The following is a 228,292-nucleotide window of genomic DNA, read 5'->3' as shown; positions in this document are numbered from 1 at the left end:
CTCGGCCAGGCCGCAGGCCACGCGCAGCAGGAAGTGCTGCGGGGTCTCGATGACCTGGCGGGTGAGCGGGTGCCGCAGGAGGTAGCGGGAGTAGACCGTACGCAGGCCGAAGTAGCCGAAGCGGTCGTCGGCGCCGTCCGCGAGGGCCTGCTCGACCAGGGAGTCCAGCCGGGCGGCGTGGGTACGGACGAACTCCGCGGTGCCGTCGGCGATCAGGCCCTCGCGGTGACCGGTGGCGACCGACGCGGCGAAGCCCGTCGCGCCCTGGCCCGCGGCCTCCTCGGCGATCGCGGCGGTCAGCAGGCGGGCGGCCAGCTTGGAGTACTGCGGCTCGTCGCCGATCAGCCCGGCCGCGGCCTCCATCGCCAGCTCGCGCAGCTCCGCCTCGTCCGAGCCGGCGTGCCGGCCGCGCAGCGCGGCCGCGGCGATCTTGCCGGGATCGGTGGCCGGCAGGTCGGCGGTGAGGTCGGTCAGGGTGCGCAGCAGGGCCGTACCGGGGCCGTCCTGGGTGCTGTCGCCGGGCCGCGCGGTCGTCGCCCGCGCCTCCTGTGCCGCCTGTACCGTCTGCGCCTCTTGTGCTGACTCCGCTGGCGCGATGGTCACCTTGTGCTCTCCTCACTCGGCTGGGGCCGGGGAGGGGTGACGGAGGCATACGGGCAGCCGCGCCGGAGCCCTGCCGGGCACGCGGGCACACCACGCAGCGTCCACCGGCCCATCCCACGGAGCCCGGACGTCTCGACGCCCGTACCGGAACGGAAACGGGCGTACCGTCGGCAGGTCCTCGGACTCGGCGAGCGCGCAAATGCCCACTCAGCACACCGTTGCGGGACAGTTCCGGATTCGCACCGGATTCCCCTGCGGCGACAGCGAGGACGAGCATACATCTTGTGTCGCCTCGCGCGAGCGTCCCCATATCTTGTGTCGCGACGTGACTGTCAGTGCTGTGGTCGGTGCCGTCCGTCCGAGCCCCGCGAGGGCGGGGGAGTTGGGCCGGAACCGACTGAGCCGAGCCGGACACGGCAACGGGCCGCCGGATTTCCCGGCGGCCCGTTGCCCGTTGTCGTGCGGAGGGAGTGGCGTCAGTGCGCCGCGCCCGCGGTGGCCGGCGGCAGCTCGGCCTGCACGCCCTTGTCGCCGATGTCCGCCGTGTAGTCCTCGGGCGAGGTCTCGTCGATGCCGGCGGGGGCCTTCACGGCCCGCAGGACGACCGTCAGGACCACCGTCACCAGGACGTTCAGTACGAACGCGGTCAGGCCGATGTAGCCGATCTCGCCGATGCCGGGGATCACCGCGTTCGAGCCGCCGAAGTGCTTCTGGGTGGGGCTGGCCACGCCGTACGCCGCGAGCGTGCCGTACACCATGCCGACCGCCCAGCCCGCGAGCAGCGCCCAGCGGTGGAACCAGCGGGTGAACAGGCCGCCCACCAGCGCGGGCATGGTCTGCAGGATCCAGATGCCGCCCAGCAGCTGGAAGTTGATCGCCACCGTCTTGTCCATCGTCAGGACGAACGCCAGCGCGCCGACCTTCACCAGCAGCGACACCAGCTTGGCGACCTTGTGCTCCTGCGCGGGCGTGGCACCCGGCTTGAGGAAGTCCTTGTAGATGTTGCGGGTGAAGAGGTTCGCCGCGGCGATCGACATGATCGCGGCGGGCACCAGCGCGCCGATGCCGATCGCGGCGAACGCCACGCCCGTGAACCAGTCGGGGAACATGTTCTCGAACAGCTGCGGGATCGCCAGCTGCCCGTTCTTCACCTTGATCCCGGCCGCGATCGCCATGAAGCCCAGCAGCGCGAGGAAGCCGAGCATCAGCGAGTACAGCGGCAGGATGGTGGTGTTGCGGCGGATCACGTTGCGGCTGCGCGAGGAGAGCGTGGCCGTGATCGAGTGCGGGTACATGAACAGCGCCAGCGCCGAGCCGAGCGCCAGCGTTCCGTACGCCCACTGCGCGTTGGGGCCGCTCGCCAGCTCGCCGCGCGGCTTGCCGGTGGCCGGGTTCGTCTGCGCGAAGGCGTCGCCCGCCGTGTGGAAGATGTGCTCGAAGCCGCCCAGCTTGATCGGGATGTAGATGATCGCCACCGCGATGACGAGGTAGATCAGGCCGTCCTTGACGAACGCGATCAGCGCGGGCGCGCGCAGCCCGGAGGAGTAGGTGTACGCGGCCAGCACGCCGAACGCGATCAGCAGCGGTAGGTCCTTGATGAACCAGTTCGTGCTCTCGCCGCCGCCGACGCCCAGCACGTCCAGCACCGCCTGGATACCCACGAGTTGCAGCGCGATGTACGGCATCGTGGCGAGGATGCCGGTCAGCGCGACGGCCAGCGACAGGGCCTTGGAGCCGAAGCGGCCGCGCACGAAGTCCGAGGTGGTGACGTACCCGTGCTTGTGCGACACCGACCACAGGCGGGGCAGGAAGGTGAAGATCAGGGGATAGACGAGGATCGTGTACGGGACGGCGAAGAAGCCGGCCGCACCCGCCGCGTAGATCGCCGCGGGCACCGCCACGAAGGTGTACGCGGTGTACAGGTCACCGCCCAGCAGGAACCACGTCACCCACGTGCCGAAGCTGCGGCCGCCCAGGCCCCACTCGTCGAGGTTGTCGGACTGCTCGGCCTTGCGCCAGCGGGCGGCCAGGAAGCCCATGACCGTCACGGCGATGAAGAAGAAGATGAAGACGGCCAGCGCGATGCCGTTCACGCCGCCGTTCGTGTCCGCCGCGAGCGCGTTGCCGCCCGGAACGGCCGGGACGGCCGCGGTGGCGGGGAAGTTCGTTGCCATGGTCATCACTTCGACGCACCGTCCTTACGGGCGCGAAGCTCACGCTGCTCACGCTGCACGAGCTTGTACGCGATCATCGTCAGCGCCGTCGAGATCAGCACCCACAGCATCTGGTACCAGTAGAAGAACGGGATGCCGATCAGCGTCGGCTCGACCTTCGCGTACGAACTCACCCAGAGCATCGCCACGAACGGAGCGAGCAGGCACAGGCCGGCCACCACACGTGTGGGCGTGACGATCGGCCCGGAACGGGGTGTTTCGGCTGGCTCTGACATATCCGCTGCTCCATCCCTGGCGATCACATACGTAATGGCCAGGAAATCTAAGCGCGCGGAGCACTCGCCGTCACCAGCTGTCCGCATATCGGTACGGAAACGGTTTGGGGGGTGGGGGCGGGAGTGGGGGCAGAGGGGGCTGCGCTTCGGGGGGGCTTCCCCCCCGCCCCTCCCACCTCCACCTCCACTTCCACTTCCACCTCCACCTCCACCTCACCCCCGCCTTCGGTGCCGGGCCCCGGATCAGCAGCAGCGGAAGCCCGAGCGGGGGTCGGCCTCCCTCGCGTCCGTCCTGCGGCGTTCGAACTCGGCCCGGGTGGGCACCGGGGCGTCCGGGTCATGCCCGCGGAGGTGCTCGACGTACCGGTCGTACGCCGACTCCCCGGTCAACTCCCGCACGTACCACCGAACCCCACGCGCCCACCGCGCCACCACGGCGGCCCCCCTATCCGCACCCGGCCTCCGAGCCGACCCGGCCCTCCGCCCGATGCCACGTGCCCACTGCGTCACGACGGCCCCCCACCGGCGGCCTTGCGCCCGCCGCCCCACAGCGGCGGCCCTCCGCTCGGGCGCTCCGCGTGCCGTCCGTGCCGGGCCGCTCACCTCCTCGCCTCCTCGGGCGCGGCCGCTGCCAGTTCTGCCTTTTCCTCCGGGGTGGCTATCAGGCCGGCCGGGGCGAGCAGGCGCGAGGCGACGTAGGGGGCCTCGTGGAGCGGGGTCGCGTCCGGTGTGCGGAGGTGGCGGACGCAGATGCGGGCCGCGTCGGCGATCACCACCACGATGAGCAGGGCCAGTACCGCCGACAGCACCCCGTCCACCGTGGAGTTGGTGACGACCGTGTGCATGTCGTCCATCGACTTCGCGGGCGGCAGCACCTTTCCCGCGTCGATCGCGTCCTGGTAGACCGCGCGCTGGGTGAAGAACCCCACCTTCGGGTCGCCGGAGAAGACCTTCTGCCAGCTCGCGGTCAGCGTGACCACCGCGTCCCAGGCCAGCGGTATGCCCGTGATCCAGGCCCACTTCAGCCGGCCGGACTTCACCAGCAGCGTCGTGCACACCGCCAGCGCGACCGCCGCCAGCAACTGGTTGGAGATGCCGAAGATCGGGAAGAGCTGGTTGATGCCGCCCAGCGGCTCGTGGACGCCCACCCACAGGAAGTACCCCCACAGGCCCACCACGGCCGCGCTGCACAGCACCAGTCCGGGCTTCCAACTGATGTCCCGGAACGGCTTGTAGGCGTTGCCCAGCATGTCCTGGAGCATGAAGCGGCCCACTCGCGTGCCCGCGTCCAGCGCGGTCAGGATGAAGAGGGCCTCGAACATGATCGCGAAGTGGTACCAGAACGCCTTCATTCCGGCGCCGCCCACCACTTGCGAGAAGATCTCCGACACCCCGACGGCCAGCGTCGGCGCGCCGCCCGTGCGGGACAGCAGTGTCTGTTCCTCCACGGCCTTGGCCGCGGCCGTCAGTTGGTCCGGGGAGATCGAGTAACCGAACTGGGCGACCGCCTGGGAGGCGGACTGGACGGAGTCGCCGATGACGCCCGCCGGGGCGTTCATCGCGAAGTACAGGCCGGGGTCGATGATGGACGCGGCCACCAGCGCCATCACCGCGACGAACGACTCCATCAGCATCGAGCCGTACCCGATCATCCGGATCTGGGTCTCCTTCTGCACCATCTTCGGTGTGGTGCCCGAGGAGATCAGCGCGTGGAAGCCCGAGAGCGCGCCGCAGGCGATGGTGATGAAGGCGAAGGGGAAGAGGGAGCCGGCGAAGACCGGGCCGTCGCCGCGGCTCGCGAAGTCCGTCACCGCGTCCATCTTCAGATTCGGCAGGGCAATCACGACACCCAGCGCCAGCAGCCCGATCGTGCCGATCTTCATGAAGGTGGAGAGGTAGTCGCGGGGCGCGAGCAGCGTCCAGACGGGGAGCACCGAGGCGATGAAGCCGTACGCCACCAGCCAGATGACCAGGGTCCTCGGCTGGAGGGTGAAGGTGTCGGCCCAGGAGGACTCCGCGACCCAGCGGCCGCCGACGAGGGCGAGGAGCAGCAGCGCGATGCCGAGGAGGGAGACCTCGGTGATCCGGCCTGGGCGGAGGAAGCGCAGGTAGACGCCCATGATGAGGGCGATCGGGATCGTCATGCCGATGGAGAAGGTGCCCCAGGGGGACGCGGCCAGCGCGTTGACGATCACCAGGGCCAGTACGCCCAGCAGGATGATCATGATGGCGAAGGCGGCGAGCAGCGCGGCGGCCCCGCCGAACGGGCCGATCTCCTCGCGCGCCATCTGCCCCAGCGACTTCCCGTCCCGCCGGGTGGAGAAGAAGAGCACCACCATGTCCTGCACGGCGCCCGCGAAGACCACCCCGGCGATGATCCAGATCGTGCCGGGGAGATAGCCCATCTGCGCCGCGAGCACCGGCCCGACCAGCGGTCCTGCGCCCGCGATGGCCGCGAAGTGGTGGCCGAGCAGGACGCGGCGGTCGGTGGGGTGGAAGTCGATGCCGTTGTTCAGCCGCTCGGCGGGGGTGGCGCGGGTCTTGTCGACCCGCAGCACGCGCGTGGCGATGAACCGTGAGTAGAAGCGGTACGCGATGGCGTACGTGCCGAGGGCGGCGGCCACCATCCAGGCCGCCGAGACCTCCTCGCCGCGGCCCAGTGCGAGCAGGGTCCAGCCGGCGGCGCCGATGAGCGCAACGGCGGTCCAGATGGCGATCGTTCGGGGTGATGTCGTACGCACTGGCCGTCCTCCCGTCCTGACGGTGACGGAAGGACCGTAGAGCAGGGAATGTGACGTGCGCTACACCCTGTGGATAACCAGGGTGACGGGGATGTCCCCTTCCGTTTTCCCGCCGGCCGAGCCGGCCGAGCCCGCCGAGCCGCCGCACCGCCGGGCGAGCGCCGTCTCCCCGCCCGTGCCGCTAGTCGTTCGGCCGCTGCAGGCGCGCCACGAACTTGTACCGGTCGCCGCGGTACACCGACCGCACCCACTCCACCGGTTCGCCCTGCGGGTCCAGGGAGTGCCGGGAGAGCATCAGCATCGGCAGGCCCACGTCCGTGCCCAGCAGTGCGGCCTCGCGCGGGGTGGCGAGGGACGTCTCGATGGTCTCCTCGGCCTCCGCCGGGCGGACGTCGTAGACCTCGGCCAGCGCGGTGTAGAGGGAGGTGTACTTGACCAGGTTGCGGCGCAGCGCCGGGAAACGCTTGGCCGAGAGGTGCGTGGTCTCGATGGCCATCGGCTCGCCGCTCGCCAGCCGCAGCCGTTCGATGCGCAGCACGCGGCCGCCCGCCGCGATGTCCAGCAGCCCGGCCAGCCGGTCGTCGGCCGTGACGTACCCGATGTCCAGCAGCTGCGAGGTGGGCTCCAGGCCCTGGGCGCGCATGTCCTCGGTGTAGGAGGTCAGTTGCAGCGCCTGGGAGACCTTGGGCTTGGCGACGAAGGTGCCCTTGCCCTGGATGCGTTCCAGCCGTCCCTCGACGACCAGTTCCTGCAGGGCCTGCCGCACGGTCGTCCGTGAGGTGTCGAACTCCGAGGCCAGGGTGCGCTCGGGCGGTACGGGGGTGCCCGGCGGCAGCGTCTCGGTGATCTCCAGCAAGTGCCGCTTGAGCCGGTAGTACTTGGGCACCCGCGCGGTGCGCGCGGCTCCGCCGCCGGACTCCGCGCCGGCCTCGTCGGTCTCCATGACCCGCCCTTCCGACTCCACTCGTGCTGTCGTCACCGGCTCCTCCGTACGTAGCGGCTCACATCGTGGCACGGCCGGGGCGCCGATGCTCCCTCGCAGGTCCGCGCCTGCCGGATGTCGGTCCGGTAACGGAGCCGACTGCGACTCTTATACACCTCTTGACACCCCTAAAGGTCTAGGCCAAGCTGCGGGCACTGGTCTAAACCATTAAAGACCACCACCAGCCATTAGGGGAGTGTGCTGTGAAGCGTGGGCTGATCGCGGCGACGGCAGTCGCGGGAATGCTGGTAAGTGTCGCGGCCTGCGGGTCCGGCGGGTCGGCGGGGGCGGACAACAAGAGCCTCACCCTATGGGTCATGGACGGTTCCACCCCGCCGGGCTGGACGAAGGACGTCAAGGCCGCCTTCGAGAAGAAGACCGGCGCGAAGCTGAACATCGAGATCCAGAAGTGGAACGGTATTCAGCAGAAGATCACCACCGCGCTCTCCGAGGAGAACCCGCCGGACGTCATCGAGGTCGGCAACACCCAGACCTCCGCCTACGCCCAGACCTCGGGCCTCGCCGAACTGGACGACCTGAAGAAGGAGATCGGCGCCGACTGGACGCCGTCCCTGAACAAGTCGGCCGTCCACCAGGGCAAGCAGTACGCGGCGCCCTGGTACGCGGCCAACCGCGTCGTCATCTACAACAAGAAGATCTGGGCCGAGGCCGGCATCAAGGACACGCCGAAGACCCGCACCGAGTTCTTCAAGGACCTCGACCTGATCCGGAAGAAGACGGACGCCGAGCCGCTCTACCTGCCCGGCCAGAACTGGTACTTCTTCGACGGCCTGACCATCGGCACCAAGGCCGACCTGGTCAAGAAGGAGGGCGGCAAGTGGGTCTCCAACCTCGCCGACCCCAAGGTCGCCAAGGCCATGGACATCTACAAGCAGTACCAGTCCTTCAGCAAGGCGCCGAAGGACAAGGACGAGGCCACTCCGCAACAGGGCGAGGTCTTCGCCAAGGGGAAGACCGGCGCGTTCATCGGCATGGGCTGGGAGTCGGGCATCGCCATCAAGGCCAACCCGAAGATCGAGAAGGACATCGGCTACTTCACCATCCCCGGTGAGACCGCCGGCAAGCCCGAAGGCGTCTTCCTCGGCGGGTCCAACCTCGCCGTCGCCGCCGGCAGCCAGAAGCAGGACCTGGCCAAGAAGTTCCTGAAGATCGCGCTCTCCGACAAGTACGAGGGACAGCTCGCCGCGGAAGGCGGCGTCATCCCCAACAAGGACTCGCTGCAGAGCGCCCTGAAGGGCAACCCGGCGGCCGAGGCGGCAGCCCCCGCCGTCGCCGGCGGCGGCACCACCCCGCTCATCCCCGAATGGGGCGCCGTGGAGAACCCGCCCAACCCGATCAAGACGTACATGACCGCCGTCCTGAGCGGTAAGAGCCCGATGGACGCCGCCCGGCAGGTCGAGGGCGAGTTCAACAAGCGCCTCGGTCAGAAGCAGTGAGCGCGAGCACCACCGACGTACGGCCCCGTAAGGCGGTACGGCCCGTAAAGGAGGCGCAGCGGCCCGCCAAAGAGGTGCGGCGCCGCGCATACGGGCCGTACCTCCTGCTGCTGCCCGCGCTCGCCGCCACCGCGGTGTTCCTCGGCTGGCCCATGGTCACCAACGGAGTGCTGTCCCTGCAGAACCTCAACATGGGACAGCTGATCCGGCACGCCACCGAGTGGAACGGCCTGGACAATTACGGCGAGATCCTGAGCAACGAGGAGTTCTGGCGGGTCTCGCTCCGCTCCCTCCTCTTCACCGCCGCCAACGTCGCCCTGATCATGGGCATCGGCACCCTCACCGGACTGCTCCTCGCCCGGCTCGGCCCCCGTATGCGGCTCACCCTCCTGTTCGGGCTCGTGCTGGCCTGGGCCATGCCCGTCATCGCCGCCACCACCGTCTACCAGTGGCTCTTCGCCCAGCGCTTCGGTGTCGTCAACTGGGTACTGGACCGGCTCGGCTGGCACTCCATGGCGGACTTCAACTGGACCGGCAGCCAGTTCTCCACCTTCTTCGTCATCACCGTCCTGGTCGTCTGGCAGTCCGTACCCTTCGTCGCCATCAACCTCTACGCCGCGACGACGACCATCCCCAAGGAGCTCTACGAAGCGGCCGCCCTCGACGGCGCCGGCATGTGGAAGAGCTTCACCTCGGTCACGCTGCCCTTCATCAGGCCGTTCCTCTACGCGACGACCTTCCTCGAAGTCATCTGGGTCTTCAAAGCCTTCGCGCAGGTGTTCGCCATCAATGAGGGTGGCCCGGAGCGGCTCACCGAAATCCTCCCCGTCTACGCCTTCGTCGAGGGCATGGGCAATCAGCACTACGGCATGGGCGCGGCGATCTCGCTGCTGACCATCCTGATCCTGCTCGCCCTGACCTCGTACTACCTCCGGATCGTGCTCCGGCAGGAGGAGGACGAGCGATGAAACGCAGTCTCTTCGGCCGCGTCTGGCCCAACGCCACGGCCCTGGCCCTGACCGCCGGCTTCCTCTTTCCCGTCTACTGGATGTTCAGTACGGCACTGAAGCCGGCCGGCGACATCATCAGCGAGGACCCCGTGTGGTTCCCGCTCACCCCGACACTCGAACACTTCCGCACCGCCGTCAGTGCCCCGCACTTCTGGCGGTACGTCGGCAACTCCGTCACCGTCACGGTGCTCGCCGTGGGCATGTCGCTGGTGATCGCCCTGCTCGCGTCCTTCGCGATCGCCCGGATGCGCTTCAAGGGGCGGCGCGGCGTGATCGTCACCTTCATGATCGCCCAAATGGCGCCCTGGGAAGTGATGGTCATCGCGATCTACATGATCGTCAGGGACGGCGACATGCTGAACAGCCTGCTGCCTCTCACCTTCTTCTACATGGTCATGGTGCTGCCCTTTACGATCCTCACCCTCCGCGGCTACATCGCGGCCGTCCCCAAGGAGCTGGAGGAATCCGCCATGGTCGACGGCTGCTCCCGTCCCCAGGCGTTCCGGCGGATCATCCTCCCGCTGCTCGCCCCCGGGCTGATGGCCACCTCGCTCTTCGGCTTCATCACCGCCTGGAACGAATTCCCCCTCGTCCTCATCCTCAACAAGCAGACCGAGGCCCAGACCCTGCCCCTGTGGCTGTCCGGCTTCCAGACCAACTTCGGTGACGACTGGGGCGCCACCATGGCCGCCGCCTCCCTGTTCGCCCTCCCCATCCTGGTCCTCTTCCTCTTCCTGCAGCGCAAGGCGGTCGGCGGCCTCACCTCGGGGGCGGTGAAGGGATGACGCGGACGCCCGCCTCGCCCGCCCGCCGCCGCGCCGAAGCCGCCCGTCTGCGATCTGATGAAAGCCGCGCCCGGTCAGTGAAGGGACACGCAGCTCCATGACGACGCTCGTACGCTCCGCCGACACCCTCACCCGCGACGCGCTGGCCGTGCTCCAGCCGGGCTTCACGGGCACCGAAGCGCCGGACTGGCTGCTGCGCCGGCTCGGCGAGGGCCTCACCTCCGTCGGCCTGTTCGGACGCAACGTCCACACCCCCGAACAGCTCACCGCCCTGAGCACCCGCCTCCGCGCCGAGACCGACGGCCTCCTGATCGCCATCGACGAGGAGGGCGGCGACGTCACTCGCCTTGAAGTACGCGGCGGCTCCTCCTTCCCCGGCAACCTCGCCCTCGGCGCCGTCGACGACACCGGCCTCACCCGTGCCGTCGCCCGCGAACTGGGCCGCCGCCTCGCCGACTGCGGCATCACCCTCAACTGGGCCCCCAGCGCCGACGTCAACTCCAACCCCGGCAACCCCGTCATCGGCGTACGCTCCTTCGGCTCCGACCCGCACCTGGTCGCCCGGCACACCGCCGCCTACGTCCAGGGCATGCAGTCCGCCGGCGTCGCCGCCTGCACCAAGCACTTCCCCGGTCACGGCGACACCGCCGTCGACTCCCACCACGACCTGCCCCGCATCGACGCCGGCCGCGACACCCTGCACGCCCGCGAACTCGTGCCCTTCAAGGCGGCCGTCGCGGCCGGCACCAAGGCCGTCATGAGCGCGCACATCCTCGTACCGGCCCTGGACGGTGACCTGCCCGCCACGCTCAGCCCGGCCGCCCTGCACGGACTGCTGCGCGCGCCCGTCGCGGCGGGCGGCCTCGGCTTCGACGGCCTGATCGTCACCGACGCCGTGGAGATGCGGGCCATCGCCGCCACGTACGGGATCGAACGCGGCAGCGTGCTCGCCATCGCCGCCGGCGCGGACGCCATCTGTGTCGGCGGCGGACTGGCCGACGAGGCGACCGTGCTGCGCCTCCGTGATGCCCTGGTGGGCGCCGTGCGCTCCGGCGCGCTCACCGAGGAGCGTCTGGCCGAGGCGGCGGGCCGGGTCCGCGCCCTGGCCCGCTGGGCGCGCGACACGGGGCGGTCCCCGGCGAGCGCACACGGGGACCCGGAGGTGGGGCTCCGGGCGGCCCGGCGGGCCCTACGGGTGACGGCGGCCGGAGGCCCGTACGAGCCGTTGCGCACGCCCGCGTACGTCGCGGCCTTCACGCCCGTCGCCAACATCGCGGTCGGCGACGAGACGCCCTGGGGCGTCGCGGCCGAGCTGCGGCGGCTGCTGCCCGCCACCACGACCGGCAGCTTCGGCCCCGCGGACGCCGAGCAGGCCGGTACCTCCGCGGTGCTCGCGAACGTCCTGCGGGCCGCTGCGGACCGCAGGATCGTCGCGGTGGTACGCGACGTCCACCGGCACCCCTGGATGGCCGACGCGCTCGCCGCTCTCGTCGCCGCCCGGCCGGACACCATCGTGGTCGAGATGGGGGTGCCCCAGGCCCCGCCCGTCGGCGCCCTGCACATCGCCACTCACGGTGCCGCCCGCGTCTGCGGCCGCGCGGCCGCGGAGGTGATCACGGGCGGCTGAGGCCGCGGCAGACGCAGAGGTAGGCCGCAGCGGACGCAGAGGTGCCGAGCCCCATGGGACTCGGCACCTCTGCGTTCCGTACAGAGTTCCTTACAGCCCCTGCCACTCCGGCTTGGCCGCGTACGTCGCGCGGAAGTAGTCCGCGAGCTTCAGCTTCGAGGCCGCCGCCTCGTCGACGACCACCGTCGCGTGCGGGTGCAGCTGCAGCGCGGAGGCCGGCACCAGCGCGGCCACCGGACCCTCCACGGTCTGGGCCACCGCGTCCGCCTTGCCCTCGCCCGTGGCCAGCAGTACCAGGTGACGGGCCTCCAGAATGGTCCCGATGCCCTGGGTGATGACGTGGTGCGGCACCTCGTCGAGGCTGTCGAAGAACCGGGCGTTGTCCTCCCGGGTCCGCTGCGTCAGCGTCTTGATCCGCGTACGGGAGGCGAGCGAGGAGCACGGCTCGTTGAAGCCGATGTGCCCGTCGGTGCCGATGCCCAGCAGCTGGAGGTCCACGCCGCCGGCCTCGGCCAGCGCGCGGTCGTAGGCGTCACAGGCCGCCTGGAGGTCCTCGGCGGCGCCGTCCGGGCCCATGAAGGCGTCCGCGCTCAGGCCGAGCGGCGCGACGACCTCGCGCAGCACCACGGAGCGGTAGGACTCGGGGTGGCCGGCGGGCAGCCCCACGTACTCGTCGAGCTGGCAGATCCGGGCCCGCGAGGCGTCCACGGCCCCCGCCGCGACCTTGCGCGCGAGCGCTTCGTAGATGGGCAGCGGGGTCGAGCCGGTGGCCACACCGAGCAGCGCGTCGGGCTTGCGCCTCAGCAGGGCGGCCATGGCCTCGGCGATCAGCTCGCCGCCTTCCTTGGCATCCGGGACGATGACAACTTCCACGCTGGGCCTGCCGTTCTGGAGTGGGGGCAAGTGGTATAGACCACTCTAGCAGCGGCGTCGCGGCCCCGTGGTGCCCTTGGCGCACAGCCGCCCACGCCACCGCACCTCCATGCTCAGCGCTCCCCGTCCGACGGGCTACCGCAGACCTCCGGGCCCCGGTCCACCTGCGCAAACGCCGACGGCCCCGCTCCTCGTGGGAACGGGGCCGTCCGTATGTCCGTCGATATCCATCTGTATGCCGGTCTGCGTATGCGCCCGATGTACGCCTGCGTACGCGCCCGGAAACACCCGCGGGCCGCGGCGCCGGGACAGGACCCTCAACCTGTCCGGCACCGCAGCCCGGAGCTGACATCGGCCGGTGTACGCCGTGAGGTGTGCGGTTCCTCGCGGCGCCCGGTCCGGCCGATCGGAGGCCGCGGCGCAGTCAGGGCAGAGAGCGCCTCGGTCCTCTATCCGTCCTCCTGTGCGGGGAGGGCGGAAGCCTTTTACCGATTCATTGTGGACTAGACCATGCGCATCAGTCCATGCCTGTGCACGGTCAACGGATACACCGTACGCCGGTAGGCTCGCTTGCGTGCCCTCCATGAACGATCTCGTCCGCCAGCACACCGCTCTGAGCGACTCCGACCTCGAGTGGCTGCACCTCCTGGTCTCCGAATGGCAGCTGCTCTCCGACCTGTCCTTCGCCGACCTCGTCCTGTGGGTGCCCACCCTGGACGGCACCCGGTACGTGTCCGTCGCGCAGATGCGTCCGAACACCGGGCCGACGTCCTACCAGGACGACATGGTCGGCCATCTGGTGCCGCGCGGGCGCCGCCCCATGCTGGACACCGCGCTGGACGAGGGCCGCATCGTGCGCGAGGGCGATCCCGAGTGGCGCGAGGAGGTGCCCGTACGGGTGGAGTCCATCCCCGTACGCCGGGACGGCCGGGTGCTGGGCGTGATCGCGCGGAACACCAACCTGCTCACCGTACGGACGCCCAGCCGGCTGGAGCTCACCTACCTGCAGAGCGCGTCGGACCTGGCGCAGATGATCGCTGCAGGATCGTTTCCGTTCCCCGGTCAGCAGGTCGACATGGACGCCTCGCCGCGGGCGGGCGACGGGCTCATCCGGCTCGACGCGGACGGCGTCGTCCAGTACGCCAGTCCGAACGCCCTGTCCGCGTACCACCGTCTCGGGCTCGCCGCCGACCTCGTGGGCCACCACCTCGGCCGGGCCACCGCCGAACTCGCGCCGGCGCGCGGCCCCGTGGACGAGGCCCTGGTGAAGCTCGCCAGCGGCTGGGCACCGCGGGAATTCGAGGTGGAGGGCGACGACGGCGTCATTCAACTGAGAGCCATCCCGCTCAAACCGAAGGGCACGCACATCGGTTCACTCGTGCTGCTGCGCGACGTCACCGAATTGCGACGCCGAGAGCGCGAATTGATTACGAAGGACGCGACCATCCGGGAAATCCACCACCGGGTGAAGAACAACCTGCAGACAGTCGCCGCCCTCTTGCGGCTGCAGGCCCGCCGGATGGATTCGCCCCAGGGGCGCGAGGCGCTGAACGAGGCGGTGCGCAGGGTCGGTTCCATCGCGATCGTTCATGAGACGCTGTCCCAGAACCTGGACGAGCGGGTCGAGTTCGACGAAATCGCCGACCGCGTGCTCGCCATGGTGGCGGAGATCTCGCCGGGGAAGGTGGCCGGGCGGCGCAGCGGCCGCTTCGGCATCCTGGACGCCGAGGTCGCGACCCCGCTGTCCATGGTGCTCACCGAGATCCTCCAGAACGCGCTGGAGCACGCGTTCGCGCCGGGGGAGCAGGGCACGGTCGAGGTGGCCGCGGTGCGCGGCGGCAGCAGTACGGAGCCGCGGCTGCGGGTCACCGTCCAGGACGACGGCCGCGGGCTGCCCGAAGGGTTCGACCCGCAGCGCGCCGGCAACCTCGGGCTGCAGATCGTCCGGACGCTGGTCGAGGGCGAGATGAGCGGCACGTTCGACATGCTGCCGGCCCCCGGGCGCGGCACGCAGGTGGTGCTGGACATCCCCGTACGGGCCGAAAAGCACTGACCGCGCCGGGCGGGTCTTGACCGCCCGCGGCCGGTTCATCCCGCTCGCGCCCCGGTGTGCGGAGGTGCGGGCGGGGCGCCTGGTGGCGCATCTCACGCAGTACGCACCCTCACGCGCCCCTTCCCGTACGGCCATACGGAGGGGGCGGGGCGGGTCGCGAGCGCGTGCGCGGACAGCAGTAAGCCCCGGACCGAGTTACGGTCCGGGGCTCAAAGCTCACGTTGCTTAGCGCATCGGGGGTACTGCGCGCTGCGGCTCGGATGCCACGGGGCGTCTGGTTCAGGCGCTGGCGTTGCGCGCCCGGTTACGAGCCGCACGGCGCTTCATTGCGCGGCGCTCGTCCTCGCTCAGACCACCCCAGACGCCGGAGTCCTGGCCGGACTCGAGCGCCCACTGCAGGCACTGCTCCATGACGGGGCAGCGGCGGCAGACGGCCTTGGCTTCCTCGATCTGCAGCAGCGCAGGACCGGTGTTGCCGATGGGGAAGAAGAGCTCGGGGTCTTCCTCGCGGCAAACGGCGCGGTGACGCCAGTCCATGGCTGCTCCATCTCCTCGTATTACGGGAACGTTGCTTGTGAATGTGAACGCTTTCACGAATCCCTCCGCAAGGGAAGGGCCGAACGCCCGCAAGGGGCTGGTGCGGTCCTGGAAAAGAGGAGGGGATTCGGGCTCTCAAGGGGGCCGAAGAGCGGCCGTCCCGATCGCCATGAAGAGACTCGCAAACCTCGGCGGCGGATACAACCCCTTCCGGAAACTTTTTTTTGATTCCTTGGTGTCGGCTGCGTCACAGCCGTACTTCTGGGGGGTGGAAGTCAGCCTAAACGTTCGACTGAAAGGACTTTAGGCCCTACTGCTCACACAATCACACGCAGTGCACGGCGTACGCCTGTGAACGTCACGCTGGAACGCAGTCCCAGGTGGTCGCCGTCCATCTGGAAGGGCAGTGGAACCTGTGAATGCAAGGTGAAGTCCGTCTGATCATGAAGCGATACGGCGTGCTTTCCCCGTGGGCCGCGGTCCGGGGTTGACGCCAGCAGCTGGGTGGCGTACCGGGCGACCGCCGGGGTGGAGAGTCTGGTCAGCGCGAAGACGTCCAGGGCGGTGTCGAAGGACGCCCGCGGCGCCGGGTAGACCGGGCGATTGCCCAGGTAGGTCCAGGGGGCGGTGTTGCAGATTATGGACAGGACAAGATCGTCGATCACTTCCGTCGAACCCGGTTCGGCGCCCGGGTGCTCCAGCGTGATCGTGCCGTGCCGGCGGTTCGGCTCGCCCAGGAACTGGCGCATGACCTGTCGTACGTACAGCGCATGGGTCGAACGCTTGCCGCGTTCGCGCTGTTGTTCGACCCGCCCCACGACGCCAGCGTCGAAGCCGAACCCCGCGCAGAAGGTGAACCAGCGCTTCGGAATCATCTCGTCCTGAGTGTCCGGTGTGCCGGCGGCCAAACCCAGTCCGACCGTACGTTCGCTGCCGTCGCGCAGCGCGTCCAGCAGGGCGCCGGTGGCCTCCACGGCGTCGTTCGGCAGGCCGAGTGCCCGGGCGAAGACGTTCGTGGAGCCGCCGGGGACCACCGCGAGGCGGGGCAGTGCCTCCGGGGCGGGGCCGTGGGTCAGCAGGCCGTTGACGACCTCGTTGACCGTCCCGTCGCCGCCGAGGGCGACCACCAGCTCCGTCTCGCCGCTCTCCGCGGCCCGGCGGGCCAGGTCGCGCGCGTGACCTCTGTACTCGGTCTGCGCGACCTCCAGCTTCAGGTCGCTGGCCAGCGCGTGGGCCAGTACGTCACGGGTGCGCGCACTGGTGGTGGTGGCTGCAGGGTTGACCACGAGAAGTGCACGCATGGGGAGCAGGGTACCTACCTGTAAGTACGAGGGCCCAGCCCCTGCCCGTCAGGCGGACGGGGCCCCGGCGCTACCCTGCTGGGGTGAGCAGCAACAAGCAGAAGCGGACACCGGCCGCCCCCACGCCCGCCCCCGGACCCGCCGGGCCGCGGCCGCGCCGGCTGACCGCCGCGGCGGTGCTCACGGGCCTCGAGGGACTCGCGCTGGCGGCGCTGGGCGTCTACATGCTGGTCGACGGGCTGGCCGGCTCGCCCGACAGTCCTCAGCAGGCCGAGATGGGCGGGATCACCGTGATCGTGCTGGCGCTGCTGCCGCTGATCTCCGCGCGCGGGCTGTGGCTGCGGCGGCGCTGGAGCCGCGGGCCCTCGCTGATCACCCAGATCGTGGCGCTGCCGGTGGCCTGGACGCTGATCAACGGCGGTGGCGCGCTGCTCGCGGGCGGCGTGGTCCTGGCCGTCGTCGCGTTCGTCGTGCTCGGTCTGCTGGTCAATCCGACGGCCACCGAGGCGCTGGGCATCGGGCCTCGCGAGGACGCGTAGCCGACTCGTAGGGGCCGCGCAGGGCCGCGCAGGGGGCTTGCAGGCGCGGCGGGCGCTCGGTGCACGCCGGGGCGGTCACACGGCCGTACGCCGGTACTCGCGCGGGCACGCCGGACGGCCCACACGCCGGGCTTGCGCGAGGCGTGCCGGAACGCCGTACGCCCTCGTACGAGCGGGCGTGTCGGGAGCCCGTACGCCGACGGGCGCGGGCGTACCGGTCCCGTGAGGCTCTCGCGGAGCTCTGTGGGGCTGTCGGTGCGGCCCGCGCCCGTTACGTGGTGCGGTCGTGGTCGTCGTCCGGAGTGCGGCGGATCCGGCGGTCTCCCGCCCCGCCGGGGCGTCGCTACTCCTCGACCAGCAGCTTGTCGCGGAGCTGGGCCAGGGTGCGGGCCAGCAGCCGGGAGACGTGCATCTGTGAGATGCCGACCTCCTGGGCGATCTGCGACTGGGTCATGTTGCCGAAGAAGCGCAGCAGCAGGATCTTCTTCTCGCGCGGCGGCAGGTCCTCCAGCAGCGGCTTGAGGGATTCGCGGTACTCGACGCCCTCCAGCGCCTCGTCCTCGGCGCCCAGGGTGTCGGCGACCGCGGGGGACTCGTCGTCGGTGTCCGGCACGTCCAGCGAGAGGGTGCTGTAGGCGTTCGCCGACTCCAGGCCCTCCAGCACCTCCTCCTCGGAGATGCGCAGATGCTCGGCCAGCTCATGCACCGTGGGGGCACGGCCGTGCCGCTGGGAGAGCTCCGCGGTCGCCGTGGTCAGCGACAGCCGCAGCTCCTGCAGGCGGCGCGGCACGCGGACCGCCCAGCCCTTGTCCCGGAAGTGCCGCTTGATCTCGCCGACCACGGTCGGGGTGGCGTACGTGGAGAACTCCACGCCGCGCTCCGGGTCGAACCGGTCCACCGACTTGATCAGGCCGATCGTGGCGACCTGGGTGAGGTCGTCCAGCGGCTCGCCGCGGTTGCGGAAGCGCCGGGCGAGATGCTCCACCAGGGGGAGGTGCATCCTGACCAGGGTGTTCCGCAGCTCCGCGCGCTCGTCGGAGCCCTCCGGGAGCTTGCGCAGCTCGTAGAACATCGCGCGGGCACCACTGCGGTCGTGCGGATCGTGCGCATCGTGAGGGTGATGCTGCGGATCCTGCTGCTGCCGCTGCTGCTCGCTGTGGTCCATGTGGTCCGCCCGCTCTGCCTGCTCCGCCGCGTTCAACCGGCCGCTGAGGTCGTCCGTGCCCATCGGGTGCGGCCGGGCCTGCTGCTCGGGGATGGCCAGTCTCGGCTCCATCCGCGCGCCGCGCTCCAGATCCTTCACAGGGCCCCCTCTTCGGTCATGACGGTCCGGGACCGGCGCCGCGCTCCTTGTACAGACTGATGCTGACCGTCTGGTCCTCGGCGACGGTGGAGTCGACCTTGCCGGCCAGTGCGGAGAGCACCGTCCAGGCGAAGGTGTCGCGCTCCGGGGCGCGTCCGTCGGTGGTGGGAGCCGATACGGTCACCTGCAGCGCGTCGTCGATCAGCCGGAAGACGCAGCTCAGCACACTGCCGGGGACGGCCTGCTGCAGGAGGATCGCGCACGCCTCGTCGACGGCGATACGCAGATCCTCGATCTCGTCGAGGGTGAAGTCCAACCGGGCTGCCAGTCCGGCCGTGGCCGTACGCAGCACCGAAAGGTAGGCACCCGCAGCGGGCAGCCGGACTTCCACGAAGTCCTGATTCCCGGGCTCGCCTGCGATCTGGGACACCCTCACCTCCAAGGTGACACAAGCTGATTGAGCTGATATTCATGCCGGACCTGATCCTCCCGGCGGAAGGAACGGCCACCCGGCACAGCGCATGCGCTGTGCGACGCTATCGCGATCTGCGGTGCAATGTCGCCCGGGATCGGCGTGGCTGCCGGCCTGGCACGACGGTGGGGCTCGCAGTGTCCCGCAAACCCACGAGTGTCACTCATTGTAAGCCTACGGGTACGGACAGTGGCTAGGGGTCTGCACTGCCAAATCGGCGCTGGTTACGCTGCGTTGGCATCTGCAGTTGCCGCGAGCTCGTGCAGTGCCTCTCCAGTGAGCCGGAAGACGGTCCATTCGTCCATGGGCTGAGCACCGATCGACTTGTATATACCGATGGACGGTTCATTCCAATCCAGGACTGACCATTCAAAACGTCCGTATCCACGGCGGATGCATATCTGCGCCAGAGCGGCGAGCAGTGACTTGCCGTGTCCGGCGCCGCGGTGCGCGGGGCGGACGTACAGGTCCTCCAGATAGACACCGTGCGTGCCCGTCCACGTGGAGAAGTTGCGGAACCACAGGGCAAAGCCCACCGGGGTGCCGGACTCCTCGGCGATCAGCCCGAAGACGGCCGGATGCTCGCCGAACAGGGCGTCGCGGAGCTGCTCTTCGGTGGCCTTGGCCGACTCCAGCGCGCGCTCGTACTCCGCGAGCTCGCGGATCATGGCGTGGATCGCCGGGACGTCGGCGGGTGTCGCAGTGCGGATCATGCGTGAAGGCTAGCGGGCCCCACTGACAACCGGCGCCGGGTGCCGTGCGGTCCGCGCGCCCAACGGGCGAGCGTTCAGACCAGAGACTTGTCGGCGAAGCACCAGCGCCAGTCCTCGCCCGGCTCGAAGGTGCGCATCACCGGGTGCCCGGTCGCCTCGAAGTGCGCAGTGGCGTGCCGGTACGGCGAGGAGTCGCAGCAGCCGACGTGGCCGCAGACCAGGCAGAGCCGCAGCTGCACGGGGTGGCTGCCGACGGCGAGGCACTCGGGGCAGGTGTCGCTCAGCGCGACCGGTTCGGGGCGCGGCAGTTCGAGAACGTGCGGGCACTCGCTCATGATTGCCAGATTAGCCGGAACGCGCGGGGACGGGTCGTGCCATGGATGTGATGCCACTGCTGTTGCTGGTCGCCGGGAGCGCGGCCGTCGCGGGACTGGCGCGGCGCACACCGGTGCCCGCGCCCCTGCTGCTCGTCGCGGCCGGGCTCGGCGCGGGCTATCTGCCCGGCGTCCCCGACTACCCGCTCGACCCGCACATCGTGCTGCCCCTGCTGCTGCCGCCCCTGCTGCACACCGCGGCCCTGGACAGCTCGTACCTGGACCTGCGGGCCAATCTGCGCCCGGTGGCGCTGCTGTCGGTCGGCTACGTGCTCTTCGCGACGGTGGCCGTCGGGTACACCGCGTACCTCGTCATCCCGGACCTGCCGCTGACCGCGGCCCTCGTGCTGGGCGCGGTGGTCGCGCCCCCGGACGCCGTGGCGGCCACCGCCATCGCCCGCAGGCTGCGGCTGCCCGGCCGGATCACGACCATCCTGCAGGGCGAGTCGCTGGTCAACGACGCCACCGCCATCACCGCCTACAAGGTGGCGCTGGCCGCGGCCGTCGGGGAGGGCGCGACCTGGGCCGGCGGCCTGAAGGAGTTCGGCATCGCGGCGGTCGGCGGCATCGGGATCGGGCTGGTCCTCATGGGGCCGCTGCACTGGCTGCGCTGCAAGCTGCGGGACTCCGCGGTACTGGAGAACACGCTGTCGCTGCTCATCCCGTTCCTCGCGTACTCGGTGGCCGAGCACGTCGGCGCCTCCGGCGTGCTCGCCGTCGTGGTGGTCGCGCTGTACCTGGGGCACCGCTCCTCGCAGGTGGGCTTCGAGACGCGGCTCCAGGAGGCCGCGGTGTGGACGATGGTCTCCTTCCTGCTGGAGTCCGCGGTCTTCGTGCTCATCGGGCTCCAGCTGCCGGTCGTGGTGCGGGGGCTGGGGGAGTTCAGTACCGGGCAGGCGGTCACGTACGCGCTCGTGGTGTTCGCCGTGGTGGTGCTGGCGCGCTTCGTGTGGGTGTTCCCCGCGACGTATCTGCCCCGGTGGCTGTCGGCGCGCATTCGGGAACGGGAGTCCGAGACGACCTGGACCGCGCCGGTGATCGTCGGCTGGGCCGGGATGCGCGGGGTGGTCTCGCTGGCGATCGCCTTCTCCATCCCGCTGACGGTGCACGGCGGAGAGCCCTTCCCGGCGCGCAACCTGGTGCTCTTCCTGACCTTCAGCACGGTCATCGGCACCCTCGTGGTCCAGGGGCTGACGCTGCCGCCGCTGATCCGCCTCCTCAAGATGCCCCGGCCGGACCCGCAGGCCGAGACGCTGGCGGAGGCGCAGGCGCAGAACGACGCGTCGGACGCGGCGGAGCGCCGGCTCGAGGAACTCCTGGCGGACTCGCGCAATGCGCTGCCCGGGCCCTTGGAGGACCGGCTGCGGACCGTCCTGGAGCGCCGCCGCAACGCCGTCTGGGAGCGGCTGGGGCCGCCGAACCCGGAGACCGGGGAGTCGGTGGAGGCGACCTACCTGCGGCTGGCCCGGGAGATGATCGGCGCGGAGCGCGCGGTCTTCGTGGAGCTGCGCGACGCGCGGCGGATCGACGACGAGATGCTGCGGACGCTGCTGCGCCGGCTGGACCTGGAGGAGGCGGCGGCGTACCGGGAGACGGTGAGTCCGGAGTAAAGCGGTGCGGGCAGGCCCTCCTCAGGGCGAGCCGGTGACCACCGCGGCCACTGTGGTGCCCGGCGCGAAGGCCCCCTCCTCCGTACGCGTCGTCAGGCCCAGCAGCATCTTCGCCACGTAGACCCGCTCCAGCGGCAGGCCGTGCCGCGCCTCGAAGTCCGCGGCGAAGGCGTCCAGCGCGGGCGTGCTGCGGGCGTACCCACCGCAGTGGAACGCGGTCTCCAGCCGCCAGTCGCCGCGCCGCCCCCCGAAGGCCGCCTCCTGGAGGCGGAGCACATCGGCCTCCAGGAAGTGGCCGGGCCCGGGGCCGCCCTTCAGTACGGGGAAGCCGAGGGCCCGCTGCCCCGGGGCGAGGCCCGCGGCCAGCCCCGCGAGGGTGCCGCCGGTCCCGCAGGCCACGGCGACGACGTCGGCGGCGCCGGCCAGCTCGTGGCCCAGTGCGGCGCAGCCGCGGGCGGCGAGGGCGTTGCTGCCGCCCTCGGGGACCAGGCGGTACGGCCCGAAGCGGGCGCGCAGCGCGTCGAGCAGCTCGGGGTCGTCCTTGCGGCGGTAGCGGGCGCGGTCCAGGAAGTGCAGCCGCATGCCGTCGGCGGCGCAGCGGGCCAGTGAGGGGTTCAGCGGCCGGCCGGCCAGCTCCTCGCCCCGTACGACGCCTATGGTCGCCAGGCCCAGCAGACGGCCCGCCGCGGCGGTGGCGCGCAGGTGGTTGGAGTACGCGCCGCCGAACGTGAGCAGTGTGCGGTCCCCGGCCGCCGCGGCGGCGCGGAGGTTGGGCTCCAGCTTCCGCCACTTGTTGCCGGGCAGATCGGGATGTATCAGGTCGTCCCGCTTGAGCAGCAGGCGTACGCCGCGGCGCGCGAACCGGTCGTCCTCGATCTCCTGTACCGGGGACGGCAGGTGCGGCCGCAGCGTCATCGGGTCGGGGACGGTGCCGGTCACGCCCCCATTGTCCGCGTGGAGCCCGGCCGCGATCGAATCGGTGTACTACGGGTCACCTCAGGCGCTTCCCGATGCGCTCGCGCAGCGTGTCCATCGTGAAGCCGCGCGGGTCGACCTTGCCCGGCTGCCACTCCAGGTGGCCGAGCACCGAGCGCTCGTTCCAGCCGTGCACCCGGCACACCGCGGCGGCCGCCTTCTCGACGGCCTCCAGCTGTGCGTCGGGCCACGGGTCCTTGCCGTCGCCGAGGTTCTCGCACTCGAAGCCGTAGTAGACGCGGTTGCCGTCGGTGTCGGCCTCGTTGTCCGGCGGCAGCCGCCGCTCGGCGATCACCGCCTTCAGGACGTCGCCGTCGCCCAGCCCCGCGTGGTTCGCGCGGCCGTGGCCCACCAGATGGACCGTGCCGTCCTTGGTGATCACGCCGTGGCACAGCGGGCCCGGCAGGTCCGGGTGGCCGCCGTAGCAGATCCGTACGGTCTCCTCGGCGCCCGAGGTGACGGTGTGATGGATCATCACACCGTGCACCCCGCCCCAGGGACCCTTGTGATTGCGGTTGTGCGTGCGCCAGTTGCCGACCTCGACGACGCGCAGCCCTTCGTCCCGCAGCGCTTCGAGGAATCTGTCCGCTGACATGGGTGAGGCCATGAACGGCTCCGTTCCGGTGCAGCAGCGGCCGCCGATCGCGTACCGCCTCGTAAAACGCTTGTACTGGAACGGAACCTTCGAGGTCAGCAGTTCGCCGTCAATGCGAGCCGAACCGTCCGCTTACGGGGCATACGCTGGACATATGTCCCCACCGGAGCGGTTTCGCGCAGCGGAACCGTGGGAACCCGCGCCGGTCGCGCGGATCAGCTCCTAGGCGCCGCGCAGGACGCCGTCCCCGTGCACCGCGATGTGCGCCTCCAGGGCCTGGACGGCCGCCGCCGTGGCCTCCGGGGAGCCGCTGCCGCGCCGCTCCGCGTAGTACGCGGCGCCCAGCCGCTTCAGCAGATCGGCGCCCGCGCGCTGCTGCTGGACCTCGTCCACCTTCTGCTTGCCCTGTGCCAGGCCACGCTGCGCCTGCTCCTTGGCACGGTCCAGAAATCCTGCCATTGTGCTGCCTCCGCGTCGGTCCATGGGTCTCGCAGACACCGGCGCCCGTCGTGCCCGGCCCCGGTGCGTGCCGTACCCGATCAACGGCCGGGACGCGGCGCCGGTTCCCGTGCCAGGCTGGAGACGTGTACCGGGAACGGCCCTCCGTACTGCCCGGCGCCGCCGTGTGGACCAAGACCCCGGGAATGGCGCCGCGCCCCGTGCTGCCCGACGGCTGCACCGATCTGATCTGGTACGACGGCCGCCTTCTGGTCGCGGGCCCGGACACCCGCGCCCATCTGCCGGGGCCCCCGGAGCGGGCCCCGGAGGCGCCCGTCGTCGGCCTGCGCTTCGCCCCGGGGCAGGGCCCCGCCGTCTTCGGGGTGCCCGCGCACGAGCTGCGTGACCTGCGCGTTCCCCTCGCCGAGCTGTGGCCCGGCGACCGGGTGCGGCGGCTGACCGACGAGCTGGCCGCCGCGGTGGCCGGCCGCGCCCCGGAAGCCCTGCAAGCCCCGGGGGCCGTGCCCGGCCGCGCCCTCGAAGCCGCGGCCGCCGCCCGGCTGCGTACCGGTGCCGCGCCCGACCCGGCACGCGGCCTGATCGCGCGGGCGGCGGCCCGGGGGACGCCGGTGCGCGAGCTGGCCGACGCGGTCGGCGTGGGCGAGCGCCAGCTGCACCGCCGCTGCCTGGCCGCCTTCGGGTACGGCCCCAAGACCCTCGGCCGGGTGCTGCGCCTGGTGCGCGCCCTGGACCTGGCCCGCTCCGGGATGCCGTACGCCCAGGTCGCCGTGGTCGCCGGGTACGCCGACCAGGCACACCTGGCGCGCGAGGTGAAAGCGCTGGCGGGTGCCCCGCTCGGGGTGGTCCTCGGCCCGGGATAGCGTGTCCGCCATGGACTACCAGGGCGTTCTCGAGGAGGTGGCGGACCGTGCGCGGCCGCTGGTGAGACAGGGGAAGGTCGCCGACTACATCCCCGCGCTGGAGTGCGTCTCGCCGGACCGCTTCGGTATCGCGCTCACCGACCTCAACGGGGAGACGTACGGCGTCGGGGACTGGGAGGTCCCGTTCTCCGTGCAGTCCATCTCCAAGGCGTTCTCCCTCGCCCTCGTGCTGGCCCAGGAGGACCAGAGCATCTGGGAGCGGGTGGGGCGCGAGCCGTCGGGCACGGCCTTCAACTCCCTGGTGCAGCTGGAGTACGAGCAGGGCATCCCGCGCAATCCTTTCCTCAACTCCGGTGCGCTGGTCGTCACCGACCGGCTGCTGACCCTCACCGGCGACGCCAGCACGGCGCTGCTGGACTTCCTGCGCGAGGAGAGCGGCAATCCGGACCTCTCCTTCGACCAGGCCGTGGCCGGCTCGGAGGCCGAGCACGGCAACCGGAACGCGGCGCTGGCCCACTTCATGGCGAGCTTCGGCAATCTGGAGAACCCCGTTCCCAGCGTCATCGAGCACTACTTCTGGCAGTGCTCGATCGAGATGAGCTGCCGCGACCTGGCCACGGCCGGCGGCTTCCTCGCCCGCCACGGGCTGCGCGCCGACGGCACGCGGCTGCTGCACGCGCGCGACGCCAAGCGGATGAACGCGGTGATGCTGACCTGCGGCACGTACGACGCGGCGGGGGAGTTCGCCTACCGGGTGGGGCTGCCCGCCAAGAGCGGGGTGGGCGGCGGCATCGTGGCGGTCGTCCCCGGGCGCTGCACGCTGTGCGTGTGGAGCCCGGGTCTGGACGCGCGCGGCAATTCGGTCGCCGGGGCCGCGGCGCTGGACCACTTCACGACGCTCACCGGATGGTCGGTGTTCTGAGGCGGGCCCTCAGGGAGGGCAGGCGCTCAGGACGGACCGGCTCTCAGGAGGGCAGCGGCGCGAAGAGGTCGACGCCGTGGCCGTCCGGGTCCAGGACAACCGCGTACCGCTGGCCCCAGAAGGCGTCCCACGGCCGCTTCGCACCGCGGTACCCGGCGCCGACCAGCTCCGTATAGAGGGCGTCGACCGCCTCCGGGGACGCGCACTCGAAAGCGAGCTCCGGTGTGCCCCCGGAGGACGGCGTCCAGTCCGGGTCCATGGCGCGCAGCGTCTCGTGGGTGTCCCACATCAGCCGCAGCCCGCCGGGCAGCGGCGCGTCCACGTGCGGCGCGGTGTCGGCCTCCGCCGGGATGTCCAGGCCGAGGCGCCGGTAGAAGGCGAGCGAGGCCGCCATGTCGGCGGCGGCCAGGCCGATCGCGGCGAACCGGGGCGCGGGAGCGGTACGCGCCGCCGCGGTCCCGGGGGTGGTCTGTGTCCTGGTGCTGTCAGTCATGGGCCGAGCGTACGAAGGCACGGCCCCGCCGGTCTTGAACGAATCGGACGTCCACCGGCGCCGCACCAGGTGCGCGAGCCGCACCTACGGGCACAGCCCTGCCCCTACGGGCAGCGCACGACCTGTCCCGCGTACGAAAGGTTTCCGCCGAAGCCGAAGAGGAGCACCGGCGCCCCCGCGGGGACCTCGCGCCGTTCGACCAGCTTCGAGAAGGCCAGTGGCACGGACGCCGCCGAGGTGTTGCCCGACTCCACGACGTCCCGGGCGATCACCGCGTTCACCGCCCCGATGCGCTCGGCGACCGGTTCGATGATCCGCAGGTTGGCCTGGTGCAGCACGACGCCGGCCAGGTCCTCCGGCCGTACGCCGGAGCGCTCGCACACCTGGCGCGCGATGGCCGGCAGCTGGGTGGTGGCCCAGCGGTACACGGTCTGGCCCTCCTGGGAGAAGCGGGCCGGCTCGCCCTCGATGCGTACCGCGTCGCCCATCTCCGGTACCGAGCCCCACAGCACCGGGCCGATCTCCGGTTCCGCCGCCGCGGTCACCACGGCCGCGCCCGCGCCGTCGCCCACCAGGACGCAGGTCGAGCGGTCCGTCCAGTCCACGACATCGGTGAACTTCTCCGCGCCGATCACCAGCGCGCTGCGTGCCGCGCTGGCCCGGATCGCGTGATCGGCGGTGGCCAGCGCGTGGGTGAAGCCCGCGCACACCACGTTGACGTCCATCGTGGCGGCCGCCGGGATGCCGAGCCGGGCGGCCACCCGGGCGGCCGTGTTCGGGCTGCGGTCCGTGGCCGTACAGGTGGCGACGAGCACGAGGTCGATGTCGGCCGGGGCCAGGCCGCTCGTCGCGAGCGCCTTCGCCGCCGCGGCGGCGGCCATCGCGTCCACGGTCTCGTCGGGGGCGGCGACGCGCCGGGTACGGATGCCCACCCGGCTGCTGATCCAGGCGTCGTCGGTGTCGACGAGCTCGGCCAGGTCGTGGTTGGTGAGCACCTTGGCGGGCTGGTAGTGGCCCAGCGCAAGGATGCGCGACCCGGTCATCTCTCCCCCTGTGGGTGAAAAGTGGAAACGGAATACCGACCTCACCAGTGTTGGCGGCGTGGCGGCGTACCGGGGTGCGTGTCCTTCCAACATTCGGGGCGGGGATCTGGAGAGTTCCGACCGTCACCCCGTGATACGGGATTCCGCTGAGAGCGAGGCGCGGGACGCCCGTACATCCGTACGGGCAGAGTCGGCGGTATGAGACTGCTGATGCTGGGTGGCACGGAGTTCGTCGGGCGGGCCGTGACCGAGGCGGCCCTCGCACAGGGATGGCAGGTCACGGTGTTCCACCGGGGCCGGCACGAGGCGCCTCCGGGCGCGGCCGTGCTCCAGGGGGACCGCACCGCCCCGGAGGGGCTCGCGGCGCTGCGTACGGGGGAGTGGGACGCGGTGGTGGACACCTGGTCCTGGGCGCCGTCGGCGGTACGGGACGCGGCGCGGCTGCTGGCCGGCCGGGCGGGGCGCTACGTCTACGTGTCGAGCGCTTCGGTGTACGCGCACCCGAAGGCGGCGGGGCTGGGCGAGGAGGCCCCCCTCGTGACGGGCGACCCGGACGCGGGCGAGGTGGCGTACCCGGAGGCCAAGCGGGGCGGTGAGCTGGCGGCCGAGAAGTTCTTCGGCGCCGATGGGTCGGTGTTCGCGCGGGCCGGGCTGATCATCGGGCCCTACGAGAACGTCGGGCGGCTGCCGTGGTGGCTGGCCCGGATCGCCCGCGGCGGCCCCGTCCTGGCACCGGGCCCGCACGGTCTCCCGATCCAGTACATCGATCCCCGCGACCTCGCCGCCTGGGTCCTGCACGCCGTCGGGGCGGGCCTGTCGGGCCCGTACAACCTGATCAGCCGGAGCGGCCACGCCACCATGGGCGAACTGCTGGACGCGTGCGTCCGGGTCACGGGATCGGGCGCCGAACTGCGCTGGACCGACCCGGAGAAGATCCTCGCGGCCGGCATCGAGCCGTGGACGGAGCTGCCGGTCTGGCTGCCGCCGGGCTCGGAGAACCACGACACGCTGCACCGTACGGGGGTGGAGAAGGCGTACGCCGCCGGGCTGCGCTGCCGTCCGGTGGCGGAGACGGTGGCCGACACCTGGGACTGGCTGCGGTCGGTCGGCGGGAAGGCGCCGCAGCGGCCGGACCGCCCGTTGGACCGGCTGTCCCCGGAGAAGGAGGCGGAGGTGCTCGGCACCTCCTGAGCGCCGCGGGCCGGGCCGTGAGAGCCGCTGGCCGGGCCGAGAGCCGCGGGGCCGTGCCGGAACGTCACGGCCCGGCCCGGCGGCCGCCCCTAGAGCCAGCCGTTCCGCTTGAACCCGCGGTGGATCACCACGCACGCCGCCACGATCACGCACATCACCAGCGGATATCCGAACACCCAGTCCTTCTCCGGCATGTGCTCGAAGTTCATGCCGTACACCCCGCACACCATCGTCGGGACGGCCAGGATCGCGACCCAGGCGCTGATCCGGCGCATGTCCTCGTTCTGCGCGATGGTGACCTGCGCGAGGTGTGCCTGGAGTATCGAGTTCAGCAGCTCGTCGAAGGCGGTGATGCGCTCGGTGACCCGGGCCAGGTGGTCCGCGACGTCCCGGAAGTACGTACGGATACGCGGGTCGACCTGGGCCAGCGGCTGGGTGGAGAGCTGGTGCAGCGGCCGGTCCAGCGGGGCCACGGCCCGCTTCAGCTCCAGCAGTTCGCGCTTGAGCTGGTAGATCCGTCCGGCGTCGGCGTTCCGCCCGCCCTCGGCGAAGACCGCGCTCTCCACCACGTCCATGTCGTCCTGGACGGCCGCCGTCGCCTCCAGGTAGTCGTCGACGACCAGGTCGGCGATGGCGTGCAGGACGGCGGACGGGCCGAGCGCGAGCTGGTCCGGGTCCGCCTCCAGCGCCTCGCGCAGCGGGCCGAGCGAGCCGTGCCCGCCGTGCCGCACGGTGATCACGAAGTCCTCGCCGGTGAACACCATGATCTCGCCGGTGTCCACGACCTCGCTGGTGGCCGTGAGCCGGTCGTGGTCGACGTAGCAGGCGGTCTTGAAGACGGTGAACAGGTTGGTGTCGTACTGCTCCAGCTTGGGGCGCTGGTGGGCGAGGACCGCGTCCTCCACGGCCAGCGGGTGCAGCCCGAACAGCTCCACGATCCCCGCGAACTCCGCCTCCGACGGCTCGTGCAGCCCGATCCACACGAACCCGTTGCCCGAGGCGCGGACCCGGTGCACCGCCTCCGCCACGGGGTGGTCGCCGGTCAGCCGCACCCCGTTCTCGTACACCGCGCAGTTGACGACCGCCGTGCCCAGCGGCGAGCGCGCCGGGTGGGCGAGGTCGACGCCGCGGCTGCGCTGCTGTGGCAGACGTACGGCCCGGCGGAGGTGGCGGATCATCGACATGGGCGGCTCCGGGGCGGCTCCTACGGGCGGGCGCCGCCCAGTATGCCGATCACGGCGCTCCGGTTCATCCCCGGCCGGCGACGTGCCGCTCCCGGGAGGCGCCCAGACCTGCGAGGACCTGCGGGACGAGCAGGACCAGCAGGACGACGACCGGGACCGTCCAGGTGCCGGAGGCGTCGTGCACGGCGCCCAGCACGGCCGGGCCCGCGGCGGCGAGGATGTATCCGAAGCACTGGGCCATGCTGGAGAGCTGCGCGGCGTGCCGGGTGTCGGGCGCGCGCCGCACTATGAAGAGCAGCGCGAGGCTGATCGCCGCGCCCTGGCCGAGGCCGAGCAGCGTCATCCATACGTACGCGCCGGTGGCCGGCGCGGCCAGCATCCCGGCCAGGCCCAGGGCGCACAGCACCGCGCCGAGCGCCGCAAGGTGCCCCGTCCGCAGCCGGCGGCCCGCGATCACCGGTGCCAGGAAGGAGCCCGCGATGCCCAGCAGCGACGAGAACGAGAGCATCCAGCCCGCGTCGCCCGCGCTCATGCCCGCGTCGGTCAGCATGGTCGGCAGCCAGGCGGTGGCCGCGTAGTAGCTGAGCGACTGCAGGCCCATGTAGCCGGTGACCTGCCAGGCCAGCGGGGACCGCCACAGGCCGCGCACGGGGTGCGCCGCCTGCCGGGCCGCGCCTTCGGAGACCCGTGTACGGGACCGGGCCCGCGGCAGCCAGACCAGCAGCGCGAGCAGCGCGAGCGAGCCCCAGCAGGCCAGCGTGGCCTGCCAGCCGAGCCCGGTGGCGGTGCGCAGCGGTACGGTCACGCCCGCGGCGAGCGCCGCGCCGCCGAACAGGGACATGGAGTACAGCCCGGTCATCAGCCCGGTCCGCGTGGGGAAGTCCCGCTTGATCAGGCCGGGCAGCAGCACGTTGGCCACCGCGATGCCGGCGCCGATGACGACAGTGCCGGCGAACAGCGCGGCCACCTGGTCGGCCAGCCGCAGTGCGGTGCCCGCGCAGATCAGCACCATCGTGCCGAGCAGGGACCGCTCCAGTCCGAAGCGGCGGCCGAGCCGCGGCGCCACGGGGGCGAGCAGGCCGAAGCAGAGCAGGGGGAGCGCGGTGAGCAGGCCGGCGGCGGCCGCCGACATGCCGCTGTCGGTACGGATGGTGTCGGCCAGCGGGGAGACCGCGACCAGCGCCGGGCGGAGGTTCAGGGCCAGCAGGACCACGCCGGCGGCCAGGTAGAGGGAGCCGCGTACGGGGCCGGGACCGGCCGCGGGCACCGGCGGCGCGTCCGAGGGCGTCCGGGCGGATATGCGGGCGTCCGGCCGCTCTTCGGTACGCATGGCGTCCGACAGTTCTCCGGTGCGCATGGCGTCCGGCCGTTCTCCGGTCCGCACGGCGGTGGCCTCCTCGGTCTCGCGCGGCATCAGTCCTGCTCCCGCAGTGCCGTCATGGCCTCCTGGAGGTGGGCCAGCGCGGCCCGCTCGGCGGCGTCCGGGTCGCCCGCCGCGATCGCGTGCACGATGGCGGCGTGCTCGCCGAACTGGTGGCGTACGGAGTCGGGCACCGGTGCGGCCATGACGGACTGCAACGTGGCCCGCAGCGCGTCGGTGAGGTGGTCGTAGAGGTCGGCCAGGACGCTGTTGTGCGCGGCGGCCGCGACGGTGCGGTGGAAGGCGATGTCGGCCTCGATGAAGGCCGCGGTGTCGCCGGCGTGCCAGAGCTCGTCGCGGTGCGCGAGTGCCGCGCGCAGCGCGACGAGGTCCTCGCCGGTGCGGCGCAGGGCGGCGTAGCGCGCCGCGTCCCGCTCCAGGCTCGCGCGCACCTCGTACGCCTCCAGGTCGCCGGAGCGGCGCAGCCTGCGCTGCACGGCGGCGCCGAAGTCGCTGCTGGCGCGCACGTAGGTGCCGTCGCCCTGGCGGGGCTCCAGCATGCCGGTGTGCACGAGGGCGCGGACCGCCTCGCGGACGGTGTTGCGGCCGACGTCGAGCTGCTCGACGAGCACCGGCTCGGCGGGGATCTTGCTGCCGACCGCCCACTCGCCCGCGGCGATCAGGCCCTCCATCTGGTCGATGACCAGGTTCACCAGGCTGGTGCGGGTGGTGTTGCGCAACGGCATCGGCCGCCGTCCCCTTCCGGTGCTCTGTCCCTGAGGAATTCCCTGACGAATTCCCCGACGAAGTAAGCGAAGTACACCGGTGATAGGAACATCCCATGTTTGGGTGTGTCAAAAAACCGTGCGGCGGAGGCCCTGAGGCTTCCGCCGCACGGTTCGGCACCGGTCAGTGGTGCCGGCCGTCGGCCCTCGTGGTCATCGGCGGCAGGTCGACGGCCGGTGTTCCGGGTGGGTCATGGCACGGGCGCTCAGGACGCCGTGCCGAAGTGGGCGCCCTTCAGGCCGTTCGCCCAGAGCTGGTCGACCTGGGCGCGCTCGTTGGCGTCCGGCTGGGAGTTGGTGCACGACGGGCCGGGGCCGCCGCCGGACATCAGCTCGCTGCACGGGCCTTCGTAGTGGTCCGGCAGGCCGAGGACGTGGCCGGTCTCGTGCGCGGTCACGCGGGTGGAGTCGTACTCCTGGTTCTGCTGGTAGTCCAGGAAGATGTAGCCGTGACCGTGGCCGTCGGTGCTGGCGTAGGAGCCGCGCGAGTCGTTGCCCTCGCGGTAGGAGAAGTCCGCGCCGCCGCTGCCGGCCTGGAGCTTGACGTTGGAGACGGCACTGTTCCAGATCTGCGCGCTGCTCGATATCTGCTGCGCGAAGGTGGGCGCGCCGCTCGCGTCGTACGTCACCGTCACCGAAGCGGCGCCGGTCTTCTTCTGCTTGGCGAGCGCCGACTTCAGCACGGCCTCGAAGAACCGCTTGGTGTCGGCCTTCTCGGCGGCCGAACCGACGTACTGGGCCGCGGTCACGGTGTTGTCCGCGGGGGCGGTCGAGGGGGTGGCCACCGCGGGCACGGCGGCGGCGAGGCTCGCGGCGAGGCCCAGACCAAGTGCGGCCGACAGCACCGTCTTAGGAGATCTCATGTGGGGGGCTCCTTAGTGTCCGGGGGACCCGGCCGAGGTGTGGGGCAACGGCCGGGACCCGCGGATGAACTGTGGTGCCGCCGAGTCTGCGCGAGATATCCGGGGGCGCGGAGATTCCATGTGGCGATAGGACGGTCCAATAGCCCCTGGGAAATGTGTGATTCGCGGGGTTCGGGTGGCTGGTGCGACACGTAAGGACGTCGTTATGCTCCGCGCGTGGAGCTTGAGGTGAGGCACCTACGTGCGCTGTGCGCCATCGCCGACACCGGCAGCGTACGCAAGGCCGCGCGGCAACTGGGCATGACCCAGCCCTCCCTGACCACGCAGCTGCGACGCATCGAGAACGCGCTGGGCGGCCAGCTCTTCATCCGCGAGCGCTCCGGCAGCCGGCCCACGCCGCTCGGCCACACCGTCCTGCACCGCGCCCGGCCGATAGTGGCCGAGATGACCGCACTGGTCGACGAGACCAGGTCGGCGGTGGTGCGCGAGCAGGGCGCACGGCTGCGCGTGGGCAGCACCGGGAGCCGCGCGGTGGCCGGCTGGCTGCGCCGGCTGCGGGCCCGGCTGCCCGAGACCGACACCACGATACGGATCGACCTCTCGGGCAACACCCTGCTGCAGATGGTCGCGGCGGGGCAGCTCGACGCGGCCTTCGTGCACGAGGTCGAGGGCTCGCCGCTGCGCGTCCCCGACGGGCTGGCCGCACGCGAACTCCTCGCCCGCGAACCGCAGTTCATGGCGCTCCCGGCGACGCACCCGGCCGCCGCGCAGGAGGCCGTCACGCTCGCCGACCTCGCCGGGGACCAGTGGATGGTCGACCCGTCCGTGGACGGCGAGTGGGCCGGGCTGCGGCGGATCTTCACCCTGGCCGGGATGGACCCGCGCATCGTGCACGGCGACTACCTCGCGGCGGGCGACCTGGTCGCAGCCGGCGAGGTCGTCACGCCCTGCCAGCCGACCACCCGCCCGCGCCCCGGCATGGTGGTCCGCCCGCTGCGCGGCGACCCGCTGGCCGTACGGCTGTTCCTGGCGTACCGCGGCGGCGGACGCGACACCGAGTGGGTCGACGCGCTCTTCGACGATCTGCGGGCGGCGTACATGGAAGTGGCCTGGGCGAGCGAGGCGTACCGGAAGTGGCTGGTCAGGCACGAGAGCCTGCTGGCGGTGGGGTCCTAGGGGCCTGGCGCCGACCGGCGGGCCCGCCGACCAGGCGGCGGCACTGGATCGCCTGACAGCGCACACAACCCCAGAGCCTGTGCCGTCGCCCCGGCCGGGCGGGATCCGGAGTGGCCCGGTGCGCTTGCTCCGTATGCCGTGCGGGGTGCGGCCGTGACGAGGAGAATCCGTAGCGGAGGCTCCTACGTGCCCGGGCAGCCGGAATTCCGCAAGATTTTTCTGCTCCTCGTGTCGAGGACCGGCCGCCGGCTCCGACGTCTCCGGTGAGAGGCGCCCGGCCGGACGCCGACAGCTCCCGAGGAGTGAGCGACATGAAGTACATGCTGATGATCCAGGCGAGCCAGGCCCACTACGACGCCATGAACGGCAAGGACTCCGGCAAGGTGCGGTGGACCGAGGGCGACCTGAAGGCGATGTTCCAGTTCATGCAGGACCTCAACAACGAGCTCGCCGAGAACGGCGAGATGATCGACGGGCAGGGGCTGAGCGAGCCCGCGCAGGCCCGCGTCGTGTCCCCCGGCAAGGACGGCGAACCGGTCGTCACCGACGGTCCCTACGGCGAGACCAAGGAAGTGCTCTGCGGCTACTGGCTCCTGGACTGCGCGTCCCTGGACCGCGCCACCGAGATCGCCAAGCGCATCCTGCAGTGCCCGGTCCCCGAGGGCGCCGGGAACGGCCCCGTCACCATCCGGTCCATCCCCGACAACCCGCCCTGCGACGTCTGAGGCGACCGGAGGCCGTGGGAGCGCCGGAACGGACCGAGGACCTGCTGCGCGCGCTCGCGCCGCAGGTCCTCGGCGCGCTCGTCCGGCGGTACGGGCACTTCGATCTCGCCGAGGATGCCGTGCAGGAAGCGCTGCTGGCCGCCGCCGTGCAGTGGCCGGAGGCCGGCCGCCCGGACAATCCGCGGGGCTGGCTGATCAGGGTCGGCGCGCGCCGGCTCACGGACCTGCTGCGCGCCGAGGAGGCGCGGCGGCGGCGCGAGGAGACCGCGTACGCGCTGACGCCGCGCGACGAGTTCTCCGCCCCGGCGCCCGGTGAGAGCCGCGCCCCGAGTGAGGACGACACCCTCACCCTGCTCTTCCTGTGCTGCCACCCCGCACTGTCCCCGGCCGCGCAGACCGCGCTGACGCTGCGCGCGGTCGGCGGCCTGACCACGGCCGAGATCGCCCGCGCGTACCTGGTGCCGGAAGCAACCATGGCCCAGCGGATCAGCCGTGCCAAGCAGCGGATCCGGGCGGCCGGCGGGCACTTCCGGCAGCCGGCCCCGGAAGAGCGTGCCGCACGGCTCGGCGCGGTCCTGCAGATCCTGTACCTGATCTTCAACGAGGGGTACACCGCCACCTCCGGCAGCCGGCTGCACCGCGTCGAGCTGGCCCGCGAGGCGATCCGGCTGACGCGGTCGCTGCGCGCGCTGCTCCCGGAGGACGGCGAGGTGGCCGGGCTGCTGGCCCTGATGCTGCTCACCGACGCCCGCCGCGCGGCGCGCACGGCGCCCGACGGGTCGCTCGTCCCGCTCGCCGAACAGGACCGCGGCGCCTGGGACCGGGAGGCGATCGCCGAGGGCGTGGCGCTGGTCAGCGACGCGCTCCGCCGTACGCCCCTCGGCCCGTACCAGCTCCAGGCCGCGATCGCCGCGGTGCACGACGAGGCGGAGCGCGCCGAGGACACCGACTGGCGCGAGATCCTCGGCCTGTACCGCCTGCTGGCCGGGATCGCGCCGAGCCCGGTGGTCACCCTCAACGAGGCGGTCGCGCTCGCCATGGTCAGCGGCCCCCGGGCCGGCCTGGACCTGCTCGCCACCGTTGCCGGCGACCCGCACCTCGCGGACCACCACCGCCTCGAAGCGGTCCGCGCGCACCTGCTGGAGCAGGCCGGGGAGCGCGCCGAGGCCCGCGCGGCGTACGGACGCGCCGCCGAGCGGGCGCTCAGCGTCCCGGAGAAGCGCTATCTGCAGACCCGGGCGGCGCGGCTCCGCTGAGGCGCCGCCCGGCGCGCCGCGGGTTTCGGTCAGAGGCGGCGGATCCGGGCGGAAATGCCATGACCGACAAGCAGGTAAATCACGGCAGGCAGGCCGTAATTGAGGATCACGCGCAGTCCTTCCGTGTCCATGGTGAAAATGTCCTGCGACCACCAGGCGAGTCCGTCCGCGAAGCTCTCCACGAAATCGACGAAGACATTCGCCTGGTTGGCGCCCAGCAGGTAAAGAAGAATCCACAGGACGAGGAACGCCGCGGCAATGTCGGCGATCGTGTGGATGATCAATGCGGTGCGGGCCGTGCCGGCGCCGTCGCGCGGGCGGCGGTACCGCTCCCGGCTCGGTTCGCCGTATCCCGGCTGCCCCTGGTCGTACGGCGCGGCCGGACCGGGCTCGTACGGGGGCTGCCCGGCGCCGTAATGCCCCTGCGGGGCGTACGGGCCGTCCATCGGCGCGGGATTGTGGGGGTTGCTCACGGGATTTTCCCATCCGGCGCGCAAAACGCCTCGACGAAGATGAATGAAGCACGTCCGGGGTCCGCCGGGGCGTTTCCGTCCGCATTTCTGCCGGCGCTTTCCGCACCCGCATTCCCCTCAGCGCCGGAAAGCCCCCGCGGCGTTACGGCCCGGGTCGCCGACGGCAACGGGCACCCAGCGGATAGGCTGGTGTAATCGCCCGCTGGGGCATGGACTGGTGCTGTCGGTGAGGCGGATACGGGAGAGCGGGTGACCGTCGTGGGTACGAGTGCAGCGATGGCGGCCGTGCTGCAGACCCTGCATCCGGTCGGCGGAGGCCAGGGGCTGATCGGCACCGATCCCGACAGCTGCGCCCGGGTGCTGGGCGTGGACGGTGTCGCGCTGTCATTGCTGGCAGATGAGCACGCCACCGAGCTGGTGTGGGCGTCGGAGGGCGACAGCCGCCGGCTGGAGGACCTCCAGTTCACGCTGGGTGAGGGGCCCGGCGTCGACGCGGCGGGCCACGGCTCGCTGGTGATCGAGCCGGACGTGCGCAGGCTGCCGGCCGGGCGCTGGCCCGCGCTGCTGCCGGAGCTGGCGGCGCTCGGCACCGGCGCCGTGTTCTGCTTCCCGCTGCTGGTCGGCCGCGTCTGCCTGGGGGTACTGACCCTCCAGCGGCGGGCGAGCGGGCCGCTGACCGAGGCCGGCATGGACGACGCGCTGATCCTGACCGGCGCGCTGACCGCCGTGCTCCTGGACGACGGGGCCGCGAGCGACGCGCTCATGGCCGTGGAGCGCCCGTCCGACCTCTATCGCGCAGCCGTCCATCAGGCGACCGGCATGATCAGCGTGCAAGCAGGGATACCGCTGTCCCTGGCGCTGCTGCGGCTGCGTGCGTACGCCTACCGGCACGGCCGGCCCATCCTGGAGGTCGCCGAGGACGTGGTCGCCAGGCGCCTGGACTTTCGTAACGACGGACCCGAGCCGGACCCGTCCGGCCGGAAGAGGAGATGATGGCGGTGGCTCCGCAGGAAAGGGTGCTGCAGGCGTTCGGCGAAGCAGTCGGCACACTGATCGACGACTTCGACCTGATCGATGCGCTGCACCGGCTGTGCGCGCGGGGCGTCGAACTCCTCGACGTGACCGCGGTCGGCATCATGCTCGCCGATCCGCACGGTGACCTGCAGGTGCTCGCGGCCTCCGACGAGCGCACCGGGCTGCTGGAGCTGTTCGGGCTGCAGAGCGAGGACGGCCCGTGCGCCGAGAGCTACCGCACCGGCGAGGCCGTGGTGAACGCCGCTCTCGCCGCGTCCGGCGGCGCCGCTCGCCTCCCGGTGTTCGCCGAGCGGGCCCGGCAGGCCGGGTACGCCACCGCCCACGCGCTGCCGCTGCGGCTGCGGCAGCGGAGCATCGGCGCGATAGGGATGCTCCACACGGGGCCGCACACGCTGGACGCCGCGGGCGTGCGGCTGGGCCGGACGCTCGCCGACGTGGCGACCCTCGCCGTCCTCCGGCAGCACACCATCGCGCAGGGCAACGTCGAGCGGGCCCAGGTGCAGGCCGCGATCGTCAGCCGTACCGTCATCGAGCAGGCCAAGGGCGTGCTCGCGGAGCACCTGGCGACCGGCGTCGACGAGGCGTTCGACGCGCTGCGCGGCTACGCCCGCCGGCACGGCGAGCGGCTGGCCGACGTCGCCCGCGGGGTCATCGACGGCGCGCTCGACACCGAGGCGCTCCGGTAGCGGCTACCGGCCGCGGCTGTCGTCGGCGGACCCGCCGCCGCGCCGCCTGCCGTGCAGCCGCGCCAGCGTCTCCTCCGCGACCTCGGGCAGCGGCCTCCCGGTCACGAACGCGTCGGCGCGCAGCCGGGCGAGCGCCTCGGCCACCGGTACGCCCGTCTCCTGGGAGAGCCCTCCGGCCGCGCGGTGCGTGCGGCCCCAGTGCGCGTCCATCATCGGCGTCGGGTTCCAGGGCAGCGCGGACGGCGCCGTCAGCAGCGCCACCGTCGCGGCGCGCGTGGCCCGCACACACTCCCGTACGGTCTCGTCGTCCGGCTCCCACGGCTCGTACCGCAGCAGGTCGATGGAGCCCAGCGGAGGCTCCCCGCCGCCGTCGGTCATCGGGAAGGCGTACACCGCGCCGACCTGCTGGAGTTCCTGGCGTGCCGCGGCGCCGAAGATCGGCCACTGCGTCAGCCGGCCGTGCAGGTCGGCCACGATCTGCACCCGCCCGGTCGCCGCCGCCGTCACGCACGGACCCTCGCCCAGCGTGAACTGGATCTCCTCCAGCCGCAGCGCCGACTCGCCGCACGCGTGCAGGAGCTGGCGGTCGGGCGTATCGGTGAGCAGCGAGATCGTCGCCCCGTCCACCGGGAGGGCCGCACACAGCGCCTCGCACAACCGCTCGGAGAGCCCGCGCGCGTCCTCCTCGGCGGCAGCGGCCAGCACCAGCTCCGCCGCGGCGGACGAATCCCTCATACGATCACTTGCCCCGGTCGGTGGTCCTTTCGGAATGGGCTGTCCCAACGGGTAACCCCTGATCGAGGAGGCAAACCAGCAAAAGACCGCACCCGGTCCGCCATGGCCGCCGGGTGGGGCGGCTTGCGGACCGGGTGCGGTCGGGGAGGCCGGGGTCAGGCCTTCTTGGTCTCCCAGAAGATCTTGTCGATCTGGGCGATGTAGTCCAGAGCCTTCTGGCCGGTGGCGGGGTCGTTCGAACCCTTGGCGGCCGAGAGGGCCTTGAGGGTGTCGTTGACCAGCTGGTGCAGCTCCGGGTACTTCTCGAAGTGCGGCGGCTTGAAGTAGTCGCTCCACAGCACCGAGACGTGGTGCTTGGCCAGCTCCGCGCGCTGCTCCTTGATGAGGACCGCGCGGGTGCGGAAGTCCGCATCCTCGTTGGCCTGGTACTTCTCCTGCACGGCCTTGACCGACTCGGCCTCGATGCGGGCCTGGGCAGGGTCGTAGACACCGCAGGGCAGGTCGCAGTGGGCGCTGACCTTCACCTTGGGGGCGAACAGGCGGGAAAGCATGTTCAGTCCTTCCTCGTGATCGTCTTCTCAGGTGCGAGATTACTCGGTACGGGAAGGCTTTTCTCGGGTGGGCCGGGGGTCTTAGGGCAAAAGTCCGGTGGGAGGCTGGGGCTGGTGGAGGATTCGACCGGGAGGTGCCGGATGCCGGAGCAGGTGCATGAGCGCTGGCCCGATCAGGGGCAGGAGCAGGGCCGGGAGGGCCGTGGGCCGCTCCGGACGATCGGTCTCGCCGAGGTGTACAACCCCTCGATGGTGCCCACTCTGCGGCCCGGGGACCAGTTGGTGGTCCGGTACGGCGCGGTGGTGCGACCGGGCGATGTGATCGTCCTGAAACACCCGTTCCGGCAGGATCTGCTCATCGTCAAGCGGGCGGTGGAGCGGCGTGCGGGCGGCTGGTGGGTGCAGGGGGACAACCCCTTCGTGGAGAACGACAGCCGGGAGTTCGGCACGGTGCCCGACGAGCTGGTGGTCGCCCGCGCGTGGCTGCGGGTGCGGCCGCCGCGCGAGGTGCGGCGGTCGGTCGCCGGGGTGCTGTCGTGGCTGGTGTCGGCGGTCCGGCCGGTGCGGAACGCCCGCCGCTAGGTGTCGTCGCGGGCCGACTCCTGGCGCTTGCGGGCGCGGTAGGCGGCGACGTTGGCGCGGGTGGCGCAGCGGTCGGAGCAGTAGCGCCGGGAGCGGTTGGTGGAGGTGTCGAGGTAGACGTTGCGGCACGGTGCCGCCTGGCAGGTGCCGAGGCGGTCCACGCCCAGTTCGGTGAGGTGGACGGCCAGGCCCATGCAGGCGGTGGCCGTGTAGCCGGCGGTGGCGTTGGCGGCGTGGTCCGCGATGTGCAGATGCCAGTCGGGGCGGCCGTCGGCGTCCCGCGTCTCGTGCCCGGAGATCTGCGGGCTGACCGGGAATTCGATGAGCAGCGCGTTGAGGAGGTCGACGGCGAGTACCTCGTCGCCGGCGGCGGCCGCCTCGAAGATCGCGCGCAGCCGGGTCCGTACGGCGCGCAGCCGGGTCACATCGGCCTCGGTGGCCCGCCGGGCGGTGTGCTGGGCGGGGCCGAAGAGGGCGCGTACGGCCTCGACCGACGTCAGGGTGTCGGTGCCGCGCTCCGGCTGCTCGCTGTTGACCAGCCGCACGGCGTAGTCCGAGTAATAGGCCAGTTCCACTTGTAGTCCTTACCGGGCGCGGGTTAGTCTGCGTACCTAGCCCGTAATGGGCGTTGTCTGTTCGAGGGTATTACAGGCGAGAGGGGTTCCGGTGACCGAGGCCGTGACGCGGACGGACTGGCAGGCGTGGCAGGACAGTTGGGACCGGCAGCAGGAGTGGTACCTGCCGGACCGCGAGGAGCGGTTCCGGGTCATGCTGGACATGGTCGAGGCGGTGACGGGCCCCGAGCCGCGCGTCCTGGACCTCGCGTGCGGCACCGGCAGCATCACCGACCGGCTGCTGAAGCGGCTGCCGGGTGCGCTCAGCACGGGCGTCGACCTCGACCCCGCGCTGCTGGCCATTGCGGAGGGGTACTTCGCGGACGAGCGGCGGGTGGAGTTCGTCCGGGCCGACCTGAAGGACCCGGCGTGGCCCGCGAAGCTCCCGTACGAGACGTATGACGCGGTACTGACTGCCACTGCGCTGCACTGGCTGCACAGCGACGAGCTGAGCGTGCTGTACGGGCAGCTGGCCGGCCTGGTCCGGGAGGGCGGCGTCTTCCTGAACGCCGACCACATGCCCGACCCGTCCACGCCCCGGCTGAACGCCGCCGACCGCGCGCAGCGGCACGCCCGCATGGACGCGGCCAAGGCGGCCGGCGCGGTGGACTGGAAGGAATGGTGGGCGCTCGCGGCCGCGGACCCGGTGCTGGCCGGGCCGACCGCCGAGCGGTTCGAGATCTACGGCGAGCACGCGGACGGCGACACCCCCTCGGCGGCGTGGCACGCCCAGGCGCTCCGCGACGCCGGCTTCGCCGAGGCCCGCACGGTCTGGGCCTCCCCGTCGGACGCGATGGTGCTGGGGCTGAAGTAGCCGGGAATGACGAGGGGCGGGGGGGGGGGGGGGGGGGGGGGGGGGGCCCCCCCCCCGGGGGCCGCGGGGGGGGGGGGGGGGGGCCCGGCGGCGGGGGGGGGGGGGGGGGGGGGGGGGGGGGGGCGCGGTGGGGGGGGGGGGGGGGCCCCCCCCCCCCCCCCCCCCCCCCCTCAGCGCGTTTCAGAGCACCTTCGAGAGGAACGACTTCGTGCGCTCGTGCTGCGGCTTGGTCAGCACGTCGCGCGGGTGGCCGGACTCGACGACCACGCCGTCGTCCATGAAGACCAGCGAGTCGCCGACCTCCCGGGCGAAGCCCATCTCGTGCGTGACCACGACCATGGTCATGCCGTCGGCGGCCAGGTCCTTCATGACGTCCAGGACGTCGCCGACCAGCTCCGGGTCGAGCGCCGAGGTGGGCTCGTCGAAGAGCATCAGCTTGGGCTCCATGGCGAGCGCGCGGGCGATCGCCACGCGCTGCTGCTGGCCGCCGGAGAGCCGCGAGGGGTAGTTGCCGGCCTTGTCCTTCAGGCCCACCCGGTCCAGCAGCTTCAGGGCGCGCTCGCGGGCCGACGCCTTGGACTCGCCCTTGACCTGGACCGGCGCCTCCATGACGTTCTCCACCGCGGTCATGTGCGGGAAGAGGTTGAAGCGCTGGAAGACCATGCCGATGTCCCGGCGGCGGGCGGCGACCTCCTTGTCGCGCAGCTCGTACAGCTTGCCGTTGTGCTCGCGGTAGCCGACCAGCTCGCCGTCGACCGAGAGCCGGCCGGCGTTGATCTTCTCCAGGTGGTTGATGCAGCGCAGGAAGGTCGACTTGCCGGAACCGGACGGACCGATCAGGCAGAAGACCTCCTTGGGCGCGACCTCCAGGTCGATGCCCTTGAGGATGTGGGCTGCGCCGAAGGACTTGTGGACGCCCTCGGCCTTGACCATGGGGACGGCCTTCGAAGCGGACTTGGCGGCGGTCATGAGGCACCTCCGGCGGGGTGGTTGGCACCGCCGGACAGCTTGGCCTTGGCCTTCTGCATCGGGGTGAGCGGGAGCTGGCGGCTGGAGCCGCGGGCGTAGTGGCGCTCCAGGTAGTACTGGCCGACGCTGAGCACGCTGGTGGCGACGAGGTACCAGACGGCGGCGAGGATCAGCATCTCGACGACGACGCCGGAGTCCCGGCCGACGTTCTGCGCGGACTGCAGCAGGTCGTAGTACTGGACCGCGATCACCAGCGAGGAGGTCTTCAGCATGTTGATGACCTCGTTGCCGGTCGGCGGCACGATGACGCGCATCGCCTGGGGCACCACGATCCGGCGCAGGGTCCTGCCGTGGCTCATGCCGAGCGCGTGCGCGGCCTCGGTCTGGCCCTCGTCGACCGCGTTCAGGCCGGCGCGGCAGATCTCCGCCATGTACGCGGCCTCGTTCAGGCCGAGGCCCAGCAGCGCGCACAGGAACGGGGTCATGAAGTCCGACCACTCGTCCTTGTAGATCGGCATGATGTCGATGTACTGGAAGACGAGGCCCAGGTTGAACCAGAGGAAGAGCTGGACGTAGACCGGCGTGCCGCGGAAGAACCAGATGTAGAACCACGCGACGGTCGAGGTCACCGGGTTCTTGGACTGGCGCATCACGGCGAGGATCACGCCGAGCACCACACCGATCACCATGGACAGCACGGTGATCAGGAGGGTGTTGCGCAGACCGCGCAGAATGTCCGAGTTGAAGAGGTAATCGGGGATCGCGTCCCAGTTGACGTTACCGGTCGCGAAGGCCCGGACGAGGAGCGCGAGCAGGGCTATGACCACCAGGGCGGCGATCCAGCGGCCGTAGTGGCGCACGGGGACGGCCTTGATGGACTCGGGCAGCGGCGGGGGAGCGTCCTGCGGCGGCCTGGCCGCCTTGTCGACGTCGACAGACACGGGTGTTGCCTTTCGGGGTTCGGCGGAGTTCGGCGGGCGGGAAGGGACAGCGACTCAGTGGCAGGCTCAGGAGCCGCCGTTGAGCTTCACTTCCTTGACCCCCGCGTCCTTGACCTGCCACTTCTTGAGGATCTTGGCGTAATCCCCGTTCTTGATCGTGGCTTCGAGCGCGGCCTTGAGGGCGTCGCGCAGCTGCTCCTGACCCTTGGGGACGGCGATGCCGTACGGGGCCGCCTCGACCTGGTCGCCGACGACCTCGAAGTCCTTGCCGCCGCCGGAGGTCTTCACGGCGTAGGCGGCGACCGGGTAGTCGCTGGAGACCGCGTCGACACCGGCGGTGCGCAGCCGGGTCTGGGCCTCGGAGTCGTTGTCGAACGCCTCGATGGAGATCGTCTCCTCGCCGTCCTTCTTGCACTTCTTCGCCTGGTCCTTGGCGTAGTCGTGCGAGACGGTGCCGCGCTGTACGGCGATGGACTTGCCGCACAGGTCGGCCCAGTCCGAGACGGTGTCGCTCTTGCCCTTCTGGACGTAGAGCGAGACGCCGGCGTTGAAGTAGTCGACGAAGTCGACGCCCTCGCCGATCTTCTTGCCGGTGGTGGAGTCGATGCCCTGCTGGCGCTCCTTGGTGTCCGTCATCGCCGACATCGCGATGTCGTAGCGCTTGGACTTCAGACCGCCCATGAGGGTGTCGAAGGTGGCGTTGTTGAAGTTGAGCTTGACGCCCAGCTGCTTGCTCATGGCGGCGGCGAGGTCGGGGTCGATGCCGACGATCGCACCGTTCTTCCGGAATTCCACCGGCTTGTACGTCGCGTCCGAGCCGACCTGGAGGAAGCCCTTGTCCTGGACGGCCTTGGGCAGCTTCTTGAAGAGCGGGGCGTGCACATTGCGGGTCTTCGCGGCCTCGCGCTTGGCGATGGCGGCGTCCGTCTGGTCGCCGCAGCCGCTGAGCAGAAGGGCGGCCGCGACCGCTGTCGCTGCGCCGGCGGCCGTGCGGGACCTGCCGGAGGCCGGGCGACGACGGGGACTTGCGGTCATGCTTTTCCTCCTGCTGCGGAACGGATGGAGCCGACTGGGGACGGGGACGTGGGAGCCGGCCGGGTGGGGCCGGGCACACACCATCGGGCATCGCGACCTCGTTCGGTCACGGAATCTTGCCATCCGGACTCCGGTATTCGGACTGCTGCGCAGGTCAAAATCGCATAACGGACGTGGCGAACCTGGTCAGCGACCGATGGCGGGCCCGCTCGGGCCGCCGCAGAGGCATTACTGGTCTGTAAGTCTCGGCATGTGGACGGAAGATGATCCACGCGTCCGGCTTTTCGAGCGGTTCGCGGCTATTGTCGGAATTACGAACGCGAGGGTAACCAATCTGACTCGTCGGGGTGCACGCCCGTCGGGTACAAAGGGTCGTTACACCCCTCATCCGGGGCTCAGGGCGCGTGTGCGGCGCGCCCGGCGTCCGTACCTCCCCCCGCGCGGCGGCCATCCGCGGCGCAGGGACCGGACGCGGTGCCCGCCCGCTCTGCAACCAGGGAGCGGTCACCCTCAACTGATTTACGACAAAGGGGTCAGAACAGTGGCAGCGGAGATCGTCAATCCTCGCAGCGACAGCAATACGGACGAAGAGCCCTTCGATCCGGCCTTCGCGCTCCACCGCGGCGGCAAGATGGCCGTCCAGGCGACGGTGCCGGTGCGCGACCGGGACGACCTGTCCCTCGCGTACACGCCCGGCGTCGCCAAGGTGTGCAGCGCCATCGCCGAGCAGCCCGAGCTCGTCCACGACTACACCTGGAAGTCCCAGGTCGTCGCCGTGGTCACGGACGGCACCGCGGTGCTGGGCCTGGGCGACATCGGCCCGGAGGCGTCCCTCCCGGTGATGGAGGGCAAGGCCATCCTCTTCAAGCAGTTCGGCGGGGTCGACGCGGTGCCGATCGCGCTCGGCACCACGGACACCGACGAGATCGTCGACACGGTCGTGCGGCTCGCGCCCTCCTTCGGAGGCGTGAACCTGGAGGACATCTCCGCGCCGCGGTGCTTCGAGATCGAGCGCCGGCTTCAGGAGAAGCTGGACATCCCGATCTTCCACGACGACCAGCACGGCACCGCCGTGGTCACGCTGGCCGCGCTGCGCAACGCAGCCAAGCTCACCGACCGCGCGCTGGGGCAGCTGCGCGCGGTCATCTCGGGCGCCGGTGCGGCGGGCGTCGCCATCGCCAAGATCCTCATCGAGGCCGGTATCGGGGATGTCGCGGTGTGCGACCGCAAGGGCATCGTCTCCGCGGACCGTGAGGACCTGACGGACGTCAAGCGCGAGGTGGCCGGCTTCACGAACAAGGGCGGCCTCACCGGCTCCCTGGAGTCCGCGCTGGAAGGCGCGGACGTGTTCATCGGCGTCTCCGGCGGCACGGTCCCGGAGGAGGCGGTGGCGAAGATGGCGAAGGACTCGCTGATCTTCGCGATGGCCAACCCGAACCCGGAGATCCACCCGGACGTGGCGCACAAGTACGCCGCGGTCGTGGCCACCGGGCGCAGCGACTACCCGAACCAGATCAACAACGTGCTCGCCTTCCCGGGCATCTTCGCGGGCGCGCTTCAGGTGCGTGCCTCGCAGATCACGGAGGGCATGAAGCTCGCCGCGGCCGAGGCGCTGGCCGCGGTGGTGGCCGACGAGCTCAGCGCGGACAAGGTCATCCCGTCGCCGTTCGACGAGCGGGTCGCCCCGGCCGTGACGGCTGCGGTTGCGGCTGCCGCGCGTGCGGAGGGTGTGGCTCGCCGCTGACGCGGCTGCCGCCTGTGGTCCGGGCCCGCTCCCCCAGGGGGAGCGGGCCCGGACCCGTAAGGGGCGCGGGGAACTGCGCGACCGGCCACGACGCCGCCGCAGCGGGCCACCGTGGGAAGCTCCCGAGCTCTCGGCCCGGCCGCGGCGCCGCGGGGGTTGCTCGCGCAGTTCCCCGCGCCCCTGAAGGGGCGCGTGTCACACCCCGTATTGGTTCCGCAACGGCGCTCCCGCGGCGTACGTTCGGATCATGTTCGCTGCCTATGCCGCCCGAATCGACCGTGACGATCCGCTCAGTGGCCTGGAGTTGGGCGAGCGCCCCGCTCCCGAGGTCCGTCCCGGCTGGACGACCGTCAACGTCAAGGCCGCCTCCCTCAACCACCACGACCTCTGGTCGCTGCGCGGGGTGGGCCTCGGTGAAGAAGCCCTCCCGATGATCCTCGGCTGCGACGCCGCCGGCATCGACGCGGACGGCAACGAGGTCGTCCTGCACTCCGTGATCGGCCAGACCGGCCACGGCGTCGGCCCGGGGGAGCCCCGCTCGATCCTCACCGAGCGGTACCAGGGCACCTTCGCCGAGCAGGTCACGGTCCCCGCCTGGAACGTGCTGCCCAAGCCCAAGGAGCTCAGCTTCGCGGAGGCCGCCTGTCTGCCGACCGCCTGGCTGACCGCGTACCGGATGCTCTTCACCAACGCCGGCGTACGTCCCGGGGACTCGGTACTGGTCCAGGGCGCGGGCGGCGGCGTGGCCACCGCGGCGATCGTGCTCGGCGCGGCGGCGGGCCTGCGGGTCTTCGCCACCAGCCGGGACGAGGCCAAGCGGAAGCGGGCGCTGGAGCTGGGCGCCGAGGGCGTCTTCGCGTCCGGCGAGCGGCTGCCGCAGCGGGTCGACGCGGTGATCGAGACCGTCGGCGCCGCGACCTGGTCGCACTCCGTCAAGTCCCTCAAGCCCGGCGGCACGCTCGTGATCTCCGGCGCCACCAGCGGCTTCAACCCGGAGAAGACCGAGCTGAACCGGATCTTCTTCCTGGAGCTCAAGGTCGTCGGCTCGACGATGGGCGACAAGGACGAGCTCGCGAGCCTGCTCAGCTTCTGCGCCGCCAAGGGCGTCAAGCCGGTCATCGACTCCGAACTGCCGCTGGACCGGGCCCGCGAGGGCTTCGCGAAGATGGCGGAGGGTGACCTCTTCGGCAAGGTCGTGCTGACCGTCTGATGGACCGCGTACGACTGCTGCCGGCCGCCGGACGCGCCGCCGCCCCCTGGAGCAACGGGGGCGGCGTGACCCGGGAGATCGCCGCCGGGCCGCGCGGCGCGGGCTGGGACACCTTCGACTGGCGGGTCAGCCTGGCGGACGTGGACCGGGACGGCCCGTACTCCCCGCTGCCCGGCGTCCGGCGCATCCTCACCATGGTCGCCGGGGGCGGCATGGAGCTGACCATCGACGGGGAGCGGACCGCCGTCACCGAGCCGTTCCGGCCGCTGTCCTTCCCCGGCGGCGCCGCCACGGACTGCGTCCTGGCCGACGGCCCCCTCGTCAACTTCAACGTCATGGTGCGCGAGGGCCGCTGCCACGCGGACGTGGCGATGGCCCGCGGCCGGTACGCGGTGCGCCCGGCCGCCGGTCCGGACGGTGCGGTACTGGTCGCCGCGGTGGCCGGTGCGGTGCGGCTGACCCCCGCGGGGAGCGCGGAACCGGTCACGCTCGGCCGGTACGACGCCGCGCTGCTGCCCGCCGGGACCGGCGCCGACCTCGACGCGGGCCCGGACGGCGTGGCCGCCGTCGTCACGTTCACCGCCGGCGGCTGATTTTTGTACTCCCGCGCCACCCGTGGGTGATCATGTGCGCAGCAATGGCGGCGGGTGACAGGCTCTGAGGCCGGGGGAACCACCCGCTCGCCGGCGGGACTTCGGCACAGAGGCGGACATGTTCATACGGCGGCGACGCGCGCCCTTTTCTCTTTCCGGTACGGCAGCTGCGTTGGCGTTGGCGCTCACGCTCACCGCGTGCGGCGGCGCGGGCCCCGAGGGTGACGCGGACGTCACGCTCGACCTGGTGGTCGCCGACTACGGCCACCGCACCGCCCGCTCCTCGACCGACTACTGGAAGCGCGTCATCGACGCCTTCGAGAAGCGGCACCCGGACATCGCGGTGCACCTGGACCCGGTGCCGTACACCCGGCTGGACAAGACGGTCGCCGCGCGGGCCGCGGACGGTGACGCGCCCGACATCGCGCAGTCGGGCTCCTTCGCCCCGTACGTGGCGAAGGGGCAGCTCTACAGCGCGGACGAGACGCTCTCCATCGGCACCCAGGCCGACTTCGTCCCCGCGCTGGCCAGGGCGGGCGAGATCAGCCACGTGCAGTACGGGATGCCCTTCAGCTCCAGTACGCCGCGCCTCTTCTACAACAAGAAGCTCTTCGCGCGGGCCGGCATCAAGACCCCGCCGGCCTCGTGGGACGGGATCGAGCGCGCCGCCGCCGCGCTGAAGGCCGCCGGCGTGCGGACGCCGTACGCGCTGCAGACCGGCCCCGAGGCCGCCGAGGACGAGACGCTGAGCTGGCTGCTCGGCAACAACGGCGGCTACGTCGGCATGAGCGGCGGCTACACCCTGGACTCCGCCGAGAACACCGCGGCACTGAAGGCAGTGAAAGACGGCCTGGTCACACCGGGCCTGACCGGTCCCGAGGGTCCCGCCCTCAACCGCACCGAGGCGTACCGCGGCTTCGTCACCGGCAAGGTCGGCATGGTCCTCGCCCACCCGGTGCTGATACCGATGGCCGAGGCGGCCCATGTCCCGTACGGCACAGTCCCGTTCCCCGGCCGCGCGGGCGGCGAAGCGACGCCCGCCGGGCTCTCGGACTGGCTGGTGGCCTTCAAGCAGCGCCACCACGCCCGGCAGATCGGCACCTTCCTGGACTTCCTCTACAGCACCGACAACGCGGTGCACTACGCGGGCGGGCAGGGCACCCTGCCGGTGACCGTGCCGGCCGCGCGGAAGATGCGCGCGGACGCCGTGTACCGGCCGCTGTGGCCGTTCGTCGACCAGCTGCCGAAGGTCCAGTTCCAGCCGATGGGCAGGACGAGCTGGCCGCGGGTGCGGGCGGGGCTCCAGGAGAAGATCGCCGGCGCCCTCTCCCGGAACGGCGACCCCGGCGCCGTCCTGCACGGTCTGCAGCGCGAGGCGGATCACCACGCGGCGGTGGTCAACTAGCAGCCGGTTAAGGGCCGTTGGCCGGGCCCCGGCGCCACGAAGGCGCCGGGGAAGGTGTCAGTACGCGACGCGGATCGTGCTGATGCCCAGGGTGGTGGTCTTCGGGAGCTGGCCGGACTTGAAGACGGCGGTCAGCAGCGGGGTGATCAGCTGGGCGAGGCGGTCGGCGCGGGCCCGGCCCAGCGCCCGCCACGGACCGGCGGCCAGCTGGTCCGTCAGCCGCTCGACCGCCTCCCGGCCCTCGCGGGCGCGGTCGGTGGCCCGGCCGTCGGGCGCGATCCAGCCGCGCGCGGCCAGCCGGTCACGGGCCTCGTGCCACTCCTGCGGGGACCAGCCGCGGCTGCGGAAGTGCTCCTCCGGCGCCGCGCCCACCGCCGCGAACGAGACCAGCGACTCGCACGGGTCCAGCCCCGCGGTGAGCAGCGCGGCCAGGTGCCCGTCGCCGCGGTGCTCGCGCAGGACGGTCAGCGCCTGCCACAGCTCCAGGTGCGGCTCGGAGGGCCAGGGCAGATCCAGGTTGGCGGCGGCCAGCGGACGGGCCGCCGGTATCGCGTTCTCCGCGGCCTGGCGGGCCAGCCGGGCCGCCTCCGCGAGCTGTTCCTTGGTCAGCCGGTCGCCGATCAGCCGGCGCAGTACGCGGTCCATCGCGTGCAGCCGGGCCTCCAGCACCTTGGCGGGCGCGGCCGTCGACCAGATCAGCGGTACGTACTGCTCGACCATCCGCGGGCTGAAGCTGTAGTACGTGGCGGCCACCAGCTCGGGCCCGGCAGCGCCCAGCGGCGCGGTGCGCCAGGCGAAGTAGCTGGGCCAGCGGGTGCCGACGTCGTACCCGAGCGCCGCCGCCTCCTCGAACGCCTCGGGGGCGAAGTAGAGGGTGGCGTGCAGTGGTTCGAGGTGGTGCCACAGCCGGCGGGCAACCGCGGGGTACTCCGACATCGCTTACCTCATGGCCTTCAAGTCACATATGAGTAAGAAGAATTGACGTTAAGCGTGGGCAAGGCCAGGAGTCGGCGGAATGCCGCGGCCGGTCCGAGTACGGGCGGCGGCCCTGCGAAGGGCCGGGTTCCCCCGATTACCTGGGGTGAACCCGGCCCTTCGAAATTAACCGTGGGTGACTACTGAGCGGGGCGGCGCAGCAGCGCGCCGATGTGCGCGGCGGCCGTCGCGAGGTGCTGCCTGGCCGCCGCCAACTGGGCTTCGTCCACGCCGTGGTCGCGCGCCGCGTCCCGGAGGCCGTCGCGGAACCGGTCCAGCAGCCGGTCCAGATCGCGGGCCGGATCGCCGGTGGCCGGTTCGTGCGCCCACGCCGGCTCGGGGGGCGCCGGATCGGCCGTACCGGACGTACCGGATGCAGCGCTACCGGACGGCGCGGATTCCGTGCTGCCGGACGCCGCCGTCCCGCCCGCCGTACCGGCCGTCGCCGTCAGGCCGTCCGTGAAGCGGCCGACCTCGCGCGAGACCTCGGCGAGCGCCTCGCGCACCGCGCCCGGCCAGTCGCCCGAGCGCGCCTGCTCCTGGGCCCGCTCCTGCAGCCGGCGGATGACCTCCTGGACCTCCTCGCGCGCGGAGTCCTTGGCGTTCTTGGCCTGCTTGCGGGCGCGCTGCGCCTCCTGCTTGGCCCGCCGGCTCTCCTCCTTCGCCCGCCGGGCCTGCTCCTTCCACTCCTCCTTGGCGCGCCGGAACTCCTCCTTGGCGTGCCGCCACGCCTCGGGGTCGTCGGGGCCGCGGTCGAACGCCTCGGAGGGGCCGGGGAAGCCGGGGAAGCCGGCACCGCCCGGTCCGCCGTCGCGGCCGCCCTGCCGGCGGGTGGCCTGCGCGGCCTCGCGCATCTCGCGGCGCAGGTCGCGCGCCGAACCGCTGACGTCCTCGCGGATGTCGGAGGCGAGCGCCGCGACGGACTCGCGGATCTCCAGCTCCAGTTCCGCCAGCTCGCCGCCGCGCGCGGTCAGTTCGGCGCGGCCCGCGTCGGTGAGGGAGTACACCTTGCGGCCGCCCTCGGTGGCGTGCGTGACCAGGCCCTCGTCGGAGAGCTTGGCGAGGCGCGGGTAGACGGTGCCGGCGGAGGGCGCGTACAGGCCCTGGAAGCGCTCCTCCAGCAGCCGGATGATCTCGTAACCGTGGCGGGGCGCCTCGTCCAGCAGCTTCAGCAGATACAGACGGAGGCGGCCGTGCGCGAAGACGGGGGGCATGGCTCTACAGCACCTTCTTGTCGGCGGGCGGGTCGGCGGGGGCGTCCTCGGGGCGCGGGCGGCGCAGCAGGGCCAGCGAGCCGGAGACGGTGGTGACCTTCAGGCGCCCGGTGCCCGCGCCGAGCCGTCCGGTGATGTTCTTGGCGCCCCACTGGCCGCCGACCCGCAGGTCGTCGAAGGCGTTGGAGACCGCGCCGCTGGTCGTATTGGCCTCCACCTCGGTGTCGGCCGGGTCCGGCAGCCGGATGGCGACCTCGCCGGAGACCGTCGTCAGGCGTACGTCGGTGCCCTCCGCCGCCGGGTCCAGGTCCACGACCATGTCGCCGGTGACCGACTCGGCGCGCACCGAACTGCCGCCGCCGTCGATGAGGGTCAGGTCGCCGGAGACGGAGTGGAACCGCAGGGCGCCGGTGACGGCCTGGGCCTCGACCCGGCCGGTCACGGTCTCGGCGCGGACCGGCCCGGTCAGCCGGACCAGGGTGGCGTCCCCGGAGACGCCGCGCAGCTCCGTACGCCCGGAGATACCGGAGAGCACCGCGCTCGCGCCGACCGCGCCGACCTCGACCCGCGCCGCGGCCGGGACGGTCACCGAGACGACGGCGCTGCGCTGCCATCCCTTGCGGTCGAGGAACTTCAGCAGTCCCCGCCAGGGGAGGTCGTCATAGCCGACGGTGAGGGTGCCGCGGTCGTAGGAGACGGTGAGCGGCGGGCCGTCGATCTCGGTGATCTCGACGCGGGTGCGGTCGGCCGTCGTGCTGCCGACGACGTTGACCGTGCCGCCGTACACCCGTACTTGCAGGGTGTTCACCGGTGCGTCGACGTCGAGCGTGCGGGGCTCGGCCACCTCGGCCGGGCCGTCCGGCCACTCTTTGCTCGCAGACATGACGTGCCTCCCCGATGTACGACAACTGTGTACGACAACGCAACATATCGTGTTCCCTTGAGAACACGATATATCGCGGTGTGGGGAAGTCAAGCGCTCCGCGCCGGCGGGCGGGCGTCCCGCGCCGGCGGCCGAGCGCCCGCGTCACTCGTCGTCGTCCTCGTCGTCCAGCCGCGCCAGCCACGTCGCCAGCCGCTCCACCGGCACCTCGAAGTCCGGGTTGAGGTCGACGAACGTACGCAGCTGCTCGGCGACCCAGCCGAGGGTCACCTCCTCCTCGCCGCGCCGGCTCTCCAGCTCCTCGATACCTCGGTCGGTGAAATACACGTGAGTGCTCCGCTAAGGGGGTAGGGGTAAGGACATTCCAGGTCAGGATAGGCAGCGGCGGTCGGGGGCCGCGCATCGGCACCGGACAGGGGCCGGCCTCCTGGCGCAGGTGTCAGCGGGGGGTGGCATGAGCGAGGACGCGACACATGTCGCACGGATCGAACTGCCGGACGGCACGCCCGTCTGGGCCCGGATATCCGGCGTCGAGGACACGGACTACGCCGACAGCGGCCGCTTCAGCGACCGCGTCCTGGGGCGGATGGAGAGCCTGGACGGGCTGGTGCACGGCGTCGCCCGGTCGCTGGCCGGCGCGCTCCAGGGGCTGCGGCCCGACGAGGTCAGCGTGCAGTTCGGCATCGAGCTGAGCGGGAAGTCGGGGAAGCTGGTCGGGCTGCTCGCGGACGGCGAGGCCAAGGCCGCCATCAATGTCACCCTCACCTGGCAGGGCGGCCCGCCCGCGGACCTCGCGGAGGGCGGGACCGGGGGCGGCGCATGAACGGGGCGCACGATCCGGACGCGTACTTCTCCCGGCGCTTCGCCCCGCTCGTCAAGGCCGCGACCGTGCGCATCCACGCCGCCCGGGACGGGTATCCCCACGGAGGGCAGCCCGAGCCGCCGCTGTGGGGGAGCGGCTTCTTCGTCGCCCCCAACTGGGTGCTCACCTGCGCCCATGTCGCGCTGGAGGGCGAGGGGGGCGAAGTGGGCGTGAGCTTCGAGGGGGGCAGCGCGCGCGGCCGCGTCGAGTGGGCCGAGCCCGCCGTGCGCACGGCCGGCCTGCTGCCCGCCCCCGATCTCGCCCTGATCCGCCTCCTCCAGCCCACCGCGCACCCCTGCTGCTGGCTCTCGCCGCGCACGGTCCGGGCGCACGGCGGCGAGCGGGTCGCGTACTTCGGGTACACGGAGATCGCCGGGACGGTCGGCGCGTTCGACGGACGGTGCACCGTGCGCGGCGAGTTCGGCGGCGACGGCCTGCTGCGCCTCGGCAACGAGGACGAGATGCCGGAGGGGCTCTCCGGCGGCCCGCTGGTCGACGTCGAGCGCGGCGAGGTGATCGGCGTACTGAAGGGACGGCGCGGCGGCGCGCGCGACGGCGGGCTCGGCATCGCGCTGGCCCAGCTGCGCCGTATCGGCGTCCCCGGCACCCCGATCGGCCGCGAGGAGGACGACCCGTACCACCGCGTCCTGCACGCGCACGACCGGTACCACGCCGACCGGCACGCCGACGTCAGCGAGGCCCGGGACACCTGGACCGAGGCGCAGAGCGGGCTGCCCGCCTCGGCCGCCACGGTCGCGGCGCTCACCCCCAAGCGCCGGGTGGTGCTGCACGGCCTGCTCGCCCAGCTGCCGCCGCCGGCCGGCACGCCCGCGCTGGTGGCCCTGGTCGACGAGCTGCTGCCGCGCCGCGGCGAGGGCCTCTCGCCCGCGCCCCGCGGCTGGCGCGAGGGGCTGGAGGTCTATCTCGACCGGCTGGAGCTGCGCGACGCGCACAGCGAACTGGAGGCCGTGCTGCGGTACGCGGTGTACGCGGCGACCGCCGAGCATCCGTATCCGGCGACGGCCGAGGCGGCGGACGCGGTCTGGGGCTGGGTGCGCGACCTGGCCATGACCGAGCTGCCGCCGCTGGCGAGGAACCGGCTGGGCGCCGAGTGGCAGGCCCGGGTACGGGCACGCGCGATCGGCAGAGGCAGACGCACCGGCGAGCACGCGGCCGCGGGCCCGCTGCCGTCCGTCCTGCTGGAGATCACCGAACGGGCCTGGGAGCAGGGCCGGTTCGACTGGTACCTCACCGCGAGCAGACCCTCCGGCGACCTGCCGCTGGGCGAGGGCCGGCACGGCACGGCGCTGGCGGACCTGCCCGCCGAGCTGGCCGGTCCGCTGAGCGAGGCGTTCCGCCGCAGCGACGAGCCGGGCCGCCCCGCCGTCCTCGAAGTCGCCCTCAGACAGGCGCTGCTGGACCTGGACGTGGACACCTGGCGGATACCGCCGGGCAGCAGACCGATAGGGGAGCTGCGGCCGGTGGTGGTGCGCTGCGCCGACCGGCCGCCGGGCGCGCCGTGCGGCGAGGGGGACGGCAGGGACCCCGGGACCGGGCCCCAGGAGCGCTGGACGCGGCTGCACGAGGACGGCATGGAGCACGCCTGCGTCGACTGCGACGAGGGCCGCCCCGAGGAGGTGACGGCGGACCTGCTGCGGGAGCTGGGTGCGCGGTCCTTCCCGGTGCTGTGCCGGGTCCCCGGGGGCGACGGCGGGTCCGCGGCGATCCGCCGGATCATCGGCAGCGGCCACCCGGTGGCACTGTGGCGCAGGGAGCGCATGGACCCGGTGTGCGGGGAGTACCACCGCGGGATACTGCGCACGGTCAAGAGCGGCACGACCGCCCACCGGCTGCCCCTCGCCGTCCGTGAGCTGCGGGCGGGCATCGGCGCCGCGGAGCCGGAAGCGTACTGGTCACGCGGGATCACGCTGCTGTACGACGATCCCGGGCGGCCGCTGCCGGGCGCGGACGACGTGCTGGAAACGCCGTGAGGGGCACCCGGTTCCGGGCGTGCTCCCACGGGTTTCCGTGTGCTTCTACCGGGCCGCGGTCCGTCCCGATACGGTCGGAGCGTGGCCGGTGCGCTACCGCCGATGACCCACGAGCGACGAGGAGTTCGCAGTGAGCGGACCGAACGAATGGCTCATCTACCGCGGCACGGGCGAGCCCCACGACGGCATCGCCGCGCTCCCCGACCCGCCGCCCTGGCGGGACTTCGACGGCGGCCCGCTCGTCGCGCCCGGCCCCGCCACGGACAGCTCCTCCACCCGGCGGCTCGGCGAGCACGTCGCGGAGATGCACCGGCCCAGCGCCGAGGAGCTGGAGATCGTCAACGCCGCGCTGTACCTGCGCCGTCCGCTGCTGGTCACCGGCAATCCGGGCACCGGCAAGAGCACCCTCGCGCACGCCGTCGCCCATGAGCTCAAGCTCGGCCGCGTACTGCGCTGGCCGGTCGTGAGCCGGACGACACTGGGCGACGGGCTGTACCGCTACGACGCCATCGCCCGCCTCCAGGACGTGCAGATCGCCGCGAGCAGCCGGGCGGCCGGCGGGCCCGGCACCCAGGCCGCGACCCCCGGCGGCATCGGCAGCTACATCCGGCTCGGCCCGCTGGGCACGGCCCTGCTGCCCACCGCGCAGCCGCGCGTCCTGCTCGTCGACGAGCTGGACAAGAGCGACATCGACCTGCCGAACGACCTGCTGAACGTCCTGGAGGAGGGCGAGTTCGCCATCCCCGAGCTGGAGCGGCTGGCGGAGCGGGAGCCCGAGGTGGAGGTGCTCACCGACGACGGGCAGAAGGTCCGCATCCGGGACGGGCGGGTGCGCTGCCACGCCTTCCCGTTCGTCATTCTCACCAGCAACGGCGAGCGGGACTTCCCCGCGCCGCTGCTGCGCCGCTGCATCCACCTGGAGCTGGGCCAGCCCGACCACAAGCGGCTGGCCACGGTCGTCCGGGCGCACCTCGGCGAGGAGGCGGCCCGCGCGGGCGATGACCTGATCGCCCGCTTCCTGGAGCGTTCCCGCAGCGAACTGCTCGCCGCCGACCAGCTGCTGAACGCCATCCACCTCACCCACCAGGCCGCCCCCACCAGTCGCGACCGGCTCGCCGACCTGCTCATCCAGCGCCTCGACCGGCCGAGGTGAGCACGTGACGCGGGACCGTGCAGGACGCCCCACCGCCCCGCAGAGCTGGGCCGACGTCGTCGCGGCGGTGCGCGGCGCGGGCCTGGACCCGGACGTCGGGGAGCTGGCCGACGCCCTGTGGCTGGCGCAGTACTGCCGGCCGCGCGAGGCCGCCGCCGAGCAGGAGAGCGACGGCACCACGGCGGACGCCGAGAGCCGGACGCCGGGAGCGCGGACGCCCGCGCCCCCGCGCACCGACGCCCGGCAGGACGGCCCCGGCGCCGACCGGGAGCCGCCGGACAGCGGGTCCGCCGGGCCGCCCGGCGCCACCCACATCGCGCTCTACCCGGCCGGCCAGGAGCTGCCCGGCGGCGGTCCGGGCGCGCCGCCCGGCCCGTACGGCAGCGGCCTGCCCGTGGGCGTGCCCGCCGCGCCCGCGCTGCCCGATCTGCTCGCCCTGCAGCGCGCCCTGCGCCCCCTCCAGCGGTACCGCAGCGCGGCGCCCGCCGTGCGCCACGTCCTGGACGAGACGGCGACGGCGGAGCGCAGCGCGCGGTCGGGCGGGCTGGTGATGCCGGTGTTCCGGGCGGTGCCGCGGGCCGAGGCGTCGCTCCAGCTGCTCATGGACGCGTCCTCCTCGATGTGCGTCTGGGAGCGGCTGCTCCACGAACTCCAGCAGGTCTTCGCCCAGTTGGGCGCCTTCCGCGACGTACAGGTGCAGTTCCTGCACCAGGGCCCGGACGGCCGCCCCGCGGTCTCCCGCCGCTTCGAGGCGGGAGACGCGCCGTTACGCTCGGCCGACCAGCTCAGCGACCCCACGGGCCGTCGCGTCACCGTCCTGGTCAGCGACTGCGCGGGCCCCCTGTGGCGCAGCGGCCACGCGCACCGGCTGCTGCACCGGCTCGCCCGGCAGGGCCCGCTCGCCGTCCTCCAGCCGCTGCCGCAGCGCATGTGGTCGCGCACCCGGCTGCCCGTCTCCTACGGCACGCTGCGCCGCGGCGAGGGCCCGTCCTACGCCACGGCCCTGCACTTCACGGGCGACACCGCGCAGGCCGGCGGCGGCGCGCTGCCGGTCCCCGTCCTGCCGCCCGCCGCGGGCGCCCTCGCGGCCTGGGCCCGGCTGCTCTCCGGCACCGGAGCGGGCAAGGTGCCCGCCGCCGTCGGCTGGCTCCGCGCCGACCAGCCTCCGGCCCCCGCCGCGCGCCCCCGCGACCCGCTGCCCGCCGCCGAGGTCGTCGCCCGCTTCCGCCGCGCCGCCTCGCCCGGTGCGGCACAGCTCGCGGTCTACCTGGCGGCGGCCCCGCTGTGCCTGCCGGTCATGCAGCTGGTGCAGCGCACGATGCTGCCCGGGACCGGCCCGGCGGAGCTGTCGGAGGTGCTGCTCGGCGGGCTGCTGACGCGCACGGACGGCGAGTCGATGGCCGGCGGCCCCTGGTACGAGTTCGTCAAGGGCGTGCAGGAGGTACTGCTCGGACCGCTCGGCAGGGACGAGGCGCTGCTGGTGCTCAAGCACTGCTCCGCGTATGTGGAGCAACGGTTCGGCAAGGGCGGCCCGAACTTCCCCGCGCTCGCCATCGCGCAGCTCACCGGCGACCGGCGCGCGGACCCGGCGGAGTCGGCCGCGCGGCTGCGGACCCACCCGCCGGCCGACGCGCCCGGCGTACGGGCCCCGCAGCCGTTCGCCGAGGTCGCGGCGCACGTCCTGGAGCGGTTCGTCCCGCTGCGCACCATCTCCACCGACGGCCACGAGGGCCCCGGCGGCCCGGCGTCCTCCGAGGCGGTGCGCCGCTCCCAGGCGCTGGTGCGGCGGTTCGCCGCCGACGGCATGGTGCAGAACCTCCTCGACGCGGTGCAGCTGCTGCGGCACGCCACCGAACGCGAGCGGCACCGCGGCGCGGACACCGCGCTGTGGTGCGAGCTGGCGGAGACCCTGCTGCGGCTGTGGGAGCTGCAGGGCGGCCGGGCGCTGCTGCGCGAGGCGCGGGAGGCGGCGCGTACGGCGGCGCAGTCCGGCGAGGCGCGCGCCCGCACCGCCCTGGGGCGGGTGCTGCACACCGAGGCGGGGGAGCGGCGCGCGGCCGGTGACGAGCGCGGCGCGCTGGACCTGCTGCGCCGCGCCGACCGGGAGTTCACGGCCGTGTGCGCGACCGCCGGGCTGGAGCCGTGGCACGCCCTGGAGATCACCCTGGAGCGGGTGCGGGTCCTGGAGGAGCAGTGGCGGCTGGGCGGCGACAGCGGCCTGCTCCAGGAGACCGTCGGGATGCTGGAGGCGTTCGCGGACGCCTGGCCGTACGACGAGGCGCAGCCGCACGGGCTGCCGCTGGCGCACGGGCGGGCGCTGCTGCAGCTGGCCGGTACGGCCGCCGACCGGGAGCAGGCCGCGGCGTACGCGGAGCAGGCCGCGGCCTCGCTCACGCACGCGGCCGACGCGATGGCCGCCGAGGACGCGCCGCACGACGCCCGGCTGTGGGCCCGGCTGGACCTGACCGACGCGCTGCTGATGCTGACCGGTACGGCGCTGGACCGGGCCGGGCGGCTGGTCGCGGACATGGAGGCGGCGGCGCAGGGGCCGGACGAGCGGGCCGCGGTGCTGGTGCGCGCCGCCCGGCTGGCGGTGCGCCGCTTCGAAGCGGACGGTGACGTACGGCATTTGGCGGAGGCCGACCGGCGGTACGAAGCGGCCTGCCGCGCGGTGCCCCGGGACCGCGAGGGCTACGGCGACCTGATCGAGGAGTGGGGCGACGCGCTGATGCGCCGGGCGCGCGAGCCCGGCGGCCGGGCCGTCATCCACCGTACGGTCCGGGTGCTGCGGGACTGCCGGATGGAGACCGCGGCCGGCGACCCGCGGCTGGCGCGCCGGCTGCTCACCCTCGGCCGCGCCCTGATGCTGCGGCGGACCGACGACGACCGGGTGGACCTGCGGGAGGCCGAGCATCTCTTCGGGCTCGCCGCGCAGTCCGCCGCCGACCCGCTGGTCCGGGCGGAGTGCTGGCTGGAGCTGGGCGGCACGCACCGGCTGGCGCACCGCCGCTCCGGCCTGGACGCGCAGCTCGAACAGGCGGCGGACGCCTACCGCCGCGCCGCCGAGGCGGCACGCGCGGCGCAGGACGGCGCGGCGGACCCGGACCCCGCCGTACGGCTGTGCGCCCGCGCGTACCACCTGCGCGGCGAGGCGTACGAGGACGCGCGGCGGCCGCGTGCCGCGCGCGACGCCTACCGGCTGGCCCTGGAGGAATGGCGGCGGCTGCCCGACGAGGGCGGCTCCGCGGCCCGGGAGACCTCGCGCCGGCTCATGGACATCGGCGGGTGACAGACGGCAGATTGGAACGTGCGTACCAGCGGGGGCAGTTGGCGGGAAGGGGCAGGGCGATGAGCGCGAGCCGCAAGGACACGGAAGCCGGGCAGGCGGAGACGGCCGGGGCCCCGGTGCCGCCGGCCGGCGAGCTGCCCGAGCTGCCGGACCTGCTCGCCCTGGATCTCGCGGAGCTGCGGACGGTGGACCACCCGGTGCTCGCGGAAGTACTGGAACGGATACGGACGCGGGTGGACGAACCGACGGAAATGCTCTGGGGATTCAACAGCGCCTTCTGAAGCGGACCCGCTGAGGTGAACCGCTGCCGTCCGAACGATTTCGGCCGTCGGTGCCGGGGGAACCGGACACCGGCGATCGCGGCCGGTTTGGCCGTGCCGTCCCGCAGGGATACTCCGCGCTGGACCGGCGACGGGGGCCGTCCCTGCGCGGGCCACGGCTTTGGGGGTGCGGACGTGGCGCAGCAGACCGTACGGGACACGGGCCCGTCGGCGGACCGGCCGGACGTCCCCTCCCGCCACCCCTTCCGGCAGTTCGTCCTCAAGGTGCACGGCCACTGCAACCTCGCCTGCCGGTACTGCTACCTCTACGAGGCCGCCGACCACGGCTGGCGGGACCGCCCCGCCACGATGAGCGACGCGGTCCTGGACCGCACCACCGCGCGCATCGCCGAGCACGCCGCGGCCCACGGCCTCCGGCACGCGGCGCTCGTCCTGCACGGCGGCGAACCGCTGCTGGCCGGCGCGGACCGCCTCGGCCGCGCCGTCGACCTGCTGCGCACCCGGCTCCCCGGGGACTGCGCCCTGCACGCCACGATCCAGACCAACGGCACCCTGCTCACCCGCACGGCGCTGCGTACCCTCGCGGACCATGGCATCAAGGCCGGCGTCAGCCTCGACGGCGGGCTGCCCGCGCACAACACCGCGCGCGTGGACCACGCGGGGCGCCCGGCCTGGTCCCGCGCCGTCCGCGGCCTGCGCCTCCTCGCCGAGGAGCGGCCGGAGGCGTACGCGGGCATCCTCGCCGTCGTCGACCCGCGCACCGACCCCGTGGAGACCTACGCCTCGCTGCGCGCCCTCCGCCCGCCGCGCCTGGACCTGCTGCTCCCGCACGGCAACTGGACCACCCCGCCACCGGGCCTCACTCCCGGCGCGGACCGCCCCACCCCGTACGGCGACTGGCTCTGCGCCGTCTTCGACGCCTGGTGGGACGGCGGCCCCGGGCAGCCGCGGATCCGGCTCTTCGAGGAGTGCCTGGCCCTGCTGCTCGGCGCGCCGGCCGGCGGCGAGTCGCTGGGCCTGACCCCGTTCACCGCCGTCGTGGTCGAGACCGACGGCAGCATCGAGCAGGTCGACTCCCTGAAGTCCGCGTACGAGGGCGCCGCCGCCACCGGCCTGGACGTCTTCCGGCACTCCTTCGACAAGGCCCTCGCGCACCCCGGCATCGCCGCCCGGCACGCGGGCGCCGCCTCGCTCGCCCCCGTGTGCCGCGCCTGCCCGCTGGTGCGGGTATGCGGCGGCGGCCAGTACGCGCACCGCTACCGGCGGGGCAGCGGCTTCGCCAACCCCTCGGTGTACTGCGCCGACCTCCAGCGGCTGATCCGGCACGCCGCGGAACGGCTGGCGACGGCCCGTGAAACGGGCCGTGCCACCCGGGGGCCCGCCCGATGAGCAGCCGGATACCGGTGGACCTGCTGCGCGAGCTGGGCCGGTCCGAGGGCGGTGCGGAGGCGCTGCGGCTGCTGGTGGACGACCAGCGGACGCGGCGGCTGCTGTTGCTGCGCGCGCTGCTGGACGCGGTGGACTCCGCCCGCGCGCCGAGCGTGCCGCGGCCCGCGGCGGCCCGGGTGGCGGAGCACTGGGCGCTCCTGGAGGCGGCCGACCGCGCGGACCGGGACGCCACCCGCCGGGTGCTGTACTACCCGCTGCTCGGGCCCTGGGTGCGGCGCGCCCTGCGCGGCCTCGCCGCCGCCGTCCCGCCGCCCGGCCTCCTCCCCGACCTCGAACACCTCGGGGCCGTCGCCGCCGCGGCCGCCGCCCGCGCCCGGCTCCCGTTCACCCTGAGGCTGCGCGCCCCGAGTGGCGTACTGGCCCTGCCCACCCTCGGCGCGTACACCCTGCCCGGGCGGGCGGCCGGACGTGAGGGACCGCCGACGGAACTCGAACTCGCCTACTGCAACAGCAAGTTGACGCTGCGGCCGCCCGCCGGGCCGGCCGCCGTGCTGCTGCCCCGGCCCGACGGCGCCTGGGAGTCGGCCGACCCGGCATGGCGCCCGCTGCGCCCCCTCACCGGCGGCCCCCACCCCGTACTGCTGGACGATCTCGACCCCTTCCGCACGGCCGACAGCGGGCTGGAGCGGCACGGCCTGCGGCCCGCCGAGCCGCTCACCACCGCCGAACGGGCCCGCTGGCAGGCCGCCTGGGCCGGGGCCCGGCCGCTGCTGGAGCGCGGCGGCCCGACCCGCGCCCTGGAAGTCGACGTCCTGCTGGACTGCGTCGTCCCGCTCGCCCCGCCCCCCAACGCCAGCCCGCACGCCTCCGGCCCCGCGCACTGCAGCGGCACCCGCCGCGAGGCGTTCGGCGCGGTCCTCAGCTCCACCCCGCAGACCCCCGCCTTCCTCGCCGCGACGCTCGTCCACGAACTCCAGCACGCCAAGCTCGCCGCGCTCGCCGAGCTGTCGCCGCTGCACCACGACAGCGGTACCGCCCGGCACTGGGCCCCCTGGCGGCCCGACCCGCGCCCCTTCGACGGCCTGCTCCAGGGCACCTACTCGCACCTCGCGCTCGCCGACTACTGGCAGCGCTTCGCGCTCACCGCGACCACCGCGCTGGAGCGCCACACCGCGTGGGCCGAGCACTCCCGCTGCCGCGAACAGGTCGGCGCCGCGCTGCCCACGCTGCTCGGCTCCCGCGCCCTCACCCCGGCCGGCCGCGTCCTGGTCGGCGCCATGGCCGACCGCCTCACCCGATTGCGGGAACGCCCGCCTCCCGAGGGGTACTTGGCGCGCGCCAGCGCCTACGTGGAGACCTCGCGGACGATGTGGCGGCGACAGTACGCGCGATGACCGCCGACGACCGGTTCGCCGGTGTATGTTCCCCAGAAGGGCAGCTCTGACGGTCCTTGCCCGGCCGTCCGTTCGTACGCAAGACGAGGGAGTCGTTCGAATGCCCGCAGCGCGCAGGACCATCTCGCACGGAGGCCGGCCCCCCGTCACGGTCAGCTTCGCCGGCTTCAACCGCGCGTGGGCCGCCTGGATCGGCGACCGGCTCGAACGGCACGGGATGCGAGTGGCCTTCCAGCGCTGGGACCCGCGGGCCGGCACCCCGCTGGAGGACGCGCTGAGCGACCTCGCACTCGCCGAGGGCACCGTCCTGATCGTGCTCAGCGACTGGTACATCCAGCTCGGCCCGCGCAGCCACGAGGAGTGGAACGCCGCGCTGCGCACCGTCGTCGCCGACCGCCAGGACAAGTTCGCCGCGGTCTCCATCACGACGAACGCGCTGCCCACCGCCACCGCCGTCTTCGGCGCCGCCGAGCTGGCCGACGTCGGCGCCCGCGAGGCCGAGCGGCGGCTGCTGGCCCGGCTCGGCATCGACCCCGACCCGCACGCCGAGCCCGAGGAGGACGGCAGCGGCCCCCGCTACCCCCAGGAGCAGCCGCGCGTCTGGGGCGGCGTGCCGCGCCGCAACACCCGCTTCACCGGCCGCGAGAACCTCCTGGCCGACGTCTACCACCGCCTCCAGCAGGCCGAGCGCGGCGCCGCCGTGTGCACGCTGTACGGCATGTCCGGCGTCGGCAAGACCCAGCTCGCCACCGAGTACGTCTACCGCTTCGGCTCCGAGTACGACGTGGTCTGGTGGGTCGCGGCGGGCGAGCGCACCCCGATGCGCCAGCGGCTGGCCGAGCTGGCCCCCGCGCTCGGCCTGAGCACCGGTCAGGAGTACGGCGAGCGGCTGCGCGCCGTCCGCGACGCGCTCCGCCGCGGCGAGCCCTCGAACCGCTGGCTGCTCGTCCTGGACGGCGCCGACCAGCCCGAACACGTCGCCGACATGCTGCCCTCCGGGCCCGGGCACGTCCTGCTCACCTCGCAGAACCGCGAGTGGAGCGAGCACAACACCATGATGTTCGAGGTCCCGGTCTACACCCGCGAGGAGTCCATCGCCTTCGTCCGGCGCCGCGCCCCGCGCCTGGACCGCCCCGAGGCGGACAGGCTGGCCGAGGCGCTGGAGGACCTGCCGCTGCTGCTCGACCAGACCGCGGGCTGGCTCAGCGACACCACGATGACCGTCGACGAGTACGTCGAGCTGCTGGAGGAGAGCGGCGCCGACGCCGAGGTCGTCCGGGTCGCCCACGACTTCCCGATGACCTACCAGACCTCCTGGTCGATACTGCAGAACCGGCTGGCCGAGGCCGTGCCCGCCTCCGTCGACCTGCTGCGGCTGTGCTCCTTCTTCGCGCCCGCCGCCATCCCCGTACGGCTGCTCCGCGAGATCCCGCCCGGCGACCTGCCGGAGGAGCTGACCGGGCTGATGAACGACCCGCTGCTGTGGAACCAGGCCATCAGCAAGCTCCTGCAGTACTCGGTCGTCCGCATCGAGTCCCACGACGTCACCGCCGACGACGCGTCCCCCGGCGGCGAGATCCTCTACATGCACCGCATGGTCCACCAGACCGTCCGCGCCCTGATGCCGGACCGGCAGCAGGCGGAGTACAGCCGCGTCGCGCAGCGCGCGCTGGCCGCCGCCGACCCGCTGCGCCCCACCGACACCCGGCTGTGGCCCCGGTTCGCCGAGCTCGCCCAGCACCTCAAGGCAGCGAACGTCCTGGTCAGCCGGGACCCCGACGTGCAGAACCTGGTCCTGAACGTACTGCGGTACATGTACCTCTCCGGCGAGTACCGCTCCGGCCTCAAGCTCGCCGAACGCGCCCTGGCCGCCTGGCGGGAGCTGCTCGGCGACACCCACCCGCGGATCTGGGACCTCAGCTACCACTACGCCAACCTGCTGCGCGCCACCGGCGACTACGCCGCCACCGAGGCGCTGGACCGCGTCGTCCTGGACCATCTGCGCGAGACCCAGGGCCCGCGCGACCTGGACACCCTGCGCGCCGCCACCGGGCTCGCCGCCGACCTGCGCGGCCTCGCCCGCTTCGAGGAGGCCCTGGAGCTGTCCACCACCGTCCTGCAGGGCTACACCGAACTGGTCGGCGAGCAGGACTCGCGCACCCTGAACGCACAGAACAACCTCGCCGTCTCGCTCCGCCTCCTCGGCCGCTACACCGACTCCCTGGCGCTGCACCGGCGCACCCTGGAGGCCCGCCGCGAGCTGCTGCGCCCCCGCCACAACTGGTCGCTCTTCTCCGAGATCCACGTCGCCACCGACCTGCGCCTGCTCGGCCGTTACGCCGAAGCCACCTCGGTGCAGGAGCACAGCGTCCGGGTGCACCGCATCGTCATGGGCAACGACAACCCCCAGACGCTGCGCGCCGAGCACAACCTCGGGCTGTGCCTCTACCGTTCCGGCGACCGCGCCAAGGCCGGCCGGCTCCTCGGCCGGGTACTGGAACGGTCCGAGCGGGTCCTCGGCGAGACCGACCCGCTCACCCTCATGGTCGCCGTCAGCTACTCCTGCTTCGCCCGCGAGCACGGCAGCCTGGACCAGGCCCGGGAGATCGGCGAGCAGGTCGCCGAGCGGTACCTCTTCCAGCTGGGCGCGGCCCACCCGTACGCGATCGGCGCCCAGGCCAACCACGCGCTGGTGCTGCGCGCCGCGGGCGAGCGGCAGCAGGCGCTGCTGCTCTCCGAGGAGGCGCTGGAGGGGATGCGCCGGGCAGTCGGCCCCGACCACCCCTGGACGCTGGGCTGCTCGCTGAACGCCGCGGCGGCCCGCAACTTCTCCGGCGACCCGGAGGCCGCCGCCGAACTGGGCCGGGACACCGTCACCCGCGCCACCGCCACCCTGGGCCTGCGCCACCCGCTGACCCTCTCCGGCCAGATCGCGCTCGCCGCGGACCTGCGCGGCCTGCGCAAACGCCAGGAGGCCGACAAGCTGGAGGAGGAGGCCCTGACCGGCCTGAGCACCGTACTGGGCCCCCAGCACGCCCACACCGTCTCCGCGCGCGCCCGTACCCGGCCCTACTGGGACTTCGAGCCGCAGATGACCTGACGCTGCGTCAGCCGCGGCCGGGCGCACCGTACTAGGCCGGAATCCGCTCGCGGCGGCCGGGCCCGGTGGGATACGGAAGAACAGGGCCGTGTCCACGGTCCCCCGGAGGAGAGCAGGACCGTATGGCGCAGCCGGCGGAGTCGACGTTCCCGCAGCGGCCGACGGACGCCGCGTCCGCGCGGGTGCCGCGGCCCGCCCGGCCGGTACGGCCCGGTCCGCCGCCCGGCCCGCGGGTCACCGTCAGCGTCGCCGGGGACGCGAGGGCCTGGGGCGACTGGATCGCCGACCGTCTCGAACGGCACGGGCTGCGCGCCCCGCTGCACCACTGGGACCCGCCCGCCGCGATGGAACTGCGCGCCGCGCTCGGCGGACTCACGCTCTCCGGCGGCCGGGTCCTGCTCGTCTTCAGCGCCGGCTACTTCCAGCCCGGCGTCCGCACGGGACGGGAGTGGGACACCGCCCTCGCCGCCGTCACCGCCGCCCACCCCGGCCGCTTCGCCGCCGTCTCCGTCACCGACCCCGGCAACCTCCCGCGGGGCGCAGCGGAGCTCGGCCCCGCCCAGCTGACCGAGGCCGGCGCACACCACGCCGAGCGCCTCCTGCTGCGCCGCCTCGGGCTCCCGGACACCCCGGCGCCCGGCGCCGGCGGCCCGCGCTTCCCGCTGGACGCGCCCGACGTCTGGGGCGGAGTGCCGCGCCGCAACCCGCGCTTCACCGGCCGCGCGGCCCTCCTCGCCCGCATCCACCGCCGCCTGGCGGGCTCCGTACGGGGCGCGGCGGTCTGCACGCTGCTGGGCATGGCGGGCGTCGGCAAGACGCAGCTGGCCGCCGAGTACGTGCACCGCTTCGCCACCGAGTACGACGTGGTGTGGTGGATCGCCGCCGGGACGGGAGCGGAGGCGCGGCGACAACTTGCCGACCTGGCACCGGAGTTGGGGCTCGGAGGTGGTACGGGGACCGCCGAGCGGCTGCGCGCGGTCACGGACGCGCTGCGCCGCGGCGAGCCGTACCACCGCTGGCTGCTCGTCCTGGACGGCGCCGATGACCCCGAAGCGGTGGCCGGCCTGCTGCCCAGCGGCTCGGGCCACGTCCTGATCACCTCCCGGAACCGCTCCTGGGACACCTACAACACCCTCCTCCTCCCGGTCCCCGTCTTCGACCGTCCGGAGAGCATCGCCTTCGTACGCCGCCGGGCCCCGCGCCTGGACGCGGCCGAGGCGGGCCGGCTGGCCGCGGCGCTGGAGGACCTGCCGCTCCTCCTGGACCAGACGGCGGGCTGGCTGAACGACTCCGACATGAGCGTCGGGAGCTATCTGCGGCTGCTGGAGGGCGGCCTCGGCGACGCCGGCACGGTCGTCGCCGAGGACTTCCCGATGACCTTCGCCGCGGCCTGGACGGCCCTGCTGGACCGCATCGCCGAGACCGCGCCGGACGCCGGGGAACTGCTGCGGCTGTGCGCCGTCCTCGCGCCCGGCACCGTGCCGGTCACCCTCCTCGGCCGGATCCGCGGCGACTTCGCCCCGCTGACCGGCGACCCGCGACGGCTCCAGGACGCGCTGCGGCTGCTCGCCCGCTACTCCGTCGTGGACGCCGAGGAGAGCCCGGACGGCGCTGCCATCACCGGCGTCCATCTGCACCGCATGGTCCGCCTCCTGGTCCGCGAGGGCGTCCCCGCGCCGGAGCGGGAACGGTACGCGCGGGCCGTGCGCGGCGCGCTCGCCGCCGCCGACCCCGGCCGCCCCGACGACCCCGCCGAGTGGCCCGCGTACGCCGCGCTGCTGCCGCACCTGCTGCCCTCCGGCGCGCTGGAGGCCGACCCGGCGGAAACCGCGCGCCCGGTGCTGAACTGCCTGCGCTACGCCTACCTCGCCGGCGTCCAGGACACCGGCCTGGCCCTGGCCCGGCGCGCGGACCGCAGCTGGCGGCGGCTGCTGCCGGAGGACGACCCGCGCCTGCTGGACCTGCTGCACGCGCACGCCAACCTGCTGCGCGCCGCCGGACAGTACGCGGCCTGCGAGGAGCTGGACCGGGCCGCGCTGGAGCGGCTGCTCGGCCGGCGCTCCACCCCCGACGCCGACATCCTGCGGGCCGCCACCGGGCTCGCCGCCGACCTGCGCGGCCTCGCCCGCCTCCAGGAAGCCCTGGAACTCTCCCAGTACGTGCTCGACGGCAGCCGGCAGACCTTCGGCGAGGGCGACGCGCGCACCCTCGCCGCACAGAACAACACCGCCGTCTCCCTGCGGCTGCTCGGCGCGTACGACGAGGCACTGGAGCTGGACCTGCGGACGCTGCGGGCGCGCCGCCGGCTCCTCGGGCCCGGCCACCCCTGGACGCTCTACTCCGAGCTGCACTACGCCACCGGTCTGCGGCTCACCGGCCGCGCCGAGGCGGCACTGGAGCTCCAGGAGCGGACCGCGCGCAGCCACCACCGCGTCCTGGGCGCCGACCACCCCCAGTCGCTGCGCGCCGGGCACGGCCTCGCGCTCTGCCGCCGGGGCGCCGGGCAGGGCGAGCGGGCGCGGCAGGGCATGGAACGGCTGCTGGAGCGGGCGGTGCGGCTGCTCGGCCGCCGGAACCCGCTCACGCTGATGATCGCCGCCGGCTTCGGCTGCCTGGAGCGCGAGTCCGGCGACCTCGAGCGGGCCCTCGTCACCGCCGAACTCACCTACACGAGCTACCGCGAGCTGCTCGGCCCCGCCCACCCGTACACCGTCGGCAGCGACGCCAACCACGCGCTGGCGCTGCTCGCGGTGGGCGACCGGGAGGTGGCCCTCGGGTCCCTGAGCCGCGCGCTGCTCGCCATGGAGGCGGCCGTCGGCCCGAGCCACCCGTGGACCCTGGACCTCGCCCACAACACCCGCTCCACCGAGGCCGACCTGCCGCCGTACCAGCTCCGCGACTTCGAGCCGCTGACGATCTGACGGTAAACGGCAAAGGGGTGGGCCCCCACCGGAAAGATCCGGTGGGGGCCCACCCGTACTGCCTCATGCGGCCTGCTCAGGCGTCGAACGCCTCCGCGATGAGCTGGGCCTGCTCGGCCTGGTGGCGCTTGGCGGAGCCGACGGCCGGCGACGAGGAGTGCGGCCGCGAGATGCGGCGCAGACGCTCGCCGTGCGGGATGTCGGCGCCGACCGCCAGGTCCAGGTGGTCGATCAGGTTCAGGCCGAGGAACGGCCAGGCGCCCTGGTTGGCGGGCTCCTCCTGGACCCAGAGGAACTTGCCGGCGTTCGGGAACTTGGCGATCTCCGCCTGCAGCTCCTTGCCCGGCAGCGGGTACAGCCGCTCGATGCGGACGAGCGCGGTGTCGTGCGCGCCGCGCTTCTGCCGCTCGGCCTCCAGGTCGTAGTAGACCTTGCCGGAGCAGAAGATGACCTTCTGGACGGCGTTCGGGTCGACCGTGCTGTCGCCGATCACCGGGCGGAAGCCGCCGGTGGTGAACTCCTCCGTCTTCGACGCCGCGGCCTTCAGACGCAGCATCGACTTCGGGGTGAAGACGACGAGCGGCTTGTGGTGCGGGTTGTGCACCTGCCAGCGCAGCAGGTGGAAGTAGTTGGAGGGGAGCGTCGGCATCGCGACGGTCATGTTGTTCTGCGCGCACAGCTGGAGGAAGCGCTCGATGCGGGCCGAGGAGTGGTCCGGGCCCTGGCCCTCGTAGCCGTGCGGCAGGAGCAGCGTGACGCCGGAGGTCTGGCCCCACTTCTGCTCGGCGGAGGAGATGAACTCGTCCACGACGGTCTGCGCGCCGTTGACGAAGTCACCGAACTGCGCCTCCCACATGACCAGCGACTCGGGACGGGCCAGCGAGTAGCCGTACTCGAAGCCCATCGCCGCGTACTCGGAGAGCAGCGAGTCGTACACGTTGAACCGCGCCTGGTCCTCGGAGAGGTACAGCAGCGGCGTGTAGTCGTTGCCGGTCTCGCGGTCGATGAGGACCGCGTGGCGCTGGCCGAAGGTGCCGCGGCGGGAGTCCTGGCCGGCGAGCCGGACCGGGGTGCCCTCCATCAGCAGCGAGCCGAAGGCCAGGGTCTCGCCCATGCCCCAGTCGATCGTGCCGTCCTCGACCATCGCCGCGCGGCGCTGCAGCTGGGGCAGCAGGCGCGGGTGCACGGTGATGTGGTCGGGGATGTTGACCTGGGACTCGGCGATCCGCTTCACGACCTCCTGGGAGACCGCGGTGTCCACGTGGACCGGGAACTCGGCCTGCGGCTGCGGCACCTCGGGGACCGCCGGGGCCGTCGTGGCCTCGCGGACCTCGGTGAAGACCTTCTCCAGCTGGCCCTGGAAGTCCTGCAGCGCCTGCTCGGCCTCTTCCAGCGTGATGTCGCCGCGACCGATGAGGGACTCGGTGTAGAGCTTGCGCACCGAGCGCTTCTTGTCGATCAGGTCGTACATCAGCGGCTGGGTGAAGGCCGGGTTGTCCGACTCGTTGTGACCGCGGCGGCGGTAGCAGATCAGGTCGATGACGACGTCCTTGTTGAACGCCTGGCGGAACTCGAAGGCGAGGCGCGCGACGCGCACCACGGCCTCCGGGTCGTCACCGTTCACGTGGAAGATCGGCGCCTCGATCATGCGGGCCACGTCCGTGGCGTACATGGAGGAGCGGGCCGACTCCGGCGCGGCGGTGAAGCCGACCTGGTTGTTGATGACGATGTGGACCGTGCCGCCGGTGCGGTAGCCCCGCAGCTGCGACATGTTCAGCGTCTCGGCGACCACGCCCTGGCCGGCGAACGCCGCGTCACCGTGCAGCTGGACCGGCAGGACCGTGAAGTCCGTGCCGCCCTTGCCGATGATGTCCTGCTTGGCGCGGGCGATGCCCTCGACGATCGGGTCGACCGCTTCGAGGTGCGAGGGGTTGGCGGCCAGCGAGACCTTGATCTGCTCGCCGTCGAGACCGGTGAAGGTGCCCTCGGCGCCCAGGTGGTACTTCACGTCGCCGGAGCCGTGCATCGACTTCGGGTCGAGGTTGCCCTCGAACTCGCGGAAGATCTGCGCGTAGGACTTGCCGACGATGTTGGCGAGGACGTTCAGCCGGCCGCGGTGGGCCATGCCGATGACGACCTCGTCCAGCCGCGACTCGGCGGCGGAGTCGATGACCGCGTCCAGCATCGGGATGACGGACTCGCCGCCCTCCAGCGAGAAGCGCTTCTGGCCGACGTACTTCGTCTGCAGGAAGGTCTCGAACGCCTCGGCGGAGTTCAGGCGGCGCAGGATGCGCAGCTGCTCCTCGCGCTCCGGCGGGGTGTGCGGGCGCTCCAGGCGGTCCTGCAGCCACTTGCGCTGCTTGGGGTCCTGGATGTGCATGTACTCGATGCCGGTGGTGCGGCAGTACGAGTCGCGCAGCACGCCGAGGATGTCGCGGAGCTTCATCATCGACTTGCCGGAGAAGCCGCCGACCGCGAACTCCCGCTCCAGGTCCCACAGGGTGAGGCCGTGCTCGGTGATGTCCAGGTCGGCGTGCTTGCGCTGCTTGTACTCCAGCGGGTCGGTGTCGGCCATGACGTGGCCGCGCACCCGGTAGGCGTGGATCAGGTCGAAGACCCGGGCCGCCTTGGAGACGTCGTCGTCGTGGCTGACGTCGATGTCCTTGAGCCAGCGGACCGGCTCGTACGGAATCCGCAGCGACTTGAAGATGTCGTCGAAGAAGTCGTTCTCGCCGAGCAGCAGCTGGCTCATGATGCGCAGGAACTCGCCGGAGGCGGCGCCCTGGATCACTCGGTGGTCATAGGTGCTGGTCAGCGTCATGACCTTGGAGATGCCGAGCTTGTTCAGGGTGTCCTGCGAGGTGCCCTGGAACTCCGCGGGGTACTCCATCGCGCCGACGCCGATGATGAGGCCCTGGCCGGGCATCAGGCGCGGCACGGAGTGCACGGTGCCGATGCCGCCGGGGTTCGTCAGCGACGCGGTGACGCCGGTGAAGTCCTCCATCGTCAGCTTGCCGACCCGGGCGCGGCGGACGATGTCCTCGTACGCCTGCCAGAACTCGAAGAAGGACAGGGTCTCTGCCTTCTTGATGGCGGCGACGACGAGCTGGCGGTCACCGTTCGGCTTCACCAGGTCGATGGCCAGGCCCAGGTTGATGTGGTCGGGCTTGACCAGGGTGGGCTTGCCGTCCTTCTCGGTGAACGAGTAGTTCATCGAGGGCATCGCCTTGAGCGCCTGCACCATGGCGTACCCGATGAGGTGGGTGAAGGAGACCTTCCCACCGCGGGCGCGCTTGAGGTGGTTGTTCATGACGATGCGGTTGTCGAACAGCAGCTTCACGGGAACGGCGCGCACGGACGTGGCCGTGGGCAGCTCCAGCGAGGCGTTCATGTTCTTCGCCACGGCGGCGGAGGGGCCACGCAGGGTGACGTACTCCGGGCCTTCGGTCGCCTCGGCGGGCTTGGCGTCCGCCTTCGGGGCGGCCTTTGCCGGGGCGGCCTTTGCCGGGGCGGCCTTGGCCGGCGCGGGCTGCGCGGCGGTCGGCTTGGCCTCGGCAGGCTTCGGCTCGGCCTTCGCCGGGGCGGCGGCCGCCGGCTTGGCCGGCGGGGTCGCGGGCGCGGCGGGCTTGGCCTCGTCGGCCGGGGTGCCCGACGTCACCGGTGCGCCCGGCTTGTAGTCGGCGAAGAAGTCCCACCAGGCTCGGTCTACCGAGTTCGGGTCCTGGAGGTACTGCTGGTAGATCTCGTCGACGAGCCACTCGTTCGCACCGAATCCGGCTGCAGGGTTCTTTCCCTGCCCGTCTTGGTCGGTCGAGGCACTCGAAGTGTTGGGGGACTGTGGCGACACGGCGGCAACCGCCCTCTTCCGCTTCCTAAAGGTGGTGGACAGCGGGAATAAAGGCTACGCCTCTGTCGACCAATGCTGCAGTCCGGGAGGGGTACTCGTCGCGCACGTCACATTTAGCGGTGGGTTTCGGGGAACGAGATGGCGGGAAACATGCGTAGTTCTCTCGCGCCTGGGTAGGGGGCATCGCCATCGCACCCCCGGTGGGGACACGGGGAACACCCCGAATGAGTGGTTCCACCACCGACCCTACGTCACCGGGCGTCAAGGACGGGGCTGACCGGTCCCCGGAAGGGTGACGCGGATACGGCAGCCACGCGGGGATTCGGCCACTCCGATGCGCCCGCCGTGCAGATCCACCGCCCAGCGCGCGATCGCCAGGCCCAGTCCCGTGCCGCCGTCGGTGCCCGGACCGGAGGGCGCGGGGCCGCCGCGGTTGAACCGCTCGAAGACCCGGTGCCGCTCGGACGCCGGGATGCCGGGCCCCTCGTCCTGCACCTCCAGCACCAGGCTGCCGGGGCCCTCGCCGCGGCGCGCCCGTACGGTCACCCGGCCGTGCGGCGGGGAGTGCTTGATGCCGTTGTCGATCAGGTTGGCGACGACCTGGTGCAGCCGCTCGGCGTCCGCGTGCGCGGTCAGCTCCGGCGGCGAGACGTCCAGGTGGAGATGGACGTCCGTACGGCTGTGGTGGCTGGAGCCGACGGCCAGCGTGGAGGCTTTGCGGCTCATGTTGGCCTCCTTCAGCACCCCGGAGAGATAGGGCCAGACCTCGAAGCGGCGGGCGTGCAGCGGGATGACCCCGTTGTCCAGCCGGGAGAGGTCCAGCAGGTGCTCGACCAGGCGGCCGAGCCGCTCGGTCTGGCTCAGCGCGGTGCGCATCGTCTCCGGGTCGGCCTCGGAGACGCCGTCGACGACGTTCTCCAGTACGGCGCGCAGCGCGGCGATCGGCGTGCGCAGCTCGTGCGAGACGTTGGCGACCAGCTCCTTGCGGTGGGTGTCCACCGCTTCCAGGTCGGCGGCCATGGTGTTGAAGGCGTCGGCCAGCTCGCCGAACTCGTCCCGGCGGCTGCCCTGCACCCGCCGGGTGTAGTCCCCGGCGGCCATCGCCCGGGTGACGTCCGTCATCTCGTCCAGCGGGGCCGTCAGCCCCTGCGCGACGAACTGGGTGATCAGCAGCGAGGCGATGATCGAGAAGACCGTGATGACCCGCAGCTCCGTCGCCGAGTGGAACGCGACGAGGACCAACAGGGTCGTGATGATCACCGAAACGGTGACCAGTGCGCCGAGCGCCGCCTTGACCGAGCGGTACGGATCGAGCGGGCGCATCGCCTCCCAGGCCCGCTGCCAGAGCTCACGTGCCAGAGGACGGAGCGACTTCATGCCGGCGGGGTCTCCAGCGCGTACCCGACGCCGTGCACCGTACGGATCCGCTCGGCGCCGATCTTCCGGCGCAGCGCCTTGATGTGGCTGTCGACCGTGCGGGTGCCGGAGGCGTCCGCCCAGTCCCAGACCTCGGCGAGCAGCTGCTCACGGGAGAGCACCGCGCGCGGGGTGTTGGCGAGGCAGACCAGCAGGTCGAACTCGGTGGGGGTGAGGTGCACGTCGGCGCCGCGCACCCGGACCCGGCGCTGCGCGTGGTCGATCTCCAGCTCGCCCAGGCGCAGGATGCCGCTGCGCGGGGTGTGCGCGGCGAGCGCGGCCCGCTCGACGCGGCGCAGCAGGACGTGCACCCGCGCCGCCAGCTCCCGCATGGAGAACGGTTTGGTCATGTAGTCGTCGGCGCCGACGCCGAGGCCGACCAGCATGTCCGTCTCGTCGTCCCGCGCGGTGAGCATCATCACCGGGACGGGCCGCTGGGCCTGCACCCGGCGGCACACCTCCAGGCCGTCGAAGCCGGGCAGCATGATGTCGAGGACGAGCAGGTCGGGCTGCCACGCCTCGGCGGTATCCACGGCCGACGGGCCGTCGACGGCGGTCTGCACCTGGAAGCCCTCGGCGCGCAGCCGGGCCGCGATGGCGTCCACGATCGTCGGGTCGTCCTCGACGACGAGCACCCGCCGCTGGGCGCCGGGCGTGGCCGCCGCCGCGGCGCCGTGGGTGGTCTGAGTCTGGTCCATCGCCCGCCCCTGAATTTCCCCGTGCGTGGTCGCGTACTGACTTGCTGTGCTGGAGTGCTGACTTGGTGTACTGCTGTGCTGACTGGCTGTACTGACTGGTCGCATACTGCTGGGCAGCAGCGTAAAGGCACGATGTGACCCGCGGCTACGCGCGTTTCCCCGCGAGGTGGACCACGTCGGGGACGCCTCGGACAACGGGGATCTCTTCGGTGCGAACCTCGCTGAACCCGGCATTCCGGAGAGCGTCCTCGAACGCGGGGGAGGGCTGCGCCGACCAGACGGCCAGCACGCCGCCCGGTGTCAGCCGGTCCCGGCAGGCCGCGAGCCCGGCGGGCGAGTACAGGCCGCCGTTGTCCTCGGTGACGGTCCAGTCGGGGCCGTTGTCGATGTCCAGGCAGAGCGCGTCGTAGCTCTCGGTGCCCTCGCGCACGTGGGCGACCAGGTCGGCGTGGACGATCTCGGTGCGCGGGTCGGCCAGCGCCGGTCCTGACAGCGCGTCCAGCGGCCCGTCGCGGTGCCAGTCGATCACCGCGTCCTCCCGCTCGACGACCGTGATCCGGCCCCACCGCGGCTCGGCGGCCGCGTGCGCCAGCGAGAAGCCGACACCGAGCCCGCCGATCAGTACGGACGGCCGCGCGCGGTCACCGGGCAGCGCCGCGAGCGCGGCGTCGACGAGCAGCCGCTCGGACCGCCCGTCCGAGGTGTCCATCAGAAAGCACCCATTGGCGATGATCTCGAAATGCGCCCCGCGCCGCCGCAGCACCACCTCCCCGTACGGCCCGTCCCGCCGCTCCAGCGTGACGGGCGTCTCGTCGGTGACGTAGGGGGCTGACATGGGTGCGGGGCCTCCGGAGTCGGGATGGATGCCGGACGGGCCCCCACTTTATGAGTCCGTACGTCCCGTACGCGCACCCCTTTCGGGCCCTCGCGCCTCCCCTCCGTGTCTGATCGCTCACAGCGAACAAGGCCCGGGGAACATCTATCGGCTCACGAGCATTGAGTGAGTACAGCTCAACTTGCCTGCCGAAGGGGAGATCATGGCTTCGACGTCCACACCGCTCACCCTGCCCGTGCTGCCCCTCGATGACGAGGTCGTCCTGCCGGGCATGGTGGTGCCACTGGACCTGTCCGACGCGGACGTACGCGCCGCGGTGGAGGCCGCGCAGGCCGCCGCCTCACCCGGTAACAAGCCACGGGTGCTGCTCGTTCCACGCATCGACGGCACCTACGCCGGCATCGGCACGCTCGGCAAGGTCGAGCAGGTCGGCCGGCTGTCCGACGGCGACCCGGGCGCGCTGATCCGCGGCCTGGGGCGCGTGAAGATCGGCTCCGGGACGACCGGGCCGGGAGCGGCCCTCTGGGTGGAGGGCACCACGGTCGAGGAGACCGTCCCCGACCCGCTGCCCGGCCATGTCACCGAGCTGGTCAAGGAGTACAAGGCGCTGGCCACGAGCTGGCTGCGCAAGCGCGGCGCCTGGCAGGTCGTGGACCGTATCCAGCAGATCGAGGACGTCGGCCAGCTCGCCGACAACTCCGGCTACTCGCCCTTCCTGAGCACCGAGCAGAAGGTGCGCCTGCTGGAGACCACCGACCCGGTGGCCCGGCTGAAGGACGCCGCCGAAGCGCTCCGTGAGCACCTCGCCGAGCAGGACGTCGCCGAGTCCATCGCCAAGGACGTCCAGGAGGGCGTCGACAAGCAGCAGCGCGAGTTCCTGCTGCGGCGTCAGCTGGAGGCGGTCCGCAAGGAGCTGTCGGAGCTGAACGGCGACACGGACGACGAGAGCGACGACTACCGCGCCCGCGTCGAGGCCGCCGACCTGCCCGAGGAGGTCCGCAAGGCCGCCCTGAAGGAGGTCGACAAGCTGGAGCGGTCCAGTGACCAGAGCCCGGAGGGCTCCTGGATCCGCACCTGGCTGGACACTGTCCTGGAGCTGCCGTGGAACGAGCGCACCGAGGACGCGTACGACATCAAGGGCGCCCGCGCCGTCCTGGACGCGGACCACGCGGGTCTGGACGACGTGAAGGAGCGGATCACCGAGTACCTGGCGGTGCGCAAGCGCCGTGCCGACCGCGGCCTCGGCCTGGTCGGCGGCCGTCGCGGCGGTGCCGTGCTGGCCCTGACCGGCCCGCCCGGCGTCGGCAAGACCTCGCTCGGCGAGTCCGTGGCCCGCGCCATGGGCCGCAAGTTCGTCCGCGTCGCGCTCGGCGGTGTCCGGGACGAGGCGGAGATCCGCGGCCACCGGCGTACGTACGTCGGCGCGCTGCCGGGCCGCATCGTCCGCGCCATCAAGGAGGCCGGCTCCATGAACCCGGTCATCCTGCTGGACGAGATCGACAAGGTCGGCTCCGACTTCCGCGGCGACCCGGCCGCGGCCCTGCTCGAAGTCCTCGACCCGGCGCAGAACCACACCTTCCGCGACCACTACCTGGAGGTCGAGCTCGACCTGTCCGACGTGGTCTTCCTCGCCACGGCCAACGTCCTCGAAGCGATCCCGGAGCCGCTCCTGGACCGTATGGACCTGGTCCGGCTGGACGGCTACACCGAGGACGAGAAGGTCACCATCGCCCGCGACCACCTGCTCCCGCGCCAGCTGGAGAAGGCCGGGCTGGAGACCGGCGAGGTCGTGATCGAGGACGCCGCGCTGCGCAAGCTCGCCGGCGAGTACACCCGCGAGGCGGGCGTGCGGAACCTCGAGCGGTCCATCGCCCGGCTGCTCCGCAAGATCGCGGCCCAGCACGAACTGGGCGAGCGCGAGCTGCCCTTCACGGTCGGCACGGAGGAGCTGCGTCCGCTGATCGGGCGGCCGCACCACGTCCCGGAGTCCGCGCAGGACCCCGAGGAGCGGCGCACGGCGGTGCCCGGTGTGGTGACCGGCCTCGCCGTGACCGGCGCGGGCGGCGACGTGCTGTACGTCGAGGCGTCGCTCGCCGACGCCGAGACCGGCGGCTCGGGCCTCCAGCTCACCGGCCAGCTCGGTGACGTGATGAAGGAGTCGGCGCACATCGCGCTCTCCTTCCTCCGCTCGCACGGCGCGGAGCTGGAGCTGCCCGTCGGCGACCTGAAGGACCGCGGCGTGCACCTGCACGTCCCCGCGGGCGCCGTCCCCAAGGACGGCCCGAGCGCGGGCATCACCATGACCACGGCGCTGGCCTCGCTGCTCAGCGGGCGTCAGGTCAGGCCCGACGTGGCGATGACCGGCGAGGTCTCCCTCACCGGCCGGGTGCTGCCCATCGGCGGCGTGAAGCAGAAGCTGCTCGCCGCGCACCGCGCGGGGATCACCACGGTGATCATCCCCAAGCGCAACGAGCCGGACCTGGACGACGTCCCCGCCGAGATCCTGGACAAGCTCGACGTCCACCCGGTCTCCGACGTCCGCCAGGTCCTCGACCTGGCCCTGACCCCGGCGTCCGCGCCGGCCGCGCCGGAGGTCCCGGTCGCGGCGTAACACCCTGGTACGAGGCCCGGAACTCCCGCACGGCGGGGGCTCCGGGCCTCGCTCCGTGCCCGGGAACGGCTGTCACCCCTTCGCGAGCGCGCGGAGCTGGGCCGGCGAGCCGTTGAAGACGTTCTGGTCGCCGGGGAAGCGGCCGCGGTCGGCGTACTGCCAGATGGTGTGCGCCGCCCAGCCGGCCGGGAGGGGGCCGGGGGAGGACGAGTAGCGGGCGATCCACAGCGGGTGCTTCATGCCGAAGGACCCGCTGTCGCCGACGCACTGCCGCCACCAGTTGGTGGCGGTGTAGATCATCGGGTAGCGGCCGGTCCGCGCGTGCACCGTGGCGCTGAAGTCCCGGATCCAGGCGTTCATGGCCGCCCGGCTCAGGCCGAAGCAGGTCGCGCCGTACGGGTTGTACTCGATGTCCAGCGCGGGCGGCAGCGTCCGGCCGTCCGCCTTCCAGCCGCCGCCGTTGTCGACGAAGTAGTTGGCCTGGGCGGCGCCGGACGAGGTGTTCGGCAGCGCGAAGTGGTACGCGCCGCGGATCATGCCGGCGTGGTAGGACCCGCCGTACTGCTGTCCGTACTTGGGGTTGCGGTAGCCGGTGCCCTCGGTGGCCTTGACGATGGCGAAGCGGGCGCCGGCGTTCCAGGCCGCTGCCCAGTTCACGTTGCCCTGATGGCTGCTGACGTCCATGCCGGCCACTCCGGCGAGCGGCTGCGGCGCCGGGCCGGACGTGGTGCCCTCGTGGGAGGGAAGCGTGGAGCCGGCGTGGTGGTCGAGTCCGTCGGCGGATGCGGGGGAGGTGGGCGATGCGGATGCGGCGGAGGCGGGCACGGCCACCGCGAGGGCCGTGCAGAGCGTGGAGAGCAGCGTGATGCACCGGCGTATGCGCATAGGGGGGAGCCTCTTTCGAAGACGCGCAACGGGGGAGGGGAGACAGGGCGCCGTGCCGCGAGGGCCTGCGGGAGGGGGCCGGCGCAGGTCCTCACGGCACGGTGGGGGAGCCCTGTCGGCCTCTTACCCGTTCGCGAGCGCCTGGAGACGGTCGTACGCGCCGTTGAAGAGGTTGTGGTCGCCCACGGTCGGCCCGGTGGACGTGTACTGCCAGATGGTGTGGAAGCCCCAGCCGGCCGGGAGTTCACCCACCGAGGAGCCGTACCGCGGGATCCACAGCGGGTTGATGCTGCCGAAGCCCGCGTAGTTGCCGGTGCACTGCTTCCACCAGTTGGTGGAGGTGTAGATCACCGCGTCCCGTCCGGTGCGTGCCTTGTAGGTGGCGAACCAGTCCTTCATCCAGTTCACCAGGGCGGTTGCGCTCATGCCGTAGCAGGTGGCGCCGTAGGGGTTGTACTCCATGTCGAGCGCGCCGGGCAGTGTCTTGCCGTCCTTGGACCAGCCGCCTCCGTGGTCCACGAAGTAATTGGCCTGGGCGGCGCCGGACGAGGTGTTCGGGAGCGCGAAGTGGTAGGCGCCGCGAATCATGCCGACGTTGTAGGACCCGTTGTACTGCTGAGCGAAATACGGGTTGATGTAGCTGGTGGATTCGGTCGCCTTGACGTAGGCGAACTTCACCCCGCTGTTCCACAGCGTCGACCAGGCGACGTTGCCCTGATGGCCGCTGACGTCCACGCCTTCCACGGACGCCTGGACGGACGGCGCGACGGGCGCCCCCGTGCCGCCCTCGTGCTTGGCGACCTGCGAGCCGGCCCAGTCCTGGCCGGGGTGGGTGGGCTCCGGGGCGTCCTTGCCGGGGGTGGCGGCGGGCCCGGCGGCGGTCGCGGTGCCGACGGTGCCGCAGAGCAGAGCGAGCAGAGTGAGGAGAATCGCGGCCACCGTGGCGGTGGGGCGCCGGAAGTGGCGGGCCGGGCCGGATCTGGATCTGTGCACGCGCATACGTGACTCCGTAGATCTCGGTGGGACCTGGGAGGGAGTGGGCTGACTTGGTGTGGTCATGCCATAAAGGACGATACGCGCGTAGACCAGAGGCGGAAAGGGGGACCAGGTGATTCCGTTGGTCTAATCCTGCGAAATACTGGCTCAGCTGCGGAATCGGCCGCCGCTGAAAAATTCTTCCATCGTCCGGAAAACGGGAAAGGGCGCTGACGTGCACAACACCGGAAGCGACGGGGCGGCGGCGAAGCGGCCCGGCGGCATCGACGACCTCTTTCTGTCGCTGGAGCACGAGTTGGCCGTATTCCTGCGCCGCGCCCGCGCCTCCTCCGGCGAGATGGCCCGCGAGGTCCACCCCGACCTGGAGCCCTCGGCGTACGGCCTGCTGCTCCGGCTCGCCGAGGCCGGCGAGCAGCGCGCCACCGAACTGGCCTGTTACTTCGGCGTCGGCAAGGCGACCATCAGCCGTCAGCTGCGGGCCCTTGACGACCTGGGCCTGGTGGCCCGCGAGAAGGACCCGGCCGACGGGCGCGCCGTCCTGGTCCGGCTCACAGACGAGGGGCGGGCCCGCTTCACCCGGGTACGCGGCGCCCGCCGGGACCGTTATGCCCGCCGGCTCGCCGCCTGGGACCGCGGCGAGATCGCCGAACTGGCGCGCCTGCTGCACCGGCTGAACGACGAACAGGAGCCGGAGCAGGACGAGGAGCAGGAACAGCAGGGCCAGGAGCGGAACGGGGCCCGGGAGCAGGACGCGGTACAGGAAGACGGGCGGGAAGAGGGCTGACGCCCGGAGCGCGCCGCCGTCCGCGCGCTCCCCGCGCGGCCCTTCACAGCTCCGCGAACACCACCGCCGCGTCGTCGTGCATCTTGCCGCGCGGGAACTCCAGCCCGTCCGCGTCGGCGTTCTCGGCCGCCCGTACCCGGTCGATGAGCGCCTGCGGCCCCTCCTTGCGCACCACGCCCAGGCAGTCGGCCCACGAGCCCTCGCGGAACACCTCCACCCAGCGCCCGGCCCCGTCGCTCAGCGCGGTGAGCGAGCGCACCTTGTCGCGCGGCACGGTGCCGGTGACCGCGCGCGCCGCCACCGAAGGGTCGGCGGCCGCGGTCCAGAAGCCGCCCTCGGCGTTGCGCAGCGCCTCGACCGCCGCGACGTACTCGCGGGCCGCGGCCGCCCGTTCGGCGGAGCCCTTCGGCAGCGCCCGTACCGCGGCGCGCAGCTCGCCGACCGCGGCCGGCAGCTGTTCGAGGCGCTCGTCCAGTACCGCCTCGACCGTGCCGTCCGGCGCCTCGATGAGCAGCGCCGAGTCCGACAGCACGAGGTACTCGACGGCGTGCGGGGACCAGCGCGCGGCGATGGCCGTCGCCTGCGGAGTCCTGCTGTGAGAAAGGTCACAGGTGTCGTGATGGGCCGCGGCGGTGCGCCCGATGGCTTCGGAGAGGGCTTCGGCGAGCGTCATGTCGCGGAGCGAACCGGACAGTTCGAGCATCGCGCCCCCGAGGCGCGCGGTGAACCACGGCACGTCGTGGCGGCACCCGAAGTCCTCCTTCGGGGGTGTCACGCCGTCGAGCAGAACGAGGACGCCGCCCTGCCCGGAAGCGGGCAGCGCTACTGATGCGTAGTCCTCATTGGGGCGTTGGGGGTCGCCGGGCTCGGTGGCGAGTTCGATACGCATGGGGGCAAGCATGCCGGAGCGGCGGGGAGCGGGCGGGGAAGGGCGCCCGGAATGCGGGGAATCGGGGGCGCGGCGCCTGAACGGCGCCAATTCCGGCCGCGGGACGGTCCGAAAGGCCGCTCCGTAAAATGCGGGCGGGCATCCTGCCAGGCCCCGGACGGTTCTCCAAACCCGCCCGCCGATGGCCTACTGTTGCGCCCCACAGCGGAAGTTGATGGTCAACTTCCGATTGATGTTCACTCATTCAGGTGGCCGGGCAGGCGTTGCCGGGCCACCGCGCGGCGCCGGTGAAATGGTCGTATTCCGGATCATGGGTGAGGCCATTCCCTCACCGCGACGCGCACAGCCGGACTGTCTGCCCGGCGGGGGCGTGAGGTGCTGCGGATGCGCCGCGGATCCGCCTTCCGGGGAGAACGGCCGGGTCCGCAAGGCCACACACGGCGTGGGCAGGCGAGACAGGATTGCGAGCAGCGGTGCGGAAGAAGCGGCTTCGGGGTGACGTGGTGGAGCCGGGAACACCGGCCGGCCCGGCCAGGTCCGGTACGGACGGTGACCGCGCGGGCGGACGTCCCGCGCGCGTGCGCAACAGGCTCATGGGGGCCGTGGCGGTGGTCGCCGTCGCCGTCGCGGCGGTCGGCACGCCCGTCATCGCCTCGGCGACACAGGACGTGGACAGCTCCCAGGAGCTGGTCGACCTCGGCGAGCTGAACGCCCGCGCGGTGACCCTCTCCCACTCCCTCGCCGACGAGCGCGACGCCATGACGGTGTACGTCGCGGGAGGCCGGACGACGCGCGGCGGACACGGCGTCTCGGAGGCCCAGCGGGCCCGCGTGGACCGGCAGATCAAGGACCTGCGGGCCGAGGCGGCCGAGAGCTCGGCCGAGACCGAGGCGTTCGGTGACGCGGGCAAGCTGCTCTCGTCGCTGCCCAAGGTCCGCCAGCAGGGGCTGACCGGCGCGGGCAGCGCCCTGGCCACCTTCAAGTCCTACACTGCCGCCATTCAGGCGCTTGACGCCATTTCGGCCGACATCGCCCGCCGGGTGCCGCCCCGCGCCACCGCGGCCGGCTCCCGTGCCGAGTCCCTGCCGCTCCTCGCCCGCGCCACCGAACAGGCGTCGGCCACCCGCGCGCTGCTGCTCGCCGGGCTGGCGAGCGAGGGCCGGGCGACCGACCTGTCCGCCGCGGCCCAGCAGTCGCACGTACGCGAACTGGCCTCGCTCGCCGACTTCGCGCAGAGCGCCGGCGACGACACCCGGGACAGCTACGACCGCACGGTCAACGGCACCGACGTCGACACCGCCGAGCGCTACCTCGGCAAGCTCACCGACCAGCCCCGGCTCTACCCCCTGGACCTCCAGCTCGACCGGAAGCGCATCGAGTCCACCACCGCCACCCGCGTCGGCCTGATGCGCAGCGTGGAGTCCTCGCTGAGCACCGCCGAGGTGAAGGCGATGGCGAAGCTCCGGGACGACGACGTCACCTCGCTGGAGATCCGCATCGGGCTGGTCGGGCTCTGCCTGCTGCTCGCCGTCGGCATCAGCATCTGGGCGGCGCGCACGATGACCCAGCCGCTCTCCGCGCTGCGCCGCGGGGCCGCGCGGGTCGCCAAGGACCCGGCGGACGAGCAGTCCATCGAGTACAAGGGCCGCAACGACGAGTACGCGCAGACCGTGCGCTCGGTCAACGCGCTGCACGCGCAGGTCGCCGAGCTGGCGCGGACGGCCGCCGAGGCGGAGGGCGAGCGCGCCCGGATGGCGAGCGGCCGCAAGCGGCTGGCCGCCGAGCGCGACGTGCTCCTGGAGGAGCGCGCCGACCTCACCGAGCGGCTGGCCGCGCTGCGCTCCGGCGTGAACAACCGGTTCGTCAGCCTCGCGATGCGCACGGTCGGCCTCGTCGAGCGGCAGCTCGCGGTCATCGAGGGCCTGGAGGAGAAGGAGCAGGACCCCGAGCGGCTGGAAACGCTCTACAAGCTCGACCACTTCGCCGCCCGGGTCCGCCGGAACAGCGAGAACCTCCTCGTCCTCTCCGGCTCCGAGCACAGCAACCACAACGCCGTGCCGGTGCCGCTGCTGGACGTGCTGCGCGCCTCGATCAGCGAGATCGAGCGGTACGAGCGGGTGCGCATCCAGTCGCTGCCGCCGCACTCCCAGATCGCCGGCTTCGCCGCCGACGACGTCAGCCACCTCATCTCCGAGCTGCTGGACAACGCCACGGCGTTCTCGCCGCCGGACGCCCACGTCGAGCTCTCCGGCTGGCTGCTGGAGAGCGGCGAGCTGATGCTCTCGGTCCAGGACCAGGGCATAGGGATGACCGCCGAGCGGATGGCGGAGCTGAACCAGCGGCTGGCGGACCCGGAGGCCGCGACGTCCTCGGAGACGGTCGACGAGGCGCTCGGCCTCGGCCTGTACGTCGTCGTACGGCTCGCCGCGCGGCACGGCGTCCGCGTCCAGCTGCGCGACCAGCAGCAGGGCGGCGTCACCGCCGTCGTGGTGCTGCCGAAGTCCATCCTGCCGACCCGGCCGACGCCGGCCGCGGCCGCGCAGCCCGGCACGGTGCAGTCGGGGCCGACCCTCCCGGGTTCGGTCGCGGAGGCCAATTCCAACGCGCTGCCGCCGCGCGGCCAGCGCACCCTGCCGCCCCGGCAGGGGCAGCAGCCGGCGCAGCCGCAGCAGCCGCAGCAGGCTGAGCCGTCGCAGCCGCAGCACGGCCGGCCGCAGCAGCAGCCCCAGCAGGCGCAGCAGCAGTCGCAGTCGGCACCGGCGCCCCTCGGCGACCCGCTGACGGACCCCCTGCCGGAGTCCCTCCGGGGCCCCGCGCCGGATCCGCTCACGGACCCCCTGCCGGACCCGCTGACGGACCCCCTGCCGGAGTCCCTCCGGGGCCCCGCGCCGGACCCCCTGACGGATCCCCTGCCGGACCCCCTCACAGACCCCCTGCCGGACTCCCTCACGGGCCCGTTCGCGGACCCGCTGATCGAGGCCGCGGAGCGGACCATCGACGCGGCGGGCATCGGAACGGCCCCGGCCGCGCCGAACACGCCCGCGCCGAACACGCCCGCACCGGGCACCGGCGCACCGAACACGCCCGCACCGGGCAACGGCGCGCCGAACGCGGCCGCGCCGAGGCCGGGTGTGCCGGACTTCTCCGGTGACCCCGACGGCGGCCCCGAGACCGGTGCCGTACCGGTCGGCCGGTCCCCGTACGTCGCCGACGAGACCCCTGCGGCGCCGGCCCCGGCCGACGGCGGCGGCGCCGAGCACAGCCGGGCGGCGGACGCCGAGGAGGAGCCGCCCGTCCGGCGGCTCACCGACATGGGGCTGCCCAAGCGCACGCCCCGTGTCGTGGCACAGCGGCCGCCGAGCGCGCCGCGGCAGGGCGGTGGGGTGAACGCCGAGGCGCTGCGGCGCCGGCTGGGCGGCTTCCAGCAGGGCGCGCGGGAAGGCCGTCGGGACGTGGAGGCCGAGATCGCGGAGCGCACGGCCGAACAGACCATCCCACAAACGGACACCGACGGAGCGGGGGCCCCGGGAGAGAGTCACGTTGTCGAGGAGGCACGCGATTGAAGGCGCAAGCGCCCACTGCTTACGGACTGAGTCATCAGGCACGGAATCTGCAGTGGCTGTTGTCCAATCTGGTCGACGAGGTGCCGGGCATCCGTTCGGTGGCCGTGGTGTCGTCGGACGGGCTGCTGCTGCTGGCTTCCGACCCGCTGCTGGCGGAAGGGACCGCTGAGGCCGCGGGACAGCGCGGCCCGCGCGGTTCCAGTGCCGACCTGGCCACGATCGTGTCCGGCGTCGGCAGCCTCACCAACGGTGCGGCGAAGCTCATGGACGGCGGCTCGGTGAAGCAGACGATGATCGCCATGGACGAGGGCAGTCTGTTCGTCAGTTACATCAGTGACGGTTCGCTGCTCGGCGTGCACGCCACCCCCGACTGCGACATGAGTGTCATCGCCTACCACATGGCGCTCTTCGTCGGCCGGGCCGGCCATGTCCTCACCCCCGAACTCCGCAGCGAACTGCGCAAGTCGATGGAGAGCGCTCAGTGAGTACCGCACCCAAACTCCCCACACGAGGCGGGGACCGGAAACCCGCCCGCGTGCGGCCGTATTCGCTCACCGGCGGCCGTACCCGCTTCGGCCACGTGCTGCTGGTCGAGACGTTCGTGGCCGCGCTGGAGGCGCCGGAGGAGCGCCGCGAGCTGACCTCGGGCGGCTGGGCCGACCGGGTCATGCCCGAGATGCGCGCCATCGTCGAGCTGTGCCGCCGGATGCGGTCCGTCGCGGAGATCTCCGCGCTGCTCAAAATGCCGCTGGGCGTGGTCCGCGTCCTGCTCAGCGACCTCGCCGACCAGGGAAAGATCCGCGTCTACGGCTCCGGGCACGGCACCGGACAGCCCGACCGCGCGCTGCTTGAGAGGGTGCTGAGTGGACTTCGCAGGCTCTGAGACGATGACGGCGAGCGCCGGGACGCCTGCCGCCGACGAAGGGCTGCAGAGCTGGCAGACGGACCGAACGCAGGCCCCCATCGCCACCAAGATCGTGGTGGCGGGCGGGTTCGGCGTCGGCAAGACGACCTTCGTCGGGTCGGTCTCCGAGATCACGCCGCTGCAGACCGAAGCGGTGATGACGCAGGCCAGCGAGGACACCGACGACCTGACGGCCACCCCGGAGAAGACCACGACCACGGTCGCGATGGACTTCGGCCGCATCACGCTCGACCAGGACCTCGTCCTGTACCTCTTCGGTACCCCGGGTCAGCAGCGGTTCTGGTTCATGTGGGACGACCTGGTCCGGGGGGCCATCGGCGCGATAGTGATGGCGGACACCCGGCGTCTCGAGGACTGCTTCCCCGCTCTCGACTACTTCGAGAGCTGCGGTCTTCCGTACGTCGTGGCCGTCAATCACTTCGAGGGGACCGCCGAATACGCGGCCGAGGATGTGCGTGAGGCCCTGTCCGTGCCGGTTGACGTGCCCGTGGTGATCATGGATGCGCGTAATCGGATCACGGTCGTGGAGTCCTTGCTCACCCTCGTCGCGCATGCCCTGGAGATGACCCCCGAATAGGCCCGCAACGTCGCGGACCCCAGCAGAGAAGAGCACCACCATGCGGAAGATACTCATCATCGGAGCCGGCCAGTCCGGTCTCCAGCTGGCCCTTGGACTGCAGTCCAAGGGCTATGAGGTCACCCTCATGTCCAATCGCACCGCCGATGAGATCCGTTCCGGCCGGGTCATGTCGACGCAGTGCATGTTCCACACCGCCCTCCAGCACGAGCGCGACCTCCAGATCAACTTCTGGGAGAGCCAGGCGCCGCGCATCGAGGGTCTGGGCGTCTCCGTGGCGGCACCGGGCAGCTTCGAGTCGCCCGAGGGCTCGCAGCGCGCCATCGACTGGGTCGGCAAGCTGGACGCCTACGCGCAGTCCGTCGACCAGCGCGTGAAGATGGCCGGCTGGATGGAGACCTTCGCGCAGCGCGGCGGCCAGCTCGTCATCCACGGTGCCGCCGTCTCCGACCTCGACTTCTTCGCCTCCCGCTACGACCTGACGCTGGTCTCCGCGGGCAAGGGCGAGCTGGTGTCCATGTTCGGCCGGGACGCCACGCGTTCCCCGTACGACACCCCGCAGCGCGCGCTGGCCGTCGCGTACGTGCACGGCATGGGCCCCCGCCCGGAGCACCCCGAGTTCGACGCGGTCCGCTGCAACCTGGTCCCCGGCGTCGGCGAGCTCTTCGTCATGCCGACCTACACCACCTCGGGCCGCGCCGACATCCTCTTCTGGGAGGGCATCCCGGGCGGCCCGCTGGACGTCTTCCAGGGCGTGAAGGACCCCAACGAGCACCTGGCGCTGACGCTGGAGCTGCTGGAGAAGTTCCTCCCCTGGGAGTACGCGCGCTGCACCAATGTCGAGCTGACCGACGCCAACGGCACGCTGGCCGGGCGGTACGCGCCGACCGTGCGCAACCCCATCGGCAAGCTGCCCTCGGGCGGTCTGGTGCTCGGCGTCGCCGACGTCGTCGTGGCCAACGACCCGATCACCGGCCAGGGTTCGAACTCCGCGTCCAAGTGCGCCGCCGCCTACCTCGACGCGATCGTGGAGCACGGTGACAAGCCGTTCGACGCGGACTTCATGCAGGGCGCCTTCGACCGGTACTGGGCCACCGCCCAGCACGTCACCAAGTGGACGAACGCCATGCTGGCGCCGCCGCCGGAGCACGTGCTGAACTACATCGGCGCGGCCGGCCAGCTGCAGCCCGCGGCCGACCGTTTCGCCAACGGCTTCAACGACCCCTCCGACTTCGAGAACTTCTTCTACGACCCGGACAAGGCGGGCGCGTACCTCGCGTCGCTGACCGCCTGAGCCGCGGGCACGTGGCGCGGAAGCGGGGCGGCTCCCTCGGGGGGAGCCGCCCCGCCGTGCGTGCGCGTGGGTCCGCTCAGTTCCCGGGTGCCGAGGCGTCGCCGTACCCCGTGTCGTCCCCGTCCGTGGCGCCGTCCGGCAGCTCCGGTGGGGTGTAGTCCTCAAGGCCGGCCGCGCCCTCGTCCGGGCGGACGGCGCCCAGCAGCGGGTTGGCGGCGATCGGGGAGATCTTGACCTTGGCGCCGGGGCGCGGGGCCTGCACGACCATGCCGTCCCCGAGGTACATCGCCACATGCGTCGCGCCGGGGAAGTAGATCACCAGGTCGCCGGGGCGCAGCTCGCGCAGGCTGACGTGCGGCAGCTGCTTCCACTGCTCCTGGCTCGTCCGCGGGATCGGCTTGCCGACGTGGGCCCACGCCTGTGAGGTGAGCCCCGAGCAGTCGAAGGAGTCCGGGCCCTCGGCGCCCCACACGTACGGCTTGCCGACCTGCGTCAGCGCGTACGCCATCGCCCGCTGCCCTTCCTTGGAGGGGGCCTGCGGGCCGCCGAGCCTGCCGGAGCCGAGGAACGCCTGCTGCGCGTCCTCCATGCCGGCCCGCTCCAGCCGGCTCAGCTCCGCCAGCTGCTCCGGCGAGAGCGAGGAGAGCATCGCCTCGACCTCGCGGAGCCGCCCCTCGACCTTCGCCTTCTGCTTCTTCCGCCGGTCGGCCAGGTCCTTCTGCTTGTCCAGCGCCTTCCTGGCCTCGGTCGCCAGCTCGTCCGCCTTCTTGGCGCTGCCCGCGAGCCGGGTGACCGTGTCCGCCTGGTGGCCGGCCGCCTCCTTGAGCAGATGGCCGCGGTCCAGCGCCTGCTCGGGGTCCTTGGAGAGGAGGAACTGCACGTACGGCGAGAGGCCGCCGGGCCCGGAGCCCGTGTACTGCTCGCGCGCCAGCCGGCCGGCGTACGCGCGCCCCTTGGCCAGGTCCGCACGGGCCGCCCTGAGCCGGCCGTCGAGCTTCTTGGAGCGCTTGGCCTGCGCCTTGAGGTCCTCCTCCGTGGCGTTGTACGCCTCGGTGGCCGCCTCCGTCTGCTGGTAGAGCTTCTGCAGCCGGGTCAGCAGCTCGCTCACGGGGATGTCGGGCGGCGCGGCGGGCCGGGCCGCCGCGTACACAGGAGTCGCGGGCAGCGCCACGGCGACGGCGCCCAGGAGCGCCACCGAACCCATCGACCGCCGGAACCGTCCCCGCACCGCGCCACCTCCGCTCTGGACCGACCATCCGACTGGTTCGGATGGTGCCATGGCCCACGCCTTCCCGCCGGGGGAGCGGGTGAACCGGGGGACGGGCATCACCCGATCGGCGGCCGTCGCGCAAGCCGCCAGGTGAGGGAAAAACGCCCGGCGGACGCCGGGAGTTCCCTCAACGGCCCCTCAGCGCCCTCGTTTCCACGGCCACTTGGGCCGCCCTGCGCCCGGTCGCGCTTCCGCGTCGTAGGCGTACACCCAGCCGCGCGGCAGCCCCAGCCGGCCGGCGGGGCCGGGCTCGCGACGGTAGACGTGCACGGTCTCCGGCGCGCCGGCCTCCCCGGGGACGGGGATCTCGTACCGGGCGGGCGGCCGGCCGGTCGCGTCGACCAGCACCGGGAGCGTCCGCCCGTCCAGCGGGCCGCCGACGAAGGGCGTGTTCTCGCTTCTCACGCGGCCAGTGTCACATCACCGCCGGCGGGGCGGGATCAGAGCAGGTGGGCGGCGCCCGACAGGGCCGGGGCCAGCCGCCGCGCGAGGAGGCCGACCGGCCCGTCGGAGGTCTCCGTGGCCAGCGCGGCGGCCGCGGCGTGCGCGGTCTCCTCGTCGGTCGCCGAGGTCGCGACGAAGAGCGCGACGAAGTGGTCGACGAGCCAGTCGCGCAGCTCGTCCAGCGGCACCTGCTTCTCCTCGTCGACCCAGATCAGCGAGGCCGCCTCGACGGCGGTGATCCACGTACGGACCATCATCCGCAGCCGCGGGCCCGGCTCCGGCGCGCCCAGGTGGCGCAGGATCTGCTCGGCGGCGGTGCGCCGCACCTCGTCGACGATGGCGCTCGTGCGGGCCGTCTCCACGACGCTGCCGCCCTGGAGCAGCGCGCTGAATCCGGCGTCGTGCTGGTCGACGAAGGCGAGGTAGCGGTCCAGCGCGCGGGCCAGCCGCAGCGTGAGGGGCCCGGTCTCCGCCTCGGCGAAGCAGCCTTCGAGGTTGTCGGCGGCGCTGCGCAGGGCCGCCTCGTACAACTGCTGCTTGCCGCCGGGGAAGTAGCGGTAGACCAGCGGCCGGGAGACCTGGGCGGCGTTCGCCACGTCGTCCAACGACACGTCCTCCGGTGCCCGTTGGGCGAAGAGGCCGAGGGCCGCCGCCAGCAGCTGGGCGCGCCGCTCCGCCACGCTCAGCCGCCGGTACGCGGGGCGGGGTACTGCTGGTGCGGTGCCGCTGCCGTTCATGGACAGCAGCGTAACCGGCCCACGGTGCGGGGCGCCTGGGTGTCCAGGGCCGCCCGGAGCCAGTCGTGGGCGGCACCGAGGTTGGGTTCCGGACCCGAAAGCTCGGCGTGCAGCTGCCAGTACCGCGCGATGTACGGGTCGGCGGCGAGCTGGTGGCCGAGCCGGTGGCGGAAGGCGGGGGTGTCGCGGAGCCCGCGGGCGCGGGCGTGCGCGGCGACGAAGCAGTCGAGGGCCTCGCCCTCGTGCGGTGAACGCCCCGCCCGCAGCGCCGGTGCGGCGAGCGCGGCGGCCTCGGTGAGGCCGTCGTAGAGCATGCCCAGGTCGTAGCCCAGCTCCGGCCGGTGCTGCGCGGGCTGGCAGTGGTCGGCGCCGGGGTGGGGGATGCCGGCGAGGAGGGCGTGCAGCCGGGCGAAGGCCAGTACGTGGGCGGGCGTCGGGTCGTCGGGCGGCTGCGGAATCGACTTCTCGACGATCGCGGAGGCCAGCCGGGCCGGGAGCCGCGCGGGCAGCCAGGACCGCCAGAAGCGGGCCGGCGCCGCCGTGCTCGGCGGGACGGTCACGGAGCCGAGGAGGCGCAGCCGCTCGGGGCGTTCCCCGGGGGAACAGTCGCGCAGCAGGTGGAGGGCGGCCTCCCGCCAGCGCAGGGCGGCCAGCCGCGTGCCGAGCTCCCGCAACTGCCAGGCGAGCACGTCCTCCAGCGCGTCCCCCAGCGCGTCCTCCCGCTCCAGCACCCGCCCCACGTCCGGGACCGGCAGGTCCAGGGTGCGCAGCGAGCGGATCAGGCGGAGCCGGTCGAGCGCCTCGGGCCCGTACCGGCGGTGGCCCCCGGCGCTGCGCGCCGCCTCGGGCAGCAGACCGCGGTCCGAGTAGAAGCGCACGGTCTTGACGGTGACGCCTGCCCGTTCGGCCAGCTCACCGATGCTCCACATGCTGTCGGCCAGCACTCTTGAACCTCCCCCTGCGGGAGCTCCTACGGTACCGGCGAGCGCGGCCGGCCGAACGGGGCCGGGCGCGGGGGACCGACGCGCGCGAGGAGAGATTCATGACGGCATTCGTCCTGGTGGCGGGGGCTTACACCGGCGGCTGGGTGTGGGGGGAGGTGACCGACCGGCTGCGGGAGTCGGGGGCCGAGGTGCACCCGGTGACGCTCACCGGCATGGGGGACCGCCGCCACCTGGCGGGCCCCGGCACGGATCTGGAGACCCATGTCGAGGATCTGGTGCGGCTGCTGGACGACGTGGCGGAGCCGGAGGTCGTGCTCGTCGGCCACTGCTACGGCATCCACCCGGTGCTCGGCGCGGCCGGCCGGCGCCCGGAGCGGATCGCCCGGGTCGTGTACCTGGACGCGGGGATGCCCCAGGACGGCGACCCGGCGCTGCGGTTGGTGCCCGACCCGGTGGTGCGCGACCGGCTGCTGGGCGAGGACGAGGGCGAGGGCGGCGGCGAGTCGGCGGACGACTGGCTGCTGCCCCCGCCGGCGGCCGACGAGTGGCAGCGCTGGGGGAGCACCGCCGGCCTCTCCGCGGCCGACCTGGCACGGCTCACCCGCCACGCCGCACCGCAGCCGCGCGCTACGCTCACCCGGCCGCTCCGCCTCACCGAAGAGGCCGCAGCCCTGCCCGCGACCGGCGTCTTCTGCACCGTCAACGGGGCGAGCATCGCCAGGGCCGAGGCGGCGGTCGGCTTCGGGGACCCCCGCCTCCAGGCGCTCGTCGACCCCCGGGTGACCTTCTTCGAACTGGACACCGGGCACTGGCCGATGCTCTCCGCGTCCGACGAGCTGGCCGAGGTCCTGCTGAAGGCCGCGGCGGGCGAGGGGTACCGGCTGGCCGCGACGGTGCGCGAACGGCCCGGCCATCTGCGGCCGTTCCTCCTGGACGTACCGGAGCGGCGCCGCGAGCGCGTCGGGCGGGTCGACCTCTACCTGCCGGACGACCTGCCCGACGGCCCGGCGGAGCCGGACCGCCCGCGCCCCGCCGTGGTGTTCGTGCACGGCGGCCCGGTGCCGCCGGGCATCGACCCGACGCCGCGCGACTGGCCGGCCTTCGTGGGCTACGGGCGGTACGTGGCGGGGCTGGGCGCGATCGGCGTCACGCTCGACCACCGGCTGCACGCCGTCACCGATTACCCGCGTGCCGCCGAGGACCTCGCCGGGGCGATCGAGCTGGTACGGGCCGATCCCCGTGTCGACGCGGACCGCATCGCGCTGTGGCACTTCTCCGCGGGCGGGCTGCTGCTGGCGGACTGGCTCGCGGCGCCGCCGCCGTGGCTGCGCTGCGTGGCGGCCAACTACCCGGTCCTCGCGCCGCTGCCGAGCTGGGGCCTGGGGGAATCCCGGTTCCGCCCGGCCGAGGCGGTGCGCGGCGCGGGGCGGCTGCCGTTCGTGCTGACCCGGGTGGGTCAGGAGCGCCCGGAGATCGCGGCGACGGTCGAGGAGTTCCTGGCCGCCGCGGCGGACTGCGGTGCCGCGGTCGAGGTGGTCGACCTCCCGCAGGGCCACCACGGGTTCGAGACCATGGACCGCACCGACGAGGCGCGCGCGGCCGTGGCGCACGCGGCGCGGTCGGTAATGGGGCACCTGCGCGGCTGATCCGTACGGGGGCTCCCGCGGCTGAGCGGGCGCCGGGCGGCGGCCGGTGGCCGGTTTCGCGACCGTCACCACCGCCGCCCCGCGCTCACGCCAGCAGGCCGGAGCTCTTCCAGAGCTTGCGGCCCACGCCGCGCATGACGCCGATCTCGTCCAGGAAGTCGGTGAGCCGCTTGGCACCCGTCTGCATGACCTCACGGCGGTGGCCGCTCGCCTTCACCTGCGCGACGGCCTCCCGGCGGTCCAGGCCGACGTTCGTATACACCTGCGGGTTGACGAAGGCCACGGAGAAGACGCGGGCCGCCTCGCCGGAGGAGATGCGGGTCAGCTCCTGCTCCCAGCGCGGCGCGCGGACCATCTGGCGGCGCAGCTCCTCGCGCGCGTACCGGACGTGCCGGGCCTCCTCCACGACGTGGATGCGGGTGACGCCGCGTACGAGGGTCTGCACCCGCTCGTCCGGGAAGGTCAGCCGCTGCATCCAGTCCAGGATCTCCTCGCCCAGCAGCGTGCAGGCGAAGGAACCGGGCGTGGTGGAGACGGTCTTGAGGATGCGCGCGAGGTTGTGGTTGAAGCGGGAGACGGGGTACGTGGGCGCGCCGCCCGTCTGGATCAGGCGCGCGAACATCTTGGAGTGCCGGCACTCGTCCGCTATCTCGGTCAGCGCGTACCGGACGTGGGCACTGGTGACGGACTTGTCGTAGATGTGCCGCACGAGCAGCTGCATGAGGATGATCTCGAACCAGATGCCCAGCGAGGCGAGCGACGCCGCCTCGTGCCGGGCGAGGTCCATCCGCTGCTCCTCCGACATCTTCTTCCACAGGGGCGTGTCGTAGAGCGAGACGAGCTCCGGCGGCCAGAACCACTTGCCGTCCTCGATCGGCGCGTCCCAGTCCAGCTCGGTGTCCGGGTCGAAGGAGTGCTTGGCGGAGGAGTCCAGCAGGCGTTCGGCAACCTGCTCACGGTCCTTGAGCAGCCCGAGTGCGTCCCGCAGTGCCTCGGTCTCCGCCGTGCTGATGTCAGGAGCTGTCGTCATGGCTGTCGCTACCTCGCTCGTGGGGTTACCGGCGGTCACGTCTTATGAGACTGCGCGTCAGTAAGGGCGTCAATCCCCCGCACACGACTTCTTGACCCTCCGGTAAGAAGCGTGTGAGCCTGCCAACTACCGCACGCTCAGCGGTGTTCGGTGATCCGAGGAGGCTCTCCATGTCCACCCGCGAGCTCTACACGACCGCCCCCGGCGACCCGCTGTGGCAGGTGCCGGCCACCGGTGCGGCCCGCTTCACCTGGGAGTACGACGACGGCCGCGACCGCCTCCTCGCCCTGTACAAGAAGGGCAAGGACAAGCAGTGGGACGCCGATCTGCGCATCGACTGGGACCTGGAGGTCGACCCGCACGACCCGCTCGGCACGCCCGATGAGGCCATGTCCCTGTACGGCACGAAATACTGGGACCGGATGTCGGCGAAGGAGCGCGGGGAGCTGCGGCAGCACTACGCCTCCTGGCAGTTCAGCCAGTTCCTGCACGGCGAGCAGGGCGCGATGATCTGCGCGGCGCGGATCGTCGAGTCCGTCCCCGACCTGGACGCGAAGTTCTACTCCGCGACCCAGACCATGGACGAGGCGCGGCACGCCGAGATCTACGGCCGCTTCCTCCAGGAGAAGATCGGGATGCTCTACCCGATCAACGACAACCTCCAGTCGCTGCTGAACGACACCCTCAAGGACTCCCGCTGGGACATGCCGTACCTGGGCATGCAGGTACTGATCGAGGGGCTGGCCCTGGCCGCCTTCGGCATGATCCGCGACACCACGAACAAGCCGCTGCCGAAGCAGATCCTCGCCTACGTCATGCAGGACGAGGCCCGGCACGTCGCCTTCGGGCGGATGGCCCTGCGCGACTACTACAAGCAGCTCACCGAGGCCGAGCTCCGCGAGCGCGAGGAGTTCGTCATCGAGGGCTGCTACCTCATGCGCGACCGGTTGCGCGGCCTCGAAGTGCTGGAGAACTGGGGCATACCCAAGGCCGAGGCGGAGCGGTTCACCGAGCAGTCCGAATTCCTGCACCTGTTCCGGAAGCTGCTCTTCAGCCGCATCGTCCCGTGCGTGAAGGACATCGGCCTGTGGGGCAAGCGCCTCCAGCAGGCATACCTCGACATGGGCGTCTTCGACCTCGGCGACTCCAACCTGGACCTGCTCATGGCCCAGGACGAGGAGCTGGCCGAGAAGCTGGACGCGGAACGCTTCGCGGCGGAGGAGGCCGCCCGCACCGCGGAGGTGGCCGAGGCGATCACCCGCGGCGGCGCGGTGGAGTGAGCCACGGGCCCAGGCGGCGCGGCCGTACGCTGCGCAGGCCGCGCCGTGTCGTGGTCAGCGGCGGCCCGAGCGGGCCAGCCAGCGGCCCTCGTGGCGGGTGACCTCGATCGGGCGGCCGAAGCAGGCCGTCATGCCGGCGTCGGTCAGTACGTCCTCCACCGGGCCCTTGGCCTGGATGCGGCCGTCGCGCAGCAGGACCGCGTGGCCGATGGCCGGGGACAGCTCCTCCAGGTGGTGGGTGACGGTGACCGTCGCCAACTCCGGCCGGTTCAGGGCCAGTTCGTGCATGGTGTCGATCAGGTCCTCGCGGGAGGGCAGGTCGAGCGCGTTGAACGGCTCGTCGAGCAGCAGCAGCGAGGGGTCGGCCATCAGCGCACGGGCGATCAGGAGCCGGGCCCGCTGCCCGCCCGAGCACACCCCGTACGGCCGGTCCGCCAGCTCCTTGCAGTCCAGCTCGGTCAGCAGCGCGTGCGCGCGCTCCCGGGTGGCCTCGTCGTACTTCTTCCACAGCGGCTGGACGGTGCCGGTCGCGCCGGTGAGGACGACGGTGTGCCCGGGCAGGTCCACCGGTACCTTCTGCGCGCTGGAGACCAGGCCGATCGCGGCGCGCAGCTCCCGTACGTCGACCGTGCCGAGCCGGTGCCCGAGCACCTCCACGGTGCCGGTGGTGGGGAACATCAGCGCGCCGACGAGGCGGAGGATCGTGGTCTTGCCCGCGCCGTTCGCGCCGAGCAGCGCCCAGTGCTCCCCGCTGCGTACGGACCAGTCGATGCCGTCGAGGATGGTCTGGCCGGTGGTGACGCGGCGGACGCTCGCCCCCGAAAGGGCAGCGATCACACGCGCCTGGGTGTCGTCCGATGGGCTCATGCGCGGCAGGTTAGCTGCATTGGCCACGTTTGTGCGGGGGCGTCCGGCGGGTGGACGGGATTCCGGCCGGTCGCGGGCTGAAGCCCAGCCGCAGGTGCGGCCGGGCCTCAGCCCGTGAGGCCCAGCAGCGCCCGCATCCGGGCGTACTTCGCCGTCAGCCGCTCCCGGGTCGCCGCGTCCAGGACGGCCAGCCGGTCCGGATCGGCGTTGTGCGCGAGGTCGGCCTCCTTGACCAGCAGCGCGCCGGGCGTGGCCAGGATGCGCGCGGCGTACTCCTCCGGCGGCTCCCCGGCCCGCTTGGTGACGGCCAGGACCATGGCCTTCGTGGCCGGCGGGAGCGCGGCCCCCGCCAGCCACTCGGCCGACAGCGCGTCGTCCTCGACCGCGTCGTGCAGCCAGGCCGCCGCGATCTGCTCGTCGCTGCCGCCGCGCGCCCGCACGCCGGCCGCCACCGCGGCCAGATGCTCGGCGTACGGCCGCCCCGCCTTGTCGGTCTGCCCCTCGTGCGCCCGGCGCGCGAGCGCCTCGACCTCGGGCAGCGTCAGCAGCGTCATGTCACTCATGCGGCCATTGTGGCGGGCCCGCTCAGCGCGCGGCCCCCGGGTCGTACTTCGCCAGCGAGCTCTTGACCTCCCTGGCGTGCGGCCCCTCCCACCAGGGGATCGTCTCGACCAGCACGGGCTTGGTGCCGGAGGCCAGGACCAGGGCCCGGCCCGGCGGCATCGATCCGAGGTCGGAGACGTGCAGGACGCGCTCGCGGCGGGTGGACTCGTTGACCGTCCGGTGGCCCGACCAGCCGCCGAATTCCGACTCGCGCGTCGTCTGGTAGTCCGTCAGCTCGAACTCGCCCGCCAGCTCCGAGAGATCACCGAGGAACTTGGTGTCGGAGACGCCGCCGCCGTAGACCCGGACGTTCGCCGCGGACCACAGCTTCTCCATGCCGCGCTCGCCCCAGACCTCGATGCCCTGGGCCCAGGACTGCAGGATCGTCATCAGGATGATGCCGCGCGAGCCGTAGTGCGAGTACAGGTCGGGGAGGTTCCGCCAGCGGCAGACGTTCGCCGCCTCGTCGAGCACGCCGACCAGCGGTACGGGCAGCCGTCCGCCGCGCTGCGTGGTCGCGTACTCCTCGGCGGCCTCGACCACCGCCACCGTCAGCGCGGTGACCAGCGGGCCGGCCGAGTCCCGGCCCTCGCGGGAGAGCGAGTACAGCGCGCCGCCGGTCCGCACGAACTCGTGCGGGTTGAACTCCGGCAGCGGCGCCCCGGGCGACGGCGTCACCCAGCGGTTGACCTCCGGGTTGATCAGGCAGGACGCCATCTGCTGCGCGACGCCGTAGATGCCGCTGCGCTGCTTGTCGGGCGCGTTGACCACGCCGTACACCCCGTCGGCGGGCATGACGTGGCCCGCGCCGCGCAGGATGCGCTCGGGGGTGTCGTCCTTGGGATTGGACAGCCAGGTGTAGATCTGCGTGATCGGCATGCCGGCGGTGGCCGCCGCCAGCAGCAGGTTGGCGAGCAGGTCCTGGCCGGCCGGGTCGAAGAACGCGTCGGTCGACGCCTCGGCGTCCCGCGAGCCGGACGCGAAGTGGTCCGCCATCTTGCGGGCTCTGGCGATGTCCGTGACGTAGCTGAGGGGGTTCCACCACCAGCTGGGCGTCTCCTGCGCGACCTGCTGCGGGTCGAACACCCACACAGGGCCGCGCGCCGCGCGCGGCCCGCGCGTCGCGTCCACGATGTCCCGCTTGTTGGAGGTCACCAGCACCGCGCCGGGCGCGTCCAGGATCGCCGGAATGGCCCGCCGGGTCGTCTTGCCCGTACGCGGTCCCCAGATGTCGACGTGCATGTCCTCGAACGAGCCGAACAGCGGCTGCTTGCCGCGCACCGACCGGCCGATGAAGACACCGGGCACGCTGACCTGGGCCCCCAGCCGCTCGGCCGTGGCCGCGGCGCCCTGCATGGTGAGCTTGCCCAGCTCCTCCCGCTGGGCCAGGTGCCGGGCCGCGCCGTCGACCTTGGGCCTGTTGCGCCGCTTCTGCACCACGCGGTACACCGCGAGCCCGGCCAGGGCCAGTACCACCGCCTCACCGGCGGCGATGGCGCTCGCGGCACCGCCCGGCCAGGTGTAGTCACCCTTGACCAGGGCGACGACGAACGTCAGCGGATTCCCCGCAGGCGCGGGGCCGCCTGAGACCGCCGCACCACCCATCGCCGCCAGCCACGCGGCACATACGGCCAGCAGGACGACCGCGACGAGAATGAAGATCTCAACCGTCCAGTCGTCCTCGGCCCGGGGCTTCTTCTGCTGTTCCACGGTCACGTGGGGAAGGTCCTTTCTCGAAAACCCTTGAAACCGGCGCCGGGTCAGACGTCCTGGGCCGTGAAGACGTAGAAGCCGTGGTCGGCCTTGACGACGGCACAGCCGTTGGCGGAGAACTCGGGCAGCTTCTCGATCCCGGTCCGCAGGACCTTCTTGTCGCGCATGCGGAGCGCGGCGGGGCCGCCCTCGTCCAGCTCGGCGTAGAGCACACCGTTGCCGGGCAGCGCCACCGGGCGGATGTTCTGCTCGCCCGCGGCCTGCCGCCACAGCTCCTTGCCCGACGCGGTGTCCCAGGCCACGGCGCCCTCGCCGTACTGGGTCACGACGGTCCCGCCGTCGGGCGAGAGGACGGCGGCGTCGTCGTCGGCGCCGGTGCTGTAGTCGCTCGCCGGCCCTTCGGTGAGCCGCCGGCCGGTCTTCGCGTCGATGATCGTGAGGACGCCGCCCTTGCTCTCCTCGGCGTAGACGGACCAGCCGAGTACGGCCCTGCCCTCCTGGAGCGGGGCGATCCAGGAGCTTGTCCCGGTCTCCTCGTCCAGCCGCTCACGGATGGCGGCCGGCGGCTCCAGGTCCTCGGTGCTCCACAGCTTCTTGCCGGTGCGGGCGTCGGTGGCCACCAGCCACTCGGCGGCCGGCTGGTAGGAGACGTCGGAGGAGATGCTGACCCCGAAGCCGGCGTCGATCCTCGTCCCGAGTTCCGTCTCCCCCTTGAGCGCGGTCACGACCGTCTTCCCGCCGCCGACCGGTACGTACTTCTGGCCGTCCCCGTCCCCGTCCGCCACCACGTAACCCCTGCGGACCGGGAGTCCGTCATAGGCGCCGGCGTCGAAGGCCGAGCTGCCGAGCTTTCTGCCCGACGGGTCGTACATCGTGAAGACGCTCCGCAGCCGTTCCTTCGCCGGCCCGTCGGCGGGGGCGTGCACACGGCTGCGCACCAGCAGCGCGGGAGAGCCGTCCTTCCACTCGCTGACCTGGACGTGGTCCGCGGCGGTCGCGCCGTCGGACTCCACGGTCCCGTCGGGGTCCGCCGCGACCCTCACCGTCAGCTTCCTGCGGACCGCACCGGTCTTCAGATCGCGCAGCCGGACGGTGAACCGGGTCCCGGTGGCGCCCTCCCCGCGCGGTTCTTCCACGACCAGGGCCGAGGCGTCACCCACGACGCACCGCTCGTCCTCCGCCCGGCCGTTGCTCATCGTTCCCGCGTAGCCCGGGCAGCTGCCGGCCTCTTCGGACGACAGGCTCCAGGACGCCTTCGCGGCCAGCCCGGGGATGGCCTTCCCGGTCCATGCGGGGCCCTTGCGCGCGGCGGGCGCGCCGGAGGCCGCGCCGTCCTTCCCGGCCCGGTCCCCGCCGTGCGGCGCGGCCGCCCCGTCGCACCCGGCCACCAGTCCCATGACCAGCGCCGCACCGATGACCGCCGTACTGCGTGTCTGCCACTTCACGGTCCACTTCACCGTCTTCACTCCGCTTTCCTGTGCCCGGCTCAGGCGTCCCCGTGGCCGTCGCCCTCGACGGCGTTGGTGCCCGTGGGGATCGGTACGCGGTACACGTGCGTGATCTTGTCCTGGACGTCCCAGTTGCTGAACTCCACGGACTTGCCCGGCCGCGGCGCGTGAATGATCTTGTGGCCCTTGGGGTCCCAGACCATGCCGACGTGCTCGGAGCCGCGCTTGCTCGGGTTGAAGAAGATCAGGTCGCCGGGCTGCGCCTCGCTCAGGGAGATCTCGTACTTCTTGAGGTACGGCTCCTGGGAGAACGTCGTGCCGGTGATGTCGATCTTGCCGCCGCTCGCCTGGTAGTACGCCCACTGCACGAAGCTGGAGCAGTCGAAGCTGGTGGGGTTCCGGCCCTGCAGACGCGGCGCGCCCAGCACGTACGGGACGCCGATGCCGCGTTGCGCCCAGCCGAGCACCGCCCGGATCACCGGGTCGTCCGAGTCGGGCAGCACGCCGGAGGCGCCCGCGCCGTCGGGGGCGACCGCCGGACCGTCGTGGTCCTTGGCGCAGTTGGCGAACTGCGCGTCCCGGCCGTCCTGGCCGCCCTCCGAGCCGGGCACCGAACCGTAGTCCGGGTTGGCGGTGATCTTGCCCGCCATCCACTGCTCCGGGTCGATCATGCCGGGGCCGTTGTCCTGCCCGCCGACCCAGGGGCTGTCCACGCCCGGCTTCAGCACCTCCCAGTGCAGGTGCGGGCCGGTGACATTGCCGGTCGCGCCGACGGTGCCGATCTGCTGCCCGCGCTTCACCTGCTGGCCGACCTTGACCAGGATCCTGGTCTGGTGCGCGTAGAGGGTGATCATTCCGCCCGCGTGCTCGATGTTCGTCTCGTTGCCGTACGAGCCGCCGCTGCCGGCCTTGGTCACCTTGCCGTCGGCCGGCGCATAGATCGGCGTACCGCTGTCGGCCACGAGGTCGAGGCCCGTGTGGTAGCCGAGGCTCCACATGTTGCCGCGCTGGTGGTACTTGGTGCCGATCTGGTACGTGCCCTCCTTCAGCGGCCACTGCCAGTCCTTGCCCCCGGCCGACGGCTGCGGCTTGGCGAGCGGCTGCGCGTAGGCGGCCGGAACCATGGCCGGGGCGGACGGGCCCGGAGCGCCGGGGGAGACCTCGTACGCCGCCTGCTCGGTGTCGTCGCCGTCCAGCGGCGGGGTGGACCAGGAGCGCGCGGCCGTCGCGCTGATGCTCAGCGCCTTGCCGGGGTTCGCGCCGTTGTTGACCGGCTCGGGAATGTCGGACTGCTTGCCCAGGGTGGGGAAGTCCGGGTTCTTCTCGATGGTCTCCTTCAGATGCGCGTACCAGCGCTTGATCAGGTCCTGGTCACCGGTCAGGGTGCCGCGGTAGCGCGCCGCCTGGGTGAGGACCACCCGCATGTAGATGGTGTTGCTCGTCGACGAGCCGGAGTAGATGCGCAGCGCCTCGGCCGCGTTGGTCTCGGCGTGCTTCGCGTGCAGGTAGTTGGCCGCGGCGTAGGCGGCGTCGTCGATGTTGTACAGGTCCTTCTTGCCGTCGCCGTTGCCGTCGGCGCCGTAGTCCTGCCAGGCCGGCCTGCCGAACTGGAGGATGCCCATGTACCCGGCGCTGTTCTTGCCGCCGGGCGCCGCGGACTTGTCCTGGCCGAACTTGGTCTCCTGGTACATCTGCCCGGCGATGAGCGTCCAGTCGAGGCCCTTGTAGCGCGCGGCGGCCCGCATCGAGGCGAGGATCATCTTCGGCGGTATCTCGTTGCGCGCCGTCTCGCTCGGCATGTACATCTTGCCCGCCGGCATGATCGGGTTGGTCGCCGCCGCGGGGCCCGTACTGCCGGAGTTGGCGTTGTCGTTGTAGTCGGCGCAGGCCGCGCCCGCCGTTCCGCCGCCCATGCCGCCCACCAGCGAACTGATGAGCACCAGGATCAGGAAGCCGATGCCCGCGATGGACAGCGCGCTGCCGCCGCCCCCCAGGATCAGCAGCCACTTGGTGCTGCTGCTCTTCTTGTCGTTGCCCCCGCCCCCGTCACCGGCAGCCAGCTGAGCCATCTTCTTGGCTGTCTTGGCTGCCTTCGCGGCCTTGGCGGCGGCGGCCAGAACCGCTGGCGCCACCATCAGCGGCTCACTCTCCCGTCTGGTCGGAGGCGCCCACGTTGCCGAGGCCGAAGATGTCGAATCCCGAGACGCGCCACTGTCCGCCGCTCTTCTGCACGGTCACCAGCCAGGCGTTGGTCTCCTCGCTGGTGTCGCCGTCGAAGGTGCGGCGTGCGGTCACCTCCACCACGCTGGAGATCGACTGGCCGCTGCCGCGCGTGAGGTCGTCGGCGATCATGGCGTCGCGCTTGACCACGGCGGTGCCCTTGGACACGCACTTGGCCGCCTTGCAGGTGGCCCACTCCTTGCCGCGGGGCAGGGCCGTCTCCTGCTTCATCGCGGTGTCGCGGTTGGTCAGTTCGAGCAGGGGCGGTACCCAGGTACCGGGCGCCGAGGTGTGGCTGTAGGTCGCGATGCCGGCCATGTACCGGGCCATGACGTCGTGCGCCGCGGCGATGTCGGCGCGGGACATGATCGGGGCCGGGCCGTCGCCGCCCGCGCTCGCGCCGCCGGTGCCTTCCGCCGCCGCGCCTCCCGAGGCGGTGGGGGAGGCGGTGGCCGAAGCACCCGGCTCCGCGCCGTCCTCGTCGTCGAAGAGCGTGAACACCGCCAGCACCACGATCAGGAGAAAGCCGAGCAGTCCGAGGGCGAGCAGCCCCTTGCGCTTGTTTTCCGCGTCCGACTCCACGGCCCCGCGTCCCCCTTGTGTTCTGCTGCCGGTCCGGCGGTGGGCGATGTTGACCGGAACACGATAGGTCGGCGCTGTAGCAATGCGGCCGCCGCGCTTTCCGGAGTACCGCGGCGCTTTCCCCGGCGGGGAATTCCTTTCCTCGGATTTCCCCGGAGAGGAAAGCCGGGGGTGGAAATCAGGACGGCCGCGGATCCACCGGCAGCGGGTCGAACGGATAGGCCGTGTGCCCGTCCTTGGGGGAGCAGGCGGCGAACGGACCCACGTCCGGATCCATCAGGACGCGCAGATGGGGGTCGGCGTGATGGAGCCACCAGGTCGACATGCCCAGCGCGGTGTCGTGCCGCAGATGCTCGAAGGCCAGCCAGAGCGCCGACAGCCGGGCGCCCGCCTCCGGGTGCTCCCACCAGCGCGGACACCAGGTCGCGACGGAGCCGTTGAGCCGCCGGCGCAACACCTGGGCCAGATAGTCGGAGACGAACGCGTAGACGTCGGGGAAGAGGAACTCCACCTCGCCCCGGTCGTCTTCCGCTGCTGCGGTCATGAGGTCTCCTCTCCGGAGGCCGGGCGAAGGTATGGGCGAAGGCCGGGCGAAGGTATGGGCGATGGTCAGGCGAGGAAGACGCCGAGTACGAGGAGTGCCACGACCACCGCGCCCATGACGAGGCGGGCGGTCGGGTCCTCCCGTTCCCACAGGTCGTGGACGAGCGCCCAGCCGGTGAGGCGGGCGGCCCGGCCGTTGTGCAGCGTGGCTTCCTCGGCCTCTCCCTCCGGCGTCTCCACGGGCCGGTCGGCGCCGGGGGAAGCGTCGAGACCGGCGGGCACGCCCTGCTGCTCCTGGGCCACCAGCACCAGGGATTCCAGCAGTTCGGGCATGGTGTGCGGGGTGAGGGGGTACGCCACCGTGCCGTACTGCGTCTGCATGCACAGCTGCGCCTGCCACGGGTTGCCGGGCTCGTAGCCGGCGACCCACGCGTGCTGCGCCGCCAGCGTCTGCGGCGCCGCGGCGGGCTGCGCAGGACCCTGGGCACGCGGATCGTCCGGCTGCGGGTGCGCGTACTGCTCGCTCAACTCTCGTCCTTCGCCAGGGCTGTCGGATCGGGGGCGCCGGATGGACGGACCCCGCCGCATTGTCGCGAAAGGCTGTGTCAGCGGCGGCGGACGCGCCTGGCGGTTTTCCTCGCCGCAATTCCTCGCCTTTTCCTCGCGCCCGCCGGGCGAGGAAAACAACGGCATTGCTGCGACAAGTATTTGCCACACTGACCGGGCACCTGGCTGAACGGGGGCCCGCCACGAACAATGCGGCGGCCGGTGACCGAACGCGTTGGAGAAACCGACTCGATGACAGACCACAACAGCCCTGCTGGCGCGGTCGGCGGAGGCCAGCCTTCCGGGCACCCCGCTCCCTTCGGTCATCCTGCGGAACAGAGCGGCGCGCAACAGCCGCCCCAGCAACAGCCCCCGCAGCAACAGCAGCCCCAGCAACAGCAGTACGGCCAGTACCCGCAGCAGGCTCCGATGCCCTCGGACGCCGCGCGGGCGCAGGTCGCCGCGGCCTGGGTACGCAGGGCGCCGCAGGCCGCCGTGCCGCCGAGCCAGGCGGCGGTGCCCACCCTCCCGCCGCGCGCCTCCGCCGGCTCCGGCAAGGACGCCAAGAAGGAGAAGCGGGAGCGGGCCAGGGCCGAGCGCAAGGCGGAGTACGAGCGCAAGAAGGCGGCCCGGGAACAGCGCAAGTCGGGCGGCAAGCCGGGGGCCGGCGCCCCGGCGGCGGGCAGCCCGGCCGGTGCCGGGAAGTCCTTCGACGTCCCCAAGGCCGGCGGCCGCATCCCGTCGGGCCGGCGTACCCACGTGGCGCTGCGTGCCACGCTGATGATCGCCACCTGCGCGCTCGCGCTCGGCTCCTGCGGCGTCATGGGCCTGGTGATCGGCAAGTCCGGTGCGCCGCAGGCGGCCGCGCTGGACGCCGCGGAGGCCGAGAAGTACCGGCTGACGCGGTTCCCGACGCAGGCCGCCGCCACGTTCGCCGAGCACTACGCCCTGCTGTGCCTGACCTACTCCCCGCAGACGTCGGAGAACCGGCGCAAGGAGCTGGCGCGCTTCGCTTCGGCGGGCGTGGACGCCGACTGCGGCTGGAACGGTGACGGCGCGCAGAAGGCCGTCGTCGCCAACTGGGACGGCACGGTCGAGAAGCTGCCCGAGTACGGGGAGCACGGCCGTTACCTGGGCATCCAGGTCCGGCTGAGCGACGGACGGCTCACCACCCTCTCCGTACCGGTGTACGTGAAGGACCTGGCGCACGGCGAGGGCCTGCGGATCGCGGGCAACGTCGGCGAGATGCCGCTGCCGGCCCGCGGCTCGGCCCCGCCGGTCGACGAGGACGACCAGGTCGTGGACGACGTCCTGTCCGCGCAGCTCCAGAAGAAGGTGCTGCCGGGCTACTTCGAGGCGTGGGGCCGCTCCGACGCCACGGCGATGACCCGCTTCACGACCCCGGACGCCACCTCCTCCGCCACCTCCGGCCTGCGGAACGCGCTCTCCGCCCCGCAGGTCAACGAGGTCCAGGCGCTGGCGCCCGAGGGCTCCGACGACGGCGACACGATCTCGTACAGGACCGACCAGGCCGTGCAGGCCCGGGTGACGGTCGACTGGACCGACGCCGACGGCGGCACCGTCCGGCGGGCGTACCGGATGACGGTGGTCAACACCGAGCAGGGCTGGTTCATCAAGGACATCAGGGGCGGCGTCCTCGACCCCGAAGGCGGCTCCGCCGACGCGGGCGAGCCGACCCCCGGGCCGGAGGAGAGCGCCGGCTCCGGCGACGGCGCGGAGACCGAGCCGTCCACCGAGCCCACCCGCAAGAAGGACAAGGAGTCCGCCGGCGGCAAGAAGCGCTCCGGCAAGGACGACTGACCCCACCACAGGCCGGCGACCGTGCCGTCCCGGACGCCGGCCGCCCGCTCCCCCCTCAGTTCTTGAAAGGAACACGCCATGTATCTGGCAGCCACCACCATGAACGAGATGTTCGGCAACATCCAGGACATCCTCCGCAACGCGGGCACGATGGTCGCGGTCATCGCCCTGCTGATCCTCGGTATCCGCATGCTGCTGTCGATGAAGCGCGGCGACGGGATGCGCGAGGCGTTCCAGGGCTTCGGCATGATCGCGCTGGCCGCGCTCATCATCGGTGGCGCCACGGGCCTCGCGTCCGTGCTGATCGGCCTCGGCGAGCAGATCGGCGGCAAGGGCTGATTCCCCGGGCCGCGAGCCCGCGCAGGATCACCCGATTCCGACCGCCAGACCTTGAGGGGAGCGGCTGATGGCGCCCGATGCACCTGAGTCCATGGTCGCCTACGACCACACCGATCTGCTGAACCGTCCCAAGCGGATCTGGAACTGGGGCAACATCCCGCTTCCCGGTCTGCTGCTGCCCGCGCTCGGTGCGGCCTTCGGGTTCGGCCTGGTGTGGCTGATCGCGCTGCTGTCGCTGTCGGCCTTCCTCCCCTTCCTCGGCCTGTCGATGTGGACGTCGGTCCTGTACTTCGGACCGCCGTTCGCCGTCTACTTCATCTGGGGACGTCCGCTGCCCTCGGCGCTCACGCTGAGCCAGCAGATCGTGGTCTGGGCCGACTACTGGTTCCAGCCCAAGCGGCTGCAGGGACTCTCCGCCGACCGCGAGCCGGAGGAGCTGCACTGGCAGGTCATCCTCTGGCAGCCGGGCTCACCGCGCTGGCAGTCGCGGTACGACCAGGCGCGCCGGGCCGCCGCCGAGCGCGGCTCCTCCTTCTCCGCAGGCCACGCGCGCAGCACGCGCGCCGACCTGTCCGACACCACCGCAGGATGACTTCTCCATGTTCATGCTGATCCTTCTGGGCGGGGCGGCCGCCTTCTTCGTGGTCGCCATGATCATGGCGGCCGCTTCCCAGGGCAAAGGCCAGGGCCGGGGCGCCCGTAAGCAGTCCGCGACCCGGCGCACCAAGACGGCGCGCGAGGAGCTCCGGCTCCCGTACCGCTACGCCGACGACATGATCTTCGTCCACGGCAGTTCCGTGTGGACGGGGCTCGTGCTGCCCACCGCCATCGACGAGTACCTCAGCGCCGCCGAGCTGCAGTCGATGGCCGAGGGGCCGGCGCGCGGGCTGCTCAGCCTCGCGCGCGGCGACCGCAACGTGGAGTGCCACTACCGCAAGGTCTACCAGCCCATCACGGCCCTGAACTGGGCCGAGGAGCTGAACGCGGTGGCCTGGGACCCGACCGAGAACTACAAGGCGTACAACCTCCGCAAGGCGGAGTACCAGGAGCGCATCGGCGCCATGCGCGAGCGCAACATCCTGCTCGTCAAGCTCGGTTCGCTCAAGCGCGGCGACAGCGGTGTGGTCGCCGAGGACGACGAGCCGCACGAGGACCCCGGTCTGCTGCGCGGCGTGCGCGGCGTGGCCGACCAGGCCGCGGCCGCCGCCACCGGAGTCAACGACGAGTACCTCTCGCCGATGGCGCTCGCGGAGTGGACGCAGGTCGCCACCGAGGTCCACGAGAGCCTGGAGGGCCTCCACGGCACCCCGCTCACCCGCGAGGAGCTGGTGTGGCTCATCCGCAAGCCGCTCCACGGCGAGCTGCCCGTGCCGCCGGAGCCGGTGCTCGGCAGCCGCTCGTGGGGCCCCGACCAGTTCGACCTGGTCGTCGACTTCTCCGGCGAGAACCGCAAGACGCACATCGTGCTGCACCAGTACGACGAGGTCAGCGGCGAGCGGCAGACCAGCTACACCACCACCCTGGTCGCCGCCAACTGGCCGGCCGAGACGCGCTTCCGGCAGAGCACCGCGTGGGCCCGGTACGCCGCCCAGCACGTCGAGTTCCCCGTCGAGATCGACATGCGGTTCACCCTCATCCCGTATCCGAAGTTCAAGGACCGCGCCGACAAGATCCGCGGCAACCTCGTCGACGAGATGAACGACATGGCGAACTCCGGCCGGCAGCCGGACACCAAGCTCGCCCACCAGGTCACCCGCGCCCAGAACCTCTGCGACGACATCGACGAGCACAAGATGCCGGGCATGGAGGCGCAGATCCGCTTCACCGTCTCCGCTCCGGACGTCAAGGAGCTGGAGCGGCGCCGCCGCGTCCTGGAGATGCAGTTCAAGCAGGACCTGAAGGTGACGCTGCTGCGCCCCACCCGCCAGCAGTGGCGGCTCCTGCAGTCGCAGCTGCCGGGCGACGCGCCGAAGCTGCCCATCGCCCCCTACCTGCGCCTCCAGGAGGTCGAGCAGCTGGGCGCCGGGCTGCCCACGGCCGGTACCGAGCTGGGGGACAACCCGGAGCACCGCTCCGGCAAGCGGCTCGGCTGGGTGGGCAACCTCGTCGGCTGGGCGGGCAAGATGCCCGTGCACTACTCGCTGCACGTGGGCCCGGCCCGCAACGACGGCGGTGGCCTGGCCATCGTCGGCGCGTCCGGCGGCGGCAAGTCCTCGCTGGCGCTGCAGAAGTTCTACGAGGAGTCCGAGTCCGGCGTCCGCTGCCTGGTCATCGACCCCAAGACCGACTTCGCCCAGATGTGCTACTACCTGGGCTTCGGGGCCCAGGTGAACGATCCGGCGTTCGCGGGCGACGCGGAGGCCGGCATCCTCGGCACGCCGCAGAGCCGCTTCCAGCCCATCAACCGGGAGTTCTGGGACGAGACCGAGGTCGTCGACCTCCTCAAGGGCCAGGCCGGCGTCCTCGACCCCTGGGTGATCGCCCGGGACGTCGCCTCCGGCCGGCTGCTCGCGGAGAGCATGCTGCGCGGCTTCCTCGGCGACGAGGACTATCAGCGGGTCCGGCTGCCCGTCATCGAGGCGATGGCGACCGTCGTCGGCTGGTACAACTCCGCCGTGCGCCAGGCCGTCGAGCAGGGCATGTCGGCCCGCGACGCGGAGCAGCAGGTGCCGCGCCCGACGCTGTGGCAGGTCGTGGACGAGGTCGTCCGCGCGTACGACCACGCCGTCGCCACCGGGGACCGGGAGGCCGCCAAGGACCTCAAGCTCGCCCAGATGCTCCTGACCGAGCTGCGCACCCTGCCGTACGCGCGGCTCGCCTTCGCCGAGCGGCCGCAGCCGCTGTCCAGCATGCGCAAGCGCCGCACCGTCATCACCCTGCGCGGCTTCCAGTCCCCGTCGGCCACCGACCCGCGCAACTGGAACCCCGCCGAACGCCTCGCGGCCACCGCGCTGATGGCGGTCGTCGAGCTCGGCAGCCAGATGCTGGACGTCGGGTACGAGAAGAACCCGGTCACCGGCGAGGTCGGGCTGCGCCCCAAGGCGCTCTTCGTCGACGAGGCGTACGTCGTCACCGCGACCGAGAGCGGCCGCGACCTCATGCGCCGGGCGCTCAAGCAGGGCCGCTCGTACCTCGCGGTCACCGTGCTGATCACCCAGCAGGCCATCGACCTGGTGCAGATCGAGGACTCCGAGGCGCGCAGCGGTGGCGCCAACCAGATCCACACCGTCTTCGCCTTCAAGCAGAAGTCCGCGCAGGAGGCGTCCCTGGTGGCCCCGCTCCTCGGCCGCGCCGAGGACGACCGGAAGGTCATCGACGCCCTTCAGGACCTGCGTACCGGTGTCTGCCTGCAGCGCGACGCGGACAAGCGGGTCGGCACGGTCGCCGTCGACCTGGTCTTCCAGGAGATCCTCGCCGCCACCGACACCAACGGCACCACCCGCCCGGCCCGCCAGGGCAAGAACCCGCCGCTGAGCGTGTGGGAGTGGACGTACCTGCAGGAAGCGGCGGCGGACCCGGCCGCGGCGGCGCGCGCCGCGGAGCCCGCACCCGCGGGCACGCCGAACAGCACGTCCGCCGCCTGAGCCGGAAGACACGAACGAAAGAGGGAAGAGCCATGCGGATGAAGCGAATGCTCGTGATCGGCGCCGCTCTGACCGCCCTGACGTCGGTCGCGGCCTGCGACGGAGGCGACGCGAAGGGCGGCGGCGCGCACAGCGGTGCCGAGCAGAAGGACCAGCGGAGCGAAGGAAAGCAGGACGGCGGGCTGCCCAGTGCCGCCTCGCTCAAGAAGGCACAGGAATTCCTGCAGCAGCACGTCGACTGCGCGAATCTGAGCAACGACCCGGATGACGACCGTCTCAACGACCCCTTCGTCGACGACGTGGCCGACTCGGCGTCCGCCGAGAAGAAGCGGGAGGCGGCGGCCTGGACGATCCAGGAGGAAGCGGTGTGCGGCACCGACTGGCAGTCCAGCTACCTGATCTACCGCCCCAAGAACATGACGGCTTTCGAGCAGGCGTACAAGAACGACCGCGAGAAGAAGGTGAAGCGCGGGGTGATCGACGCCGGGCGCACCGACGGCAAGTTCTTCCTGGGCAAGGACTTCGTCGTGGATTACTCCGGTGAGGGTTCGGGCGGCCTGGAGAAGACCGGTCTGCTGCAGCTGAACTGCGCGCCGTCCTTCGCCGTGCCGAGCGGCTACAAGAAGGAGAAGGCCCATGTCTCCGGGTGCGTTCTGACCGATTACGTGGAGAACTGAACCCGCCCGGGCCGGTACCGCCCGCTTCGCTCACTCATTCTCATTCGGGGGATTCCCTATGGTTCCGCGCCGCGCAATAAGCTGGCGATTGATCAAGGTCGGCACGGCGGTGCGGGCCGGCCTTTTCGTGCTGCTTGCCCTGGCGGCGGTCCTGCTGGCCACCCCCGCGCCGGCGCAGGCCATGGCGTTCGCGTGCGACATCACCGGTGACGACAGCTACCAGATGGACACGCCGGGCAACAACGGCGAAGCGCTGATGCCGGCGGTCAAGCAGTGGGACCGCAATGCGAAGCCGGACGACGGCTCGCTCACCGAGCGGGTGCGCGGGGGCACGGTCAGCGGTTCGGTGGAAATGCCGGGCCCGGCCGCCAATTACACGCTGTACGAGCTCAACGGCATGCGCGGGCTCAACTGGTCCATGACCTTCAAGGGGAAGGGCGACGCGGCCGAGGACAACGGCGAGTGGGGCAGCGGCGCCGACGAGTGCAGCGTCATGGACTACGTCAACAACGGCATCGCCGACAGCATTTTCAACGGCACCAAGATCCTCACCCGCGCGGCCATCTCCATCAAGGAATCCGCGTCCAACCCCAGCCCGCTGGCCGGCCTTTACGAGGGCCGCGACAACGTCGTCCAGACGCTGAAGAAGAACGTCCTGCGGCCCGCCGTCCCCGTCATGATCGTGCTGACCGGTCTCTGGGTGTTCGGGAAATGGCGCAAGGGCGACATGCGCGAGGTCTGGTCGGGCGTGGCCTGGGCCGGCCTCACCGTTGTCGCGGTGATGGCCTTCCTGACGGGCGGCAATTACGACAAGGTCGTCAGCACGGCCGACTCGGGTATCGCGCAGGCCAATTCACTTTTGACCGAGGCCGTGCTGTCCGGCATTTCCGGCACCATGCAGCCACCGTGCGACCTGCCGAAGGGCGTGTACAACCGCGGTATGCGGGTGTCGAGCTGCGCGATGTACGACACCCTGGCATTCCGGCCCTGGGCCCTCGGGCAGTTCGGTGACGCGGGCAAGGACTGCATCATCGACGACAAGAAGGGCTGCACGGCCGCTGACCCCGGCGAGAGCTGCGACTGGGGCAAGGGAGCGCGCTGCCAGGACCTGCGCGTGCGCCATGCCGTCGCCCAGTCGGAGACGAACAAGGACCGCGGAAAAGACCTCAATAAATTCGAGGACGACTGGACCCCGATCCGGCAGGAAGTCGCCAGCGGGGACCACGGCGACATCTTCAAGGACTGGTCGGGACAGAACGCGGGCAACCGCGTCGGCATGGCCTTCTACTCCCTCGTCGCGGCGCTGATCGTGGGGCTGATGGTCATGGTGCTCAGCGTGCTGACGCTGCTCTGGCACGCCGTCACGCTGATCCTGGTCGTCCTGCTGCCCCTGGTGGCGACGCTCGGCATCCATCCCTCACAGCAGAAACTGCTCAAGGGCTGGCTGGAGACGTTCATCCACAGCTTCGTGCTGCGCGCGGGATTCGGCGTCATCCTCACGGTGCTCCTGGTGCTGTACCAGATGATCCTGCCCGCCCAGATCGCCCTGGGCATGCAGCTGTTGCTGCTGCTCCTGGTCACCGTCGCGGTCGTGATGATGCTCAAGAAGCTGCTCTCCGGGAACTTCAGCCCCAAGATCGCCGGGGCCGAGGACGCGCTCGGGGTCGGCGACATGGCGAACGCCGCCACCAGCAAGTTCATCGACAAGAGCCAGAGCGGCGCGGGGAGCGCCGGACGCGTCGGCGGGCGGGTCGCGGCCGGTGCCGCGGGCGCCGCCACCCGGTTCGCCGACCGCAAGCTGCTCGGCGGGAAGCTGGAGAAGGGCGGCTGGACCAACCCGACCAAGCGCCAGCAGCGGCAGAACGCCTACGAGGCGGCACAGGCCAACAAGCAGCGGGTGGGGCAGCCCGGCGAGCAGCCGCAGCCGCAGTCCCCGCCGCAGCGGCCGGAGGCCCCGGCGCCGGAGCAGACCGGGCCGAAGAAGTCCGCCAGGCCCCGGCTGAGCAGCACCGGGCAGCAGCCGTCCCAGCCGTCCGCACCGCAGCAGCAGTACCAGGCACCGGCACAGCAGTCGCAGCCCCAGCCGCAGCCGGCACCTCAGCCGCGCCAGGCACCTCAGCCGAGCCGGCCGCTGCCGCCGCAGCCGCACCCGCAGCCCCAGCAGCCGCCGCAGCCGCCCCCGCCCCGCTCCGACGGCCGCATCCAGCAGTAGGCGTCCGCCGCTGCCCGCCTCCTGCCGCCCACCGACCCCTTGCCCGCTCCCGTCCCCCGGAGGAGTCCCGTGCCGAGTCAGATCGCCAACCGCCCCCCGCAGGAACTGGGCGCGGAGCTGTGGTCGCTGACCGGTCTCAACTGGGACGTCGTGTGGGCGGGGGTCCCGGCCGAGGAGACCGCGCGCCGCGAGTGGTGCGCGGCCTTCGGCTGGCAGCCCCTGTGGTTCGAGGCCGGACAGTACGTCCGGACCCGGCAGGGCGGAAAGCTGCGGCTCGGCTCGGCGGCGTACGGGCGGCCGGTCACCCGCGTCGACTACACCTCGTGGGCGGTCCGGTCGACGGCCGTGGCGGAGAACGCGCGGCTGACCGAGGCGCTGCTGGAGCGCTGGCAGTCCTGCCTGGCCGCCGCCACGACCGTGCTGGGGCCGCCGACCTGGAGCGGCGCCTGGGACACGGCGGGGTTTCCGCAGCTGCCGGGCCGGGACTTCGGGGACAGCGACGAGTGGCGCCGGGAGCACCAGGATCCGCACCGCCTCGCGCTGTGGTCCTTCCGGACGCCCGGCGCACCGCTCTTCTCCCTCCGGGCGCACCTCGGGGCGGGCATCGCGACCGGCCAGGGGCCCGGTGAGGCAAGGATCTCCCTCGTCTGCCACGGCCCGGAGGACCCGGACGACCAGGGACCGGGCTGGCTGCTGTGACGTACGGGGGAGGGGACCGGCCGACGCTACCGGCCGGCGGGGCCATGGTGCGAGGATCTTCCGAGCCGGGCAGAAACCGGCGGATCCGGCCGGACCGGTCGATACGACGTACGAGTGGAAGGCAGTGACAGGATGCCGACGGTGACGGAGGAGCGTCCGCCGCAGGCTCTCGCCGAAGAGCTGAGCGGTCTGACCACCCATGTCGACTGGCCCGCGGTCTGGGCCGGCCCGCCCAACCCCGGCCAGGCGCTGGACGACTGGTGCGCGCTGTTCGGCTGGCGGCCGCTCACGGTGGAGCGCGTGCTGCGGGTGCGGACCTCGACGGGAGCGGACCTCACCCTCGAACCGCTCGTCTCCGGGGGCTGGAGCCCCGTGCGCTCCGTGACCTTCACGGTCCGCCACCTGAACGCCGACACGCAGGACGAGAACGACCTGGTCCTGGACCGGACGGCCGAGGTGTGGCCGGCGTACGAGGCGGCCGCCCGGGAGGTGCTGGGCGCGCCGGAGTTCTCGGGGGCCTGGGACGACCCCGCCTTTCCCGAGCCGCCCGATGACCGGCACTGGCTGCCCTCGCGCGACTTCCGGCTGGGACGCCGCGATCCGTACCGGATGGCCGTGTGGAGCGCCAAGGACCCGGAGGGGCCGGTGACCGTGCTGACGGTGAAGAGCGGCGGGGTCACGCGCAGGGGAGTGGGGAAACGAGGCGTCATGATCAATGTGCACTGCTATCCGCAGGATTCGCTGTGAGCGCGCCCTACATACCGGAGGACATCGGCCGGCGCGCCCTCGGGCTGCGCGACGCGGACACCCCGGCGACCGACGAGCAGGCCGGACGGATCGCCGACCGCATCATGACGGCCGCCGACCGGGTGGGCATGAGCGTCCCGGAGTACGTACGCGAACGGGCCCGGCGGCTGAACGTCACCCCGGAGAACCCCGATGTGAAGTCGGCCTTCTGGTCCTTCGAGGTGCCGCACCCCGACCTCCCGCCGGGCAAGGCGCTGTCGAACATGTACATCGCCGAGGCATGGGCGGAGTCCGAGAACGAGAAGGTCCCCGGCTCGGCCCGCTACCTGGAGGGGACGCGGGGCGGCCGGGCCCTCGGCAACCTCCGGCTGTGGGACACGGCGGTCCACCGCGAGCTGAACCTCCAGGGCGACGAGGGCTGGGACCTGGCGAAGTCCGCCTGGTCCACGCTCTCCCAGCGGTACGCCGAGGCCGCCAAGGGCGAGGTCGTGGTGTTCGCGCAGACGGCCTTTCCCGGCACGGTGCTGCAGACCACCGAGCTGCCCGCGCTGCGGACCAATCCCGATGTCGGCCTGGACAACATCAAGTTCGCGTACGCGGCACCGGACGGCTGGCCGCCGGTGGCGCGCGAGGAGCTGGGCACGGACGCGGTGCGCGCCCAGGCGCAGTTCGCCCTGAAGGACAAGCCGCTGCACGTCGACCCGGCGGAGTACGCGGCGAAGCCGGCCGCGGAACGGACGGCGGTACTGGGCAAGCTGTCGGCGGATGTCGCGCAGGCCGACGCGTCGCACGTGCGCATCACGCCGCTGACCACCGAAGCGCCCGCCCAGGAGGGCGGCAAGGAGGCCGGTCCGTCCGGGCCCACCGCGCCGACTCCCGTATGGCAGATGGGCTTCACGCCCCGGCCGACAGCGGCGGCGAAGGGCACCTCGGCGGCGCCGGTGGCCGCCCCGGAGCCCGCGGGGCCGGGCGTGGGCAAGGCCGTGACCGGTACGGGACTCGGATGACCGAGCCGGCCGACGAGTGGGGGGAACGAGGCATATGAAGACCACGGAGAAGACCGCCGGAACACTGTTCCGGCGACTCGTGCGCCAGGACCGGGAGGACCACCTCGCGGTGAAACTCCTGCCGCGCGTCGTCTTCGGAATCGCCGCCGCGTTCACCCTGTTCCACGTCGCGTCCTCCAGTGCCGCCGCATTCACCGGTGTCGCCGTACTGCTCGCGGTCGCGCTGCTCTGCTGGCTGCTGCGGCACCGGAAGCAGCTGCTCCTCGCGCTGCTCGCCACCCCGCTCACCGCGGCCGTGACCGGCTACCTGACAGCCGTCGGCGATACGGCACGGGGTGTCACGGGGGATATGATCGGTGGTCAGGCGGTGTTCGGTTACTGGGCGCTGGCCGGCATGGCCCTGCTGGGTGCCTGGATGCTCAAGGAGCACCCGGGACGGCGCGGTGTCACCGTTCTGCTCGCCGACGGGGTACTGATCATCGCCTCGTTCGTGGGTGCGCTGGTGCCGTCGGCGGCCGTGCCGACCGGTTTCCTGGGCGTGCTCACCGTACTGGCGCTGCGGGGCCGGGGAATCACGGTATTGCGTCGCCGGTTGTCGGCATTCGCGGCTTTTCTGCGACGTGCCGGAACTCACGCGCGAACCGGCGACTGAGCGCGCGGTGAGAATTCTGTCACGACTTTGCGTGCAGAACTCTGATCGTTTGCAGTCGCGTTGCACGTCGGAAAGAGCATGCCTTAGAGTCCCGACGAACATTAGATTGTTTCGGGGGATTCAACTTATGCGTACGGTCGACCGTACGGCGCCTGCTGCGCTGTCCGCGCCATCCGAGGATTCGCCGGCTCTGCCGTGTCAGCGACGCTCCGATCTCTTTCACCACCCCCTCCTGGAGAATCCTCCGGTGGGGGACGGAGTTTCGCGCGCGCAGATGCGGGAATTTGAAACGCTTGCCGCTACGGCGCGCGAGATGTGCGCCTCGTGTCCGCTGTGGGCCGAGTGCCTGCAGAGCGCCGTCGTCCATGCCGATCCGTATGGGTACGCGGCCGCCACCACCGCCGACGACCGCCGCTGGATGCGGCGCCGGCTGAAGATCGGAGACGCCGCGGGAAGCCTGCGGCCGGCCGGCGCCGAGCCGGGCACGCTCGGCGAACTGACGCGGGAACAGCGCCGTCATCCGGAGGCCAGCCAGCGCGAAATGGCTGTTCGGCTGGGGTGCAGCCGCAGCACGGTCTCCCGCCGGCTGGCCCAGGTACGGGCCCGGACCGACGAGTTCACCCGGCGCCCGCGCCGCGGTGAGACATCCGGACCGGAGCTCGGCGCGATACTCGACGCCTTCGACGCGCTGCAGGACCATCTGGCCGCCGACCGCGGAATTTCGGTACGCGTCGGAGGCGCGCGGAACACCCGCGCCGGAACCGCGGGAACAGACGCGGCTCTGCATTTGCGATTTGATGAAGCGAACGGGGGATTCATGTCCGGAGAGAGCGAGCGAAGAATCGCGTTCTCACTGGGAGATCCGGCGGCGGCCGTCCGCCAGGCGGTGCTGTGGCCGCTGGCCCGTACGGCGGCACCCGCGCTGGCGGGCGCCGAGAATCTCGTCGCCATGCTCATCGCGGCGCCGGACAGCGGCGTCCGGCCGGAGACGCTGACCAGCGTCCGGCTGGCACGCCGGGCCGTCGAGTCGCTGCTGCCGGACGAGCCGGAGCCGGCCGCCGACGTGGCGAGCCTGCTCCAGGGGTCGGTGTCGGTGGAGCTCGCGACGACGAATCCCATGGCCGCGCTGCGGCAGGCGTTCCTCGTGCCGCTGCTGCGCCACTTGGTGAGCTCGCTCGCGAACATCGAGACGGTGGGCACCATGCTCGCGGCGGTGCCCGGCGCCCGCGCCGCCGTCAAGGAGATCGAGACCATACGCACCGCCCGGCAGTACCTGGAGCGGCAACTGGCCGCGGGGGTCTGGGAGGACGAAGCCGCCGGGCTTCCGGGTGCCGATGCCGGGCAGGCCGCGCCGGACCGGCCGCCGGCGGACGAGGCGGTGGCGTACGAGGCGGTGGCCCCGGCGGCCGCGCCGTCCGGTCCCTTCGCGCCCCGGGCCGCCGCCGGCGCCGCGCATGGCGAAGTACCCGCGGGCCGCCACCTGTTGGACAGCGTTCCGGCTCAGCTCCGCCGCCTCAGCATCCGGGCGGCCGTCGAGCAGGCGGTGACCACCGTCCCCGAGCCCTTCACCGGGCGGGACCTGATCGACGAGGTCGCCGCACGGAGCGGCATCGTGCTGCCCGGTGAGTCCGCCAAGGCCGTGAGCAATGTACTCTCCGCCATGGTCAAGTCGGGGCGTCTGCGGCGGCTCTCCCGGGGGACGTACGTGCGTGCTCAGGGGCCCGCTGCCGAGGCCGGGGCCGCCGGGGTCCCGGACACGCCCGAGACCTGATCCGTGAGGTGGCCCGCGCCCCGCCGGCCCGGAAGGACGACTGCAGCATGAGTGAGATGGCCCAGCCCTCGGTCCCCGCCCACCCGGGCGACGCGCAAGTACGGGTGTTCTCCCCCAACGCCGCGCTGATCGACGGGGTACCGATCACCGCGCCGCCGTACGGCGACATCCAGGAGGTCGTCATCTCGATCCTCCAGCAGCGGGCACAGCAGCTGGGCGGCCCGACGCCGGCGATGATCGTGGACGACCGTTTCGGCAGCCAGATCCGCCTCCTCGTCCACCCCGACGGCGCCACCGAACCGCTGGGCTGACGGCACGGCATACCACGCGACTGCACTTACCGGGCCAGCGCCGCCTTCATCACCGCCCGCGCGACCGGCGCCGCGTTGCCGCCGCCGCTGATGTCGGCGCGGTCGGCCGCCGCGTCCTCGACGACGACGGCGACCGCGACCGCGGGACGCTCCGCGCCGTCCGCCTGCGCCCAGGAGAGGAACCAGGCGTACGGCGTGCCGGAGTTGCCGACGCCGTGCTGGGCCGTGCCGGTCTTGCCGCCGACCGTCGCGCCGGGGATCGCCGCCTTCGTACCGGTGCCGCGGGTGACCACGTCGGTCATCAGCTCCCGCAGCTGCCGCGCGGTGTCCTCGCTCATGGCCCGGTGCAGCCGGCGCGAACGGGTGCGCGCGAGGGTGTCGCCGTGCGCGTCGGTCAGCCGTTCCACGAGGTACGGGCGCCGCAGGTCACCCTGGTTGGCGACCGCGGCGGCGACCATCGCCATCTGCAGCGGGGTGGCGGCCGTGTCGTACTGGCCGATCGAGGAGAGCGCGAGCTGCGCGTCGTTCATGTGCGTGTCGAAGGTGCTCTCCACCACCCGGGACGGGATCGTGAGGCCGTCGTCGTTGAAGCCGAACTTCTCCGCCGTCTCCGCCATGCCGTCCAGGCCGACGTCCACGCCGAGACGGGCGAAGACGGTGTTGCAGGAGACCTCGAACGCGTGCCGCAGGCTCGCGTCCTCGCAGCCGCCCGCCTCGTTGGTGAGCCGGGTGGACGTGCCGGGCAGGGTGTACGGGCTCGGCGTGTCCGTGGCCGCGTCCGGGTCGTCCACCACGCCGTGCTCCAGCGCGGCCGCCGCGGTGACGACCTTGAACGTCGAGCCGGGCGGATAGGTCTCCTTCAGCGCCCGGTTGAGCATCGGGCGGTCGGCCGCGGCGTTGAGCCGGGTCCAGGCGTCGGTGGTGCGGGAGCCGCTGCCGGACAGCTCGCCCGGGTCGTACGAGGGCGTGCTGACCAGCGCGAGGACCTTGCCGGTCGCCGGTTCCACGGCGGCCACCGCGCCCTTCTTGCCGCCCAGCCCCTCGTACGCGGCCCGCTGCAGCGCCGGGTCGATGGTGGTGACGACGTCGCCGGCGGGCTGCTGTTCACGGGTGAGCGCGGTCCACAGGGGCAGGGGCGCGAGCCGGGCGTCGGTGCCCGAGAGCAGGTCGTCCTCGGCGTTCTCCAGCAGGGAGGTGCCGTAGACCTGCGAGGCGTAGCCGGTGACCGGCGCGTACAGCGGGCCCTCGGAGTACGTACGGGCGTACCGCAGCGTCCCGCCGCTGTCCCGCGAGCCGGTGACGGACCGGCCGCCGACGACGATGCTGCCGCGCGGCTGGTCGTACCGCTTGAGGTCGGCGCGGCGGTTGGCGGGGTTGTGCGCGTACTCGTCCTCGTTGAGGAGCTGGACGCGGGCGGCGTTCAGAAGCAGGAGGACGAGCAGGAGCAGGCAGAAGGCCGAGGTGCGGCGGATGTGCCGGATCACCGCGAACCACCCCCGTTCCGGCGCCCGTGCCGCCCGCCGTTCCCGTCGCCGTCCTCCTGACCGCCTCCGTGGTCTCTGCCGCCGTGCTCCTCCTCCGGTACCACGACCCGTGCGATGACCCCGGTGTCCGCGCGGGCCGGCCGGGGCCGCCGGGCCCGGTCGCTGATGCGGACCAGCAGCGCGACCATGATCCAGTTGGTGACGACGGAGGAGCCGCCCTGCGCGAGGAACGGCATCGCCATGCCGGTCAGCGGGATCAGCCCCATCACTCCGCCCGCGATCACGAACACCTGGATCGCCAGCAGCGAGGACAGCCCGACCGCCAGCAGCCGGCCGAACGGTTCGCGGATCGCCAGGCCCGCGCGGTAACCGCGGGCGACCAGCAGGGTGTAGAGGAGGAAGAGCGCGGTCAGCCCGGTGTACCCCAGCTCCTCGCCCGCCGTGGCCAGGATGAAGTCCGACTTCATGGCGAAGCCGATGAGGGCCGAGTGGCCCTGCCCCAGGCCGGTGCCGAGCAGGCCGCCCGCGCCGAAGGCGAAGAGCGACAGGGCCAGCTGGCTCGCGCCCTCGCCCCGCTCGATGCTCGCGAAGGGGTGCAGCCAGTCGGCGACCCGGCTGTGCACATGCGGCTCGACGCTGCCGACGGCGGCCGCGCCGACCGCGGCGAGCAGCAGCCCGACGGCGATCCAGCCGGTCCGCCCGGTGGCCGCGTACAGCAGGACGACGAAGACGCCGAAGAAGAGCAGCGAGGTGCCCAGGTCCCGTTCCAGGACCAGTACGGCCACGCTGACCAGCCAGATCGCGAGGATGGGGCCGAGCACCCGGCCGGTGGGCAACTGGAGCCGCCACAGCCGGCGGCCGGTGTACGCGAGCGCGTGCCGGTTCGCGGCGAGGTAGGCCGCGAAGAAGACGCTGAGCAGGATCTTCGCGAACTCCCCGGGCTGGATGGAGAACCCGGCGAAGCGGATCCAGATCTTCGCGCCGTTGACCGCGGGAAAGAAGATCGGCACGGTCATCAGCACGAGCGCGGCGGCCACGCTGAGATACGCGTACCGCTGCAGCACCCGGTAATCGCGCAGCAGCGCCACCACTCCGATGAACAGGGCCACGCCGACCGCGGACCAGACGAGCTGGGTGGGCGCCGCCTCGTTCTTCGGGGTCTCCTGGTCGAGCCGGAAGATCAGGACCAGCCCGAGGCCGTTGAGCAGGACGGCGATGGGCAGCAGCAGCGGGTCGGCGTACGGCGCGCGCAGGCGCACGGCGAGATGGCCGAGAAGGGCGAGGACGGCGAGCCCCGCGCCGTAGCGCGCGGCGCCGGCGGGCACGGTGCCGTGCCGGGCGAGGCCCACCTCGACGTAACCGTAGACGCTGATCAGGACGGCCGCGGCGAGCAGCAGCAGTTCGACGCCCCGGCGCCTCGGCAGCCGGAGACCGGGGGGAGGGGCGTCAGCCGTCGCGGCCGTGGTCGCGGTCATGCCAGGCAAAGTAGCAAGAGGCCGGGCACAATCCCCCGAGGACGATCATGTTCCGGTCGTGCGTCGGTGTGCGTCGGTGTGTGCCGGTCGTACGTCGGCGGCTCACCCGGGGGCCGCGCGCGGCGGCCGGGGGGACGTCTCAGACGTACCGGTCGTTTCATCTCGTTACCAGTTCGCTGCCAGGTCGCTTGGTCAGCACGGGTACCGGCCAGGCAGTATTGCGGGCATGACCAAAATCCGCTCGGGCGTCACCGCTTGGCTGGCCCGCAGATATCTCGCGCGGACTCAGAAAAAGGGCTTCGATCTATCCCGTATGCCCTTCTTGCCCGAGTCCACCCTCATGCCGCTGCGTCGCCACGGCCTTGACCCGGTGGCCGACTTGTCGGCAGTACGGCAGAAGTCCCCGGTGAGCATGCTTCCCGTGCCGCTCGCCTCCAAGGTGTGGTTGGTCACGGGCTACGACGAGGTGAAGGAGGTGCTGGGCAAGGCGAAGGCGTTCAGCAGCGATTACACCAACCTCGTCGGCAATGCCGGCGCCGACGCCGGGAAGAACCCCGGCGGCCTCGGATTCGCCGACCCGCCGGACCACACGCGGCTGCGCCGCCTGCTGACTCCCGAATTCACCATGCGCCGGCTCGGCCGGCTCACCCCGCGCATCCACGAGATCGTCGAGGAGCGGCTGGCGGAAATGGAGCGCCTCGGTCGCTCGGGTGAGCCCGTCGACATCGTCCATTCCTTCGCCCTGCCCATTCCCTCCCTCGTCATCTGTGAACTGCTGGGCGTTCCCTACGAGGACCGCGCGGACTTCGAGCGGCTGAGCGCGGCCCGCTTCGACCTTTTCAGCGGCGCGAACGCCTCGTTCGGTGCCATATCGGAATCGCTCGCCTATTTCCAGGAGATCGTCAAGAAGGAGCGCAAGGACCCCGGTGACGGCCTGCTCGGCCAGATCGTGCGGGACCACGGCGACACCGTCACCGACGACGAACTGGCCGGTCTCGCCGACGGCGTACTCACCGGCGGCTTCGAGACCACCGCGAGCATGCTCGCGCTCGGTGCCCTCGTCCTGCTCCGCGATCCTGACCACTTCGCGGCGCTGAAGGACGGCGACGACGCCACCGACCGCTACGTCGAGGAATTGCTGCGCTATCTGACAGTTGTCCAGGTGGCCTTTCCCCGGTTCGCCCGGGAGGACCTGGAAATCGGCGGCGTGCCCATCGCTGAAGGCGACGTCGTACTGTGCTCGCTCAGCGGCGCCGACCGGGACGGAAAGCTCGGCCCGGACATGGAGCGCTTCGACCCGCAGCGCAATGTCCCCTCGCACCTCGCGTTCGGCTACGGAATCCACCGCTGCGTCGGCGCGGAACTGGCCCGGATGGAACTCCGCACCGCCTATCCGGCACTGGTCCGGCGTTTCCCGAACATGCGCCTGGCCGTCCCGGAGCAGGAACTGGCCTTCCGCAAGCTGTCCATCGTGTACGGGGTGGAATCACTGCCGGTGCGGCTGCACGGCTGAGACGGCGGGCATCGGTACCGATGCCCGAAGGGGGAAAACGAAGGGGGAAGCGTCCGGCCCGACCGCGGCCGGCGCTGCCATCCACGCACGGCCGGTGGCAGCCGACCGCAGCCATGGATTGTCACGGCGTGTGACATAGTTTTTGTGGAAGCTGCCGGCCGACCAGGGAGTGACGGATGGCTGTCGAATGGCGACCCGTACGGCAGTCCCGTACGCACGAGCTCGTCCTCGAAAGCATCGAGGAGCGCGTGCTGGCCGGCGAGCTCAAGGCCGGTGACCGGCTGCCGCCCGAGCGTGAGCTCGCCCCGGTGCTCGGGGTCAGCCGCTCCGCGCTCCGCGAGGCGCTCCGCGTCCTGGAGACGATCGGCGTCCTGGTCGCCCAGGCCGGCCGCGGTCCCGACGCCGGCGCCCGCATCGTCCGGAACCCCGACGACGCGCTCGGCCGCCTCCTCCGCCTGCACTTCGCCCTCGGCAGCTACTGCCTGGAGGACGTACTGGAGGCCCGCGTCACCCTGGAACGCTCCAGCTTCCGGGCGGCGGCCGAGCGCGCGGCGGCGGACGCCGACGAGTCGAAGGCCGGCCTCGACGAGGCGGCGGAGCTGGTCGCGCGGATGGGCGCGCCGGACGTCGGGGTCCCGGAGTTCAACGACCTGGACACCCGCTTCCACGTCCAGATCGCCCGCAGCTCCGGCAACGCGCTCACCTCGACCCTCACCTCGGCCGTCCGCGAGTCCGTACGCCCGCTGATCCTGCGCGCCCTGGAGGCCGCCGAGGACTGGCCGGCCACCGCGGCCGCGCTCAACGCCGAGCACGCCGAGCTGCTCCGCCTGGTGCGCGCCGGGGACGGCGTCGGCGCGGCCGACCTGGTCGAACGCCACATCCGCGGGCTGCACGGGACCCTGGTCGAGGACCGCCCGGCGGACTGAGCGCCACGCCTGCCCCACCCTTCCTTGGCGCTCCAGCGCTAGTATGGTCCGACCATACAAAGGTCTCCTGAGGTTTCCTCCGAGGTCTTGCCGCGTCCGTCCACCGGAGGTCCCATGCGCATCGGACTCTTCGCCACCTGCCTGGGTGACACGCTCTTCCCCGACGCGGTGCGCGCCACCGCCGTCCTGCTCGCCCGCCTCGGCCACGAGCTGGTCTTCCCGCCGGACCAGACCTGCTGCGGCCAGATGCACGTCAACACCGGTTACCAGCGCGAGCCCGTCCCCCTCGTCCGCGGCTTCGCCGAGCAGTTCGGCGACCCGTCCATCGAGGCGGTCGTCATGCCCTCCGGCTCCTGCGCCGGCTCCGTACGCCACCAGCACGGCATCGTCGCCGAGCGCTACGGCGACGCGGCCCTCCGCGCCGGCGTCGCGACCGTCCGGGCCAAGACCTACGAGCTCTCCGAATTCCTGGTCGACGTGCTGGGCGTCACCGACCTCGGGGCGTACTTCCCCCACCGGGTGACGTACCACCCCACCTGCCACTCCCTCCGGATGCTGCGGGTCGGCGACAAGCCGCTGCGGCTGCTGCGCGCCGTCGAGGACATCGACCTCGTCGAGCTGCCCGAGGCCGACGCCTGCTGCGGCTTCGGCGGCACCTTCGCGGTCAAGAACGCCGAGACGTCCTCGGCGATGCTCGCCGACAAGATGCGGCACGTCACCGGCACCGGCGCCGCGGTCTGCACGGCCGGCGACTCCTCCTGCCTGATGCACATCGGCGGCGGACTCTCCCGCATCAAGGCCGGTACCCGCACCCTCCACCTGGCCCAGATCCTCGCGTCCACGCGCACGTCGCCGTACGTGCTCCCGAGCACCCCGCTGGAGGCCGCCCGATGAGCACCCCCACCTACCTGGGCATGCCCGCCCTCCCGCCCCGCTCCCCGTACGGCACCGGCAACCTCCGTGGCGACCGCCCGTTCCCCCGCGCCGCCCACGACGAGCTGCGCAACGAACAGCTGCGCCGCAACCTCGGCAAGGCCACCCACACCATCCGCGCCAAGCGGCTCGCCGTCACGGGTGAACTCCCGGACTGGGAAGCGCTGCGGGACGCCGGCTCCGCGATCAAGACCGACACCATGAACCGCCTCCCCGAACTCCTGGAACAGCTGGAGGCGAAGGTCACCGAGGCCGGCGGCGCGGTCCACTGGGCGCGCGACGCCACCGAGGCGAACGACATCGTCACCCGCCTCGTCCAGCAGACCGGATCCGACGAGGTCATCAAGGTCAAGTCCATGGCCACCCAGGAGATCGGCCTCAACGAACACCTCGCGGACCAGGGCATCACGGCCCACGAGACGGACCTCGCCGAACTGATCGTCCAGCTCGCCGACGACAAGCCGTCCCACATCCTCGTCCCGGCCATCCACCGCAACCGCGACGAGATCCGCGAGATCTTCCGCGCCGGCATCCCGGGCGTCGATCCTGAACTGGACTCCGTACCGGCGCACTTGGCGGCCGCGGCCCGCGCCTACCTCCGCGAGAAGTTCCTGACCACCCCGGTCGCCGTCTCCGGCGCCAACTTCGGCATCGCCGAGACCGGCACCCTCTCGGTCGTCGAGTCCGAGGGCAACGGCCGCATGTGCCTCACCCTCCCCGACACGCTCATCACCGTCATGGGCATCGAGAAGGTCCTCCCGCGCTACGCCGACCTGGAGGTCTTCCTCCAGCTCCTGCCGCGCTCCTCCACGGGTGAGCGGATGAACCCGTACACCTCGATGTGGACGGGCGTGACGCCGGGCGACGGGCCCCAGAACTTCCATCTGGTCCTCCTCGACAACGGACGCACGGCGGCCCTCGCCGACACGATCGGCCGCCAGGCCCTCAACTGCATCCGCTGCTCGGCCTGCCTGAACGTGTGCCCGGTGTACGAGCGGGCCGGCGGCCACGCGTACGGCTCGACCTACCCCGGCCCCATCGGCGCGGTCCTCACCCCTCAGCTCGCCGGAATGGACGTCTCCTCCGACGACCCCAACAGCTCCCTCCCGTACGCCTCCACGCTCTGCGGCGCCTGCTACGACGCCTGCCCCGTAAAGATCGACATCCCGTCACTGCTGGTCGAGCTCCGCCACCAGCACACGGAGGCCGTCGGCCGGACACCCGAGAAACTGGCGATGAAGGCGGCGGCCGCGGTGATGGGGAGGCCGGGGGCGTACCGGGCGGCGCAGAAGGCGTCGGGCGCGGGCCGCCTGCTCGCGGGCAAGGACGGCCGGATCTCCCACCTCCCACCCCCTTTCAAGGGCTGGAGCGACAGCCGCGACACCCCGGCCCCGCCACGGCAGTCCTTCCGGGCGTGGCTGGCATCCGCGGAGGGCGTGAGCGCGATGCGTGCTGCGGCGGAGGAAGGCGCGCGGACCCGTACCGAAGCCGACGGCCCCGAGGAGGAACAGTGACAGTGACCGCCCGCGAAACGATCCTCGCCCGTATCCGCGACGCCCAGGCCCTGTCACCGGCCGAAGAGGTGACGATCCCCCGCGACTACCGCACCGGCCGCACCCTCCCTGACGCCGAGCTCCTGCAACTGCTGACCGACCGCCTGCTCGACTACAAGGCGGAGGTGCACACGTGTACGGCGGACCGCACCCCCGAGGTGATCGCCGAGGTCCTCCACGCCCACGCGGCCCACCACATCGGCATCCCGCCCGGCCTCGACCGCACCTGGCTCTCGTCCTACGAAGGCGAGGTACACGTCGACTCCGCCGACACCCCCGCCCCCGAACTCGACGCCCTCGACGGCGTGCTGACCTCCTCCGCCGTCACCTGCGCCGAAACGGGCACCATCTTCCTCGACGCCGCCCCCGACCAGGGCCGCCGAGCCCTCACCCTCGTCCCCGACCTCCACCTCTGCGTAGTGGACCTCTCCACGGTCACCCCCGGCATCCCGGAAGCCCTGACCCGCCTGACCCCCACCCGCCCCACCACCCTCATCAGCGGCCCCTCCGCCACCTCGGACATCGAGCTGGAGCGAGTGGAAGGCGTCCACGGGCCACGGACACTGGTGGTGGTGATCCGCACGGACGTCTGAGCCGGACGGACGTGTGACCCGTGCGCCGGGTCCGCGCCGGATAGGATCACCGCCCACCGACACCAAGGGGGCGGAAGTGGCGGGGGAGTGGTGGCGGCGCGGGCGCTCGAAGGGGTGGGCCGGGGCCGTCGTGGTCCTGCTCGTCGCGGGTGGGCTCGGGACCTGGGCCATGGACGGTCGGCCGTTCGCGGGTGACCGGGACCGGTACTGCTGGGGTGCCTGGGAGACGGGGAGCGGGCCCGAGTTCCTGGGGGACTCGGCGGTCGAGGACGGTGGGACGCGGACGGCCCGGGAGACCGCGCCCACGCCGGAGCGGCCGCGTGGCAGCTGTACCGTCGCCCTCCGCTCCGAAAGCGGGTCGGGGGCCCGGAAGACCGAGATCACGGTCACGTACGGACCGGCTCCCAAGGACGCCGCCCGGCGGACGGAGTGGATCCTCACGTACCTGGGTGACAGCGCCGTGCCGCTGCCCGACGGGCTCCCCGGAGCCACCGACGGCAGCCGCGCGCTGCTCGTCCTGCCGAAGCGGTGCGACACCCGCGACGGCCGGCCGACGGCGGTCACGCTCGACTCCGAAGCCCAACTGACCTGGCACGGCGGAAGGTCGAGTACCGGCGCGGGTATCGGCGGTGCCCGTTCGGCCGCCGGACTGGTCGTGGCGGCGGCCAACCGCGGGATGGAGGCGGCGAGTTGCGCGCCCGCGCGCGACATCCGCTTCACCTCGCCCGTACTCACGCTGCCCGAAGGCGAGGAGATCGTCTTCCGGCGCGCCTGCCGCATCCGGGGCATGGAGTTCGACGACGACGCGGCGCGGGGCATGAGGTATCAGGTCGGAGCGGTCACCCGGGACCTCCAGTCCTGCTCGGTCGGGACATGGGGTCGCGACGGCGGCCCCGTCCTCGGTGCTCTGATGGTCGCCCAGCCGCGGCTGAACGCGCTGTTCGACGGCGCGGTGGGCGACGCGGCACCGGCACGCGGCTGGCGCGGCACGGGCCTCCTCGCCGACTCCCACCAGGTCCTGCGGGCCGACTGCGCGGGCCGGTCCACCACGTTTCTGCTCCGCGCCCCGTCCACCGGCGAGGCCGCGGCCACACGGTACTTCGCGGCCTTCGCCAACGCCGTGACACAGCGCCTGGGGTGCCCGCCCGTCGCACCGGCCGCACCTGGGGGGAACGACCGATGACCGCCGACATGAACAACAACGAGGACACCGAGAGAGGTACTTCGGGCGATGGCGCCACAGCCCCTGGTGGCGGTGGCGTACTCGGAACCGGTCCCTTCGTCCCCCGTACGCCCTGGTGGCACCGGTGGCACTGGCGTCGGCTGATGCGCGGCCGGCTGCGGCCCGCGCTCGCCGCCGGGCTCGCCGGGGTACTGCTCGGCGGTACGGCCGTGGCCTGGCAGACGGACACCGGACCGTTCGCGGGCGGGCGACGGGCCTGCTGGTCCGCGCTCGACAGCACGGACGTAACGGCGCTGTTCGGCGGCGAGGACACCGACAACGAGGACACCGGCAACGGGGACATCGACAGCGTCGACACGCCCCTCGACCACGACCCGATCGGGTCCGAGGGCCCGTCGGGCCAGTGCATCCTGCAATCGCCCGACGGCAGCCGGGTCACCGTGCAGGTCCATGAACTCGACACCCGCTTCGGGGGCGCGGGCGACCAGTGGGCGGACGAGTTCCTGTCCGCCCGCCTGGCCCCCTTGGGCGGTGGGCTGCTGGGCATGGCGTCGGACACCCGCGCCTGGCTGGCCGTACCGGACGGCTGTACCGGCAGGTCGCGCACCGGCGACGGGCCGCTGGTGATCGACGTGGCGACGGGCTGGACCGTGTACGACGACGTGGTCGACGGCACGGAGCGCGACCGGCTCGCCCGCACGGTGGTCAAGCTCGTCAACCACTACATGGCGGGGCAGGGCTGCGACGGGACGCTCGCCGACCCGGTGCCCCGGCTCCCGCGGCCGGCCGGCTTCTTCGACGAGCGGGCCGACGCCTTCTGCGGCATCGAGGGGCTGCGGACGTCCGGGCAGGAATGGGCCGCCACGTACCGCCCGATGGTGACGCAGGGCCCGGGCCCCGTCCGCACCTGCGACCGGGATGTCGCGTTCGACCACCCCGGGCTGCGGCTGATGACCATCGAGGACCCCCGCCTCGCCGCCCTCTACCACCGGCAGTCGACGCAGGACGGTTACCAGCTCAAGGCCGCCGACCCCGAGGACGGCCGCGGCTTCTACCGCCCCGGCTTCGCCCTCTTCCAGGCCAACTGCCAGACCGGCGACGTCACCTTCCTCATCCGCACCGACGAGGCGTCCCACGCCCACATCGTCCGCACCCTCTTCCCACGCTACGTATCCAAGGAAGCAACCCGCCTCGGCTGCGCCCCCCTCCACATCACACTGCCGCCCGAGCCGGGTCGGTGACGGGGGCCGCGCCACCCCGATGGCGAGCCGGCACACCAACCTCATTACGCGAACCGCGTGAAAGCCGCCGCGCCATCCGAAGCGGACGGCCCCCGCCGGTTACTCATCCGGCATGCAGACATTCCTGCCCTGGCCGGACTTCGCGGCCTCCGCCGCGGTCCTCGACCCGCGCAGGCTCGGCAAGCAGCGAGTGGAGGCGCTCCAGATCCTGCGGGGACTCACCGTCCCCGGCTACGGCTGGCGCCACCACCCGGCGGTCCGCATGTGGGCGGGGTACGAGGAGGCCCTCGTCCGGTACGGCCTGGAGATCTGCGCCGCATGGACCGCGTCCGGCCGTCAGGACACCTGTGCCCTGACCCTCACCCAGGACTACACCGCCCACTTCCCCGGTGCCCCGCCACGCGACTACGCCGCCCTGACCGCCGCCCACGACCTCCCCAACTGGCTGGGCGACCCCGCCTTCCACCGAAGCCACCGGTCCTCCCTCCTCACCAAGGACCCGGACCACTACCGCCAGCACTTCCCGCACACCCCCACCGGCCTGCCCTACGTATGGCCAACCTCGGACCGCGCCGCGCACCACTAGGACCGGCGGTAGCGCCTAGGCCACCTCGATCCCGTACTCCTCGACCAGGTCGACCAGGCCACCCGAATAACCCTTGCCACCGGTCACGAAGCTCCAGTCCCCATTGGCCCGCCTCCGGAACGACCCCAGAACGAGAGCGGTCTCACCGGGCCGGCCGTCGGAGACGTCCAGTTCGTCGATCGCGGTGCCCGAGGGATCCGACAGACGGATCCGGGCGTCCGAGAAGCCGGACAGGTCCGCTTCGGGATTGACCTCGGGGTCGATAGCGGCGACCAGGACGAGCCGGTCCGCCTGCGGCGGAAGCTGCTCGAAGCGCACCCACACAGCTGCTTTGTCCGGACTGACGGCAGGCATCATCCGGACACTGCCGTCGGCGGTCTGCGGGTTGTTGTAGAAGACGAACCGGTCCTCGCTGAGGACGCGGTTCCCCTGACAGACGAGCGCGCACACGTCCAGCGCCACGGCCCCGGTCCACGTCAGCCCCAGCACACTGGTCTCGTCGAGATCGGCGTCCAGGCCGGTGTCCGGGGCGGTACCCGGCTCGGTTCCGGGATCGGCATCCAGCCCCGTGTGCAGATCGTTGTCCGGCCCGGCATCGAGGTGCGCGCCGCCTTCCTGCCGTTCAGGGGCAGGGGCAAGGGCAGGGCCAGGGATGGCTCCGAGACGCCCGTTCAGGCCATGGCGGCGCAGGAGATCCACCAGTTCGGTACCGGAGATGAGGGTCAGCGGTTTGCCGCCGGCGAAGGCGTGCGAGCCGGGCCCGAAAGCGGAGGTGGTGATCAGCACACCCTTGTTCGCGCCGACGCCCTGGACCGTGCCGTACAGATCGCGCACCGCGCTCGGCGGCACGGTGTTGCGGTACCGCTTCACCTGCACGACGATCTTGCCGCCGCGGATCGGATCGGGGTCCAGCGCGTCCACGTCCACGCCCCCGTCACCCGACCGCTCCGTGGTGACCGCCTGCATCCCCATGGCCCGGAACAGATCCGCCACCAGCTCTTCGAACTCCAGCGGGTCCATCTCGTACAGATCCGGTTCCTCGTCGTCTCCGTGGGAGACCACACTGCCTCCGACCTCGCGGGGCAGCCGACCGGGGCGCACCTGGGCGCGCCGCTCCGGGCGGTCCGACAGCTGACCGCGGAGTCCGCCCACCAGGCAGTCGGGAGCGCTCACCTGCGTCAGGTTCAGCCGGGCGAAGTCGGCGCGCGGGACCGTCACCGTGGCCAGGAAGACCTGCGTCCGGTGACCGGTGGCCGGGTCGGTGCCGTCCACGAATCCGTTCAGGACGACCGAGTCCAGCACGCCGAACCGGTCCGCGGCGAAGAGGTCGTGCAGCGCCAGGAGCACGCACTGTGCCAGCACATCGCGGTACAGGGTCCGGCGTTCGACGGCCGGCCGCTGGACCTCCTTGTCCCGGTCGGCGCCGGGCATGTACCTCACCAGCGATACCTCGGGGACGACCGCGTAACCGGGCAGCTCCCAGTTCAGGACGAGCTGGCGGGCGGCGGAGTCGAACGCGGCGGACACCTGACGGGGAAGGTCCTGCGGCCAGCCCTGCGAGGCGTAGAGCGCGGCGGTGAAGTACTCCACCACCGATTCCGGCTCGCCCCGCTGAAGGGCGGTGGTCAGCTCCTCGATGCCGGCGTTGTGCCGACGGATCGCCGCCAGCTGTTCGTCCGCCCACTGCTGGTACTGCTGGTGATACAGCGCGAGCTGGTGCTGCCGCTGAGCTTCCGCCGCCTGGGCCGCCCGCCAGTCGTGCTCATACCGGGCGCGTGCCTGCTCCTGCGCCTGGCGGTTCGCCCCGAAGCCCCACCCGCCCTGCGACGGGGGCTGGTAGGCGTTCGGGTCCGGCATGGGGATGGGTACACCGAGCCGGCCCGGAGAAAACGGCTCCACCTGCTCGGGGCGGACCAGCGAGGCAGGCGTGAACGCCGGGGCGTCGCACCCTGCCCTCAGCAGGTTTTTCAGCACCTCGACCCGCGCGTCCAGCTCCTCGGTACGCTGCCGCGCATCGGCCTCCCGCCGCTGCCGATAGGCCGCCTGCTGTTCCCGCTGACTGCGTGCGGCCGCCCGCTCCGCCGCCCGCTGCCGGCGCTCCTGCTCCCGCTGATGCTGCACCCAGGCGCGCTGCTGGGCTTCCTCTTGACGCCGCTGCTGGCGCTGGATCTCCGCCCAGGTACCGATCAATCCGGTGGCACGACGACTCATATGCGCCCTGGCCTCTCCGAGCCCCCCACAGGCTCCCCCAAGACGTGCTGCTGACCGCAACCTCGTCCCCGCTCGTCACAACCAACCCACTGCACACGAAGGTTGATGTGACATACATACTGCACACTTCCCAAGCGATCCACCGAAGGTGCATCACTCCCCACAAAAACCCACGCCACGTGGCGGCACGGAAGCGCAACAGGGGGCGCACAAGAGAGCGCAACCGCCCGTTGCCGACGCCCCGCCCGTCGCCGGTACGAGAGTCGACTGCCACCCGGGGCATCTGCCCACGCGCCGGGCTCGCTCGCCGCAACGACGAACGGCCGGACCCAGTGGTGCTGGGTCCGGCCCTTCATGCTTGGCACTCGCGCAGGTCAGCGGTTTGATCACGCCTTTCACAGCGAAGTGCCCCGGCGCCATCCGCCTGCGCACACGGCTTCCGCCCGTGCGATCAGCACTCGCCACTCTACGGGACCTCATTGGATTGACGCTTCGTGACGGTCTGCCGAGGATATCTCGGTGGACCATCGCGAACGTTCAAAGTCAGGAGAGAGAATCGATCGCGTCCTTCAGCTCCTGACCGATGTCCCGCAGGTTCTTGATGCCTCGGATGATGTTTTCCCGGTAACCTCCGAGCCCCTCTTCCGACTGATATATGTCCAGGCGTCGAGCGAGTTTGCCCACGATCTCCGGAAAACTGGCCGTCTTGGTGTCAACTCCGCGCGAAGCGCATGATACGTCGTACCTGGCGCACCGGGTAGTTCCCACGAATTCAGGAGAAACCCAGATGGCGCGGCCTGCATTGTCCACGACGGCAATCAACACGTGGGGACGAAGAGCCTCGGTCGGGTGGCCGGATGTGCTGTCGATTCGGGCGACCAGAAACCCGTTACGGTAAAGGCGGGCGTCCGTTACCATCCACTTCTTGCGTCCGACCTCTTCATCGACATGCGCGTCGACAGGTTCGCTGGGATCGACGGCGGTTTCCGAAGCCCAGTACCCGCGCTCTTCTCGGGTCTTGGCGGAGGCGACCTCGGGCTGGTCGGATTCCGGGTAGATGACGACGTTGCGATCGTCTTGAAGGACTAGAGTTCCTGGACCACCACTCAAGGAGCTACTGCTGGTCCAGGCCGCTACTCCGTCGCTCCGGTAAAGGACTAAGCTGCCGTTTTGCTCCAGAACCGCTCGAACAACCTGCTGGTTGGAAGTTCCAGTGTCCCAGATTACCTGGCCAGCTCCTAGAAGTGTCAGGTTGCCGTCAGTTTGCAGCGTCAGAGTGTACTCACCATTATTTGAGCGGATGGAATCTCCGACGTTGAGGTCCTGGCCTGACTTCAGGCTGTTCATCAGGACGCCCTCCCTTCGGAATTGCGTGTTGATAGCGTCAGTCAGTAGGTGCCATAGTTGAGGAAGAAAATGTCGCCACCATGTCCGTGTTGTTGTACGCAGGAGCACGACAGAGGGTCCCGCGGGGAGTGCTCTCTGCGTCTTCAGAAAGACTGTGATAAGAAGACTGCTCCGCCTTCTCTGCGACGTCAACGGTGCGGCTGCAGTAGATGTGGAATTTGATCTTCAGCTGTGTTGCCACGTTGCGGCGATAAGTGAAGATGTTATTCCGATTTGCGTCGCTGCTGTGACATCCACCGCTCGCCGGCAGCGGCAACGTCCCGACAAGGTCCGCAAAGTCAAAACTCGGCTGCTGCATGGGGCTGGACATTCGGGTCGACTGTCGACGCATACTTGGATGACGGACAATTCGGGGAGGGCCGGCATGATGAAGCAGACGGAATTAATAATCATCACGGACGACGGTGAGGCTGCACAACAGCTGCGCCACGCGGTAGCTGAAGCGCAAGGCGAGGAGCCCCTTGTGACGGAGCGGCGTGGTATTGATGGGGCTGCGGCGCAGTGGATCATCTTGGCCGTCGCGACGATTCAGAGCCTGGGTGGGATTTTCGGTGTACTGTCACAGTACGCCGGACGTGATAAGGTCACAAAGATCAAGTGCGGTGAATTCGAGGTGGAAAACCCGCGCGATCAGGATGTCGATCGGCTACTCGAAATCTGCACCCGTCACATGTCCCGTGAATAAAGGACCTGACATCGCGCCCACGCAGAGGAAGCAGCTGGGCCACATCATCTCAGAGGTCATTGGGCCTGACGTCCCGTGGAATGTCTATGCACGGGATCTGAATACTCCCATGAATGCCGTCATGGATGTCGTAGCTGGAGAGCTCGGTGAAGAGCCGCTCTTGATATGGGTTGATGGCGGCTTTCCGGATTTATTCTCCCTGCCTGGCCTTCCGTGGCCCACGGCGGTTTGGAGCACTCGCTATCTGGAACTGTCGTCGTTTACTCGCGTGCTGCTCGTGGATGATGCGATCTCGAATATGCGCCGCGATCTGTGTCGACGGGCGGCGCTGACTCTGATCGCGGAGATTTCCCTGCGTGAGGGTGCTGCAGACGTGGCGGCGAAATGCGCCGTGGGGGCGAACCTGGGGCGAAGTTGGTTTGTCTCGGACTCCAACGTGATGGATGACCTTGAGGCGATGCCGATATCGGAGGTATATGTGGCGGTGTGGTTCTTCGGGCTCGCCCATGAATTCGGGCATCACTGCGACGCAGAGAAATTTGCCATCGATCCACTCAGCGATGAGGCCATCCTCTCTTTCCTGCGGTCCGGATTCGACAATATCGCTGCCGCCCCGCAATTACCTTTCAGTTTCGACACCGTTCTTGATCAAATACGGCAGCAGCCCGGACACCCGCTTCATCCCCGGCACCTACGGGGTGAAGTCGTGGCTGATCTCTTCGCTGCGGAAGTCGTCTTGGAGACGCTTCCCGGCCTCATGGCTCGCGCGGGGGCGGGTCGCCCTCATTCATTGCGTATCATCGCGGAGCTGCTGCTCGCCGAGACGCAGATCGGATTCATCGAACGCTGCAGGGGGTTTGCGCACCTTCTGCAGCACCGCGACAATCGGGCACTTTGGCAGGCACATCTATTACAACCAGCGGCTTTCCATGTCCGTATGGTCTGGCTGCAGTCCTACCTCAGCAGCACCATCGCTAGCATGAGCGCGACCGCTTCCACGGCATCACCGAGCACCCTTCGGCGCTGGGAGAGTGTCGTCTCCGATGTCGCTGCTTCTTTCACGCAGTCGATGGCGGCCCTGGAAAGTGGGCTTGCGGACGCCATGCGCTTTGCTCTGGATGACGACATGCCGGTTGCGGCAATGATTGATGAGCTGCGTGTACAGCGAGACGAAGACAAGACCGGCGGCACTCTACTGGGCTTCGAGACAAGAGCGTTCCGAGAGTTGGCAGCCTCCCGTCAAGTCAGCAGCGTCTGGCTCGATGCGGTGGTCGACGCGTTGACGCCTACTCGGCCGTGATGTGCCTGGTGCGCGACCGGTAGGTGCGTTCGGTAAATCCGGTGCGCCGGTCAGTGATCCATTCCGGGTCGGCGAGCATGCACTTTGCGGGCTGTCTCTGCCGGCTCCGGCAGTTCCACCACGGTGACGCCGGCGGCCTGCAGGGTCTCGACTCCGACGCAGTCGTCTAGGAAGAGGTCCGATTCCCTCCACGCGGTGACGACATGATCAATGCTGGCGCGGGACATGATCGGTGAAGGTCAGTGCTCCGGGCCCGCTTTCAAGGTGCGGTACCACGTGGGTCCGTGGAGACGAGCATCGTTCGCAGCAAGCTCGGGAAGCGCCGATCCTTCAGCGTGGACGTGCATCTTTCCTCTGGAAGAGCCGTTGGGGAACTCCCGTCCCTCGGCGTCGACGATCTCCCTCGCGACCGTACGACCTCCGGCAGGCGTGCGTGTACGGCACGGTGGTTGAACGCCGGCGTGCCTCTTGCTGAGGTGGCCCGGAGGGTGTCCATGGGCACGCGGAAGCCGCCAACGCAAGGTTGCGCAATCCCTGGCTGACTGGCCGAAGATGGCGACAGCGAGATAGTGCTGTGTCATCTGTTTCAGATGGGTCTGAAGACGTAGCAGCCATCCATGTGTGGTGACATAGGACTCCGTCCGGAGATGCGGGCAGACCGTCACGGGCTGGATGGCTGTACTGGCGCGCTCGATGCCGGAGGGTGAAGCGCCGTTCGCGTCGCTGACCGTGACCTGGCTGTTGTGACGCGTCCACCGGGCGGCAGGCTTCGCCAGTGGCCGACTGCGAGTGCAGGCGCTCGCCCGCAGAACGATGTGCTCTGCGGAGCGTGCCGGGAATGTGTCGCGAGCACTGGGGGAGAACGAGAAAGGGCGAGAGTCAGTGGGACTGACTCTCGCCCTTTCGAAGTTGGCATCCGCCCTGGTCAGCGGTTGATTCACACTGACTGTCTGGCGAGTGCCCCCGGCAGGATTCGAACCTGCGCACACGGCTCCGGAGGCCGTTGCTCTATCCCCTGAGCTACGGGGGCGTGTCGGGCGCTGTGCGCTTGCGACGGGTAGAACACTACCAGCTCGGAGGGGGTGGTCATGAACGGGTTTCGGGAAGTGGTCGGGCGGCCGTAGCGCATCGGGGTGGCGGGGCCCGGGTGATCGGCGAAAGGTCCCTCGCACGGGGCGGAAGTGGGGAAAACCCGGACGCAGCAGGTGGCACGCGCCTAGTCTCAATATGTGCCTGGCTTGTCCGGCCGGGTCCTTGTTGTCGACGACAACAAGGTCATCCGGCAGTTGATCAGGGTCAATCTCGAGCTGGAGGGCTTCGAGGTCGTGACCGCGGCTGATGGTGCCGAGTGCCTCGACATCGTGCACGACGTGTGTCCCGATGTGGTGACGCTCGACGTCGTGATGCCGCGGCTGAACGGACTGCGTACTGCCGAGAGGCTGCGTGCCGATCCGCGTACCCGTGAGCTTCCGATCGCCATCATCAGCGCGTGTACGCAGCTGGAGGTGGACAACGGGGAAGCCGTCGGGGTGGATGCGTTCCTCGCCAAGCCGTTCGAGCCGGTCGAGCTCATACGGACCGTGCGCCAGTTGCTGGGCGGCGTCCGCGGCTCCGGGCCCGGAGGCGGGCCGGCGGACGGGGCGGCCGATGCCGATCCGGATTCCCAGCCCGCCGTCCGGCCCACGGGGTGACACGGCCGGTACGGCGGGCAGTGCGAGGGGAAGAAAGGCGCGCGGGAGGGGATGAGGCGCGCGTGTGAGGGGTGGGGGAGAGTCGGGTGACGGCGCGGGGAGTGTCCGCGGTGCGAAACCCGTTCGCATACCCACCCCGGTTCTCCCATACGCTTGTCCTGTGACTCCCGCTGAGCTCTCCCGCACCGTCCTGCGCTCCGTGCGCGGGGCGCTCGAGGCGCGGGAGCTTTCGCTGGGCGAATCCGATGTGCCCGTGACGGTCGATGTGCGGGTGCCGCCGCGGCCGGGCTGCGGGGATTACGCCACGAATGTCGCGCTGCGGCTGGCCGGTCCGGCCGGGCTGCCGGCGCGTGAGGTGGCCGGGGTCGTGGGGAAGCGGCTGGCCGCCGCGCCGGGGATCGCCGGGGTGGAGATCGCCGGGCCCGGGTTCTTGAACATCACGCTGGGGGACAGTGCCCCTGCCGCGGTCGTACGGGAAGTACTGGAGGCCGGGGCGGCGTACGGACGCCGAGCCGGCGCCGCGGAGGGGGGAAGCGCCATCCACCTCAACCCCGCCCCCAACCCCCGAGCCGTCGTAGTCGCTGACGCGCTGCGGGCGATCATGGAAGCGGTGGGGGAGGGGACCGGTCCCGAGGAGGAGCCCGGCGGGGAAGAGGTGCGGCCCGTTCCCGTGAAGGATGCGGCCGGGCGGTATGTGACCGTCGACGGGCTGGTCGCGCGGCTCGGGGTGGATGAGATGCGGTGGGTGTTGTTGTACCCCGCCGCGCACGATCATGTGCGGGTGCCGGAGCGGCCGGTGCAGCGCGAGGGTAATCCGCGGTTCCTGGTGCAGTACGCGTACGCTCGTACGTGCGCAGTGTCGCGCAACGCCCGTGACCTGGGGTTCGGCCATGCCGAGGAGCCCGGTACGGGACAGTCCCACGACATCCCCCACACCCCCCTGCACGCCGCGCTCGCCGCGTACCCCGCGGTGCTCGAGGCCGCAGCCCGGCTGCGGGCGCCCGATCGGCTGGCGCGGCATCTGGAAGCGACGGCCGAGGCGTGCCTGAGCTTCCTCGCCACCTGTCCGCCGCTGCCCGTCGGAGACCAGAAACCCATGGCCGTTCACCGCGCCCGGCTGGCCGTCGCCCAGGCCGCCGGTACGGTGCTCGCGAACGGCCTGACCCTGCTGGGCATCTCCGCACCCGAACATCTGTGAACTTCCGAGGGGATCTCCCACCGTCATGAGCCGTTCCGCGCACCCCGCAGGGCCCCGTCACGCCGACGTACTGCCCGAGGGCCACTACACCGCACCGCCCGCCGACCTGAACAGCCTCGACCCCCGGGTCTGGTCCCGTACGGTGCGCCGCGACGAAGACGGTGTCGTCTCCGTCGGCGGCATTTCCGTCGCCGATCTGAAGGACGAGTTCGGTACTCCTGCTTACTTCCTCGATGAGGACGACTTCCGGGCGCGGTGCCGGGCCTGGAAGGACGCCTTCGGGGAGACGGCCGATGTCTTCTACGCCGGGAAGGCGTTCCTGTCGCGGGCGATCGTGCGGTGGCTGTACGAAGAGGGGATGAACCTCGACGTCTGTTCCGGGGGTGAGCTGGCCACCGCGCTGGCGGCCGGGATGCCCGCCGAGCGGATCGCGCTGCACGGCAACAACAAGAGCACCGAAGAGATCACCCGTGCCGTCGAGGCGGGGGTCGGGCGGATCGTGCTGGATTCGTTCCAGGAGATCGCCCGGGTCGCGCACATCGCTCAGCAGCTGGGCAGGACGCAGCCCGTGCAGATCCGGGTGACCGTGGGCGTCGAGGCGCATACGCACGAGTTCATCGCGACCGCGCACGAGGACCAGAAGTTCGGGATCGCGCTGGCCGACGGGCAGGCCGCCGAGGCCGTGCGCCGGGTGCTGAAGCTGGACGGGCTGGAGCTCACCGGCATTCACTCGCACATCGGGTCGCAGATCTTCGACATGGCCGGGTTCGAGGTCTCCGCGCGGCGTGTCGTCCAGCTGCTGGCCGACGTGCGCGAGGAGCACGGGGTCGAGCTGCCGGAGATCGACCTGGGCGGCGGGCTCGGCATCGCGTACACGCCGGACGACGACCCCCGGGAGCCGCACGAGATCGCCAAGGCGCTCGGGGAGATCGTCCGCCATGAGTGCGAGGCGGCGGGGCTGCGCGTGCCGCGGCTGTCCGTCGAGCCCGGGCGCGCCATCGTGGGGCCGACGGCGTTCACGCTGTACGAGGTCGGCACGGTCAAGGAGCTCGAGGGGCTGCGCACGTATGTGAGCGTCGACGGCGGGATGTCGGACAATATCCGTACCGCGCTGTACGACGCGGAGTACAGCGTGGCGCTGGTCTCGCGGCGCTCGGACGCCGCGCCGATGCTCTCGCGGGTGGTCGGCAAGCACTGCGAGAGCGGTGACATCGTCGTGCGGGACGCGTTCCTGCCGTCGGACCTCGCGCCGGGTGACCTGCTGGCGGTGCCCGCGACCGGTGCGTACTGCCGGTCGATGGCCAGCAACTACAACCACGCGCTGCGGCCGCCGGTCGTGGCGGTGAGCCAGGGCGAGGCCCGGGTGATCGTCCGGCGCGAGACGGAGGAAGATCTCCTGCGGCTCGATGTCGGATAAGTGAAATAGATGTCTCGGCATCTGGACGAGGGATAGGAATTCCCGTCCGGTGCATGAGACTGGTCCATTGCGAACACGGAAATGGCCGACGTGGTCATATCGAGGAAGAGCAGAGGTCGAATGATGCGTACGCGTCCGCTGAAGGTGGCGCTCCTGGGCTGTGGTGTGGTCGGCTCAGAGGTGACGCGCATCATGACGACGCACGCGGACGACCTCGCCGCGCGCATCGGCGCGCCCGTGGAGCTCGCGGGCATCGCGGTGCGCCGTCCCGACCGGGTGCGCGAGGGCGTGCCGGCCGAGCTGATCACCACCGACGCGACCGCGCTGGTCAAGCGCGGCGACATTGACGTCGTCATCGAGGTCATCGGCGGTATCGAGCCGGCCCGGAAGCTGATCACGACCGCCTTCGAGCAGGGCGCGAGCGTCGTTTCCGCGAACAAGGCGCTGGTCGCCGCGGACGGTGCCGCGCTGCACGCGGCCGCCGAGGAGCACGGCGCCGACCTGTACTACGAGGCGGCGGTGGCGGGCGCGATTCCGCTGGTCAGGCCGTTGCGCGAGTCGCTGGCCGGGGACAAGGTCAACCGGGTGCTCGGCATCGTGAACGGCACGACCAACTTCATCCTCGACAAGATGGACACCAGCGGCGCCGGGTACAGCGAGGCGCTCGATGAGGCCACGGCCCTCGGATACGCCGAGGCCGACCCGACCGCCGACGTCGAGGGTTTTGACGCGGCCGCGAAGGCCGCGATCCTCGCCGGTATCGCCTTCCACACCCGCGTGACCATCGACGACGTGCACCGCGAGGGCATCACCGAGGTCACCGCGGCCGACATCGCCTCCGCCAAGCGCATGGGCTGCACGGTCAAGCTGCTCGCGATCTGCGAGCGCGCCGCGGACGGCGAGTCGGTCACCGCGCGGGTTCATCCGGCGATGATCCCGCTGAGCCACCCGCTGGCCTCCGTCCGCGAGGCGTACAACGCCGTCTTCGTGGAGTCCGAGGCCGCCGGGCAGCTGATGTTCTACGGCCCGGGCGCGGGCGGCGCGCCGACCGCCTCGGCGGTCCTCGGCGACCTGGTCGCCGTGTGCCGCAACAAGCTCAGCGAGGCCACCGGGCCCGGCGAGTCCGCGTACACGCAGCTGCCGGTCAGCCCCATGGGTGAGGTCGTCACCCGCTACCACATCAGCCTCGATGTGGCCGACAAACCCGGCGTCCTGGCCCAGGTCGCCATGGTCTTCGCTGAGCACGGCGTATCGATCGATACGGTGCGCCAGCAGGGCAAGGACGGCGAGGCGTCCCTCGTCGTCGTCACCCACCGCGCCGCCGACGCCGCGCTGTCCTCGACCGTCGAGGCCCTGCGCAAGCTGGACACCGTCCGGGACGTCGCCAGCATCATGCGGGTCGAAGGGGAGTAAAGGAACCCATGTCTGCCAATACGAGCGCCGGTACCACTCATCAGTGGCGCGGCATCATCGAGGAGTACCGCGACCGCCTGCCGGTCAAGGACACGACCGAGGTCGTCACGCTGCGCGAGGGCGGTACGCCGCTGGTGCCGGCGCAGGTGCTCTCCGAGCGCACCGGCTGTGAGGTGCACCTCAAGGTCGAGGGTGCCAACCCCACCGGTTCCTTCAAGGACCGCGGCATGACGATGGCCATCACCCGGGCCAAGGAGGAGGGCGCGCAGGCCGTCATCTGCGCCTCCACCGGCAACACTTCGGCCTCCGCCGCCGCGTACGCCGTGCGGGCCCGCATGGTCAGCGCCGTTCTCGTCCCGCAGGGCAAGATCGCGCTGGGCAAGATGGGCCAGGCCCTGGTGCACGGGGCGAAGATTCTCCAGGTCGACGGGAATTTCGACGACTGTCTGACGCTCGCCCGCGGTCTCTCGGAGAAGTACCCGGTCGCACTTGTGAACTCTGTGAACCCGGTGCGCATCGAGGGTCAGAAGACCGCGGCGTTCGAGATCGTGGACATGCTGGGCGACGCGCCCGACATCCACGTGCTGCCGGTCGGCAACGCCGGCAACATCACCGCTTACTGGAAGGGCTACAAGGAGTACGCGGCGGACGGCATCGCCGGCCGCACTCCGCGGATGTGGGGCTTCCAGGCGTCCGGCAGCGCGCCGATCGTGCGCGGCGAGGTGGTCAAGGACCCGAGCACGATCGCCACCGCGATCCGCATCGGCAACCCGGCCTCCTGGTCCTTCGCGGAGGCCGCGCGGGACGAGTCGGGCGGCGCCATCGACGAGGTGACCGACCGTCAGATCCTGGCCGCCTACCGGCTGCTGGCCTCGCAGGAGGGCGTCTTCGTGGAGCCGGCCTCGGCCGCTTCGGTGGCCGGTCTGCTCAAGGCCGCCGAGGAGGGCAAGGTCGACCCGGGCCAGAAGATCGTCTGCACGGTGACCGGCAACGGCCTGAAGGACCCGGACTGGGCGGTGGCCGGCGCGCCGCAGCCGGTGACGGTCCCGGTCGACGCGGACGCCGCGGCGGAGCGCCTCGGCCTGGCGTAGGCCGGGCGTCCGGGCCCACCGGGTCCAGGACAAAAATTCGGCCGGAAAGAGCCGGTCGGAACGGGTTCCGCGGGACCGGCGCGGCTGTCGCACCGGTCCCGTTCCGCCCCACAGGGCAAACCCTGCAAAGGCTGCAAAGTGAGTGGTGTGGCATGAGAGGGCGCGCGACACGCATCGTGCGCCTCCCGTGCGCCCTATGTCGCCACTGAACCTTCCTTCGATAGGCTGGCAGCCAACTCCCCTCCCCGCGGCATAGTGCAGTGGTGCGCGGGGCAGGTCAGAACGGACCCCATGAGCCGATCAGGTGCCTCGGTACCGCGGCACTCAGGGGCAGTACCGCAGTTTCACATCAAGGAGAGTCATCGAGCGATGGCCGGTCCAGCGTTCCGCGCCGCCGCCGTCCGGGTGCGCACCCCCGCCACCAGCGCCAATCTCGGTCCCGGCTTCGACGCCCTCGGCCTGTCCCTGGGTCTGTACGACGACGTCGTAGTACGCGTCGCCGACTCCGGACTGCACATTGACATCGCCGGTGAGGGTGCCGAGACCCTGCCGCGCGACGAGAGCCACCTGCTCGTACGGTCCCTCCGTACCGCGTTCGACCTGCTCGGCGGGCAGCCGCGCGGTCTCGAGGTCGTGTGCGCCAACCGCATCCCGCACGGCCGGGGCCTGGGCTCCTCCTCGGCGGCCATCTGCGCCGGCATCGTCGCCGCCCGGGCGGTGACGATAGGCGGCGAGCAGAAGCTCGACGACGCCGCGCTGCTGGAACTGGCCACCGAGATCGAGGGCCACCCCGACAACGTCGCCGCCTGTCTGCTCGGCGGATTCACGCTGTCCTGGATGGACGCCGGTGCGGCGCGTGCCATCAGGATGGAGCCCGCCCGTTCCGTCGTTCCGGTGGTTTTCGTGCCCGGCAAGCCGGTGCTCACCGAGACCGCGCGCGGCCTGCTGCCGCGCACCGTGCCGCACGGGGACGCGGCGGCGAACGCCGGTCGCGCAGCGCTGCTCGTCGAGGCCCTGACCAGGCGCCCCGAGCTGCTGCTGGCGGCGACCGAGGACCGACTTCACCAGGAGTACCGCGCGCCGGCCATGCCGGAGAGCATCGCCCTGGTGAACCGACTGCGTGCGGACGGTGTCCCCGCGGTCGTCTCCGGCGCGGGCCCGACGGTGCTCGCGCTGGTGGAGGAGGGAGCGGCCGACAAGGTCGCGCGCCTGGCGGGCGAGGGATGGGCGGCCAACCGGCTGTCCCTCGACGCGGCGGGGACGAGCGTCCTGCCGCTCGCGGGGTGACCGACGGATTGCCGGTCTGAGAGAGGGGGAATGTTTGTTGGATCCGGTAGTGTTAACCTCAAGTGAGTACCCGACGCCGCAGCGGCGAGGTGCTTCGCGTCCCCAGTCGGGACCACTTTTCTTCCGGGAGCCTCCCAACCTGCTTGGAGCGAGGGCCTAAAGCAGAAGCGAGCACGCTCCGGAATCGGCGTGATGTGCATGAAGCGTGACCTGCATCAATGCGCAGCATCTTTCGCGTCGGAATCATGAACTGATCTCTCCGCCGAATTCGGCGGGACCACCGCCCCGGCCCGGTCCGTGAACGTCGAGGGACCGCGGTCGGACAGCACAACCGGTCGCCGAGCCAGACAGGCCGACGCCCGCTCCAGGGAAGGACCCTTCGTGAGCGACACCACCGATCTGATGGGCGTACGCACCGATGGCAGTGCCGCAGCGCCCGCCACGGACGCTCCCGCCGCGCCTGCCACCGGGGCCGCCACTGGTGCCTCGCGGCGACGCCGTTCCGGCACCGGCCTCGAGGGCATGGTCCTGGCCGAGCTGCAGCAGGTAGCTTCCGGCCTCGGCATCAAGGGCACCGCGCGGATGCGCAAGAGCCAGCTCATCGAGGTCATCAAGGAGAAGCAGGCCGCCGGCGGAGCCGGTGCGGCCAAGGCCGCCGAGGCCCCCGCCGACGCGCCCGCAGAGACCAAGCCGAAGCGCCGGGCCACCTCCAAGGCCCGCACCGGCGACGCGGCGGCCGAGAAGCCCGCCGAGAAGCCCGCCAAGGCCGAGAAGGCCGACAAGGCGGGGCAGGCCGCGGACACCGCGGGCCAGCAGCAGATCGAGATCCCCGGCCAGGGCGCCGGCGACGAGCAGCCGGCCGGCGAGCGCCGCCGGCGCCGCGCCACCGCCGCTGCCGGGAGCCCCGAGTCTGCCGCCGGTGAGGCCAAGGCCGAGCCGAAGACCGAGGTCAAGGACGGTCAGAAGGACGGGTCCGGGCAGGAGGGCGAGGGCCGCAAGGGCGGCGAGGGCCGTCCGGACCGCGGTGACCGCCAGGACCGCGGGGACCGTCAGGACCGTCAGAAGGGCGACCGCCGCGGCGGCCGCGACCGCCGCAAGAACAACGACGGCAACGACGGCGGCCAGCAGGGCCAGGGCCAGGGCCAGCAGGGCGGCGGCAACCGCCAGCAGGGCGGCCGCCAGGACGACTTCGACGACGAGAGCGGTGGCCGGCGCGGCCGCCGGGGCCGTTACCGGGACCGCCGTGGCCGCCGTGGCCGCGACGACTTCGGTGCCGAGCCGCAGGTCGCCGAGGACGACGTCCTGATCCCCGTCGCGGGCATCCTGGACATCCTGGACAACTACGCGTTCATCCGGACCTCCGGCTACCTGCCCGGTCCGAACGACGTGTACGTCTCGCTCGCGCAGGTCCGCAAGAACGGCCTCCGCAAGGGTGACCACGTCACCGGTGCGGTCCGCCAGCCCCGCGAGGGCGAGCGCCGCGAGAAGTTCAACGCGCTGGTGCGCCTGGACTCCGTCAACTCCGTCGCCCCCGAACAGGGCCGCGGCCGCCCGGAGTTCGGCAAGCTGACGCCCCTGTACCCGCAGGAGCGGCTGCGCCTGGAGGGCGAGGCCGGCCAGCTGACCACGCGGATCATCGACCTCGTGTCGCCGATCGGCAAGGGCCAGCGCGGTCTGATCGTGGCCCCGCCGAAGACCGGTAAGACCATGATCATGCAGGCGGTCGCCAACGCGATCACCCGCAACAACCCCGAGTGCCACCTGATGGTCGTCCTCGTCGACGAGCGTCCGGAAGAGGTCACCGACATGCAGCGGTCGGTGAAGGGCGAGGTCATCTCCTCGACCTTCGACCGCCCGGCCGAGGACCACACCACCGTCGCCGAGCTCGCCATCGAGCGTGCGAAGCGCCTGGTGGAGCTGGGCCACGACGTCGTCGTCCTGCTGGACTCCATCACCCGTCTGGGCCGCGCGTACAACCTCGCGGCGCCCGCCTCCGGCCGCATCCTGTCCGGTGGTGTCGACTCGACCGCGCTGTACCCGCCGAAGCGCTTCTTCGGTGCCGCGCGCAACATCGAGGACGGCGGTTCGCTGACCATCCTGGCCACCGCGCTGGTCGAGACCGGCTCGCGGATGGACGAGGTGATCTTCGAGGAGTTCAAGGGCACCGGCAACATGGAGCTCAAGCTCGACCGGAAGCTCGCGGACAAGCGCATCTTCCCCGCGGTGGACGTGGACGCGTCCGGTACGCGCAAGGAAGAGATCCTGATGTCCAGCGACGAGCTGGCGGTCGTGTGGAAGCTGCGCCGGGTGCTGCACGCCCTGGACCAGCAGCAGGCCATCGAGCTGCTGCTGGACAAGATGAAGCAGACGAAGTCCAACGCGGAGTTCCTGCTGCAGATCCAGAAGACGACGCCGACCCCGGGCAACGGCAACGACTGACGCCGCCCGGCGGCCGCGCGCCGTCAGCGAAAGCCCTCCCCGTCACTCCGGTGGCGGGGAGGGCTTCGTCGTACCGCCGTGCGGTCGCCCGCGGCGCCGTACGGTCCTCGTGCGGCCGCCGTGAAAATGATGTGACGCATTACGCGCCCCGAAGGGGCCCTCTTGAGACCTTCCGCACAGACCTAAAGTCCGCATACGTCCCGTTGCGCGGTCAACGAACCGGGCAAATGCCCTGGTGAGCGAGGTACGAACGGCCGTACGGCGCGTCCGGCACGCCCGGCCGGCGCAGCCGTGCCCGCCCCGCCGTCTGTGCAACCCTTCCCGGATGCCTCCCGTCTGAAGGGGTGCGAGACCACCACCGGTGAGAGGACGTGACAGCCGGGGACGGCGAGGCCGGCCGAGCAAGAGGACTGAGGAGCAGATGGCGGACAGCAGCAGGGCCGGACGGACGGCCGCGAGCCGTTCCCACGGCATACGCGCCACCGGCCGCCGGCGTAAGGGACCCACGAGGCGCCGCAGGGCGCTGGCGATCACACTGTGCGCGCTGGTGAGCTGTGTGCTGCTGGCCGGCGCGGGGCTCGGATTCGTCTACTACCAGCTCAACGGCAACCTCAAGGGCGTCGACATCAATGCGGCGCTGGGCGGCGACCGGCCGGACGACGTCGACAACGGCTCGATGGACATCCTGGTGCTCGGTTCGGACTCCCGGGCCGGGGACAACGCCAAGTACGGCTCGGACGGCGGCGGCGCCCGCTCGGACACCGCGATGGTGGTGCACGTCTACAAGGGCCACAAGAAGGCCAGCGTGGTGAGCATCCCGCGGGACACCCTGATCTCGCGGCCCTCGTGCACCAAGGGCGGGCAGCAGACGCCGCCGGCGCAGCACGTCATGTTCAACACCGCGTACGAGGTCGGCGGGCCGGCCTGTGCCGTCAAGACGGTGGAGTCCATGAGCGGCATCCGTATGGACCATTTCGTCGAGGTGGACTTCAGCGGCTTCAAGAGGCTGATCACCGCCCTCGGCGGCGTCGACATCACCACGACGAAGCCCATCCACGACCCGGACAGCCACCTCGACCTGGACCCCGGTACGCACAAGCTGGACGGCGAGCAGGCCCTCGGCCTGGTCCGCACCCGGCACGGCGTGCCCGGCGGCGACGGCAGTGACCTGGGCCGCATCCAGCTGCAGCAGACCTTCATCAAGGCGCTGATGGACCAGTTCAAGCAGCTCGGCGTGCTGTCGAACCCGGCGAAGCTGTACGACATCGGGGACACCGCCACCAGGGCGATCACCACCGACACCCAGCTGAACTCGGTGAACGCGCTGGTCGGCCTGGCCAAGAGCGTCGGCGGTATCGGCTCGGACCACATCAACATGGCCACGCTGCCGGTGACCTACGACCCGCAGAACCCGAACCGGGTGCTGCCGCTGGAGGCCGCGAACAAGCAGGTCTGGAAGGCGCTCCGGCACGACAAGGCGATTCCGGAGTCGGCGCTGAAGGACTCGGCCGGCGACAAGGGCGGTACGAGCAACTACGTACGGTGAAGGAGGCGGCTCCGGTGCCCGGCCCCGCACGGGGCCGGGAATATCGGGAGCCGCCCCCCGGTTTGGGGAGATGCGGCCAGTACTGGCAAACTGGACCGTCGGCCCCGGTTCACGTGACGCATCCCGCGAGCACGACCCGGTGCCCTCCCGATACATAGGAGATTCCCTTGAAGCGCGACATCCACCCGGAGTACGTCGAGACCCAGGTCAGCTGCACCTGTGGCGCCTCGTTCACCACCCGTAGCACCGTTGCAGGCGGCGCCATCCGCGCCGACGTCTGCTCCGAGTGCCACCCGTTCTACACGGGCAAGCAGAAGATCCTCGACACCGGTGGCCGCGTGGCCCGCTTCGAGGCCCGCTTCGGCAAGAACGCCGGGTCCGCCAAGAAGTAGCGACCCACAAGGCGCCGGTTCTCGGTCGCCCCTCGCGCAGGGGCGACCGGACCGGCGTTTTGCCGTCCTTGGCCCGCCGGCCCGCCGGCCGCGGGCACCCCCGGTACATCCCAGCCAGCAGAGGAACACCACGATGTTCGAGGCGGTCGAGGAACTGATCGGCGAGCACGCCGACCTCGAGAAGCGGCTCGCCGACCCCGCGGTCCACGCCGACCAGCGCGAGGCGATGCGGCTCAACAAGCGGTACGCCGAACTGACCCCGATCATCGCCACGTACCGCGCCTGGAAGCAGACCGGCGACGACATCGAGACGGCCCGGGAACTGGCCGCCGACGACCCCGACTTCGCCGACGAGGTGAAGGAGGGCGAGGTCCGCCGCGAGGAGCTCACCGACAAGCTCCGGCTGCTGCTCGTACCGCGGGACCCCAGCGACGACAAGGACGTCATCCTCGAGGTCAAGGCCGGCGAGGGCGGCGAGGAGTCCGCGCTGTTCGCCGGGGACCTGCTGCGGATGTACCTGCGCTACGCAGAGCGGGTCGGCTGGAAGACCGAGATCCTCGACGCCAACGAGTCCGACCTCGGCGGCTACAAGGACGTCCAGGTCGCCGTGAAGACCAAGGGGCAGACCGAGCCCGGCCAGGGCGTGTGGGCCCGCCTGAAGTACGAGGGCGGCGTGCACCGCGTGCAGCGGGTGCCGGCGACCGAGTCGCAGGGCCGCATCCACACCTCCGCCGCCGGCGTGCTCGTCACGCCCGAGGCCGAGGAGGTCGAGGTCGAGATCGGCCCGAACGACCTGCGGATCGACGTCTACCGCTCCTCGGGCCCCGGCGGCCAGTCGGTCAACACCACCGACTCCGCGGTGCGCATCACCCACCTGCCCACCGGCATCGTCGTCTCCTGCCAGAACGAGAAGAGCCAGCTGCAGAACAAGGAGCAGGCGCTCCGCATCCTGCGCTCCCGGCTGCTCGCGGCGGCGCAGGAGGAGGCCGAGCGGGAGGCGTCGGACGCCCGCCGCAGCCAGGTACGTACGGTCGACCGCTCCGAGCGCATCCGGACGTACAACTTCCCGGAAAACCGCATCTCGGACCACCGGGTGGGCTTCAAGGCGTACAACTTGGACCAGGTGCTCGACGGCGAGCTCGACCCGGTCATCCAGGCGTGCGTGGACGCCGACTCGGCGGCCAAGCTCGCCGCCGCCCAGTAAGACCGGCGGCGGGCGGGCACGCCCGCTCCGATTCACCGCACGACCGAAGTACGTACCGGCTGGAGGACCAGTGCAGCAGTCTCCCGGGGGACACGGCACCCCTCAGCGGCCCGGCCGCGGGCCCAAGGCCCGGTCCGTGCTGCTCGCCGAGGTGGCCCAGGCGACCCAGCGGCTGGCCGACGCGGGCGTGCCCTCGCCGCGCTTCGACGCCGAGGAGCTCGCGGCCCACGTCCACGGCGTGAAGCGGTCCCAGCTGCACATGGTGGCGGACGCGGACTTCGACGCCCGGTACTGGGAGGCGATCGCCCGCCGCGAGGCCCGGGAGCCGCTGCAGCACATCACCGGGCGCGCCTTCTTCCGGTACCTCGAACTGGCCGTCGGGCCGGGCGTGTTCGTGCCCCGCCCGGAGACCGAGTCCGTGGTGGGCTGGGCGATAGACGCGGTACGCGCGATGGACGTCGTCGAGCCGCTCATCGTCGACCTCTGTACGGGCTCCGGCGCCATCGCGCTCGCGCTCGCCCAGGAGGTGCCGCGCTCGCGCGTGCACGCCGTGGAGCTCTCCGAGGACGCCCTGGTGTGGACACGCAAGAACGTCGAGGGGTCCCGCGTCGTTCTCCACCAGGGAGACGCGCTGACCGCGCTGCCCGAGCTGGACGGCCAGGTCGACCTGGTCGTCTCGAATCCGCCGTACATCCCGCTGACCGAGTGGGAGCACGTCGCGCCGGAGGCCCGCGACCACGACCCCGAGCTCGCGCTCTTCTCCGGCGAGGACGGCCTGGACACGATCCGGGGCATCGAGCGCACGGCACACCGCCTGCTGCGGCCCGGCGGTGTCGTCGTGATCGAGCACGCCGACACCCAGGGCGGCCAGGTGCCGTGGATCTTCACCGAGGAGCGCGGCTGGGCGGACGCGGCCGACCACCCCGACCTGAACAACCGGCCGCGCTTCGCGACCGCCCGCAGGGCGACGCCGTGACCGTATCCGCAGTTCCCGACCGGGCCCCGGCCGCCGCCGGGCGCCGTTCCACCCCCACCACCGTTCCGCACCAGGAGGCCCGCTAATGGCACGGCGATACGACTGCAGCGACGCGACCGACCGCGCGACCGGCCTGCGCGAGGCCGCCTCGGCGGTCCGGCGCGGGGAGCTGGTCGTGCTGCCGACCGACACCGTCTACGGGATCGGCGCGGACGCCTTCAACTCGGAGGCCGTCGGCGACCTGCTGGAGGCCAAGGGCCGCGGCCGGAACATGCCCTCGCCGGTCCTGGTCGGCTCGCCGAACACGCTGCACGGCCTGGTCACGGACTTCTCCGAGCAGGCGTGGGAGCTGGTGGACGCCTTCTGGCCGGGTGCGCTGACCCTGGTCGCGCGGCACCAGCCCTCGCTCACCTGGGACCTCGGCGAGACCGGCGGCACGGTGGCCGTGCGGATGCCGCTGCACCCCGTGGCCATCGAGCTGCTGACCGAGTTCGGCCCGATGGCCGTCTCCAGCGCCAACCTCACGGGACACCCGTCCCCGCAGGACTGCGACGCGGCCCAGGACATGCTGGGGGACTCCGTCTCCGTGTACCTGGACGGCGGGCCCACCCCTGCCGCCGTGCCGTCCTCCATCGTCGACGTCACGGGCAAGATCCCGCGCCTGCTGCGGGCCGGCGCCCTCGACGCCGACGAGCTCCGCAAGGTCGTACCCGAGCTCGAGGTGGCCAATTGATGGCCCCGCAGGGGCGTGGCATAGCGGGAACGCAGGACGAGTACACCTTCCGCATCCTCCACGTCAGCACCGGCAACGTCTGCCGCTCGCCGATCACCGAGCGGCTGCACCGCCATGGCCTGCAACGCAGACTCGGTACCGAGCTGACCAGCGGGATCGTGGTGGAGAGCGCCGGCACCTGGGGCCACGAGGGCGCCCCGATGGAGACCCACGCCGCCACCGTCCTGGCCGACTACGGCGCCGACCCGGACGGGTTCATCGGCCGCGAGCTGCTGGACGAGCACGTCATCAGAGCCGACCTGGTGCTGACCGCCACCCGCGACCACCGCGCCCAGGTCATCTCCATGGGCCACTCCGCGGGCCTGCGCACCTTCACGCTCAAGGAGTTCAACCGGCTGGTGAAGGCCATAGACCCGGCCACTCTGCCGGGGCCGGACCCGGCGCTGCCGGACGGCGGCCTGGTGACCCGTGCCCGCGCCCTGGTCGGCGCGGCCGCCGCGCTGCGCGGCTGGCTGCTCGCGCCGAACGCCGAGGCCGACGAGGTGCACGACCCCTACGGCGCGCCCATCACGTTCTTCCGCTCCATCGGCGACGAGATCAACCAGGCCCTCGACCCGGTCGTCACGGCCCTCACCGGGGTCCCCGCGCGCGCCTGAGCCCGTCCCGCCCGCCCGAACCGCCACACCGTCCCCGAGCCGCCTCACGGCCCGCGTGGCCGCCCCGTGGCCGTAAGACGTCCCCGACACCCGCCCGGCCGCTCCGTCACGCCGTACACCGCGCCCGGACGCCGTTCCGCGCCTACATTGGACGTACGTCCCCGTACGAGGCCCGGAGCGAGCGATGCCAGCGACTCCCGCGTCCACCCGCAGCGCCACCCCGCACTCCCGGCCGGCCCGGCAGCAGAGCGACGGGCCGCCGCACGCGAGCACGCCGGGCGCCTGGAGCGGCCCCGGCTTCGAGCAGCTGCGCGCCCAGGACCCGCAGATCGCCGAGGCGCTGCTCGGCGAGAGCGCCCGGCAGGCGGCGGGCCTCCAGCTGATCGCGGCGGAGAACTTCACGTCCCCGGCCGTCCTCGCGGCGCTGGGCTCCCCGCTCGCCAACAAGTACGCCGAGGGATATCCCGGCGCCCGCCACCACGGCGGCTGCGAAATGGTGGACTTCGCCGAGCGGACGGCCGTGGAGCGCGCCAAGGCCCTCTTCGGCGCCGAGCACGCCAACGTCCAGTCCCACAGCGGCTCTTCGGCCGTACTGGCCGCCTACGCGGCCCTGCTGCGCCCCGGGGACAGCGTGCTCGCGATGTCGCTGCCGCACGGCGGTCACCTCACGCACGGCTCGCCGGCGAACTTCTCCGGGCGGTGGTTCGACTTCGCCGGGTACGGCGTGGACCCGGACACCGGCCTGCTGGACTACGACCGCATCCGGGAGCTGGCGATCCGGCGCCGCCCCAAGGCCATCGTCTGCGGTTCGATCTCGTATCCGCGCCACATCGACTACGCGGCCTTCCGGGAGATCGCCGACGAGGTGGGCGCGTACCTCATCGCGGACGCCGCGCACCCGATCGGGCTGGTGGCCGGGGGAGCGGCGCCGAATCCGGTCCCGTACGCCGACGTGGTGTGCGCGACCACCCACAAGGTCCTGCGCGGCCCGCGCGGCGGCATGATCCTGTGCGGCGCGGACCTCGCCGAGCGGATCGACCGGGCGGTGTTCCCGTTCACCCAGGGCGGCGCGCAGATGCACACGGTGGCGGCGAAGGCGGTGGCGTTCGGGGAGGCCGCGACGCCCGCGTTCGCGGCGTACGCGCACCGGGTGACGGTCAACGCGCGGGCGCTCGCCGAGGCGCTGGAGGGGGAGGGGCTGACGGTCACGACCGGGGGCACCGACACCCACCTGATCACCGCCGACACCGCGCCGGTGGGCCTGGACGCGCGGACGGCGCGCGGCCGGCTGGCCGCGGCCGGGATCGTCCTGGACACCTGTGCGCTGCCCTGTCCGGCGGACGCCTCGGTACGCAGGACCGGCATCCGCCTCGGTACCGCGGCCGTTTCCACGCAAGGAATGGGGGAAGCCGAGATGGCACGTGTCGGCGCGCTGATCGGAGCGGCGCTACGGGAGGACGGCGCGGTCCGTGCCGCGACCACGGAACTGGTCCGGCACTTCCCGCCATATCCCCCGCACGCCTGAATCCGGGAACCGCTTACGCGCGAGGAACGTCCATACCTACATTCACGGCTGGGGGGCGGACACGCATATGGTGTGTGGCTGTGATGGCCAGCGATACCAATGGGGCAGCCCGTGCGTGAATACCTGCTGACGCTGTGCGTCACGGCCGCGGTCACTTACCTGCTGACCGGGCCGGTACGGAAATTCGCGATCGCGGCCGGCGCGATGCCGGAGATCCGCGCCCGCGACGTGCACCGCGAACCGACGCCGCGGCTCGGCGGCATCGCGATGTTCGGAGGTCTGTGCGCGGGACTGCTGGTCGCGGCCCACCTGACGAACATCAAGAGCGTCTTCGAGTTCTCCAACGAGCCGCGCGCGCTCCTCTCGGGCGCCGCGCTCATCTGGATCCTCGGCGTCCTGGACGACAAGTGGGGCGTGGACGCGCTCATCAAGCTCGGCGGCCAGATGATCGCCGCGGGCGTCATGGTCCTGCAGGGTCTGACGATCCTGTGGATCCCGGTCCCTGGCATCGGCACGGTCTCGCTGACCCCCATGCAGGGCACGCTGCTCACCGTCGCGCTGGTCGTCATCACCATCAACGCGGTGAACTTCGTCGACGGCCTGGACGGGCTCGCCTCCGGCATGGTGTGCATCGCGGCCGCCGCGTTCTTCATGTACGCGTACCGCATCTGGTACGGCTACGGCCTGGAGGCGGCGGCGCCCGCCTCGCTCTTCGCGGCGATCCTGATGGGCATGTGCCTGGGCTTCCTGCCGCACAACATGCACCCGGCGCGGATCTTCATGGGCGACTCGGGCTCGATGCTGATCGGGCTGGTGCTGGCCGCGGGTGCGATCTCGGTCACCGGCCAGGTGGACCCGGACGCGATGCAGCTGTTCGCCGGCTCCGAGCGGCTCGCGGTGCACACGATGGTGCCGGTCTACATCCCGCTGCTGCTGCCGCTGACGATCATCGCGGTGCCCTTCGCCGACCTGGTTCTCGCGATCGTGCGGCGGACCTGGAACGGCCAGTCGCCGTTCACGGCCGACCGCGGCCACCTGCACCACCGGCTGCTGGAGATCGGCCACTCGCACAGCCGTGCCGTGCTGATCATGTACTTCTGGTCGGCGCTGATCGCGTTCGGCGCGGTCGCGTACTCGGTGAACAACGCCAGCGTCTGGATCGTCCTGGGCATCGTCGTGCTGAGCGCCGTGGGCCTCGGCCTCCTGCTGCTCCCGCGGTTCCGGCCGCGGGCGCCGCGCTGGGCGCACTGGATGGTGCCGCCGCGCTACCGGCGGCAGGCCGGTACGGCTGCGGCTCCGGAAGCCGGTCCGACCGCCGCGGCGGACGGGGCGGAGGAGCCGCGGGAGCCGGTGCCGGCGGGCATCCACGGGGCCACCGCGATCGGCGACCGGTCCCGGTTCAGCGACTGGCGCGGGGTCGGCAGCGGGCGCTGAAGCGCGGGTTCCGGATAATTCACACCTGTTTTTTTGAGATTACGTTCGCCACACATAAAATCAGACCATTCCGGTCGCATAGCACACAAAACGGCGGCCGTCAGTGCACCAACGCGCGGGGTACTGCTCACGTGTGACAGGTAGCACACGAAGTAGGTAAAGACCTCATCAAATAGTTTGTGATACCGTTCACGAGACCCGGTGATAGAGCCGTAAGTCCCGAGTCGGACAGACCATTCGGCTCGTCAGCTCGCCGTCGTGCCGGGTCTACGCTCGTCCGCGAGCACATCTGCCCCCACCCCGCCGGAGCGCCGCCATGCAGTCACATGACGCTCGCCTGTTTCTTCGTGCCCTCGTCCCCACGCTTGTCGTCGGCGCCCTCGCTGTCGTCGTCAGTGCGCTGGTCGCCGGCGGAAAGGGCGCGATCGGTGCCGTGTTCGGGGTGGTGCTGGTGCTCTTCGTGATGGGTGTCAGCCTCGTCGTCCTGCAGCAGACCGCCAGGAAGTACCCCGGGCTGTTCCAGATGATGGGGCTCATGCTGTACGCCGTGCAGATCCTGTTCGTCGCGGTCTTCCTGATGGCGTTCAAGGACACCTCCCTTTTCGACACCAAGGCATTCGCGTTCACGCTGCTCGCTTCGACCCTTGTGTGGATCGCCGCACAGGCCCGCGGGTACATGAAGGCGAAGATTCTCTATGTCGACCCCGACACCGCCGAAGCGAAGCGCGCGGAAACGGCAGGGTCCACGACGTGAGACGTAGGGCCGGGATAAACGCAGCCACGCAAGCCTGCTATCGTCCGGTGCCATCTGCGGCACAGTTGGCGCAGGCGGCGCGGCTCCCGAGTCCCCCGGGGCAGGACGACCCTCTCCTGCGGCCCCCGCCTGTGACGCGAACCGGCCCAGTGCCGAAGTGCCGCCCCCAAATCCGTAAGACCAGTCCAGTGCCGTTCCGCGGATCAACGCCGCGCCGACACAACGAGGTTGCCGTACCTATGCGCCACGCTGAAGGAGCTCGCGGTGAGTGCTGACATGAATACGCTCGCCTTTAACACCGAGTGTCACCTCTTCATTCCAGGGTGTGGCTTCGAGGCTCCCGGCCTGCACTCGTTCGTCTTCGAGCCGCTCTTCTCGATCGGCAGCTTCAACTTCAACAAGCCGATGCTGCTGGCCGTGCTCAGCACCGTCGTCGTGGTGTGGTTCTTCTGGGCTGCTTTCGGCCGGGCGAAGGTCGTGCCGGGCAAGATGCAGATGATCGCCGAAGCGGGCTACGACTTCGTGCGCCGCGGGCTCGTGTACGACGCGCTCGGCAAGAAGGAGGGCGAGAAGTACGTCCCCTTCATGGTGTCGCTCTTCTTCTTCGTGTGGGTCATGAACATCTGGTCGATCATTCCGCTCGCCCAGTTCCCGGTGACATCGGTCATCGCCTTCCCCGCCGGACTCGCCATCATGGTCTGGGTCCTGTGGGTGTTCCTCACCTTCAAGAAGCAGGGCTTCGTTGGCGGCTGGAAGAACATCACCGGCTACGACAAGTCGCTCGGTGCGGTGCTGCCGCTGCTGATGGTCATTGAGTTCTTCTCGAACCTGATCATCCGGCCCTTCACCCACGCGGTCCGGCTCTTCGCGAACATGTTCGCGGGCCACATGCTGATCGTGATGTTCACCATCGCCAGCTTCTACCTGGCGAACGGCGTCGGCTTCGTCTACGCGGGCGCCTCCTTCGTGATGACCATCGTGATGACCGCCTTCGAGCTGTTCATCCAGGCCGTCCAGGCGTACGTCTTCGTGCTGCTGGCCTGCAACTACGTCCAGGGCGCGCTCGCCGAGCACCACTGAGCACCCCGCTTCCCCCGATACACACCAGACGTCCGGTGGCCAACCCCCACCGGTCCTTGAAAGAGAAGGAAGAACCGGCATGTCCGCTCTCCAGACCCTCGCCTCCGCCGAAGCGTTCACCGGCAGCGCCAGCGCGATCGGTTACGGCCTGGCCGCCATCGGCCCCGGCGTCGGCGTCGGCATCATCTTCGGTAACGGCACCCAGGCCCTGGCCCGTCAGCCCGAGGCCGCCGGCCTGATCCGCACCAACCAGATCATGGGTTTCGCCTTCTGTGAGGCGCTCGCCCTGATCGGCATCGTCATGGGCTTCGTTTACAAGTAAACCGAGCCACATCGACGAACCCCTTAGACGGAAGGCATTGATGTGAACGCCCTGGTCACCCTGGCGAGTGAAGTGGAGGTTCCCCAGAACCCCCTCATTCCGCCGATCCCAGAGCTCGTCATCGGCCTGGTCGCCTTCTTCATCGTCTTCGGCTTCCTCGCCAAGAAGCTCCTCCCGAACATCAACAAGGTTCTGGACGAGCGCCGTGCGGCGATCGAAGGCGGGATGGAGAAGGCGGAGGCCGCGCAGGCCGAGGCCCAGCAGGTCCTGGAGGACTACCGGGCCCAGCTCGCCGACGCCCGCCACGAGGCCGCGCGCCTGCGCCAGGAGGCGCAGGAGCAGGGTGCCGCGCTCATCGCCGAGATGCGCGCGGAAGGCCAGCGGCAGCGCGAGGAGATCATCGCCGCCGGTCACGCCCAGATCGAGGCGGACCGGAAGCAGGCCGCGCAGACGCTGCGTCAGGACGTGGGCAAGCTCGCCACCGACCTGGCCGGCAAGCTCGTCGGTGAGTCCCTCGAGGACCACGCCCGGCAGAGCCGCACGATCGACCGCTTCCTCGACGAGCTCGAGGCGAAGGCGGCGACCGACACGGCGAAGGCCGAGGCCGGCCGATGAATGGAGCGAGCCGCGAGGCACTGGCCTCCGCACGCGAGCGTCTCGACGCGCTGACGGACAACGCGACCGTCGACGCGGCGAAGCTCGCCGAGGAGCTGGCTGCCGTTACCGCGCTGCTCGACCGCGAGGTGTCGCTGCGTCGGGTCCTCACCGACCCGGCGCAGTCCGGCGAGGCCAAGGCCGAGCTGGCCGGGCGCCTGCTCGGCGGGCAGGTCGGCGGCGAGACCGTCGATCTGGTCTCCGGCATGGTCCGCTCCCGCTGGTCGCAGTCGCGTGACCTGGTGGACGGCATCGAGGAGCTGGCGTACAGCGCCGACCTCGTCGCCGCGCAGCGGTCCGGCGCGCTCGACGACGTGGAGGACGAGCTGTTCCGGTTCGGCCGGATCGTCGCCTCCTCGCCCGAGCTGCGCTCCGCACTGGTCGACCGCCGGGCGGACAACGCGGCCAAGGCCGAGCTGATCCGCTCGCTGCTGGGCGGCCGCGCCAACGCGGTCACCGAGCGGCTGGTCGTCCGACTCGTCGCACAGCCGCGGGGCCGTAGCCTGGAGGCAGGGCTGGACGCCCTGTCCAAGCTCGCCGCGCACCGCCGGGACCGGCTGGTCGCGGTGGTCACCTCCGCGGTGCCGATCAGTGAGACGCAGAAGCAGCGCCTGGGCGCCGCACTCGCCTCGCTGTACGGCCGGCGGGTCCACCTCAACCTCGACGTGGACCCCGAGGTCCTCGGCGGCGTGCAGGTACGCATCGGTGACGAGGTCATCAACGGGACCATCGCCGAGCGCCTGGAAGAGGCGTCGCGGCGGATGGCCGGCTGAGGCAGCCAACCAACTCAACAGCATGAGCAGCGGCCCGAGTTGGGCCGTAACGCAGGGAACAGCAACAGGGGGCGAACCCGCCCTCTGCCTGCGGCGGGGGAGCCCATGCCCCGCAACAAGACTTCGGGCCCAACAAGGAGAGCAGGGAACCCAGATGGCGGAGCTCACGATCCGGCCGGAGGAGATCCGGGACGCGCTGGAGAACTTTGTCCAGGCGTACAAGCCGGACGCGGCCTCGCGCGAGGAGGTCGGGACGGTCAGCGAGGCCGGTGACGGCATCGCGAAGGTCGAGGGACTTCCCTCGGCGATGGCGAACGAACTGCTGAAGTTCGAGGACGGCACCCTCGGCCTCGCGCTGAACCTCGAAGAGCGCGAGATCGGTGCGGTCGTCCTCGGCGAGTTCAGCGGTATCGAGGAGGGCCAGCCGGTGCAGCGCACCGGTGAGGTGCTCTCGGTCGCCGTGGGCGAGGGCTACCTCGGCCGCGTCGTCGACCCGCTGGGCAACCCGATCGACGGCCTCGGCGAGATCGAGTCCGAGGGCCGCCGCGCCCTGGAGCTGCAGGCTCCGGGCGTCATGGTCCGTAAGTCGGTGCACGAGCCGATGCAGACCGGCTACAAGGCCGTCGACTCGATGGTGCCGATCGGCCGCGGTCAGCGTCAGCTGATCATCGGCGACCGTCAGACCGGCAAGACCGCGCTGGCCGTCGACACCATCATCAACCAGCGCGACAACTGGCGCTCGGGCGACCCGAAGAAGCAGGTCCGCTGCATCTACGTCGCGGTCGGCCAGAAGGGCTCCACCATCGCGTCCGTGCGCGGCGCCCTGGAGGAGGCCGGCGCCCTGGAGTACACGACGATCGTCGCGGCTCCGGCGTCCGACCCGGCGGGCTTCAAGTACCTCGCCCCCTACACCGGTTCGGCCATCGGCCAGCACTGGATGTACCAGGGCAAGCACGTCCTGATCATCTTCGACGACCTGTCGAAGCAGGCCGACGCCTACCGTGCCGTGTCGCTGCTGCTGCGCCGTCCGCCGGGCCGTGAGGCTTACCCGGGCGACGTCTTCTACCTGCACTCGCGTCTGCTGGAGCGCTGCGCGAAGCTGTCGGACGACATGGGCGCCGGTTCGATGACCGGTCTGCCGATCGTCGAGACCAAGGCGAACGACGTGTCGGCGTTCATTCCGACCAACGTCATCTCCATCACCGACGGCCAGTGCTTCCTGGAGTCCGACCTGTTCAACGCGGGCCAGCGCCCGGCGCTGAACGTCGGTATCTCCGTCTCCCGAGTCGGTGGCTCCGCCCAGCACAAGGCCATGAAGCAGGTCTCCGGCCGCCTCCGTGTGGACCTCGCCCAGTTCCGTGAGCTCGAGGCGTTCGCCGCCTTCGGTTCCGACCTGGACGCGGCCTCCAAGGCGTCCCTGGCCCGTGGTCAGCGCATGGTCGAGCTGCTCAAGCAGGGTCAGTACCAGCCGATGCCCGTCGAGGAGCAGGTCGTCTCCATCTGGGCCGGTACCACCGGCAAGATGGACGACGTCCCGGTGGAGGACATCCGCCGCTTCGAGCGCGAGCTCCTGGACTGGATGGGCCGCGAGAAGAAGGAACTGCTCACCGGCATCGTCGAGGGCGGCAAGATGTCCGACGACACCATCCAGGCCCTCACGGAGTCGGTCGCCACCTTCAAGCAGCAGTTCGAGACCTCGGACGGCAAGCTGCTCGGTGAGGACACTCCGGGCGCCGGCAAGTGACGACGGAAGGGACCTGATCCATGGGAGCCCAGCTCCGGGTCTACAAGCGTCGCATCCGCTCCGTCACCGCGACCAAGAAGATCACCAAGGCGATGGAGATGATCGCCGCCTCGCGCATCGTCAAGGCGCAGCGCCAGGTGGCGGCATCGACGCCGTACGCGAGTGAACTGACCCGCGCGGTGACGGCGGTTGCGACCGGCTCGAACACCAACCACGCCCTGACGACCGAGGCCGAGAACCCGACCCGGGCCGCGATCCTGCTCATCACGAGCGACCGCGGCCTCGCGGGCGGCTACTCCTCCAACGCCATCAAGGCCGCCGAGCAGCTCACCGAGCGGCTCAAGGCCGAGGGCAAGGAGGTCGACACCTACATCGTCGGCCGCAAGGGTCTGTCGTACTACGCCTTCCGCGAGCGCAAGGTCGTGGAGTCGTGGACCGGTTTCACCGACAGCCCGACGTACGCGGACGCCAAGGCGGTCGCCGCGCCGCTGATCGAGGCCGTCCAGAAGGACACGGCCGAGGGCGGCGTGGACGAGCTCCACATCGTCTTCACCGAGTTCGTGTCGATGATGACGCAGACGCCGGTCGACAACCGGCTGCTGCCGCTCAGCCTCGACGCCGCCAAGGACGATGAGGACGAGTCCAAGGCCGAGCTGCTGCCGCTGTTCGACTTCGAGCCGTCGGCGGAGGACGTCCTGGACGCCCTGCTGCCGCGGTACGTCGAGTCGCGCATCTACAACGCGCTGCTGCAGTCCGCCGCCTCCGAGCACGCCGCCCGCCGGCGCGCGATGAAGTCGGCGACCGACAACGCGGAAGAGCTCATCAAGTCGCTCTCGCGGCTTGCCAACCAGGCCCGCCAGGCCGAAATCACCCAGGAAATCAGCGAGATCGTCGGTGGCGCGAGCGCACTGGCCGACGCGACCGCGGGGAGTGACTGACAACTATGACCACCACTGTTGAGACGGCCACGGCGACGGGCCGCGTCGCGCGGGTCATCGGCCCGGTCGTCGACGTGGAGTTCCCCGTCGACGCGATGCCGGACATCTACAACGCGCTGACCGTCGAGGTCGCCGACCCGGCCGAGGCCGGCGCCAAGAAGAAGCTGACCCTCGAGGTCGCCCAGCACCTGGGCGACGGCCTGGTCCGCGCGATCTCGATGCAGCCCACCGACGGTCTGGTCCGCCAGGCCGCGGTGACCGACACCGGCACGGGCATCACCGTCCCCGTCGGCGACGTCACCAAGGGCAAGGTGTTCAACACCCTCGGCGAGATCCTCAACAAGCCCGAGGCGGCTTCCGAGGTCACCGAGCGCTGGCCCATCCACCGCAAGGCCCCCGGCTTCGACCAGCTCGAGTCCAAGACCGAGATGTTCGAGACCGGCGTCAAGGTCATCGACCTGCTGACCCCGTACGTCAAGGGCGGCAAGATCGGTCTGTTCGGTGGTGCCGGTGTCGGCAAGACCGTTCTGATCCAGGAAATGATCTACCGTGTCGCCAACAACCACGACGGTGTGTCGGTGTTCGCGGGCGTCGGTGAGCGTACTCGTGAGGGCAACGACCTCATCGAGGAAATGAGCGACTCGGGCGTCATCGACAAGACCGCCCTGGTCTTCGGTCAGATGGACGAGCCGCCGGGCACCCGTCTGCGGGTGGCGCTGGCCGGTCTGACGATGGCGGAGTACTTCCGTGACGTCCAGAAGCAGGACGTCCTCTTCTTCATCGACAACATCTTCCGGTACACCCAGGCGGGTTCCGAGGTGTCCACCCTGCTGGGCCGCATGCCCTCCGCGGTGGGTTACCAGCCGAACCTGGCGGACGAGATGGGCCTCCTGCAGGAGCGCATCACCTCGACCCGTGGTCACTCGATCACCTCGATGCAGGCGATCTACGTCCCCGCGGACGACCTGACCGACCCGGCGCCGGCGACCACCTTCGCGCACCTGGACGCCACGACCGTTCTGTCGCGTCCGATCTCGGAGAAGGGCATCTACCCGGCGGTGGACCCGCTGGACTCGACGTCCCGCATCCTGGACCCGCGGTACATCACGCAGGAGCACTACGACTGCGCGATGCGCGTGAAGACGATCCTGCAGAAGTACAAGGACCTGCAGGACATCATCGCGATCCTCGGTATCGACGAGCTGGGCGAGGAGGACAAGCTCGTTGTCCACCGTGCCCGTCGTGTCGAGCGCTTCCTGTCGCAGAACACCCACGTGGCGAAGCAGTTCACCGGTGTGGACGGCTCGGACGTGTCGCTGGACGAGTCCATCGCCGCGTTCAACGCGATCTGCGACGGTGAGTACGACCACTTCCCCGAGCAGGCGTTCTTCATGTGCGGTGGCCTGGAGGACCTCAAGGCCAACGCCAAGGAGCTGGGCGTCTCCTGACCCCGGCTTCCGGATCCGGGGGCGGCCGTGGCCGCCCCCGGGCCCGACGCCCACTAGTATTTGACCCGACATCTGCTGTACCCGGCAGGTGAAGACCCGAGGAGCCATCGTGGCTGAGCTGCACGTCGAGTTGGTCGCCGCGGACCGTCAGGTCTGGTCCGGCGAGGCCAGCCTGGTCGTCGCGCGCACCTCGTCGGGCGACATCGGCGTCATGCCCGGTCACCAGCCGCTGCTCGGCGTGCTGGAGTCCGGTCCGGTGACGATTCGTACGACCGGCGAAGGCGGGGACGGCACGGTCGTCGCCGCGGTGCACGGCGGCTTCATCTCGTTCGCCGACAACAAGCTTTCTCTGCTCGCGGAGATCGCCGAGCTGTCGGACGAGATCGATGTCCAGCGCGCAGAGCGGGCCTTGGAGCGGGCGAAGTCGGAGGCCGACGCGGCCGCCGAGCGCCGCGCCGATGTCCGGCTGCGTGCGGTGGCAGGCGTTCACTGAACCCTGTCACAGACGAGCTTTACCCTCAGCCGCGGGCTGCGCTGGAATTCTCCAGAGCGGTCCGCGGCTGAGCCGATGCAGGTGCGTTTCCCGTATTCGAGGCGAGGAGGTCGGTGGAGATGGTCCTCGCTCTGTGTGTGAGCGCCGCGGTCGTCGTCCTGGTACTACTGGGGCTCTTCGTCTTCGGACTGCGGCGGCGGCTGATCCAGCGGTCCGGCGGCACGTTCGACTGCAGTCTGCGCTGGGACGTGCCCGCCGCGGCGGCCGTCACGGCGGCGGACGGCGAGCCCAGCGGCAAAGGCTGGATCTATGGCGTGGCCCGGTACAACGGTGACCGCATCGAGTGGTTCCGGGTCTTCTCCTATGCGCCACGCCCGCGGCGCGTCCTGGAGCGGGCCTCCATCGAGGTACTGGAGCGGCGCAGCCCGGAGGGCGAGGAAGAGCTCGCCCTGCTCTCCGACTCCCTCGTCCTCGCCTGCCGGCATCGCGGAACGCGCCTGGAGCTGGCGATGAGCGAGGACGCGCTCACCGGCTTCCTCGCGTGGCTGGAGGCGGCACCACCCGGACAGAGGGTCAACGTGGCCTGACGACTGTCCGGGTTTCTGTTTTTTTCCGGGCGCGTCGGACAGGACGCGTCCGGGGCCGCCGGGGGAGCGGCCCCGGACCCTGACCGGGCCGTGCTGGTCAGCGCTCGCCGCCCGGGACCCACAGCACGTCGCCGAGCTCCTTGTTCGCCGTCCGCGCGAGGATGAAGAGCAGGTCGGAGAGGCGGTTCAGGTAGGTGGCGGTGAGCGTGTTCATGGTCTCGCCGTGCACCTCCAGGGCCGCCCAGGTGGACCGCTCGGCGCGACGGACGACCGTGCACGCCTGGTGCAGCAGCGCCGCGCCGGGCGTGCCGCCGGGCAGGATGAAGCTGCGCAGCTTCTCCAGCTGCTCCAGGAAGCGGTCGCAGTCCGCCTCCAGCTTGTCGATGTAGCCCTGCTCGACCCGCAGCGGCGGGAACTCCGGGTTCTCCACGACCGGCGTCGACAGGTCGGCGCCCACGTCGAAGAGGTCGTTCTGGACGCGGACGAGGACCTTGACGACCTCCTCGGGGAGGTCGCCGAGGGCGATGGCGCTGCCGATGACGGCGTTGGCCTCATTGGCGTCGGCGTAGGCCGCGATCCGCAGATCGGTCTTGGCGGTCCGGCTCATGTCGCCGAGGGCGGTGGTGCCCTGGTCGCCGGTGCGGGTGTAGATGCGCGTCAGATTGACCATTCCGTCAGCGTAGTTATGCGCGGGCTGTGCGGAAGGCACGTGTGCCGACCGTCACGACGATCCCCCCTACGATGCAAGCCATGGGCAGAGAGCCCGCTGAGCGGACGGGTCCTCAAATACGCGGTACGGAGCGCCGGATGGGGCCCCTGAGGGGCTGTCCCGTGTGATGTCCGTCATGTGAGACGTGACGCGCATCTCTAAGGCTCCAAATGGCGGCGAACGAGCGCTAACGTCGCTCGGAAGAAGCCGTGAAGTGCACAGGTGTGAGGGGTCATTCAGTGGCAAAGAAGCTCGCCGTCATCGGGGCCGGACTCATGGGGTCCGGTATCGCACAGGTCTCCGCCCAGGCGGGCTGGGACGTGACCCTCCGGGACGTCACCGACGCCGCGCTGGCCCGCGGCAAGGCGGGCATCGAGGCGTCGTACGAGAAGTTCGTCGCCAAGGGCAAGCTGGACGCGGCCGCCGCCGAGCAGGCGCTGGCCCGCATCACCACCACCACCGACATGGAAGCGGCGGCCGACGCGGACATCGTCGTCGAGGCCGTCTTCGAGAAGATCGAGGTCAAGAAGGAGATCTTCCAGACGCTGGACAAGCTGGTCGGGGAGAACGCGGTACTGGCCTCCAATACCTCGGCGATCCCGATCACCAAGATCGCGGCGGCCACCTCGCGGCCCGAGCGGGTCGTGGGCACGCACTTCTTCTCGCCGGTGCCGATGATGCAGCTGTGCGAGCTGGTGCGCGGTTACAAGACCAGCGACGAAACGCTCGCCGCCGCGCGGGAGTTCGCCGAGTCGGTCGGCAAGACCTGCATCGTCGTCAATCGCGATGTGGCCGGTTTCGTCACCACGCGCCTGATCTCCGCGCTGGTCGTCGAGGCCGCGAAGCTGTACGAGTCGGGCGTGGCCACCGCCGAGGACATCGACACCGCCTGCAAGCTGGGCTTCGGTCACGCGATGGGCCCGCTGGCCACCGCCGACCTCACCGGCGTCGACATCCTCCTGCACGCCACCGAGAACATCTACACCGAATCGCAGGACGAGAAGTTCGCGCCGCCGGAGCTCATGCGCCGCATGGTGGACGCCGGAGATATCGGCCGCAAGAGCGGGCAGGGATTCTACGAGCACTGAGGAACCGGTCCGCGGCACACCCGTTCAGCCGTCACTCCTGGGAGTGATTTCGGTATCGGTTCGCTTACAGGCGGCAACTTCGTCGCGTGAGAGGCAGTCAGTTCTGTAGACGCAAAAACATTTTTCGCATCACGGGGAGCGCATATGCACATCAAGGGCGACCACGTCGAGCTGGTCGTCGGGGGCCGCCTCGACGTCCGCAGCGCGGCGGACGCCCGTACGGCCCTGCACACCGCCGTCGACTCCGGCTGCGGAGACCTGGTGCTGGACCTGACCGAGCTGGATTCCTGGGACGCCACCGGACTCGGCGTCATCATGGGGGCGCACCGCCGCGCGGGCCGGGTGAACCGCAGGCTCGTGCTGCGCGGGGTGCCGCCCCAGATGCAGCGCCTGCTCGTGGCCACTCGGTTGCACCGCATTCTGGCCATTGAGGGCGGCCTCGAAGCGGAGTCGCTGCCCCGCGTCTGAGGCCCGCGTGACCAGCGGGTGACCGGGCGGCCGCCGGTAACTGAGAGGCGCAAGCGGTACATACGTCACTGATCCTCACGAATCCGTGACGTACCGGGCAGGGCAGGGCCCCGGCGCATCGTAGATACTGTCGGAAGGCTTAGTGTTCGGTTCTCGTCGCGCCCCCGAGCGGCGGCGGCGGACACCGGACCAGAAGCGGCGGCCGGGGCCCCGCCCCGGCCCGGTCGGGGAGTGCGGACGGCCGGAAGAGCAGTCGGCACGCCACGCATCTGGGGGGCTTGAGTCCATGGATCCGCACAACGGCCGGCGGCCGGAGCACAGCGCGCAGGACCACCCTGCCGACCCGCTGCCGTCCGGCGCCGGCAGTCCGCAGTTCGTGCCGGACGGCCCGGTCCGCACCGCGCGGCTGATCACCGGCGACTACCTGCTCACCGTCAATCCCGTCGACGGCAGCGAGATCGAGCCGACGCCGCCGGGCGAGGAGCCGGGCACGCCGCAGAAGCACACGCCCAAGGAGCGCGCCGAGCGGGCCCGGGCGACGAGCGCCCCGCCGGTGCCGCCCGGCGGCCTCGGGCACCCCGTGGACCGGCTCCCGCTGCTGGCGCGCCAGGAGGAGACCGAGCGGCTGACCCGGCTGCTCACCCGCGGCCGCTCCGTACGCCTCACCGGCCCCTCCGGCGCGGGCCGCACCCGGCTGCTGGACGCGGTCGCCGCGGGCTGCGCCGGCCTCGCGCCCGACGGCGTCGTCCGGCTCTCCGGATACCGCCGCACGGCCGGCGACCTGATGTACGACCTGTTCGCCGCCGTGTACCGCGCGCCGCACTACCGCCCCGGTCGTCCCGAGCTGCTCACCGCGCTGGCCGGCATCGGCGCCGTGGTGGTCGTGGACGACCTGGAGTTCGGCGGCGACGCGCTGGAGGAGCTGCTGGGCGCCACGCCCGAGTGCGCCTTCCTGCTCTCGGCCACCCCCGACGTGCCCGCGCCCTCGGCCGCCTCGCACATCGAGGAGGTCTTCGTCGCGGGCCTGGACCGCGCCGCCTGCCAGGAGCTGCTGGAGCGGGCCGCGGGCCGGCCGCTGACCGACGAGGAGGCCGCCTGGGCGGGCGACCTCTGGTTCGAGTCCGAGGGGCTGCCGCTGCGCTTCCTTCAGGCCGGCGCGATCCTGCGGCAGCGCGACGCGGCGGGCGACCGGGCCGCGGACGCCGGCGCCGCGGGGGAGGGCCCGGCGGGCGACGGTACGCCGGACGACGCGGCGTCCGAAGACGCGGAAGATACGGAGGCCGCGGAAGGTACGGAGGCCACGGACGGGACCGCTGACGCGGCCGGGGCGCAGCCGCCGCTCCCCGGCATCCCCCAGGCCGCCTCCTTCGCCGCGCTGATCGCGGAGCGGCTGGCGCCGGCCGCGCAGGACGCCCTGCGGCTGGCCGTCGCCCTCGGCGGCGACCTCCCGCACCCCACCCACCTGCCCGCTCTCTTCAAGGACAGCCACGCGGACGCCGCCCTGGGCGATCTGCTGGCCTGCGGGCTGATCACCCCGGCCGGTACCCACTACCGCCTCGCGGCGACCGTCCTGGAGCAGCTCACCGCCGCCGGATACGCCGAGGGCGCGGCCGGCCACGCGCACGCGGCGGCCCAGCACTACTCCTGGTGGGCCGGGCACCACTCGGTCGCCCCCGAGCGGGCCGCCGCCGAGGCCGACGCGCTGCTCGCCGTGATGGCCCGGCTCACCGCGAGCCGGGAGTCCGGGCACGCCAGCGCCGCCGTGCTGCTCGCCCGTACGGCCGCCCCCGCGTTCGCCGCGGCCCTGCGGTGGAACGCCTGGGAGCGCTGCCTGCGGCTCGGCCAGGAGGCCGCCAGGGTCGCCGGCGAGGTCGGCGAGGAGGCGTACTTCCACCACGAGCTGGGCGTCCTCTCCCTGTGCCTGGGCCACTTCGACAAGGCGCGCGCCGAGCTGGAGGCGTCCATCGGGCTGCGCGGCGCGCTCGCCGACCGGCGCGGCGCCGTCGCGGGGCGGCGCGCCCTCGCCCTGGTCGCCGACCGCACCGGCGTCCCCGTGTCCCCGGAGATCACCGCGGCCGCGGTGGCGGGCGAGGAGGTCCCGCACACGGGCACCGACGAGTCCGCCTCGCCGCCCGGCTCGCCGACCGCCATCACCACGCCGATACCGCAGGTGGACGAGACCGCGGCGACCGTGGTGACCCCCTCGGCGGCGACTGCGGCGACCGCGGCGGCCGCTGCGGGCCCGGCGGGCGCGAAGAAGAAGCGCGCAGCGGGGTTCACCGGCGCGCGCCGCAAGATGGTCGCGGCCGGTGCGGGCACCCTGCTGGCCGCCGTCCTCGGCACGATCGTCACGCTCGGCGCCACCTCCGGCGGCGACGCCCCGGCGGACAAGGTCAAGTCCGGCCAGTCGGCCGAGGAGACCAAGGACAACGACGGCCTGACCGCCGACGAGCCGACCCGGGGCGAGACCGGCAGCCCGGGTGCCTGGGACAGCAGTACGGGAGGGGCGGTGACCGGTACGCCCGCCACGTCCGGCAGTGCCACGCCCGGCGACCCGGCCACCAGCGCGAAGCCCGGCAGCCCCGGCTCCACGCAGCCGAGCGGCCGGCCGACGGGCTCGGGCCCGACGTCGCCGTCCGGCAAGCCGACCGGCTCGACCAAGCCGCCGACGAGCTCGACGCCGACGACCCGGCCCACCCAGCCGACGGAGGACCCGACCACGCCGACCCAGGACCCGGACCCGACGCCGTCGGAGACGACGCCCGGCACTTCGGAGTCCCCGTCGCAGTCCGAGGGCGGCTCGGCCGCGAGCAGCCCGATGAGTGACGGCACGGGCAGCGGGACCGCGTCCGACCCGTCTGAGCCGACCGCCTGACCGGCCCGTACCGCCGTACATGTAGCACCGGCCCGCCCGCGAAAGGTCTCGCGGGCGGGCCGGCGCGTACGTACAGGGAGTCGGGACGCCTCAGAACAGCCGGAGCTTGTCGTCCTCGATACCGCGCAGCGCGTCGTAGTCCAGGACGACGCAGCCGATGCCGCGGTCGGTGGCCAGCACCCGGGCCTGCGGCTTGATCTCCTGGGCCGCGAACACGCCCTTCACCGGCGCCAAGTGCGGGTCACGGTTGAGGAGTTCGAGGTAACGGGTGAGCTGCTCGACGCCGTCGATCTCGCCGCGCCGCTTGATCTCGACGGCGACCGTCGCACCGTCCGCGTCCCGGCACAGGATGTCCACCGGGCCGATGGCGGTGGGGTATTCACGCCGAATCAGGGAGTAGCCCTCGCCGAGGGTGTCGATCCGGTCGGCGAGCAGCTCCTGGAGGTGCGCCTCCACACCGTCCTTGATGAGCCCCGGGTCCACGCCGAGCTCGTGGGAGGAGTCGTGCATGATCTCCTCCATCGTGATGATGAGCTTCTCGCCGCCCTTGTTCTCCACGGTCCACACATCGCCGTCGCCGCCCTTGAGGGTGCACGGCGGGGACATCCAGTTGAGCGGTTTGTAGGCCCTGTCGTCAGCGTGGATGGAGACGCTGCCGTCTGCCTTGACCAGGATCAGACGGGGAGCGGAGGGCAGGTGGGCGGTGAGCCGGCCGGCGTAGTCCACGGAGCAGCGGGCGATGACGAGACGCATGGTGCGCCACGCTACTCGACGCCGGGTGGTCCACGCGATTCGCCCGGGGGCGTACGCGGTGTACTCGTACGAGGCATGGTCCGCGTGCGGGGCGACGTTGCGGGGGAAACCCCCGCAGCTCCGGCGGGCTCGCGTGGCCGGTTGTGTGCGCAATCTCCTGGTGCGGGCAAGAAAGGCGGAATACCGTTGACGCGGGGGGTCGTGACGCGGACACGCTGCGTGGCGGTCCCTCGTACTGTCCCTGAGGCTCCGCCCCTGATGGAGCCGCGAGAGGAGAACCTCATGTCGCTCGACGTCTCACCGGCCCTCCTCGAACAGGCCGAGCGAGGCGAGGTCGACGAAGCCGCATTTGTCGACTGCGTCCGGACTTCTCTGCCCTATGCATGGGAGATGATCAGCTCGCTGGTGGCCCGTCTGCAGGTGGACGGCGGAGAGTTCGCCGACAACCTGACCCCGCCGCCCGACGAGCAGGCGCGCGGCCAGCTGCTGCGAGCGCTGGCGAGTGACGCGATACGCGGGTCGCTGGAACGCCACTTCGGCGTGCGGCTGGCGTTCCAGAACTGTCACCGGGTCGCGGTCTTCCCGCTCGACCCGTCGGCGGACGACCGCCTGGCCCGATTCACCTCCGTGCGCGGCCAGCTGCTGAACCAGTCGCCCGAACTGCGCGACTGCTGATCGGAGTTGCCGCCGTCGCGTACGTGGGATGTGGCGCCGGACCGGCGCCAGTACGCGAGCGGCGGCATCCGCAAACGGTCCGCCGGCGGGGCTTCCGGGCCCCGTCGGCGGGCGGACCGCCCGTCGGGCACATGAAGGATCTCTCCGGACCCCCCGGCCCCCGGGGTCCTCTCGCCCGGGCCATCGGCCCAGCGGCGCTCAGGACAGTAGTACTCGGGACAGCGGTACTTCAGGGCAGCCGTCCGCACGACAGCGGTACTGAGGACAGTGGTACTCAGGCCAGCATCGGCAGGACCTCTTTGCCCAGCCGGCGGATGTTCTCCTCGGTCACGGCGAGGTCGCCGGAGCCCTCGACCAGCAGTGCATGGCGCGCGATGCCCGTGCGCTCCGTCGTCGCGGCGAGCCGGTCCGCGCAGTCCTCCGGCGTCCCGACCGGGTGCAGGCCGCAGAGCAGCTCCGTATAGGCCAGCGGGTCGCGCATGGCGCGGCGCCGGCCGTCGACCGTGACATGGGCCGCGAGCCCCTGGCGCAGCCAGCCGGGCATCGACTTCAGCAGCGTCTCCCTGGCGTCCTGCCGGGCGTCGGCGATCTGCACCACGCCCGCCGACACATGGCCGGCCGCCGCGACGTCGTCCGGATCCCGCCCCGCGGCCAGTGCCGTACGCCGCCAGCAGGCGACCATCTCGGCCTTTTCCTCGTCCCCCGAGTGCATCCCGAGCAGCATCGGCAGGCCGCGCTCGGCCGCCAGCCGCACGGAGCGGGCAGAGGTGCAGGCCACCACCACCGGCGGGCCGTCCCGCCCGGCCGGCTCCTCGGCGGGGCGCGGCACCACCGCCACGTCCCGGAAGGCGTACCGTCCGCCGGCGGCCCCGACGCGCGGCTCGCGCAGCCAGCGCAGCAGCAGGTCCAGGGACTCCGGGAACCCTTCCTCGTACGCCGCGAGGCCGCAGCCGAAGACCTCCAGATCGACCCAGGGCCCGCCCCGCCCGACGCCGAGCGTGAACCGCCCGCCGGACGTCAGATGCAGCAGCGCCGCCTGCTCACCGAGCGCGACCGGATGCGCGGTCGGCAGGACGCTGACGGCCGTGCCGACTCCGATGCGGTGCGTACGCCCCAGCAGCTGTGCCGCCAGGGTCACCGCCGACGGACAGATGCCGTACGGCACGAAATGGTGCTCGGCCACCCAGACGTCGTCGAGACCGGCCTCCTCGGCCACCTCGGCGGACCGGACGGCCCGGTGCAGTGTCTCCCCCTCGCCCTGGCCCGGAAACTGGGCGGCCAGGATAAAAGCCCCAACGCGCATCGCTCTTCTGCCTCCTCGCAGCCGACGCGACATCCCCCCTACAGGCAACAACGGCTGACACGTGCCAAGGGCACGGCTCCCGCCGAAGTTTCCTGATGATCGCAGCATTGCGACGGAGGGTCCGGGAGCCCGGCCGGTCGTCGTAGGCTGGTGACAGCCCGTTACTCCCCCCGAGAAGTCCCGAGGTGCCCAGTGTCCCCCCGTCGAAACCGTCCGCGCGGCGGTGAGAACCCCTCGGATCGCGGGGGTGGCCCGCGCTACGGACTGGAGCGTACGGAGGAGTGGCGCGGCGAGGAGTGGTACGTACGGCGGATCGGCGGCGGCGCGGCGGCCAAGCACTACCGCTGCCCGGGCTGTGACCAGGAGATCCCGCCCGGCGTGCCGCACGTGGTGGCGTGGCCGCAGCACGGCGACGGCGACGACCGGCGGCACTGGCACACGGCGTGCTGGAACGCGCGGGACCGCCGGAGCGCCCGGCTCCAGCGGTCCCGTAACGCGCCCCGATACTGACCCCGGGACGCGCGCTTTTCGGCCTCTGTGCGGTGACTAGACGTCCCGCTGGTGCAGCGCCACGAAGGCGCCGCCGAGGACGACGGCCGTCAGCCCGGTCACGATCCACAGCGGGTCCCAGCCCGAGGGGCCGGACGCGGCGACGGCATTGCTGTACATCACACCGAGCTGGCTCGGGATGGAGTACTCGAACAGGAACTCCCTCAGGTCCCGCAGGCTCTCCGCCATCATGAACAGCGCCAGCACCAGCGGCAGCAGGACCAGGCCGATCATGATCGTGATGGCGCCCGCCGAGTGCCGGAGCAGCGCGCCGACGGACAGCGCGAGCAGGCCGAGCATCGCGACGTACAGGCTCACGCCGACCGTCGCCTTGAACCACTCCGAGCCGCTCGGCGTGGCGCCGCCCTGGCCGCTGAGCAGGCCGGTCTCGATCAGCGCGACCAGCGTCGTGGTGACCGCGGTGACCACGAAGGACAGCACGAAGAAGACGATCGCCTTCGCGGCGAGCACCCGCGCCCGGCTGGGGCAGGCGGTCAGCGTCGTACGGATCATGCCGGTGCCGTACTCGGAGGAGATGCACAGCACGCCCAGCGTGATCACGCACATCAGGCCGAGCAGCATGCCGAACATGCCGAAGCCCAGCGGCGAGGCGCCGCGCAGGTCGGTGCCGCTCGCGGAGATGCCGAAGCCGGTGAGCGTGCCGACGCCGAGCACGAGGACGATCATCACGCTGAGCGTCCACACCGTGGAGCGGACCGACTTGATCTTCGTCCACTCCGAGGCCAGCGCGTGCCCCAGGTGCGTCTGCCGCACGGGTATGGGCGAGACGTAGCCGCCCCCGGAGAACTGCGGCTGCGGGGGAGCGGCGGCGTACGCGGGCTGCTGCTGGGGCGGCGCGGCAGGCGCCTGCTGAGGCTGCTGAGCGGGCTGCTGGGGCTGTGCCTGCGGCTGCGGCTGTGCGCCCGGCTGCGGTCCGCCGGCCCGCGGTCCGACGGCGTTCAGCATCATCGTGCCCTCGTCCTGGCGGGGCGGCTGCGGCTGCTGCGGCTGCTGCGGCTGGTCGGGGCTGGTCATCGGGCGTCCTCGCTGTGCTGCTGGGTCGGGTCGGCGGGGGCGGCGTGCTGCTGGGGCTGCGCTTGCGGCTGCGGCTGGGGCGGCGCCGGAGGCGCTCCGTACGGTCCCGGCACCGGCGCGCCCTGCGGCTGCGCTCCGTACGGTCCGGGCTGTCCGGCGTACGGTCCGGGCGCCCCGCCCTGCGGGCCGTACGCGCCGGCGTACGGATCACCCGCGTACCCCTGCGGCGGCGGCCCACCGGGCACGGCACCGGGCATCACGCCGGGCACGGCACCGGGCACGACGCCCGGCACACCCTGCGGCGGGACCGCCGAGCGGTAGTCCACCGCGCCCTGGGTGAGCTGCATGTACGCCTCTTCCAGCGACGCCTGGTGCGGCGACAGCTCCCACAGCCGGACCCCGGCCTCGTGCGCCAGGTCGCTGATCCGCGGCAGCGCCAGCCCCGTGACGCGCAGCGCCCCGTCCGGCTCCGGCGCGACCTGGCCGCCCGCCTCGCTCAGCGCGGAGGTCAGCTTCTCGCCCTGCGCGGGCTCCGTGTCGGGCGTGCGGACCCGCGCGAAGCCGGTGGAGTTGGCCGCGATGAAGTCCTTGACGTTCATGTCGGCGAGCAGCCGGCCGCGGCCGATCACGATCAGGTGCTCGGCGGTCAGCGCCATCTCGCTCATCAGGTGCGAGGAGACGAAGACCGTACGGCCCTCCGACGCCAGCTGCTTCATCAGGTTGCGGACCCAGAGGATGCCGTCCGGGTCCAGGCCGTTGACGGGCTCGTCGAAGAGCAGCACCTGCGGGTCGCCGAGCAGCGCGGCGGCGATGCCGAGCCGCTGCCCCATGCCCAGCGAGAAGCCCTTGGAGCGCTTTCTCGCCACGTCCTGCAGGCCGACCAGGCCCAGTACCTCGTCCACCCGGCTCGCCGGGATCCCGGAGAGCTGCGCCAGCGACAGCAGGTGCTGGCGGGCGCTGCGGCCGCCGTGCACGGCCTTCGCGTCGAGCAGCGCGCCCACCTGGCGCGGCGCGTTCGGCAGCTTGCGGAAGGGGTGGCCGCCGATCGTCACATGGCCCGAGGTCGGGGTGTCCAGCCCCAGAATCATCCGCATCGTGGTGGACTTCCCGGACCCGTTGGGCCCCAGGAAGCCGGTGACGGTCCCCGGCCGTACCTGGAACGACAGGTTGTGCACGGCCGTCTTGGCGCCGTAGCGCTTCGTCAGGCCGACTGCCTCGATCATTCTCCGCCCCTCGCGAGATGGTGTCGGGGCACGGCATGCCGAAAAAGACCTCATGCCCCCGTGAGGGTTATGAGGCTAACGAGCCATTGACGGTTCCGCTCAATCCCCGCGTGTCGGTGACCGGCGAAGTGCCGCTTCGCCCCCGATGGGCGGCAGGTCGTCGTACGTCCGGACCTCCGCACCATCGTCCACATAAGGGAAGAACTCCTCCTGCGGCAGCACCCGGCCCTCCGCGCGGAAGATCCGCCGCGCCTCCGACCGGACCGCGCCGTCCGCGGAGGCCCGCGCCACCCACGCCTCCGGATCCGGCCCGAGGATCCGCCGCAGCGCCGCCGACCCGGCCAGCAGCTCGGCGAGCAGCGCCGGCTGCGGCCCGGCGGGGCGCGGCCCGCCGTCCGGCCCCGCCAGCACGCCGTGCCGGCCGACGTACAGGTACGCGCCGCTCAGCCGCTCCCCGGACGGCAGCGTCATGGGGAACCGGTCACCGGGCAGCAGGATGCGGTGGTAGTGGGCCTCCGTGGCGTCCACGACCGCCAGTTGCGCGGCGTCCAGCCATCCCGCCACGAGCGTCACTTCGGAGTGCGGGTCGGTGAACGGCGCGGCGGCCACGTAACCCGGCGTACCGATGTGCGCCGAGCTGCCCACACCGATGCCGCGCAGGCGTACCGGGACCATCGGGACGGCCGCGGGGACTTCGCGCCGGGTCAGCTTGTACGAGACCTGCGCGGGGCAGGCGTTGGAGCCGACGGCGAGGACGGGGTGGCGCTGCCCGGCGGGCGGCAGGCCGCGGGCCCGCAGCACGTCGTCGAGCGTGCGGTCCGGGTCCGCACCGAGCCGCCAGCCGCCGACGCGGTGCCGGCCGGGGACCGCGGTGAGCGGCAGCAGCGTGCCGCCGTCCAGCAGCACGGGCGCCGTCACCGGCCGCCCCGGATACGTCAGCGGCTCCAGGGCGGGGACGGGGCCGAGCCCCGGCGCGCCCGCGGGCAGCACTAGGCGTCCCGCTTCTTCAGGAAGAGGTACCCGGCGATCAGCGCGGCGATGACCCAGAGGGCCATGATGCCGAGCCCGCCCCACGGGCCGTACGGCACGTCGTCGCCGGTGGTCACCACCTTCATGACCTTCTGGCCCGCCTGGTCGGGGAGGTACCGGCCGAGCTTACGGGTGGCCGAGACGGCGCCGAGGATGTTGGAGATCAGGAAGAAGAACGGCATCAGGATGCCCAGCGAGAGCATCGGACTGCGCAGCACCGCGGCCACGCCCATGGAGAACAGCGTGATCAGCGTCATGTAGAGCGCGCCCCCGAAGACCGCGCGCAGCACGCCCGGTTCGCCCAGCCCCACCCGGAGGTCGGCGCCCAGCATGGCCTGGCCGACGGAGAACGCGACGAAGCTGGTCACCAGGGACACGACGAACGCGAGCAGGGTGGCCACCGCGATCTTGCTGAAGAGGAAGGTGCCGCGCTGCGGCACGGCGGCCAGCGAGGTGCGGATCATGCCCGTGCTGTACTCGCCTCCGACCACCAGCACCCCGAAGACGATCATCGCGAGCTGGCCCAGGCCCATCCCGGAGAAGGCCGTGCTGGTGGCGTCGAAGGTGATCCGCTCGCGGACCGGCATGGAGCCGAAGTCGTTCTTGACGAGCAGACAGATCGCCGCGCCCATGACGACCGTGACGAACACGGCGATGCCCAGCGTCCACACCGTGGAGCGCACCGACCTGATCTTGGTCCATTCCGAGGTGAGGACCTGGGAGGCCACCGCCATCGTCAGCGCCCCTTCTTCCGCTGCCAGTCGGCGCCCCAGCCGGTGGCCGGCTGAGGCGGCGGCGGTGGTGGCGGGCCCGCGTCCGGACCGGGGGCGGGCCCCGCCGGCACGTCGGGACCCGTCGTGTCCGAGTGCGCGTGGTACTCCACCGACTCGGCCGTGAGCTGCATGAACGCCTCCTCCAACGATGCCTGCTGCGGACTGAGTTCGTGCAGGACGAGGCCGTGCCCGGCGGCCAGCTCGCCCAGGTCCCCGGCGCTCACCCCGTCGATCTCCAGCGCGCCGTCCCTGGCCGGTACGGCGGTGTGCCCGGCCGCCGCCAGCACGTCCCGCAGCCGCTCGTGCTCCGGAGAGCGCATCCGGACGTAACTGCGCGAATTGCGCCGGATGAACTCGGCCATGGAGGTGTCGGCGAGCAGCCGGCCCTGCCCGATGACGACGAGGTGATCGGCGGTCAGCGCCATCTCGCTCATCAGGTGCGAGGAGACGAAGACCGTACGGCCCTGGGCCGCCAGGCTCTTCATGAGGTTGCGGATCCAGTGGATGCCCTCGGGGTCGAGACCGTTGACCGGCTCGTCGAACATCAGGATCCGCGGGTCGCCGAGCAGCGCACCGGCGATCCCGAGCCGCTGCCCCATACCGAGCGAGAACCCCTTGGCCCGCTTCTTGGCGACGGCCGTCAGCCCCACGGTGTCCAGCGCCTGATGAACGCGGGCGCGCGGGATGCCGTTGCTCTGCGCCAGGCAGAGGAGATGGTGGTACGCGCTGCGCCCGCCGTGCATGGCCTTGGCGTCCAGCAGGGCACCGATGTACTTGAGCGGGTCGCGCAGCTGCCGGTAGTGCCGGCCGTCGATGCGGACCGTGCCGGCGGTGGGGTTGTCCAGGTCGAGCATCATCCGCATGGTCGTGGACTTCCCGGCACCATTGGGGCCGAGAAAGCCGGTGATGATGCCGGGCCGCACGGCAAAGCTCAGCCCGTCAACGGCAAGCTTCTCCCCGTACCGCTTGGTCAGCCCTTCGACTTCGATCATGCGGCCACGCTAGGCGCGGCAACGCCGATCCGCCGCCTGGATACACCCATTCCAGCCCACCCGCCGTTCGAGGACGCCCAGCCACATCAGGCCCGTCGTGCGTGTGCACTCCAGCGGCCAAATCCGGCCCACCGGACGGTTGCGCCCCAGCGGCCAAAACAAGCCCGTCCGGCGATTGAGGACGAGCGGCCGCCAGGCCGCGATATGACCCGCACCCACACGCGCCTCCGCCCCGCGCCGCGGGAAACGGCACGGGGCGGAACGTCGACTCCAAGCCGCGGCTAGCGGCCCTGCTGGGCGGGCACACCCCGGGACGACTCTTCCTCGCCCGGCGTACCGGCCGCAGCCACAGCCGCACCCGTCAACGTCGCGAGCATCTCGCGCACATTCGTGAGCTGCGCGTTGATCGAGTCGCGCCGGTTCGTCAGCGCCGCCAGCTCGCGCTCGGATTCGCTGCGGATACGGTCCGCCTTCGCGTTCGCGTCGGCCACGATGTCCTCGGCCTGGCGCTGCGCGGTCTCCACCGTCTGGCGGGCCCGGCGCTCCGCGTCCGTACGCAGCTTCTCGGCCTCCAGGCGGAGCTGCTCGGCGCGGTGCTCGATCTCGGCGAGGCGCTTCTCGGCCTTCGCCTGACGCGAGGCCAGGTCCCGCTCGGACTGCTCGCGGCGCTTGGCGAGGTTGGTCTCGAAGTCGGCGGCGGCCTGGGCGGCCTTCGCGCGGGTCTCCTCGAAGAGGGAGTCCGCCTCCTCGCGCTTGGACTGCGCGTCCTTCTGCGCGTCGGCCCGCAGCGTCTGCGCCTCGCCCTTGGCCTTCTCGACGATCCGGGCGCCCTCGTCCTCCGCCTTGGCCTTGCGGTCGGCGGCGAACGCCTCGGCGTCGTTACGGACCTGCTGCGCGGCCGACTCGGCCAGCTCGCGGTGCTGCTCGGCGGCCCGGCGCGCTTCCTCGCGCAGGTCCTTGGCCTCCTCCTCGGCGAGACGGAGGATCTTCTCGACCCGGGCACCGAGGCCCGCGTAGGACGGCTCGGCGTCGTTGACCTGGGCCTGGGCATTCTGCGTTTCGAGGTGCAACTCCTCGATGCGCTTTTCCAGCGAGGTGATACGCGCCAGCGCGCTGTCGCGGTCGGCGACGAGCTTCGTAATGCGGTCGTCGACCTGACCGCGGTCGTACCCACGCCGCACGAGCTCGAAACCGAAGGGGGAGGAAGTGTCGCTCATGGGGTTCCTGTCGAAAGAGACCGGTGAGGTGATAAGGGGAATCCTAGGGGCCCGAGCGGCGTGTCATCGAGTCATTGACCGTTTGAAGTGGAGAATGAACCCTCATTTGAGTGGCTAAGCATCAGACTGCTTGCCACCCGAACGAGTTGCTCCCGCACCCGCCGCGGCCTTGACGCCCCCCGCACCGGAACCCTGTCCCGAGCCGCCCTTGCCGCCCGGCGCCTCGAACGACTCCAGCGCCTCCAGGACGTCCTGGACCCGCGAGATCTCGGTGTTGATGTCCTCCCGGCGGCGGACCAGCACCTCCAGCTCGCGCTTCCCGTCGTCCACGATCCGCTGGGCCTCCTGCTCGGCCTCCGTACGCAGCGCCTCCGCCTCCCGTACGGCCTGCGCCTTCTTCTGCTCGGCCTCCTTGATCAGCCCCTCGGCCTTCTTCACCGCGGCGATGCGGACCTTGCTGGCCTCGCTGCTCGCGTCCGAGAGCATCTCCTTGGCCTTCTCCTCGGCCTCCACCCGCTGCGCCTCGGCCTGCGCGATGAGCTTGTCGACCCGCTCGCCGGCGTTCTTCATCGCCTCGGCCGACTCCCGGCGGGCCCGGTCGTGCAGCTCCTCGACCTCGGCCTCGATACGGGCCCGCAGCTCCTCGGCGCGCTCCCGGATGGCGGTCGCGTCCCCGCGCGCCTCGCTGAGCAGCGTGTCCGCGTCCGTACGGGACTTCTCCACCCGGGCGTTGCCGTCGGCGGTGGCCTCCGCGACGATCCGCTCGGCCTCCTTGCGGGCCGCGCCGACCATCGTGTCGGCCTGCTCCTCGGCGGCGGTGGCCGCCTTCAGCGCCTCCTCCTGCGCCCTGGCGATCAGCTGGTCGGCCTGCTCGGCGGCGTCCGCGCGGCGCTTGGCGGCGTCCTTGCGGGCCTCGTCGAGCGTACGGTCGGCCTCCTCCAGCGCCTCGTTGCGGAACCGCTCGGCCTCGGCCTCGGCGTCCGCCTTGACCTGGTCGGCCTCGTTGCGGGTGCGCTGCGCGTGCTGCTGCGCGGAGGTGACCGTTTCGGCGGCCTCGTTGCGCATCCGGTCCGCGTCCGCCGTCGCCTCGGCGAGCATCCGGTCGGCCTGCTCGCGGGCGTCGGCCCGGGTACGGTCCGCCTCCCGTTCCGCCGTCGCGACGGTCTCCGCCGCCTCCGTACGCAGCCGTTCGGCCTCCGTACCGGCCTCGGAGATCAGGCTGTCGGCCTGCTCGGCGGCGTCCGCGCGGCGCTTGGCCGCGTCCTTGCGCGCCTCGTCCGCGGTCCGGTCGGCCTCCGCACGGGCGTTCTCCAGCGCCTCGGCGGCCTCCGCGCGCAGCCGCTCGGCCTGCGCCGTGGCGTCCGCGACGAGCCGCTCGGCGTGCTCGGCGGCCTCGGCACGCAGCCGGTCGGCGGTCTCCTGGCCCTCCCGGACGGCGCGGTCGGCGTCCGCCTGGGCCGACGAGGTCAGCTCGGTGGCCTCGTTGACGATCCGTTCGGCCTCCGTGCGGGCCTCGGCGATGAGCCGGTCCGCCTGCTCGGCGGCCTCGGTCCGCATCCGGTTGGCGTCCTCGCGCGCCTCGGCGCGGGCCCGGGCCGCGTCCTGCTCGGCGGCGGCCAGCGCGTCCGAGGCGTTCGTCCGCAGCTGCTGGGCCTTCTCCGTGGCGTCCGCGACCAGCTTCTCGGCCTGCGCGGTGGCCTCCGTCAGCAGCTCGTCCGCCTGCTCGGCGGCCTCGCTGCGGCGCTTGTTGGCGGCCTCGCGCGCCTCGTCCAGCGTGCGGTCGGCCTCCGCGCGCAGCCGCTCGGCCTCGGCGCCCGCCTCCGACACCGTCCGCTCGGCCTCCTGCGTGGCCTCGGCCAGCAGCTCGTCGGCCTGCTCGGCGGCCTCGCTGCGGCGCTTGTCGGCGGCATGCCGCGCCTCGTCCAGCGCGCCCTGCGCCTCCGTGCGCAGCCGCTCCGCCTCGGCGATCGCCTCCGCAACCGTGCGCTCGGCAAGGGACTTGGCGGCCTCGGCCTCGGTCTGCGCGTCCTGACGGATGCGGCCGGCGTCCTGCGAAGCGCGCTCGCGCTCGTCGTACGCGTCGGAGCGGACCCGGTCCGCCTCCTGCTGCGCGTCCTCCTTCGTACGCTGCGCCGCGTGCTCGGCGGCGGACCGCAGCCCGGCGATCTCCTCCTCGGCCTGCTCGTGCAGCCCGGCGACCGCGTCCCGCACCTGCTGCGCGGTCTGCTCGGCGGTGGCGACCAGCTCCTCGGCGCGCCGGTCCGCCTCCTCGACCAGCCGCTCGGCCTCGGCCTGCGCCTCCGCCACCCGGTTGCGGGCCGCGGCCAGCAGCTCCTCGCTCTGCTCGCGGGCCGCCGTGCGCTCCTGGTGGGCCTCCTCGCGGGCCTCGCCCAGCTGCTGGTCGGCCTCCCGGCGGCGGCGCGCGGCCTCCTCCTGGGCCGCGGCCAGCGCCTCGGCGGCCTCCGCGCCCGTACGCTCGGCCGCCGCGGCGGCCTCCGCGCGCACCCGGTCGGCGGTCTCCTGCGCCTCCGACTTCAGCCGCTCGGCCTCGGCGGCCGCCTCCGTGGTCAGCCGCGTGGCGGCGGCCTCGGCCTCGGCCCGCGCCGCGGCGGCGTCCGAGGCGGCCTCGGCACGCAGCCGCTCGGCCTCCTCCTCGGCCTGCTGCTCCTTCTCGCGGCGCCGCTCGGCGGACTCCGCCTTCAGGCGCGCTGTCTCCTCCTGGGCCTCCTTGCGGAGCCGCTCGGCCTCCTCGCGTGCCTCGCGCAGCGCCGTCTCGGCCGCAGCGACCCGCTCCTCCGCCTCGCTGTGCAGCCGGTCCAGCTCCGCCTGGGCCAGCGCGCGCCGCTCGTCCGCGCTGCGCTCGGCCTCGGCCCGCAGCTCGGCGGCGGCCTCCTCGGCCTCGCCGCGGGTGGCGGCCGCGGCCTCCTCGGCCGCGGCGTGCAGGTCCTCCGCCTCCTGGCGGGCCTGCTCCAGCGCCTCCTCGGCCTGCGTGCGCAGCTGCGCGGCGCGCTCGGCGGCCTCGGAGCGCAGCCGCTCGCTGTCCGCCGTCGCGCCCGAACGGGTCTCCTCCGCGTCGGACTTGGCCTTGGCCAGCAGCTCCTCGGCGGTGGCCGCGGCCTCCTCGATCTGCTGCACGGCCTCGCGGCGGGCTTCGCCGCGGATCCGCTCGCCCTCGTCGACGGCCTCGGTCCGCAGCTGCTCGGCCTCGCCGCGCAGCCGGCGCGCCTCCTCCTGCAGCTCGACGGTCTTGGCGCGGTACTCCTTGGTGTCGTCCTTGGCGGCGCCCTTGAGCTGCTGGGCGGTCTCGTGCGCCTCCTCGCGCAGCCGGTCCGCCTCGGCCTCGGCCTCCCTGCGGATCCGCTCGGCCTCCTCGGCGGCGGCCCGGGTGGTGGCCTTGGCGTCCTCCGCCGCCTTGCTGACCATCTCCTCGGCGGACCGCGCGGCCTTCGCCAGCTGCGCGGCGGAGTCCTCGGCGGCCTTCGCGCGGGCCGCCTCCTGGGCCTCCGCGACCAGCCGCTCGGCCTCGGCCCTGGCGTCGTCGCGCAGCTGCTCGGCCTCGGCCTTGAGCGCCTCGGCCTCCTTGGTGGCCTCGGTGACCAGCCGGGCGATCTCCTGCTTGGCCGTACGGGTGCGCTGCTCGTTCTCCGACTCCGTGGCCGACAGCCGCTTGGCGGCGCTCGCCTCGGCCTCCTCGACGAGCTTGTCGGCCCGGGCGCGCGCCTCGCGCAGCGCCGTGTCGGCCTCCTGCAGCCGCTCCTCGGCGGTGCGGGTCAGCTCGGCGTTGCGCCGGCGGGCCTCCTCGGACTCGCCGGCCGCGGACGTACGGAGCTGCTCGGCCTGGTCGGTGGCCTCCTGGGCCTGCGTGGAGGCTGCGTTCAGCAGCCGCTCGGCGTCCGTACGGGCGCGGCGCAGGATCGCGTCGGCCTCCGCGCGGGCCTGCTCGGCCTCGGCGCCCAGCCGCTCGCGGGCCTGCTCGGCCAGCCGCTGCGCCTCGGCGCGGGCGTGTGCGAGCTGCTGCTCGGCCTCGGCTCTGGACTCTTCCATGAGCCGGCGGGCCTGGGCCTCGGTACGGGACCGCAGTTGCTCGGCCCAGGCGACGTTCTCGTTGACGTGGCTCTCGACGGTCGCCCGGCGCTCGTTGAGCTCCTCGTCCAGCCGCCGGCGGCGCTCCACCGCCTCGGTGTGCAGCTCGGCTTCGAGCCGGGACTGGCGCTCGGCCTGCTCCTGCAGCAGCCGCTGGGTCTGGGCGCGGGCCTCGCGCAGCTCGCGCTCGGCGTCCGCGCGCAGCTGGTCGGCCTGCACCTGGGCGTTGCGCAGCAGTTGCTCGGCCTGGGCGCTGACGTTGTCGTACGCCGGGCGCGTCATGAGGGTACGGCGTGCCTCGTGGAGCTTGGCACGCAGAACTTCGACCTGATAGCCGAGGTCGTCGGCATGCTGGACGGCCTTGTCCCGCTCCGTCTTCAGCCGCTCCATCTCGGCTTCGAACTGCGAGAGGTGATCGTCAGCCTCGTAGCGGTCGTTGCCCCGCACTGCGCGGTCCCATCCGTCCCCTGGTCATGGTGGCGGCCGGCTCCGTCGTGCGTGGAGCTGACCCTTCCGAAGAAATGGTGTCAGATCATCGGCGGAGATTGGACCGAGCCCCGATCCGGACCCCGGCCGAAGCAGCACTCTACCGGCCGGGGAACGTGAAGGTCAGTGCTCTTGGGAGGCCGTGACCAGTTCGGTCAGCACACCGTGGCAGTCCTTGGGGTGCAGGAAGGTGATCCGGGAGCCCATGGAACCGGTCCGCGGCTCGTCGTAGAGCACCCGGACGCCCTTCCCGCGGATGTCAGCAGCATCACCGTCCACATCGGCCGTGCCGAAGGCGATGTGGTGGACCCCCTCACCGTTCTTCTCCAGCCACTTGCCCACGGCTGAATCCTGACGGGTCGGCTCCAGCAGCTGAAGGTACGAAGCGCCGCCGTCCGACGTATCGTTGATCTTCAGCATGGCCTCCCGCACGCCCTGCTCTTCGTTGACCTCCGAGTGGAACACCTCGAAGCCGTAGGTCGCCCGGTAGAACTCGACGGTCTTGTCGAGGTCGAAGCAGGCGATTCCGATGTGGTCGATTCGCGTCAGCATGCTTCCAGTGCACCGCTCGCACGCATGATTACGCAACGTGCGCGCGATCACACCGACAGGCCGGTGACCCGGCCGGTACCGCTCAGTACATTGAGGAAAACCCTCGTTAACTTCCCTGCACAGGAAGGCCGCGCTGATGTCCTCATCGAACGGCAGCACCACCTCCGTGATCGTCGCGGGGGCCCGTACCCCCATGGGACGCCTGCTGGGCTCCCTGAAGTCCTTCTCCGGCGCCGACCTCGGAGGCTTCGCGATCAAGGCGGCACTGGACCGGGCCGGCATCGGCGGTGACCAGGTGCAGTACGTGATCATGGGCCAGGTCCTGCAGGCCGGCGCGGGCCAGATCCCCGCCCGCCAGGCGGCCGTGAAGGCCGGCATCCCCATGAACGTCCCGGCCCTGACCGTCAACAAGGTCTGTCTCTCCGGCCTGGACGCCATCGCGCTGGCCGACCAGCTCATCCGCGCGGGCGAGTTCGACGTGATCGTGGCCGGCGGCCAGGAGTCCATGACCAACGCCCCGCACCTCCTCCCGAAGTCCCGCGGCGGCTACAAGTACGGCGCCGTCGAGATGCTCGACGCCATGGCGCACGACGGCCTCACCGACTCCTTCGAGAACGTCGCGATGGGCGAGTCCACCGAGAAGCACAACACCCGCCTCGGCATCCAGCGCCCCGAGCAGGACGAGGTGGCCGCCCGCTCCCACCAGCGCGCCGCCGCCGCCCAGAAGAACGGCCTCTTCGAGGCGGAGATCACCCCCATCGAGATCCCGCAGCGCAAGGGCGAGGCGGTGGTTTTCAGCCAGGACGAGGGCATCCGCGGCGAGACCACCGCCGAGTCGCTGGGCAAGCTGCGCCCGGCGTTCGCCAAGGACGGCACGATCACCGCCGGCACCTCCTCGCAGATCTCCGACGGCGCCGCCGCCGTGGTCGTGATGAGCAAGGCCAAGGCCGAGGAGCTGGGCCTGGAGTGGATCGCGGAGATCGGCGCGCACGGCAACGTCGCGGGCCCGGACAACTCCCTGCAGTCCCAGCCCAGCAACGCGATCAACCATGCCCTCGGCAAGGAGGGCCTGACCGTTGCCGACCTCGATCTCATCGAGATCAACGAGGCGTTCGCCGCGGTCGCCGTGCAGTCCATGAAGGACCTCGGAGTTTCGCCGGAAAAGGTGAACGTCAACGGTGGCGCCATCGCGCTCGGCCACCCCATCGGCATGTCCGGCGCCCGTATCGTCCTGCACCTCGCGCTGGAGCTGAAGCGGCGCGGCGGCGGCGTGGGCGCGGCCGCCCTGTGCGGCGGTGGCGGCCAGGGCGACGCGCTCATCGTGCGCGTGCCGGGCAAGTGACGGGTACCCGTACCGGAAGATCGAGAACGGAGCGCTGAGCAATGGCAGATGTCCCCACCCTGGTCGCACAGGCCCGGGAGGGCCGGCCACGTGCGGTGGCCCGCCTCATCTCGCTGGTGGAGGGGGCATCGCCACAGCTGCGCGAGGTGATGGCCGCACTGGCGCCGCTGACCGGGCAGGCGTACGTCGTGGGCCTCACCGGCTCCCCGGGCGTCGGCAAGTCGACGTCCACCTCCGCGCTGGTCACCGCGTACCGGAAGATCGGGAAGCGGGTCGGCGTCCTGGCCGTCGACCCGTCCTCCCCGTTCTCCGGCGGTGCCCTGCTCGGCGACCGGGTCCGGATGAGCGAGCACGCCTCCGACCCCGGCGTGTACATCCGCTCCATGGCCACCCGCGGCCACCTCGGCGGCCTCGCCTGGGCGGCGCCGCAGGCCATCCGGGTGCTGGACGCGGCGGGCTGCGACGTGATCCTGGTCGAGACCGTGGGCGTCGGCCAGTCCGAGGTGGAGATCGCCTCCCAGGCCGACACCAGCATGGTGCTGCTGGCCCCCGGCATGGGCGACGGCATCCAGGCCGCCAAGGCGGGCATCCTGGAGATCGGCGACGTCTACGTCGTCAACAAGGCAGACCGGGACGGCGCCGACGCCACGGCCCGTGAGCTGAACCACATGCTGGGCCTGGGCGAGTCCCGCGCGCCCGGCGACTGGCGGCCGCCCATCGTCAAGACCGTCGCGGCCCGCGGCGAGGGCGTCGACGAGGTCGTCGAGGCGCTGGAGAAGCACCGCGCCTGGATGGACGAGCACGGCGTACTCGCCGAACGGCGGGCCGCCCGGGCCGCCCGCGAGGTCGAGACGATCGCCGTCACGACCCTGCGCGAACGCATCGGCGACCTGCACGGCGACCGCCGGCTGGGCGCCCTGGCCGAGCGCATCATGGCCGGCACGCTCGACCCGTACACCGCCGCCGACGAACTGGTGGCGGGCCTGACGGAACAGGGCTGATACGGCCGAGCCGACGGTACAGCGCTGATACGGCATGAGCCGGCCGGCTCCCCGGGGGGCGGGGAGCCGGCCGGCCTGGCAGGCGGCGGGGGGCGCCGCCGGTCTCGGGTGGGTCAGTCGTCGTCGCCGTCGTGGTCGTCGTCCGACGGGGTGTTGCTGACCGCGCCGCTGCCCGGGTCGACGGTCACGTGGTGCTCGGCGCCGTCCTTGGTGACCGTCTCGGCCTCCCAGGCGAGCTTCTTGCCGTGGTCGGGGCCGTCCAGCTCGACCGAGACGACCGTGCCGTGCGCGGCGGCCTTCTCCGCGGCCTGCGCGATGTCCACGGAGGCGTCGTTCAGCACGGAGCGGACCCGGTCCTTGCCCTCGTCGCCGTCGTCGTCCCGGTCGATGTGCCGGCCGCGCACCTCGGCCTTGTCGGCGCCCACGGTGATGTCGTGCCACTTGCCGTCCTTGCCGAGCACGTTCACGTCCCAGGCGACACCGGACTCGTCGTCGTCCAGGTCGACCTCGGTGACCGTGCCGGGGACGGCCTTCAGCGCGGCGGCCGCCGCCTGCTGCGCGGTGACCGAGGCGGCGTTCGCCTCCCGGGCGTCGTCGCCGTCACGGTCGTCGCCCTGACCCTGCGCGTTCTCGTGCGACGCCACGCCCTCGGCCTGCTGCCCCTGCGCCGGCGACGAGCTCGACGCCGCTGCCGTCCCGTCCTCGCTGCCGATGGCGACTGCGGTCGCGGTGCCGCCGGCGATCAGGGCGGCCGCGGCAACGGTGGCGATGACGACATTGCGCTTCATGGTGAAGCCTCCAGAACAGGTTGCTGTCGGTACGGATCACCCGGGGGCCGGGGGTCTCCCGGAGGGGGCCGGGACTGGCCCCCGAGGTGATGCCCACACACTGCCGACCCGTTCCTGAAGCCACCCTGAAGGAGCCTGAAGCGGTCTTCAGGAACCCAGCCTGAAGTGGCCTCCACCGACCCAGCCTGAAGCCGCCTTCAGCAAGCCGGTGGCACCCTTGTCGCATGCGCCTGTTGATCGTGGAGGACGAGAAGCGGCTGGCCCGTTCCCTCGCCGCCGGCCTGACCGCCGAGGGGTACGCCGTGGACGTCGTGCACGACGGCCTGGAGGGCCTGCACACGGCGAGCGAGGGCACGTACGACCTCCTCGTCCTGGACATCATGCTGCCCGGCATGAACGGCTACCGCGTCTGCGGCGCGCTGCGCGCCGCCGGCAACGACGTGCCCATCCTCATGCTCACCGCCAAGGACGGCGAGTACGACGAGGCCGAGGGCCTGGACACCGGCGCCGACGACTACCTCACCAAGCCCTTCAGCTACGTCGTGCTGGTCGCCCGCGTGAAGGCGCTGCTGCGCCGCCGCGGCCGCACCGCCCTGCCCGTACTGACCGTCGGCGCCCTCAGCATCGACCAGGGCGCCCGCACCGTGCGCCGCGCCGGCGAGGACGTGCCGCTGACCACCAAGGAGTTCGCCGTACTGGAACAGCTCGCGCTGCGGGCCGGCGAGGTGGTCTCCAAGTCCGAAATACTCGAACACGTCTGGGACTTCGCCTACGAGGGCGACCCGAACATCGTCGAGGTCTACGTCAGCGCCCTGCGCCGCAAGCTCGGCGCGGCCACCATCCAGACCGTGCGCGGCGCGGGCTACCGGATGGTGCCCGGTGCTTAGGGCCATGGGATCGGTACGGGCCAGAGCGGCCGCCGGCGCCACGGTCGTGGTCGCCCTCGCCCTCATCGGGGTCGGCATAGCCGTCCTGCTGGTACTGCGGGACAACCTGGCCGCGCAGGCCGATCTGCACGCCGAGGTCACCGCCCGCGAGGTGGCCTCCCAGATCGCCACCGGCACCCCCTACCGGGACCTCGACCTGCCGGACGCCGACGACCATCCCGTCCTCGTCGACGACGAGAACGGCCGCGTATTGGCGGCCGGTGAGGACCTCCAGGCCGTCGACGGCGCGAAGGTCTCCCTGGGGACGCCCGCCAACGGCCGCCACGGTGACGCTGACGACGACGGCGAGGCCCCCCGCCCCGGGGAGGTGGACGACGAGGTCGAGCACTCCGACGGCACGGCCGTCGTGGACGGCGAGCGCGCCGACTACCGCTGGGCCGAAGTCGACGCCACCGACACCCACGACCGCACGGTGACCGTCATGGCCGGCACCTCGCGCGCCGCCGAGGAGGAGACCATCGGCTCGGTGCGGAACGCCATGCTCATCGGCCTGCCGCTGCTGCTCCTGGTCGTCGCGGGCGTCACCTGGCTGGTCACCCGCCGCGCGCTGCGCCCCGTCGAGGGCATCCGCAGCGAGATGGCCGCGATCACCGCCAGTACGGACCTGTCCCGGCGGGTGCCGGAGCCCGCCTCCCGCGACGAGATCGCCCGGCTGGCCCGGACCACCAACGAGACGCTGGCGGCCCTGGAGGCGTCCGTCGAGCGCCAGCGCCGCTTCATCGCGGACGCCTCGCACGAGCTGCGCAGCCCCATCGCCAGCCTGCGCACCCAGCTGGAGGTCGCCGAGGCGCACCCCGAGCTGCTGGACCTGCCGGGCGCGGTGGAGGACACCGTACGGCTCCAGCACCTGGCCGCCGACCTGCTGCTGCTGGCCCGGCTGGACGCGGGGGAGCGGCCCAAGGACACCCGGGTCGACCTGGGCGCGCTGGCCCGCGAGGAGCTCTCGCAGCGGGTCGCCGACCGGCTGCCGGTGCGCGCCGGGGAGCTGCCGAGCATGGAGGTGTCCGGCTCGCGCGGCCAGCTGAGCCGGATCCTGGGCAACCTCGTCGACAACGCCCAGCGGCACGCCGATTCGCAGGTCACGGTGGACGTGCGCCGGGACGGCCGGTGGGCCGTGCTGCGGGTGGACGACGACGGTCCCGGCGTGGCCGAGGCCGACCGGGAGCGGATCTTCGAGCGGTTCGTACGGCTGGACGACGCGCGCAGCCGGGACGACGGCGGCGCGGGCCTGGGCCTCGCCATCGCCCGGGACATCGCCGAACGGCACGGCGGCACGCTGGCGGTGCGCGAGGGCGCGGCCTTCGAACTGCGGCTGCCGGTGGCTCAGGACAGCCGGGACAGCCAGGACTGACGGGCCCGGCCGTGCCGCGCGGGTGCGACGGTGTTCCCCCACCCGCGTCCCGCGCGGCGCCCGGCCGGTCAGTACCTCGAGCCCGTACCCGGATCAGTACTCCGAAGCCCGTACCCGGATCAGTACTTGCCGCGGTGCCCCCGGAGGTGGTCCGCCACCGGCGTCAACGAGTCGCGCAGCGCGGCCAGGTCGTCCGCCGAGAACAGGTCGATGAAGTGCTTGCGCACCGAGGCCACGTGGTGCGGCGCGACGCGGCGCATGGTGTCCCAGCCCTCGTCGGTGAGCACCGCGTACAGCCCGCGCCGGTCGGACTCGCAGCTCTCGCGGCGCACCAGCCCGGCGTTCTCCATGCGGGTGATCTGGTGCGAGAGCCGGCTCTTGGACTGGAGCGTGGAGGCCGCGAGGTCGCTCATGCGCATTCTGCGCTCCTCGGCCTCGGAGAGGTTCACCAGGATCTCGTAGTCGTTGTAGGTCAGCCCGAACGGCTGGAGATCCCGCTCCAGCTGGTGCGTCAGCAGCCTGCTGACGTCGAGATGGGTGCGCCAGGCACGCTGTTCCTGGTCGGTCAGCCAGGGGGTGTCACTGTCGGTCGTCATGAATGAATTCTACCCGTGAAAGTTGAATGGTAAATTAGTCATGCCCCGTGATCGTGGCCTCACCGGGCCCTTCCCGCCGGGGGTCATTCCGGCGGTCAGGGCTCAGACGTTCGAGGTCACCCTCCGCAGACTACCGCTCACAGCCCGAAGCGGCGCTGGAGCCCCCCGAGCGATCCCGGCAGCTGCGGCATTTGTGAGCCACCGCCGTGACCAGCGGACCCGCCCGGTACCCCGGGTTCCGCCGGCACCGTCCCCGTCGGCGCCTCCGGCATCAGCTGCTCGGTCGACTGCAGCAGCACCGTGCCGGCCCCGACGAACTCGAACTGGTGCTCCTCGCCGGAGACCCCGCCGATCCCGGTGTGCGCCCGCAGGCCCCCGAGGAAGCCGCGCAGATACTGATGATCGTAGTGATGGCACGGCGAGGGACAGTCCGCCCAGCCCACCAGCGCCTGCGGATCGACCCGGATCGGCGGCTCGGCGAAGACCACCGGGCCGTTGGACGCCGCGACGAATTTCCCGGTGCCGATGAGCGTCGAAAAGCCCGGCACGATCGACTGCTTCAGCGACAGGGATGGCTGAAAAGCGAGCAGGTTCCCCGACCGGATCGTGAGATTGCCCTCGTCCAGGTCATAGGAATTCACATCGAACGCCCGGTCCGCCAGCAGCATTTTCCCCCGCCCCTGCGCGACCACCCAGTCCGCGGCGTGCAGCGGCGAATGGAAACTGGACGCGATCAGCCGGTCCAGCGCCCCGTGCCCGATTCCCTGGAAATCGATCTGCCCGAAATAGGCGATCATCTTTCCCTTCTGCAGGAACCACTGCCCGTCCAGCTCCACGCTGAAGGCATACGGATTGACGTTGTCGTCCGCGGGCAGCGAATGCACATCGTGAATGACGGGACCGCTCACAGCTTTTCCTCCGACGCCTGTACGTAGACCGTGCCCTGGCCCGACAGTTCCAGTTGGAATGCCTCGCCCGAGCCGCGGCCGACCATCTCCCGCCAGCCGAGGGCCGTGGAGAGCTTGTTGCGGACGTTGCCGCGGTGGGCGACGTACGCCTGCGGGTCGACGTGGACCGGGCGGTCCTGGCGGATGGGCAGCTCGATGACGCCGCCGTGGGCCATCACCGCGGCCGAGCCGTGGCCTTCGAGGGTCGTCGTGAAGAGGCCCTGGCCGGTCACCTGGCCGCGCACCATGCCCATCACGCCGCCCTGCGAGCCCATGAACATCGTGCCCTGGCGCAGCGTCCCGTCGAACGCCAGCAGCCGGTCGGCCTCGACGTAGAGGGTGTCGCCGGTGAGGTCGATGACGTGGACGTGGTGGCCGCCGTGCCCGAACATCACCGAGCCGCTGCCCTCCACGGTCATCAGCGGCGTCGCCTCGTTGGCGATCCGGCGGCCGATCATGGAGCCGATGCCGCCCTGGCCGCCCTGGATGTTCGGGGTGAAGCTGACCTCGCCCTGGTACGCGAGCATCGCGCCGCGCTGGCTGAACAGCCGCTGCCCGGGCGTGACCTCGGCCCTGACCATGCGCGAGTTGAGGACCGTGAACGGCATCAGACCTCACCGCCGATGGTGTTGCGCTCGCTGGGCTGTACGTACACCAGGCCCTCGCCCTCGAAGCGGATCTGGAAGGCTTCGCCCGAGCCCTCCCCTATGAACGTGCGGAAGTTCACACCGGACTGGAAGTGCTGCCGCAGGTCGCCGGTGTGCGCGACGTACGCGCCCGGGTCGACCTGGAGGGGGGAGTCGCGGGTGACGCGCAGGACCACGGCGGGTCCGTCGGACATGATCGCGGCCTGTCCGGTGCCCTCCACGCTCGTCGTGAACAGCCCGTTCCCCTGTGACGCGCCGCGCAGCCCGGTGAACGACGTGCCCGTACGCAGCGTCGCCTCGGTGCAGAGCAGATTGGTCGCCTCCACGTAGAGCTTCTCGCCGTGCAGGTTCACCAGATTGATCTCGCTCGCGCGGTCCGCGAAGTAGCAGGTGCCCTCGCCCTTCACCTCCATGACTTCCATCTGTTCCCCGGTCAGCCGCCGGGTCACCATGCCGCGCAGGCCCTCGCCCCCGCCGCTCATCTTCTTGAACGCCATCCGGCCGTCGTACGCGACCATCGCACCGTTCTTCGCCTTCACGGCATCGCCGGTCATGTCGACGGCGAGCACTTTGCTCCCCTGGAGCCGAAACTGAGCCACGGACCTGAAGGTAGTCGGCCGGGGTGGACCGCGGCAGGGCGCCGGGCGGGGATCGGCCGGGCGGCGGGGGTCCGGTGGCGGGTCGGGCGACGGGCCCGGCGGCGGGGGAGTGTCGCGCGGCTGTCACAATGGAGCGGTGCTTGTGAATGTAAGCACAAGCTAAAGGCTGCACCCACCCCACCCGAACGAGGTTCCCGTGGACATCAAGACCGCATCCGCCCTGCGCCGGCTCCGCCTGGTCTCCGCACCGGAGGCCGTCTCCTTCCTGCTGCTGCTGATCTGCTCGGTCCTGAAGCGGACCACGGAGTTCAACGCGGTGCCGGTGATGGGCGCCGTCCACGGCGTGCTGTTCATCCTGTACGTGATCTTCTGGCTGGACGCCTGGAACCGTACGAAGTGGTCGTTCGGCACCGCCGCGCTCTACTTCATCCTCTCCGTCCTGCCCACCGGCGGCTTCTTCGCCGAGCGGAAGCTGAAGCGCGAGGCCGAGGCGTCCGTCATCGCCGCCCGCGCGCGCAAGGAGAAGGAAGGCGTCGTGGGAGGGGTCAAGGCATGATCGTCGCCTTCTCGGTGAGCCCGCTCGGCGTCGGCGAGGACGTCGGGGAGTACGTCGCCGACGCGGTACGGGTCGTCCGCGAGTCCGGGCTGCCCAACCGTACGGACGCCATGTTCACCTCCATCGAGGGCGAGTGGGACGAGGTCATGGACGTCGTCAAGCGCGCGGTCGCCGTGGTCGAGGAGCGTGCGGGCCGGGTCTCGCTCGTCCTCAAGGCCGACATCCGGCCCGGCGTGACCGACGGGCTGACCTCGAAGGTGGACACCGTCGAGCGGTACCTCGCGGAGCCGCGGGACTGACGGCGGGCGGTCACGGGCGTGGCCGGTGATACACCGTCCGCGCCCGTCTTCTGAGACGGGGCTGACCACCATATGGGCGACCGGTAGGGTCGGAGACGTGCCGAAGCCGCTCAGTCTCCCCTTCGATCCCATCGCCCGCGCCGATGAGCTGTGGCAGCGCCGGTGGGGGGCCGTCCCGTCGATGGCGGCGATCACCTCGATCATGCGGGCCCAGCAGATCCTGCTCGGCGAGGTGGACGCCGTGGTCAAGCCGTACGGCCTCACCTTCGCGCGCTACGAAGCCCTGGTGCTGCTGACCTTCTCGCAGGCCGGCGAGTTGCCGATGTCCAAGATCGGCGAACGTCTGATGGTGCATCCCACCTCCGTGACCAACACCGTCGACCGGCTGGTGAAATCCGGCCTGGTCGCCAAGCGCCCGAACCCGAACGACGGGCGCGGCACGCTCGCGTCCATCACGGACAAGGGGCGTGAGGTGTGCGACGCGGCGACCCGGGACCTGATGGCGATGGACTTCGGGCTCGGCGCGTACGACGCGGAGGAGTGCCAGGAGATCTTCGCCCTGCTGCGCCCGCTGCGGGTGGCGGCGGCGGACTTCACGGACGAGTAGGAGACCGTCCTCACGGGCGGGTAAGAACCCGGTGAATAAGGGGCGGTTAAGCCCCGTTCCGCACGTGGGGGCGGCGAAGATCGCCCCCGCTCGTACGGTTACGCTCGTGGGCATGAAACGAAGCGTGCTGACCCGCTACCGGACGATGGCGTACGTGACGGGCGTGCTGCTGGTCCTGCTGACCCTCGGCGTGATCGCCAAGTACCTGCTGCACATCGACGGTGCGGCCGGCTTCACCAGCGTCGTCGGCATCGCCCACGGCTGGCTGTACGTGGTGTACCTGATCTTCGCCTTCGACATGGGCTCCAAGGCCAAGATGCCCTTCGGCAAGCTGCTGTGGGTGCTGATCGCCGGCACGATCCCCACGGCCGCGTTCTTCGTCGAGCGCAAGGTCTCGCGCGAGCTGGAGCCGCTGATCACGGGCGACGCGGCCGCGCAGACCGCCAAGGTCTGACGCCCGCATGAGCGAGCCGTACGCCGAGCACCGCGACCACCCGCTGGTCGCGGCCGCGCGGCGGCTCGCCGCCGGCACCCTCGCCCCGGCCGCCGAGCGCGCCGACCGCGAGGGGGTGGATCCGGCCACGATCGCCGCGGTCAAGGCGTCCGGCGTCCTCGGTGCCGTGGGCCCGGTCGCGTACGGCGGTGCCGCGGCGCCCGCGCCCGTCGTCCGGGAGATCGCCGAGATCCTCGCCGGGGCCTGCTGCGCCACCTTCTTCGTCCAGGCGCAGCACCACACGCCGCTCACCACGCTCGCCGCGGCGCCCGAGGGCACGCCCGTCCGCGAGCAGCTGCTGCGCCCGCTGTGCGACGGGACGCTGCTGGCCGGCGTCGCCTTCTCCCATCTGCGGGCCTTCCCGGAGCTGCCGGTGCGCGTCACCCGGGAGCACTCCGGGTGGCGCTTCGACGGCCGGGTGCCCTGGTACACCGGCTGGGGCCTGAACGACGTACTGCTGCTCGGCGGCGCGACCGAGGGCGGCGAAGTGGTCTTCGCCGTCACCGAGGCCCGCGAGCAGCCCGGCCTGCACGCCACCGAGCCGCTGGAGCTGGCCGCGCTCTCCGGCACCCGCACGGTCGGCCTGGAGCTGGACGGCCTGGTGCTGCCCGACGGCGCGGTGGCGCTGCGGCAGCCGTACGAGGACTGGGCGGCGGCCGACCGGCCGAAGAACACCAACGTCAACCCGGCGGTGCTGGGCGTCACCCGCGCCGCGCTGGACCTCCTGGACGCTTCGGGTGACGAGGCCGCGGCGCGGACCGCCGGCGTGCTGCGCGAGCGGCTGGCGGCCGTGCGCAAGGACGCGTACGCGCTGCTGGACGAGGTACCGGCGCAGGAGCGTATTCCGGACCGGCTGGCCGCCAAGATGCGCGCGTACGACGTGTTGCGCGCGGCGACCACTGCCGCTGTCGTGGCGGGCGGGGGCCGGGCCGTGGCCCTGGACAGCCCTGCCCAGCGGCTGGCCCGTGAGGGCATGTTCCTGCTGGTCCAGGGCCAGACCAGGGACGTCAGAGACGCGCATCTGGCCGCCCTGCGCGGCTGACGCACCCGCTGCCGGAGGGACCGCGGCGGACGGCCATGCACAAGTACTAGGACGCCCTAGTACTTACATTTACTAGGACGTCCAAGTAAATTGGTGGCATGGACGCTGACGCGATCGAAGAGGGCCGCCGCCGCTGGCAGGCCCGGTACGACTCCGCACGCAAGCGCGACGCGGACTTCTCCACCCTCTCCGGGGACCCGGTGGACCCGGTGTACGGCCCCCGCCCCGGCGACGCCTACGAAGGCTTCGAGCGGATCGGCTGGCCCGGGGAGTACCCCTTCACGCGCGGCCTGTACCCGACCGGCTACCGGGGCCGGACCTGGACCATCCGCCAGTTCGCGGGCTTCGGCAACGCCGAGCAGACGAACGAGCGGTACAAGATGATCCTCAAGGCGGGCGGCGGCGGCCTCTCGGTCGCCTTCGACATGCCGACCCTGATGGGCCGCGACTCCGACGACCCGCGCTCGCTCGGCGAGGTCGGCCACTGCGGCGTCGCCATCGACTCCGCCGCCGACATGGAGGTCCTCTTCAAGGACATCCCGCTCGGTGACGTGACGACCTCGATGACGATCTCCGGACCCGCCGTCCCGGTCTTCTGCATGTACCTGGTCGCCGCCGAGCGCCAGGGCGTCGACCCCGGCGTCCTCAACGGCACGCTCCAGACGGACATCTTCAAGGAGTACATCGCCCAGAAGGAGTGGCTCTTCCAGCCCGAGCCGCATCTGCGCCTGATCGGCGACCTGATGGAGCACTGCGCGCACGCCATCCCGGACTACAAGCCGCTCTCGGTATCCGGGTACCACATCCGCGAGGCGGGCTCGACGGCCGCGCAGGAGCTGGCGTACACCCTGGCCGACGGCTTCGGCTACGTCGAGCTGGGCCTCTCGCGCGGCCTGGACGTGAACAAGTTCGCGCCCGGCCTGTCCTTCTTCTTCGACGCGCACGTGGACTTCTTCGAGGAGATCGCCAAGTTCCGCGCCGCGCGCCGCATCTGGGCCCGCTGGATGCGCGACGTGTACGGCGCGACCAGCGAGAAGGCGCAGTGGCTGCGGTTCCACACGCAGACCGCGGGCGTCTCGCTGACCGCCCAGCAGCCGTACAACAACGTGGTCCGCACCGCCGTCGAGGCGCTGGCCGCGGTGCTCGGCGGCACGAACTCCCTCCACACCAACGCCCTGGACGAGACCCTCGCCCTCCCGTCCGAGCAGGCCGCGGAGATCGCGCTGCGCACGCAGCAGGTGCTGATGGAGGAGACCGGCGTCGCCAACGTCGCGGACCCGCTGGGCGGTTCGTGGTACATCGAGCAGCTCACCGACCGCATCGAGGCGGACGCCGAGAAGATCTTCGACCGGATCAAGGAGCGCGGCGCCCGCGCCGTCCCCGACGGGCAGCACCCCATCGGCCCGATGACCTCCGGCATCCTGCGCGGCATCGAGGACGGCTGGTTCACCGGCGAGATCGCCGAGTCCGCCTTCCAGTACCAGCAGGCGCTGGAGAAGGGCGACAAGAAGGTCGTCGGCGTCAACTGCCACCACGGCTCGGTCACCGGCGACCTGGAGATCCTGCGGGTCAGCCACGAGGTCGAGCGCGAGCAGGTGCGCATCCTCGGTGCCCGCAAGGCGGCCCGTGACGACGCGGCGGTGCGCACCGCGCTGGAGGGCATGCTGGCCGCGGCCCGCGACGGCCGCAACATGATCGAGCCGATGCTCGACGCGGTCCGCGCGGAGGCCACCCTCGGCGAGATCTGCGACGCGCTCCGGGACGAGTGGGGCGTGTACACGGAGCCGGCAGGCTTCTGAGCAGGCGCGTACGCAACGGAATCCGTGGCGTTCTTCCGGAGGCGCTGGGTAGGTGGGTGCGGTCTGCATCCACTTACCCCTCCGGGAGACGTACGTGAAGAGATCCGTTCTCGCCGCCTGCGGCGCGACCGCGCTGGCCACCGCCCTGCTCACCGGTTCGGTGGTCCTCGGCACGTCCGCCACGGCCAGGCCCGCGCCCGAGCCGCACGCGGCCGGCCTCCACCAGGCCCGCGTCCAGGACGACTTCGACTCCCTCGGCCCCGAAGTGCAGGCCGCGAAGCTGTCCTCGGGCCGCACCGCGCACTACATCGACGAGGGGCCGCGGGACGGGAAGCCCGTGCTGTTCATGGGCGGTACGGGCACCAGCGCCCGCGCCGCGCACATGACCGACTTCTTCCGCAGTACGCGCGAATCGCTCCACCTGCGGCTGATATCGGTCGAGCGCAACGGCTTCGGCGACACCGCGTACGACAAGGACCTGGGCAAGGCCGACTTCGCGAAGGACGCGCTGGAGGTCCTGGACCGGATCGGCGTGCGGAGGACGAGCGTGATCGCGATCTCCGGCGGCGGGCCGTACGCCGCCGAGCTCGCCGCGCGGGCACCGCAGCGCATCGAGGCGCTGCACCTGGCCGCCGCGCTGCCCCCGTACGGCAAGAAGCCCGACTACTGCGGGGTGCCGGACGAGGAGCTGGGCAAGCAGCTGGCCCCCGTGCTCGCCGACCCCCGCAAGTGGTGGGCGTTCCCCGACGACAGCCCGACGAAGCAGATCCCGGGCTTCGCCGACACCGCGTACGAAGAGGGCGCGCGCACCTACAACCAGCGCGGCCAGAAGGCCGACCCGGCACCGCAGGTGCACGAGCAGAAGCTGTACTGCGAGCGGCCGGGGCCCGACCTGTCGAAGCTGACCGCGCCGGTGTTCCTCTACAGCGGCAAGAAGGACACCACCGTGCCGCCGAGCACGATCGACACCTGGCGGCAGCACCTGCCCGGGAAGCCGGTGGTGCGCTCCTACGCCGACTCCGGGCACGACGTGCAGTACCGGCACTGGGACCAGATCCTGGTCGACCTCGCCGGGTTCACGGACCGCACGGTGATCTGCGTCAACGGGCACAGCGAGATGGCGAAGGCCGCCGCGGCGGAGAAGCTGGTGTCCGGCGGGCGGGCGACGCTGGGCAGCTGTGCCTGGCAGAAGACAGGTGAGTGAACCGGCCGTTCAGCGCGGGAACCGCAGCCGGAACAGCGCCCCGCCGCCCGGCGCCCGCTCCGCGGTCAGCTCGGCGCGGTGCGCACGGGCGATCTGCCGGGCCATCGCCAGGCCCAGCCCCGAGCCGGGGAGGGTGCGGGCGGCCCGGGCGCGGTAGAAGCGGTCGAAGACGTGCGGCAGGTCCTCGGCGGCGATGCCCGGGCCGTGGTCCCGGACCGTGATCTCCAGCGCGCCCGGCGGGGCGGTCAGCTCCGCTTCGACCGGGCCGCCGGGCGGCGAGAACTTGGCCGCGTTGTCGAGCAGGTTCGAGAGCAGCCGGGTCAGCCGGGCCGGTACGCCGGGCACGGAGTCCGCCGCGGCGCGCGCGTCGGTCCGTACGGTGAAGGCGATAGCGGGCCAGTGTTCGCGGGCCGCGGCGACCGCGTGCTCCAGCAGCGCGGCGGGGCGCACCTCCTCGACCAGCGGCTGCGGCTCCTCGTCGCGCGCCAGCTCGATCAGGTCGTTGACCAGCGTGGTCACCTCGCGCAGCTGGCGGCCGAGCGCTGCTGACGCGCGGTCGCGCTGGGCCTCGGTCAGCCGGTCGGCGCGGGCGAGGAGTTCGGCGTTGGTACGCAGCGCCGTCAGCGGCGTGCGCAGCTCGTGGGAGGCGTCGGCGACCAGCCGGCGCTGGGCGGTGACCGACTGTTCCAGCTCGCCGAGCATGGTGTTGAAGCTGGCCGCCAGCCGGGTCAGCTCGTCCTCGCGGCCGGGCGGCCCGGCGGGCAGCTCGATGCGGTGCCCGGCGTCGCGGGTCGCGGCGATCCGTTCGGCGGCGGCGGTCAGCCGGGCGACGGGCGCCAGGCCGGTACGAGATACCCAGTAGCCGAGCGCGGCGGCCAGCAGGACGCCCGCGCCGCCCACCGCGGCCAGCATCCCGGCGGCCTGCCGCACCCCTTTCTCCACGGTGTCCGCGCGCAGCGCCACCTGCACCGCCGTGCCGTCCTTGAAGTGCTGCGTGAGCATCCGGGCCGGACGGCCGTGCAGGGTGAATTCGCTGTAGTACGCGGCGTGCCGGCCGGCCGCGACCTCGCGGGTGGCGTCGGTGACCGGCAGCAGATAGGGCCGGGACGGATCGGCGGCGGGGTCGGCGGGGACGATCTGGGAGCAGGCCGGGGCCGCCAGGTAGCGGCACTCACCGGCCACCATGCCCGGTCCCTCGTCCCGGTTCTGCTGCATGACCAGGGTCGCCGACTGGGTGAGGTTCAGCTCCAGCTGGTGGCCCATGGCGTACCGGATGATGACGAACGCGGCGGTGCACACGCCGACGGCGACCAGTGCCACGGCCGCCGAGGCGGCCAGCGCCAGCCGGGTCCGCAGCGGCCGCCTGCGCCGCCACGGTGCCCCGAGCCCGCGGCGGCCGCTCACTCTTCCCCCAGCCGGTAGCCGACGCCGTGCACGGTGTGCAGCAGCCGTGGTTCGCCGCCCGCCTCCAGCTTGCGGCGCAGGTAACCGACGTACACGGCGAGGGAGTTGGAGGCCGGGCCGAAGTCGCGGCCCCAGACCCGCTCCAGGATCACCTCGCGTGGCATGACCTGGCCGGGGTTGCGCGCGAAGAGCTCCAGCAGGGTCCACTCGGTACGGCTGAACTCCAGCCGGCGGCCCGCCCGGCGCCCGGTGCGGGTGGCCGGGTCGAGCACCAGGTCGGCGACGGTCAGCGCGGCGCCCTCGGCGTCCGGTACGGCGACGCGGCGCAGCAGGGCCCGGAGCCGGGCGGTCAGTTCGTCCAGCGCGAAGGGCTTGACGAGGTAGTCGTCGGCGCCGGCGTCCAGCCCGTCCACCCGCTCGCTGACCGCGTCCAGCGCGGTGAGGACGAGGACGGGTGTGCGGTCGCCGAGCGCGCGCAGCCGCCGGCAGACCGCGAGGCCGTCCAGTACGGGCATCATCACGTCCAGCACCAGCGCGTCCGGCTGCCACTCCGCGACCGCGCTCAGCGCGGCCAGCCCGTCGGCCGCGCCGCGTACCCGGTACCCCTCCACGGTCAGGCCGTCCTCGACGGCAGCCCGCACCTCCGCGTCGTCGTCGACGACCAGGATGCGGGGCGCGGGCGGGGCGGCGCCCGGGGGCGGCGGGGGCGATGCGGTCGGTGGCATGGGCCAAGGCTGCCAAACGGCGCTCTTAGAACCTTCTTAGGGCGCGCGACGAGCGTGGCGGCCATGCGCACACCACTCTCCGTCGTCATCGGTGCCGGGGGCACCGGCGGCCACATCTATCCGGGGCTCGCCCTCGCCGACGCGCTGCGCCGGGCCGTGCCCGACGCGGTGATCTCCTTCGTCGGTACCGAACGCGGGCTGGAGAAGCGGCTGATCCCGAAGGCCGGGTACCGCCTGCACACCGTCGACATGATCCCCTTCGATCCGGCGCTGGGCGCCCGGCGCTATCTGCTGCCCGCCGCGCTGCTGAAGTCCGGCGCCCAGTGCCGGGCGATCCTGCGCGCGCAGGGTGCGCAGGCCGCGGTCGGGATGGGCGGTTATCCCAGCGCGCCGGTGATCGTGGGCGCCCGGCTGGCGGGGCTGCCGAGCCTGATCCACGAGTCCAACGCGGTACCGGGCCGGGCCAACACCTTCGCCGCGCGGCTCACCCCGCACATCGCCCTCGCCTTCGACCGCAGCCGCGCGCACCTGCCGGGCGGTGAGCGGGCCGAGACGGTCGGCATGCCGCTGTCCGGGCCGCTCGCCGGGCTGGACCGGGCGGCGCTTCGAGGCCCGGCCCGCCGGGCGCTCGGCATCCCGGACGGCGCCCGGCTGCTGCTGGTCAACGGCGGCAGCCTGGGGGCGGCGCGGCTCACCGAGGCCGCCATCGGGCTGGCAGCGCGGCACCGGCACCGCCCGGACCTGCGGATGCTGATCAAGACGGGCCCGGACGCGCTGGCCGCGGCGCGCGAGCGGCTCGTGGCCGGGGGCGGCGCGGCGATCGCGGAGGCGGTCCCTTACCTGGACCGGATGGATCTCGCGTACGCCGCCGCCGACCTGGTGGTGTGCCGGGCCGGCTCGGCGACCGTCGCGGAGCTGGCCACGATCGGGATGCCCGCGGTCCTCGTCCCGTATCCGCACGCGCCCGGCGACCACCAGACGCACAACGCGCGGGTGCTCTCCGACGCCGGCGCCGCGCTGCTGCTGCCGGACGGCGAGACCACCGCCGAGCGCCTCGACGCCGTCACCGGACCGCTGCTGGACGACCCGGCGCGGCTGGCGGCGATGGGCGCGGCGGCCGATCCGGGCACCCACGCCCGCGCCGCCGACCTGCTCGCGGCGAAGGTCCTCCGGCTGGCCGGCCGTTCCCCGCTTCCCACCACATCGAAGGAGTACGCATGACCACGCAGCACACCCCCTGGCAGGGCCGCCGGGTCCTCGTCACCGGCGCCGAGGGATTCATCGGCTCCACGCTCGTCGACCTGCTCGTCGCGCGCGGCGCGCGGGTCCGGGCCCTGGTCCACTACAAGCCGTACGCGGAGAAGGGCCATCTGGCCCGGTACCTCGTTCCGGACAGCCCCGTGGAGATGCTGGCGGGCGACATCCGCGACGCGGGCCGGGTGCGGGACGCGGTGGCCGGCTGCGACACGGTCTTCCACCTCGCCGCGCTGATCGGCATCCCGTACAGCTACGACTCGCCCGGCGCGTACGTGCAGACCAACGTGGTCGGTACGGAGAACGTGTGCGAGGCCGCCCGGCTGCACGGCGTGCGGCGGCTCGTCCACACCTCCACCAGCGAGGTGTACGGGACCGCGCGCACCGCGCCCATCGCCGAGAACCACCCGCTCCAGCCGCAGTCCCCGTACTCCGCCTCGAAGATCGGCGCCGACATGATGGCGCTCTCCCACTGGCACGCCTTCGAACTGCCGGTCACGGTGGTCCGCCCGTTCAACACCTACGGGCCCCGGCAGTCGGCCCGCGCCGTGATCCCCACGATCCTCGCGCAACTGCACTCCGGCGCCCGGGAGATCCGGCTCGGCTCCCTCACGCCGACCCGCGACTTCACCTATGTCACGGACACCGCCGAGGGATTCCTCGCCCTCGCGGAGTGCGACCGGGCGGTGGGGGAGGTGGTCAACCTCGGTACGGGGCGGGAGATCTCCATCGGGCAGCTCGCCGAGGAGCTGATCGCGGCCTCCGGGCGGACGGCGAAGGTGGTCGTGGACCCGGCGCGGCTGCGGCCCTCGGGCAGCGAGGTGGAGCGGCTGCTGTCGGACAACGCGCGGGCCCGGGAGCTGTCCGGCTGGAAGCCGCGGGTGTCCCTGGAGGTGGGGCTGCGGCGGACCTCGGACTGGGTCGGCGGGCACCTGCATCTGTTCGCCGGTGACCGCTACCAGGTCTGAGGGCACCGGCCCGGCGCGCGGCCCGCGCTCAGTCCCTGCTCTCCAGCCCGCGCAGCCCGGCGAGCAGGAGGGTGGTGAAGCGGGCCGCCCAGGCCGCGTCGACCGGTTCGCCGCTGACCAGGGCGCGGTGCACCACCGCGCCCGCGATCACATCGAAGATCAGGTCCACGCTGCGGGCCGCCGCGGCGGCGCCCTCGGCCCCGCCGCTGTCCGGCGGCAGTTCGCCGCGCCGCTGGGCGCGCTGCCGGCCCTCCACCACCAGCCGCTTCTGCCGCTCCACGACGGCCTCGCGGATCCGGGTGCGCAGCGCGTCGTCCGTGGTGGACTCGGCGACCACCGCCATCAGCGCGGTCTTGGTCTCCGGGCGGGCGAGCAGCGCGGCGAACTGCAGCACGACGCCCTCGATGTCGTCCTTCAGGCAGCCCCGGTCGGGGAGTTCCAGCTCGTCGAAGAGGACCGCGACGGCGTCCAGCACCAGCTCGTTCTTGCCTGCCCAGCGGCGGTACAGCGTGGTCTTGGCGACCTTGGCGCGCGCGGCCACGTCGCCCATCGTGAGCTTCCCCCAGCCCAGCTCGACGAGCGCGGCGCGGGTGGCGTCCAGGATCGCGGCGTCGGCCGCGGCGCTGCGCGGGCGTCCCGTGCGGCGGGTGAGGCGGGCGCGCTCCTTGCGGGGGCCGGTGGGAGAGCACTGCATGCGGCCGACCATACCGGCCGGTAGGCGCGGGGTGGCCGTGCCGGGTGAGAGAGATCACGAGCGCGGCGGCCCCGCACGGTTGCCGCGGCGGGGGACCGGAGAGTTACGCTACGACTCGTAGCGAAAGAGCGACGCCACACACACCGGTCGCGGGTGGGGACCCCGGCCACCGCAGACCGGTCCCTCCTCGGGACCAGCACAGACCGGTCCTCCTCGGGACCACCCGGAGCTCCGTCTCGGGCCCGCCTCAGGCAATCCGGCGGGATGCGGGCAGGGTACGGAGCTCACCTCGCGGGGTCCAGGGCCATGGGGGCCCTGGATTTTCCGCACCGCTTTCCGGAACGGCCCGCTCAGGGGGGAGGATGGGACCATGCAGCCACGCAATATGTCCATGAGTGGAGTGGTCGACCTCGCCGCGGTGAAGGCGGCCGGGGAAGCGAAGCAGAAAGCGGAACAGGCGCGCGCCGAAGCGGCGCGTACCGGCCGGGCCCCGGCGGGCGGCGGCCGGCTCGTGATCGACGTCGACGAGGCGGGGTTCCAGCAGGAGATCCTGCAGCGCTCCACCGAGGTCCCGGTCGTCATCGATTTCTGGGCCGAGTGGTGCGAGCCGTGCAAGCAGCTGGGCCCGCTGCTCGAGCGCCTGGCGGCGGAGTACGCCGGCAAGTTCGTGCTCGCCAAGATCGACGTAGACAGCAACCAGGCCCTTTTCCAGCAGTTCGGCGTGCAGGGCATCCCGGCGGTGTTCGCCGTCGTCGCGGGCCAGCCGATCCCGCTGTTCCAGGGCGCGGCCCCGGAGGCGCAGATCCGGCAGGTGCTGGACCAGCTGGTGCAGGCCGCCGAGCAGCAGTTCGGCATCGTCGGCGCGCCCGTCGCCCCGGCGGCGCAGGGCGACGAGGAGCCCGTCGAGGCGCCCGCCCCGGCCGGTCCGTACGACGCGCTGCTGGAGGCCGCGACCCAGGCGCTGGACTCCGGTGACCTCGGCGGCGCCATCCAGGCGTACAAGAACGTGCTCTCCGACGACCCGGCGAACCCCGAGGCCAAGCTGGGCCTCGCGCAGGCCGAGCTGCTGCACCGCGTGCAGGACCTCGACCCGCAGGCGGTGCGCAAGGAGGCGGCCGAGAATCCGGCCGACGTGCAGGCGCAGATCCGCGCGGCCGACCTGGACCTGGTCGGCGGGCACGTGGAGGACGCCTTCGGGCGGCTGGTCGACGTCGTGAAGCGCACGGCGGGCGACGACCGCGAGGCGGCCCGGGTGCGGCTGCTGGAGCTCTTCGAGGTCATCGGCGGCGACGACCCGCGCGTCGTGAGCGCGCGTACCGCGCTGGCCCGCGTCTTGTTCTGACGGCTCGCCAACTCCTCCCTCCTCAAACGGAACGGCGGCCACGTTTTACCAAATCTTGGTAATCGTGGCCGCTGTTACTTGGAGTAAGAGCGCTGGTAGGAGTTCAGGCGTTTTGGGTGGAATTTCCGGATGTTTCTTCCGCGTTAAAGGCGACCCTGCGTACCGGGGTGGTTCCCCTCGGTACAGAGGCAGTTATTTGTCTGTTACTCGTAGGTAACGAGCCCCTTGTGCAGCGGCTCCGAATGGACCACGATCAGCCAAGCTCGGTCCGTTACTCCGCAGTCCGGTACCCAATCGGAAGTCGCGGGAGACGGGTCCCCACCGGGTGGCCGGCGGCAGTGGCGCCGGTCGGGACAGGGGGGTCTTCGCCGAAATCGGCGGAGCCTGTCCAGAGAGGTTGCGCGAGAGCGTGGCCAGTGGTTGTCGCTCGGGGGTGATCGCCGGCGGTTCGGAACGCAAGAACTCCGAAGCGGGCGCTCTCCTTCCCGAGGACGTAGCACTTCTCCCATCCCAGGTGCGGCCGTATCCATGACCCGAGCGGCCGGTGCCGGAGATGTACGTCCGAGAAGGAGGAAAGTCATGGAGTCCCTGGCTCGTGGCGGGACCAGATGGAAGCGGTTCGCCGTCGTCATGGTGCCGAGCGTCGCTGCGACGGCCGCGATCGGCGTGGCCCTCTCGCAGGGTGCGCTGGCCGCGTCGTTCAGCGTGTCCGGCCAGCAGTTCAAGGTGGCCACCGACCGCCTGGACGGCACCGGCTTCGTCCAGTACGGAGCCGTTGACGCCCAGAAGGGCGGCAAGCAGATCCCGGTCGCGGTCTCGGCGTTCTCCAGCGCCAAGATCAAGAACCTGTGCCAGTCGGTCGTCGTGCCCGTCCCGGTCTTCGGTGACGTGTCGATGAAGCTCCAGGCGGGTGGCGGTGACACGCCGGTCGAGGCGAAGAACCTCTACATCGACCTGGACCAGCTGGAAGCCGACGCGACCTTCAACAACATCAACATCGGTGTTGCGGCGGGTTCGACGTCCAAGGGCCCCGGCATCAAGAAGGGTGACAAGGCCGACCCCGGTTCGTTCGCCCAGGAGGCCGACACGGCCACCCTGACCGGAGTCAAGCAGACGGCGTGGGCGACCACCGCCGGAACGTTCAAGCTCAGCGGCCTGAAGATGAAGGTCTCCGCGGGCAAGAACGAGTGCTACTGACGCACTGAGCGTGCGGGCACGGGGGACCGAACGCCAGGCCCTTTGGGCCGCCTCCCTGTGCCCGTGCGCCGGGCGCCGACAGCACCGAGCACCACCAGCTCACGTACCACCGAATTGCCAGTCCCGAGGAGCTGTACGAGATGAGCGCCGACACGCGACCACGGCTGAGCGAGACAATCGGCCGGCAGCGCCGTTCGTTCCGGGTTTGGCGGGGACAACGCCCGTACTGGGCCGGGTTGCTGACCCTGCTCGCCGGCATCCCGATCATGTACATCCCTTACGCGAACCTCACGATCGGTTCCCTGACCGTCCGCATGGCGACGACGGCGGGCGCGGGCTCGCTGATCATCGGCGTGCTGCTGGTCGTGCTCGGTCTGACCATGTGGTTCCAGCCCGCTTCGAGGGTCTTCGCCGGTGTCGCGGCGATCCTGCTGTCGCTGGTGTCCCTGGTCGTCTCCAACTTCGGCGCTTTCCTGATCGGCTTCCTGCTGGGGCTGATCGGCGGTGCGCTGGCGGTCTCCTGGGCCCCCGGCAAGCCGGCGCCGGCAGAGTCCGCCGCCAAGGACACCGACGGTGATCCCGGGCGGGCGGACGCTCCCGACGACGGGTTCGACCCGTTCGGCGGCGGGCGGCCCGCGGCGGCCGGAGCGGGCGGTTCGCGCGGCGTACTGGACGACCTGTCAGGTAAGAGCCCGACCAACGGGACGAACGGGAGGCATCGTGCCGGGTGAGGAGCTGCACGACGAGGGCGCAGCCGCCGGGGCGAGATCCGGGCGGCACGCGGCGCCGAGGAAGCCGCTGCTGACGCGGTTGCACGTGCCCGCCGGCAAGGCGATCGCCATTGCCGCCATGCCCTCCGCCGTGCTCATGGGCATGGGGCTCACGCCCCAGCTGGCCGTGGCCAAGCCCAAGCCCCCGGAGAGCCCCTTCCGGGACGGTCCGTGCGTGACCGCGCCGGACAAGGTGGAAGGCAAGGACGCCAAGTCCAAGGACAAGGCCGAGGACAAGAAGGACGGCAAGGCCACCGCCGAGCCGTCCGCGAAGCCCTCCGCCTCGCCCTCCGGCACGGACGAGGGCAAGACGTCCGAGCCCACCGCCGACCCGAAGACCGACGAGCCGTCGGACTCCGCGACGCCCTCGCCGTCCGCCTCCCCCGAGGAGGAGAAGAAGGACGGCGGCCTGCTGGGCGGCGTCGGTGACGCGCTCGGTGGCCTGCTCGGCGGCGGTGAGGACTCGTCCGAGGAGGAGTCCACCGCCTCGCCGAGCCCGTCCCCGTCCGAGTCGTCGTCGGAGGACACCGCGTCCAAGGACGCCACGTCCGACGAGACGAAGGCCGAGGACTCCGGTTCCGCCACCGACAAGGTGACCAAGCCGGTCCAGGACACCCTGGACGGCGTCACCAACCACGGTGACGGCGGGAAGACGGTCAACGACACCGTTCACGGTGCCGTGGGCACGGTCGACAACGTCCTGCCCGGCGGCGGCCTCGACGGCACGGACGCCAACGGCAAGAAGGGCTACCCCTGCGTCGTCGAGAACAAGCAGAAGGGCAAGGACGAGCAGACCCCCGTCACCCTGCCCGACGACCCCTGGCACCTGGAGTCCTCCGCGCTCACCCTGCGCGGCCTGGACTATGAGGGCGTCGTCAACGTCACCACCCAGAACGGCAGCACCAAGCAGGCCCTGAAGTTCACCGCCGACAGCGTGGACATCGGCGACCTGCACCAGATCGTCGACGACCCGACGTCCGGGAAGAAGTACCACGTCCAGGCGCGCAAGGGCTCCACGTCCACGATCCGCGGCGGCAAGGTGACGATGTACACCGAGAAGCTGCAGGGCAACCTCTTCGGCCTGATCCCGGTCACCTTCGACCCGGAGCACCCGCCGCCGCTCAACACCCCGTTCGCCTACTTCACCAAGGTGAAGATCGACCAGGCGGGCCAGTTCGGCGGCAACCTGCACGTCCCGGGCCTGCACCAGTTCATGACCGACTGAGCACCGCCACCGTCGGCACGATCCGGCCCGGTCCACCGGAACCACTCCGGGAGCCGCACCACGAAGGCCCCGCTCCTCCTCGGAGGAGCGGGGCCTTCGCGCGTACGTACCGGGCGTCAGTCGCCCAGGTGGTGCACCCGGACCATGTTGGTGGTGCCGGGGACGCCGGGGGGCGAACCGGCGGTGATGATCATCGTGTCGCCCTTGTTGTAGCGCTTGAGCTTGAGCAGCTCGGCGTCGACCAGGTCGACCATCGCGTCGGTGTTGTCCACGTGCGGCACGACGAAGGTCTCCACGCCCCAGCTCAGCGAGAGCTGGTTGCGGGTGGACTCGTCGGTGGTGAAGGCCAGGATCGGCTGGGTCGCGCGATAGCGGGACAGCCGGCGGGCGGTGTCACCGGACTTGGTGAAGGCCACCAGCGCCTTGCCGTTCAGGAAGTCGGCCATCTCGGCGGCCGCGCGGGCCACGGCGCCGCCCTGCGTACGCGGCTTCTTGCCCGGGACCAGCGGCTGCAGGCCCTTGGACAGCAGCTCCTCCTCGGCCGCCTCGACGATCTTCGACATCGTCTTGACGGTCTGGATCGGGTACTGGCCGACCGAGGACTCGGCGGAGAGCATGACCGCGTCCGCGCCGTCCAGGATCGCGTTGGCGACGTCGGACGCCTCGGCGCGGGTCGGGCGGGAGTTGGTGATCATCGACTCCATCATCTGGGTCGCCACGATCACCGGCTTGGCGTTCCGCCGGCACATCTCCACCAGGCGCTTCTGCACCATCGGGACCTTCTCCAGCGGGTACTCCACCGCCAGGTCACCACGGGCCACCATGACGCCGTCGAAGGACGCGACGACCTCTTCCATGTTGGCGACGGCCTGCGGCTTCTCGACCTTGGCGATCACCGGGACACGGCGGCCGACCTCGTCCATGACGCGGTGCACGTCCTGGACGTCCTTGGCGTCCCGCACGAAGGACAGCGCGACCAGGTCGCAGCCCATGTTCAGGGCGAACTTCAGGTCCTCGATGTCCTTCTCGGACAGCGCCGGCACGTTCACCGCGGCGCCGGGCAGGTTGATGCCCTTGTGGTCGGAGATGACGCCGCCCTCGATGACGATGCAGCGCACACGCGGGCCGTCGACCTCGATCACCTGGAGGGCGACGTTGCCGTCGTTGATCAGTACCGGGTCGCCCTTGGAGACGTCGCCGGGCAGGCCCTTGTAGGTGGTACCGCAGATGGTCTTGTCGCCGGGGACGTCCTCGGTGGTGATGACGAACTCGTCACCGCGCACCAGCTCCACCGGACCGTCGGCGAAGGTCTCCAGGCGGATCTTGGGCCCCTGGAGGTCGGCGAGCACACCGACGGCGCGGCCGGTCTCCTCGGCGGCCTTGCGGAGCCGGTGGTACCGCTCCTCGTGCTCCTCGTGGGTGCCATGGCTCATGTTGAAACGGGCCACGTTCATACCGGCCTCGATCAGCGTCTTGAGCTGATCGAAGGAGTCAACGGCAGGGCCCAGGGTGCAGACGATTTTCGAACGGCGCATGGGCTGAATCCTATCGGTTTGTTTCAGAGCGGAATATTCCACCTGGCGGAAGCGCCGAAAACTAGGCGCTGACCAGTGCGTATGTCTGGTTGGCGATCTCCAGCTCCTCGTCGGTCGGCACCACGGCGACCGCCACGCGGGCGTATTCGGGGGAAATGATCCGGGCCTCGTCGGACCGCTCGGCGTTCAGCCGCGCGTCCACCGCCAGCCCCATCTCCTCCAGGCCCAGCACCGCCGCTTCCCGCACCGGTGCCGCGTTCTCGCCGACGCCCGCGGTGAACGCCACCGCGTCGACCCGGCCGAGCACCGCGGTGTAGGCGCCGATGTACTTGCGCAGCCGGTGTATGTAGATGTCGAACGCGAGCGCGGCGCGCTTGTCGCCCTCGTCGATCCGCCGCCGGATCTCCCGCATGTCGTTGTCGCCGCAGAGCCCCATCAGGCCGCTCTTCTTGTTGAGCAGGTCGTCGATCTCCGCGCTGGACATCCCCGCGTTGCGCTCCAGGTGGAAGATGACCGCCGGGTCGATGTCGCCCGAGCGGGTCCCCATGACCAGGCCCTCCAGCGGGGTCAGCCCCATCGAGGTGTCCACGCAGCGGCCGCCCGCCACCGCCGAGGCCGAGGCGCCGTTGCCCAGGTGCAGCACGATGACGTTGACGTCCTCCGGCTGCTTGCCGAGCAGCTTGGCGGTCTCCCGGGAGACGTAGGCGTGCGAGGTGCCGTGGAAGCCGTACCGCCGCACGCGGTGCGCGTCCGCGGTCTCCACGTCGATCGCGTACCGGGCCGCGTACTCCGGCATCGTCGAGTGGAAGGCGGTGTCGAAGACCGCGACCTGCGGCAGGTCCGGGCGGAGCCGCTGCGCGGTCCGGATGCCGGTGAGGTTGGCCGGGTTGTGCAGCGGCGCCACCGGCACCAGCCGCTCGATCTCCTTGAGCACCGCGTCGTCGATGACGGTCGGCTCGGTGAACCGCAGCCCGCCGTGCACCACCCGGTGGCCGATCGCGGCCAGTTCGGGGGAGTCCAGACCCAGCCCGTCCTCCGACAGCTCGTCCGCGACGGCCTTCAGCGCGGCGTCGTGGTCGGGCATCGGCTCCGTGCGCTCGCGCTTCTCGCCGCCGGCGGCCAGCGGGGTGTGCACCAGCCGCGAGGACCGCTCGCCGATCCGCTCGACCAGCCCCACCGCCAGCCGGGTGCCCCCGTTCATGTCCAGCAGCTGGTACTTCAGCGAGGAGGATCCGGAGTTCAGGACGAGGACTCGGGTGGCGTCGGCAGTCATGGAAAAGCTTTCGGTTCGGTTACGGGAGTGGGATACCGGGGGTACGGAGCTCAGCGGCCGGGCTGCGGGTGCGGACCGCTGCCGCCCTGCGCCTGGATGGCCGTGATGGCGACGGTGTTGACGATGTCCTGGACCAGCGCGCCGCGCGAGAGGTCGTTGACCGGCTTGCGCAGGCCCTGCAGCACCGGGCCGACGGCGACCGCGCCGGCCGACCGCTGCACGGCCTTGTAGGTGTTGTTGCCGGTGTTCAGGTCCGGGAAGACCAGCACGGTGGCCCGGCCTGCGACCTCGGAGTCCGGCAGCTTCGTACGGGCCACGTCGGCGTCCACCGCGGCGTCGTACTGGATCGGGCCCTCCACCAGCAGGTCCGGGCGGCGCTCGCGGACCAGCTCGGTGGCCTTGCGCACCTTGTCCACGTCCGCGCCGGAGCCGGAGGTGCCGGTCGAGTACGAGAGCATCGCGATCCGCGGCTCGACGCCGAACTGCGCGGCGGTGGCGGCGGACTGGATGGCGATGTCGGCCAGCTGCTCGGCGTTCGGGTCCGGGTTGACCGCGCAGTCGCCGTACACCAGGACCCGGTCGGCCAGGCACATGAAGAAGACGGAGGAGACGATCTGGGCGTCCGGCTTGGTCTTGATGACCTCGAAGGCGGGCCGGATGGTGGCGGCGGTGGAGTGCACCGCGCCCGACACCATGCCGTCGGCCAGCCCCTCCTGGACCATCAGCGTGCCGAAGTACGACACGTCGGCGACCACGTCGTACGCCAGCTCGTACGTCACGCCCTTGTGGGCGCGCAGCTCCGCGTACCGCTCGGCGAAGCGCTCACGCACCGGTGCGGTCTGCGGGTCGATGATCTGGGCGTCGCCCAGGTCGATGGAGAGGTCGGCGGCGCGCTTGCGGATCGCCTCCTCCTCGCCCAGCAGCGTCAGGTCGCACACGTCCCGGCGGAGCAGCACGTCGGCGGCGCGCAGCACGCGCTCCTCGGTGCCCTCGGGCAGCACGACCCGGCGGCGCCCGGAGCGGGACCGCTCGATCAGCTCGTGCTCGAACATCATCGGGGTGACGCGGTCGGACTTCAGTACCGAGATGCGCTTGGTCAGCTCGACGGTGTCCACGTGCCGCTCGAACAGCCCGAGGGCGGTCTCGGCCTTGCGCGGCGAGGCGGCGCTCATCTTCCCTTCGATGGCGAACAGCTCGCCGGCCGTCGGGAAGGACCCGCCGGGCACGGATATCACCGGCGTACCGGGGGCCAGCCGGGCGGCCAGCGCCATGATGTCCGGGCCGGGGCGCTCGCCGAGGGTGAGCAGCACGCCCGCGATGGGCGGGGCGCCCGCGCTGTGCGCGGCGAGCGCGCCGATGATCAGGTCCGCGCGGTCCCCGGGCGCGACCACCAGGCAGCCGTCGGTCAGCGCCTTGAGGAAGGTCGGCAGCATGGCGCCGCCGAAGACGAAGTCGCGGGCGTCCCGGGCGAGGCCCGAGTCGTCGCCGAGCAGCACCTCGCCGCCGAGGGTGTGCACGATCTGGGAGACGGTCGGCGCGGAGAGCGAGCTGTCCTCGGGGAGCGCGTAGCAGGGCACCGGGAGGTGCGCGGCCAGCCGCTCCACGACGGCCTCGCGGTCGGCCGGGGCCACCCGGTTCACGACCATGGCGACCACGTCGCAGCCCATGGAGTCGAAGGCGCGGTAGGCGTTGCGGGCCTCGGCCCGTACGGACTCCGGCTCCTGGTCGCGGCCCGCGACGACCGGCAGCACCGAGGCGCCGAACTCGTTCGCCAGCCGCGCGTTCAGGCTCAGCTCGTCCGGCATGTTCGTGTCGGCGTAGTCCGTGCCCAGCACCAGGACGTAGTCGTACTCCCTGGCGACCGCGTGGAAGCGGTCCACCAGCCGCGAGACCAGCTCGTCGGTGCCCCGCTCGGCCTGTAGGGTGCCCGCCGCCTCGTAGCCCATGCCGTACACCGTTTCGGCGGGCTGGGTGAGGCGGTACCGCGACCGCAGCAGGTCGAAGAGGCGGTCCGGGCCGTCGTCGTGCACGAGCGGGCGGAAGACGCCGACCCGGTCGACATGGCGGGTCAGCAGCTCCATGACCCCCAGCTCGATCACCTGGCGTCCGTCGCCACGGCCGATGCCGGTCACGTACACGCTCCGCGTCACGCGCGATCTCCGTCCTTTTCCGTTGCTCACGAGGGAAAATTACCCGTTATGGCGGGCTTGCCCCCCTTGACAATACCTGCGTCAGTGGATAGGCCGCTCTCCCAGTGTCCATGCTGGGCGCCCGTGCGCGAAGAGGGGCGGCCGAGGCGGGTGACCACCTCTGTGCGGGGGTACCCGGAGCGGGGCGGCCGAGACGTGTGAGGGCGGCGGTCACCGGCCCGTGAAACAATCGCACCGGCTCACCAGAACCAACATCGAGCACAGGAGACTCAGCACGATGCGTATCGGAGTCCTGACCGCGGGCGGCGACTGCCCCGGCCTCAACGCCGTGATCCGCTCTGTGGTGCACCGCGCCGTCACCGAGCACGACGACGAGGTCATCGGCTTCGAGGACGGCTTCGCTGGTCTGCTCGACGGCCGTTACCGGAAGCTCGACCTCGACGCCGTCGGCGGCATCCTCGCCCGCGGCGGCACGATCCTCGGCTCCTCCCGCCTGGAGCGCGCCCGGCTGCGCCAGGCGTGCGAGGACGCCAAGGACATGTCGAAGGAGTACGGCATCGACGTGCTCATCCCGATCGGCGGCGAGGGCACCCTCACCGCGGCCCGGATGCTCGCCGACGCCGGCCTGCCCGTGGTCGGCGTGCCCAAGACGATCGACAACGACATCTCCTCCACCGACCGCACCTTCGGCTTCGACACGGCCGTCGGCGTCGCGACCGAGGCGATCGACCGCCTGAAGACCACCGCCGAGTCGCACCAGCGCGTCATGGTCGTCGAGGTGATGGGCCGGCACGCGGGCTGGATCGCCCTGGAGTCCGGCATGGCCGGCGGCGCCCACGGCATCTGCCTGCCGGAACGTCCCTTCGACCCGGCCGACCTCGTCCGGATGGTCGAGGAGCGCTTCGCCCGCGGCAAGAAGTTCGCCGTCATCTGCGTCGCCGAGGGTGCGCACCCCGCCGACGGCACGATGGACTACAAGAAGGGCGAGATCGACCAGTTCGGTCACGAGCGCTTCCAGGGCATCGGCACCAACCTCGCCATCGAGCTGGAGAAGCGCCTCGGCAAGGAGGCCCGCCCGGTCATCCTCGGCCACGTGCAGCGCGGCGGCACCCCCACCGCGTACGACCGCGTCCTCGCCACCCGCTTCGGCTGGCACGCGGTCGAGGCCGCGCACCGCGGCGAGTTCGGCCAGATGACCGCGCTGCGCGGTACGGACATCACGATGGTCCCGCTCGCCGAGGCGGTCACCCACCTGAAGACCGTGCCGGCGGACCGCATGGACGAGGCCGAGTCGGTCTTCTGATCCGCTCGCTGTACTGAACGGCGGCCGCCGCCGGGCCCTTCGCGGGCCCGGCGTGCGGACCCGGCCGGTCACCCCTCGCCGACCTGCTCCCAGAAATGGTCGAGCACGTCGCGCACGAACTCGCGGCCCGCGTCGCTGGACTCGGCCGCGCTCTCGGTGCCGCCGCCCCAGCCCAGGGTCCCGGCCATCCGCCGGTGGTACTCCTCGAAGAGGTACTCCAGCGCCTTCTGCACCTCCGGCTTCGGCAGCCCGAGCAGCTTGCACACCGGCCGCACATACGCCTGCCAGCGCGTGGTCGCGGCGCCGCGCAGCATCTCCGCCAGCTGCCCGGCCCGGCCGGTCAGCCGGACCAACGCGGGCAGCGGAAGATCCAGCTCGGCCTTGAGGGCCGCGGCCTGCCGGTCGTTGCCCTGCCACTGGCCGGTGGCCTCCATCCGCTCGTACGCGGGGATCTCCATGCCGATCCGCAGCGCGAGGTCGTCGGCGGCGATGCCGCGGGCGATCCGGTACTCGCGCAAGGTGTCGGGCGTCCCGAGCAGGTCGCCGGGCGCGCACCACAGCGCCCCCGCGAGCGCGTTCAGCTCGCTCTCCGTCGGCGATCCCTCGCCCCGCTCCCAGGCGACGATCGTCCGTGGCTGAATCGGTTTTCCGTAAGCGGCGTTGATGCCGTACGCGACATGCGCGGGCGTCATTCCGAGAGCCTCGCGCATGCGTTTGGCGGACTGGGCGTTGAAGGGTGGGCGGCGCTCGCCCCTGTCTGGCGTGTGCACGGCCACACCGTAAGCGACCTGGATGTGTCTACGCGGGTAGTTTTACCCTTCACTTCGAAAACTCGTAGCAATCTACGGGTTGCACAGAGTGATCTTGTGACGATGGGTGATTTTTTCACGGACCGTGACCACTTGGCGAGAGCATTCTCAGCCAAATCCGACGACCCACTGAGCGCCCGCTCAGTCCGTCACGCCCGGCGCCTTGAGCTCCGCCCACACCGTCTTCCCGATCCCGCCGACGCGCTCCTCGACGCCCCACCGCTCCGCGAGCGCCGCCACGAGCAGCAGCCCGTCCGCCGCCGAGTGCACGGTCCGCACCCCGGCGAGAGAGGCCCGGGCTGACCACTGCGCAGGTCGCCGAAGCGCTCGACTGCACCAAGGACAAGATCAGCCGGATCGAGCCGGTGGTGGTCGTCGGGCGAGAGGCGTGGGGAGTCTTCATCGCGCACCTGCGGTGATCCCGGCCGGGAGAGCAGGGAGCATGAACAGTGCACGTCAGGACAGCTCATCGAAGTCGGTGAAGGCTCAGTGGCGTGCCAGCACCTACAGCGGCGGGCAGGGTAACTGCGTCGAAATCGCCGACAACATACCCGGCCTCGTCCCGGTACGGGACAGCACGCGGCCGGGCGGGCCGGTGGTGGTGTGCGGGCGGCCCGCCCGGCGCGCGTTCATCGGCTATCTGAGGTGGCGGTAGGTCACAGGGCGAGGATCGTCAGCGTGCCTGCCCCCGTGCGTTCGGTGATGCCCTCACCCAGGCACTGGTGCAGGTCCGCGGTCGGTCCGGCGAAAACCGATTTCGCGCCTTGCCCCTTGAATTCGCCCGCGGTGATCGTGCCGATGTTGGTGACCACCGTCTGGCCGGCCACGTGGGACACGGTCCGGTCGTAGGTGAAGGTGCTGGTCTTGCCGTTGTTCCAGGTGATGGTCTCGGAGGCGGTGCCGGCTTGGAGGGCGTCGGCACACGACAGCGACTGCGACGCCGAGCCGGAGCTGGACCCGGAGCTGATGTCGAACTCACTCGCCAGGTCGCAGTTGGAGTACGTCCTCGTGCCGGACACCTTCTGCGGGCTGGGCAGCAGCTTCAGGCCGGGCTGGTAGGCGATGGTCTCCGTGGCTTCGCACACCACCTCGGTTCCCACGGCGTGTGCGGGGACGGACGCCGTGGGGACGCCGACCGCGGCGAGCAGTGCGGCGACGGCGGCCAGGCGGTACGAACGGGATAAGCGCGATGAGCGCACCATGCATGGACCTCTCGATGGAGACGGGTAATCGGAGAGGTGCTCAGTCTTGCGTGGTGTCGGGCGCTGTTGTGGACGCCGCGGCGGGAGGCGCGAAAGTGGCTGAACGTGGCTGAACCCCCGTGCAAAGTCGGCCAGTTGGCCTGCTGTCAGCCCTTCACCGCGCCGCCCAGTGCGAAGCCCGCGCCGAGGCGGCGGGAGATCAGGATGTACAGGAGGAGTACCGGGGTCGAGTAGATGAGGGAGAAGGCCGCGAGCTGGCCGTAGACGACGGTTCCGCGGTTGCCGAAGAAGTCGTTGATGCTGACCGAGGCGGGCATCTGCGCGGGGTCGAGCAGGAGCATGAAGGGGACGAAGAAGTTGCCCCACATCATGACGAAGGAGTAGACGGTCACGACCGCGATGCCCGGCCCCATGAGGGGCAGGACGACGCGGAGCAGGGACTGCATGGAGGAGGCACCGTCGGTCCAGGCCGCCTCCTCCAGCTCCTTCGGGACGCCGTCCATGAAGTTCTTCATGAGCCATACGGCGAAGGGGAGTTGGGAGGCCGCGAAGAAGAGGATGGTGCCCTGCATGGTGTCGATCAGCTCGACCTGGACGAACAGGGCGTACACCGGGACCATGATCGCCGTGATCGGCAGGCAGGTGGCGAAGAGGATCGTGGCCAGGAAGGCGCTGCCCGTACGGGAGCGGTAGCGGGAGAGCGGGTAGGCCGCCAGGGCCGCGCAGACGATCGTCAGGAGGGTCGCTCCGCCGCACAGGATCAGGCTGTTGAGGAGCGGGGTGAAGGTGACGTCGGGGACGAGGACGGCGTCGAAGTTGGTGAGGGTGAGCTTGTCGGGGATCTTCACCTTCAGGTCGGCCTGCGCGTCCAGGGAAGAGAGAAGCACCCAGGCCAGGGGGAGGACGAAGGCCGCCGCGACGAGCAGGAGGGCGGCGTCCGCCGCGAGGCGGCGGGTCGCGCGGCGGAGGGCCGGAGTGCGCTTCACGGGGACGGGGGCGGAGAGGGGCACTCAGACCTCCGTGCTCAGCAGGCGCATGTAGAGGAGGGAGAAGAGGGAGCCGACCAGGAGGAGAAGCAGGGCTACCGCCGTCGCGTAGCCGATCATGCTGTTCTGGAATGCCTGCTCGTACATGTACAGGGGGAGCGTCTGGCTGCGGTTGCCGGGGCCGCCGCGGGTCATCACCCAGATCAGCCCGAAGACCGAGAGCGTCTGGAGGGTGTTGAGCATCAGATTGGTGCCGATGGAGCGACGGATCATCGGGAGCGTGATGTGCCACATGCGGCGCCGGCCGCTCGCGCCGTCGACCTCCGCGGCCTCGGTGATCTCCTTGGGGATCTCGTTGAGCGCCGCCGAGTACACCAGCATCGAAAAGGCCGTGCCGCGCCAGACGTTGGCGAACGACACCGCCAGGATGGGGAGCGTGTAGAGCCAGTTCTGGGCCGGCAGGTGCAGCCAGTCCAGTACCGCGTTCAGGGTGCCTTCGCGGCGGAAGAAGGCGTAGAGCAGGAAGCCCGCCACCACCTCCGGGAGCACCCAGGCCGTCACCACGATGCCTCCGGTGAGCGTGCGCACGGGTCTGGAGGCGCGCTGCATCAGGGCCGCGAGCGTCAGGCCCAGGGTGTTCTGGCCGATGAGGGAGGAGAGGACGGTGAAGACCAGGGTGAGCCAGACGGCGTTGAGGAAGTCCTTGTCGCCGAACGCCTTGGTGAAGTTGGCCAGGCCGGTGAAGGACGACTCCGCCTGGCCGGTCAGCTGGAGGTCGGTGAAGGCCAGGTAGACGCAGTAGCCGATCGGGCCCGCGAGGAAGAGCAGCAGGAGGACGACGCCGGGGGTCACCGGCAGGGCCCGCGCCAGGCTGCGGCGCGGGCGCCGGGCGGCGGCGGGGGCCGCGGTGGGCTGCTCGGCCGCGGGGCGCGTGCCGACGGTGCTCACTTCTTGATCACTTCGCCGTTCGTGAGCGAGTTCAGCTCCTCGTCATAGGTCTTCGCCGCCTCCGCCACGGAGGTGTCGCCCGTCGTGACGCCCTCCATGGCCTCCTGGATCGCGGTGGAGACCTTCGGATACGCGGGGTAGGCCGGCCGGTAGTGGGTGTGCGCGACCAGATCGGTGAAGAACTTGATGCCGGGCTGCGCCTTCACGTACTCCGGGTCCTCGGCGACGTCCTTGCGGACCGCGATGCCGGAGTTGGCGATGTACCACTTCTGCGCGTTCTTCTTGGTCTGCATGGTCTTGATGAACTCGAAGGCCAGGTCGGGGTTGCCCGCCTTGGCGGGGATCGCCCATGTCCAGCCGCCCGACATGCTGACCTTTCCGGGGGCCTTGCCGTGCTGCGTGGGCATGTGCGCGAGGCCCAGCTCCTTGGACCACTCGGGCCATTCGTGGCCGCCGCCCGAGCCCTCGAGCCAGTCCTGGGGGAGCCAGGAGCCGTCGAGGTTGATGGCGAGCTTGCCCTCGGGCAGCAGCTCGCCGCGGGCGCGGGTGCCGATGTTCGGGTCGAGCGCGTCGGAGACGTCCGGGCCGAGCTTCTCCTTGTACACGGTCTCCACGAACTTCAGGGAGTCCTTGAAGCCCTTGCCGCCGGCGATCCACTTCTTCTGGTCCGGGTCGTACAGCGGGTCCTCGCCCGTGCCGTAGAGCAGCATCTCGAAGCCCTGCATCGTGGCCATCTCGCCGGCGGGCTTGCCGGTGTAGACGTTCAGCGGGATGACGCCGGGGACCTTCTTCTTGAGGGTGCGGGCGGTGTCGAGGATGTCGTCCCAGTTCTTCGGCTGCCAGTCCGCCGGCAGGCCCGCCTTCTTGAAGATGTCCTTGCTGAACCACAGGCCGCGGGTGTCGGTACCGTCCGGCACGCCGTACGTCCTGCCGTCCTGGCCCTTGGCCGCGGCCTTCGCGGTGTCGATGAACTGATCCCAGTCTTTCCACTTGTCGAGGTAGGGATCGAGGGGCTTCAGATAGCCGCTGGTGATGTCGGAGTTGATGAGGAAGGTGTCCTCGTAGACGAGGTCGGGCGCCGTCTTGGGGGAGCGCAGCATCTGCTGCAGCTTCGTGTAGTACTCGGAGTCCGGCGCCTTGATCGGCACCAGCTTCACCTGTTTGCCCGGGTGCGCCTTCTCGAACTGCTTCTTCATGTCGGCCAGGTACGTGTCCATGACCCGGACCTTGTTGTCCGTGGACTGCTTGAACGAGACCTTCACGACGTCCGGATCGTTCCCGGAGCCGCCGCCGCAGGCGGTCAGCGTGCCGGCGGCGAGGACGGCGGTCAGAAGCATCAGCGGGACGGCAGGACGCACGGAGTACCTCCAACTGGCCACGGTGGGCTGCACGGTGACCGTAAGGTGACCGGTTGGTCAGGTCAATGGTCCGACCAGCGGTACCGCAATTCGGGCCGTCCGACGTGGCCGTACTGCGGGGCCCGGACCGCCCGTCCGGCGTCCACGAGGTGTTCCAGATAGCGCCGCGCCGTGATGCGCGAGATGCCCACCGTCTCGGCCGCCGCCCCCGCCGACAGCCCCTCGGGGGCGGCCCGCAGCGCGTCGGTCACGGCCTGGAGCGTCGCCGGGGTCAGCCCTTTGGGCAGGGTGGCGGGGCGCGGGGCGCGCAGCGCGGCGATGGCCCGGTCCACCTCGTCCTGGCCGCTGGCCTCGCCCGCCGCCGAGCGGAAGACGGCGTACCGGGTGAGCCGGTCGCGCAGCGTGGAGAAGGTGAACGGCTTCAGGACGTACTGGACGATGCCGAGGGAGACGCCTTCGCGGACGACCGTCAGGTCGCGGGCCGAGGTGACGGCGAAGATGTCGGCCGTGTGGCCCGCCGCGCGCAGGGTGCGTACCAGCTGCAGCCCGTGCCCGTCGGGCAGGAAGAGGTCCAGCAGGACCAGGTCGACCGGGTGCTGGTCGAGGTGGCGGCGGGCCGCCGCCGCGGTGTGCACCGTACCGGAGACGGTGAAGCCCTCGACCCGGCCGACGTAGAGCGCGTGCGCGTCGGCGGCCACGGGGTCGTCCTCGACGACCAGCACCCGGAGGGGGCCCTCCGGGGGTCTGGGCGCGTGCCCGCTCTCGTCCTGTGGGGTCATGCCGGCAGCTCCGTCCGCAGTGGCAGGCGGACGGCGAATGCCGCGCCGCCCTCGGGGGCCCGCTCCAGCGTGACCGTACCGCCGTGCCGCCGCACGGTCTGCCGCACGATCGCCAGCCCGAGGCCCCGGCCGTGCACCGTAGGGCCCGCTTCCTTGGTCGTCCAGCCGCGCCGGAAGATCTCCTCGGCGTGGCCGGGGTCCACGCCGGGCCCGGAGTCGGCGACCCGCAGCAGCAGCTCGCCGTCCGTGGCGCGCGCGGTGACCACGACCCGGCCCTGCTCGCCCGCCGGGCGCCCGCCCGCGGCCGCGTCGATCGCGTTGTCGATGAGGTTGCCCAGTACGGTCACCAGGTCGCGGGGCGGCAGCCAGCCGGGCAGCAGCCCGTCGTCGATCCCGCTGTCCTCGGTCAGGATGAGCTCCACGCCGTACTCGTTGGCCTGCGCGGCCTTGCCGAGCAGCAGCGCGGCCAGTACCGGCTCGCCGACCGCGCCCACCACCCGGTCGGTGAGCGCCTGCGCCAGCTCCAGCTCCGCGGTGGCGAACTCCACCGCTTCCTCCGCCCGGCCCAGCTCGATCAGCGAGACGACGGTGTGCAGCCGGTTGGCGGCCTCGTGCGCCTGGGAGCGCAGCGCCTCCGCGAAGCCGCGTACCGAGTCCAGCTCGCCGGACAGCGCCTGCAGCTCGGTGTGGTCGCGCAGCGTGACCAGCGTGCCGCGCTGCTCGCCGCCGTCGACCGGCGAGGTGTTCACGACGACCACCCGGTCCGCGGTCAGGTGCAGCTCGTCGACGCGGGGCGCGGGGTCGAGCAGTGCCTCGGTGAGCGGCGCGGGCAGCCCGAGGTCCGCGACCGGCCGGCCCACCGCGTCCCCGGCCAGGCCCAGCAGTTCGCGCGCCCCGTCGTTGATCAGGGCGACCGCGCGCCGCCCGTCGAGCAGCAGCAGCCCCTCGCGTACGGCGTGCAGCGCGGCCTGGTGGTAGTCGTGCAGCCGGCTGAGCTCGGCGGCGTTCATGCCGTGCGTGTGCCGGCGCAGCCGGGCGTTGACCACGTACGTGCCGAGGCCGCCCAGGGCCAGCGCGGCGGCCGCGACGGCGATCAGCGACAGCATCTGGCGGCGCAGCCCGCCGCTGATGGTCTCGACGGTGATGCCGGAGCTGACCAGCGCGACGACCTTGCCGCCGTCCCGCACCGGCGCCACGACGCGGACGGACGGCCCCAGGGTGCCCCGGTGCGTCTCGTGGAAGACCTTGCCGTGCAGCGCCGGGCCGATGTGCCCGAGGTACTTCTTGCCGATGGCGGACGGCTTCGTATGGGTATACCGGGTCTTGTCGGTGTCCATCACGACGACGAAGGCCATGCCCGCGTCCTTGCGGATCCGCTCGGTCCAGGGCTGCAGCAGCTTCGTCGGGTCCTTCGTGCGGACGGCCCGCGCGGCGTAGGGGGCATCGGCCACGGACGTGGTGACGGCGGTCGCCTGGCGGCGCGCGGTCTCCTCCGCCTGCTCGCTCGCGGACAGGTAGGCGAAGAGGGCGCAGCCCGCGACGACGACCGCGATCAGCACGGCCTGCACGGCGAAGAGCTGCCCGGCCAGGCTGCGGGGGCGGGGGAGGCGCATGTGCATAAGTTTGCCCGCTGACGTTTACATGAACGAAATGCACGTAAGGGTGACGTGATCAAGAGGGGGGTGCATAGTCGCCGGGACTTAGTTTTGCGTTAAAGAGCCGCAGGTCGCACGTTCAAGAGCCGCAGGTCGCACGCAGAACCGGACAATCGAGGACAGGAGGCAGTCGTGGCTGCAACGATCCTGCCGGGTGGCGGGACCCCCGGCGAGCCCGCCACGCCCGCACCGAAGAAGCGTGACCGGACCCATTACCTCTACATCGCCGTCATCGGCGCGGTACTGCTCGGCATCGCCGTCGGCTTCATCGCCCCCGGTGTCGCCGTGGAGCTCAAGCCGCTCGGCGAGGGCTTCGTCAATCTCATCAAGATGATGATCTCGCCGGTCATCTTCTGCACGATCGTCCTCGGCGTCGGTTCCGTCCGGAAGGCCGCCAAGGTCGGCGCGGTCGGCGGCCTGGCGCTCGGCTACTTCATGGTCATGTCGACCGTGGCGCTCGCCATCGGCCTGGTCGTCGGCAACATCCTGGAGCCCGGCTCCGGGCTGCACCTGACCGAGACGGTCCGGCACGCGGGCCAGGCGCAGAGCGAAGGCGGCGGCGAGTCCAGCTCCGAGTTCATGCTCGGCATCATCCCGACGACCCTGGTCTCCGCCTTCACCACCGGTGAGGTGCTGCAGACCCTGCTGGTCGCGCTGCTGGTGGGCTTCGCGCTGCAGGCGATGGGCAAGGCCGGCGAGCCCGTGCTGCGCGGCATCGGCCACCTGCAGAAGCTGGTCTTCCGCGTCCTGGCCATGATCATGTGGGCCGCCCCGGTCGGTGCCTTCGGCGCCATCGCCGCGGTGGTCGGCGAGACCGGCCTGGACGCGCTGAAGTCGCTGGCCGTCATCATGGTCGGCTTCTACATCACGTGCCTGCTCTTCGTGATCGTCGTGCTCGGTACGCTGCTGCGCCTGATCGCCGGCGTGAACATCTTCTCGCTGCTGAAGTACCTCGGCCGCGAGTTCCTGCTGATCCTCTCCACCTCCTCCTCGGAGTCGGCGCTGCCGCGGCTGATCGCGAAGATGGAGCACCTGGGCGTCAGCAAGCCGGTCGTCGGCATCACCGTGCCGACCGGCTACTCCTTCAACCTCGACGGCACCGCGATCTACCTCACGATGTCCTCGCTGTTCGTCGCCGAGGCGATGGGCGCGCCGCTCTCGATCGGCCAGCAGATCTCCCTCCTGGTCTTCATGATCATCGCGTCCAAGGGCGCCGCCGGCGTCACCGGCGCGGGCCTGGCCACCCTGGCCGGCGGCCTGCAGTCGCACCGCCCCGACCTGGTCGACGGCGTCGGCCTGATCGTCGGCATCGACCGCTTCATGAGCGAGGCCCGCGCCCTCACCAACTTCGCGGGCAACGCGGTCGCCACGGTCCTCATCGGCACCTGGACCAAGGAGATCGACAAGCCCCGCGTCCAGGAAGTCCTGGCCGGCGGCATCCCGTTCGACGAGACCACCCTGGTGGACGACGGCCACGGCCCGACGCCCGGCCCGGAGACCCCGGACCCGCTCGCCAAGAGCGACGAGAGCGACAAGGCCGCCGTCTGACCGCCTCCCCTCGCAGCACCCCGGAGCCCCGCTCGGCACCCTTGCCGGCGGGGCTCCGCCGCACGTCACCACCGCCCTATAGCCCCGTCCTATCCCCGGATGCGATCACGTCAGGGGCATGCCAAGAGGGTGAGAATGCCGCGTGTGTCCGGCCCCTCGAGGGCCGGGCGGCCGGTCTCCCTCACCCTCAAGGACGTGCCCCGCCGTGCCCAGAACTTCCGTGCCCAGATCCTCCGCAGCGCTCGCGGCCATGGCCGTCGCCGCCGTCGTCGCCACCGGCGCGCTCGCCCTCCCCGCGTACTCCGCCCCCGCGAGCCCCACAAGTACGGAAAGCGCCGCGAGTCCCGCGAAGAGCAGCGCTCCCAGCGCACGGATACGCGACGCCGCGATAGCCCGGGCCAGGGCCAACGTCACCCGCCACGCCGCGACTTTCGGGTACGGAAAGGACCAGGCCCTGGTCGCCAAGGACGTCGTGGTCGACCGGGACGGCACCGAGCACGTCCGTTTCGACCGTACGTACCGCCAACTGCCCGTCGTGGGCGGTGACTTCGTCGTCCACCAGACCCGCGCCGGCAAGCTCGTCTCCGCCTCGCACGCCAAGGCCCGCAAGGTCGCCGTCGACTCCGTGCGGCCGGGCGTCCCGGCGAAGTCGACCGAGGCGAAGGCACTCAAGGGCGTCACCGGCGTCCGCGGCGCCGAGCCCGACGCCGAACTGATCGTCTGGGCCGCCGACGGCACCCCGCGCCTCGCCTGGCGGACCACCGTCGCCGGCACCGGCGCGCACGGCGAGCCCGCCGGGAAGATCGTCGTCACCGACGCGGACTCCGGGCAGCGGATCGAGACGTACGACGCCGAGCGCCAGGAAGCCGGCACCGGCCACTCCGAGTACACCGGCGACGTCACGATCGACACGACCAAGCAGGCCGACGGCACGTACGCGCTGATCGACCCCACCCGCGGCACGATCACCAAGGACGCGCACAACGTCTCGTCCTCCGGCCTGAACCCCGGCTCCGGCACGCTCTTCACCGACGCCGACAACATCTGGGGCGACGGACAGAAGTTCTCCACCGACCGCGCCACCGCCGCCGTCGACGCGCACGCCAACACCGCCAAGACCTGGGACTACTACCGGGACACCTTCGGCCGGAACGGCATCAGGAACGACGGCAAGGGCGCCACCGTCTTCGTCCACGTCGGCACGGACTGGGACAACGCCCAGTGGTCCGACAACTGCTTCTGCATGATGACCGGCGACGGCGACGGCACCGTCGACCCCGAGCAGGTCGACCTGGACACCATGGGCCACGAGATGACCCACGGCGTCACCAGCGCCACGGCCAACCTCCGTTACAACGGCGAGTCCGGCGGCCTGAACGAGGCGACCTCCGACATCTTCGGCACCATGGTCGAGTGGTACGCCGACAACGCGATCGACACCCCCGACTACCTCTTCAGTGACCAGTCCACCCCGCCGTGGCTGCGCCGCATGGACAAGCCCTCCCTGGACGGCCGCTCCGCCGACTACTGGTCCCGCAAGGTCGGACAGCTGGACGTGCACCTGTCCTCGGGCGTCGGCAACCACTGGTTCTACCTCGCGAGCGAGGGCAGCGGCGCCAAGACCATCAACGGCGTCAGCTACAACAGCCCGACGTACAACAACTCCACGGTCACCGGCATCGGCAACCAGAAGGCCGCGGCCGTCTGGTACCGCGCACTGACCGTCTACATGACCTCGACGACCGACTACAAGGGCGCCCGCGCCGCGACGCTGAAGGCCGCCGCCGATCTGTACGGCGCGACGAGCACCGAGTACAAGACCGTCGCCGCCGCCTGGACCGCGGTCAACGTGGCCTGACGGGCGTCCCCTCGCGGCGGCCGGGGCGGCCGCGAGGTTCGCGATCTTGTGCGGAATTTCTCGATTGCGTATCAGGGTGTCGCGGGCCGGAAACGAACCCGTGGCGGGACTGTCCCCGGACGCTGTGAGACGGCAAAGTCTCCAGGGCCGGCGGGAAACCGCCGGTGAACGGGGGCACGGGGGATCACGGGGGAACGGGGCCCGCCGGCGGCAGACGCCGGCGGGCCCCTTTCTTGTGCGTACGGGCAGGGGGTGCGACACCGGCCCGCAAGCACGTCCGTACGGCCGTCGGAGCGTGCTCCGGGACGGCGCTCAGGTGGGATCGGCCGCTCAGCCCGCGGGGCGCAGCCAGATCGTGGCGAGCGGCGGGAGCACCGCCGCGATGGAGACCGCCCGGCCGTGGTACGGCACCGGCTCGGCCTTCAGCTGCCCCGTGTTGGCCACGCCGCTGCCGCCGAACCGCTCCTCGTCGGTGTTGAGCACCTCGCGCCAGGCCGGCACGTTCTCCGGCATGCCGAGGCGGTACTCGTGCCGGACCACCGGCGAGAAGTTGCAGACCGCGACCAGCGGATCGCCCTCGGCGTCGTACCGCACGAACGCGAAGACGTTGTCCTCCCACGCGCCGCCGTCGATCCAGGAGAAGCCGCCCGGATCGGTGTCCCGCTCCCACAGGGCGGGCGTCGCGCCGTACAGCCGGTTCAGCTCCCGGACCAGGTCGCGGACGCCGCGGTGGTCGGGCTCGGCGGAGTACGCCGGGTCCAGCAGCCACCAGTCCGGGCCGTGCCCCTCCGACCACTCGGCGCCCTGGGCGAACTCCTGGCCCATGAAGAGCAGTTGCTTGCCCGGGTGGGACCACATGAAGCCCAGGTACGCACGGTGGTTGGCGCGCTGCTGCCACCAGTCGCCGGGCATCTTGGAGACGAGGGACCGCTTGCCGTGCACGACCTCGTCGTGGGAGATGGGGAGGACGTAGTTCTCCGAGTACGCGTACACCATCGAGAAGGTCATCTCGTTGTGGTGGTACTTGCGGTGCACCGGCTCCTTGGCCATGTACTCCAGCGAGTCGTGCATCCAGCCCATGTTCCACTTCAGGCCGAAGCCGAGGCCGCCGAAGCCGCCGGGGCCGACGTGGTGGGTGGCGCGGGTGACGCCGTCCCAGGCCGTGGACTCCTCGGCGATGGTCACCACGCCGGGGCAGCGCCGGTAGACGGTGGCGTTCATCTCCTGGAGGAAGGCGACCGCGTCGAGGTTCTCCCGGCCGCCGTGCTGGTTGGGCGTCCACTCGCCGTGCTCGCGGGAGTAGTCCAGGTAGAGCATGGACGCCACGGCGTCGACCCGCAGCCCGTCGATGTGGAATTCCGAGCACCAGTAGACGGCGTTGGCGGCGAGGAAGTTACGGACCTCCGTGCGGCCGTAGTCGAATTCGAGGGTGCCCCAGTCGGGGTGCGCGGCGCGGGCCGGGTCCTCGTGCTCGTACAGCGGGCGGCCGTCGAACTCCGCGAGTGCCCAGTCGTCGCGCGGGAAGTGCGCGGGCACCCAGTCCATGATCACACCGATGCCGGCCCGGTGCAGCGCGTCGACCAGGTACTTGAAGTCGTCGGGGGAGCCGAGCCGGGCCGTCGGCGCGTAGAAGCCGGTGACCTGGTAGCCCCACGAGCCGCCGAAGGGGTGCTCGGCGACCGGCATCAGCTCCACGTGCGTGAAGCCCAGGTCCTTGACGTACGCGGGCAGCTGCTCGGCCAGCTCGCGGTAGGACAGGCCGGGCCGCCAGGAGGGGAGGTGTACCTCGTAGACCGACAACGGCGAGGTGTGCACCGGGCGTTCGGCGCGGCGCGCCATCCACTCCGCGTCGCCCCACTCGTGCCGCGTGACGTCGATGACCGAGGCGTTGGCGGGCGGGCACTCGGTCCGCCGGGCCATCGGGTCGATGCGCAGCGTGTGGCTGCCGTCCGGGCGCGCGATGTCGAACTTGTACAGCTCGCCCTCGCCCAGGCCGGGGATGAACAGCTCCCATACGCCGGTGGAGCCGAGGGAGCGCATCGGGTAGACCGTGCCGTCCCAGTAGTTCATGTTCCCGGCGACGCGGACGCCCTGCGCGTTCGGCGCCCACACCGTGAAGCGGGTGCCGGACACGCCCTCGTGCTCCATGACGCGCGCGCCGAGCGCCTGCCACAGCTCCTCGTGCCGGCCCTCGCCGATCAGGTGCAGGTCCAGCTCGCCGATCGCGGGCAGGAAGCGGTACGGGTCGTGAGTGGTCACCTCGTGCGCGTCCGGGCCCTCGCCGTAGGCGATCACGAGCTGGTAGTCGGGGATCTCCGACAGCGGCAGCACCCCGGCGAACAGGCCGTCGCCCTCGTCGCGCAGCTCGGCCCGCAGGCCCTTGGCCAGTACGGCCACCGAGGTGGCGTACGGGCGCAGCGCGCGGAAGAGCACCCCGTCGCGCACGGGGTGCGCGCCGAGCAGCGCGTGCGGGTCGTGGTGCGTACCGGAGAGCAGCCGGCCGCGGTCGGTGTCACCGAGGGGGGACGCGGCACGGACGCCGCCCTTGCCGGCGGTGCCGGCGCTCGGGGCGGGTGCGTCGGTGTGCGCGGCGGGCTCGGGGGCGGCGGTGCTGGGCGCGGCGGTCTGCGGTTCGGCGGTCTTCTTCGCCGCGGGCTTCTTGGCCACCGGCGTCCTGGCCGCTGCCGCCTTCGCCGCTGTCGTCTTCGTGGCAGCCGGCTTGGCCGCGCTCGTCCTGGCGGCCGTCTTCGTGGCCGCCTTCTTGGCGGTGGTCTTCTTGGCGGTGGCCTTCCTGGCCGCCGGCTTCTTCGCGGCGGTCTTCCGGGCGGCCGGGGCGGCCGCTCCCCCCGCTTCCGGGGCCTCGGCCCCTGATGCCCCGGCCGGCTTCACTTCGGTGGCCGGCGCGTCGGCCGGCTTCGCGGCACCGCGCGCCGGCTTGGTGCGCGAGGTCTTCCGCGCCGGCTCCGCGGCGCGTGCGGCGGCCGCCTCCGCCTCGGGATCGGGCCCGGTGCGCTGGGCCGGCGGGGCGTCCTGCTCGTCCTCCGACCGGGCGGCCGGCAGGAAGGTGGGCGGGACGTCGGCGTCGGGCGCCGCTGCTGCGGGGTCGGACGAGGGGCGGGACGGCGGACGGGGGGTCACGGGAGGAGCCTCCTGGCGGGGCGTTTCGGGGGTCGGGGGATAGGGGTCACTGCGGTCAGGTGCGGTCCTCGGGCGGCGCGTAGCTCGGGAACGGCGGGTCGCCCTCCTCGGGGTCCGCTGCGGCGTAGGGGTCGGGCCCCGCGCCCACGTGCGGGTCGGTCGTCAGCTGCGGGTCGGTGCCCAGGCGCGGGTCCGGGCCGGCGAGACGGCGGACGGCGGCCATCGGGATGGGCAGCCAGTCCGGCCGGTGCCGTGCCTCGTACAGCACCTCGTACACGGCCTTGTCGGTCTCGTACGCGCGCATCAGCTCCGGAACGGAGTCCGGGTCCAGGCCGCCGGCCTCGGCGTAGCCGCGGCAGAACGCGGTGCGTGCGCGCCGCGCCCACTCCAGCGACCAGGCGTCGCCGCCGCCGGGGCCGCTGCGCGCCGCGTAGTCGAAGGACCGGAGCATAGCGGCCACGTCCCGCACCGCGGGCTGGACATCGCGCCTTTCCGCCAACGGCCGGGCGGGCTCGCCCTCGAAGTCGATGACCGACCAGCGGCCCTCGCCCGCGGAGCGCAGCGTCTGGCCGAGATGCAGGTCGCCGTGGATGCGCTGCGCGGCGAAGGTGCGGCCGTCCCGGCCGAGGGTGGTCAGCGCGTGGAAGGCGGTGCGCAGCCGGGTGCGGTACGGGCGCAGCGCCGGGACCGCGCGCGCCGCGGCGTCCAGCCGCTCGGCCATGCCGGCGGCGATCAGCTCCAGGTGGGTGCGGCGCAGCTCGGTGGTGGGCAGCGTCTCGGCCAGCGCGGTGTGCACCTCGGCGGTGGCGTGGCCGAGGGCGCGCGCGGAGCCGGTGAAGTCGGCGCGTACCGAGAGGGCGTTGAGCGCGAGCTGCCAGCCGTCGGCCGCGCCGTCCAGGAACGGCGTGAGCACGCCGAGAGTGATCGGTTCTGCGGCGTGGTGGCGCGGTCCTTCGGCCGCCGTCACCGGCCCCGCCGCGTCCGATTCGAACCACGCGACCGGCGGGGGTACCCGGGAGCACTTCGCGCGGGCCAGCGCCAGCGGCAGTTCCAGGTCCGGGTTGAGCCCCGGGGAGGCGCGCCGGAAGACCTTGAGGATGTAGGCGTCGCCGAAGACCACGGAGGTGTTGGACTGTTCGGTGGTCAGCGGCCGGGCGGTGAGGCCGGAGGCGATGGCCGTCTCCGGTTCGACGGTGAAGCGCAGCGCGCCCAGCTGTCCGGGCACCCGCAGCCGTTCCAGCAGCAGCGCGCACAGCCGCGGGTCCAGCAGCGCGTCGTAGACCGTGCGTCCGGCCAGCGGTCCGCCGTCCGGGCGGCCGATCAGCGCGTGGGCGAGCCGCGGCGGCAGCGTGCCGTGCACGCCGAGCAGCAGCTGGTAGCAGTCGTCGTCCTCGGGAGTGCGGACCGGCGGACCGGGCTGCCGGGCGCGGACGAGCAGATGCAGCAGTCCGGGCGCGGCGGCGCCGTCGAGGGCCCCGTCGACGGGCAGCAGCTCGGCGGCCGCGACGAGGTCGAAGCCGGTGACCGGCCGGCCCTTGCCCGCGAACCATCGCTGCCGTGGCACCCATTCGCGCAGCAACGGATCGAGCGAGGGCAGCAGTCCGGGCGCGGTGGTGACGGACGGCCGGTGGTGCCGGCCTTGCAGAGCACGGGTCGAGGCGGTTTCCGACATGACGTCGCGTCCTTTCCCCGGGCACACGACAGCTACGGCAAAGTGTCCCGGAATACGGCCTTTACTGTGGGGCGGTGCGGGACGTGTCGGGCGAGGATCGTCCGTACGGCAGCGGATCTGCGGCAGGTGTCCCCACGCCCGGAGGCGCGGCGCGTGGATCGTCCGGCCCGTGCGGCAGTAGGGAGACTGCCCGGGCGAAAGGTCGAAAAACACCCGAACACGCCTTGCGTGCATGTACGGGCGGGTAGCTTCGCGCCTCCGGCACGGACGGCCTGCCGGCCGGCGCGACGGGCCCGTACGCGGCGGTGGGGGGGGGGGGCCCGCCGCGGGGGCCCCGCCCCCCCCCCCCCCCCCCCCCCCCCGGGGCCGCCCCCCCCCCCCCCGCCCCCCCCCCCCCCCACCACCCCCCCCCCCCCCC

201 protein-coding genes, 1 tRNA gene, 2 pseudogenes and 1 riboswitch (1 of these 205 only partly in view) are annotated in these 228,292 nt (G+C 71.8%); of the genes and pseudogenes, 113 read left to right on the top strand and 91 right to left on the bottom strand.

The features are described 5' to 3' along the window. The 6 genes from ACIGXO_RS10320 to ACIGXO_RS10295 form a co-directional block, all read right to left on the bottom strand. On the bottom strand, positions 1-603 hold the start of the coding sequence (locus ACIGXO_RS10320; RefSeq protein WP_399783116.1) for a ribonucleoside-diphosphate reductase subunit alpha. 1,830 nt of this gene lie to the left of the window's left edge; 603 of the gene's 2,433 nt are visible here — the first part of the coding sequence; its start codon is at positions 601-603; the stop codon falls past the left edge of the window. 151 nt (positions 604-754) lie between these two features. Continuing rightward, positions 755-897: riboswitch (cobalamin riboswitch) on the bottom strand. A 182-nt stretch (positions 898-1,079) separates the two neighbouring features. Further along, on the bottom strand, positions 1,080-2,696 hold the full coding sequence (mctP, locus tag ACIGXO_RS10315; RefSeq protein WP_399783849.1) for a monocarboxylate uptake permease MctP: 1,617 nt from the start codon (positions 2,694-2,696) through the stop codon (positions 1,080-1,082). 86 nt (positions 2,697-2,782) lie between these two features. Next, entirely contained in the window at positions 2,783-3,052 is a 270-nt protein-coding gene (locus tag ACIGXO_RS10310; protein ID WP_399783113.1) for a DUF3311 domain-containing protein, read from the bottom strand. A gap of 243 nt (positions 3,053-3,295) precedes the next feature. After that, positions 3,296-3,487 (bottom strand): YbdD/YjiX family protein, encoded by a 192-nt coding sequence (locus ACIGXO_RS10305; RefSeq protein WP_399783111.1) that lies wholly within the window; start codon positions 3,485-3,487, stop codon positions 3,296-3,298. Between the two features lie 164 nt (positions 3,488-3,651). Continuing rightward, positions 3,652-5,793, bottom strand: a complete 2,142-nt coding sequence (locus ACIGXO_RS10300) for a carbon starvation CstA family protein (RefSeq protein WP_399783108.1) — start codon at positions 5,791-5,793, stop codon at positions 3,652-3,654. Between the two features lie 181 nt (positions 5,794-5,974). Then, on the bottom strand, positions 5,975-6,736 hold the full coding sequence (locus tag ACIGXO_RS10295; RefSeq protein ID WP_399783846.1) for a GntR family transcriptional regulator: 762 nt from the start codon (positions 6,734-6,736) through the stop codon (positions 5,975-5,977). Positions 6,737-6,978: 242 nt separating this feature from the next. Here ACIGXO_RS10295 and ACIGXO_RS10290 point away from each other — a divergent pair, with 242 nt between their 5' ends. From ACIGXO_RS10290 to ACIGXO_RS10275, 4 genes are all read left to right on the top strand, one after another. After that, positions 6,979-8,232, top strand: a complete 1,254-nt coding sequence (locus tag ACIGXO_RS10290; RefSeq protein ID WP_399783105.1) for an extracellular solute-binding protein — start codon at positions 6,979-6,981, stop codon at positions 8,230-8,232. Then, positions 8,229-9,200 carry a carbohydrate ABC transporter permease gene (locus ACIGXO_RS10285; RefSeq protein ID WP_399783102.1) on the top strand — a complete coding sequence of 324 codons (972 nt, stop codon included), beginning with the start codon at positions 8,229-8,231 and terminating at the stop codon, positions 9,198-9,200. Before ACIGXO_RS10290 ends, ACIGXO_RS10285 begins: the two co-directional genes overlap by 4 nt. Next, a complete protein-coding gene (locus ACIGXO_RS10280; protein ID WP_399783099.1) occupies positions 9,197-10,027 on the top strand; it encodes a carbohydrate ABC transporter permease in 831 nt (276 codons plus the stop codon). The genes ACIGXO_RS10285 and ACIGXO_RS10280 overlap by 4 nt, the downstream gene beginning before the upstream one ends. 97 nt (positions 10,028-10,124) lie before the next feature. Next, entirely contained in the window at positions 10,125-11,654 is a 1,530-nt protein-coding gene (locus ACIGXO_RS10275) for a glycoside hydrolase family 3 protein (RefSeq protein ID WP_399783096.1), read from the top strand. A 90-nt stretch (positions 11,655-11,744) separates the two neighbouring features. Here ACIGXO_RS10275 and nagB read toward each other — a convergent pair whose 3' ends face one another. Further along, entirely contained in the window at positions 11,745-12,527 is a 783-nt protein-coding gene (nagB, locus tag ACIGXO_RS10270; RefSeq protein WP_399783093.1) for a glucosamine-6-phosphate deaminase, read from the bottom strand. Positions 12,528-13,110: 583 nt separating this feature from the next. Between nagB and ACIGXO_RS10265 the strand changes: the two genes are divergently transcribed. Then, positions 13,111-14,580: a sensor histidine kinase gene (locus ACIGXO_RS10265; RefSeq protein WP_399783091.1), complete on the top strand. Its 1,470-nt coding sequence runs from the start codon at positions 13,111-13,113 to the stop codon at positions 14,578-14,580. Positions 14,581-14,859: 279 nt separating this feature from the next. Here ACIGXO_RS10265 and ACIGXO_RS10260 read toward each other — a convergent pair whose 3' ends face one another. Further along, the gene (locus ACIGXO_RS10260) at positions 14,860-15,117 is read right to left on the bottom strand and encodes a WhiB family transcriptional regulator (RefSeq protein ID WP_003983230.1); all 258 of its coding nucleotides are present in this window, start codon (positions 15,115-15,117) and stop codon (positions 14,860-14,862) included. A 317-nt stretch (positions 15,118-15,434) separates the two neighbouring features. Continuing rightward, positions 15,435-16,418, bottom strand: coding sequence for a diacylglycerol/lipid kinase family protein (locus tag ACIGXO_RS10255; protein WP_399783088.1), 984 nt, complete (start codon positions 16,416-16,418; stop codon positions 15,435-15,437). A gap of 83 nt (positions 16,419-16,501) precedes the next feature. Between ACIGXO_RS10255 and ACIGXO_RS10250 the strand changes: the two genes are divergently transcribed. Further along, positions 16,502-16,957 (top strand): hypothetical protein, encoded by a 456-nt coding sequence (locus ACIGXO_RS10250; protein ID WP_399783086.1) that lies wholly within the window; start codon positions 16,502-16,504, stop codon positions 16,955-16,957. 343 nt (positions 16,958-17,300) lie between these two features. Here ACIGXO_RS10250 and ACIGXO_RS10245 read toward each other — a convergent pair whose 3' ends face one another. From ACIGXO_RS10245 to ACIGXO_RS10230, 4 genes are all read right to left on the bottom strand, one after another. Then, entirely contained in the window at positions 17,301-18,233 is a 933-nt protein-coding gene (locus ACIGXO_RS10245) for an RNA polymerase sigma factor SigF (protein WP_399783843.1), read from the bottom strand. 43 nt (positions 18,234-18,276) lie between these two features. Further along, positions 18,277-18,690, bottom strand: coding sequence for an anti-sigma regulatory factor (locus tag ACIGXO_RS10240; protein ID WP_030264314.1), 414 nt, complete (start codon positions 18,688-18,690; stop codon positions 18,277-18,279). Between the two features lie 266 nt (positions 18,691-18,956). After that, on the bottom strand, positions 18,957-19,445 hold the full coding sequence (locus tag ACIGXO_RS10235) for a GNAT family N-acetyltransferase (protein WP_399783083.1): 489 nt from the start codon (positions 19,443-19,445) through the stop codon (positions 18,957-18,959). Positions 19,446-19,519: 74 nt separating this feature from the next. After that, positions 19,520-19,780 (bottom strand): UBP-type zinc finger domain-containing protein, encoded by a 261-nt coding sequence (locus ACIGXO_RS10230; RefSeq protein ID WP_399783081.1) that lies wholly within the window; start codon positions 19,778-19,780, stop codon positions 19,520-19,522. Between the two features lie 41 nt (positions 19,781-19,821). Between ACIGXO_RS10230 and ACIGXO_RS10225 the strand changes: the two genes are divergently transcribed. Beyond that, positions 19,822-21,429 (top strand): Na+/H+ antiporter, encoded by a 1,608-nt coding sequence (locus ACIGXO_RS10225; protein ID WP_399783078.1) that lies wholly within the window; start codon positions 19,822-19,824, stop codon positions 21,427-21,429. 21 nt (positions 21,430-21,450) lie between these two features. Here ACIGXO_RS10225 and ACIGXO_RS10220 read toward each other — a convergent pair whose 3' ends face one another. From ACIGXO_RS10220 to ACIGXO_RS10210, 3 genes are all read right to left on the bottom strand, one after another. Then, positions 21,451-22,344 carry a 1-aminocyclopropane-1-carboxylate deaminase/D-cysteine desulfhydrase gene (locus tag ACIGXO_RS10220; protein ID WP_399783840.1) on the bottom strand — a complete coding sequence of 298 codons (894 nt, stop codon included), beginning with the start codon at positions 22,342-22,344 and terminating at the stop codon, positions 21,451-21,453. A gap of 76 nt (positions 22,345-22,420) precedes the next feature. Continuing rightward, a complete protein-coding gene (locus ACIGXO_RS10215; protein ID WP_399783075.1) occupies positions 22,421-23,011 on the bottom strand; it encodes an N-acetylmuramoyl-L-alanine amidase in 591 nt (196 codons plus the stop codon). A 210-nt stretch (positions 23,012-23,221) separates the two neighbouring features. Then, entirely contained in the window at positions 23,222-23,458 is a 237-nt protein-coding gene (locus tag ACIGXO_RS10210) for a hypothetical protein (protein WP_399783072.1), read from the bottom strand. A gap of 125 nt (positions 23,459-23,583) precedes the next feature. Between ACIGXO_RS10210 and ACIGXO_RS10205 the strand changes: the two genes are divergently transcribed. Together ACIGXO_RS10205 and ACIGXO_RS10200 are read left to right on the top strand one after the other, a co-directional pair. Continuing rightward, a complete protein-coding gene (locus tag ACIGXO_RS10205) occupies positions 23,584-24,318 on the top strand; it encodes a helix-turn-helix domain-containing protein (protein ID WP_399783069.1) in 735 nt (244 codons plus the stop codon). Positions 24,319-24,328: 10 nt separating this feature from the next. Further along, a complete protein-coding gene (locus tag ACIGXO_RS10200) occupies positions 24,329-25,240 on the top strand; it encodes a glutaminase (protein ID WP_399783067.1) in 912 nt (303 codons plus the stop codon). 43 nt (positions 25,241-25,283) lie between these two features. Here ACIGXO_RS10200 and ACIGXO_RS10195 read toward each other — a convergent pair whose 3' ends face one another. Further along, complete coding sequence (locus tag ACIGXO_RS10195; RefSeq protein WP_399783064.1) at positions 25,284-25,733, bottom strand: VOC family protein; 450 nt, start codon at positions 25,731-25,733, stop codon at positions 25,284-25,286. 104 nt (positions 25,734-25,837) lie between these two features. Then, the gene (locus ACIGXO_RS10190; RefSeq protein ID WP_399783062.1) at positions 25,838-26,776 is read right to left on the bottom strand and encodes a beta-ketoacyl-ACP synthase III; all 939 of its coding nucleotides are present in this window, start codon (positions 26,774-26,776) and stop codon (positions 25,838-25,840) included. Between the two features lie 198 nt (positions 26,777-26,974). Between ACIGXO_RS10190 and ACIGXO_RS10185 the strand changes: the two genes are divergently transcribed. Then, complete coding sequence (locus ACIGXO_RS10185) at positions 26,975-27,967, top strand: NAD-dependent epimerase/dehydratase family protein (protein ID WP_399783059.1); 993 nt, start codon at positions 26,975-26,977, stop codon at positions 27,965-27,967. 89 nt (positions 27,968-28,056) lie between these two features. Here ACIGXO_RS10185 and ACIGXO_RS10180 read toward each other — a convergent pair whose 3' ends face one another. The 4 genes from ACIGXO_RS10180 to snpA form a co-directional block, all read right to left on the bottom strand. After that, positions 28,057-29,145, bottom strand: a complete 1,089-nt coding sequence (locus ACIGXO_RS10180) for a magnesium and cobalt transport protein CorA (protein WP_399783838.1) — start codon at positions 29,143-29,145, stop codon at positions 28,057-28,059. 70 nt (positions 29,146-29,215) lie between these two features. Beyond that, complete coding sequence (locus ACIGXO_RS10175) at positions 29,216-30,481, bottom strand: CynX/NimT family MFS transporter (RefSeq protein WP_399783835.1); 1,266 nt, start codon at positions 30,479-30,481, stop codon at positions 29,216-29,218. A gap of 83 nt (positions 30,482-30,564) precedes the next feature. Beyond that, complete coding sequence (locus ACIGXO_RS10170) at positions 30,565-31,257, bottom strand: FadR/GntR family transcriptional regulator (RefSeq protein ID WP_399783056.1); 693 nt, start codon at positions 31,255-31,257, stop codon at positions 30,565-30,567. A 245-nt stretch (positions 31,258-31,502) separates the two neighbouring features. Continuing rightward, positions 31,503-32,159 (bottom strand): snapalysin, encoded by a 657-nt coding sequence (gene snpA / locus ACIGXO_RS10165; protein WP_399783053.1) that lies wholly within the window; start codon positions 32,157-32,159, stop codon positions 31,503-31,505. A gap of 228 nt (positions 32,160-32,387) precedes the next feature. Here snpA and ACIGXO_RS10160 point away from each other — a divergent pair, with 228 nt between their 5' ends. The 3 genes from ACIGXO_RS10160 (at position 32,388) to ACIGXO_RS10150 (ending at position 35,316) form a co-directional block, all read left to right on the top strand. Beyond that, positions 32,388-33,335 (top strand): LysR family transcriptional regulator, encoded by a 948-nt coding sequence (locus tag ACIGXO_RS10160; RefSeq protein WP_399783051.1) that lies wholly within the window; start codon positions 32,388-32,390, stop codon positions 33,333-33,335. 311 nt (positions 33,336-33,646) lie between these two features. After that, on the top strand, positions 33,647-34,060 hold the full coding sequence (locus ACIGXO_RS10155) for a YciI family protein (protein WP_399783048.1): 414 nt from the start codon (positions 33,647-33,649) through the stop codon (positions 34,058-34,060). A gap of 14 nt (positions 34,061-34,074) precedes the next feature. Further along, the gene (locus tag ACIGXO_RS10150) at positions 34,075-35,316 is read left to right on the top strand and encodes an RNA polymerase sigma factor (RefSeq protein ID WP_399783046.1); all 1,242 of its coding nucleotides are present in this window, start codon (positions 34,075-34,077) and stop codon (positions 35,314-35,316) included. 29 nt (positions 35,317-35,345) lie between these two features. Here the strand turns inward: ACIGXO_RS10150 and ACIGXO_RS10145 are convergent, their stop codons facing one another. After that, positions 35,346-35,762: a hypothetical protein gene (locus tag ACIGXO_RS10145; protein ID WP_399783043.1), complete on the bottom strand. Its 417-nt coding sequence runs from the start codon at positions 35,760-35,762 to the stop codon at positions 35,346-35,348. 285 nt (positions 35,763-36,047) lie between these two features. On the opposite strand from ACIGXO_RS10145, the gene ACIGXO_RS10140 reads away from it, so the two are divergent. Both ACIGXO_RS10140 and ACIGXO_RS10135 read left to right on the top strand, forming a co-directional pair. Next, positions 36,048-36,782 (top strand): GAF domain-containing protein, encoded by a 735-nt coding sequence (locus ACIGXO_RS10140; RefSeq protein ID WP_399783040.1) that lies wholly within the window; start codon positions 36,048-36,050, stop codon positions 36,780-36,782. Continuing rightward, complete coding sequence (locus ACIGXO_RS10135; protein ID WP_399783833.1) at positions 36,782-37,510, top strand: GAF and ANTAR domain-containing protein; 729 nt, start codon at positions 36,782-36,784, stop codon at positions 37,508-37,510. The genes ACIGXO_RS10140 and ACIGXO_RS10135 overlap by 1 nt, the downstream gene beginning before the upstream one ends. A gap of 3 nt (positions 37,511-37,513) precedes the next feature. On the opposite strand, the gene ACIGXO_RS10130 is transcribed toward ACIGXO_RS10135, so the two are convergent. Both ACIGXO_RS10130 and sodN read right to left on the bottom strand, forming a co-directional pair. Next, a complete protein-coding gene (locus tag ACIGXO_RS10130; protein WP_399783037.1) occupies positions 37,514-38,245 on the bottom strand; it encodes a GAF domain-containing protein in 732 nt (243 codons plus the stop codon). Positions 38,246-38,400: 155 nt separating this feature from the next. Further along, positions 38,401-38,796 carry a superoxide dismutase, Ni gene (gene sodN / locus ACIGXO_RS10125; RefSeq protein ID WP_030085982.1) on the bottom strand — a complete coding sequence of 132 codons (396 nt, stop codon included), beginning with the start codon at positions 38,794-38,796 and terminating at the stop codon, positions 38,401-38,403. Positions 38,797-38,937: 141 nt separating this feature from the next. Between sodN and sodX the strand changes: the two genes are divergently transcribed. Next, positions 38,938-39,378, top strand: coding sequence for a nickel-type superoxide dismutase maturation protease (gene sodX / locus ACIGXO_RS10120; protein WP_399783034.1), 441 nt, complete (start codon positions 38,938-38,940; stop codon positions 39,376-39,378). On the opposite strand, the gene ACIGXO_RS10115 is transcribed toward sodX, so the two are convergent. Then, positions 39,375-39,953 (bottom strand): CGNR zinc finger domain-containing protein, encoded by a 579-nt coding sequence (locus tag ACIGXO_RS10115; protein WP_399783031.1) that lies wholly within the window; start codon positions 39,951-39,953, stop codon positions 39,375-39,377. The genes sodX and ACIGXO_RS10115 overlap by 4 nt on opposite strands. A gap of 91 nt (positions 39,954-40,044) precedes the next feature. On the opposite strand from ACIGXO_RS10115, the gene ACIGXO_RS10110 reads away from it, so the two are divergent. Continuing rightward, on the top strand, positions 40,045-40,806 hold the full coding sequence (locus ACIGXO_RS10110; RefSeq protein WP_399783028.1) for a class I SAM-dependent methyltransferase: 762 nt from the start codon (positions 40,045-40,047) through the stop codon (positions 40,804-40,806). A 180-nt stretch (positions 40,807-40,986) separates the two neighbouring features. On the opposite strand, the gene ACIGXO_RS10105 is transcribed toward ACIGXO_RS10110, so the two are convergent. The 3 genes from ACIGXO_RS10105 to ACIGXO_RS10095 all read right to left on the bottom strand — a co-directional run bounded on the left by ACIGXO_RS10105 (position 40,987) and on the right by ACIGXO_RS10095 (position 43,751). Continuing rightward, positions 40,987-41,739, bottom strand: a complete 753-nt coding sequence (locus ACIGXO_RS10105; RefSeq protein WP_399783830.1) for an amino acid ABC transporter ATP-binding protein — start codon at positions 41,737-41,739, stop codon at positions 40,987-40,989. A 32-nt stretch (positions 41,740-41,771) separates the two neighbouring features. After that, on the bottom strand, positions 41,772-42,716 hold the full coding sequence (locus tag ACIGXO_RS10100; protein WP_399783025.1) for an amino acid ABC transporter permease: 945 nt from the start codon (positions 42,714-42,716) through the stop codon (positions 41,772-41,774). 66 nt (positions 42,717-42,782) lie between these two features. Next, positions 42,783-43,751: an ABC transporter substrate-binding protein gene (locus ACIGXO_RS10095; protein ID WP_399783022.1), complete on the bottom strand. Its 969-nt coding sequence runs from the start codon at positions 43,749-43,751 to the stop codon at positions 42,783-42,785. Positions 43,752-44,292: 541 nt separating this feature from the next. On the opposite strand from ACIGXO_RS10095, the gene ACIGXO_RS10090 reads away from it, so the two are divergent. The 4 genes from ACIGXO_RS10090 to ACIGXO_RS10075 all read left to right on the top strand — a co-directional run bounded on the left by ACIGXO_RS10090 (position 44,293) and on the right by ACIGXO_RS10075 (position 48,703). Further along, on the top strand, positions 44,293-45,495 hold the full coding sequence (locus tag ACIGXO_RS10090) for an NADP-dependent malic enzyme (protein WP_399783020.1): 1,203 nt from the start codon (positions 44,293-44,295) through the stop codon (positions 45,493-45,495). A 247-nt stretch (positions 45,496-45,742) separates the two neighbouring features. After that, positions 45,743-46,705, top strand: a complete 963-nt coding sequence (locus ACIGXO_RS10085; protein WP_399783017.1) for a zinc-binding dehydrogenase — start codon at positions 45,743-45,745, stop codon at positions 46,703-46,705. Next, positions 46,705-47,298 (top strand): HutD family protein, encoded by a 594-nt coding sequence (locus ACIGXO_RS10080; RefSeq protein ID WP_399783014.1) that lies wholly within the window; start codon positions 46,705-46,707, stop codon positions 47,296-47,298. The genes ACIGXO_RS10085 and ACIGXO_RS10080 overlap by 1 nt, the downstream gene beginning before the upstream one ends. A 172-nt stretch (positions 47,299-47,470) precedes the next feature. Next, on the top strand, positions 47,471-48,703 hold the full coding sequence (locus ACIGXO_RS10075) for an extracellular solute-binding protein (RefSeq protein WP_399783010.1): 1,233 nt from the start codon (positions 47,471-47,473) through the stop codon (positions 48,701-48,703). A gap of 57 nt (positions 48,704-48,760) precedes the next feature. Here ACIGXO_RS10075 and ACIGXO_RS10070 read toward each other — a convergent pair whose 3' ends face one another. The 4 genes from ACIGXO_RS10070 to ACIGXO_RS10055 form a co-directional block, all read right to left on the bottom strand. After that, on the bottom strand, positions 48,761-49,639 hold the full coding sequence (locus tag ACIGXO_RS10070; RefSeq protein ID WP_399783007.1) for a hypothetical protein: 879 nt from the start codon (positions 49,637-49,639) through the stop codon (positions 48,761-48,763). 179 nt (positions 49,640-49,818) lie between these two features. Beyond that, positions 49,819-50,892 carry a helix-turn-helix transcriptional regulator gene (locus tag ACIGXO_RS10065; protein WP_399783004.1) on the bottom strand — a complete coding sequence of 358 codons (1,074 nt, stop codon included), beginning with the start codon at positions 50,890-50,892 and terminating at the stop codon, positions 49,819-49,821. A 4-nt stretch (positions 50,893-50,896) separates the two neighbouring features. Next, positions 50,897-51,775: a DUF4097 family beta strand repeat-containing protein gene (locus tag ACIGXO_RS10060; RefSeq protein ID WP_399783001.1), complete on the bottom strand. Its 879-nt coding sequence runs from the start codon at positions 51,773-51,775 to the stop codon at positions 50,897-50,899. A 144-nt stretch (positions 51,776-51,919) separates the two neighbouring features. Continuing rightward, complete coding sequence (locus ACIGXO_RS10055) at positions 51,920-52,102, bottom strand: DUF6104 family protein (RefSeq protein WP_030258837.1); 183 nt, start codon at positions 52,100-52,102, stop codon at positions 51,920-51,922. 127 nt (positions 52,103-52,229) lie between these two features. Between ACIGXO_RS10055 and ACIGXO_RS10050 the strand changes: the two are divergent. From ACIGXO_RS10050 to fxsT (ACIGXO_RS10010), 9 genes and pseudogenes are all read left to right on the top strand, one after another. Then, positions 52,230-52,565 (top strand): annotated as a pseudogene (locus tag ACIGXO_RS10050) (CU044_2847 family protein); the annotation flags it as partial. 29 nt (positions 52,566-52,594) lie between these two features. Further along, a complete protein-coding gene (locus ACIGXO_RS10045; RefSeq protein WP_399782997.1) occupies positions 52,595-54,628 on the top strand; it encodes a trypsin-like peptidase domain-containing protein in 2,034 nt (677 codons plus the stop codon). A 130-nt stretch (positions 54,629-54,758) separates the two neighbouring features. Next, entirely contained in the window at positions 54,759-55,781 is a 1,023-nt protein-coding gene (locus ACIGXO_RS10040; protein ID WP_399782995.1) for an AAA family ATPase, read from the top strand. Positions 55,782-55,785: 4 nt separating this feature from the next. Continuing rightward, positions 55,786-59,070 (top strand): SAV_2336 N-terminal domain-related protein, encoded by a 3,285-nt coding sequence (locus tag ACIGXO_RS10035; protein ID WP_399782992.1) that lies wholly within the window; start codon positions 55,786-55,788, stop codon positions 59,068-59,070. Between the two features lie 59 nt (positions 59,071-59,129). Further along, positions 59,130-59,351: an FxSxx-COOH cyclophane-containing RiPP peptide gene (gene fxsA, locus ACIGXO_RS10030; protein WP_399782989.1), complete on the top strand. Its 222-nt coding sequence runs from the start codon at positions 59,130-59,132 to the stop codon at positions 59,349-59,351. Between the two features lie 174 nt (positions 59,352-59,525). Next, complete coding sequence (locus tag ACIGXO_RS10025; protein ID WP_399782986.1) at positions 59,526-60,740, top strand: FxsB family cyclophane-forming radical SAM/SPASM peptide maturase; 1,215 nt, start codon at positions 59,526-59,528, stop codon at positions 60,738-60,740. Next, positions 60,737-62,134 (top strand): HEXXH motif domain-containing protein, encoded by a 1,398-nt coding sequence (locus ACIGXO_RS10020; protein ID WP_399782983.1) that lies wholly within the window; start codon positions 60,737-60,739, stop codon positions 62,132-62,134. The genes ACIGXO_RS10025 and ACIGXO_RS10020 overlap by 4 nt, the downstream gene beginning before the upstream one ends. Before the next feature lie 100 nt (positions 62,135-62,234). Next, positions 62,235-65,234: an FxSxx-COOH system tetratricopeptide repeat protein gene (fxsT, locus tag ACIGXO_RS10015; RefSeq protein ID WP_399782980.1), complete on the top strand. Its 3,000-nt coding sequence runs from the start codon at positions 62,235-62,237 to the stop codon at positions 65,232-65,234. Between the two features lie 122 nt (positions 65,235-65,356). Next, positions 65,357-68,155, top strand: a complete 2,799-nt coding sequence (gene fxsT / locus ACIGXO_RS10010; RefSeq protein ID WP_399782977.1) for an FxSxx-COOH system tetratricopeptide repeat protein — start codon at positions 65,357-65,359, stop codon at positions 68,153-68,155. Positions 68,156-68,231: 76 nt separating this feature from the next. Here the strand turns inward: fxsT (ACIGXO_RS10010) and ACIGXO_RS10005 are convergent, their stop codons facing one another. The 4 genes from ACIGXO_RS10005 to ACIGXO_RS09990 all read right to left on the bottom strand — a co-directional run bounded on the left by ACIGXO_RS10005 (position 68,232) and on the right by ACIGXO_RS09990 (position 74,951). Then, the gene (locus ACIGXO_RS10005) at positions 68,232-72,002 is read right to left on the bottom strand and encodes a multifunctional oxoglutarate decarboxylase/oxoglutarate dehydrogenase thiamine pyrophosphate-binding subunit/dihydrolipoyllysine-residue succinyltransferase subunit (RefSeq protein ID WP_399782973.1); all 3,771 of its coding nucleotides are present in this window, start codon (positions 72,000-72,002) and stop codon (positions 68,232-68,234) included. Between the two features lie 261 nt (positions 72,003-72,263). Further along, positions 72,264-73,379, bottom strand: coding sequence for an ATP-binding protein (locus ACIGXO_RS10000; RefSeq protein WP_399782971.1), 1,116 nt, complete (start codon positions 73,377-73,379; stop codon positions 72,264-72,266). Then, a complete protein-coding gene (locus ACIGXO_RS09995; protein WP_030258798.1) occupies positions 73,376-74,116 on the bottom strand; it encodes a response regulator transcription factor in 741 nt (246 codons plus the stop codon). Before ACIGXO_RS09995 ends, ACIGXO_RS10000 begins: the two co-directional genes overlap by 4 nt. A 145-nt stretch (positions 74,117-74,261) precedes the next feature. Beyond that, positions 74,262-74,951 carry a spermidine synthase gene (locus ACIGXO_RS09990; protein WP_399782967.1) on the bottom strand — a complete coding sequence of 230 codons (690 nt, stop codon included), beginning with the start codon at positions 74,949-74,951 and terminating at the stop codon, positions 74,262-74,264. Between the two features lie 202 nt (positions 74,952-75,153). On the opposite strand from ACIGXO_RS09990, the gene lon reads away from it, so the two are divergent. Continuing rightward, complete coding sequence (gene lon, locus ACIGXO_RS09985; RefSeq protein WP_399782965.1) at positions 75,154-77,562, top strand: endopeptidase La; 2,409 nt, start codon at positions 75,154-75,156, stop codon at positions 77,560-77,562. A 72-nt stretch (positions 77,563-77,634) separates the two neighbouring features. On the opposite strand, the gene ACIGXO_RS09980 is transcribed toward lon, so the two are convergent. Beyond that, the gene (locus ACIGXO_RS09980; RefSeq protein WP_399782963.1) at positions 77,635-78,447 is read right to left on the bottom strand and encodes a lysozyme; all 813 of its coding nucleotides are present in this window, start codon (positions 78,445-78,447) and stop codon (positions 77,635-77,637) included. A 123-nt stretch (positions 78,448-78,570) separates the two neighbouring features. Continuing rightward, positions 78,571-79,446 carry a lysozyme gene (locus tag ACIGXO_RS09975; RefSeq protein WP_399782960.1) on the bottom strand — a complete coding sequence of 292 codons (876 nt, stop codon included), beginning with the start codon at positions 79,444-79,446 and terminating at the stop codon, positions 78,571-78,573. Positions 79,447-79,657: 211 nt separating this feature from the next. On the opposite strand from ACIGXO_RS09975, the gene ACIGXO_RS09970 reads away from it, so the two are divergent. Next, positions 79,658-80,227: a MarR family winged helix-turn-helix transcriptional regulator gene (locus tag ACIGXO_RS09970; RefSeq protein ID WP_399782958.1), complete on the top strand. Its 570-nt coding sequence runs from the start codon at positions 79,658-79,660 to the stop codon at positions 80,225-80,227. A gap of 43 nt (positions 80,228-80,270) precedes the next feature. Here the strand turns inward: ACIGXO_RS09970 and ACIGXO_RS09965 are convergent, their stop codons facing one another. Continuing rightward, positions 80,271-81,116, bottom strand: a complete 846-nt coding sequence (locus ACIGXO_RS09965; protein WP_399782955.1) for a hypothetical protein — start codon at positions 81,114-81,116, stop codon at positions 80,271-80,273. 578 nt (positions 81,117-81,694) lie between these two features. Here ACIGXO_RS09965 and ACIGXO_RS09960 point away from each other — a divergent pair. Genes ACIGXO_RS09960 through ACIGXO_RS09940 form a run of 5 tightly spaced genes read left to right on the top strand, consistent with a single transcriptional unit; the run spans position 81,695 to position 87,475 of the window. Then, positions 81,695-84,679: a nitrate- and nitrite sensing domain-containing protein gene (locus ACIGXO_RS09960; protein WP_399782952.1), complete on the top strand. Its 2,985-nt coding sequence runs from the start codon at positions 81,695-81,697 to the stop codon at positions 84,677-84,679. Beyond that, on the top strand, positions 84,676-85,164 hold the full coding sequence (locus ACIGXO_RS09955; protein WP_399782949.1) for a roadblock/LC7 domain-containing protein: 489 nt from the start codon (positions 84,676-84,678) through the stop codon (positions 85,162-85,164). The genes ACIGXO_RS09960 and ACIGXO_RS09955 overlap by 4 nt, the downstream gene beginning before the upstream one ends. Further along, positions 85,161-85,562 carry a DUF742 domain-containing protein gene (locus tag ACIGXO_RS09950; protein WP_351599565.1) on the top strand — a complete coding sequence of 134 codons (402 nt, stop codon included), beginning with the start codon at positions 85,161-85,163 and terminating at the stop codon, positions 85,560-85,562. Before ACIGXO_RS09955 ends, ACIGXO_RS09950 begins: the two co-directional genes overlap by 4 nt. A 4-nt stretch (positions 85,563-85,566) precedes the next feature. Next, positions 85,567-86,181 (top strand): GTP-binding protein, encoded by a 615-nt coding sequence (locus tag ACIGXO_RS09945; RefSeq protein ID WP_399782945.1) that lies wholly within the window; start codon positions 85,567-85,569, stop codon positions 86,179-86,181. Positions 86,182-86,221: 40 nt separating this feature from the next. Then, the gene (locus ACIGXO_RS09940) at positions 86,222-87,475 is read left to right on the top strand and encodes a styrene monooxygenase/indole monooxygenase family protein (protein ID WP_399782942.1); all 1,254 of its coding nucleotides are present in this window, start codon (positions 86,222-86,224) and stop codon (positions 87,473-87,475) included. 76 nt (positions 87,476-87,551) lie between these two features. Here ACIGXO_RS09940 and ACIGXO_RS09935 read toward each other — a convergent pair whose 3' ends face one another. The 4 genes from ACIGXO_RS09935 to ACIGXO_RS09920 form a co-directional block, all read right to left on the bottom strand. Beyond that, a complete protein-coding gene (locus ACIGXO_RS09935; protein WP_399783827.1) occupies positions 87,552-88,679 on the bottom strand; it encodes an NlpC/P60 family protein in 1,128 nt (375 codons plus the stop codon). Positions 88,680-88,883: 204 nt separating this feature from the next. Continuing rightward, positions 88,884-89,150 (bottom strand): hypothetical protein, encoded by a 267-nt coding sequence (locus tag ACIGXO_RS09930; protein ID WP_399782939.1) that lies wholly within the window; start codon positions 89,148-89,150, stop codon positions 88,884-88,886. A 35-nt stretch (positions 89,151-89,185) separates the two neighbouring features. Further along, a complete protein-coding gene (locus ACIGXO_RS09925) occupies positions 89,186-89,926 on the bottom strand; it encodes a TetR/AcrR family transcriptional regulator (protein WP_399782936.1) in 741 nt (246 codons plus the stop codon). Further along, positions 89,923-90,870 carry a MerR family transcriptional regulator gene (locus ACIGXO_RS09920; protein WP_399782933.1) on the bottom strand — a complete coding sequence of 316 codons (948 nt, stop codon included), beginning with the start codon at positions 90,868-90,870 and terminating at the stop codon, positions 89,923-89,925. The genes ACIGXO_RS09925 and ACIGXO_RS09920 overlap by 4 nt, the downstream gene beginning before the upstream one ends. Before the next feature lie 98 nt (positions 90,871-90,968). On the opposite strand from ACIGXO_RS09920, the gene ACIGXO_RS09915 reads away from it, so the two are divergent. Beyond that, positions 90,969-92,516 carry an alpha/beta fold hydrolase gene (locus ACIGXO_RS09915; RefSeq protein WP_399782930.1) on the top strand — a complete coding sequence of 516 codons (1,548 nt, stop codon included), beginning with the start codon at positions 90,969-90,971 and terminating at the stop codon, positions 92,514-92,516. An 85-nt stretch (positions 92,517-92,601) separates the two neighbouring features. On the opposite strand, the gene ACIGXO_RS09910 is transcribed toward ACIGXO_RS09915, so the two are convergent. After that, complete coding sequence (locus ACIGXO_RS09910) at positions 92,602-93,546, bottom strand: diiron oxygenase (RefSeq protein ID WP_399782927.1); 945 nt, start codon at positions 93,544-93,546, stop codon at positions 92,602-92,604. 170 nt (positions 93,547-93,716) lie between these two features. Here ACIGXO_RS09910 and ACIGXO_RS09905 point away from each other — a divergent pair, with 170 nt between their 5' ends. After that, positions 93,717-94,826 (top strand): ferritin-like domain-containing protein, encoded by a 1,110-nt coding sequence (locus ACIGXO_RS09905; RefSeq protein ID WP_399782924.1) that lies wholly within the window; start codon positions 93,717-93,719, stop codon positions 94,824-94,826. Between the two features lie 54 nt (positions 94,827-94,880). On the opposite strand, the gene ACIGXO_RS09900 is transcribed toward ACIGXO_RS09905, so the two are convergent. The 8 genes from ACIGXO_RS09900 to ACIGXO_RS09865 form a co-directional block, all read right to left on the bottom strand. After that, positions 94,881-95,693, bottom strand: a complete 813-nt coding sequence (locus ACIGXO_RS09900) for an ABC transporter ATP-binding protein (RefSeq protein ID WP_399782921.1) — start codon at positions 95,691-95,693, stop codon at positions 94,881-94,883. A gap of 107 nt (positions 95,694-95,800) precedes the next feature. Beyond that, complete coding sequence (locus tag ACIGXO_RS09895) at positions 95,801-96,256, bottom strand: HD domain-containing protein (RefSeq protein ID WP_399782918.1); 456 nt, start codon at positions 96,254-96,256, stop codon at positions 95,801-95,803. A 22-nt stretch (positions 96,257-96,278) separates the two neighbouring features. Beyond that, positions 96,279-98,012, bottom strand: coding sequence for a type IV secretory system conjugative DNA transfer family protein (locus tag ACIGXO_RS09890; RefSeq protein WP_399782915.1), 1,734 nt, complete (start codon positions 98,010-98,012; stop codon positions 96,279-96,281). Between the two features lie 44 nt (positions 98,013-98,056). Further along, a complete protein-coding gene (locus ACIGXO_RS09885) occupies positions 98,057-99,475 on the bottom strand; it encodes a PQQ-binding-like beta-propeller repeat protein (protein WP_399782912.1) in 1,419 nt (472 codons plus the stop codon). A gap of 20 nt (positions 99,476-99,495) precedes the next feature. After that, on the bottom strand, positions 99,496-101,592 hold the full coding sequence (locus ACIGXO_RS09880) for a peptidoglycan DD-metalloendopeptidase family protein (RefSeq protein WP_399782909.1): 2,097 nt from the start codon (positions 101,590-101,592) through the stop codon (positions 99,496-99,498). A 7-nt stretch (positions 101,593-101,599) separates the two neighbouring features. Further along, the gene (locus ACIGXO_RS09875; RefSeq protein ID WP_399782906.1) at positions 101,600-102,259 is read right to left on the bottom strand and encodes a hypothetical protein; all 660 of its coding nucleotides are present in this window, start codon (positions 102,257-102,259) and stop codon (positions 101,600-101,602) included. 178 nt (positions 102,260-102,437) lie between these two features. Further along, on the bottom strand, positions 102,438-102,803 hold the full coding sequence (locus ACIGXO_RS09870; RefSeq protein WP_399782903.1) for a DUF4913 domain-containing protein: 366 nt from the start codon (positions 102,801-102,803) through the stop codon (positions 102,438-102,440). A 65-nt stretch (positions 102,804-102,868) separates the two neighbouring features. After that, complete coding sequence (locus ACIGXO_RS09865) at positions 102,869-103,330, bottom strand: hypothetical protein (RefSeq protein WP_399782900.1); 462 nt, start codon at positions 103,328-103,330, stop codon at positions 102,869-102,871. A 447-nt stretch (positions 103,331-103,777) separates the two neighbouring features. On the opposite strand from ACIGXO_RS09865, the gene ACIGXO_RS09860 reads away from it, so the two are divergent. The 12 genes from ACIGXO_RS09860 to ACIGXO_RS09805 all read left to right on the top strand — a co-directional run bounded on the left by ACIGXO_RS09860 (position 103,778) and on the right by ACIGXO_RS09805 (position 117,168). After that, positions 103,778-105,169: a conjugal transfer protein gene (locus ACIGXO_RS09860; RefSeq protein WP_399782897.1), complete on the top strand. Its 1,392-nt coding sequence runs from the start codon at positions 103,778-103,780 to the stop codon at positions 105,167-105,169. Between the two features lie 78 nt (positions 105,170-105,247). Continuing rightward, positions 105,248-105,508, top strand: a complete 261-nt coding sequence (locus tag ACIGXO_RS09855) for a TrbC/VirB2 family protein (RefSeq protein ID WP_030258718.1) — start codon at positions 105,248-105,250, stop codon at positions 105,506-105,508. Positions 105,509-105,575: 67 nt separating this feature from the next. After that, entirely contained in the window at positions 105,576-106,100 is a 525-nt protein-coding gene (locus tag ACIGXO_RS09850) for a hypothetical protein (RefSeq protein ID WP_399782893.1), read from the top strand. A 7-nt stretch (positions 106,101-106,107) separates the two neighbouring features. Further along, positions 106,108-109,092 carry an ATP-binding protein gene (locus tag ACIGXO_RS09845; protein ID WP_399782891.1) on the top strand — a complete coding sequence of 995 codons (2,985 nt, stop codon included), beginning with the start codon at positions 106,108-106,110 and terminating at the stop codon, positions 109,090-109,092. 32 nt (positions 109,093-109,124) lie between these two features. Further along, positions 109,125-109,769, top strand: coding sequence for a hypothetical protein (locus tag ACIGXO_RS09840; protein ID WP_399782889.1), 645 nt, complete (start codon positions 109,125-109,127; stop codon positions 109,767-109,769). A gap of 58 nt (positions 109,770-109,827) precedes the next feature. Beyond that, entirely contained in the window at positions 109,828-111,981 is a 2,154-nt protein-coding gene (locus ACIGXO_RS09835) for a hypothetical protein (RefSeq protein ID WP_399782887.1), read from the top strand. Positions 111,982-112,050: 69 nt separating this feature from the next. Further along, a complete protein-coding gene (locus tag ACIGXO_RS09830; protein ID WP_399782884.1) occupies positions 112,051-112,680 on the top strand; it encodes a hypothetical protein in 630 nt (209 codons plus the stop codon). Between the two features lie 132 nt (positions 112,681-112,812). Then, the gene (locus tag ACIGXO_RS09825) at positions 112,813-113,427 is read left to right on the top strand and encodes a hypothetical protein (protein ID WP_399782881.1); all 615 of its coding nucleotides are present in this window, start codon (positions 112,813-112,815) and stop codon (positions 113,425-113,427) included. Beyond that, a complete protein-coding gene (locus tag ACIGXO_RS09820; protein WP_399782878.1) occupies positions 113,424-114,434 on the top strand; it encodes a hypothetical protein in 1,011 nt (336 codons plus the stop codon). The genes ACIGXO_RS09825 and ACIGXO_RS09820 overlap by 4 nt, the downstream gene beginning before the upstream one ends. 34 nt (positions 114,435-114,468) lie before the next feature. Further along, positions 114,469-115,086: a hypothetical protein gene (locus tag ACIGXO_RS09815; protein WP_399782875.1), complete on the top strand. Its 618-nt coding sequence runs from the start codon at positions 114,469-114,471 to the stop codon at positions 115,084-115,086. A gap of 274 nt (positions 115,087-115,360) precedes the next feature. Further along, positions 115,361-116,857 carry a WhiB family transcriptional regulator gene (locus ACIGXO_RS09810; protein ID WP_399782872.1) on the top strand — a complete coding sequence of 499 codons (1,497 nt, stop codon included), beginning with the start codon at positions 115,361-115,363 and terminating at the stop codon, positions 116,855-116,857. Between the two features lie 47 nt (positions 116,858-116,904). Next, on the top strand, positions 116,905-117,168 hold the full coding sequence (locus ACIGXO_RS09805) for a hypothetical protein (protein WP_399782870.1): 264 nt from the start codon (positions 116,905-116,907) through the stop codon (positions 117,166-117,168). A gap of 26 nt (positions 117,169-117,194) precedes the next feature. Here ACIGXO_RS09805 and ACIGXO_RS09800 read toward each other — a convergent pair whose 3' ends face one another. Then, the gene (locus ACIGXO_RS09800; RefSeq protein WP_399782867.1) at positions 117,195-118,652 is read right to left on the bottom strand and encodes a penicillin-binding transpeptidase domain-containing protein; all 1,458 of its coding nucleotides are present in this window, start codon (positions 118,650-118,652) and stop codon (positions 117,195-117,197) included. Further along, positions 118,649-120,127, bottom strand: a complete 1,479-nt coding sequence (locus ACIGXO_RS09795; RefSeq protein ID WP_399782865.1) for an FtsW/RodA/SpoVE family cell cycle protein — start codon at positions 120,125-120,127, stop codon at positions 118,649-118,651. Before ACIGXO_RS09795 ends, ACIGXO_RS09800 begins: the two co-directional genes overlap by 4 nt. Before the next feature lie 226 nt (positions 120,128-120,353). Between ACIGXO_RS09795 and ACIGXO_RS09790 the strand changes: the two genes are divergently transcribed. From ACIGXO_RS09790 to ACIGXO_RS09755, 8 genes are all read left to right on the top strand, one after another. Next, positions 120,354-121,640, top strand: a complete 1,287-nt coding sequence (locus ACIGXO_RS09790; protein ID WP_399782862.1) for a cytochrome P450 — start codon at positions 120,354-120,356, stop codon at positions 121,638-121,640. 176 nt (positions 121,641-121,816) lie between these two features. After that, positions 121,817-122,566 (top strand): FadR/GntR family transcriptional regulator, encoded by a 750-nt coding sequence (locus ACIGXO_RS09785; RefSeq protein ID WP_399782858.1) that lies wholly within the window; start codon positions 121,817-121,819, stop codon positions 122,564-122,566. Between the two features lie 114 nt (positions 122,567-122,680). Then, a complete protein-coding gene (locus ACIGXO_RS09780; RefSeq protein ID WP_399782855.1) occupies positions 122,681-123,460 on the top strand; it encodes a (Fe-S)-binding protein in 780 nt (259 codons plus the stop codon). Beyond that, entirely contained in the window at positions 123,457-125,013 is a 1,557-nt protein-coding gene (locus ACIGXO_RS09775) for a LutB/LldF family L-lactate oxidation iron-sulfur protein (RefSeq protein ID WP_399782853.1), read from the top strand. The genes ACIGXO_RS09780 and ACIGXO_RS09775 overlap by 4 nt, the downstream gene beginning before the upstream one ends. Further along, positions 125,010-125,645: a lactate utilization protein C gene (locus ACIGXO_RS09770; RefSeq protein ID WP_399782850.1), complete on the top strand. Its 636-nt coding sequence runs from the start codon at positions 125,010-125,012 to the stop codon at positions 125,643-125,645. Before ACIGXO_RS09775 ends, ACIGXO_RS09770 begins: the two co-directional genes overlap by 4 nt. A gap of 76 nt (positions 125,646-125,721) precedes the next feature. Further along, positions 125,722-126,828 (top strand): hypothetical protein, encoded by a 1,107-nt coding sequence (locus ACIGXO_RS09765; RefSeq protein ID WP_399782847.1) that lies wholly within the window; start codon positions 125,722-125,724, stop codon positions 126,826-126,828. Further along, positions 126,825-128,069: a hypothetical protein gene (locus ACIGXO_RS09760; protein WP_399782844.1), complete on the top strand. Its 1,245-nt coding sequence runs from the start codon at positions 126,825-126,827 to the stop codon at positions 128,067-128,069. The genes ACIGXO_RS09765 and ACIGXO_RS09760 overlap by 4 nt, the downstream gene beginning before the upstream one ends. Before the next feature lie 112 nt (positions 128,070-128,181). Beyond that, positions 128,182-128,655, top strand: a complete 474-nt coding sequence (locus ACIGXO_RS09755) for an MSMEG_6728 family protein (protein WP_399782842.1) — start codon at positions 128,182-128,184, stop codon at positions 128,653-128,655. A gap of 15 nt (positions 128,656-128,670) precedes the next feature. On the opposite strand, the gene ACIGXO_RS09750 is transcribed toward ACIGXO_RS09755, so the two are convergent. The 3 genes from ACIGXO_RS09750 to ACIGXO_RS09740 form a co-directional block, all read right to left on the bottom strand. Next, entirely contained in the window at positions 128,671-130,866 is a 2,196-nt protein-coding gene (locus tag ACIGXO_RS09750) for a restriction endonuclease (protein WP_399782840.1), read from the bottom strand. A gap of 543 nt (positions 130,867-131,409) precedes the next feature. Then, positions 131,410-132,213, bottom strand: a complete 804-nt coding sequence (locus ACIGXO_RS09745) for a hypothetical protein (protein WP_399782837.1) — start codon at positions 132,211-132,213, stop codon at positions 131,410-131,412. A 37-nt stretch (positions 132,214-132,250) separates the two neighbouring features. Continuing rightward, positions 132,251-132,583 (bottom strand): hypothetical protein, encoded by a 333-nt coding sequence (locus ACIGXO_RS09740; protein ID WP_399782834.1) that lies wholly within the window; start codon positions 132,581-132,583, stop codon positions 132,251-132,253. A gap of 54 nt (positions 132,584-132,637) precedes the next feature. On the opposite strand from ACIGXO_RS09740, the gene ACIGXO_RS09735 reads away from it, so the two are divergent. Continuing rightward, complete coding sequence (locus ACIGXO_RS09735; RefSeq protein ID WP_399782831.1) at positions 132,638-132,958, top strand: hypothetical protein; 321 nt, start codon at positions 132,638-132,640, stop codon at positions 132,956-132,958. A gap of 109 nt (positions 132,959-133,067) precedes the next feature. Next, the gene (locus ACIGXO_RS09730) at positions 133,068-134,258 is read left to right on the top strand and encodes a hypothetical protein (RefSeq protein WP_399782828.1); all 1,191 of its coding nucleotides are present in this window, start codon (positions 133,068-133,070) and stop codon (positions 134,256-134,258) included. Between the two features lie 958 nt (positions 134,259-135,216). Here ACIGXO_RS09730 and ACIGXO_RS09725 read toward each other — a convergent pair. Continuing rightward, positions 135,217-135,288 (bottom strand) — tRNA-Arg (locus ACIGXO_RS09725). A gap of 199 nt (positions 135,289-135,487) precedes the next feature. On the opposite strand from ACIGXO_RS09725, the gene ACIGXO_RS09720 reads away from it, so the two are divergent. The 25 genes from ACIGXO_RS09720 (at position 135,488) to ACIGXO_RS09600 (ending at position 162,053) form a co-directional block, all read left to right on the top strand. Beyond that, positions 135,488-135,949: a response regulator gene (locus ACIGXO_RS09720; RefSeq protein ID WP_399782825.1), complete on the top strand. Its 462-nt coding sequence runs from the start codon at positions 135,488-135,490 to the stop codon at positions 135,947-135,949. 160 nt (positions 135,950-136,109) lie between these two features. Continuing rightward, complete coding sequence (gene nrtL / locus ACIGXO_RS09715) at positions 136,110-137,147, top strand: ArgS-related anticodon-binding protein NrtL (protein ID WP_399782822.1); 1,038 nt, start codon at positions 136,110-136,112, stop codon at positions 137,145-137,147. A gap of 25 nt (positions 137,148-137,172) precedes the next feature. Next, positions 137,173-138,564 (top strand): diaminopimelate decarboxylase, encoded by a 1,392-nt coding sequence (gene lysA, locus ACIGXO_RS09710; protein WP_399782820.1) that lies wholly within the window; start codon positions 137,173-137,175, stop codon positions 138,562-138,564. Positions 138,565-138,684: 120 nt separating this feature from the next. After that, the gene (locus ACIGXO_RS09705) at positions 138,685-139,977 is read left to right on the top strand and encodes a homoserine dehydrogenase (protein ID WP_399782818.1); all 1,293 of its coding nucleotides are present in this window, start codon (positions 138,685-138,687) and stop codon (positions 139,975-139,977) included. An 8-nt stretch (positions 139,978-139,985) separates the two neighbouring features. Next, entirely contained in the window at positions 139,986-141,068 is a 1,083-nt protein-coding gene (thrC, locus tag ACIGXO_RS09700; protein WP_399782815.1) for a threonine synthase, read from the top strand. Positions 141,069-141,437: 369 nt separating this feature from the next. Continuing rightward, a complete protein-coding gene (gene thrB / locus ACIGXO_RS09695; RefSeq protein WP_031051838.1) occupies positions 141,438-142,355 on the top strand; it encodes a homoserine kinase in 918 nt (305 codons plus the stop codon). A gap of 381 nt (positions 142,356-142,736) precedes the next feature. Further along, a complete protein-coding gene (gene rho, locus ACIGXO_RS09690; protein ID WP_399782812.1) occupies positions 142,737-144,794 on the top strand; it encodes a transcription termination factor Rho in 2,058 nt (685 codons plus the stop codon). A gap of 421 nt (positions 144,795-145,215) precedes the next feature. Next, positions 145,216-146,340, top strand: a complete 1,125-nt coding sequence (locus ACIGXO_RS09685; protein WP_399782809.1) for an LCP family protein — start codon at positions 145,216-145,218, stop codon at positions 146,338-146,340. A 167-nt stretch (positions 146,341-146,507) separates the two neighbouring features. Further along, the gene (gene rpmE / locus ACIGXO_RS09680; protein ID WP_399782806.1) at positions 146,508-146,732 is read left to right on the top strand and encodes a 50S ribosomal protein L31; all 225 of its coding nucleotides are present in this window, start codon (positions 146,508-146,510) and stop codon (positions 146,730-146,732) included. 133 nt (positions 146,733-146,865) lie between these two features. Then, positions 146,866-147,936, top strand: coding sequence for a peptide chain release factor 1 (prfA, locus tag ACIGXO_RS09675; RefSeq protein ID WP_399782803.1), 1,071 nt, complete (start codon positions 146,866-146,868; stop codon positions 147,934-147,936). A 136-nt stretch (positions 147,937-148,072) separates the two neighbouring features. Next, positions 148,073-148,912 carry a peptide chain release factor N(5)-glutamine methyltransferase gene (prmC, locus tag ACIGXO_RS09670; RefSeq protein ID WP_399783824.1) on the top strand — a complete coding sequence of 280 codons (840 nt, stop codon included), beginning with the start codon at positions 148,073-148,075 and terminating at the stop codon, positions 148,910-148,912. Positions 148,913-148,997: 85 nt separating this feature from the next. Further along, positions 148,998-149,645 (top strand): L-threonylcarbamoyladenylate synthase, encoded by a 648-nt coding sequence (locus tag ACIGXO_RS09665; protein WP_030258559.1) that lies wholly within the window; start codon positions 148,998-149,000, stop codon positions 149,643-149,645. Further along, positions 149,642-150,301, top strand: coding sequence for a protein-tyrosine-phosphatase (locus tag ACIGXO_RS09660; protein ID WP_399782799.1), 660 nt, complete (start codon positions 149,642-149,644; stop codon positions 150,299-150,301). The genes ACIGXO_RS09665 and ACIGXO_RS09660 overlap by 4 nt, the downstream gene beginning before the upstream one ends. 184 nt (positions 150,302-150,485) lie before the next feature. Beyond that, positions 150,486-151,826: a serine hydroxymethyltransferase gene (gene glyA / locus ACIGXO_RS09655; protein ID WP_399782796.1), complete on the top strand. Its 1,341-nt coding sequence runs from the start codon at positions 150,486-150,488 to the stop codon at positions 151,824-151,826. 99 nt (positions 151,827-151,925) lie between these two features. Further along, positions 151,926-153,260 (top strand): MraY family glycosyltransferase, encoded by a 1,335-nt coding sequence (locus tag ACIGXO_RS09650; RefSeq protein ID WP_399782793.1) that lies wholly within the window; start codon positions 151,926-151,928, stop codon positions 153,258-153,260. Positions 153,261-153,576: 316 nt separating this feature from the next. Beyond that, a complete protein-coding gene (locus ACIGXO_RS09645) occupies positions 153,577-154,014 on the top strand; it encodes a hypothetical protein (RefSeq protein ID WP_399782790.1) in 438 nt (145 codons plus the stop codon). Between the two features lie 264 nt (positions 154,015-154,278). Then, the gene (atpB, locus tag ACIGXO_RS09640; protein ID WP_399782787.1) at positions 154,279-155,094 is read left to right on the top strand and encodes a F0F1 ATP synthase subunit A; all 816 of its coding nucleotides are present in this window, start codon (positions 154,279-154,281) and stop codon (positions 155,092-155,094) included. A gap of 79 nt (positions 155,095-155,173) precedes the next feature. Beyond that, a complete protein-coding gene (gene atpE / locus ACIGXO_RS09635) occupies positions 155,174-155,416 on the top strand; it encodes an ATP synthase F0 subunit C (RefSeq protein ID WP_030258535.1) in 243 nt (80 codons plus the stop codon). 42 nt (positions 155,417-155,458) lie between these two features. After that, positions 155,459-156,031 carry a F0F1 ATP synthase subunit B gene (locus ACIGXO_RS09630; RefSeq protein ID WP_031051823.1) on the top strand — a complete coding sequence of 191 codons (573 nt, stop codon included), beginning with the start codon at positions 155,459-155,461 and terminating at the stop codon, positions 156,029-156,031. Beyond that, positions 156,028-156,843 (top strand): F0F1 ATP synthase subunit delta, encoded by an 816-nt coding sequence (locus tag ACIGXO_RS09625; protein WP_399782783.1) that lies wholly within the window; start codon positions 156,028-156,030, stop codon positions 156,841-156,843. Before ACIGXO_RS09630 ends, ACIGXO_RS09625 begins: the two co-directional genes overlap by 4 nt. Positions 156,844-156,997: 154 nt before the next feature. Further along, positions 156,998-158,587 carry a F0F1 ATP synthase subunit alpha gene (gene atpA / locus ACIGXO_RS09620; protein ID WP_399782780.1) on the top strand — a complete coding sequence of 530 codons (1,590 nt, stop codon included), beginning with the start codon at positions 156,998-157,000 and terminating at the stop codon, positions 158,585-158,587. A gap of 20 nt (positions 158,588-158,607) precedes the next feature. Further along, a complete protein-coding gene (locus ACIGXO_RS09615) occupies positions 158,608-159,525 on the top strand; it encodes a F0F1 ATP synthase subunit gamma (RefSeq protein ID WP_399782777.1) in 918 nt (305 codons plus the stop codon). A gap of 5 nt (positions 159,526-159,530) precedes the next feature. Then, positions 159,531-160,973: a F0F1 ATP synthase subunit beta gene (gene atpD / locus ACIGXO_RS09610; protein WP_399782774.1), complete on the top strand. Its 1,443-nt coding sequence runs from the start codon at positions 159,531-159,533 to the stop codon at positions 160,971-160,973. 109 nt (positions 160,974-161,082) lie between these two features. After that, positions 161,083-161,466, top strand: coding sequence for a F0F1 ATP synthase subunit epsilon (locus tag ACIGXO_RS09605; protein WP_223735126.1), 384 nt, complete (start codon positions 161,083-161,085; stop codon positions 161,464-161,466). Positions 161,467-161,585: 119 nt separating this feature from the next. Next, positions 161,586-162,053 carry a DUF2550 domain-containing protein gene (locus ACIGXO_RS09600; protein WP_363258021.1) on the top strand — a complete coding sequence of 156 codons (468 nt, stop codon included), beginning with the start codon at positions 161,586-161,588 and terminating at the stop codon, positions 162,051-162,053. A gap of 97 nt (positions 162,054-162,150) precedes the next feature. On the opposite strand, the gene ACIGXO_RS09595 is transcribed toward ACIGXO_RS09600, so the two are convergent. Further along, a complete protein-coding gene (locus ACIGXO_RS09595) occupies positions 162,151-162,723 on the bottom strand; it encodes a cob(I)yrinic acid a,c-diamide adenosyltransferase (RefSeq protein ID WP_399782770.1) in 573 nt (190 codons plus the stop codon). A gap of 278 nt (positions 162,724-163,001) precedes the next feature. Between ACIGXO_RS09595 and ACIGXO_RS09590 the strand changes: the two genes are divergently transcribed. The 3 genes from ACIGXO_RS09590 to ACIGXO_RS09580 all read left to right on the top strand — a co-directional run bounded on the left by ACIGXO_RS09590 (position 163,002) and on the right by ACIGXO_RS09580 (position 167,193). Then, positions 163,002-163,850, top strand: a complete 849-nt coding sequence (locus ACIGXO_RS09590; protein WP_399782768.1) for a 3-hydroxyacyl-CoA dehydrogenase family protein — start codon at positions 163,002-163,004, stop codon at positions 163,848-163,850. Positions 163,851-163,994: 144 nt separating this feature from the next. Continuing rightward, positions 163,995-164,318 carry an STAS domain-containing protein gene (locus ACIGXO_RS09585; RefSeq protein ID WP_399782765.1) on the top strand — a complete coding sequence of 108 codons (324 nt, stop codon included), beginning with the start codon at positions 163,995-163,997 and terminating at the stop codon, positions 164,316-164,318. A 286-nt stretch (positions 164,319-164,604) separates the two neighbouring features. Beyond that, positions 164,605-167,193 carry an ATP-binding protein gene (locus tag ACIGXO_RS09580; protein ID WP_399782763.1) on the top strand — a complete coding sequence of 863 codons (2,589 nt, stop codon included), beginning with the start codon at positions 164,605-164,607 and terminating at the stop codon, positions 167,191-167,193. Between the two features lie 90 nt (positions 167,194-167,283). Here ACIGXO_RS09580 and nucS read toward each other — a convergent pair whose 3' ends face one another. Beyond that, on the bottom strand, positions 167,284-167,946 hold the full coding sequence (gene nucS / locus ACIGXO_RS09575; protein ID WP_030258485.1) for an endonuclease NucS: 663 nt from the start codon (positions 167,944-167,946) through the stop codon (positions 167,284-167,286). A 282-nt stretch (positions 167,947-168,228) separates the two neighbouring features. Between nucS and ACIGXO_RS09570 the strand changes: the two genes are divergently transcribed. Then, positions 168,229-168,621, top strand: coding sequence for an SCO5389 family protein (locus ACIGXO_RS09570; protein WP_399782760.1), 393 nt, complete (start codon positions 168,229-168,231; stop codon positions 168,619-168,621). A 274-nt stretch (positions 168,622-168,895) separates the two neighbouring features. Here the strand turns inward: ACIGXO_RS09570 and ACIGXO_RS09565 are convergent, their stop codons facing one another. Further along, positions 168,896-169,924, bottom strand: a complete 1,029-nt coding sequence (locus ACIGXO_RS09565; protein ID WP_399782757.1) for an LLM class flavin-dependent oxidoreductase — start codon at positions 169,922-169,924, stop codon at positions 168,896-168,898. Positions 169,925-170,116: 192 nt separating this feature from the next. On the opposite strand from ACIGXO_RS09565, the gene ACIGXO_RS09560 reads away from it, so the two are divergent. Next, on the top strand, positions 170,117-170,434 hold the full coding sequence (locus ACIGXO_RS09560) for an ATP/GTP-binding protein (RefSeq protein WP_399782755.1): 318 nt from the start codon (positions 170,117-170,119) through the stop codon (positions 170,432-170,434). A 36-nt stretch (positions 170,435-170,470) separates the two neighbouring features. Here the strand turns inward: ACIGXO_RS09560 and ACIGXO_RS09555 are convergent, their stop codons facing one another. From ACIGXO_RS09555 to mce, 8 genes are all read right to left on the bottom strand, one after another. Beyond that, positions 170,471-171,508 carry an ABC transporter permease subunit gene (locus ACIGXO_RS09555; protein ID WP_399782752.1) on the bottom strand — a complete coding sequence of 346 codons (1,038 nt, stop codon included), beginning with the start codon at positions 171,506-171,508 and terminating at the stop codon, positions 170,471-170,473. Next, positions 171,505-172,731, bottom strand: coding sequence for an ABC transporter ATP-binding protein (locus tag ACIGXO_RS09550; protein ID WP_399782749.1), 1,227 nt, complete (start codon positions 172,729-172,731; stop codon positions 171,505-171,507). The genes ACIGXO_RS09555 and ACIGXO_RS09550 overlap by 4 nt, the downstream gene beginning before the upstream one ends. 99 nt (positions 172,732-172,830) lie before the next feature. After that, on the bottom strand, positions 172,831-173,721 hold the full coding sequence (locus ACIGXO_RS09545; RefSeq protein ID WP_399782746.1) for a hypothetical protein: 891 nt from the start codon (positions 173,719-173,721) through the stop codon (positions 172,831-172,833). Beyond that, positions 173,721-174,494 (bottom strand): ABC transporter permease, encoded by a 774-nt coding sequence (locus ACIGXO_RS09540; RefSeq protein ID WP_399782743.1) that lies wholly within the window; start codon positions 174,492-174,494, stop codon positions 173,721-173,723. Before ACIGXO_RS09540 ends, ACIGXO_RS09545 begins: the two co-directional genes overlap by 1 nt. Before the next feature lie 2 nt (positions 174,495-174,496). Then, on the bottom strand, positions 174,497-175,525 hold the full coding sequence (locus ACIGXO_RS09535; protein WP_399782740.1) for an ABC transporter ATP-binding protein: 1,029 nt from the start codon (positions 175,523-175,525) through the stop codon (positions 174,497-174,499). Between the two features lie 281 nt (positions 175,526-175,806). After that, positions 175,807-176,742 (bottom strand): cellulose-binding protein, encoded by a 936-nt coding sequence (locus tag ACIGXO_RS09530; protein WP_030258459.1) that lies wholly within the window; start codon positions 176,740-176,742, stop codon positions 175,807-175,809. A 114-nt stretch (positions 176,743-176,856) separates the two neighbouring features. Next, positions 176,857-181,272 (bottom strand): polarized growth protein Scy, encoded by a 4,416-nt coding sequence (gene scy / locus ACIGXO_RS09525; protein ID WP_399782736.1) that lies wholly within the window; start codon positions 181,270-181,272, stop codon positions 176,857-176,859. A 162-nt stretch (positions 181,273-181,434) separates the two neighbouring features. After that, a complete protein-coding gene (gene mce / locus ACIGXO_RS09520) occupies positions 181,435-181,863 on the bottom strand; it encodes a methylmalonyl-CoA epimerase (protein WP_030258452.1) in 429 nt (142 codons plus the stop codon). A gap of 136 nt (positions 181,864-181,999) precedes the next feature. Between mce and ACIGXO_RS09515 the strand changes: the two genes are divergently transcribed. Together ACIGXO_RS09515 and meaB are read left to right on the top strand one after the other, a co-directional pair. After that, positions 182,000-183,205 (top strand): acetyl-CoA C-acetyltransferase, encoded by a 1,206-nt coding sequence (locus ACIGXO_RS09515; protein WP_399782733.1) that lies wholly within the window; start codon positions 182,000-182,002, stop codon positions 183,203-183,205. A 41-nt stretch (positions 183,206-183,246) separates the two neighbouring features. Next, positions 183,247-184,206 carry a methylmalonyl Co-A mutase-associated GTPase MeaB gene (gene meaB, locus ACIGXO_RS09510; protein ID WP_399782731.1) on the top strand — a complete coding sequence of 320 codons (960 nt, stop codon included), beginning with the start codon at positions 183,247-183,249 and terminating at the stop codon, positions 184,204-184,206. A 113-nt stretch (positions 184,207-184,319) separates the two neighbouring features. On the opposite strand, the gene ACIGXO_RS09505 is transcribed toward meaB, so the two are convergent. Continuing rightward, on the bottom strand, positions 184,320-184,994 hold the full coding sequence (locus ACIGXO_RS09505) for a PepSY domain-containing protein (RefSeq protein WP_399782727.1): 675 nt from the start codon (positions 184,992-184,994) through the stop codon (positions 184,320-184,322). A gap of 224 nt (positions 184,995-185,218) precedes the next feature. Between ACIGXO_RS09505 and ACIGXO_RS09500 the strand changes: the two genes are divergently transcribed. Beyond that, the gene (locus tag ACIGXO_RS09500; protein ID WP_399782724.1) at positions 185,219-185,881 is read left to right on the top strand and encodes a response regulator transcription factor; all 663 of its coding nucleotides are present in this window, start codon (positions 185,219-185,221) and stop codon (positions 185,879-185,881) included. A 4-nt stretch (positions 185,882-185,885) separates the two neighbouring features. Further along, a complete protein-coding gene (locus tag ACIGXO_RS09495; RefSeq protein WP_399782722.1) occupies positions 185,886-187,292 on the top strand; it encodes an ATP-binding protein in 1,407 nt (468 codons plus the stop codon). 119 nt (positions 187,293-187,411) lie between these two features. Here the strand turns inward: ACIGXO_RS09495 and ACIGXO_RS09490 are convergent, their stop codons facing one another. From ACIGXO_RS09490 to ACIGXO_RS09475, 4 genes are all read right to left on the bottom strand, one after another. Continuing rightward, a complete protein-coding gene (locus ACIGXO_RS09490) occupies positions 187,412-187,888 on the bottom strand; it encodes a MarR family winged helix-turn-helix transcriptional regulator (RefSeq protein WP_399782719.1) in 477 nt (158 codons plus the stop codon). 137 nt (positions 187,889-188,025) lie between these two features. After that, positions 188,026-188,796 (bottom strand): AIM24 family protein, encoded by a 771-nt coding sequence (locus ACIGXO_RS09485; RefSeq protein WP_399782716.1) that lies wholly within the window; start codon positions 188,794-188,796, stop codon positions 188,026-188,028. Beyond that, the gene (locus ACIGXO_RS09480) at positions 188,793-189,443 is read right to left on the bottom strand and encodes an AIM24 family protein (RefSeq protein WP_399782713.1); all 651 of its coding nucleotides are present in this window, start codon (positions 189,441-189,443) and stop codon (positions 188,793-188,795) included. The genes ACIGXO_RS09485 and ACIGXO_RS09480 overlap by 4 nt, the downstream gene beginning before the upstream one ends. Then, entirely contained in the window at positions 189,443-190,081 is a 639-nt protein-coding gene (locus ACIGXO_RS09475; protein WP_399782711.1) for an AIM24 family protein, read from the bottom strand. Before ACIGXO_RS09475 ends, ACIGXO_RS09480 begins: the two co-directional genes overlap by 1 nt. Before the next feature lie 196 nt (positions 190,082-190,277). Between ACIGXO_RS09475 and ACIGXO_RS09470 the strand changes: the two genes are divergently transcribed. The 7 genes from ACIGXO_RS09470 (at position 190,278) to ACIGXO_RS09440 (ending at position 196,081) form a co-directional block, all read left to right on the top strand. Then, positions 190,278-190,637 carry a DUF3817 domain-containing protein gene (locus ACIGXO_RS09470; RefSeq protein ID WP_399782708.1) on the top strand — a complete coding sequence of 120 codons (360 nt, stop codon included), beginning with the start codon at positions 190,278-190,280 and terminating at the stop codon, positions 190,635-190,637. After that, positions 190,634-190,936: an MTH1187 family thiamine-binding protein gene (locus tag ACIGXO_RS09465; RefSeq protein ID WP_399782707.1), complete on the top strand. Its 303-nt coding sequence runs from the start codon at positions 190,634-190,636 to the stop codon at positions 190,934-190,936. Before ACIGXO_RS09470 ends, ACIGXO_RS09465 begins: the two co-directional genes overlap by 4 nt. A 97-nt stretch (positions 190,937-191,033) precedes the next feature. Beyond that, complete coding sequence (locus ACIGXO_RS09460) at positions 191,034-191,543, top strand: MarR family winged helix-turn-helix transcriptional regulator (RefSeq protein WP_399782704.1); 510 nt, start codon at positions 191,034-191,036, stop codon at positions 191,541-191,543. Positions 191,544-191,655: 112 nt separating this feature from the next. Further along, the gene (locus ACIGXO_RS09455) at positions 191,656-191,997 is read left to right on the top strand and encodes a DUF3817 domain-containing protein (RefSeq protein ID WP_399782701.1); all 342 of its coding nucleotides are present in this window, start codon (positions 191,656-191,658) and stop codon (positions 191,995-191,997) included. A gap of 7 nt (positions 191,998-192,004) precedes the next feature. Continuing rightward, positions 192,005-193,078 (top strand): acyl-CoA dehydrogenase family protein, encoded by a 1,074-nt coding sequence (locus ACIGXO_RS09450; RefSeq protein ID WP_399782698.1) that lies wholly within the window; start codon positions 192,005-192,007, stop codon positions 193,076-193,078. Positions 193,079-193,176: 98 nt separating this feature from the next. After that, positions 193,177-194,877: a methylmalonyl-CoA mutase gene (locus ACIGXO_RS09445; protein ID WP_399782695.1), complete on the top strand. Its 1,701-nt coding sequence runs from the start codon at positions 193,177-193,179 to the stop codon at positions 194,875-194,877. Positions 194,878-194,971: 94 nt separating this feature from the next. Then, positions 194,972-196,081 (top strand): alpha/beta fold hydrolase, encoded by a 1,110-nt coding sequence (locus ACIGXO_RS09440; RefSeq protein ID WP_399782692.1) that lies wholly within the window; start codon positions 194,972-194,974, stop codon positions 196,079-196,081. A gap of 9 nt (positions 196,082-196,090) precedes the next feature. Here the strand turns inward: ACIGXO_RS09440 and ACIGXO_RS09435 are convergent, their stop codons facing one another. Both ACIGXO_RS09435 and ACIGXO_RS09430 read right to left on the bottom strand, forming a co-directional pair. Further along, complete coding sequence (locus ACIGXO_RS09435) at positions 196,091-197,485, bottom strand: sensor histidine kinase (RefSeq protein ID WP_399782689.1); 1,395 nt, start codon at positions 197,483-197,485, stop codon at positions 196,091-196,093. Further along, a complete protein-coding gene (locus ACIGXO_RS09430) occupies positions 197,482-198,210 on the bottom strand; it encodes a response regulator transcription factor (RefSeq protein WP_399782687.1) in 729 nt (242 codons plus the stop codon). Before ACIGXO_RS09430 ends, ACIGXO_RS09435 begins: the two co-directional genes overlap by 4 nt. Positions 198,211-198,273: 63 nt before the next feature. Between ACIGXO_RS09430 and ACIGXO_RS09425 the strand changes: the two genes are divergently transcribed. Further along, positions 198,274-199,431 carry a UDP-N-acetylglucosamine--N-acetylmuramyl-(pentapeptide) pyrophosphoryl-undecaprenol N-acetylglucosamine transferase gene (locus ACIGXO_RS09425; protein ID WP_399782684.1) on the top strand — a complete coding sequence of 386 codons (1,158 nt, stop codon included), beginning with the start codon at positions 198,274-198,276 and terminating at the stop codon, positions 199,429-199,431. Continuing rightward, positions 199,428-200,432 carry a GDP-mannose 4,6-dehydratase gene (locus tag ACIGXO_RS09420; protein ID WP_399782681.1) on the top strand — a complete coding sequence of 335 codons (1,005 nt, stop codon included), beginning with the start codon at positions 199,428-199,430 and terminating at the stop codon, positions 200,430-200,432. The genes ACIGXO_RS09425 and ACIGXO_RS09420 overlap by 4 nt, the downstream gene beginning before the upstream one ends. 28 nt (positions 200,433-200,460) lie before the next feature. Here the strand turns inward: ACIGXO_RS09420 and ACIGXO_RS09415 are convergent, their stop codons facing one another. Continuing rightward, complete coding sequence (locus ACIGXO_RS09415; protein ID WP_399782678.1) at positions 200,461-201,126, bottom strand: TetR/AcrR family transcriptional regulator; 666 nt, start codon at positions 201,124-201,126, stop codon at positions 200,461-200,463. Between the two features lie 370 nt (positions 201,127-201,496). Here ACIGXO_RS09415 and ACIGXO_RS09410 point away from each other — a divergent pair, with 370 nt between their 5' ends. The 4 genes from ACIGXO_RS09410 (at position 201,497) to ACIGXO_RS09395 (ending at position 205,660) form a co-directional block, all read left to right on the top strand. Continuing rightward, positions 201,497-202,468, top strand: coding sequence for a tetratricopeptide repeat protein (locus ACIGXO_RS09410; protein ID WP_399782675.1), 972 nt, complete (start codon positions 201,497-201,499; stop codon positions 202,466-202,468). A 579-nt stretch (positions 202,469-203,047) separates the two neighbouring features. Next, positions 203,048-203,665 carry a DUF6230 family protein gene (locus ACIGXO_RS09405; protein WP_399782672.1) on the top strand — a complete coding sequence of 206 codons (618 nt, stop codon included), beginning with the start codon at positions 203,048-203,050 and terminating at the stop codon, positions 203,663-203,665. 140 nt (positions 203,666-203,805) lie between these two features. Then, on the top strand, positions 203,806-204,396 hold the full coding sequence (locus ACIGXO_RS09400) for a DUF6114 domain-containing protein (RefSeq protein ID WP_399782669.1): 591 nt from the start codon (positions 203,806-203,808) through the stop codon (positions 204,394-204,396). Beyond that, complete coding sequence (locus tag ACIGXO_RS09395; protein WP_399782666.1) at positions 204,386-205,660, top strand: hypothetical protein; 1,275 nt, start codon at positions 204,386-204,388, stop codon at positions 205,658-205,660. The genes ACIGXO_RS09400 and ACIGXO_RS09395 overlap by 11 nt, the downstream gene beginning before the upstream one ends. Positions 205,661-205,776: 116 nt before the next feature. Here ACIGXO_RS09395 and pyk read toward each other — a convergent pair whose 3' ends face one another. From pyk to pta, 3 genes are all read right to left on the bottom strand, one after another. After that, entirely contained in the window at positions 205,777-207,195 is a 1,419-nt protein-coding gene (gene pyk / locus ACIGXO_RS09390; protein WP_399782664.1) for a pyruvate kinase, read from the bottom strand. Positions 207,196-207,256: 61 nt separating this feature from the next. Further along, positions 207,257-208,468 (bottom strand): acetate kinase, encoded by a 1,212-nt coding sequence (locus tag ACIGXO_RS09385; protein WP_399782661.1) that lies wholly within the window; start codon positions 208,466-208,468, stop codon positions 207,257-207,259. 50 nt (positions 208,469-208,518) lie between these two features. Continuing rightward, positions 208,519-210,618 (bottom strand): phosphate acetyltransferase, encoded by a 2,100-nt coding sequence (gene pta, locus ACIGXO_RS09380; protein WP_399782659.1) that lies wholly within the window; start codon positions 210,616-210,618, stop codon positions 208,519-208,521. 277 nt (positions 210,619-210,895) lie between these two features. Between pta and ACIGXO_RS09375 the strand changes: the two genes are divergently transcribed. Next, positions 210,896-211,921: a 6-phosphofructokinase gene (locus ACIGXO_RS09375; protein ID WP_223732453.1), complete on the top strand. Its 1,026-nt coding sequence runs from the start codon at positions 210,896-210,898 to the stop codon at positions 211,919-211,921. Between the two features lie 68 nt (positions 211,922-211,989). Here the strand turns inward: ACIGXO_RS09375 and ACIGXO_RS09370 are convergent, their stop codons facing one another. Beyond that, positions 211,990-212,613 carry an XRE family transcriptional regulator gene (locus ACIGXO_RS09370; protein ID WP_399782655.1) on the bottom strand — a complete coding sequence of 208 codons (624 nt, stop codon included), beginning with the start codon at positions 212,611-212,613 and terminating at the stop codon, positions 211,990-211,992. Between the two features lie 258 nt (positions 212,614-212,871). Continuing rightward, on the bottom strand, positions 212,872-213,009 hold the full coding sequence (locus ACIGXO_RS09365; RefSeq protein ID WP_399782652.1) for a hypothetical protein: 138 nt from the start codon (positions 213,007-213,009) through the stop codon (positions 212,872-212,874). Positions 213,010-213,023: 14 nt separating this feature from the next. Between ACIGXO_RS09365 and ACIGXO_RS09360 the strand changes: the two are divergent. Further along, positions 213,024-213,149: pseudogene (locus tag ACIGXO_RS09360) on the top strand (XRE family transcriptional regulator); the annotation flags it as partial. Between the two features lie 23 nt (positions 213,150-213,172). After that, positions 213,173-213,385 carry a DUF397 domain-containing protein gene (locus tag ACIGXO_RS09355; RefSeq protein WP_399782650.1) on the top strand — a complete coding sequence of 71 codons (213 nt, stop codon included), beginning with the start codon at positions 213,173-213,175 and terminating at the stop codon, positions 213,383-213,385. Position 213,386: 1 nt separating this feature from the next. Here the strand turns inward: ACIGXO_RS09355 and ACIGXO_RS09350 are convergent, their stop codons facing one another. The 6 genes from ACIGXO_RS09350 to ACIGXO_RS09325 form a co-directional block, all read right to left on the bottom strand. Continuing rightward, positions 213,387-213,932: a hypothetical protein gene (locus tag ACIGXO_RS09350; RefSeq protein WP_399782647.1), complete on the bottom strand. Its 546-nt coding sequence runs from the start codon at positions 213,930-213,932 to the stop codon at positions 213,387-213,389. A 146-nt stretch (positions 213,933-214,078) separates the two neighbouring features. Continuing rightward, positions 214,079-214,918 carry a carbohydrate ABC transporter permease gene (locus ACIGXO_RS09345; protein ID WP_399783821.1) on the bottom strand — a complete coding sequence of 280 codons (840 nt, stop codon included), beginning with the start codon at positions 214,916-214,918 and terminating at the stop codon, positions 214,079-214,081. A 24-nt stretch (positions 214,919-214,942) separates the two neighbouring features. Further along, positions 214,943-215,866 carry a carbohydrate ABC transporter permease gene (locus tag ACIGXO_RS09340; protein ID WP_399782644.1) on the bottom strand — a complete coding sequence of 308 codons (924 nt, stop codon included), beginning with the start codon at positions 215,864-215,866 and terminating at the stop codon, positions 214,943-214,945. Next, positions 215,863-217,203: an ABC transporter substrate-binding protein gene (locus ACIGXO_RS09335; RefSeq protein WP_399782641.1), complete on the bottom strand. Its 1,341-nt coding sequence runs from the start codon at positions 217,201-217,203 to the stop codon at positions 215,863-215,865. Before ACIGXO_RS09335 ends, ACIGXO_RS09340 begins: the two co-directional genes overlap by 4 nt. Positions 217,204-217,286: 83 nt before the next feature. Further along, a complete protein-coding gene (locus ACIGXO_RS09330) occupies positions 217,287-218,003 on the bottom strand; it encodes a response regulator (RefSeq protein ID WP_399782637.1) in 717 nt (238 codons plus the stop codon). Continuing rightward, positions 218,000-219,616, bottom strand: coding sequence for an ATP-binding protein (locus tag ACIGXO_RS09325; RefSeq protein ID WP_399782634.1), 1,617 nt, complete (start codon positions 219,614-219,616; stop codon positions 218,000-218,002). Before ACIGXO_RS09325 ends, ACIGXO_RS09330 begins: the two co-directional genes overlap by 4 nt. A gap of 174 nt (positions 219,617-219,790) precedes the next feature. Between ACIGXO_RS09325 and ACIGXO_RS09320 the strand changes: the two genes are divergently transcribed. Continuing rightward, entirely contained in the window at positions 219,791-221,206 is a 1,416-nt protein-coding gene (locus ACIGXO_RS09320; RefSeq protein WP_399782631.1) for a cation:dicarboxylate symporter family transporter, read from the top strand. Positions 221,207-221,456: 250 nt separating this feature from the next. Beyond that, entirely contained in the window at positions 221,457-223,064 is a 1,608-nt protein-coding gene (locus ACIGXO_RS09315; protein ID WP_399783818.1) for a M4 family metallopeptidase, read from the top strand. 330 nt (positions 223,065-223,394) lie between these two features. On the opposite strand, the gene glgB is transcribed toward ACIGXO_RS09315, so the two are convergent. Both glgB and ACIGXO_RS09305 read right to left on the bottom strand, forming a co-directional pair. Continuing rightward, on the bottom strand, positions 223,395-226,202 hold the full coding sequence (gene glgB / locus ACIGXO_RS09310; protein WP_399782627.1) for a 1,4-alpha-glucan branching enzyme: 2,808 nt from the start codon (positions 226,200-226,202) through the stop codon (positions 223,395-223,397). Between the two features lie 55 nt (positions 226,203-226,257). Continuing rightward, positions 226,258-227,874 (bottom strand): maltokinase, encoded by a 1,617-nt coding sequence (locus ACIGXO_RS09305; protein WP_399782624.1) that lies wholly within the window; start codon positions 227,872-227,874, stop codon positions 226,258-226,260. Positions 227,875-228,292: the final 418 nt, after the last annotated feature.

Source organism: Streptomyces sp. NPDC053542 (assembly GCF_044544685.1).
In the GTDB taxonomy this organism is placed as follows: Bacteria; Actinomycetota; Actinomycetes; order Streptomycetales; family Streptomycetaceae; genus Streptomyces.
This window is presented reverse-complemented; position numbering and strand designations above follow the sequence as displayed.

Bases quoted from the DNA above. Each gene is read 5' to 3' on its own strand.
- ACIGXO_RS09455 (WP_399782701.1), top strand. From the start codon at position 191,656: ATGAAACGAAGCGTGCTGACCCGCTACCGGACGATGGCGTACGTGACG.
- thrC (WP_399782815.1), top strand. From the start codon at position 139,986: ATGTCTGCCAATACGAGCGCCGGTACCACTCATCAGTGGCGCGGCATC.
- pyk (WP_399782664.1), bottom strand. From the start codon at position 207,195: ATGCGCCGTTCGAAAATCGTCTGCACCCTGGGCCCTGCCGTTGACTCC.
- ACIGXO_RS09305 (WP_399782624.1), bottom strand. From the start codon at position 227,874: ATGTCGGAAACCGCCTCGACCCGTGCTCTGCAAGGCCGGCACCACCGG.
- ACIGXO_RS10215 (WP_399783075.1), bottom strand. From the start codon at position 23,011: ATGGCCTCACCCATGTCAGCGGACAGATTCCTCGAAGCGCTGCGGGAC.
- ACIGXO_RS10255 (WP_399783088.1), bottom strand. From the start codon at position 16,418: ATGCGTGCACTTCTCGTGGTCAACCCTGCAGCCACCACCACCAGTGCG.
- ACIGXO_RS10180 (WP_399783838.1), bottom strand. From the start codon at position 29,145: ATGATCCGCCACCTCCGCCGGGCCGTACGTCTGCCACAGCAGCGCAGC.
- ACIGXO_RS10080 (WP_399783014.1), top strand. From the start codon at position 46,705: ATGGACCGCGTACGACTGCTGCCGGCCGCCGGACGCGCCGCCGCCCCC.
- ACIGXO_RS10095 (WP_399783022.1), bottom strand. From the start codon at position 43,751: ATGACCGCAAGTCCCCGTCGTCGCCCGGCCTCCGGCAGGTCCCGCACG.
- ACIGXO_RS09330 (WP_399782637.1), bottom strand. From the start codon at position 218,003: ATGACCCCACAGGACGAGAGCGGGCACGCGCCCAGACCCCCGGAGGGC.
- ACIGXO_RS09480 (WP_399782713.1), bottom strand. From the start codon at position 189,443: ATGCCGTTCACGGTCCTCAACTCGCGCATGGTCAGGGCCGAGGTCACG.
- ACIGXO_RS09790 (WP_399782862.1), top strand. From the start codon at position 120,354: ATGACCAAAATCCGCTCGGGCGTCACCGCTTGGCTGGCCCGCAGATAT.
- prfA (WP_399782803.1), top strand. From the start codon at position 146,866: ATGTTCGAGGCGGTCGAGGAACTGATCGGCGAGCACGCCGACCTCGAG.
- ACIGXO_RS09845 (WP_399782891.1), top strand. From the start codon at position 106,108: ATGTTCATGCTGATCCTTCTGGGCGGGGCGGCCGCCTTCTTCGTGGTC.
- ACIGXO_RS09760 (WP_399782844.1), top strand. From the start codon at position 126,825: ATGACCGCCGACATGAACAACAACGAGGACACCGAGAGAGGTACTTCG.
- ACIGXO_RS10185 (WP_399783059.1), top strand. From the start codon at position 26,975: ATGAGACTGCTGATGCTGGGTGGCACGGAGTTCGTCGGGCGGGCCGTG.
- sodX (WP_399783034.1), top strand. From the start codon at position 38,938: ATGCCGGAGCAGGTGCATGAGCGCTGGCCCGATCAGGGGCAGGAGCAG.
- ACIGXO_RS10060 (WP_399783001.1), bottom strand. From the start codon at position 51,775: ATGTCTGCGAGCAAAGAGTGGCCGGACGGCCCGGCCGAGGTGGCCGAG.
- ACIGXO_RS09785 (WP_399782858.1), top strand. From the start codon at position 121,817: ATGGCTGTCGAATGGCGACCCGTACGGCAGTCCCGTACGCACGAGCTC.
- ACIGXO_RS09550 (WP_399782749.1), bottom strand. From the start codon at position 172,731: ATGATCGAGGCAGTCGGCCTGACGAAGCGCTACGGCGCCAAGACGGCC.
- ACIGXO_RS09425 (WP_399782684.1), top strand. From the start codon at position 198,274: ATGCGCACACCACTCTCCGTCGTCATCGGTGCCGGGGGCACCGGCGGC.
- ACIGXO_RS09595 (WP_399782770.1), bottom strand. From the start codon at position 162,723: ATGGTCAATCTGACGCGCATCTACACCCGCACCGGCGACCAGGGCACC.
- ACIGXO_RS09405 (WP_399782672.1), top strand. From the start codon at position 203,048: ATGGAGTCCCTGGCTCGTGGCGGGACCAGATGGAAGCGGTTCGCCGTC.
- ACIGXO_RS09730 (WP_399782828.1), top strand. From the start codon at position 133,068: ATGAATGCCGTCATGGATGTCGTAGCTGGAGAGCTCGGTGAAGAGCCG.
- mce (WP_030258452.1), bottom strand. From the start codon at position 181,863: ATGCTGACGCGAATCGACCACATCGGAATCGCCTGCTTCGACCTCGAC.
- ACIGXO_RS09745 (WP_399782837.1), bottom strand. From the start codon at position 132,213: ATGAACAGCCTGAAGTCAGGCCAGGACCTCAACGTCGGAGATTCCATC.
- ACIGXO_RS09975 (WP_399782960.1), bottom strand. From the start codon at position 79,446: ATGCGCGTGCACAGATCCAGATCCGGCCCGGCCCGCCACTTCCGGCGC.
- nucS (WP_030258485.1), bottom strand. From the start codon at position 167,946: ATGCGTCTCGTCATCGCCCGCTGCTCCGTGGACTACGCCGGCCGGCTC.
- ACIGXO_RS10155 (WP_399783048.1), top strand. From the start codon at position 33,647: ATGAAGTACATGCTGATGATCCAGGCGAGCCAGGCCCACTACGACGCC.
- ACIGXO_RS09565 (WP_399782757.1), bottom strand. From the start codon at position 169,924: ATGCGCGTTGGGGCTTTTATCCTGGCCGCCCAGTTTCCGGGCCAGGGC.
- atpE (WP_030258535.1), top strand. From the start codon at position 155,174: ATGTCCGCTCTCCAGACCCTCGCCTCCGCCGAAGCGTTCACCGGCAGC.
- snpA (WP_399783053.1), bottom strand. From the start codon at position 32,159: ATGAGATCTCCTAAGACGGTGCTGTCGGCCGCACTTGGTCTGGGCCTC.
- ACIGXO_RS09835 (WP_399782887.1), top strand. From the start codon at position 109,828: ATGGTTCCGCGCCGCGCAATAAGCTGGCGATTGATCAAGGTCGGCACG.
- meaB (WP_399782731.1), top strand. From the start codon at position 183,247: ATGGCAGATGTCCCCACCCTGGTCGCACAGGCCCGGGAGGGCCGGCCA.
- ACIGXO_RS09450 (WP_399782698.1), top strand. From the start codon at position 192,005: ATGAGCGAGCCGTACGCCGAGCACCGCGACCACCCGCTGGTCGCGGCC.
- ACIGXO_RS10065 (WP_399783004.1), bottom strand. From the start codon at position 50,892: ATGCCCCCCGTCTTCGCGCACGGCCGCCTCCGTCTGTATCTGCTGAAG.
- ACIGXO_RS09805 (WP_399782870.1), top strand. From the start codon at position 116,905: ATGAGTGAGATGGCCCAGCCCTCGGTCCCCGCCCACCCGGGCGACGCG.
- ACIGXO_RS10190 (WP_399783062.1), bottom strand. From the start codon at position 26,776: ATGACCGGGTCGCGCATCCTTGCGCTGGGCCACTACCAGCCCGCCAAG.
- ACIGXO_RS09555 (WP_399782752.1), bottom strand. From the start codon at position 171,508: ATGACCAGCCCCGACCAGCCGCAGCAGCCGCAGCAGCCGCAGCCGCCC.
- lon (WP_399782965.1), top strand. From the start codon at position 75,154: ATGGCTTCGACGTCCACACCGCTCACCCTGCCCGTGCTGCCCCTCGAT.
- ACIGXO_RS09755 (WP_399782842.1), top strand. From the start codon at position 128,182: ATGCAGACATTCCTGCCCTGGCCGGACTTCGCGGCCTCCGCCGCGGTC.
- ACIGXO_RS10020 (WP_399782983.1), top strand. From the start codon at position 60,737: ATGAGCAGCCGGATACCGGTGGACCTGCTGCGCGAGCTGGGCCGGTCC.
- ACIGXO_RS09505 (WP_399782727.1), bottom strand. From the start codon at position 184,994: ATGAAGCGCAATGTCGTCATCGCCACCGTTGCCGCGGCCGCCCTGATC.
- ACIGXO_RS09530 (WP_030258459.1), bottom strand. From the start codon at position 176,742: ATGAGCGACACTTCCTCCCCCTTCGGTTTCGAGCTCGTGCGGCGTGGG.
- ACIGXO_RS09420 (WP_399782681.1), top strand. From the start codon at position 199,428: ATGACCACGCAGCACACCCCCTGGCAGGGCCGCCGGGTCCTCGTCACC.
- ACIGXO_RS09740 (WP_399782834.1), bottom strand. From the start codon at position 132,583: ATGTCCAGCCCCATGCAGCAGCCGAGTTTTGACTTTGCGGACCTTGTC.
- lysA (WP_399782820.1), top strand. From the start codon at position 137,173: ATGAGCCGTTCCGCGCACCCCGCAGGGCCCCGTCACGCCGACGTACTG.
- atpA (WP_399782780.1), top strand. From the start codon at position 156,998: ATGGCGGAGCTCACGATCCGGCCGGAGGAGATCCGGGACGCGCTGGAG.
- ACIGXO_RS09465 (WP_399782707.1), top strand. From the start codon at position 190,634: ATGATCGTCGCCTTCTCGGTGAGCCCGCTCGGCGTCGGCGAGGACGTC.
- ACIGXO_RS10130 (WP_399783037.1), bottom strand. From the start codon at position 38,245: ATGAGGGATTCGTCCGCCGCGGCGGAGCTGGTGCTGGCCGCTGCCGCC.
- ACIGXO_RS10085 (WP_399783017.1), top strand. From the start codon at position 45,743: ATGTTCGCTGCCTATGCCGCCCGAATCGACCGTGACGATCCGCTCAGT.
- ACIGXO_RS10200 (WP_399783067.1), top strand. From the start codon at position 24,329: ATGGACTACCAGGGCGTTCTCGAGGAGGTGGCGGACCGTGCGCGGCCG.
- ACIGXO_RS09855 (WP_030258718.1), top strand. From the start codon at position 105,248: ATGTATCTGGCAGCCACCACCATGAACGAGATGTTCGGCAACATCCAG.
- ACIGXO_RS09900 (WP_399782921.1), bottom strand. From the start codon at position 95,693: ATGAGCCCATCGGACGACACCCAGGCGCGTGTGATCGCTGCCCTTTCG.
- ACIGXO_RS09825 (WP_399782881.1), top strand. From the start codon at position 112,813: ATGCCGACGGTGACGGAGGAGCGTCCGCCGCAGGCTCTCGCCGAAGAG.
- ACIGXO_RS09540 (WP_399782743.1), bottom strand. From the start codon at position 174,494: ATGGCGGTGGCCTCCCAGGTCCTCACCTCGGAATGGACCAAGATCAGG.
- ACIGXO_RS09795 (WP_399782865.1), bottom strand. From the start codon at position 120,127: ATGACCGCGACCACGGCCGCGACGGCTGACGCCCCTCCCCCCGGTCTC.
- ACIGXO_RS10245 (WP_399783843.1), bottom strand. From the start codon at position 18,233: ATGGAGCCGAGACTGGCCATCCCCGAGCAGCAGGCCCGGCCGCACCCG.
- ACIGXO_RS10220 (WP_399783840.1), bottom strand. From the start codon at position 22,344: ATGACGCTGCGGCCGCACCTGCCGTCCCCGGTACAGGAGATCGAGGAC.
- ACIGXO_RS09585 (WP_399782765.1), top strand. From the start codon at position 163,995: ATGCACATCAAGGGCGACCACGTCGAGCTGGTCGTCGGGGGCCGCCTC.
- fxsT (WP_399782977.1), top strand. From the start codon at position 65,357: ATGGCGCAGCCGGCGGAGTCGACGTTCCCGCAGCGGCCGACGGACGCC.
- ACIGXO_RS09570 (WP_399782760.1), top strand. From the start codon at position 168,229: ATGTCGCTCGACGTCTCACCGGCCCTCCTCGAACAGGCCGAGCGAGGC.
- ACIGXO_RS09325 (WP_399782634.1), bottom strand. From the start codon at position 219,616: ATGCGCCTCCCCCGCCCCCGCAGCCTGGCCGGGCAGCTCTTCGCCGTG.
- ACIGXO_RS09385 (WP_399782661.1), bottom strand. From the start codon at position 208,468: ATGACTGCCGACGCCACCCGAGTCCTCGTCCTGAACTCCGGATCCTCC.
- ACIGXO_RS10230 (WP_399783081.1), bottom strand. From the start codon at position 19,780: ATGAGCGAGTGCCCGCACGTTCTCGAACTGCCGCGCCCCGAACCGGTC.
- ACIGXO_RS10280 (WP_399783099.1), top strand. From the start codon at position 9,197: ATGAAACGCAGTCTCTTCGGCCGCGTCTGGCCCAACGCCACGGCCCTG.
- fxsT (WP_399782980.1), top strand. From the start codon at position 62,235: ATGCCCGCAGCGCGCAGGACCATCTCGCACGGAGGCCGGCCCCCCGTC.
- ACIGXO_RS09850 (WP_399782893.1), top strand. From the start codon at position 105,576: ATGGCGCCCGATGCACCTGAGTCCATGGTCGCCTACGACCACACCGAT.
- ACIGXO_RS09925 (WP_399782936.1), bottom strand. From the start codon at position 89,926: ATGAACGGCAGCGGCACCGCACCAGCAGTACCCCGCCCCGCGTACCGG.
- ACIGXO_RS10260 (WP_003983230.1), bottom strand. From the start codon at position 15,117: ATGGACTGGCGTCACCGCGCCGTTTGCCGCGAGGAAGACCCCGAGCTC.
- ACIGXO_RS09870 (WP_399782903.1), bottom strand. From the start codon at position 102,803: ATGACCGCAGCAGCGGAAGACGACCGGGGCGAGGTGGAGTTCCTCTTC.
- ACIGXO_RS09840 (WP_399782889.1), top strand. From the start codon at position 109,125: ATGCGGATGAAGCGAATGCTCGTGATCGGCGCCGCTCTGACCGCCCTG.
- ACIGXO_RS09515 (WP_399782733.1), top strand. From the start codon at position 182,000: ATGTCCTCATCGAACGGCAGCACCACCTCCGTGATCGTCGCGGGGGCC.
- fxsA (WP_399782989.1), top strand. From the start codon at position 59,130: ATGAGCGCGAGCCGCAAGGACACGGAAGCCGGGCAGGCGGAGACGGCC.
- ACIGXO_RS09375 (WP_223732453.1), top strand. From the start codon at position 210,896: ATGCGTATCGGAGTCCTGACCGCGGGCGGCGACTGCCCCGGCCTCAAC.
- ACIGXO_RS09935 (WP_399783827.1), bottom strand. From the start codon at position 88,679: ATGGGTTCGGTGGCGCTCCTGGGCGCCGTCGCCGTGGCGCTGCCCGCG.
- ACIGXO_RS09735 (WP_399782831.1), top strand. From the start codon at position 132,638: ATGATGAAGCAGACGGAATTAATAATCATCACGGACGACGGTGAGGCT.
- ACIGXO_RS09650 (WP_399782793.1), top strand. From the start codon at position 151,926: ATGGGGCAGCCCGTGCGTGAATACCTGCTGACGCTGTGCGTCACGGCC.
- ACIGXO_RS09490 (WP_399782719.1), bottom strand. From the start codon at position 187,888: ATGACGACCGACAGTGACACCCCCTGGCTGACCGACCAGGAACAGCGT.
- ACIGXO_RS09945 (WP_399782945.1), top strand. From the start codon at position 85,567: ATGACGGCGAGCGCCGGGACGCCTGCCGCCGACGAAGGGCTGCAGAGC.
- ACIGXO_RS10000 (WP_399782971.1), bottom strand. From the start codon at position 73,379: ATGAAGTCGCTCCGTCCTCTGGCACGTGAGCTCTGGCAGCGGGCCTGG.
- ACIGXO_RS09980 (WP_399782963.1), bottom strand. From the start codon at position 78,447: ATGCGCATACGCCGGTGCATCACGCTGCTCTCCACGCTCTGCACGGCC.
- ACIGXO_RS09615 (WP_399782777.1), top strand. From the start codon at position 158,608: ATGGGAGCCCAGCTCCGGGTCTACAAGCGTCGCATCCGCTCCGTCACC.
- ACIGXO_RS09350 (WP_399782647.1), bottom strand. From the start codon at position 213,932: ATGGTGCGCTCATCGCGCTTATCCCGTTCGTACCGCCTGGCCGCCGTC.
- ACIGXO_RS09415 (WP_399782678.1), bottom strand. From the start codon at position 201,126: ATGCAGTGCTCTCCCACCGGCCCCCGCAAGGAGCGCGCCCGCCTCACC.
- ACIGXO_RS10225 (WP_399783078.1), top strand. From the start codon at position 19,822: ATGGATGTGATGCCACTGCTGTTGCTGGTCGCCGGGAGCGCGGCCGTC.
- ACIGXO_RS09355 (WP_399782650.1), top strand. From the start codon at position 213,173: ATGAACAGTGCACGTCAGGACAGCTCATCGAAGTCGGTGAAGGCTCAG.
- ACIGXO_RS09965 (WP_399782955.1), bottom strand. From the start codon at position 81,116: ATGCGTATCGAACTCGCCACCGAGCCCGGCGACCCCCAACGCCCCAAT.
- ACIGXO_RS09665 (WP_030258559.1), top strand. From the start codon at position 148,998: ATGGCACGGCGATACGACTGCAGCGACGCGACCGACCGCGCGACCGGC.
- ACIGXO_RS09370 (WP_399782655.1), bottom strand. From the start codon at position 212,613: ATGACGCCCGCGCATGTCGCGTACGGCATCAACGCCGCTTACGGAAAA.
- ACIGXO_RS09910 (WP_399782927.1), bottom strand. From the start codon at position 93,546: ATGACGACAGCTCCTGACATCAGCACGGCGGAGACCGAGGCACTGCGG.
- thrB (WP_031051838.1), top strand. From the start codon at position 141,438: ATGGCCGGTCCAGCGTTCCGCGCCGCCGCCGTCCGGGTGCGCACCCCC.
- ACIGXO_RS10295 (WP_399783846.1), bottom strand. From the start codon at position 6,736: ATGGAGACCGACGAGGCCGGCGCGGAGTCCGGCGGCGGAGCCGCGCGC.
- ACIGXO_RS09315 (WP_399783818.1), top strand. From the start codon at position 221,457: ATGGCCGTCGCCGCCGTCGTCGCCACCGGCGCGCTCGCCCTCCCCGCG.
- ACIGXO_RS09995 (WP_030258798.1), bottom strand. From the start codon at position 74,116: ATGGACCAGACTCAGACCACCCACGGCGCCGCGGCGGCGGCCACGCCC.
- ACIGXO_RS09775 (WP_399782853.1), top strand. From the start codon at position 123,457: ATGAGCACCCCCACCTACCTGGGCATGCCCGCCCTCCCGCCCCGCTCC.
- ACIGXO_RS10210 (WP_399783072.1), bottom strand. From the start codon at position 23,458: ATGGCAGGATTTCTGGACCGTGCCAAGGAGCAGGCGCAGCGTGGCCTG.
- ACIGXO_RS10170 (WP_399783056.1), bottom strand. From the start codon at position 31,257: ATGCCGTTGCGCAACACCACCCGCACCAGCCTGGTGAACCTGGTCATC.
- glyA (WP_399782796.1), top strand. From the start codon at position 150,486: ATGCCAGCGACTCCCGCGTCCACCCGCAGCGCCACCCCGCACTCCCGG.
- ACIGXO_RS09815 (WP_399782875.1), top strand. From the start codon at position 114,469: ATGAAGACCACGGAGAAGACCGCCGGAACACTGTTCCGGCGACTCGTG.
- ACIGXO_RS09860 (WP_399782897.1), top strand. From the start codon at position 103,778: ATGCCCTCGGACGCCGCGCGGGCGCAGGTCGCCGCGGCCTGGGTACGC.
- ACIGXO_RS09685 (WP_399782809.1), top strand. From the start codon at position 145,216: ATGGCGGACAGCAGCAGGGCCGGACGGACGGCCGCGAGCCGTTCCCAC.
- ACIGXO_RS09780 (WP_399782855.1), top strand. From the start codon at position 122,681: ATGCGCATCGGACTCTTCGCCACCTGCCTGGGTGACACGCTCTTCCCC.
- ACIGXO_RS10045 (WP_399782997.1), top strand. From the start codon at position 52,595: ATGAACGGGGCGCACGATCCGGACGCGTACTTCTCCCGGCGCTTCGCC.
- ACIGXO_RS09645 (WP_399782790.1), top strand. From the start codon at position 153,577: ATGCAGTCACATGACGCTCGCCTGTTTCTTCGTGCCCTCGTCCCCACG.
- ACIGXO_RS09625 (WP_399782783.1), top strand. From the start codon at position 156,028: ATGAATGGAGCGAGCCGCGAGGCACTGGCCTCCGCACGCGAGCGTCTC.
- ACIGXO_RS09495 (WP_399782722.1), top strand. From the start codon at position 185,886: ATGGGATCGGTACGGGCCAGAGCGGCCGCCGGCGCCACGGTCGTGGTC.
- ACIGXO_RS09410 (WP_399782675.1), top strand. From the start codon at position 201,497: ATGCAGCCACGCAATATGTCCATGAGTGGAGTGGTCGACCTCGCCGCG.
- ACIGXO_RS10070 (WP_399783007.1), bottom strand. From the start codon at position 49,639: ATGTCGGAGTACCCCGCGGTTGCCCGCCGGCTGTGGCACCACCTCGAA.
- ACIGXO_RS09600 (WP_363258021.1), top strand. From the start codon at position 161,586: ATGGTCCTCGCTCTGTGTGTGAGCGCCGCGGTCGTCGTCCTGGTACTA.
- ACIGXO_RS10265 (WP_399783091.1), top strand. From the start codon at position 13,111: ATGAACGATCTCGTCCGCCAGCACACCGCTCTGAGCGACTCCGACCTC.
- ACIGXO_RS10135 (WP_399783833.1), top strand. From the start codon at position 36,782: ATGGCGGTGGCTCCGCAGGAAAGGGTGCTGCAGGCGTTCGGCGAAGCA.
- ACIGXO_RS09445 (WP_399782695.1), top strand. From the start codon at position 193,177: ATGGACGCTGACGCGATCGAAGAGGGCCGCCGCCGCTGGCAGGCCCGG.
- ACIGXO_RS09915 (WP_399782930.1), top strand. From the start codon at position 90,969: ATGACGGCATTCGTCCTGGTGGCGGGGGCTTACACCGGCGGCTGGGTG.
- ACIGXO_RS10310 (WP_399783113.1), bottom strand. From the start codon at position 3,052: ATGTCAGAGCCAGCCGAAACACCCCGTTCCGGGCCGATCGTCACGCCC.
- ACIGXO_RS09880 (WP_399782909.1), bottom strand. From the start codon at position 101,592: ATGGTGGCGCCAGCGGTTCTGGCCGCCGCCGCCAAGGCCGCGAAGGCA.
- ACIGXO_RS09940 (WP_399782942.1), top strand. From the start codon at position 86,222: ATGCGGAAGATACTCATCATCGGAGCCGGCCAGTCCGGTCTCCAGCTG.
- ACIGXO_RS10145 (WP_399783043.1), bottom strand. From the start codon at position 35,762: ATGGACGGCCCGTACGCCCCGCAGGGGCATTACGGCGCCGGGCAGCCC.
- ACIGXO_RS09400 (WP_399782669.1), top strand. From the start codon at position 203,806: ATGAGCGCCGACACGCGACCACGGCTGAGCGAGACAATCGGCCGGCAG.
- ACIGXO_RS09990 (WP_399782967.1), bottom strand. From the start codon at position 74,951: ATGTCAGCCCCCTACGTCACCGACGAGACGCCCGTCACGCTGGAGCGG.
- ACIGXO_RS09430 (WP_399782687.1), bottom strand. From the start codon at position 198,210: ATGCCACCGACCGCATCGCCCCCGCCGCCCCCGGGCGCCGCCCCGCCC.
- ACIGXO_RS09580 (WP_399782763.1), top strand. From the start codon at position 164,605: ATGGATCCGCACAACGGCCGGCGGCCGGAGCACAGCGCGCAGGACCAC.
- ACIGXO_RS09500 (WP_399782724.1), top strand. From the start codon at position 185,219: ATGCGCCTGTTGATCGTGGAGGACGAGAAGCGGCTGGCCCGTTCCCTC.
- atpD (WP_399782774.1), top strand. From the start codon at position 159,531: ATGACCACCACTGTTGAGACGGCCACGGCGACGGGCCGCGTCGCGCGG.
- ACIGXO_RS10275 (WP_399783096.1), top strand. From the start codon at position 10,125: ATGACGACGCTCGTACGCTCCGCCGACACCCTCACCCGCGACGCGCTG.
- sodN (WP_030085982.1), bottom strand. From the start codon at position 38,796: ATGCTTTCCCGCCTGTTCGCCCCCAAGGTGAAGGTCAGCGCCCACTGC.
- ACIGXO_RS09895 (WP_399782918.1), bottom strand. From the start codon at position 96,256: ATGAGTGACATGACGCTGCTGACGCTGCCCGAGGTCGAGGCGCTCGCG.
- ACIGXO_RS10175 (WP_399783835.1), bottom strand. From the start codon at position 30,481: ATGCGTACCGAAGAGCGGCCGGACGCCCGCATATCCGCCCGGACGCCC.
- ACIGXO_RS09535 (WP_399782740.1), bottom strand. From the start codon at position 175,525: ATGATCGAAGTCGAAGGGCTGACCAAGCGGTACGGGGAGAAGCTTGCC.
- ACIGXO_RS10235 (WP_399783083.1), bottom strand. From the start codon at position 19,445: ATGATCCGCACTGCGACACCCGCCGACGTCCCGGCGATCCACGCCATG.
- ACIGXO_RS09905 (WP_399782924.1), top strand. From the start codon at position 93,717: ATGTCCACCCGCGAGCTCTACACGACCGCCCCCGGCGACCCGCTGTGG.
- ACIGXO_RS10105 (WP_399783830.1), bottom strand. From the start codon at position 41,739: ATGGTCAAGGCCGAGGGCGTCCACAAGTCCTTCGGCGCAGCCCACATC.
- ACIGXO_RS09335 (WP_399782641.1), bottom strand. From the start codon at position 217,203: ATGCTTCTGACCGCCGTCCTCGCCGCCGGCACGCTGACCGCCTGCGGC.
- ACIGXO_RS09810 (WP_399782872.1), top strand. From the start codon at position 115,361: ATGCGGGAATTTGAAACGCTTGCCGCTACGGCGCGCGAGATGTGCGCC.
- ACIGXO_RS09750 (WP_399782840.1), bottom strand. From the start codon at position 130,866: ATGAGTCGTCGTGCCACCGGATTGATCGGTACCTGGGCGGAGATCCAG.
- ACIGXO_RS09705 (WP_399782818.1), top strand. From the start codon at position 138,685: ATGATGCGTACGCGTCCGCTGAAGGTGGCGCTCCTGGGCTGTGGTGTG.
- ACIGXO_RS10195 (WP_399783064.1), bottom strand. From the start codon at position 25,733: ATGACTGACAGCACCAGGACACAGACCACCCCCGGGACCGCGGCGGCG.